This is a genomic window from Caproicibacterium argilliputei, from assembly GCF_029211325.2.
In the GTDB taxonomy this organism is placed as follows: Bacteria; Bacillota; Clostridia; order Oscillospirales; family Acutalibacteraceae; genus Caproicibacterium; species Caproicibacterium argilliputei.
The window spans coordinates 1,090,544-1,318,023 of the sequence record NZ_CP135996.1 but is presented as its reverse complement, the minus strand read 5'-3'; the positions used below and the strand labels follow the sequence as shown (position 1 = coordinate 1,318,023).

The following is a 227,480-nucleotide window of genomic DNA, read 5'->3' as shown; positions in this document are numbered from 1 at the left end:
AACAGCGCATCACTGCTTTTTTGAATGTAAATCAGTGGATCATACGCCGTATAGGAAATAGACCGTGCATCCTGGCTGTAGTTCACTTCCCACACAGGGCCTTTGAAGAGCTCTCCTTTTCGATCCCCGTCATTACAGGTCAAATGAACAATATCGCCCGGGTCAATGATAGAACCTATATAAGCATTACCGGCTTTAACACTTGCCACAGTAAATGTGAGCGTCTGCGCAAGAGAGTCCGTCTTTTCACTCAGCGTTGCCGCTGAGCACGCTTTCAGCAGCTGATATGTTTTACCGCCCTTTTGCAAAAATAGCGTGTACTGCGGACTGACAGCTATCGACATTCCCGCGTCTCCCTCCTTTATGGAATAATGAGTTTTGTCCCTGGAAAAAGATATCTTCCGCGCTCCGATGCAGATTTTCCATGTGCACGCGCGACCGCTTCAATTAAAGTTTTGTTGGCATTGTAGATTTTCGCCCACTGATTCCCATCCTGGTACATTTTCACGGCTATGTACCAAATGGTATCGCTGCCAGCTACTGTATACGTTTTTTTAGAGGACGTTACCGCGGCAGACCCTCTAAAATTGATGCTTTTCGCGGCAATAGAACAATGGAATATAGGCTGCTTGGAACCGTTAATATACACGCCCGTCATTTTTCCAACTGTCCCTTTGGCGGTACACTGAAAATACCAGTTATCGTTTTTGCGGCTCTTCAATGTAATATCCACCACGCCACCGGTCCCAGCAACGACGTTCGGCCGCCCGGCCGTACAATAAACCATTGCCGTATATTTCCCGCCCTGCGTAATCGATACGTCCATCGTTGTATCGCAAATAAATTTTGTATCGTTGGCCACAACCTGCGGTGGGATGGTAGTAGATGCCTTTGGATTGCTTACCAAGATTTGTGGAAGCCGCGCTTCTGTCAACTCAAGACTATAGGAGATATCCCCAAAGCCACCGGTCAACTGGGGCTTGAACGACTTCACATAAACATCATAGTTTATCCAAGTTTCTGTGATGTTCAGCCGCAGCTTCTGGTGTGATTCTTCCCACCCCTGTATCCGCTTGGATACGTCTTCTGGATCTTGCCACTCCCGCATAGCAGTACCAAGGCATTCCTCTCGTCCGGTGCCGTAAAGCGTTCCGTCCCAGGTAATGCTTTTTAAATCTGTGCCGTCTGGGAGAACCGTATTGCCTAAATTGATGATATTGTAAGACTGAAACGTTGCCGTAGTGGAAATGGATACTTCCTGTGGCAGAGTGGGGAATCGCAACTCATATCCATCTGGTTTCTCCGGCTCCCCTCTTAGTTCGGTCAAATAAATATCCACCTTATCATTCCCCCTGCGCCATTGGCACGTTGGCAGAGTCCATCGCACCATTTACAACCTCTGCCACCGCCTCAGCGATTTCCTGCTTGTGAGCAGCGATTACTTTCACAATATCGCCATCGCCGCCCTGTACGATGATCTGCACACCGCCTAAATTCATACCGACGCCACTGGCAGCAGCCACTACAGGCGCCGCTGCAACAGCAGTTTGCTGCGAGGCAAACACTTCCTGCGGGTTACGTCGCTGCGGCAACTGGCCGCCTACAATACCGCCCGCTGCATGATACTGCGGTTTTACACCAAGTGCTTCACCAGTTTGCTTCCACAGGCCCAAGGCCCGCTGGCGCCGAGCCGGGTCAAATGGGATAATTGCTTCCGGGTATCCCGCTTCGGCGACCCACGTCAGCGTAGGCTTTGTTTTGATGTCGCCATTGGCAGTATAACCAACGCCAGCTTGCTGAGGCCCAGACGATGGTCTTGCACCGGCACTATACGATTCGACTGCAATTTTTGCGTGCATGGTTAATGACGTTCCTGCTAATTCTGCTTTAGCCTTTGCCAACGCGGCTTGCGCGGCGCTTGTAACTCCTTGGATTGCCCCCATCGTAGGTCCTGTCAATGTTGCTCCGCCGGTCATTGTATTCATAGTAGACAGCGTGCTGCTCACTTCTTCAATTGCCAATTTCCCGGTACTGTCCGTATCAATTTTAAGACCTTTGAGCGTTGCATTATCAGAAAATTTCTGCTGCAACGCAGATAAAGCCGCCTGTGGATTTGTAGACTCTACAGCCGAAATCAACCCCTGCTGGATTTCTGGAGAAAGCCCAGCTAAGCTACTTGCTATGCCATCAGAAATGCCAACATTCAATCCTCCAAACACCGATTTTAAATTCCCTGTGTCCAGCTGAATGCCAGAAAATAAGCCCGCAATCAAGCCGGACAATTTTGTCTGTACTTCTGGCTTTGTCTTGCTAATCGCAGACGCTAGACCATCAGAAATATCGATATTGGCATTTTTGAATAGATTTTTAAGCTCTGTACCACTTTGCTTCCCGGTGATTCCACTAAGCAATGAAGAAATAGAAGCCTGTACTTCTGGCTGCAATTGCCCTGCAAAATTCGTTGCAAAGCTTGATTTTGCATTGACACCCATTTTTTTGAAAAGTTCGTTCAGCTTGTCGGAAGCGAGTGCCGTCGCTTTCTCGGCATCTACAAATGCTCCGTTTGAAAAAGTCTTTCCTGAACTAATTTCTGCACCCTTTATGATACCTTCAGGAACGACTACACCTGACTTCTTTGCATTTTCAAGCATTTTTAAGTAGGCATTAGATTTTCCCATTTGCATACCGGTGTATTCATCCGCATGAGAAGTATCTCCGGCCATAACCTCCATCTGAAAAGTTTTTTCCAGTTGGCTGGAGACCGCCTTAGGTATAGACTGCTTGTTTTTCAGCCATGCATCTGTTTCCCCTAAAAGTTCTGATGTCATAGGTTGCAGTTTCTGCGTCAATTTTTGTATAGCTGACGCTGAATCACCTTGGATGCCAGAACTTTTTATTTGCGATTCAATCGAACTAAAAAAGCTCCCCCACTTAACCCCATGACCATCCTCGTCTGTCGTGCCTTTTTTGAGAAAGTCTTTAAAAGATGAAGCAAAATTTGACTCAACACCGCTATATTCTTTACTGTAGTTGCTTTTAATCGTATCAGCAGCATTGCCTAATGCATTCGCGGTGTTTGTACCTAACTGTTTATCCGTATTAGAGTCAATTTTATCAATCTGTTTGTCATAGGCGGATTTTGAAATTTTGTGATCATTGTAAGCAACTCGCGATTGAACCTTAGCATTTTTGGCGGCCTCTTTAGCTGATTTTTTTTGACTCTCCAATTGTGTATTCTCCTCATCCAACAGCTTTGAAAAGCTGTCCTCAGACAAGCCACCCTTAAGAGCATCCGATTGCAAATCCTGCATCTCCACGTCGGCACGCGCTTTTTCAAGCTTGTTCATCTCACTCTGTATCTTCTGCTTCCCCTGTTCAAGTTTTTTTACGATTTTTTGAATCTCATCATCATTGATAATGCCGTCTTTAAAAGCATCATTCCACATTTGAGCGAGTGAAGTTCCGAGTCTTTGAATTTCACTACTCATCCCGCCATAAAGGGAATTGGCATACGTTGTTGCATTCGTGTTCTCAGCTGTTCCCGGAGTAAACACCGTGTCAATGGCAAGTTTTGCAGTATAATGCTGCTGCTCGACAACCTTTATTGCATTTGAAACATAGCTTGATACAGATTCTTTCAAACCCGTCTTTTCATCGTCGGTCAGTTTTAATCCCACAGAAACCTTCCATTCGGTTTTGTTGATTTCTTCAAGGTTGCTTTTTAAATCTGATTCAAGATCCGTGATTTTTTCTTGGTTTTTAACTACTGTATCAACCTGCATAGTCCATTTGTTAGTTGTCAACCTCTTGGCTACATCCTCCACTTCCTCCATGGACAGCTGCACATCTCCGAAATGCTTTTGCAGATTGTCATTCACACAGTAGTCATGCCATTTCTTGATTGCCACTCCGGCAACGCCTGCTCCAGCGGTAATCAACTTCAGCGGCAGAGGAATAAGCCCTAACGCGTTTTTGGCGCCAGAAATCACCTTAGTTAGCAAACTTGTCTTTGAAGCAGATTTCACGGCTTCCGTTCCAACTTCGGCAACAGCGGATGATGCTGCGTGTTTCCCAAAAAATTCTTTGATTTTTCCTACAGTGCTAAGCGTACCTCCTACACCTTTGAGAATTGGTCCCACCGTCGCGATTCCAGCTACAGTAGCTAATAATCCTTTCTGCGTGTTCGGACTCAGTTCAGCAAAAGCATTTGAAAGTTCTGTCACTTTATTGGCCGCCTCGGTAATCGTTGGCGCCAAAGTTTTTTGGATAGTTATCGCGGCAGTTTCAAGAGATCCATTCATTTGCTCAATGCTACCCTTCGTATTGTCCAGCATTGTATTTGCCATATCTTCGGACGCACCATCAGAGTGCACGAGAGACGCTGTGAGGTTGTCCAAATTGGATTTTCCGTCTTTCAAAAGCACTTGCATCCCGCTTAATGCATCTGTTCCCATAATAGTCGCGATCTTTTGGTCCCGCTGCTGATCAGAAAGACTCTTCGTTTTCTGAGAAAGCTCTCCAATGATTTGGGACAAGGGCTTCATTTTTCCATGTGCATCATACGCTGAAAAGCCGAGAGACGACATGGCTTTCGCCTGTTCTTTTGACGGGTCCATTAAGTTTGTTAATGCACCGCGCAACGTCGTGCCGGCCTGTTCTCCCTTGATTCCGGAGTCAGCCATTTCACCGATAGCAGCAGTGACGCTTTCTAATGACCACCCAGCATTCTTCGCAACAGGAGCAATGTACTTCATTGCAAGTCCGGTATCTGCCACAGCGGCGTTCGTCTTTGCAGCATTTTGTGCCAAGACGTCTGCCACATGACCGGATTGGCTGGCAGCAAGTCCAAATCCGCGTAGGGTTGATGCCGCGATATCTGCGCTGTTCGCTAAATCCTCGCCGCTGGACGCTGCGAGGTTAAGCATACCGGGCATGGCAGCCGTAATTTCATTGACGGTAAAGCCGGCCGAAGCCAAGTTTTCCATACCTTCAGCGACCTCCGTTGCACTGTAGGAAGTATCTGCTCCCAGTTTGACTGCCTGATTGGATAGCTTTTCGAATTCACTCTCCGTTGCTCCGGAGATCGCTTTAACGCGAGACATCTGCGCCTCAAAATCGTTGCCTTTCTTAATTGCCGCAATTCCGGTCGTTACAATTGGAGTTGTAAGGCCGAGCGTGAGTTTAGTCCCTAATCCGTTTATGGATTTTCCCGCACTCGTTAACGCTTTACCAGATTCCACAGAATTCACTGTTTGAACTTTTTGGGCAATGACATCGGATGAGGCAGAATTCTGCTGTCGAAGCTTTAGCTGCTCCTGCGCAACCTTCGTATACGCCGAAGCATTTTCATTAAGAGTTCGCTTGTTTTGCTCCATTTCCTGATTGAGTTGCTTCGATTTACTCAAAAGTTCCCCAAGAGCTTGATAGCTCTTTTTGGCCCCAGCGGCATATCCATTTAGAGCCGTTGTGTCGGCCGATATACGCTCTTTGGTGGCACTAATACTGCTGTTGAGGTTCGTATGCTGCTGCCGCAGCTGCTTTAATGTATTCGTAAGCCTGGCAGTTTCATCATTATTACCCTTGACACTGCTGGTGGCAGATTTGAGCCGATCCTGCACGCTCTTAATACCCTCAGAAACCCCTTTCTGCTGGCTATTGAGGTCTTTTAACCGTTGCTTCAGGGCATCTACTCCGTTCCGGTAGGTATCCGCCTTTGACTTTACCTCATTGTACTTGCCACGGGCTTCTTGAAGTCTCTGCGTCAGTTTCCGCTGTTCTTCTTCTAAGTTCTTAGCTTTCTGACGTGCCTTGTCCATGGCCTGGCCGTAAGCAGTAGCATCCTTGCTAAGTTTAGAAATCTCTTTGTCAACCGCCGCTGCACCCTTGCCTGTCTCATCATTGAATTTTGCTGTTACATCAATAACAAATTCTTCTGCCGTTCCGCTTGACATTTGATTCTCTCCCCCTCTTTATCGATCCGGCTTTTCTCTGACAATTGCCAAAACAGTTGCCACAGAAAAGCTGCCTGGAACATTCTCCAGGCGGCTTTGATTCATTTGCTTTTCAAAAGGCTTGTACTCAAACCGAATTTCGTCAGTTCTCTGCGATTCAGCGGCAGTGCGCCTTCATCAGTAGCCACCAGAATAGCAGCTTCAGCAAAAGCACGTTCTCCTGATGTCCACTTCAATATTTCCAACGGCCTGATATGACTATTCAAAAATATAGAAGCAACCTGCCGCGCGACCGAACTGACTAAAATTAGTTTTTTGCGAATTCAGTCTGTGAAACTTCCTTGGCATCTTCGTCGATATCATCTTCCGGATAACTCATATCCAAGATTGAATTGGTGATGGTCACCTTTTCTCCCAAAGTCAAAAGCAGATTGATCATCTGCGGGCCTGAACTCCCCTGAGAGAAAACGACATTCGGGAACTTTGACTGCAGCCCTTTAATATATGTCTGGTTATTCCACAGCTTTTCTTTATCTTCGTCTGTCGTGGCAAGATAAATGAGCCAATCATTTTCAATGCTGTTGTCCGTCGAGACTTCGATTTTCGGAAGCCGGCGGCCACCAGGATTGGACATATATTTCGTCGCTTTTTTGTGCGCGATATTCACTTCATCTTGGGACAACGGGCGTACATGGAAAGAAGGTAAAACCTGTGTACCGTTTCGCTTCACAGTGATTGCCTTCTGCAGGTTGGTGTCCTCTTTGTAGTCTGCTGCGCTGAGCAGCATCTTGAGCACATCTTCCTGACTGGATTCTGTTGTAACAGCCTGCGGGCTTACACCCGTGGCTGTTACACCGGCATCCAAAACATCCTGGGCGGTTTTAACTTCATCACTCATTTATATTTCCTCCTTAGCCCTGATAATGGGTATATTCTGAATTGTACTTGCCCTCATAGGCAAAAAGCTTCTGGAACTGCGGGAGCATATTGACGCGGAAACTCCAACTGCGCTGGATGATTTCTCCCGGCTTTAATGATGCCAGATCGATGTCGCCGTCCGGGACGCACTGATTAAAGGTCATGCGTTCCTCCTGGTCGTCGATTGCACGGGTAATTCCGCAATTCATGGTGTACCATGGGATAATGCCTTTTTGCAAGGCCGTAATAAGCGGCTCCAGCATAACATCATCCCGCACCACTGTTTCAGTCATGGTGAGCGTAACGGAAAAGCCGGTTGGAACTGCAACAACCAAGCCGCTGCCAACCGGCTGAAAATCGGTATTCTTTACATTGAGTTTTGCACTCCATTCCCCGCATTCTGCAAGGAACTGTGGCGTATCCTGGCCGACACCGCAGAAGAGACGCCCATCTTTTCCCGTTGCAATTTTTCGGGTATCGAGAACTACAAGGTCAGAACTACTTGCCATTTTTCATTTCCCCTCTCTTAGACGCTCTCTGGACTATATCTGAACTGATAGTCCAGATAAATCTTCTCCAGAGTATCGGGATCATCTGCCTGAATTACGAGCCACAGACTGTCCGTCGTGTGCGGGGTACTTGAATCCTCGGTCACCGTAGCCCCATCACTTAATTTACCCTCGGAAATCATCGTTGTAAGGATGCTCTGCGCAGCCTGTACAACGAGAGAAATACCGTCCGCCGTGCAGTTCACTTGTCCTACCATCGGAGCGAGCCTGCGGTCCATACGGTCCATTAACTCAACGCGGGTCATCATACGTTTGACCTTCTTCCACCCGTTATCATCGTCCTTAGATGGATTGACGAGTGTGGTCACACCATTGTCAAGCCAAATACTGCCATCCGGTGCCTGAGAAACTGCCACCATGCCATTGATATAAGCGTCTTCATACTGGGTGTTCGTAAGATGTTCCACAAGGTCGACCGCTCCAGGAATTGAAGCATGGACTACACTCATATTCGTTGGTGTAGCAGAAATAAGACCTGCAATGCGGCAGGTAGCGCGGTAATCATCAACTTTCTGGTCGCTGTCCATCCATCCGCCGCCCACATAAGCAATCAGTTTATCGTTAATTTTTTTGGAATTGCTGATACGCGTTGAAAATCCCACGGAAGTGGACTCTCCGACAACCCCCATGCACCACTTGCCCTCTGTAAAGACACGGTCTATATATGCGCACAGCAGTGCACGTACATCTTCGTTCTGCGTATCCAGTGTCAGTACATTGTACCGATATGGTTCCAGTGCGTTAAAAGCATTGGAGTAGTCCGAATTTGTGATGGTCGGATTCTCTCCGCCTGCAAGCGAAACTGACGAAGCAACTGCAATGGTATCTCCGGTGGCACCGTCTGATTTTGACAGTCGCACATAACTGCTGCCAGCATCTGCAACCGTTTTGACCAGTTCATCCAATTCATTGACATCGTTGCTTCCTGTCGACTTTGCATCAAACACATAACTTTCAAGAATTTCTGTCCCATCTGTGCCACCAGTGATGAGCAGTTCTTTCTTTGTACTGTCCGTCAAACGCTCGCGAACCGTTGCAAATAACGGTTTGGTGCCGGGGTAAAGAGATTCCACCACAACGGCATCTGCGGCTGTAGACGCCGTATCCTTCAAGACGGCTTTCCCTTTCTGCCCGCCGGACCCGAGCCGATAAGCATACACCGTCCTTGCTCCGCCTTTAAACAGTTCACGCACAGCCTGTGTAGTGCCCCCGGTACCGTAAATGGTATTGAAGCGTTCCAATTGTGATGCCGTAAAAGCGTTCACAGTCTCCAACGGGCCGCTGTCAGCCTGAATAGGAACCGCGCAGATACCGGTAATCGCGCCCGTATCGTTCGTTGTAGTAATATTCTCATACCGATTATAAATGCCAGGCCGAATTTTTTCCTCTCCCTTAATATAAGACTGGCCCATTATTTCGCCCCCTTGTCACCCGCCACTGAAGCGGAAGTCGTTGAAGATGTTGAAGTCTGTCCCGACACCGCGGATTTCGCCGGAATCACCGTTTTGACCGCCGGCTGAGCGGTTACTGGCCCGGAAAGCGGCCTGTTCCCAAAGTCTTTAATCAGTTTCGAGGCTTCTGCTTTTGTATACCGGTCTTTCCCAGCCTGCCGTAATGCGGCACGGACGATATCCGGCCCGCTCTGCTCCCCAAAAAGGGATTTTGCCGCTGAAACAAACTCGTCTATCGAATATGTAATGTCCCCCATCGTGTTAACCTCCTTGGTTAATTGAAATATTGGCAATCGGAGTTCCATCTGGAACTCTGAGAAGACCATAAATTGCGGTAAGCGTAACTTGCCCTGTCTTGAGGGCATCCCATGTGCTGTTCGCCTGAAAGCGCTGCACGATTAACGGCGAGCCATCTGGAAACGGGATTTTTGTTTCCAGATGTGCCCTTTCTGCCATCTGTTTTATGATGTCGTTACGCACCTGCGGAGTTTCGGTAAATACATGGCATTGGAGCGCCGCCTGCATCCAAGTGACGCTCCATGTGTTGTACTGTGTCCAGCCCTGAGCCAGCTGTGTACTGACTAGGTGCCAATACGCAGCCGGCTCCTTATCCGTTGGCTTCCATGCTCCTTCCGGTATTGCGCCGGATGTGATAAGCCTAACACTCGGAAATGTTGCTTTCGTCCAACCGGATATACAGCCGCACAGATCCATTCCAGCCACCTCCTGCGTAGGGAACGCCATGAGGTCAAAGGTAAGCATAATCCCATGCACCGTGTTGTCATTACTGTCCTGATAACCATTCCCTTTGGTTGTAAAGCTATCAGACCGTTGCCAGCTGGCCGCAACGATAGTGCCGTCGTCAGAATCAAAAAAGCAGCCATCGACTAAACGCCGAACAGCTGCTTCTATCGGTTCATATGGGGAGCTGTCTTCCGAACAGACAATATCAATCATGAGTGTTCCCGCTGTTTTTCTGTCTGGAGAGGACTGCGAAACAATGTCATAGCAAATGCGGCTGAACTGTTCCCCGGACCATGCCGGGCCATTTTCATCTGGAACCATCTGCTGAAAAATAGCCGGCTTTCCGTTGTACTGTGCCAGCAGCGAAGCTAATGCCTCGTCTTGCCGTAAATATGTGATAAGTCGGGATTCTATCACTGTGTGCCCACCTCTTTACTCATACGGAACACTGAATATTTTCCTAATCTCGGGGGCCGCCCTTTCCTTGACTTTGTCCTTGAACGGTCGGGCCTCCATACGGGCTGTTCCTTCGTCAAGAATACTTCCGAGCAAGTACCCACTGACCGAAAGGCCGCTCTTAGCCTGACTGTGAATCGTCAGCCCGTTGTTCTCCTCGGTCTCAACAGTTGGGTGGAAAGATGCCCGAAACGTTCCTGTTCTGACTGCGGGCGCTTCCCCCGGCGCGGAAGCCGTGTACCGCCTTACGGTATTCGGTATCCTGTAAATACGACCGCTCCGGATGCCGCTAAGGACAATCTGTGTGGAATTATACAGTTGCTGGGCGGCTTTGAACCCGCGTGGAATCATTTGTGCTTTTATGCGACGCACAATCGCAGCTGTCGCGCCACTCACTGACTCGCTGCTTTGCATTGATTCAAATCCTCCCTTTCGTCACAGTAATAAATCACAGCATGGCCTAGGAGCCCCGGATTTTCAACCCCTTGCACGCGATAGCAACGCGCCTTTTTCTCTCCGGTAAGCTGTACCTGCAAAAAATCAGACTCCTGTGCCAATACGTCCGGACGGTCTTGCACGATCTTACAGGACACCGGCGTTCCTCGCTGCCGCCACGCGGTCATTTCTTTCGGGTCCGCTGCCACCATGAAACCTAAAAGCGCCCCGACCTCTTTCGGCGTACTCTTGCACGGACGACCGCTTGCTGTCTCCCCGGGTTTGCTGCGCAGAATTTTATAGGTTCGAAAGCCCTGCCCGGGACGAAGCATCGCACGAAACATGCTTATCCCCTCTTCCTGTAATTTGACAGCATATCATTGTAGAAATAATGCGGTTCAGACAAAGCAGACGGTGCCACACACGGTGCGGACACCGACACTTCTTTTTTCATATCATCCCGCATTTTTGTCCAGCGTTCCGCACGATCATTCAGGCTGTACGAAAGATTGGATACTTGCGTATTGACCTCATAGGCCAGTTTCATGCAAATGGCATCCAAACAGGCCAGTTTTGCGCGTTTCCACCGGCTGTATTTGCTTATGAGAGCGTTGTATTCCTGGTCGCAGAGCACCGCAGTCATGCTCTGACCTTCCACAACGTTGTCGCCAAGTTCAAAACGCATTTGATTTAGCCCACCATCCTGACACTCTGCCGGATTGTAGGTATATGTCGCAGTGCTGCTACTCTGCGGCGCCGTTTCCGCTGTCTGCGGGCTGTTCTGCTCCTCCGCCATTCGTTTCACCGCCGTTCATTTTCACGCCCAGCGCGGCCTGTACAGCCTTCCTACCGTCTGCCTGCTTGAAGTATTCCAATAGCGGTTCGGACGCTATTTCCGACACCGCCTTTGCTGCATTAGCCGGGGTCTGCTGAAAAAGGAGCAGCGCTGTTTTGACCTCCTGGGGAGTAAGCTCCACAGCGGTTACGGTGCCATCACTCATTAAAACAGGCGCCGCAAAGGTCTCCTTTTCGATGTGCTTCACAAATCCGGTGACTTCCAAGCGCCTTGTTACACATTCGTCCGGGATTTCATCATTGATATGATAGTCATGCCCGGCAATGTGCAGCGGGCGTAACGCGATATACATTACACACACTCCTTCAGGAAGATGCCAAGGTCGTCGGCAGTCTTCTTGCAAGCCAGACCCATCAAACCCTCAATGAATTCCGAATGTGTGCCGTTCTCTCCAGGATACTGAAGTACCGGCATATAATTACCGTTGCCCAGCATATCCCAAGAGAACATATACCCTGCTGTCGGCTCATCGATTGCTGGGGAATCTGTCGCATAGACAAGCAGTGCGCTGTCTGGGTCACAGATAAATTCCATATTCTCGTCTTTGCCCGGTACAGCATCATTATACGTTGAGCCGAACACAGTAACTTTTTGCAATCCGAACATCTCCGCCAAAACCTGTTCCGTCACAATCGCCGGATTAGCCGTGCTGCCGCCGTACTTGATGTGGTCGAGAATAATCGGGTTCTCTTTGAGGGCATTGAAAGCGTTTTCTCCAAGAGACAGTTTATTCGGCTTGCGGCGACCTCTCTTTTTCATGCGGGTACGCAATGCGTCGAACAGTTTAATTGGATCGCAGTTGGCATCGCTGAATTTCACGAATGTATGACTCTCGTCAGAATATGCGGTACCTCCGGTCCACTCGTCTGTCCAAACACCAGGTTTAAAGAAGCCGTCTGCAAAAATGAGGTCCTGATGGATGTTCATTTTCTCCGCGATAATACGGGCTTTGGACTTCCTTGGGTCACTGGCGCCGATTACCGGCTGCCGCTGAATGGACGTCTGCGCAATCTGGTCAATTCCCATGATAATCTGGTCAATCTGGACGGAATAGGTGTCCAGATGATTGCTGACAACCACCGGCTCAACTTTACCGAGCTGTGGCTTGCGTTTTACATCGTCGCGAGCAAGGTCACCTTTATCGAAAATGTAATAGGCCGATGTCGGCAACTGAACCGGCAGAATGGGAAACATCTGCTTCGCAACGTAGTCTTGCTGTGCCTGAAAATATGCCATTGCAATATTGGTCAGAACTACATTCGGGTGGAACATACCTTTCTGAATCTGGTTCATAATTTCGCCAGAACTAAGTGCGTTCATGTTTTATTCCTCCTTATGCCTTGGGTTTAAAGTATTTTGTAATCTGGACGAACACGCGCTCACCCGCATTTGCAGATTCAAGCGCGGTCCCAACAACATAGCCGCCGGTAGCAGCGTCTAAAGGGAACACTTTCCCATCTGTTGTAGCAGTAAGTTCTGCACCGGTAATAATCGCCGCTCCGGCAATTGCATAGCCGCAGTCCTTAATAAGGATGTCCACATCCTCCCCGGCTTTTATAGCGCCATCTTTGCCATCCAATGTATTTGATGCTCCACTGCACAGCAGCGCAATACCGACAATTGGAGCCGCTGCAGCTGCGGCCACAGCTGCTTTCCCCGCTGAATCAACCACAATAGCCAACCCGCGAATATCTGTAACGTCGGCTGCTGCTTTCAGCGTGATGGTTTGGGTATCCGACACACCGGTTCCCATGTATGTAGCCATTAGTATTTACCCCCTTCATATTCCTTTTCATATTCCGCTTCAAGCTCCGGATGCTGCTCGAAAGCTTTCGCCATTGCCTGCTGCGGTGTCAGCGCAGGGTCTTTTTCCTGCAGGGATTTAGCAATGCCCTCTGCTTTCCCGACAGCAGTAGAAGCACTACCGCTTGCAGATTTTCCAACTTCACCGAAAAGCATAGAATCCGTCTTTTTAGTGACTTCCAGAGCCTTGTCCAGTGCGGAGACGTAAGCATTGTACGCCGTATCCCCAGCAGTGCGTGCCTCTCCAAGTGCCTTTGCAATCTCTGCGGAATCACCCAGCGCCTCGTATTTCTTTGCAACCTGCAAATCTGAATTTTCTGCTTGCTGCTTTAGACTCTTTTCAAGTTGGTTAGACAATCCATTCATGCGGTCAATAGCCGCCTGTACAGCCGGAGGCAACGGGTCTTCTACGCCGCCTGTAGCAGATTTTCTTGTATCTGCCTGTTGGTTCGGTGATGCGTATTGATTACGCAAAAAAGCTGTGGCAGGATTTTCGACATTCGCAGAGCTTCCAGATTTTTCAAGGCCATCTTTCTTTTCATTGCCAACAGGCGCCTCATCTTTCGGCGGTACGCCATCTTCACCCGCTGCTGGTTTTTTCGGTTTGGACTTCGCAAGCAGTGCTTTAAATGCGTTCTGCTCGTCTGCGGTCATACCGGACAGGTCAAATTCCTTTTCATCCATGTTCTCGTCTCCTTTTTCTTTGCTCACGCCACCCGGCGCGGCAGTATACAAGCCGTCAATATTGGCGGTCATTGCTTCTGTAAATTGAGAAAGACTCTGCAGCATAAGTTCATGCTTTACAGAGTCTTCCATTTCCTGGTCGTTAATAATGCTTCGAAAGCTGCTATCCAAAGCATCATTGTATTGCCAAAACGAATTCAGAATATCTTTTTTATTGCTTATGTCGCTGAACGTTTGTGCATCTTTCCGGACCTCTCCAGACGGTTCCGGTGTCGCATGAAACGCTGTTTTCAGCAGTTCCACTGCACGTTCAAACGCTGGGCGCGTATCCTGCTGCTGCGGAACGTCTTTACTTTTCGCCAAGCGAATATACGCATCCGGGTTTGCTCCCTGCTGGCAGAAGTCCACGCTGGTCAGTTTCAAATCTTTCAGCTTCGTTGGTACACTTTCGGGATCAGTCTTCGCTTTCCGAATTTTCATCGCTATCACCTCCTTCCACGGGCTGCCGGGTGGCAGTACCCTCAATGCTAAACATTTGATAAGTGCCGTCCTTAATTTTGTCCCAGGTATTGGCATCGTCTACATAAAAGCCAATCCACCAGCCCTGCGGTACAGCGTCAACCGGCAGTCCCATTGCAACCAGTTTGTCTGCTGTGAAAACGCAACTCTCAACAAGCCGTGCCACCTTGCGGCGGTCGGGGTTGTGCTCTTCTCCGCCGTCCCGAAAATTCAGTACATACTCATACGCAGCTGTCTCCAAATCATCCGGATCAATCATATCCTGCTGATAATCGAGGATTTCTTCGCCGTCCTGCCGAATGGAGATATTCGCCCAACCGAATACCAGGTGCTTGTCTTCGTCGGTTTTGAATATTCTGAACCGGCTTTTCTGCACAGCGGGTGCACCTAAAACCTGGTTAAAAGTCTTTGCTTCTGCCATAACCCATCACCTCCCTTTCAAGACATAAAAAAGGCACCCGATTAGCAGGTGCCTTTAAAAGAATTATTTTTGTTTCTTTTCTAATTCTTTTGACTGTTCCTCAATCCACTTTCTAAGGGCCTCCCTTTGCTCTTCAAAAGTACCATCTAACTTATACTTGTTATCCATTGTAATAGACCCTCCTTTGAAGCCTTTGCTATAAATTTTGCTACAGCTTTATTATACGTATTTTTTGACCGATTATCAAGTAAAGGATTAAATATCCTTATAAACATAGTTATCGTTTTCTCCTTATCGTAAGAATCTGTTTTTACTAAAGCCTCTATCTTCCCAGAATTAGTTACAATTGTTAGAACTTTCACTTCATCATTGCTTATTAAAAATGTTAAGTCCTGCGTAGAATAGCTACTGTTTCTTGGATGATTATGCATAACGAATACATCTTCCCCAAGTCCAGAAATATTCGCATATGCATCTTTTTCGCTTCCGAAAGACTTTTCAATTCGTGAAAAATCTTTAGAAAATGCAAAGGAAACTTCATGCCCAGCATTATTCTCTTTTGATTCTCTTAATAATATCTTATGCTGTTTTTGAATTTCGATGCACTCTTGTTTTGAATAGCCCGGAACCTGTACCAGAGGAATATCTTCGATAGTTTCATCTGTAATTTGCGTGATTTTTTTGCTTGACGTTTCCGACAATTGAGTTGATGATATGTATGATAGGTCAGGTTCTTCAACTTCTTCATAAAGCAGCGTACACCGACAATGTGGATGTGCAGGAGGGACGCGTCCTATTGTAGAAGACGCCAGTAAGTCGTCTTTTATTTTTACCTGCAACGTAAAATCGCTTTTCACTTCGCACCGCTTGCCATCCAGTGAGTGGCAGGTAGAGCAAGTACGCTCATCAGCCGCTGTGCACCAAATTTTCACGGTGTGGCCCATGTACCCGGCTCGCTGAGCTTGCCGAATAACCTCATACTCGGCTTGGTTGTACGCCATTGCGGTTTCTGTCCGGGCAATCATCTGTGCCCGGTACCGGTGCTGCCGTTCCGCGTACCGTATCGCCTGCTCCGCAGCCTTTCTAGGCTTTACGTTGCTGCCCAGTAGCCGATTGTAGTAGTTCTGATTGGCAACGACCTGCGGACGCGTAAGCCCAATCATAGGACGTATCACTTTAGCAAGCTCGTCTACACCGATTTCTTCGTGATAAACGGTTCGTTTGAGGGCGGCCTTGATTCCTTTTTTTGTTTCAAGTGAGCAGCTCGTAACAAAATCGGCGGCGCGGTTTTCCGTCCACTTTTTCACAGCGGGCGCGAAACTGTCAAACAGAAAACCTTCCCGGCTGTTCTCAACTTCCTTTGCCGCGCTCTCAAAGGCTGCATCCCACACAGGCTGCAGTGCGTCCACGACATACATGGCGTATTTCTGCTGCCATTGCAAAAAAAGCTGCTGAGGGATCTCTCCGCTCAACAGCGCTGTGCGTATATCCTTGTAAGATGCATTGTTTTCATCCCGACCGCCCACGACAACTCGCTTAACGGTCGGTTCCCACGTATCTAAAAAGCGACGTATCCGCTGTAGGGCTTCCTGCTGTGGGTCTGCGGCCTTGTTGACCGCGGTATGTAAAAGTATCAACTGTCCTCACCATCCAGCGGATCTGTTTCATCATTTTCCACATTACGCGCGGCATTCCCGCCAACATCGTTATCAACCGGAGGCGTTGGAGGCACGTAATTGTCCACGCGCTCCGGCAGATGGGCTGCCTGGCGGAGGTAATCGTCAAGTCCTTCATCCGGAATCAATGCCCCGCAGCCCACAACCTGATTCAGGAACCCGCCAAGTGCCGTCAAGTCAACATCTTCAATGTCGCCATGCGTCATGCGCGGATAGTCCGTAAAGCCGGCGAAGTGTTCCGCGTTGAGGTCAACGAGCCGCGGTATAGCCTGCGTATTGAATACATCACATACAATGTCAAGATATGTACCCATTGCCGTTCCAAACAGCTCAGTCTTGTTGCTTGAAAGGGCGAAACTGCCGGTACTCTGCTGCCCCAAAAGGATGAAATCCGAAAGGGTCGTCATGGCAATCCGCTTATCATAGCGGTCAATAATTTGATTGGTATCAAAGTTCCGCTTACCGCCGGCAGATAAGAGTTCCAGGCCCCAACCGTCCGGCAGAACAATACCTTCCTGCGTATCCCGGCGGATGCTGGTAACAATACGTTCTGCATTGGCAAGCATTTTTACCATTTCCGGGTCGTCTCTGTCCCAGATATCCACACCGGGCGGCGCGTGCATCACTGGGAATCCTGCAAGATCACGTTCAACGCCGATTCCCTCGATCTCCTGCATTCGCTTCTTGAAATACCAGTCACGATACGCGCCCCTAAGCACACTACGGCCCTCGGGATTTTCCTTCGCAGACCGTGTGCGGAAGTGCAGGGCCTTTTCGATTGGTACCAGCACCTCCGCGTAATCCGGCGGCGCCACTTGCACCATGCCTCTCAGTTCGTCCGTCACAGGGTCATATTCCCACCGTGACAATGTGTCCTGCGAGCGCACCGGCAATTTTCGCCATCCAATCAGCCGGTCATCGTATTTACTGGAATAACGTGGGTCTTTCGACCGGCCGCAGCGGCGCTTGTACACGATTTCGTGGTAACTCCACCCGTATGTGATGAATGACAGAATCTCCGAAAGAGTGTCCTGCCAAGTAGCTTGCATATCATTCATACAACCTTCAACAAATTCTGCTGCGTCTTTATCCACCGACTTGCTGCTGGCCGGCTCTACATTAAACTCAGTCTGACGGAGCAGCATTTCAATGGCATAGAGCATTGCGAAGATAATATCGTCATTGTTGGCCATCTCTTTGAATGTTTCTATGCCGCGTGTGCCAGACAGCTCCGATAAAAACTCCTCATAGAAGACGCCCGCATATCGTTTTTGCCCCACCCGACCTATTTCCTGTGGCACTTAATCACCTTCTCCAATAGCTTTCTTTTGCATTTCCGATACTGGATGGGGGTGGTCCACCAGTATAACCTTTCTGTAGTTCCGCAAAACCATCCGCCGAAGCGTCCACCTGGTCTTTGTACTTGCCTTCCGGAAAGCCCTCCAACTCGTTCAGGTAGGCTTCATTCCACGGCGCAACAACAATTTCAAAGTTTCCATGTTGCCACTGTGCAGCCATTGGCTCAGCCCGCGACTCTTTCGAGCCAGTCTCACGTTCTGTGACGACAGAAAAGCCAGACAGGAATTTCACAAAATTCTCTGCCTGGTCCTTTCCGGCCTGTCCGGGGTCCTGCGGCAAACGTACCCGGACATGCTTGTATTTCTTTTTATCCATGCGCGCAGTCGCCAGAATGTGATCCCGAACGCCGCCTGCATTAAGACGCACCCGCGAAACATTGGCAATCACATACCGACCATTGCTGCGACGCTTGCCAATCAGCACGCCCGCCGTGTAACAAGCTTCCCCTTCGTCGTCCACTTCGGTCGCCGCCAAGTCCCAGCAACGCACCCAGAGAGGAACATCATCCGGAGCCTCATCAAGCCACCCATCGCCCGGTATTTGAGAGCGTTGAAAATACAGCCCGGCAGCCGGCTTGATTTTCCAGTTGCCCATAAGCAAGCGTTCGCGGTCAACAATCGCCATAGCCTTCAAATTGCTTATGTAGCCGGGGTCTGCATCCATCAGCATTTTGTTGTCCTCAATGCTTGATGCAATAAACGTGACGCTCTTCGGGTCGGCCTCTTCGCAGCCTGTTTCTTCGACAAGTTGTTCCCGGCTCCCCGCCCAATGCACAATGTTATCAATCTGAACCATATATCGGATTTGACCGCTGCGTTCCGGTATTGCATACCCTGTGTCCGGATTCCACCACCACTGAATAAACTCTGCCACCCAAGACTCAGCATCCGGGTTGGTAGTGGCTCTAATATAAGGCTTTACGCCGCACAGTGTACGGTTACGTGAAAGCATATAGAAAAACTGTGACCGGCTGAAATGCGTTAATTCATCAAATCCAATCATGGCAATCTGTGAGCCCTGCCAACTAAGCTTGTCTGTATCGTACTGCATATGAGCGAACGTGACTTTTGCCCCGGATGGGAACTTCCACGTTGGCCGCGGTGACCGGGACGGTTTACCTCCTGCATAAGGATATATCTGCATGGAAGTATCCCATAACCCGCCCTCACTGGTTATCTGATTCGCGTTCCTGCGAAATATCACGACGCCGAATTTAGGATTATTCACATGTCTGAGGGCTTCCAGCAGTAGTCCATAGCTCTTTCCTCCACCTGCCGCACCACCGTAAATAACAATATCCGCAGGGGACGCCAAAAAGCGCTCCTGCGGTCCCTTTTGTGGTCCTATTATCTCCGGCATACTAATCGCCCCCCCCGCCTTACCTATCCCTGCCGTTATCTGGCAAAACAATCTGCACCACTGGAGCATCGTTGCCCTGTTTGCTCTCCGCTTCGGCTTCTCGTTTCCGCTGTGCTTCTTCTTCCTCTCTTGCACAGCGGGCCTTATCGTCCCGAATTTTGGCAAGTTGCTCAATACACTTGGCCTTTTGCTTCTGTACCCGCGTCAACTCCGCTTCAAACTTCACAATGATTTCGGACGCATTCACAGCAGAAGTTGTTAGGTGATAGGAATGCCCATTTTCCTTAACCTTCGTTTTCTTACCCTTCTCGGATATTTCTATTTCTAGATTAGGTTCAGGTTCTTTCTTCCACTCATTCCGAATTACCGAGCCCACTATCATCCCCGGCTTGTTTGCTTCCGGATTTCCAGTTGCCCGCATACGTTCAAGATCTTTCATCAAGCGATATTCCCGGATTGCCAGCATAGCGATCTGTTCCTCAAGCTGCGTTTCCTCGTTAGAAAAGTCAATGTCCTGAATCATAGCCTTTTCTTCTTCGGAAAGAACGTTCTGATACAGTTTGGAATACAACCCATGCTTTAAGTGATTTTGGCTTCCCAGTGGTGCTCCGGCCTCACCCACGCGACTACGCCGCCGGACTTTTCCGGTTGCGACTCTTGACTTCTCGGTTGCAACTTCGCCATGCTTCCCGGTTGCAACCTTTTTCTGCTTTGACTTACTGCCGCGCAGCTTCCAGTCACGGGTTGCCCATGACTTTACCGCACTGAGTGATACGCCATACTTTTCTGCTATCTCCTTGTATTTAAGGCCTGCCCTCCAGTCTCGGTAAGCCTCTTCATATTCCGGAGAGTTTTTGTTCACCGCATATCACCACCTCCATGAGTTTTAATTAAATTTCGGCTTATTTTTCTTGATAGCTGGTTGTAAGCGCTGCTCTCAATTCCGCAAGCCTTTGGGATTCCATATTTGTAATAAACGTCCTTTCTTCTAAAATTGCGATATTCATAGCCAACTCCCGCCGGTATGCCACCATATCCTCCGGCGGGTGCCCGAGTATATCAAATGGACAGCAGCCCTGCGGGAAGAAACAAAAATCCGCACCATAACGGATGCGGTCGCAATACTCGCAGTTCCCGTTGCGAATGCAGTAAGGCAACTTTTTTACCTCCCCTTAATCTGATTTGCTGGTGAAGTACTCCGGGCTTTGCACCCCTTAGCCTTGCGCTCTTGCGCTGCAATACCTCATATAAAAACCCGCCTTTGTTTTTACATCGGCGGATTCCTCTTTTTCTGCACTGTTCGCAGCTGCCAATTTCATGGAGGATTGATTGGCCGCTCTCGGCTCCTGCACCTGCAGAGCGACATGCAGAAACCCGCAGTTTCCATTTTGACGCGGACTTGCGGGTTTGTTGGGTAGGGCTATTAAGTTTTTAGGCTGCTTCCAGTGTTTAGCTGTCTGCAGCATATAAAAAGCCGCCTGTGGCGATTTACCACGCGGCTTCCTGGTTATCTCAAAAATGCGGTCAGTGAAAACTTCTGTGGCCTCATGTGATGTTTGGCTGCCAATTCCTTTGACTTTTCGTTAAAGGCGGCAGCATATGGCTTTATGCGCTCTGCAGCTTCATCCCGGCTTATTCCGCCGGATAAGTAACCAATCTTCGCACATTCGGCCTGCTCCCTAAGCAATCTGATTTCATCCGTCATACTGTATCGCCCTCTCCGTTTTTCTCAATATTACGGTACTGCGCGGTGCAGCTCAAGGTGAAACTCTCCCAAACTATTCCGGATTGCTCCCCACAATATCTGCCACCTTTTTATCGTCAATCTCCTGTAACTCCGGGAAATAATCTTTTACGCCCTTGGGGCCGCCTTTATAAAACACCATTACGTTCTGATGCGTCCTAACTACTTTCCGCATAACCATATTCCGGCGAACGCGGCAGGCTCCTGAGCCGATCTGATTCAGCAGGATAATGTCATTGTACAAGCCAAGGCCGTGCTCTGCCATTACCCGCTTTGTCAGTCCGGTCAAATCGCGGTAAAAGCCGTAATTCTCTCTCACGTCAGAAAGTACAACGACCGCAAAACGGTTCTCTTTGAGTTTTTCTGCTGCTTTCCCGATGATTTCTGAATAGGCCGTCGTAAAGCCGGCATAGTCCATGTTGCTGATGTCATTCGGGCTGTCGCTGTACACTTCGAGGTCAAAGTATGGAGGGCAGGTAAGCAGCAAATCTGCTGTACCGTCTTCTATGTACTTGTCCATATTCTTCGAATCATCCGCATACCATTGCAAACTACCATCCTCCGGCAAACTCAGCTCTTTTGCATTTTGGATGTTGGACTCAATCTGTTCCGGTCGCAGGTCTATGCCGACATACGGCATTTTTGATATGCTCGCAACAATACCCCGTACAGATCCGCCCGCAAACGGGTCAAATACCAGTCCGCCCGGCACATTGAACCATCTGTACATGATTTCGCAGAGCACCGGGTCAAACACGCTGGTTCCGTTATCGTTCTTCCCCATCTGCAATGACTTTGCAAATGTAAGGTTCTCTCCCCTGCCGCATTCGCTCTTCAGTCCAAGGCCAAGCCAATGCTTTTTCCGGTCCTGCCAGTATCCCTGCCGGGCATCCAACACGGAGAATGGCGGCACAAGGAATGTATCCGCAAGTGTCCCCGCTACATTATCGGACAGTTTGCTCATAATCCCAGCGGCCTCCTCTCCCAATTCTTCGCCCAATGCGTCAATTTCGTCCGGGTCAAACCCGGTCAACTCCATATCAAAGTCCATGTCCGCGGCCAGTTCAGTCAGCAGGGCATCCAATTTATCATTGTCCCAACTGCCAGAGATCTTGTTCAAAGCAATATTGAGCGCCTTTTCGTGTTCATCGTCAAGGTCTACCACGCTGACTTCCGCTTCGGTCCGGCCGAGGTCTTTCAGCACTTTTAGCGTCTGATGCCCGCCAACTACATTCCCGGAGCGCTCGTTCCATACAATCGCTTGCACACAGCCGAAAGTTTCAATAGAGTGCTTTAGCTTTTCGTACTCTGCGTCCCCCGGCTGCAGGTCCTTCCGTGGGTTGTACGCCGCCGGATTGAGTTTCTCCAGCGGCATTACCTGTAATTTCACTGCTTGTGTTAACTCCTTTTTTGTATTCCTCCACTGTACAGTGCTTGGCGTAGCACCGTGACAACTTTGGTAGCGGCACCGGTAAGGAGTAGAACCGGCCCGCGCTAACCCTCCTTGCATAAAAATAGGGCCACCCGAAGGCAGCCCTTGGCATTTGATAAAATTTTACGATATTATCGTACCACATTGGCCTTGCCATGTAAACGACATCTTTGCGACATGGCGGCTCGTTACTGTACATTATTTCTTGACTCAAGGCCATCCACACCGAATAGCAATGCTGTAATTTTCTCTATCGCATACTTCACGTCCCGCTGGATCGTCCTGATTTCGCAATGTTCCTCACACGCCATCTCTGCAAACGACCTTTCTGGTTCCTCTATGTATGCCCCACTGATTACCCGCCAGCGCCGCAAGTCCTCCGGTCTGGACGATTGTTCGCAGAACACCCGATACAAGCCAAGCATAGAATTCACATGATCCATAAGAATGTGGGTGCGAACAGCACTCTTTTTAATACTTGCGACTTCCACATCATCCGTTCTCCACGCCTCAGCGCACATCAGGTCAAGAATCTGCATGGCGCTTTCTTCCTCCTCACTGTCAGATTCCTCATATACCGCACCATTTACATAAGCGTTTAGCATCCGATAATTCCGCAGAAGTAATTTTGTGTTGTACAGACGCTTATCGTACCAAGCCTGGCGTTCCTTTTTCTGCTCGTTTTTGAGTTTCTCCATCGTTGCCTTGCTGGCTTCGCGGGCTGCAAACTTGACCGCGACTGTAGCAGCCAAAGTCGCTACTTCTTCTTCTGTCATTTCAAGCACCTCCAATTGAATTTCTGCACCCCATAGTTAACGAATACAGTGCGATTAAAGCCAATAACGACGCGTAAGTAACTGGAGATGCCCATACTTCCGAAATAATCATATTGGCCGCCAGCGCAAAATAACAGCCGGAGACGGCAAACCAGACAATTTTACTCTTCTGCATTGCTATTATGCCTCCAAATCAGTGCCGCAGTGCGGGCAGCATTTTGTCTTAACCGGATTTCCATCTTTCCCTTCAATCGCCTTGCCGCCGCAGGCGGTACAGTACGGCCAGTTCCCGTTGGCACTGCTCCAGCGGCCAAACTTCCTTTCCTCCTTTGGTCCGTCATAGGCTAATATTGTTTCCGCTTCAATGTATTCATCACCGTTAATTTCCACGTCACTATGAGATCTTGCAAATTCCCACACATCTTCAAGATCCACAAGCGTATTATCACTCATGGCTATCCTCCTCCCCACTGTTCGGAATAATGAATTCCCCTTCTTCGTAGTCCGTCCAGCCGTTGTGATCTATTTTCTGGTTGGCAAAATCTTCTTCATCTGCCTCATACCCAAGAGGGCAACTCCAAGGGAAACAGCACCCAATGCCTTCTTGCACTTCTCCACATTCCGGATGACGGCAGTTATAGCCGTTATTCGGGCTGGGGTCTCTGCCTGAATAGAAAGTTTTGTCGTTCGCGTCTTTGGGAGTGAGATACGCATTGAAGAAATATCCGCACCGGTTCGCAAACTCATCGATGCTGTAAATTTTAGGCATGATTTTTATCCCTCCTAGAATGGCAAACCATCATCGTCTGGAAGTGCTTGAAAATCGCTGTCCGCGCCGCTCGAATAGGCCGGTGCTGCTGGTGCAGCGGTTGAAGTGGCCGAGCCGTAGGATGGAGCCGGGCGGGTTTCCCCAGTGGCTGCGCTGCCTTTCTTCCCGCCGCAGAAGCTCACATTTTCGGCCTGCACATCATACCGAGTGCGTTTGTTGCCGTCCCTGTCGGTGTAATTGTCCACCCGCAGTGAACCTTTTACGGCAATCATAGACCCTTTCGTGAAGTACCTGCACACAAACTCGGCCGTCTGCCGCCATGCGGTAATGTCGATAAAATCCGTTTGCTTGTCCTGCCCGGACTTTGAATATGCGCGGTCAACGGCAATGCGGAAACTGGTAACGGCTACATCGTTCGGCGTATGGCGTAACTCCGGGTCGGCCACCAGGCGTCCCATGAGAACTACTACATTAAGCATCGGCAGCCTCCTGATTCTCAATCCTTTCGAATTCAATTACCCATACCCAAGGATTCGCGTTCCAACTATATTTATCTCGGTCAGAATCTTTTATTGTGCCATCCCAAAGCACTATAAAATCAGTTCGTAAATCTCGCTCGAACTGCCTGTATGGAAGCCCTTCGCTTAAAAACTCAAAATATTTCGTGTTTTGCAGCCGTTCCGGCTTAACACTGACCACGCGCAGAAAGATTCTGGTGGCTTCGTGTGGCATATGAATGGATGGATGCCACTTTACATCTGATACAGCTTGAAAAAATTCTTCATCTCTCTCTGTACCATAATCGGCTTTAAAATGATATCTTCCTTTCGGGAACTCGCACCACGTTTCCCTCACATAGAGAATGTCTCCGACTTGATATACAGGCTTCAGACTATTGCCCCATCCATCAGTCAATATCTGATCTGGATTTCTCCCAACTATTTCCCAATCGCCTATGTAAAACTCTGGCTCTGGCTTAATCACCCGCCGTGTGGTCGTTTTCCGATTTTCCAAAAGCGCCCGCACCATTGGGGTATTGAAAAGAATAGGCTTCATTTCTTAATCACCAGCGTTCCATCATGATTCAAGCGTGGTGTAATGGCAGTAGAATAACCACCACGAACTTCTGATTGGTACACAATGTATTCCACCCCCGTTGCGTTATCAACATAAAAGGTATAGTACGTACCACTAAAATGGCCTTCTCCGTCATATTGTGCCTCTGTAACTGGCGTAAGCGTATCTGTTCCAGCAAGGTTTTTACCATGTGCAGCAGAAACGGACGAGCCTTCTGCTACAATTTTGCGGAGCCTCCCCTTGCCGTTGGAATAAATGCAGCCGACTTTAATAAGTGATTTTTTCATCGTTTTGTCTCCTTTAATTAAAATGGCAAATCATCATCGTCTGGAAGTGCCTGAAAATCACTGTTGGTACCGCTCGAATAAGCCGGTGCTGCCGGTGCAGTTGCTGCAGCAGGCGAATTGTGCTTTGCGTCGTAATTTTCCTGTGATTCCTGATTGCTTTCCCTACGCCCGCCGCAAAAACTCACGTTTTCGGCCTGCACATCATATCTGGTACGCTTGTTGCCGTCCTTGTCGGTGTAATTATCCACCCGAAGCGAGCCTTTTACAGCAATCATAGAGCCTTTCGTGAAATAGCGGCACACAAACTCGGCCGTCTGCCGCCATGCGGTAATGTCGATAAAATCCGTTTGCTTGTCCTGCCCGGACTTTGAATATGCGCGGTCAACGGCAATGCGGAAACTGGTAACGGCTACATCGTTCGGCGTATGGCGTAACTCCGGGTCGGCCACCAGGCGTCCCATGAGAACTACTACATTAAGCATCGGCAGCCTCCTGATTCTCAATCCTTTCGAATTCAATTACCCATACCCAAGGATTCGCGTTCCAACTATATTTATCTCGGTCAGAATCTTTTATTGTGCCATCCCAAAGCACTATAAAATCAGTTCGTAAATCTCGCTCGAACTGCCTGTATGGAAGCCCTTCGCTTAAAAACTCAAAATATTTCGTGTTTTGCAGCCGTTCCGGCTTAACACTGACCACGCGCAGAAAGATTCTGGTGGCTTCGTGTGGCATATGAATGGATGGATGCCACTTTACATCTGATACAGCTTGAAAAAATTCTTCATCTCTCTCTGTACCATAATCGGCTTTAAAATGATATCTTCCTTTCGGGAACTCGCACCACGTTTCCCTCACATAGAGAATGTCTCCGACTTGATATACAGGCTTCAGACTATTGCCCCATCCATCAGTCAATATCTGATCTGGATTTCTCCCAACTATTTCCCAATCGCCTATGTAAAACTCTGGCTCTGGCTTAATCACCCGCCGTGTGGTCGTTTTCCGATTTTCCAAAAGCGCCCGCACCATTGGGGTATTGAAAAGAATAGGCTTCATTTCTTAATCACCAGCGTTCCATCATGATTCAAGCGTGGTGTAATGGCAGTAGAATAACCACCACGAACTTCTGATTGGTACACAATGTATTCCACCCCCGTTGCGTTATCAACATAAAAGGTATAGTACGTACCACTAAAATGGCCTTCTCCGTCATATTGTGCCTCTGTAACTGGCGTAAGCGTATCTGTTCCAGCAAGGTTTTTACCATGTGCAGCAGAAACGGACGAGCCTTCTGCTACAATTTTGCGGAGCCTCCCCTTGCCGTTGGAATAAATGCAGCCGACTTTAATAAGTGATTTTTTCATCGTTTTGTCTCCTTTAATTAAAATGGCAAATCATCATCGTCTGGAAGTGCCTGAAAATCACTGTTGGTACCGCTCGAATAAGCCGGTGCTGCCGGTGCAGTTGCTGCAGCAGGCGAATTGTGCTTTGCGTCGTAATTTTCCTGTGATTCCTGATTGCTTTCCCTACGCCCGCCGCAAAAACTCACGTTTTCGGCCTGCACATCATATCTGGTACGCTTGTTGCCGTCCTTGTCGGTGTAATTATCCACCCGAAGCGAGCCTTTTACAGCAATCATAGAGCCTTTCGTGAAATAGCGGCACACAAACTCGGCCGTCTGCCGCCATGCGGTAATGTCGATAAAATCCGTTTGCTTGTCCTGCCCGGACTTTGAATATGCGCGGTCAACGGCAATGCGGAAACTGGTAACGGCTACATCGTTCGGCGTATGGCGTAACTCCGGGTCGGCCACCAGGCGTCCCATGAGAACTACTACATTAAGCATCGGCAGCCTCCTGATTCTCAATCCTTTCGAATTCAATTACCCATACCCAAGGATTCGCGTTCCAACTATATTTATCTCGGTCAGAATCTTTTATTGTGCCATCCCAAAGCACTATAAAATCAGTTCGTAAATCTCGCTCGAACTGCCTGTATGGAAGCCCTTCGCTTAAAAACTCAAAATATTTCGTGTTTTGCAGCCGTTCCGGCTTAACACTGACCACGCGCAGAAAGATTCTGGTGGCTTCGTGTGGCATATGAATGGATGGATGCCACTTTACATCTGATACAGCTTGAAAAAATTCTTCATCTCTCTCTGTACCATAATCGGCTTTAAAATGATATCTTCCTTTCGGGAACTCGCACCACGTTTCCCTCACATAGAGAATGTCTCCGACTTGATATACAGGCTTCAGACTATTGCCCCATCCATCAGTCAATATCTGATCTGGATTTCTCCCAACTATTTCCCAATCGCCTATGTAAAACTCTGGCTCTGGCTTAATCACCCGCCGTGTGGTCGTTTTCCGATTTTCCAAAAGCGCCCGCACCATTGGGGTATTGAAAAGAATAGGCTTCATTTCTTAATCACCAGCGTTCCATCATGATTCAAGCGTGGTGTAATGGCAGTAGAATAACCACCACGAACTTCTGATTGGTACACAATGTATTCCACCCCCGTTGCGTTATCAACATAAAAGGTATAGTACGTACCACTAAAATGGCCTTCTCCGTCATATTGTGCCTCTGTAACTGGCGTAAGCGTATCTGTTCCAGCAAGGTTTTTACCATGTGCAGCAGAAACGGACGAGCCTTCTGCGCATCCTCCCATAAGCACAGTCACGCAAACTAGCACGCAAATCGTTTGAAATCTTCTCATCATGCCCTGTCCTCCGGTTTCAATCTCACCGGCAGCACAATAAACAAGAAACTGTTCCCATCCTTTGGCTTAACAGTCATGGGTGCCAGCGGCCCATTCAATCCAAGTTTAACTTCGTCGGTTTCCGCATTCTGGAACGCGTCCAAGAGATACCGGTCATTGAATCCGATTTCTACATTGTCCCCTTGGATTTTGGCCTGCAGTTGGTCAGAAGCCTGTCCTAGCGGCGTCCGACTGAACAAATCAATGACATCGTCTCCAAAAGAGCAGCGGATAGGACTTTTCAAACGGTCCATTACCATCAGCGACACACGCTGAATACTATCAACGAAGCCCAGCGTATTGACTTCCACCTCTGTTCCCTGCTGCTGAGGAATCGCTCTCCTATAATCAAGGAACTCTCCTTCGAGCAGCCGGGAAAACACGGTATACTGTCCGGCAGAGAAGATAATGTGTCTATCTCCAATCACTATCCCGCACGGCTTAGCATTATCAGGAAGGATTCTGGAAAGCTCATTCAGGGATTTTCCCGGTACCACAAAGGATGTTTTGTTTAAGTCATTGCCGACATTCTCTTCTCGAATCGCAATGCGGTATCCGTCTACACTGACAAGCCGAATCTTTCCTTCATTGATTTCGAACAGTGTACCGGTATGTATTGGCTTTGAATCGACCTGCGCCACCGCAAAAGCCGTCTGTCGAATCATCCCTTTCAGGATGCCGTTCGGGATGCGCAGCACCTCTCTCTGCTCAATTTTCGGTATGGCCGGATATTCATTGGGGTCGAACCCTGCCACGCTGAATCGGCTGCGGCCGCACTTTATCACAGCCATGTGCTTCCCTCCTGTTTCAATGTGGACCTTGTCACCAGATAATTTACGCACCATTTCTCCGAGCAGTTTTGCCGGCAGGCACGCCGGGCCAGACTCCTGCACTTCTGCCTGGATATTCGTCTTTATTCCAACTGTTTCACAGTCATACCCAATCAACTCCAGAGTGCCTTCTTGCGCTGTCATTAAGATACCGCTCAGTTCCGGGATGGTGGCCTTTGTGGATACTGCCCGCTGCACCGAGGAAATAGCACTGGCGAGGTCTGTCCGATTGCACGTAATGTTCATGCCCAATCCTCCTCGTATAATAATTTTTGTGTTAATAATTTCAGATATCGACAGGCTTTAAGATGCCCGTGATAAAATGCTGTTAGGTCGGCAGGGTCGAGTTAATCATCAATATCAAATGCATCAGAGTCGTCTACATCATCAATGTCCAAAATAATCTTCGTGCCATTATAGTAAAGATTAGCGATAAGCGCCTGCACTTCGTTTAACGTCCCAAGCTTAAACATCGACTTTGTCCACTCTCCGTCAAGCCACAGATTTCTGATTGATACCGTAGGCTCGTCTCTATATCTGCACAAAGAAAACTTAATTTCCGGATGCTCCCAATCCTCCAATCCTTCATCGTTAAAAGTTACTGTGTAATGGGTAAATGCACCGTCCTCTTTTTCATCCAATTTGCACACAAAATTCTGGCGTTCATACTTTTCTGATTCTTCTGTGTTTCCGTTCACCCATTCACGGTATTTGTCGAAAATCTCCGACAGTTTAATTCCATCATGCTTCTGAATCAGGATGTCGCCAAAACTCTTTTGAATCTTTTGAGCCACATCATCCCGCAGGGTGCCCTCCGTCAAAGCCTTTACCTGCTCTGCAATAAAGCCATTGTAAGTGGTAAAATCAATATTCTTGAGTGTTTCAGAAACATCATGAGTAATCTGCTCTTCAATCTGATTTCTAAGCTTATACCCATTCAGTGAATCATCGATGGCGCGCAAAACTGTCTTTTCAACATCTTCTTCGATGCGATTTTTTATTGCACCACTGTCCTGCATTTCTTTAATCTTGCTGTCGGCGATTGCCTGTATGTCTAAATTCATTATTAATTCTCCTTAAAAATTTTTGCTGGCAAAATGATTCCGTAGTCCTTCAGAGCTTCTTTTTTCATTTCCTGCTCAGATTCAAAAACTTTCTCATTCAACAGCAGCTTTGCGGCTGCTGTTATAACTTCCTCAGTAAAATTGCCTTCCTTTGTGTAGCCGCTGCGTGGTGACTTCACATAGCTCTCAAAAAAATCAGAAACTAAATCATCATAATTGCTCATTCTTGCTTTCCTCTAAGAAGTGAACCATCCCGGTACCGCGGTCCGTAATGCGATACTTTTCCAGTTCTTCTGCCGTCATGAACTTATGCCCATAAATGTGCTTCATAAGTTTCCACGTTGTCCACGGCACCCGGTAGAAACTGCGCAGACTCAGCGACACCAAAACAAATACTTCCGCGCCAAACTGCTGATGCTGTTCAAGTGCCCTGTCCTGCCACTCGGTTACAGCGTCTTGCATGATTTTGCCGGCCTCGGTTGCTTTGGCTTCAAAGCATACCGCCCTGCCGGTACGAAGCGTTCCCTTGTAATCCGGCTGCGCCTGCTTCTCAAAATGACCGGTGAAACCAACAAATTTGCCATGCTTGTCATACTGTCGGTCTGTTACCTTGAAGGGCTCCGGCGTTTTCTCTATGTAGGCCATCCCTCGGGTGCGGTAAAAATCGCACACCATGTTGATACGGTCTTCAAATGCTTGCCCAAGTTCGCGGCTGCGGTATCCCTGTTGCCGGTGCTGCAAAGTAGCTGATTTGCACTGACCCGGTTGGAAATTCTCCCATCCTTTATACCCCAAGGTATCCACGCTCCTCTGCAAGGTTATGAAGTTTTTTCATTGTCACCGTCCCAATCCCACTAACGGACTGAATATCTTCCAGAAAAGCTTTCACTCCAGTGTCCCCGATTACTTGATTTGATGGGCGTTGATGTTTAAGGACTTCTCTCTTGCCCTGGAATTCACCATCTTCATAGGCGGCTTTCTTTTCTGCTGCGAAACAGGCGACAAGCTGACGATCTGTCATTTTACGCAGCTTAACGGCCTGCTCGTGCATATTCAACTCTTCCGGCGAAAGCCGGCACTTCTTTCTACTCATTTCAATTCCTCCTCAAACAAATTCTTTCGGCGGTTTTGGCAAATCCACGTTTTGAGGTCTCCAGAGATGCAGACAGTTGTCACAAATACTGATGTTATCGTTAGCCGGCGGATTGTACTGCACAGCCCATTCGTCCGGCTCAAAGAACATCTCTTTTACCATTCGCATTTCATCCCATGTGGGGCAGCGTTTATTGTTTTTTGTGCTGACGCTTACATGATCCCAGCCACCCCCAACACTCGCTACAGCAAAGAATGCCTTCCCATTCAAAAAGATTTTGAAGCATCCCTCATAGTTGTTTCCCCAGTCCCCATTTATGGGTTCACGATATCGATTCAAACTTGTAAGGTTTTTCATGCCACACCTACTCCAATCTTTTCTTTTTCAGCCCTGCAAAGAATATCCCGTTCGAACTGCTTTATGAGTTTTTCCACTTCCGAAGTCATTGGCCCATTAGAAAACGACCGGCATTGCATTACCTTTCCATCGCAATATTCCACTGTGTAAAGCGATTTTTTAGGGTTCTCCTTTTTCCGCAGAAAAAGTACAACTGTTGCTTTTTCTGCCACACTTTTAACGTATCCTCCTACACAATTATGCTGATCCTGCCCCTCTTTGATGATATCGGCAGCACACCGCGGTACCAACATCACGTAATTTCCCTGCTGCCATTCGAAGCGCCTCTGATATTCCTTAAACATGGCGCGAATTTTCTTGTCCTCAGCACGTGAGTTTTTTATCTTAATGCGGTTCATAAGCGTATCATGTGATTTTTTCAGTTCCTTCGGAAAAAGGATAAAACTATTCCCCATGTCATAACCAAGTTTGCGGCAAAAGCCTATGTAATCTATCCACTCTCTGAAAGCATGCTCTGCGTTCCTACCTTTTTGTTGCTCGATATACCTCATGATTTTGTGCGGCGTTGTTTCCGGCACGGAGAATACCCGTGCATCTGGAATGACGCTTTCAACTCGGCGGACCTCCTCTGGTGTCGTCCACTTACCTGCAGCGGCAGCAGCGCGGAACATGGAAAGTTCGTTTTTTGTCGGATTCATCATTTTCAGCATTGATAACATTGTCTTTGGAATGCCGAGTGCTTCTACTATACTCTTGCTTTCCTTTGGAATATCCGTTCCATTATTGCTATACAAATATTCACTACTATTTACATCTTCAAATACCAAATTGTACATTCCCAATTTTATGAGATATTCATATGAAGGCTTGTAATTTAGGAGAAACCCAAGCGGATAAAAGCGCTTGTCTGGGTTCCGCTCCAGCAGCGTCCACAAAGCGCTGTACTGGCATTTGGTACCTTGCAATACCTCCTGCAGGTTGTTCCAATAAACCTTTCCTTCGTACCAGACGCCTGCTGCTGGGTCGTCTTTCCAACGTACAATATTCACGTTTGGTCTAAATGAATCCCACTTGTAGGCATCTTCACTCGTGATTTGGAAGCCCTTATCTGCAAAACTGCGCATATCTTCATAAATGGCCATGTCTGGCTTTCGGATGTTGTCATAGCGTTTGTATGCTGTGAAGCATCTGAAAACAAATCCATCCCCTGCACGCTGAATGAGCGTAACGTGCTCTCTATCCAGTTGATGGTGAAACTTGCCAGCAGCTTTGAAAATCACATGGCTTCCGCAGTGCGGGCAGATTCCTTTTTGATTGTGCTTCGGATTAATAACCTTTACATCGTGGTGACAATGTGTGCAGTATCCGTCCATCTGCTTTTTGCGGCTGTACTGATACACCAAATACCGGCTGTCATACAGCGCATATTCCTCCACCCAGTGACGGAAATCGTGCGGCAGTGATGGCACCAACTTCATTCTTTCATCAATCTGATGCATCAGCTCCCGGTATCTGCACATCAGTCGTTCATGTGCAATACTTTCCTGAAAGTCATGAATTACACGAATCGGATCTCCCTCTTTGTGAAAAAACTTGTGAACGAGATTAACTGATTCATCATCAGAAAAGGTTATGAAATCCCCATTCCCGTAGTCGTCATACTCCCATGTGATAGAGTACAACTTCCCCGTGAGCCACTTACATGCTGTTGCATTCTGCATATCTTGTGTGATATAATCATCGTGTGTACAACATACACGAAATGCTGCTTCTACTTTTCCAATGCGCAGTTCCGGTGCGCGGAAAAGGTTCAGGAGCAGTGTTTTTTTATGCGCACAAATCCTTACCTCTGACTTTGCAATGTATTTGGCGCCGCTCACGCGTTTGGCAAGGCTTATGTCCTGCGGTGTAGCCCGCAGAGCCGGGATTTTCCTTAGTTCCCGTTTGTCCATCGTCTGCACCTCCTTAAAACAATGACAACTGACCGGCTTCGCTTTCCTCTTTACGTTCCTCGGCGGCCTTGGAAGCTTTCTTTTCCGCTTTTTTCTCTGCCGCTGACTTTTTCTTTTCTTCGGCCGCTGCAGCTTTTTTCGCAGCTTCTTCCTTTTGACGTTTCGCTTGTGCAGCCTTTTCTTTGGCGGCCGCTTTTTCCTGCTGCTTCTTGGCCTCAGCAGCTTTCTTTGCAGCTTCTGCTTCAATGGCCGCATCGTCCTTATTGTAATAATCTTTCATCCAGTGATAAACGATATCGCTTTCAATGCAAACCCCAAGGCATTCTCCATCATCATGGTTCTCCATGTATTCACGTGCATGTAGCATCAAGTAGAAAACGCATTTGTCCAGCGTTTTCTGCTCCTGGCATACATGAGCGGACAGAACTTCGTCATGGTTGCATTCCTCCGTCATGTACTCAACGATTGCTTTTTTCAGGTAGGGAGTCTTCGTTATATCCCCTTGCTGCTCCGCCAGCTTTTTCACTGCGGAGTCAATAACTTCTGACATTTTCTGCTCCTTTCTGGAACGTAAAGAAGAAAAATTCTTCCTTTGGCTTATCCGGCTGGTTTGCCCGAATCAGCCGGTCTAACATTTTCACTGCCCGCCGCTGCTGCCACACCTGCGAAAAATAGAAAGGTGTCAGCCAAACATTATCTGCCGGCTGCATGAACAGCGGGTTACCTGTTTGCGGATGCGCCAGCGTATCGTCAATAGTCACGTATCCGGGACAACCCAGCAAGCTCATTTGGATGTAGCACATCAGCGCTGCGGTCTGGTCGATATCCTGCGCCACGAAAATCACATTCTGCTGGTAATTGATTTCCCGCCGCTGACATTCGTTTGCAAAAGCCATGAGCGTTGCTCCTGCCCCACACGCCGGGTCTGACACACTGACATAGCCGTCATGCCTAATCTGCTCTTTCAACCCATCACCAAATATCATGGCCGCCATCATTCGTGTCACACTGTACGGCGTGAAAAACTGGCCTGTCCAATGGTTCCCGAGTTCCAATGCCATAAACAGCTCGCCGAGAAAGTCTTGATCTGGATTAGCGTTCAGTGCCTCAACTACCAATGCAAGCAGCCTTGAAAAATTCTCCTGATGTGGTTTACGGTATTTCCTGATTATCTGCAGGTATTGCTTTTCGCGTCCCGGTGCCGATACCTTGTCCACTGAATTTGATATTGCAGCAGCGGCCATGTAGCAAAAATCAGACCACACTTCCCAACTTTGATGTTCGTTGGTCATTTGACTAAAAATTTTAACGAACTCTTTTTCAACATCTGTCCGGGTCCGTATTGAATGACTCACGCTATATATCACCTGCCTTCATATCCCAGTCTGCCAAGTCCCCCATGTCGTGTATACCGCGTTGAGCCATGCGGTTTAAGATTCCCTGCACATACGCCAGAGTTTTTTGCCCCATTTCAGCAGACCGTTCAAAAGCATATTCCACCAGGTCAGGATCATGCAAACGTAGAAGCTGGTCGCAGCGTTTACTCTCAAACGGAGCAGGTTCTTTTTGGAAGCACTCTGAAAAAAGGATTTCCGGGGTCAGCAGTTTTCCCGCTTCGTCGCGCACATCCGCGCCCGCGGCATCACCATCAACATCATAATTATTGGAATTGAAATTAGGATTAAGATTATTATTATTAATGTGCCATACTTGCGTAACGGTTTGTGTAACAGGTTGTGTACCAGAATGTGTAACAGGTTGTGTAACGGTTTGTGTAACATTATTAGCATCAAAAGGAATCATCTTATAAGTTCCACTCTGATTTCCTCGTCCTTTTTTATATTCAATTCGTCCCGTCTGAATTAGAGCGTTTCTCATACGGTCTAATTGCTGTCGAGAGAATTTTAATATTGATAACAGCGTTGTATTGGAAACTGTAAATTCAACCCGCCATGCCCAATTACCATTAATACAAACCGCGCACCGATTGTTTAAGTACATCAAAGCGTGCCATAAGGCTTGTGCATCAGCCGGCAATGAATTGAACTGAACCCAATCATAAAACGCCCGTATCTCGGAGATATAATTCAGAGTAATCCCCCCTTTCTATCAGTAGTAGAAGAGCAGCAGGGGGAGGTCTTGCCGAAAAGCACATACTTATCACCCTCAGTCTGTCAGTACATGGCTTCCACTGGCATCCTTTACGATATCAATGCTCTGCGGGAACCGGGATTTCATTTCGGGGTCATGGGTTATTGCCATGACCTTTAAGCTGCTGTACCGGCTCTGGATGGTCTGGAGGGCGTCGCAGTAAGCTTGTATGCCGTCAGCGTCAAGGAACGGTGGCTCGTCTATAAAAAGCATTCCGAGTTGAATTCCGGCCTGACTGCTCTTGATTTCGGCCAGTGAAAGGACTGCTGAGAGCGAAGCCTTAACCTTTTCGCCGCCGGACTTGGAGAGATACGGTAAGCTGTCCTTGCCATATTCATTGATAATAATGTCCAGCGTGGCAACTTCCTTTTTACTGTTGGATTTCAGCACTTTGTCCGTGATGAACTCCATGCCAATCCGGCCGCCTGTCATTTGTCCGAGTATCGTATTGGCCGTTGAGGTCAGCATTGGCAACATGGATTTGATGATGTTGTGCGGAATGCCGTCCTGCGAAAATGCAGATTTCAGGATACTGAATGTTTCAGATTTCTGCGACAGCATATTTACTTGCTTCTGCTGGCGCTTGATTTCTTCCTGCGTCTTTTCGTTCAGCCGCAGTTGCTCTTCATAAACTCCCAAGGACTTGTTAAGCTCATTCAGTTTGTCCTGCACTATTTTTACATCCATCATTGCTGAAACGGATTTACGAGAAAGGTCACTCTCGTTTTCTAATCCTGCAATCATCTTGTCGCTCTCATGCTTGAGTGCAAGCTGTTTTGTACTGCATTCAGAGACTTCCTTGTTCAGCTCCCCAATGCGCTTCTCTGCTGCTTTTTTGCGTTCCTCGGCGACAGGCAGCTTCTTTTCTTTTTCAATCCACTGGTGAGCGTCCATAATGCTTGCTTTCAGGGCGAACAACTGCTTATCAATTTCAGTTAAGCTGGAATCCAGATTTTCTGAATCTGACAACTGCTTCTGCAATTTTGCAATATCCGCGTTGGTTACTGTAATGTCAGTCTCAATTTTTTCAGCCGCCTGTTTTTCAGACTTGAGCATTTCATCATACAACGCTGCCTGTTTGTACATATCGGCCTTTGCCCTAAGCGAGTCTGCCCGCTGTCGAAGCTGCGTAAGCGTATCCGCATCATAGCCAACCGCATTAAGTGCAGAAGTAAGAACGTTAATCTGTTCCTGGCTCTTCCCGAGTGCATTGAGCTGTTCATTCTTCCATGTGGTGCACTGCGGCACATAAGTTTCCAGTTCCTTTTTGGCCGCTTTTGCATCTGCAAGGAACCTGCACTGGGCGTTCTCAGGGTCAACACACTGGCTGTCCTTAAGCAGTTTTGCCCGGCTCTGCAGGTGTTCAACCCGCTGCTTGCGGCGTGCCGCCTCAATGTCAAAGGCCGATTTGGCATCTATAAATGCAGATTTAGTAGTGTCAAGGCGACCATTAGCTTCCCGATATTCCTTTTCGCGGTTTTCCATCTCTGAAATCTGTGGCTGAATTGCCGCATATTCAGCAGCATCTTCTTTGCAGGCATTGGCTTCCTGCCATTCGCGACCACGCTGCAGGATGTTATTATCCGTTTTTTCCTTATCACGTAACAGTTGCTCCGCTTTTGCTTTGCTCTGTGCAAGCTGGCTTTTTATTGCCGCTGTAGCCTCGCACTTCGTCTTCAAAGTGGCCTGCTGCTGCAGCAGCACTTTTTCCTGCTCGGTGAGTTCCGACAAGCGTGCTGCCTCCGCATGGATTGTGGCGGCAGCGGAAAGGATTTTATCGGCATCCTCAACAATAGCCTTTTCTTCCAGGACGTTTTTACTCAACGTTCCCATCTTTAAAGTAACGCCTTGATACTCTGCATCAATTTTCCGCTTACGTTCAGCAGCTTCTTTGCACTGTGCAAGCTTCAAAATTTCAGCATCCTTACGCTTTGTAGCTTCGTCAAGTTCTTTTTTTGCGCTGGCGGAATCTATTTCCAACTGGTTGATTACGTCCATTATGGACTGGTGATGCTCAGCAATTCTGCCGTTTTCGGACAGGTTGGTAATCACGGCTTTTTTCTGCGCGATTTCTCTGTTTGTATCCGTGACTTTGTCCTTTGCCAATTTTGCCATGTCCTCATATACGCCAAGGCCAAGGATATTTCCGAGGATTGTCATGCGGTCTTCCTTGCTTGCCTGCAGAAACAGTCCGTACTGGTCCTGCATAATGAGTGCGCAACTGCGAAATGTCAGGCTGTCCATTCCAATCACGTTCTCAATGACGCCCTGCGTATCCTTGATCTTCTCACGGGAGCGGTCCTGCCATTCCCCATTGACTGCTTCTGAAATATTCAAAGTGGCTTTTCCTGACTTCGTGCGGGTGCGGGTTACACGAAAGACGTGCTCCCCAATCGAAAAAGTAAAGCAAATGGAGCCGCTGTGCGCTTTTTCGTCTGCCCGAATCCAGCCGGTCAGGTCTCCCTCACGCGGTTCCTCAAACAAACAGTCAAGGATGGCATCCATGAACAGGCTGCTCTTGCCAGCACCGTTGATGCCGTTGATTGTACAGAAAGAAATGTCCGTGAAGTCAAAACTTTCTTCCTCATAGTTGCGATAATTCTTGACGGATATGTCCATCGGCACAAAGGCTCCGGTATACCGTGCCGCCATGTTTCCTTCCATTGCGTCCTCAATGATAGGCCGCGCTGCTTCGATAATCGAGGCAGCCTGTTCATCCGGAATACCTTTTTCTTTCAGATAGTGCAGCAGGTTCTTTTCCGGGTCTGTCTTTTCGGAAAGCTCGTCCTTATTTGTCCCGATTTCAACCTTTTCCGGCTCAATACTGGACACCCAGAACGCGCCATCTTGATAGAGCCTTTCTTCCAACACCGCCCGATTAAGCGCCTTGTGCGCCCTCTCAGAGCATGAATACAGTACTCGTACAATTTTTCCCTTTACACTCGAAAAACGGTGAACGGCCACATCCTCAATCGCACCTGTATTGATTCCATCAATGTCAGCCTGTGTGAATCGAATTGTTTCAAACTGCCGCGCCGGTGTTGTGATGAACTCATGCGTTCCAGTATCAAGGTCATGCAGGTAGAAGCCGCGCAGCTGCCCTTCATCATTAAAATTCATGGCATTCACCGCGCCGCAGTAAAACGTGTTCCGGCAACTTTCTACCTGCTGCGGCCGGTGGATATGCCCCATTGCTACAAGGTCAAATCCCGCAGTATCCAGTGTTTCCGGCATTAGTACCGGCTCAAACTGGGAGAAAAACTGCGTCTGTCCGCTCTCTGTATTGCATCCCGGCACGGTGTAGTGTGCCATCAACACGGATTTCAGCCCGGCTTGGCACTGTGCTCTCAGACCAAGCACGATTTTGCTGATTTCCTCCGTGAATACCCGGCATTCGTTATCTTTGGAAAGACCGGGGTGTTGGGCACGGAATACGCCGCGGTCGAAACCTGGCAGGCAGGATACGTTGATACCCGCAACCTGAATTGTTTTAGGCTCCGTTACCACATATACATCAGGACTATTTTCAAAGTAGCTTTGCAAAGCATGGAACTGTTCAGCACCATCATGATTCGGTGTTCCCCGCATTACTACTACCGGAGCATCGTCGCTAAGTGAAGAAATTACATGAATAGCCGTCTGCACTTCATCAATCCCGCGGTCAGCCCATACCCGTGCTTGATGAAAAATATCTCCGGAAATAAGAATCAAATCAGGGAATTTATTCCGCGCATAATCGGCCATATAGTCAATACAAGCATAGGTATCATATTCCCGCTGATTGTTTCCCTTGTTGTCAACTGGGCCGGGAAACTTGCCAATGTGCCAATCTGCCGTATGTAAAATTTTCATTGCTTGTCCCCTCCATTCACATCGACACCATGCTTCTGGAGTTCTTTGGTCCAATACTGTTTTACGTTTTCAGGGCAGTGAGCCATTGCGTCCGCCCATGTTGGCCAACGCCCATGTTCATCATAAAATTTGTACTGATATGCCAGGCTATCACGGTTATGCGGCTGTTCAGGTCCATGCTTACCGACACACTCGGGACAAGTTCCTTCCGGCACTTTTCCCAACAAACTCATTCCGTACCGTTCTTTGAGGTATCCCATTATTGCTGCACCTCCTTTTGGCAGACCATACAAAGCGGGCGGCCAAACTTATTGACGGAATACTTATACACGGATGGTGTCACTGAATGACCGCACATTTCGCAAAGCATTGCATCATCTTCTGCTGCCTGACTCTGATTGCTTGCAGCACGAGTCTGTTTTTCTGGTTCAGGCTGTCGAGCTTGTGGCATATCCATCTTCTGCTGCGGCTCAGGGAGTGCACCGTCAACATTCTCCGAAGCAAATGCCGGGTTGTCCGCAAAGTTTTCCGGGCTGAATGTGCTTTCCAGGACCGAGGGCATACTGTCATTCAGTACTGGTGCCGCAGCCTCCGGGGCACTGCCGAAAAGTTCAGATGTCGCGCTGATACCCTGTCTTAGCACGGCGGCACGAATCTGCGGGTCGTTGTAATCTGGCGAGAATGTAACGCGCGGGATTGCAAACGGCTTTTTGAGCTCCCCTATCGTATAAGTTCCTTTCAGCCCGGTCAGTGCCCGAATTGTACGGAGGATTGCTCCAGTCAAGGCTTTCTCGCACATGGTCTTGCGCAGCAGCGTCATGTTTACCAATATGCCGCGTTCTATGTACTGCTGCTGGTCTTGCTTTGCCACGAAAAAGGCATTTACTTGGTCTCCATATTTGTCCTTGGCTGGCTTCCATTCTCCTTGAAACATATCAGCGGCAGCCTTCGCTTGCTTCTCGTCTGCAATACCTTTCAGGCACTTGTCCATGAATTCAAGCCGGTAGTTGTCCTCTGCATCATGCAGATTTATGATTTTTTCATCCGCATGGGTTTTCCATGTGCCATCAGGTTCTTTCATAGCTCCATATGCCCGCCCGCGGTACACGTTCTTGTCGCCGCTGACATATTCACCGCCGGTATGAGTTGGGTCAAACTGAATACCGGCGGCAGCCGCTATCTTCATCAGCAGCGGTTTGGCGGGAGAAAATACTGGCTCCCAGTTTTTCCCGACTTTTATGCTTCCGACCTTAAAAATATCGCCGGAATTGTCGGAAGTGTCTGCCTGAACCTGCATCACAGTTACCTTATAAAAAGGTGACATCTGAGCAGATACGCTCATAGGCATCAGCAGGTTGCATCCTGCATACTTCTTGTTAATTTCGGCGAGTGCATTATTGTTGCTGTTCATCTTGTACCTCCATTGACTAAAAAGTCTTGTTTCTTTAGTTAAGTAGTGATACAATATGGTTTGGGTGAGTGTCGGCCATTACGGTCGGCGCTTTTTTATGCCATATTGCCATATTTGCTCCTACATAACGACTCTCAAATGTTCATTCCCTGCAGCATCCTTAAATGCCGAAAGGCTGCTGCTGCCAATCTGCGCTGTACCGTGATGCTGAACGTCCCGAATCGCGTCCATAACCTGAATTGGGCTGCGGTAATCGCCGCGCACCAGCAACTCGTACATCTCACTTGCGTGCTGCATGATATGCTCACCCATCAATCTCACCAACTCCCTGAGAAGCAATCCAAGTAAGGATTGCTTCTTTTTTTATGATCCCGCCCTCCGACGGCATATTTGAAATGAACGCGTCTCGGAATTTGAAATACAGCCCATCCTTTTCGGCCGCCTCCTGCCCAACGAATGCAGACAGAATGTTCAGGGCAAGGTTTGTTTGCTTGTCCATCGGAGCGCCCCAGTCGAAGCCGCTATTTTGGCTATGTACACGCTCCGTCACGTTTACCTGCGGTTTTCCGTCTGCGTCCCGGCTGCAGATAATGTCGTGCTGAAATAGCGGTCCTACCGGGCCAACATAAACAGGTTCTGGAGTCTTGAGAGCACCATGTGAAGCAGAGCAATGAGTGCTTGCATGGCCGCTGTGCGAACCGCTCGAACCGGGAAGCGATGTACCAAACTCTTTTCGGTAACAGCAGCTGCCGTACCCTGCAGCCACGGCAGCTGGCGACTTTAATTTCCTGCCGCAACGAGCACATATTACTGATTCCACTTTTTGCACATCCTTTCTATTCTGTTATGGCTTTCTCTCGCGAACGCACAGTAGGCGTATTCTTCAACTTTGTTTTTCCATACCGCAACCTTTAAACAGTTGGCCTGAAAACAGCACCGCTTATTCACTTTATACACCCGGCAGGTGCGGCAGATATCCGGTGCGGTCATGGCTTGTCCTCCTGTTCCGGCTTGCGGGCGTAGTCCGTCGCGAATTTGAGGCACTCGGCTTCGGAGAGCGTTTCGCCTTTCCATGTCCTTACCGCATGGATATATTGCGGTACTCCATTCCGCCAATAACTCAGATAAGCCTCTGCACGTTGTTTTTTATGATTATTTTCAAACACCATGTTAAGTCCACCAAACCATAAATTTCTCGCGTCAATCTGCGGCTCCTCAAGTACGATACTTATGTATTCCTGCCCGTTACCGTCAATGCCGGAGTGCGATTCTACGTATGGGCACGCTTTCAGTTCTTCCATCACTCATTCCTCCATTCCATCAAATCAATAATTTCCTTGCGGTTCCGGGCTTTCCTGGCCTCGGCTGTCCGCAATGCCGCCCGCCGCTGACGCTGCTTGTCGCAGTGCCGGCGGTCAATCACTTCATCAACGGCTGCCGCAGCGGCCATACCGACCAACGCCGGCGTAAGTACAAGCAAAACAATTACCACGATTATTTCCTCCTTATCGAGTTGACAATTTCAGCCGCTGCCATGGCAACAATGCCAGACAGGACGCCGCCGAAGAACAATACCGCAGCGGTCATGCTGAGTCACTTCCTTCCAGCAGAGTCTGCCTCTCAATATAGGCAGTTAAATCATCTTTTCTGACCCTCCAGAGTTTCCCAACTTTAAAAGCGGGGAAGCGCCCTTGCTGTGCCAGCTTGTGAATACAATCAAGGCTGATTCCCAGCAAAGCAGCCGCATAAGAAAGGTCAAAAATCACTGGAACGCGATGCCAGTCGGTCTCCACTTTACGCATTGTCTTCCCCCACCAGTTCCAACAAATTAACCTGCGCATTCACAGATGCTTCAAACAAGATCTCCTTTACCTGAAAGCCCCAGTTATCGTACTTATCACTCAGGAGTTCTTTGGCGCTTTCCTCAAAGTTCCGCTTACCATCTTTTGTGGTCCGCGGATAGTGGTTAAGATCAATGTCTAGGTCAGACAGTATGTAAAGGTCCTCAAACATCGCGCCATTTCGCCGATCCAGTCCCTTGACAGTGCATGGGATCAGCGTGAGCATCTTAATATTATCCATTATGTATCGCTGCCTCCTAAATTTTTCTGAACCCAGAGTTTTAAACTGTTTGCACCCTCTGAGATAGCGTCTAAGTTCTGAAGGATCTGCTGCAGTTGTGGTCTCTCGGAATCATCAATTTTTCCATCCGCCGCAATCTCCAGCAAGTTCTCCCGGTCAATCCCCGCACATTTCATACAGCCCTGCAGTTCCATCACAAGCCTGTCCAACTCGTCCAGCTTAACCGGCGCCACATCGGTTCGCCCTATCGGGCAATCATGAGTGCAGTAGTGATTGCGCAGCTCCGGAGCATTGTATAAGTCAGCCATACGAACCACGGATTCAACAGGGATTGCCTTTGTAATTCCAAGTTCGTAATCGGACAGAGTGGACACGGACATGTTCAGGAGCTCCGCAGCGCCCTCCCTGCTGTTCAGCCGGTCATTATACTCTGCGGCGGCCTTCCTGCACTGACAGTATATGTTGCTGGCTGCCTTTGTAGGGTAATAGCCCATTTTGTTTCACCTCCATTGGCGATAAAATAGAAGGAGCAGATAAGTCGTGTTTCCATTCTGGACTCGCATAAGCGGTATATTTCCTATTAGGACAATTCGTTGGCAAAAAAAATCTCCTCTATCGGCATATGGAAAAATTCGCTGATACATTTTGCATCAGCCAAAGAAAACTTAACTGTACCTGCCTCTTTTTTGTAATATGCCGCTTGGGTCTTCAACCCGAGCACCTCCGCCATCTGTTCTCCAGACACGTTTCTATTAGTCCGGATTTTCCGAAGCTTTTCAAACATAATTATCACCTCCTAGTTTCCAAACCGGCAACTTTATTATAGTGTCTTATTTGGAAACTGTCAATAGCTTTTTCGAAAAAAAAAATCTGATTAAGACACTACCGTGACTTTCCTATTTGGATAATATATAATTGTATAAAGGGGGGATTGTCTTGAACCGAGTACGCGAATTACGTCAAGAAAAAGGCATTAGCCAGAAAGAGCTTGCCAATATGCTCCAAGTACAAAACTCAGCTATTTCAAAATACGAAACCGGTCGGGTTGCTTTATCCGATCAGACAATTCGAAAGCTTACAGCCATTTTTGATGTTTCTTCTGACTACCTTCTTGGCATTTCCAACAAAAGAAATGAGTCTGCCCTAAAAGGGCAGACTCTCTCACCTGCGCAACAGGAGTTACTTAATGTGGTTAAAGACTTCTCTTCTGAGGAGATAAAGAAGATTCAGGATTTTGCGAAGTTTGTAAAGACTCAGCGTAACGAATGATTTTCTGCTGTTCAGATTCGGACATATCATCTACAATCAGCATCAGTTCTTTTACCGCGTCTTGCCATTTTGAATTTTCATCTTGTAACAATCGAAACCACCTACCTAATTATTAAAATGCAACACGCGTGTATGCGCACATTATACACGAATCAGAAGATTTTGGAAATCAACTGCGTAATATTCTTCATTCTCTTCCATAAACGCAAATGAACCTGTCCAGTGCTGGTACACTGAGCAGGTTCGGCCATGGGATTTATCTATGTGTTCTCCCAAATCTATTATATTATATTGGCTGATAATGTCAAGAAGAGGGGGGAATGTATCATTATGAAAATATGTCCTTATTGTAATTTTCAAAACGAAAATGCGGCAAAAACATGTGCGCAATGTGGTCATATGTTTAAAACACAAATGGGCAAAAAAGATCTAACTCCAGTATTTAAAGACACAACATCGAATCACGCCGCGCCGGATACGAACTCAACGAAGCGGAATAGGTTAAAAAATCCAAGACCACGTAAAATCGCTTTTATTGCAGTAGTTTCTTTCGTATCTATCCTCTTCATTGCCCTATTCTGCTCTACGTCATTATCCCGACAAAATCCAGATTCCATAACCATTCTCAATGGCAATAACATCATTGATTTGAAAAATGATGCACCAATTTCGATCAATGCCCATCCGGATAAATTTTCAAGTAAATCATTTGAATGTATCAGTAGTAATCCGTCAGTTGCCACTGTTTCTTTTAATACATACTCTGGAAACTTAATTGTATCTCCTGCTGCTGAAGGTGATACAAAAGTCAAAATCACCTATACTGCATCAAACGGAGAGCAAAAAACGTCAAACGAAATATCTCTGACAATTGTCGACAAAGAGTTAGCCAAGAAAAAGGCCGCAACGGTTGACCAACAGATCAAGAATATAGGCGCAGTTTCTCTGGAGCACGAAGATTTAGTTGAAATTGCATATGACAGTTATCTACAGTTAAATAACTATGCAAAAGGATTAGTTAAAGAGAAAAACGAACTTGACTTTGCACAATTAAAACTCTCAGAACTAGCTACTGCCACTGCTGAACCCGTCATTAAGGAAATCGATTCTATAGGAAAAGTAACGAAAGATTGCCGCAATAAAGTTAAAAGCATACGATCTCAATTCAATTTACTGTCGAAAACAGCACAATCCCAAGTTAGCAATTACGATACACTAACGCAAGCCGAAACTGCATTAAAACAAATTGATGAGCAGGAAAAGAAACAGCAAGCCACAGCTTCTTTCAAAAAAGGCTGTGCAGCATTTGACTACAAATCGATTGCACGCCAACCAGACAATTTTATTGGGAAAAAAGCAAAGTTCACAGGCCAGGTTGCTCAGGTCATAGAGGATCTATCTGGCACTGCGTTGCGTGTCAATGTGACAGAGGACGAATATGGTTTGTGGTCAAACACTGTTTACGTCAGGTATTCTTATCCAGAATCCTCCTCCCCGAGAATTTTAGAAGACGATATCATAACAATGTATGGTACATTAGACGGCCTAGAAACATACACAAGTACATTAGGTGCCTCCGTCACCATTCCTGCCTTGAACGCACAATATATCGATATTCAGTAAAGTAAAAGACCGTCCTACCTTGCTGTAACAAGATAGGATGGAAACACTGGCCGGGCAGACCAGTACATAAGAATCAATAAAAATTGTACTCCAAGCCCGGCCTGTAATCAACAGTCCGGGCATTTTTATGCCTGCTTTTAAGGAGATACTTGGATGACCAAAAATAATAAGCAAACAAAGCCTGTGCGAAAACGTGTTTATCTTGGCAAAGGTCCCAATGGTAAACCAATGTACAAAAGCGTAACCGGCAAGACCGCTGAAGAAGCTGCTGAAAAAGCCTTGCAAATCAAAATCGCCCGTCGAAAAGGCATTAATGTTGCAGCTGACAGAGACACCTTTAAGCAATGGGCCAACCGCTGGTTAGCTCTCAAAAAAGGTGACGTTTCTGCCGGCCGATACGATGTTTATTCTTATGCAGTCAAAAAGATGGAACAACTTTGGTATATGGGCATAACCAAAGTTTCAACAGGCGATATTCAGGATATTATTAATGATTTGGCAGAGCGCAACCCGCGCACTGGCAAGCCAACGGCCAAAAAGACGCTTATTGACGTTAAAAGTGCAGCCAAACAAATATTTCAACTTGCCATTGAACAGCGTACCATTGAGTACAATCCTGCCATTGCCGTCAGAATCCCCCGTAAGGCTCCGCAGGGCGAGAGAAGAGCGCTTACTGAAGAAGAACAGCAGTGGATAGTAAACACGCCGCACAGGGCTCAGAGAGGTGCAATGATCATGATGTACGGTGGCTTGCGCAGAGGAGAATTAATTCCCCTCCTCTGGTCTGACATTGACCTGCAAGCCAAAACCATCAACGTAAACAAATCCGTAGAAATCATCAATGGAAAATCCGTTTTAAAAGAAGGCGAGGCGAAAACAGAAGCGAGTATCCGCATTGTCGATATTCCGCAGCAGTTAGCCGACTTTTTGGCATTTGAACGAAAAAAGGATGCCATTACTTCCAAGACGGAGAATACCATCGTTGTCAGATCAGCAAGAGACACCATGCTTTCGGAGAGTGGTTGGAACCGTATGTGGAACGCCTATTGGAATGTGCTCAATTTAAAATACGGAGATTTTGCGCAGTACAAAGAGACTCATCCAGAGATTGATTTTGAAAAACCGGTGTCCGTTCATAATCCTCATGGCGTTCCACCAATGATTCCACCAATTACGGCGCACTGGTTGCGGCACACATTTGCGACATTATTATATCTTGCCGGTGTAGATGTTCTCACTGCCCGTGACCAGCTGGGGCACGCAGATATTACAACCACATTAGAGATTTATACACACTTAGACAAGGTTTATAAGCGTCATAGTATGGATCAGCTGAGTCAATACATTTCGGAGAAAAAAGACGGGAAGTGAGATCCGCGTAGATATCATGAGTCAAGGTGCCACATAAGAGCCACATGTTTCGTATTTTTTGCTATTTTTAGCTGTGTTTTGCAGATGTTAAGGCATAAAAAAATCGCATCAGACAGCCAGCAAGCGGCTATCTAATGCGATTTTTTATTGGTCGAGGTGACTGGATTTGAACCAGCGACTTCTACGTCCCGAACGTAGCGCTCTACCAAGCTGAGCCACACCTCGTAAAAGAAAGCCCCGAACCAGGGCCTCTAACATTTGGCTGCGGAAGAAGGATTCGAACCCTCACAAACAGAGTCAGAGTCTGTCGTGCTACCTTTACACAATTCCGCAATATTCGCTGCCCGACTCGATGTATTAAGTGAAGCAACGTGTATTATTATATCAGACTTTCGGGAAATGTCAACCCTTTTTTTCGATTTTTCAAAAATTCTTTTACGCGGTTTTCCGTCATGCCTTTTCAAACGATTTCATTAAGATTGCTTCGGCACAGCGAATTCCATCCACCGCCGCGGAAACAATTCCTCCAGCGTAACCGGCCCCTTCTCCGCAGGGATACAGTCCCTCTGCTCCGGGCGCTGTCAACTCCTGCGTACGCACAATGCGCACTGGCGAGGAGGAGCGGCTTTCCACTGCTGTCAGCAGGGCGTCCGGATCGTCAAATCCACGCAGGCGGTGTGCCATCAGCCGACTGCCCTGCTCCAGTGCGTCCGTCATAAAGCGCGGCAAGCAGCGGTGCAGGTCGGTATACCGCACGCCGCGGCTGTAAGTCGACCGAACACGTCCGCAGCCGGTACTTGCACGCCCATCCAGAAAGTCGCCGAGACGCTGCACCGGCGCAAGGTACGCGCCGCCGCCTTCCCGGTAGGCACTGCTTTCCAATGCGCGCTGCAGCGCAATACCCGCCAGCGGGTCGGTACTGCCAAAGTCCGCCGGAGAAAGACCCACCAGCAGAGCCGCATTTGCATTTGCACCGTCCCGTGCAAATACGCTCATACCGTTTGTCACCAAGCGGTTTTCCTCACTGGCTGCTGCTACGACGGTTCCGCCCGGACACATACAGAAGGTATACACGCCCCTGCCGTTTTCCAAATGCGCGGCTAATTTGTAGCTGGAGGCTCCCAGTGCGGGATCCCCCGCAGCTGTTCCATACTGTGCACGGTCCATTTCTTGCTGCAGGTGCTCGATGCGCACGCCGACTGCGAACGGCTTTTGCTGCAGCGTCAGTTGATTTTCCAAAAGCATGGGAAAAGTGTCCCGCGCGCTGTGCCCAACCGCCAAAATCAAGTTCTGACAGGGCAGCTGATACTGCCCGCCATCCGATTCCCGGACGGTTACAGCGTGCAACCTGCCGTTTTTTAAGGCGAGATTTTGCAGTGTCGAGTGAAAGTGGATTTCCCCGCCTAGCGAAAGAATGGTTTCCCGCAGCGTTTTCACCACATTCGGCAGCTTGTCCGTACCAATGTGCGGCTTTGCCTCCCACAGAATACACGCTGGTGCGCCTGCCTGCACAAAGGACTCCAGCACGTGTCGAATCCGTGAATCTTTGGTACCGGTGGTCAGCTTACCGTCCGAAAATGTACCGGCGCCGCCCTCTCCGAACTGCACATTGGACGCAGGGTCAAGCACGCCGCTCTGCCAGAAATGCTGCACATCCCGCTGGCGTTCCTCCACCGGCGCGCCGCGTTCCAGCACAATCGGTCTCTGCCCCGCCTGCGCGAGGGTAAGTGCGGCAAACAAACCTGCCGGTCCAAAGCCCGCGACCACCGGTCGTACTGGCAACAGTACGCTTTGCGGCAGCTGGTACCGATAGATTGCCGCCGCGCGGATTTTACGATCCCTCTCCAGCACGTGCCTGCGCACCTGAATGCCCGGGCGCAGCGTCACCTCTACCGTACAGGTAAAATGAACATTCTCTTTTTTACGCGCATCAATCGAACGTCGGGACAGCTTGCAGGAGGCAATATCCGCTTCACGCAGATGCAGCCGCTTCGCCGCACGCGCGGTCAGCTCCGTCTCAGGGCTGTGCAGCCCGAGCGAAATCTCGGAAATCTGATAAATCATGGTTATGGATGTGCCTCCTCAAAAATCGCCTGTGCAGCACAAAGAGCCGTACTCCAAGCCCAATGCAGGTTGAAGCCGCCGCAGTCGCCGTCCACATTTAAAAGTTCGCCTGTCAGCCAAACGCCCGGTGAAAAAAGGCTCTGGCAGGTATTGTCCAACTGTTCCAATGGCACACCGCCTGCTGTCACCTGCGCATGGCGGAAATCTTCTGCCTGCTCAACCGTAAAGCAGAAATGCTTGCACTGCTCAAACGGACAGACCTGTGCCAATGCCTTATGCAGGACACCATCCAGCCTGCCGCCGGTGAGTTTCTGCAGCTGCGGCAGGGAATATTCGGGCACCAAGTCCAAAGAAATCACATCACCGGGCAATGCATCTCTGGAAAGCTCGAAAATGCAGATACCAGAAAGGCCATGTTCCGTAAACTGCACTTCCCCTTTTGTTTGCCGCAGTACCTTTCCGCCATGGCTCAGGGTAACCGCCGCTTGTGTGCGCACGCCTTTCAGGCTGCGGACCAGCCGGACTTCCCGCACACGCACCGGTGCCAGCGCAGGTTTCAGCGGTGTTGTGCTGTGATGCAGCTGTTCCAGCAGCGAGTAGCCGTTTTCCGCACCTGCCTGCGCCAAGCCGCCCGTGGACAGCAGCAGGTATTTTGCCAAAACGCATTCGCCCGTTTTTGCCTGCACCCGATAGTCGCCATGTCTTCTTTGTATCGTCTGGACAGCAAAGCCGCACTGCTCTGCCACGCCTAAGCAGCTTAATTGACCGCGCAGAACGTTCAGCACCGTAGCTGACTGCATACTGTAGGGATACACCCGCCCCTCGGACTGTTCTCTGCACAGCAGGCCAAGCTGCTGAAAATACGCCAGAATCCGTTGCGGCGGGAAAGCCGTCAAAAGTTTCTGCGCACGTACCGTATCCCCATGGTAATGGCAGACATCCACGCGTAGGTTTGTCAGATTGCAACGTCCGTTTCCAGTTGCAAGCAGCTTTTTGCCCACCCGCGGCGCCGCTTCCAGCAGGATGACCTGCTTGCCGCCCAACAGCTGTGCCGCGCGCACTGCCCCCAGCAAGCCGGAAGCGCCGCCGCCAATGACCGCAAGTGTGTAAGTTTTGGGCATACCGTTCCCTCCTTTTGCAGTCTTATTGTAAACAATCCGCGCACAAAATGCAAACTTCTTTTCCGCACGAAAAATCTGCCCTGCCAGCAGATAAGCTGCAGACAGGGCAGATTCCATTTTTTAAATTATTCGCCGAAGTAGCGTTTGAGCAAGCCCTTGAAGCCAGCACCGTGGCGCGCTTCGTCTTTTGCCATCTCATGCACAGTGTCATGGATTGCGTCGTAGTTCAGCGCTTTGGCCTTCTTTGCGAGCTCCAGCTTGCCCGCACAGGCACCTGCCTCTGCTTCCGCACGCATCTCAAGATTTTTCTTGGTGCTCTTAGTCAAAACTTCGCCGAGCATCTCCGCAAATTTGGAAGCGTGCTCCGCCTCTTCAAATGCATAGCGCTTGTAAGCTTCTGCAATTTCCGGATAGCCCTCGCGCTCTGCCTGACGGCTCATAGCAAGGTACATACCAACTTCAGAGCACTCGCCTGTAAAGTTATCCTTCAGGCCCTGGTAAACTTCCGGGTCGCAGCCCTGTGCAACGCCGACTTCATGCTCACAGGCAAAGCCTGCAGATGCTACCTGCTCCTTGAACTTAGAAGCAGGTGCATGACACTGCGGGCAGGACTCCGGCGGTGTTTCACCCTCATACACATAGCCACATACGGAACAAACCCATTTTTTCATTTGAATTACCTCCAGTGATAATTAAATTTTCATTTATCAGAAAGGGTTACTGCCCCTTTTCTGCTTGTAACTTCTCCATGCAGGCGCCGCAGTATCCGCGGAAAATCACCTGATGGCTGAGAACCTGCACGCCCAGAATACGGGAAACCTCACGGTCTGACTCCGGGTCTACAAATTCATCATCGACATCCAACACCGCACCGCAGCTTTCACAAACAAAGTGGGAATGCGGCGTGACATCGGCATCGTAGCGTTCCTGACCATCCACCACACCGACGCTGACCACGGTGCCGTCCTCTTTAAAACGGCTGAGGTTGCGGTAAACGGTACCCAAACTCAAATCCGGAAAAGAAGGTTTTAACTGCTGATAGATCCACTCTGCTGTGGGATGCGACTTTGTTTCCCGCAGGGCCTCCAGGATTGCTTCGCGTTTACGGCTGAAATTCTGCTTTTTTTCCATAATGGCAATACTCCAAGTTAAATCAAGAACGATTATTTTTTCTAAAATATTGTAGCATATATGGCGGAAGGTGTAAAGATGCGGGAAATAAATCAATAACAATTATCATTCTTGTTCCGTGACTATACTGTACCACACTCCACAGCTTTTGTAAAGCCTTTTTTTCAGATTTTTAAAATTTTTTCGGATATTTTCTGACAGGCAGCAAAAAAGCTTCCGCATACAGACACAGCCTGCGTACGGAAGCCCAAAACAACTCAGAGGAAATAGAATACGACCAGATAAATCGTGCTCAGCACAATGGAAAGCAGCATCAGCGGGAAGCCGTACTTGAAGTAGGTTTGGAACGTTAGCTTATAGCCGTGCTTCTCCGCAAGTCCTGCCACTACCACATTGGCAGAAGCGCCAATCAGGGTTCCGTTGCCGCCCAGACAGGCACCCAGCGAAATGGCCCACCAAAGCGGTGTGATGCTCATGCCGCCCGCACCAAGCGCCTTAATCAGCGGAATCAGTGTTGCAACAAACGGGATGTTGTCCAAAAAAGCGGACGCAATGGCAGAGAACCAAATCAGTACCACGCCGGTCAGCAGCAGGTTGTTGTGTGTCAGGCTGACAATGAGCTTTGCAAGATAATCAATGACGCCGACTTTCTGCAGCGCACCTACCAGAATAAACAGACCGCCGAAGAAAAAGAGCGTCGGCCACTCCACATTAGAAAACACTTCGTCAATGTCACCGCGGCTGAGCAGCATCAGCAGCGCAGCGCCGGTCAGAGCGATAACTGCAGAGGGGTAATTCAGCTGGTCATGCAGGAAAAATCCTGCGATGACCAAAACCAGAACTACCACGCATTTTTTGAGCAGCGGCACGTTTTTCAGCGCCTTCTTTTCATCAAACTGCATGATCTCTGCTTTTTTTTCTTCGCTGACTGCCAGTTGCTTGCGAAACATCAGGTGCATAACGAAAAGCACCGCCGCAAAAGCAATGACAACGATCGGCCCGAGGTTAACCAAAAAATCCGTGAAACCCAAGCCGGCCGCGTTGCCAATCATAATATTCGGCGGGTCGCCGATCAACGTTGCCGTACCGCCCATGTTAGAAGCAAAAATTTCCGGAATCAAAAACGGCAGCGGCGAAATGCCGAGCGTATCGGTAATGACGAATGTCATTGGTACAATCAGCAGCACGGTAGTCACATTATCCAGAATGCTGGAAACCAGCGCCGTAATGATACTTAAGCTTAAAATAATTTTCCAGGGGTCGCCTTTCGCCTTTTTTGCCGACAAGATCGAAAGATACTCAAACACGCCTGTGTGTTTGATAATGCCGACAATGATCATCATTCCCACCAGAACGCCGAGCGTGTTAAAGTCTATGTACCCCAGCGCATCGTCAAAGGACATGATGTTCAGAATTAAAATGAGTGAGGCACCGGCCATTGCCGCGATGGTTCGGTTCACCTTTTCACTCATGACCAATGCCATAACCACGACAAAGATCAGTAAAGAAGCAACAAGTTGCATATGCAGGATTCCTTTACAGTTTATTTTCGTACTTTAGAAACACACCGCGCAGAGCTGCAGGGAGTGCCCGACCGCTGGTTTGCAGCGGTCACCACTTGACTGAAACAACACCACCTCGTTTGCAGGGCTTTCTCCGGCAGAACAGCGCATGGAAAAGGGTGGTCACAAGCCCACCGCAGCGGTCTGCATACAACCGCCGAAGTTTCACTTCATGACCACCCAATTTGTCAGAATTATAAAATTTGCAGTTTGGTTTTGCCCGCTTGCTCACTCAGGAGTCGTGAAGCTGCCTTTTATGCCCGAAAGATGCACCGACCGACCATGCGAAAAGTCCTTCCCTGTACAAATTGTCTTTCGCCTGCTTTTGCAGCAGAAAAATTTGATGAAAATGCTACTACAACTTATAATATCAACCCAAATATCATTTGTAAAGACTTTTTCCAGTATTTGTGACTGTCGGGAATGCATTCGTCAAAACCATTTTGCTTTTTGTGAATATTTAATAAATTTATTCTTCAATGTGTAAAGCAACTGCGGAATGTTCCGGCACAGTTCAAACAGATGGTTTCAAAAAGCAAACTTCGCCGCTCTGTGGTACATTCGGCTGCAGTGCAATGGAAACCGTACTCCCCTGCTTAACGCGCAGCTGCACCGTCTGTGCCAGCGGGCTGCACAGCGTATATCGCATGGTCTGTGCAGACCATGCGATATCGACACGGATGTTTCCGCGTGCAGTCAGCCCGGAAATGCTGCCACTGTGCCACGACGGCGGCAGTGCCGGCAGCAGAACCAGCTCTCCCGCATGGCTTTGTACCAGCATTTCTGCCACAGCCGCCGTGTAGCCGAAGTTGCCGTCAATCTGGAACGGCGGGTGCGCGCACAGTAGGTTGGCATACAGGCCACCGCGATTGACCGACAGCTCCGCGTTCGGTGCCACCAGATGAAACAGATTCCGCAGAATGCTTTCCACATGGCTGCCGTCCTCCAGCCGTGCCCACATCAGCAGTTTCCACGCAAGGCTCCAGCCGGTGCCCGCGTCGCCGCGCTGCAGCAGGCTTTCTTTTGCTGCGCGGTACAGCTCCGGTGTTTGGCGGGAAATGCCGCGCCCCGGGTGCAGCTCATACAAATGGGACAAATGCCGGTGATGCGGATCCGTTTCCTGAAACTCTTCGTTCCACTCCAAAACCTGTCCTTTGCTGCCCACGGCAGTCGGAACCATCTGTGGCAGAAGCGCACGCACTTCCTGCGCAAGGTCATCTTCCTGCTGCAGTTCCTTACAGGCATCCAAATAATCCCGGAACAGGTTGCGGACAATGGCCAGCGTATTTTCCGTGTAAGCAGCCGTACCAATCTGCTGCCCGTCAAACACAAAAACATTTTCTGGAGAAACCGCCGGACTCACCGCATACCCTTGCTCCGTTTTGGTAAGCATTCCTTTACAGAAGCGCACATTTTCCTGCAGAATCGGGAAAATCTCGCGCAGGTAGTCTGTATTCCGGTCAAACAGGTATTCGTCAAACAGATTCCGGCACATCCAAGATGCGCCAAACGGCCAGAATGCCCACTGCATACAGCCCGCCGCCGGGGTTGCCTTGCGCCAAATATCCACGTTGTGGAAACAGGCGGAGCCGGCACAGCCAAAGCACCGGTGGGCGCTTTCCCTGCCGGTTTCCAGCAGTTCCGCATTCATGCGGGCAAGCGGTTCGTTCAGTTCCGGCAGGCTGCATGGGCCGGTCATCCAGTAATTCATTTCCGCATTGATATTTACCGTGTAATCACTGAACCATGGCGGCACTTTTTCCGGATTCCAGATGCCCTGCAGATTGGCTGGCTGCGTACCCGGACGTGAGGAGGAAATCAGCAGATAACGGCCATAATCAAACAGCAGTGCATACAGCGGCAAGTCTTCCTCGCCTGCTTCAAACCGTCTGAGACGCTCCTGCAGGTCCATCTGTTCACGACCGCTTTCCGGCAAGCGGAACCGCACCCGTTCAAACAGGGCGCGGTAGTCGTGCTCATGCGCCGCAAGCATTTCATCGAATGCGGTAAAACGGGCAAAATCCTGCTGCAGTTCTGTTTCCGGGTCTTTACCCTCCAAAATCGGGTGGCGGTCATACCCGTTAAAGCTGGAACGCGCGCAGAAAAACAGCGTTACCTGCCGAACGTTCCGGCAAGTCAAACCGGTTTCATCCGCAGCGGTTTCTCCCCCGCTGACGCGCACTTTGCCCCAGCCTTCGTACCGCATCCCCTGCTGTGCCTGGTCATCGGAAAAGGCGAGATGCTCCTTGGGACCGCATTTCGTAAATCCACTGCGCCCCGGGCACTGCCCATACAGACGGAAACCGTCTTCCCGGTACCGGAATTGATTTAGAAATCCATTTTCTCCACTGATTCTGACAGTAAAGGATTCTTCTGCTGTAATTTGATAAACAATGCCCTGCGCGGGTGCGCTGCAGAAAGCTATGTGCTGATACTGCTTGCCGTGATTCCGGTATTTTACCGTTGCCACAGCGTTCTCCAAATCCAGAGTACGGCAGTACGCAGTCACTTCTCGCTCTCCGGCAAAAGTGAAAACCAAATCTCCGAACGGCTCATACATCTGCACGTCTTCATCTGCAGTCATCGCTTCTTCCAGCAAGCGGGAAGTCTGCGCATACTGGCGCTTTTCGGCGCACGCCCGCGCCTTCGCAACGGTCTGCGGCGTCAGACCCTGCTTCTCTGCCGCAGGATAACCGGACCAAAGAGTATCTTCATTGATGTGCAGGCGCTCCGTCTGCGGGTCACCGTAAAGCATGGCGCCCAAGCGGCCGTTTCCGATGGGGAAACTCTCCTGCCAAAACGCGGCAGGCTGGTGGAATTCTAATTGCATTCGCTGTAATCTCCTTTTCATAACATCTCCGCATTTCTTACAGCGGTTTCTGTAAGTATAACACAGACAGCAGGACTGAAAAAGGAGAGGAAGCAAACATTTTCACCCGATTTTTTTCGATTTTTCTTTTATTTTTTGTATTTTTCCCGAAAAGCGCAACGGAATCAATCTTGTCCGCAGGGCACACTCCCGTAAAAAACAGTTCGGCTGTACAGAAACAGCCGAACTGTTTTATTATTTTACGCAAGCCCCAGAAGCCTTGCTCCATTTGCGACCAGCGCACACAGCAGCAGGCCGCATCCGGTTGGCAGCGCTGCTGCCAGCGCAGTCCATTTCCACGAACCGCTCTCTTTGTGAATGGTCAGTACCGTCGTCGCACAGGGCCAGTGCAGCAGGCAAAACAGTGCCACGCAAACGGCGGTGACGCCGGACCAGCCGTTCTGCACCAGCAGTCCCTGTAATGCTGAATAACTGGTCATATCTGTGAGCTGCCCCATGCCAAGGTACCCCATCAGAATAATCGGCACAACAATTTCGTTCGCAGGAAAACCAAGGATAAACGCAAGCAGAATCACCCCGTCCATCCCGAAAAAGTGTCCGATGGGATCTAACGCCCCTGCACAGAGAGCCAGCACGGTACTGCCGCCAATGCGCAGATTGGCCAGTAGCCAAAGCAGCAGCCCTGCAGGCGCCGCCACAGAAACCGCGCGCCCCAGGACAAAGATAGTTCGGTCCAGCAGCGAGCGTACCAGTACCCGCCCCACCTGTGGCTTCCGATATGGCGGCAGTTCCAGTGTAAAAGAGGACGGAACCCCTTTGAGCACCGTTGCCGAGAGGAGGCGTGACATCAGAAAAGTTGCCAGAACACCGAGCACCACAATCAGAAACAGCAGCAACGCCGCAGTGGAACTTTGGGCAATGCCGGTCATGCCGCTGACAAAGAAAATTGAAATGATGGCAATCAGTGTGGGAAACCTTCCGTTGCAAGGAACAAAATTATTGGTCAGAATCGCAATCAGTCGCTCCCGTGGAGAGTCAATAATGCGGCAGCCCGTCACGCCAGCCGCATTGCATCCAAATCCCATGCACATAGTCAGCGCCTGTTTGCCGCAGGCGTGCGCTTTCTGAAAATTGTGGTCCAAGTTGAAAGCGACACGCGGCAGATAACCGAAATCCTCCAGTAGAGTGAAGCACGGGAAAAAGATTGCCATGGGCGGCAGCATGACACTGACCACCCACGCCAGCGTACGGTACACTCCCAGAACCAGCGGTCCGGTCAGCCACTGCGGCGCACCGGCATTCTGCAAACCGCGCAGCATCAGATCCTGCAGGGCAAAAAGTCCGTTTGCAAGCAGGTCGGAAGGATAATTGGCGCCGGTAATCGTCAGCCAGAGCACCGCCGCCAGCAGTGCCAGCATAATGGGAATTCCGGTTGCGCGGCTGGTCAGCAAGTGATCCAATTTTCGTTCCCGCACCGCTGCGGCGCAGTTTTTGCGCACCACGCAGTTCCGGTAAATCTGCTCTGCCCGACGAACCAATACGGCTGTAATTTCGTCCCGCAGGCCATCCTCGGATAGACCATTTTTTCGCAGAGTCTGCCGGGCACTGCAGACCTTCTCTTGCAGAACCGCATCCTGCAGCAACGCCGGACAGTAAGTCTGCAAACTTTCCGTGAAACTTTTGTCCCCATCCAGCAACCGCAGTGCAAGCCAGCGGGCAGGGTAGGCGGTTTTGTGACGCTCGACTTCCGGTAGAATTTCTGCCAGTGCGGTTTCAATTTCCTGCGGATAGGAAATCCGCATTGCCGGACGCTGTGCCAGCCCAGCCAGTGCACGCTCCAAAACACTCAGCCCGCCGCTGCGAGCGCTAACACCGACAACCGGCACGCCGCCCAGCTCTTTTGAAAGCTGTTGCAGATCAATTTGAATCTGTTTTTTCTTCGCTTCGTCCATTAAATTGACACAGATGACGGTGCTGCCGGTAATTTCAAGTGTCTGCAGAACCAGATTCAAATTTCGTTCCAGACAGGTGGCATCGCACACCACGACCGCTGCTTCTGCCTTTCCGAAGCACAGGTAATCCCGTGCAATGATTTCCTCTGCTGAATGGGCAAACAGCGAATAGGTGCCCGGCAGGTCCACCAAGCTATAGGTTCTGCCCTCAAAGACAAATTGGCCGTGCGCACTTTCCACCGTTTTTCCGGGCCAGTTTCCAGTATGCTGATGCAGCCCGGTCAGTTCGTTGAAAACGGTGCTTTTTCCGACATTCGGGTTACCTGCCAGTGCCACCGTGTGAATGAGTACGGCAGGCAGTGCTTCCGCACACATGATTTAATCTCCTGACAAAAGGACATGACCCGCATCCTCTTTGCGCAGTGCAATAACCGCACCGCGAATCGCGTAAGCGGTCGGGTCGCCGGACGGAGCCTGCAGAACGCAGCATACCTTTGTTCCCTGAATCAAGCCTATATCCTGCAGGCGGCGGCGCATGGGACCGGTTGCGGTCAGCGCAGCCACACGTCCCTCATGCCCCGGCGCCAAGGTGTCCAGCGCAGATCGATCATTCATATTGGAACCCCCTTTTATGATTCTTCTAACAGTATAGCGTTTTTTGTTCTTCTGGTGCATCCTTTCAAAAAATACAGCAGAATGTCAAAACGCCAAATAGAAAAGGCCGCCGGAGCACGAACGCTTCGGCGGCCTTACCATTTAGAGAGACGCTTGTTTTCTCTGATAAAGCTGCAGGTCGCTCTGGAAAACGCGCAGCGCGCGCCCCCGATGGCTGACCGCATCTTTTTCGGAACTACTCATCTGTGCGAAAGTTTTGTCCCCGACAAGGAACACCGGGTCGTAACCAAAGCCATCCTGCCCGCAGGGGGACGCTGCAATGGCGCCCTCGCACTCCCCGCGCGAAGTCAGAATATCTCCATTAGGAAACACGCAGCAAATAACGCATACAAACTTCGCCAATCGATCTTTTGCGGGCACTTCCCGCAGCGCTGCCAAAAGCTTTGCGATGCGATCCGCGTCTGTTGCGTTCTCTCCGGCATAGCGTGCCGAGTGTACGCCGGGCTGGCCGTTCAGCGCGTGCACGCACAGACCGGAGTCATCCGCAATGGCCGGCTTTCCAGTCGCCTGACAGGCGGAAGCGGCTTTGAGATATGCATTTTCCTCAAATGTGGTACCTGTTTCCGCCACTTCCGGCAAGTCTGCGGTACCCACTTTGATGTGCAGCGGTTCCAAAATCCGTGAAAACTCCCGAACTTTGTTCGCATTATGCGTGGCAAGTACAAACTGCATTATGCCTGCTCCTCTCCGCTTTCCAGTTCTTTATATTCCGCAGGGTCACGGTCAAACAGTGCCTTTGCAAATGCCTCCGCGTCAAACGGCTGCAAATCATCCAACTGCTCGCCGACCCCGACAAACTTAACCGGAATGTCCAGCGCTTCCCGCACTGCAAGCACCACGCCGCCTTTTGCCGTACCGTCCAGTTTGGTCAGAACAATACCGGTTATGCCGGCGGAATTTTTAAACTCACGCGCTTGATTCACACCGTTTTGCCCCGTGGTGGCATCCAGCACCAACAGGACTTCTTTATCCGCACCCGGCAGCTCGCGGTCGATGACACGATTAATCTTTGCCAGTTCGTCCATAAGGTTTTTCTTGGTGTGCAGGCGGCCGGCGGTGTCGCAGATGACCACATCGTCCCCCCGCGCCTTCGCGGCGGAAATCGTGTCAAACACCACGGCAGCCGGATCACTGCCCTCGCTCTGCTTAATCAGGTCGCAGTGTGCGCGATCCGCCCACACCTGCAGCTGCTCAATGGCCGCCGCACGAAACGTATCCGCCGCACCCAAAATCACGGTTTTTCCCTGTTCGCGCAAATAAGCCGCCAGCTTGCCGATAGTTGTGGTTTTGCCGACACCGTTTACCCCAATGACCAGAATCACAGACGGCTTGGTTCCGACCCGCAGCGTTTCCCCGCCGCTGAGCATTTCCGCCACTGTTTCCCGCAGCAGATCAAAAATGGCGTTCGGATCCTTGACACCGCGCTCCTTGACCTTGCTGCGCAGCTGCTCGCAGATATGCTCGGCGGTGGAAACACCAACATCCCCCATCACCAGCAGTTCTTCCAGCTCTTCAAACAGTTCCTCATCAATTTTTGTAAAGGAATGCAGCATCCGGCTGACCGAATTGCTCATGCCCTCTCTTGTCTTTTTTAAGCCTTCCTTAATCTTTGCAAACAGTCCCATCTGCCGGACCTCCTGTACAAACAAGAATTTTTTTGAAACAGCAGTCTTTTTTTCATCATAACACAAACAGACCGCCGTATGCAAATCGGCCGGACAACCGCCCGGTCGATTTACGCAAAAGCTATGTTAATGATAGTTGGCAATTTCGTTCGGGTGCAGCACCAGAATCTTGCTGATGCCCTCATCCTGCATGGTCACGCCGTAAAGCATATCCGCCTCTTCCATGCTGCCGCGACGGTGTGTAATCACAATAAACTGGGTGTTGCGTGTCATACGCCGCAGGTAGCTTGCGAAACGGGTCACATTCACATCGTCAAGCGCCGCCTCAATTTCATCCAGCATACAGAACGGCGGCGGTGACACTTTCATAATGGCAAAGTAAAGCGCGATGGCCACCAGTGCCTTTTCTCCGCCGGAAAGGCTTTCCAAATGCGAAACGATTTTGCCGGGCGGCTGCACCGTAATTTCAATGCCGGAAGCCAGAATATCCTCCGGATTCGTCAGCGCAAGGCTGGCGGTGCCGCCGCCGAAAAGCTCGCGGAATGTTTCGGTAAAGTTGCTGCCGATTTGCGCAAAGCTTTGCGCAAACTGCTGGCACATCTGCTGGGTCAATTCACGAATGAGCTGCCGCAGTTCCTCCCGGCTTTTTTCCACATCCTGTATCTGTGCGGAAAGGAATTCGTACCGCTCACTGACTTCTTTATATTCATCAATGGCAGCAACGTTGACCGTGCCAAGCGCGCGAATCAGTCCCTTGAGTTCATTCAGACGGCGCTGCGCCCGCGGAAGATTGTCAATCTTCGCCGCAAGCGGTTCCGCCTCCCGGCGGGTCAGCTCATACTCTTCCCACAGTTTGGACGCAATACCGTCATATTGTTTCTGCAGGCTTTCGCGGCGTTCTTCCAAACGTGCGGATTCCTGCGCAAGATTTTCTTTCTCAACACCCTTGTCACGCTGCTGCTGCCGCAGAAGCGTATTCTGCTGCTCCAGCTGCATCCGACGCGCCTGAATCTGTTCAATCTTGGTACTGCTTTCGGCTGCCTGCTGACGGAGTGCCTTCGCCTGCGCGCGCACAGCGGCAGTTTCGCTTTTCAGGGACGCAATGCGGTCTTTCTCCTGTGCCAGCTGGGCGGTCAGGGTGTCTGCACGGTCTGTGCTGCTTTTCGCGCGGTCTTGCAGTTCCTGCAGGGCGGTGCGCTGACTTTCCAGATCCTTTTCCGCCGCCAACATCTGCAAGCGTTCTTCCTGAATCTGCGCGATGTAAGCATCGCTCTGCCGGTTAAATTCTCCGCGGCTGTCGCTCAGGGCTGCCGACTCCGCCCGCAAAGCCGCCACCTGCGCTTGCGTATCTGCAGACTTTCTGCGTGCTTCTTCCTGCAGCCGCTTTTGCTGCGCCAGGCGCTGTGACGCGCTTTCACGCTCCGCACACAGGGTCTGCAAGTCCTGCTCGGTGCCTGCAAGGTCTTTTAAAAGCTGCTCACGATCCGCCGCCATGTGAATCCGGTCTTCCTGCGCACCCGCCAACTCTCTGCGAGCCGCCACCAGTTCTGTTTCATCGTCTGCCAGTTGTTGCTGACAGTTTTTCAGCGCCGCCGCAGCCTCATCTGCTTCTTTTTGCTGCGCCTGCGCCTTGCTCTGAATACGCGTAATCTCACCGCGCCGACTGAGCAGACCGGAATTGCGCGCCAGCGAGCCGCCCGTCAGGGAACCGCCGGCATTGACCACCTGCCCGTCCAGGGTCACAATGCGAAACCGATAGTGAAACTTCCGCGCGATTTCGACTGCGGCATCCAAATCCTCCGCAACGGCAATCCTGCCAAGTAGACTCTCCCGAATACCACGGTAGCACGCTTCCGAAGTGCAAAGCTCACTGGCAATTCCCACATAGCCGGCACACTGCTTCAACCCCGGTTCCTGCAGCACACGTCCGCGCACAGTGCTGAGCGGCAAAAAGGTTGCACGGCCGCTGTCACGTCTTTTTAAAACCTGAATTGCCCGTTTGGCGTCTTCTTCCGTACCGACCACAAGGTGCTGCATAGAGGTGCCCAGTGCCGTTTCCAAGGCGACTGCATAGGCATCCGGCACAGTCAGCAGCCGCGAAACCGGTCCGTGTACGCCCGGCAAGGCACCCCGCTGTGCTTCCTGCATGACAACCTTCACACTTTTGTGAAAGCCCTCCATGTTGCGCTCCAGCGCCTCCAGAAGTTCTGCACGCCGGAAGCTCTCTTTGGCATCCAAAGAAAGCCGGTCTGCCTCCTGCCGACAGGATTCAGCCTTCTTGCGGTGCGTCTGCAGACGAAGTTCGAAGCCGCGCTCCGCATTCTGCAGCTTTCCAACACGTTCTTCCATCTCGCTCAGCATCTGCGTACTGGCTTTCTTAGACTTCTGCAGTTGGGCAAGCAACGTTTCTTTCTCTGCAATCGCTTCCGCTGTCTGGGAAACGCGCATCCCGATTTCCCCAATGGCAGAGGCCGCCGTCATTTCTGCGACTTTGCTTTCCGTAGCCTGCGCAGAAAGGGTGGAAAGCCGACGTGACAGCGTTTCTGCCTTGTCGGAGTTCTGGTTCATCTGCGCACGCAGATCTTCCAGCTTCTGCTCAAACGCCGCAATCTGCTGACGATGCTGTTCCGCTTTCGTTGCGCTTGCTGCAATTTGCGCTTCCTTTTGGGCTGCTTCTTCTGTCAAACGGGTATGGTCCTGCGACGACAGCGAAAGCTCCGTCTGCAGGCGCAGGACGGTTTCTTCCGCGTGGCGCACTTCACTGCAAAGCACATCCGCCTCTCCGTCTTTTTTCGCGGCGGTTTCCTCACAGGCACTGCTTTCCTGGCGCACGCGGTCAATCTGCGCGGCGCAGTCTGTCATCTGGTGAAAATTCTCTTCCGCGGACTTGTCCAGTGCGGCACACGCTTTTTCGGCTGCGTCCTGCTGGGTACGCGCCAGCGTCAGCTTATCATCGTACTGATGCAGAGTTTGTGCGGACTGCTCTAGTGTATGTAACCAAAGGGCAAGCTCCAGTCCCTTCTTCTCTTCCGAAAGTGTCAGGAACTGCTGTGCCTTTTCGCTTTGCTCTTTCAGCGGCGCAACGCGCCCCTCCAACTCAGTGAGAATGTCGCGCAGGCGCAGCAGATTTTCTTCTGCGGCATCCAAGCGGTGCTCGCTTTCCGCTTTGCGGTACCGGTAGCGGGAAATACCCGCTGCCTCCTCAAAGATTTCGCGCCGGTCTTCACTGCGCGCGCTGACAATCGCGTCAATACGACCCTGCCCGATGACAGAGTAGCCGTCGCGCCCCAACCCGGTGTCCATAAACAATTCGTTGACATCGCGCAGGCGCACCGCAGCTTTATTGATTAAGTATTCGCTTTCACCGCTGCGGTAATACCGGCGGGTAACCGCCACTTCATCCTTGTCAAACGGAAGCTGCCGGTCACGGTTATCAATGTTCAGCGTAACCTCAGCAAAGCCCTGCGCCTTTCGCTGCGGGGTGCCGTTAAAAATAACGTCCTCCATTTTGGTGCAGCGCAGTGTTTTTACGCTCTGCTCGCCCAGCACCCAGCGCACCGCGTCACTGATGTTGCTTTTGCCGCTGCCGTTTGGCCCGACCACGGCCGTAATCCCGCGGTTAAACTGCAGGACGGTTTTATCGGGGAAGGTCTTGAATCCCTGAATCTCAAGTGAGCGAATCAGCATGCATGCAAGTCTCCTTTTTTGAAGCGGGTCCGGCAGATTCCAGCAGGTGGAACTGCCCGCCCGCCGAAATTTCCACGTGCCAGCCCATCGTTTCCAGCGCGGAAAGATTTGCCTTTTTCTGCCCTTTTGCCTGAGAAAGCTGTTTTTCCGGAACCGTAAAGTGATAGGTTCCGTGTGGCTTTTCCCGCAGTGCCCGCTGCAGGCGGCAAAGCCAGCGGCGGCTTTCGCACAGTTCGCGAAACGCCGGATGCCACGGCCCCGCCAGACGCTCTTTTTCCAGCTGCGGGGAGGCGTGCAAACCAAGACGAATCACACGAATGCTACGCTCCTCAAAAAAGGAAAGCAGCTCGGCACACAGGCTGACCGCCTCTTCCAGCGTTTCCGGCTGATAGGTACCCGCCCGATACCACTGCGCAAGCTGCGTCCCCGGTAGCACAATGGTCGGGTAAATCCGCACTTCCGCCGGACGCAGCGCCGCAAAACGCGCCGCTGTCTGCAAAGCGCCCTGCGGCGTATCTCCCGGCAGTCCGGTCATCATCTGCAAGCCCAAACGCAAGCCGCGGGCAGTAATGCTTTGTGCGGCAGCGCACACCTGCGCCGCCGTATGGCCGCGGCCGTTTCTGTACAGAACCGCATCATCCATGCTCTGCGCGCCAAGCTCAACCGTGGTAACGCCGTAATGGCAAAGTTCGTCTAAAATTTCATCATCAATCGCGTCCGGCCTGGTAGAAAGGCGAATCCCCGCGAAAAGCCCATCGTGCACATAGGGATACGCTGCCTCCAAAAGGCTTCGGCGGTAAACCGAATCTACCGCCGTAAAGCTGCCGCCGAAAAAGGCAATTTCCGCATTTGCGGCATCTTCGCCAAGGGAGGTCAGCGCGGTCTGGGCGGCGTCACACACCTCCTGCGGAGTGGGTCCGCGCTGTCTGCCGGTAATCATCTGTTGGTCGCAGAAGCTGCACCTGTGCGAGCAGCCGATATGCGGTACAAAGACCGCTACATTTGCGTGTTTCAATAGCCCATCAGTTCCAGCGCTTCCCGCGCAGCCTGCTGCTCCGCGTCCTTTTTCGTGTGTCCGCCGCCCTTGCCGATAACGTTGCTATTTAGGTGAACCTCTACTGTAAAGTGCTTGTCGTGGTCAGGGCCGGATTCTCCGGTCAGTACATAGGAAAGCTTTTCACCCGGGTTGCGCTGAATAATCTCCTGCAGCTTGGTTTTATAGTCACGAAACGGTGCTTTGCTGTGCAGTGTTTTCAGCGCTGGCAGTGTAAAGCGCAGGATAAAATCCCGCGCCTGCTGAAAACCGCCGTCCAGATAAATGGCAGCGGTAATGGACTCAAAAGCATCCGCAAGGATGGAGGTGCGGATGCGACCGCCGCTGTTCTGCTCCCCATGGCTCAGGCGCAGGAAATCGCCCACGTGCATCTGGCGGGAAAAGTCACAGCACGCCTGCTCGCAGACCAGCGCCGCGCGGATTTTCGTCAAGCGACCTTCCGGCCACTCCGGAAAATGCCGGTACAGATAATCTGCAACTACAAACCCCAGCACACTGTCGCCCAAAAATTCCAGACGCTCATTGCTGCCATTGGGTGCGTGCGCCTCATTTGCATAGGAAGAATGCGTCAGTGCATTCAGCAGCAGCTGCTTGTCTTGAAACACATATCCGATTTTTTCCTCCAGAGGCGACAAATCCTTCATTATGCATCCTCCTTTGCAGCATCTGTGCGTGCTTTGTAGGAGGCAACGCTCTGCGCGATTTCGTCCGCAACGTTCCCTTCGACATAGGCCTTGGTCAGGCGCAGGGCATTGTAAAACGTCTTTGCATCCGCATTCCCGTGCGACTTAAAGACCGGTTTGGTACAACCAAGCAGCGGCGCCCCGCCATACTCTTTGTAATCCATGGTCTTTTTTAGGCCGCCGATGTCTTTCAGCATTACGGCAGCGGCAAGCTTGTTTTTCGTACTCTTGGTAAGTACCGCCTTAAATTTATGCAGAATCATCATAGCAGTGCCCTCAAAGGTTTTGAGCAGTACATTGCCGGAAAAGCCATCAGCAACCAAAACATCCACCGCGCCGTCCGGCACATCGCGCGCCTCAACGTTGCCGATAAAATTCAGCTCACTTTGCTTGAGCAGCGCATACGCGCCATGCTGCAGTTCGCCGCCTTTATGCTCCTCCGTACCAACATTCAGCAGACCGACGCGCGGGTTTTGCACCTGCATGACTTTTTTCATGTAAATGGCACCCATCAGCCCGAATTGTGAAAGCATCTCGGGTTTGCAGTCCACATTGGCGCCACCGTCAACCAGCATAAAGCAGCCGTCTGCGCTGGGCATAACCGGCGCAAACGCAATCCGCTTAATCCCCTTAATGCGCTTTACAAGAAAGGTTGCGCCCACCGTCAGCGCGCCGCTGTTGCCCGCGGACAGAAATGCGTCGCCGGCACCCTCCGCAAGCTTCTGCAGACCGACCGCCATGGAAGAGTTTTTTCCGGAGCGCATAATGTCGGTACCGGCGTCGTTCATGTCAATGACATCCGGACAGTCGACAATCTCCATTTTCTCCATGGAAACCGCGTTTTCCTTTGCGACTTTTTCAATAACGTCTTTGCGACCGGTCAGCAGAATTTCCAGACCCAGTTCCTGTACTGCCTGCGCACAGCCCTTCAGAATCTCCAAAGGCGCATTGTCTCCGCCAAACGCATCCACAATAATTTTCATATGGTTTCCTCCTGTAAGTATCTGTATCTGCAACCTGCGAAACGATTCCTATATACATGGCGAAGCCTGCCCTGCGGCAGAATCCCAGCCATTTTCCTTCATAAAGTCCGCCAGATTCTCCAAAGCGCGTTCTGCAAAGGCGGCATAGCGCTGCCGCTTATCCCGGATGTGCGGCTCTATGGGCGGCATGATCCCGAAGTTTGCGCCCAAAGGCTGGTAATCCCCGCTTCCGCCGAACTGCACCCAGCGTGCCAGTGCACCGGTCATGGTTGTTTCCGGCGGTGTCAGCAGCGATTTTTGCCGCACATAACGCAGCGCATTTCTGCCGGCAAGCAGTCCGGAAGATGCCGACTCCATGTAACCCTCCACGCCGGTCATCTGCCCGGCGAAAAAGAGCCGCCGCTCCTCCCGCAGCTGAAACGTGCTGTCCAGAACCGCAGGTGCATTTAAAAAAGTATTGCGGTGCATCACGCCAAAACGGGTAAAAGCCGCATTTTCCAAACCGGGAATGAGACCGAACACGCGCTTCTGCTCGCCAAACTTCAAGTTGGTCTGAAACCCAACCAGATTGTACAGCGTACCCGCCGCATTTTCCCGGCGCAGCTGCACCACCGCCCACGGTCGGTGTCCGGTGCGCGGATCGCGCAGGCCAACCGGCTTCAGCGGGCCGAAGCGCAGGGTGTCCGCACCGCGCTGTGCCATGATTTCCACCGGCATACAGCCCTCATACACTTTGGGGTCGCGCACATCGCAGTCATGCAGGGGCGCGCGCTCCGCGTGAACCAGTTCTTCGTAGAACCGCGCATACTCCTCTTGGTTCATGGGACAGTTCAGATAATCCGCACCGTCCCCTTTTCCGTAACGGGACGCGGCGAAGACCTTGTCCCAATCAAGACTTTCCGCCGTGACGATGGGCGCGGCGGCGTCGTAAAAGCGAAGCCCGCCGCCGCACAGCGCCGCAATCTCTGCGGCAAGCGCGTCGCTGGTAAGCGGTCCGGTTGCAAGAACCACAACTCCGCTTTGTGGGATTTTCGTGCATTCGCGGCTGACACAGTGAATGTGCGGATGGCTGTGGATTTTATCTGTAACCATAGCGGAAAAGCGCTCGCGATCCACTGCCAGCGCACCACCGGCGGCAACACGCGTCTGCAGTGCACACGGCACCAGCAGAGAACCCATCCGGCGCATTTCTTCTTTCAGCAGACCGGCGGCGCTGTCCATGCGCTCCGCCTTCAGGGAATTGGAACAAATCAGCTCCGCAAAGTCGGGACTTTTATGCGCCGGCGTATATTTTTCCGGCTTCATCTCCACCAATTCCACTTCTCCGCCGTTTTCCGCAATCTGCCACGCCGCTTCACAGCCTGCCAGTCCCGCGCCAATGACCGTTATGCCCATATGCCCTCCTGCCGGCTGCATTAGGATTCATCCTCCTCGGTTTTGTCTTCCCCAACGCGCTCATAGCCGCAGTCTGGAGTAACACAGTAAAACTTCGGATTTTTACCTTTTTTCTTCAGCAGCGTTTTTCCGCACTTCGGGCACAGTTCTTTGGTTGGTTCATCCCAAGACACAAAATCACAATTCGGATAATTCTCACATCCATAAAAAACGCGGCCCTTTTTGGTGTGCTTAATCACCACGTCGCCGCCACACTTCGGGCACTTTGCGCCGTTTTTCTCCACGTACTTCTTGATGTTTTTGCACTCCGGATAACCAGGGCAGGCAATAAACTTACCGTACCGACCCATTTTGACCACCATGCGGCGACCACATTTTTCGCAGATGATGTCGGTTTCATCTTCTTTGAGTTGGATTTTTACATCCTTCATCTGCTCTTTGGCAACTTTCAGAGTTTCTGCAAAGTCATCGTAGAAATCATGCACAGCCTGCACCCACTCGACCTTGCCGTTCTGCACTTCATCCAGTTCGTTTTCCACCTGTGCCGTAAATTTCACATTGACAACTTTCGGGAAGCGCTCTCTCATCAGTTTGGTCATCACTTCGCCAAGCTCGGTCGGTTTGAGCGCTTTTGCCTCGCGCACCACGTACTCGCGGTTTAAAATCGTGCTGATCGTGGCGGCATAGGTGCTGGGGCGACCGATGCCGTTTTCCTCCAGCGCCTTAATCAGGCTTGCCTCTGTGTAGCGGGCAGGGGGCTGGGTAAAGTGCTGGTTCCCCTTGATTTCCTTGCACTTGAGGGGCATATCCTTTTCCAGGGGTGGCAGCGTACCGCCCGCATCCGACTCATTTTCATCTTTCTTTTCTTCATACAGCACCGTAAAACCGTCAAAGGTTACGGTATAACCGCTGGCTTTAAATAAATACGCGCCCGCTGTAATTTCCGCCTGCGTGGTTGCCTGCAGGCAATTGCTCATCTGGCAGGCAATAAACCGCTCCCAAATCAGCTTATAGAGTTTATACTGGTCACCGGTCAGACTTTCTTTGACCTGCTCCGGCGTAATGCTCGGCGTTGCGGGACGAATGGCTTCATGACCGTCCTGTGCATTGGCTTTGGTTTTAAAATGGCGCGGGGTATCCGGCAAATATTTTTTGCCCCAGCGCTCTTCGATATAAGCCGCCGCTGCCGCAAGGGCATCTTCACTCAGGCGCAGAGAATCCGTACGCATATAGGTAATTAAGCCGACAGCGCCCATTCCCTCAATTTCAATGCCTTCGTAAAGTTCCTGCGCTGCTTTCATGGTGCGGCGCGCCGTAAAGCCCAGTCGGCGACTTGCTTCCTGCTGCAGCGTGGAAGTAATAAATGGCGGTGCGGGACTTTTGCGGCGGGTTCCCTTTTTCACCTTGGTTACCACATAATCTGCATTTTCCAGTTCCGCAAGGATCTTATCGGCTTCTTCCTGACTGGAAATCTTCAGCTTGCCCTCGCTGGTTCCGTAAAAGCTGGCGGTAAACTGCTTGCGGGAAGTGCCTTTGGCCGGTGCAAACTTGCCGTCAATTGACCAATATTCTTCCGGCTTAAACGCCCGGATCTCCTCTTCCCGATCCACAATAATGCGCACCGCCACACTCTGCACGCGGCCGCCGGAAAGCCCGCGGCGGATTTTCTGCGACAGAAACGGGCTGAGCTTGTAGCCGACCAGACGGTCCAGAATCCGGCGCGCCTGCTGGGCATTGACCAAGTCCATATCAATGGTGCGCGGATGCTGCATACCGTTTTCAATTCCGGTTTTCGTAATCTCATTAAAGGTCACGCGGTTTGTATCGCCGACATCCAAGCCTAAAATATAAGCCAAATGCCAAGAAATGGCCTCTCCCTCGCGGTCAGGGTCCGTTGCCAACAGAACAGAGTCGCTTTTTTCCGCTTTTTCCTTCAGCTCGTCCACCAGTTTTTCCTTGCCCTTGATAATGGCATACTGCGGCTTGAAGTTATCACTGACTTTAACGCTCAGTCGGTTTTCCGGCAGGTCACGGACATGGCCCATCGAAGCGACCACGTCATAACCACGGCCCAAATATTTCTTAATGGTTTTCGCCTTGGCAGGCGACTCCACAATGACTAGCTTTGACACAGAAACACCTCATTTTACAGGAAGGACAAAACCACGGCGCAGGCACACGCCGACGCTTGTCCTTTTCCCAATCTAACAACTTATTTTACCCAAACTGGAACGAAAAAGCAATCGTTATCTTTTCCGAACCGCTGATGTGTCCATAAAAAGGAGGGAAATTCCCCTCCTTTTTATGATACACGTTTATCGTGCAATACGCAAACAGGCGTATTGAAATTTCTTTTTCAAACGAGTGCATAGCGCTGCCCGGCGCCGGCGCGAATGAGTCCCCGCAGTTCCAGCTCCGTTGCAGCCGCCAAAAGCGCGGCGGGCTGCAGGCAGAGTGCCGCGCACAGTTCGTCAATGGACTGCGGCCGGGCAGACAGTGCCGCATACAGCTTTTCCGCTGTTTTGGACAGGCCCGCCGGAGCGGCGGGTTTTTGCGACGGCTGTGGGGGTTCCGCCTGCCGCGGCGGCAGTTCCACATTCATGCCCGGATTTTCCGGCAGAATCAATTTATATTTTGTTTCATAGCTGTGCAAAACATCCAAAGCACACGTTGCAGGCGCGCATCCGTCCTGCAAAAGGCGGTTAGTTCCTTTGGAGACTGTACTCATCACGTTTCCGGGCACCGCAAAAACATCGCGTCCCTGATCCGCCGCATAATCTGCAGTAATCAGCGCGCCGCTTTTTGCCGCGGCCTCCACAACCACAGTCGCGTCGCAAAGGCCGGAAATGATCCGGTTGCGGATTGGAAAATTGGATGCCATGGCGGGCGTGCCGGGCGGAAACTCGGAAATCAATGCGCCGTCCAGCGTAACCGCCTCCCGCAGAGAAGCATTGGAGAGCAGGTAATCCGCATCAATGCCGCAGCCCAGGACGCAGATGCTGCGGCCCGCCGCTTCTACCGCGCCGCGGTGCGCCTGCGTGTCAATTCCCAGTGCACCGCCGCTAACCACAACTGCACCCGCCTTTGCCAGTTCATATCCCATGGTATGCGCTACAGAACAACCGCTGCGGGTCGCTTTCCGGGTGCCCACGAGTGCAATCGAGAGCATCAGGTCAACCGGCGGCAGTGTTCCTCTCATGTATAGCGCACAGGGATAGTTATGAATTTCACGCAGGCACTGCGGGTAAGTTGGCATATCCGGCGTTAAAACACGCTGCCCCAATTTTTCTGCGTACTCCAGCTGTGCCTGCGCCTGTTCCGGTGAAAAGCGCTGCAGCCGAAGAAGTTCGCGCTCCGTAAAGTACCCTTCCAGCCGCCAGCCTTCCACCCCTGCCCGATAAAACGCCTCGACTGTCGGATACGCCTCCAGAATCCGCTGCTGCTTGGATGCACCGGCACCCAAACCATGCTGCAGCCAGATCCACCAGATTCGCTCATCCACGCTCATCACCACACTCACGTGTCATTTCCCACATCAAAATAGCCGCACTGGCAGACGCATTCAGTGACTCCGCCCGCCCCGACATGGGAATTGTTACGCACCCGCTGCAGGCACGGATGGTTTCTGGCAGCAGGCCGCTGCCTTCATTGCCGACTGCCATCACAGTAGGCACATCAAACCGTGTTTTTGTAACCTTTGCGGCAGACGCATCCGGCACAGCCGCCAGTGTGCGCCAGCCGGCGCGGCGCAGGTGCGGCAGTGCTTCCGGCAAAGCCGGCAGACGCACCAGAGAAAGCCGAAACGCTGCCCCCATGCCCCCGCGCAGGGCTTTGGGAGAAAACGGGTCGCAGCACTCCCCGCACAGCAGAATCTGCCCAATACCGAGCGCCTCCGCCGTGCGCAGAATCGTGCCCAGGTTGGACGGGTCCTGCAACTGCTCCAATGCCACGCACATTCCCGCGGCAGGTTTTGCGTAAAACTGCTGCGGTGTAACGCACGCCTGTGTGGGCATATCACAGACACAAAATACTTCCTGGCTGTTTTTAGTATCTGCAAGCAAATCTGCAACAGCAGGTTCCAACAGATATATTTTTTCTGCCAGTGGGCGAATTTTTTCCAGATACGGCGCGTACTTCTGTTCTGCTCGCTGCGTGTAAAATAGCGCGCGCATGGAAAGCCCACTGATTGCGGCGTCCGTGCACAAGCGCGCCCCTTCACACAAAAAGGCCCCCTGCCCGCGCCTGACAGAAGCGCGGCGCAACTCTGCCGCCGCACGAACCGTCTCGTTTTTTCGGCTGGTGATGTGTTCCATGTTTCTGTTTCCTTCTTTTCCTGCGCAGATAAAAAATTTGCGCCCGGAGCGAAACCGGGCGCAAAAACAGTTTATTAGAGTGCCGCTTTAGCCTGCTCAACAAGGCTCTTAAACGCTGCTTCATCGCTAATAGCAATTTCAGAAAGCATCTTACGGTTCAGCGTAATTCCGGCTTTCTTTAAGCCGTTCATAAAGACGGAGTAAGAAATGCCGTTTGCGCGGCACCCGGCGGAAATTCGGGTGATCCACAGGCGGCGAAAATCACGCTTGCGAGCCTTACGACCGGCAAACGCATAGTTGCCGGACTTCATGACGGCCTGTTTGGCCATTTTAAAGTGACGGCTCTTGCTGCCCCAATAGCCCTTTGCGAGCTTCAGAATTTTCTTTCTTCTTTTGCGCGTAGCGAGTGCGCCCTTGACTCTTGCCATTATATATTACCTCCAAATAACGGGAATTTTCATCATTGCGAACAGTCTGTTTTTATTTGTAAGGAATCAAGCGTTTGACATGGCCCACATTGGTTTTGTCTGTAACGCAGGTGCCGCGCATATTGCGTTTAAACTTTGCATCTTTTCCATGGCCGTTGAGCAGATGGCTCATATTCGCGTGCGCACGGATGACCTTTCCGTTCTTCGAGAATTTGAAGCGCTTCTTTGCGCCGGAATGCGTTTTGATCTTAGGCATAATAAGGGTCCTCCTTGATTGTTAAGAGTTTCCGCTTACTCAGCGGGCGTTGCGGATTTTTTTGATCCGGCAGACTTACCGGCAGGCTTTGCCACCGGTTTGGAGGCAGCCTTGCAGGCGAGGAACATCAGCATATTCCGTCCTTCCAGTTTGGCGGCCTTTTCCACACTGGCGTACTCGGCCAGTGATTCAGCAAATTTCTGCATAATCGAATATCCCTGATCCGGGTGGCCCATTTCACGTCCGCGAAAACGGATAGAAGCCTTTACTTTATTTCCTTCTTTCAGGAAACGAATCGCATGGTTGCGCTTGGTTTCAAAGTCGTGTGTGTCGATGTTCAGAGAAAGACGCACTTCTTTGATTTCCACGGTATGCTGATTTTTTCTTGCTTCCTTTTCGCGTTTTGCCTGCTCAAAGCGGAATTTTCCATAGTCAATAATTTTGCACACAGGCGGCTTTGCCTGCGGTGCAATCTTGACAAGGTCTAAATCCTTTGCGTAGGCCATTTCCCGTGCCTCAGCGGACGACATAATGCCGAGCTGGCTGCCGTCTGCTCCAACGACGCGAACTTCGCGGTCGCGGATATCTTCGTTGATCTGCAGTTCCTTGTTGCTAATGGTTAAGCACCTCCGTCAATCGTCTGTCGGTTTCCTATAATCACAAAAGCGCGGACAGAATACTCCGCCCGCGCACAACACAACAATCCCCAAAAGGTACAGGACCTGTATTGACCTGCGGCGGACGGCTCCGCTCAGGTGTGGGCACATCTGCCCCGCTTTGTTTTGACTAAGCTATTATAACACAATTCCGGTTGTTGTCAAGCCCGTTTTTAGAAAGATTTTCTTGCGGTGTCAAGTGTCCGAAAAGGCGGCTCGCACAGCCTTTCCCACGGCAAATGCGTAAAGGTAACATTCCCGCACCGGCAGACCGATGCACTGCTGCAGCGCTTCCTTGTAAACGGCAAGCTGTGCGCCGTAGTGTTCCAGCAGCTTGCCACTGTCGGCGTCCCGGTCGGTTTTGTAGTCCAGCAGCACCAGACCGCCGTTTTCTTCAAAGGCGCAGTCCACCGCGCCCTGCACCACAACCGGTTCCGCGCCCATTGCCGCCGGAAGGGACGCGTCCAGACGCGAAGCGGGCAGTTCCACTGTAAAGCGATACTCGCGGTAAACGTGCGCGCTTTGCAGCATTCGCTGCGCAAGTGGTGACGCGAAGAAGCGTCGAACCGCCTCCAGATTCACAACTGCAGCTTCCTCTTCTGTCAAAAATGCTTCCTGCCGCAGCCGGTCAAGCTCTGCCTGCGGCTCCTGCGCCGCCTTCTGATAATCCGCATACTGCAGAAAACTGTGCAGGGCGGTGCCGCGCTGCGCCGGCGTCAAGCCGCTTCGGTTCAAAAATGCCGGACAGCTCAGCGCCGCATAGGTCTTTTCAAACGGTGCCGCCGCCACATTGCTCGCCGCGGTTTTTGCACGCACGCGCTCAAGGGGTGCATACGGATAAACAAACGTTATTTCTTCGCGCAGGCGGTACAGCAGCGCCTCGTCTGGCGGTGCCGCCGGGCTGTCTGCTTCCTGCAGCCGGACGGCAGCCGGTTCTGCTTCCGGCAGACTGCCGTACCGAATGATTTGAAACGCGCAGGGTTGTGTGCACGGCAGCACACGCAGGTGCTCCGCGCAGGCAGCCTGCCGCAGACGACCCGCATCCGGATGACGCAGAGCGCACAGCAGCAGCCAGTCTGCCACGCAGGACGCGCGCCGCACCAAAAATGCCGGCAGGCGGTCTTCCTGCCCCAATTTAGCGGCAAGGGACGTCAAGCGTGCCTCAACATTGGAAATGGAACAAAGCATGAAAAGCTTTTCTTTTGCCCGCGTCAGTGCCACATACAGCACCCGCAGTTCCTCGCTCATTTCGTCACGCTCCTGCTCCAGTGCGGCGGCATTCCGCGGCAGGGTGGTGTAACGACAGCCGGTTGCTTCGTCCCGCAGCTTAACGCCGAGTCCCAGCTTCGGATGCAGGCGTACATCACCCACATCCCTGTGAAAACGGCGCCCACAGCCCGCAAGAATCACAACCGGAAACTCCAGTCCCTTGCTTCGGTGAATGCTCATAATGCGCACCACGTCCGCTGTTTCGCGGCCGGAGGCGGCGGCGCCAAGGTCACCGCCCTCCTCCTGCAGCCGGTCGACAAATCGAATGAATCCCGACAGGCCGCCGCTGCCTGCTGTTTCGTATTTTCTGGCGTACTCCAGCAGCAAATGCAGATTGGCAAGGCGTGTTTCGCCGTTGTCCATAGAAAGAACCATGTCCTGATAGCCGCTCTGCCGCAGCAGGAAATCAATAAAGCGGTTTGCCGGCATCGCTGCAGCCTGTGCTCGCCAGTCCCGCAGGTCGCGCAAAAACGCGGCACACCGTTCATTCCCGTGTGCTGATGCCTTCCGCACAGCGAAATACAGGGGACCCTTCCGGTCGGCAATGCGCAGTTGTGCCAGTTCATCCGGCGTAAAGCCGTAAATCGGGCTTGCCAAAACCGCCAGCAGCGGAATGTCCTGCAGCGGATTGTCAATGGTGCGCAGGAAAGACAGAACTGTGCGCACCTCCAAGGTTCCGAAAAATCCGCCGCCGGGGTCCGCCCACGCCGGAATGCCCAGACTTCCCAGCAGACGTGCGTAAACCGGCGCGTACTGATTGGCGCTGCGCAGCAGAATGCACACATCCCGAAAGCGGCCGCTGCGCGCCTGCCCCTGTTCGAAAACCGTTCCGTTCTGCAGAAAATCCAAAACATACTCGGCAATGCGCCGGCACTCCAGTTCTGCGGTTTCCGCGTCACCTGTGTCTGTGCGCCGCTCCAGCAAATCCAGTTCAACATCTGGAGAGACGCTATCCGGATATTGCGCGCCACAGTACAGCGCATCACGGTCGGTGTAATCCAAACCGCCCGCGCCCTCGCTCATCAGCTGTTGGAACAGAAAGTTCACCGTTTCCGTTACGCCGGCGCGGCTGCGGAAGTTGCGCCCCAGGGTGATGTACGCCGGAAAGTGCGGATGCAGCCGGTCATACGGCGCAGAAGCACTGCGTCGGGACAGAAACAAACCCGCCTCCGCCTGCCGAAAACCGTAAATGCTCTGTTTCACATCGCCGACCATAAACAAATTGGTTTCCTCTTTGGAAACCGCGCGGAACAAAAGGTCCTGCAGTTCATTGGTATCCTGGTATTCGTCCACCAAAATTTCATCGTACCGCTGTGCGGTTTCTTCGGCAGTGCGGGTACGCTTCCAGCCGTCCGGCGTTTCCTCCGCCAGCAGCCGCAGCGCCCAGTGCTCCAAGTCACCGAAATCCGCCAGCTTCCGTTCTGCCTTGGCAGCATCCAGTTCCCTGCCGAACGTTTCAACCACTGCAAACAGCTTTTCCACCATTGGCAGAAGGCGCTCGAAGTCCTGCGCACACTCCTGCGCCGTGCAGCTCAGCAGGCTCTGCACCTGCTGCACCGCTGTTTTCACTTCTTTGCGGTTGGCATCGGCGGCAAGCTTCAGCGGGTCTTCCTTATAACCGCGCACGGCAGCCATCCGCCCAAAGGAAATGCCGCGCAGCAATTCGCCTGCCGCATCCCAGTCTGCTTGCGGCAGCGCCGCCGCGGCTGTTTCCAACTGCTGCAAATCCTGCACCAGCACCGGCGCGCACTTTTCGGAAAGTATGGCATCCTCCTGCAGCATGACAATGGTCTGCCGCAGTGTCTGCACACAGTAGGCCAGCGCTTCCTGCGCATACAGACGCACTGCCTTTCCCCACAGTGTTTCGTCCGGATGCTCCGCGCGGTACATGGCCGCCTTGTCCTTGAGCCAACGCTGCGGAAACGGGTGGCTGCGCACAAAGTCATACAGCTGCTGCACCATGCGGGTCAGGGGGCGGTCGTCCCGCCCCGCGGAAAAGCAGTCCAGCAGTTCCAAAAACGTGCGGTCATCCGCACAGTAGAACCCATCCAAAACACGGGAAAGCGTCTGGGCACGCAGCACTTCCATTTCTCCGGGATCTGCCACGCGAAAGTCCGCGGGAATCCCCAGCAGGCTGAAGTTTTCCCGAACCAAATCGCTGCAGAAGCTGTCGACCGTCCCGATGTGCGCACGGGAAAGCAGAATTTTCTGCCGCTGCAGAAACGCACTTGCAGGATGATTGCGCAGTTCCTGCGAAAGCCGCTTGTCGATGCGGTCGCGCATCTCTGCCGCCGCCGCCTTGGTAAAGGTGACCACCAGCAGGCGGTCCGCATCCACCGGTGCGTGTTCATCCAAAATCAAACCGACCATCCGCTCGACCAAAACGGCTGTTTTGCCCGAACCCGCTGCCGCGGAAACCAGCAGCGGACCACCGCGGGCGGCAATGGCATCCTGCTGTTCCGATGTCCAATTGGTACTCATTCCGGTTTTCCCCCTTTGCTGATCATCTGCAGTGCTTCTTCCGGTTTGGGCGGATTCATCTCGCGTACCGGATCGTCCTGCTCACGCCCGCACACCGGCGCGTAAGGACACCATGCGCAGGCATCGTAGCCCTTGCCGACCAGCGGGGACGCCTGCACGGCGCCCTTGTGCAGCTGCTGCGCCATTTCCCGGATGCGGTTCTGCACATACGCCAGAAGTGCCTCCAGTTCCGGCCCGGAAACCGCGCTGCCCTTTCCGTCCGGCTCTCCGTTTTTCAATTTGACCGGCAAGTACCGTCCGGCAGCCTCTTCCTCCATGGCCCGCACAATGGCCGGATCATCGCGCACAAGCCCGCTCATGCACAGTTCCGCTTCCTGCTTTTGCAGCTGCTTTTCCGCTGGCATGCGGCGGTCAACCGAAGCTGCCGGCACCGCCGCAGGCATATACAGCACACCGGCCGGTTTCAGTTTCTGCTGTGGCGCACCGTTTTCGTACAGCGCCGCAAGGTACAGCAGCATTTGCATATTCATACCGTACAAAACATCTGAAACCCGAAATTTCTTTTTCCCGGTTTTGTAGTCCACCACGCGCAGCCATTTGGTTTGATCTACTTCATTATCCCATACATCCACGCGGTCCACCTTGCCGATCAGCTCCACGCTGCCGCCGTCCTCCAACGGCAGGCGCAGCCCCGGCACGCCGTCCGGCTGCTGCCCAATGGGCAATTCAAAATTCACCGGCTTAAAATTGCTCTGGCACAGTTCCTCCGCAATATGCGCCGCAACCACTGCGGCGGCAGCGGCAACCCTGCCCAACAAAAACGCAAAGCGCGGTTCCTTTTCTCCGGAAACGCCCAGATTTTCTTTCACATAGGTCTGCAGCAGGCTGTGAATCAGTTCCTGCAGCTGCGCCTGTTCCATGCTGTGCAGCTTCTTAGCACCCGTGTCGCGGAACAAATGCTCCAGCAGGTAATGCATGAGGCTGCCGTATTCCATGGGATCCAACTCCGCCGCGCGCCGCTCCCGCGCCTGCAGACCGTACCGGCAAAAATACTGGAACGGACACAGCGCGTACACCTCCGCCTGCGAAGCGGAAAGGCGCATATCCCGATGAAACAATTCCTGCGCGCAGGCAGCATCCGCAAACTGCTGCGGCGCACGCACAGCCGCGCGCTCCAATGCGGAAACCCGCGGCGCATCCGCGTCAGCAGAAAACAGCTCCCGCAGGGCTGCTTCCTCTGGCGTTCGGTGACGCCAGGTGCGCGCAAGCTGCGCAAAGGCAGCTTTGCGGCTGCAGGCAAGCCAGCCGACCGGCAGTGTGGCGGCAGTTTGCAGGGGAACCCCGCTCAAAGTCTCCCGCACCTGCGAAATCAGCGAAGAGGGCAGCTTGGCGGCGCCGTCCGTGCCGGAAGCGGGCCACGAAAGATACAGCCGCCGTGAGGGCGCGCTGACTGCCGCATACGCCAGAAAACGTTCCTGCACATCCACCCCCTCCAGGGTATCATTCAGCGGCAGACCGCCACGGATCAAAGACAGACGTTCTGCAAAGCTAAGCACGCCTGCCGTGCCCGGCGTTTTAGGAAAGTCATCCTTCGCGGCATCCAAAACGAACACAACTTTGGGGGCTTCCGTGCGAATCCGGTCTGCCGCGCCCACGGTGACTTCATCCACGCCCTGCGGAATGCTTGCCATCTGGCTGTTAGACAGTACCAAACGCATAAGCTCCTCAAAGCGGCTGCGGGTGACCGGCTGTGTTCCCAAAACCAGTGCGCACTGGTCAAGCACCTGCATCAGCAGATCCCAAAGGCGCAGGGTATCATCCGCAAGCGCCGGCTGACCTGCCCGCTCCAGAGAAGCAGCCAGTGCCTTCAAGTTTGCCGGAACGTGCGCGTCCTGCAAAAGTTGGTAAGCTGCCTTGGCAAGAGCCACGCCGTCGGCATCCGCCGTAGCAGCCGCAAAGGCTTCCAGCGGAGAAACAATGGTTTTCCGCGCCCGCTCCAAAGTGACCAACTGCTCTTTCGATTTGTCTGTAAAGGCTTTCGCAAAGCCTTCCGGATTGGCTGTAAAGGAGCTGTGCCACGCCCGACCGCTGATATGCCAGACAAAGCAGTAGTTTTCGAGTGCCGCCGTTGTGTCCGGAGAAAGATCCGTCAGTTCGGTTTTGAGATATGTAAACACCGCTTCGCTGTCAAAGCCGGTGCGCACCACGGCAAATGCCGCCAGAATCATGCGCATCAGCGGTTCATGCGTGATGTCGCGCGCCTCATCCATAAAGTACGGAATTTCATAGGCATCCAATGCCGTATCCATAATACCGTGGTAGCTGTCGATATCTCGTGCCACAATCGCGATGTCACGTGCGCGGCAAAACCCCTCCATCAGCAGATGGCGCACTGCCGCCGCCGTATATGCGGCTTCATCGTACGGATCAGACGCTTCATACAGAAAAACGTTTTCCGCAGGCTGCGGTGCCGGCTTTTCCGTGCGGTAGAGGCTGGCTTCCAGCGCTTTCAGGTCGTCGCTCTGAAAGCGTACCCCGCACGGCAGCACCTCCGGCGGCGCCACGCGCACATCTTCCTCCTTTGCCGCGCGAATCAGCCCCGCGGCGGTCTGACGCACAATGGAGAATACCCCCATGCCCTGCTCCGGATCCGCCAGAGAGTCCGCACAGAGTGACACTGTCACGTCTGCCGCCTGCCGCAGCATCGGACGGAGAACCCCGTATTGCTGTTTGGTAAAGCTCTGAAAACCATCGATGTATACCAGAGCATCCGCAAAAAAGCGGTGCTGCTGCAAGCACGCCGCCGCGCGCGTCAGGTCATCCTGCGGGTCCAGCCAGCTTTGCCGAACCAGCGCATCGTAGCACTCCAAAATCCGCGCCAGTTCGTTCAGCTTTTCACCCAGCATCGGCATTTCCGCACCCGTGGCAGCCTTTCGCAGCTCCTCGGCACCGACGCCACAGGATTTAAACTCTGCATTCGCATCCAGCAGCATGGGCACCAGTTCCGTTCCGCGTGCGCTGCGCCGGTAATACTGCAGGGTATCCTTGACCTGCTCTACCGCCTGACTCATAAGAATGGCACGGCCGCCGTCATCCAGGCGGCGTCCCGCACCGCCGCCATAACGTCTTGCCAAAGCGTCGCAGAGTCTGGAAAAGCTGTACACCTGCACATTCTGCGCGGCTTTTGGCCCCAGCAGCCGCAGCAACGCGCGCTCATTGTCAAAGGAAGCCTGCTCCGGCACCAGCAGTACAAGCCGCTCCTGCCCGGCAGCCGCGTGCTGATGCAGACGTGCGCGCAGGGTTGTTGTTTTGCCGCTTCCGGCTCTTCCCAGCAGAAGATGAAGCATCTCGGTCCCTCCTGTTCCGTTTACAGCAAACAGCGCCGGCACAGGATGTGCACCGCCGCTGTCTGTCTTAAAAATTCAAATTTTTCAGCCAGTTTTCCAAAGATTCATACAGCTCTACCGTTTTAAATTGAATCCGGTATTGACTGCCGGTCAGCTGCTCCTCCGGCTTGGTCAGCACATCGTCCAGATCTTTTTTGGGTTCTGCGGTGGGCAGGCACAGCGCCGGAAACAGCACGCACCACCAGTTGTGCCCCGCACCTTGCCCAATGACAACCCGCAGAGCGCGGTAAGTACCGGCAGGAAAGGTAAGCTTGCCATACTGCCGCGTTGGGAACCATGTATCCTCCAGAGAAACGCGCACGCGGTCGTGACAGCCATTTTGCCGCAGCTCGTCTTCCGCCTGCCGCTGCAGGTCGGACAAATGCGCCTGCGCCTGCGCTTCCGCCTGCGCCCGTGTGTCAGCATTGGTAAACCAAACGCCGCTGTCCTTTAAAATCCGGTCGCGCACCTTGAGCTTGAGCGCCTGGTCTGCGGCAGAGTCACTGTTTGCCAACACGTGCAGTCGCAGCACCCGGCTCGGAATATCCTCGCTGGCGGCAATGGTGCCCGTACAGCTCAGCGCAAGTGACAGAATCAGCCCCACAGCTGCCGCACGTTCCCAAAGTTTCCATTTCATTCTGCTTTACCTCCGTTTTTATCTGTCAGAAGTATTGGAATAAAATGGAATCTTATGCGTGTGATTTTTATTTCCCGCCGAAAACGTCATTCTGCAGTCTTGCATTTTTTTTGCGGCGGCGCGCGGTTTCTTCCTCATCAATGGCAAGGGTGCCCTCTGCATCATCAATTTTTAGGACAGTGCCCTCCTTGGCTCCCTGCGGCAGCTCGGCGCTTTCAATCCCGAAAAACTTACCGTCTGCATCCTCACAAATTGCCAAAGTCCCCTCAAAGCGGTCGATACTCACTTTTTTCATACAGATTCATCCTTCCGTTATTCGTTTATTCGTTTGAAACGGCCTTTTCGGGCGCTTCCGAGTCTGCGGGCGCCTGCGCGTTCATGCTGCGTTCCAACCACTGCTGGTAGGTCATCAGCACCTGGCGTGGCTTGCTGCCCTCATGCGGCCCGACAATGCCAAGCTGCTCCATCTGGTCGACAATGCGGCCTGCGCGCGCGTAACCCAACCGCAGGCGGCGCTGCAGCAGGGAGGTTGACGCCTGTCCCGCCTCCACCACACACTTGACCGCGTCTTCCAGCAGTGGGTCGGTATCTGCTTCCGGTGCAGGGCCGGTGTCCTTTTTGTCCGCAACCGCGTTTTTCTCGATTTCCTCTGCAATAGCGGGGTCGTAGCCCGGCTCCTGCGACTTTTTAATGAACTCCACAATGCTTTCGATTTCACCGTCACTCACAAACGCGCCCTGCACACGCACCGGCTTCTGTGCACCCACCGGCGAAAACAGCATATCGCCGTTGCCCAGCAGCTTTTCGGCGCCGCCGGTGTCAATAATGGTGCGGCTGTCCACCTGCGAAGAAACAGAAAGCGCAATTCGGCTGGGAATGTTTGCCTTAATCAAGCCGGTCACAACGTCCACACTCGGCCGCTGCGTTGCGATGACCAGATGCATACCGGCAGCACGCGCCATCTGCGCCAGACGGCAGATGCTGTCCTCCACTTCATTGGGCGCGGCCATCATCAGGTCAGCCAGTTCTTCGATAAAAATCACAATCTGCGGCATACGGTCCATTGGCTGACCGTCCTCTGTTACAAACCCGTGCTGCGACGCCATGGCATTGTAAGACTTGATGTCGCGGACGTTGTACTCCGCAAAAATTTTGTAACGCTTGAGCATCTCCGTAACCGCCCAGCCAAGCGCACCGGCCGCTTTGCGCGGGTCAGTCACAACTGGCACCAGAAGCTGCGGAATGCCATTGTAAACGGAAAGTTCCACAACCTTCGGATCAATCATTAAAAACCGCACGTCTTCCGGCGCGGATTTGTAAAGCAGACTGACAATGAAAGAATTCAGACACACGGACTTGCCGGAGCCGGTGGTACCGGCGATGAGCAAATGGGGCATTTTCGCCAGATCCGCCACTTTCGCCGCACCGGCAATGTCGCGGCCAAGGCAAACGGTCAGCTTGCTTTTCGCGGTCAGAAACGCATTGGATTCTATCAGGTCGCGCATACGGACAATGCTTTTCTGCTTGTTCGGCACCTCGATGCCGACTGCCGCCTTTCCCGGAATTGGCGCTTCAATACGCACACCGGAGGCTGCTAAGTTCATGGCAATGTCGTCTGCCAGATTGGTGATTTTGCTGATTTTTACGCCTGCCGCCGGCTGCAGTTCATAGCGCGTAACAGACGGGCCGCGGCTGATGTCAACAATCTTCGTCGAAACGCCGAAGCTGTGCAGAACCTGCACCAACTGCTGCCCATTTACCTGCAGTTCCTGCTGAACGGTCGAGGCATCCGGCATGGCGGCAGCCTCCAGCATGGAAACCGGCGGCGTATGGTAGCCGCCGTCCTGCGCCTGCTGCAGGCTGCCGGAAAGCGCGGTTTCCTGCTCGGCAGAATCCGCCTGCTGCTGTGTCTTTTCCTGCTGCTTGACACGTTCCATATAATTTGCTGCGGCCTGTTCCGGACTGCCGCCGGCCGCTTCTTCGGGGCGTTTCTTCTCCCGGCGCACCGCCTTTTCGACCACAGCAGAGGGCGGCACCGACCTGCCGCGCCCGCTTCCGCTTTTTCCGCCGAGCATCTCCTTAAAGTGAGAACCTTTCTCCGGCTCCTGCGTTTCTGCTTCCGCTGCCGGAGTCGGTGGCTGTACTACCGGATGCATCGGCATTCCCTCATCGTCCAACGGAATATCGATATCCCAGTCGTGGTGTTTCTGCTGCACCGTTTCCGCCCGGCTTTCCCGAACGGTATCCACTGCCTGTCCAACCACCTGAGCAGGCTTTTTCAGGCCATTCCACAACCGTACCAAGGTGGTTCCGGTCAGCAGCATTAGAGAAACAAACAGCAGCAGCAACAGTACAATGCAGGCGCCCGCCTGCCCCAGCCCGACTGTCAGCGGCAAGCCGATAAGACCGCCGATTAAGCCAGCGCCGCCGCCGTCTTTACAGGATTCAAACAGTATCAGCAGCTGTGCGCCGAACGTTTCATCCACGGGAATCCCCGTTGTGCCGAATGCGGTGACAGTACCGCACAGCAGCACAATGGAGGCCGCTGAAAGCCAGACCTTTGCGCTGAGGGCATCCCCCTGCCGTTCAAACGCCGTAGAAAACGCAATGTACAGCAAAAGCACCGGCCAAAGCAGCGCACAGACACCGAAAAGGCCGCGCACCAAGTGGTGCAGCATCAGCCAGATATGTACACCCGGTATGACCGCCACGCAAAACAGGAAAAGTGCCAGTGCAAACAGCAGAATGGCGGCTGTCTGGCGGTGCTGGCGGTCTGCTTCCGGTGTGCGGCGGTTAACCGGCTTCTGCTCCGGTTTTGGCGTGCGGGGCTGCCGCGGTGTGCGAGCCGCCGCGCGGCTTGTCGATTTCTGTTTTTGTTTCTGCGGCGGCTTTTTCGCTGCCTGCCTGTTTTTCTGTGAACGTGCTGTCTTCTTCTGTGCCAATTTTGATGCTCCTCATTCTCATAAACTCCCCGCAAAACGCAGGAAAAAGAATTCTTTGATCCTTTTCTTAATCTTATCAAAACTTCCGCAGACATTCTGCGGAAAAAAGGGGAGAAGACGGATGTTTTATGTACGGCGCCAGGCGCCGTATCACTTGTGTGCTTTCGCAGACTTTTTCGCTGCTTTCGTCTGTTTTTCCGTCTTTTTCTCTTTCTTTCTGCAGCGGTCAATCATGCCGTACAGGCATTTGACTGCATCGGACAAACCACCGAGGGAGTCAATCAGTCCTTCGCGCACTGCTTCTTCCCCATCCAGCACCGTTCCGACATCCATGACCAACTCCTTAGTGTTCATGGCGAGCTGCATAAAGCGCTCCTGCGAAATGTGGCTGTTTGATATCACGAATTGTGTGATGCGCTCCTGCATCCGCTGAAAATAATCCATGGTCTGGGGAACACCCAGCATCAGACCGTTCATGCGCACCGGGTGCACGGTCATGGTTGCGCTGGGCACAATAAAGCTGCGCTTGGCAGCCACCGCAAGCGGCACACCGATGCTGTGCCCGCCGCCCAGCACCAGACTGACCGTGGGCTTGGTCATGCTGGCCACCAGTTCTGCCAGAGCCAGACCGGCCTCCACATCCCCGCCGACTGTGTTAAGCAGAATCAGCAGGCCATCGGTTTTTTCGTCCTCCTCGATTTCCACAAGCTGCGGAATAACGTGCTCGTACTTCGTGGTTTTACTGGAACTGGGCAGAAGCGTGTGCCCTTCAATCTGACCGATAATCGTCAGGCAATGAATGGTGTGGTTCCCGCTGCCGGCCACAATGGTGCCGGCATCTGAAAAAGGCTCATCGGCATCTGTATCCGCTGTTTCCCGCTCATCCTGTGCCTGCATGGATGTATAATTTTTATACGTTCTCAACACTGCCACCTCCTGCAGCATTAGTCTGCCGTGAAGGTGAAAAAATATGTATAAAAGTTTTCTGACCGTCTGCAGTTGTCTTTTAGAATGTATTTTAGTATACCATAAAAAGAAAGAAAAAGCACGGCCGCGCCGCAAGAAAATTGTGCAAAGCCGCGGGCACGGCGCCAACTGCAGGGCAGTACAAGTTTCAAAAACCGTTTTTCCATGCAATTTTCACAGGCTTCTCCTGCACATTCCATTTGTGAACGGATTGACAAAATATGATTTTTTATAGATAATAGATAAAAGCGTCTTTTTCAGGCATGCCGACTTTGCCGCACTGCATCCGCTTCTGTGGCGCCGAAGGGCAGTGCCTGCGCAAATAAAAGGGGGACTTCAAAAAATGGGACTGACCATTGCACAGAAGATCATTCGGGAGCACCTAGTTTCCGGCGAGATGACCGTTGGCAGCGACATCGGGCTGAAAATTGACCAGACACTGACACAGGATGCCACCGGCACCATGGCGTATCTGGAATTTGAAGCGATGGGCGTTGACCGCGTAAAAACCGAAAAAAGTGTCGCGTACATTGACCACAACACGCTGCAGACCGGCTTTGAAAATGCGGACGACCACCGCTTTATTCAAAGTGTTGCAAAAAAGCACGGCATCTGGTTTTCCCGCCCGGGCAACGGCATCTGCCATCAGGTGCACCTGGAGCGCTTTGGTATTCCGGGCAAAACCTTAATCGGTTCCGACAGCCACACCCCGACCGGCGGCGGTATCGGTATGCTCGCCATCGGCGCGGGCGGACTGGACGTTGCCGTGGCAATGGGCGGCGGCGCGTACCACATCAATATGCCGAAAATGCTGCGTGTCAACCTGACCGGACGGCTGCCCGCATGGGTCAGCGCCAAGGATGTGATTCTAAAAGTTCTGCAGGTGCTGACAGTCAAGGGCGGCGTCGGCAAAATCGTAGAGTACGCTGGCGAAGGCGTTGCCTCGCTGACAGTTCCGGAGCGGGCAACCATCACCAACATGGGCGCGGAGCTTGGTGCAACCACCAGCATTTTCCCCAGCGATACTGTTACACGCCAGTTTTTGGCGGCGCAGGGGCGCGAAGCGGACTGGAAACCCCTTTCCTCAGATGCGGACGCTGTTTATGACGAGGAAATCACCATTGACCTTTCCGCACTGGAACCCATGGCGGCCTGCCCCCACAGCCCAGACAATGTAAAAACTGTGCGGGAGTTGACCGGTATGAAAATCGACCAGGTCTGCATCGGCTCCTGTACAAATTCCTCTTATCTGGACATGATGCGTGTTGCATCCATTCTCAAAGGCAAAACCGCCGCCGATACCGTCAGCCTGGCAATTGCCCCCGGCAGCAAGCAGGTGTACAATATGCTGGCGAAAAACGGCGCACTGGGCGACATCATCGGCGCGGGCGCGCGGGTGCTGGAGTGTGCCTGCGGCCCCTGCATCGGCATGGGGCAGTCCCCAAACAGCGCCGGCATTTCCCTACGTACTTTTAACCGCAACTTTGAGGGGCGTTCCGGCACGGCAGACGGTCAGATCTTCCTGGTCAGTCCGGAAACCGCAGCAGCCAGTGCACTGACAGGTGTGCTGACCGACCCGCGCACCCTGGGCGATGAGGCTGCGATTCCCATGCCGAACGCTTTCCTTATCAATGACAACATGGTCATTGCACCTGCCACCCCGGAAGACGCAAAAAATGTCAAGATCCTGCGCGGCCCGAACATCAAGCCGTTTCCGACCACCACGCCGCTGGCAGACTCCATTTCCGCTAAGGCGCTGCTGAAAGTTGGCGACAATATCACCACGGACCACATTATGCCGGCAGGGGCCAAGATTTTGCCGTACCGCAGCAATATCCCCTACCTCTCTAATTTCTGCTTCACCGTATGTGACAAGGAATTTCCGGCACGTGCAAAGGAATACGGTAAGGGAATCATCGTCGGCGGACAGAACTACGGGCAGGGTTCCTCCCGTGAGCACGCCGCACTGGTGCCGCTGTATCTGGGCATTCAGGCGGTGCTGGTAAAAAGCTTCGCGCGGATTCACTGTGCAAATCTGGCCAACGCGGGTATTCTACCGCTTGTATTTGAAGCAGAAAGCGACTACGACCGCATTGACGAAATGGACGACCTTTCCCTGCCGCAGGTACGCACGGAACTGGAAAACGCACAGCCGATTACGGTAAAGAATGAAACCAAAGGCTTTACTTTCCGGGCAAAGGCTCAGCTCACAAACCGGCAGCGCGAAATGGTTTTGGCGGGTGGTCTGCTAAACTACACCAAGCAGCAAAACGGATGAAAACAGAAACTTTCTCAGCGCCTGCACAGCGCGGGCTGAGTGCCAGCGCCATCAAGTGGTTCGCCATTGCGTGTATGTTGATTGACCATATTGCATGGGCATTTGTTCCGACACTTTCGGCGGCAGGCTTTGCCCTGCACGCCTTCGGCCGTATCACGGCGCCCTGTATGTGCTTCTTTCTGGCAGAAGGCTATCACTACACGCACAATGTGCGCAAGTACCTGTTACGGCTCGGCGTTTTCGCACTGCTGTCGTGGCCCTGCTATTCCTATTTTGAAAGCGGCACACTGCGGCCTGAAACCGGAATGATCTGGACGCTGTTTTTTTCTCTGCTGGCAATTCTTTCCTATGACCGGATTCAAAACACCGCGCTGCGCGTTCTGGCGATTGCCGGCTGCATAGCCGCCACGCTTTTGGGCGACTGGCCGATTTTTGGCGTGGTGTTCACGCTGGTATTCTGGATCTACCGCGGTGATTTTAAAAAGCAGGCACTGGGATTTATTCTTTCCGCCCTAGTCTGTGCGGCATTTTTCTCCCAACTGCGGTCGATGCGGCTGTTTGCCATGCAGCTGTGCGTTTTGCTGGCGCTTTTCCCACTCGCCCTGTACAACGGCAGGCGCGGCGGCGAGACACATCCGCGGCTGAACAAATGGGCTTTTTACATTTTTTATCCCGTCCATCTGTTGCTGCTTGGTCTGCTCGAATTTCCAATTTCTTAAACTTCGGCAATTTTGATTCATGGAGGTACCCTTAAATGGATAAAATACAAATGAAAACGCCGCTGGTCGAAATGGACGGCGACGAAATGACCCGCATCCTCTGGAAAATGATCAAGGAAATTCTGTTGGAGCCTTATGTTGACCTGAAAACGGAATACTACGACCTAGGGCTTAAGCACCGCGACGAAACTGCGGACAAGGTAACTGTGGAAGCTGCGCAGGCAACCAAAAAATACGGCGTTGGCGTTAAATGCGCAACCATTACGCCAAACGCCGCCCGCGTCAAAGAATACAACCTGCACCAGATGTGGAAAAGCCCGAACGGAACCATCCGCGCCATTCTGGACGGCACCGTGTTTCGTGCGCCGATTCTGGTAAAGGGAGTTACACCGTTCCTCCCAAGCTGGAAAAAGCCGATCACGATTGCCCGCCACGCTTACGGTGATCTCTATAAAAACGTGGAAATGACCGTACTCGCCGGCGCAAAAGCAGAACTGGTCGTAACGGACAAAGACGGTCGGGAAACCCGTCAGACCATTCATACCTTTGATGGCGCAGGCATCGTGCAGGGGCAGCACAACCTGGATGCTTCCATCGCCTCTTTCGCGCACGCCTGCTTCGACTATGCATTGACCACCAAGCAGGATTTGTGGTTTTCCTCCAAAGACACCATCTCCAAAAAATACGACCATCGATTTAAGGATATTTTCCAGGAAATCTTTGAAACGGAGTATCAGGAAAAGTTTAAAAACGCCGGCATTACGTACTTCTACACGCTGATTGATGATGCCGTTGCGCGTGTCATCCGCAGTGAGGGTGGCTACATCTGGGCGTGCAAGAACTACGACGGCGATGTCATGAGCGACATGGTGGCAACAGCCTTCGGCAGTTTGGCCATGATGACGAGCGTTCTGGTTTCCCCTGCCGGTGTTTACGAATATGAAGCCGCACACGGCACCGTGCAGCGTCACTACTATAAATACCTCAAGGGCGAGCCAACCAGCACCAACAGCATTGCCACGCTCTTTGCCTGGAGCGGTGCACTGAAAAAGCGCGGAGAACTGGACGCACTGCCCCGACTGCAGGCGTTTGGTGAAAAGTTGGAGAAAGCCGCGCTGCAGACCATTGCCGACGGTGTAATGACGGGCGACCTCTATCAGCTTTCCAGCCTGCCAACCAAGCGCAAAGCCGACACGGAAACCTTTCTGAAAGAAATTGCAGCGCGCCTGGAGCCGCTGCTGTGATTTGATTTTAAAATTGCGTGCATACGGACGCAGGCCTTTGGGGCAGCAGCCGCTGCTTCGCAGAAAGAAGGATTGTTCATGCCCAAACGTGAAAATATTTCGATGTCTGTTATCCGACGCCTGCCGCGGTACTACCGCTTTCTGAATCAGCTGAAGCGCGACGGTGTCACCCGCATTTCCTCTACGGAGCTTTCCGGAAAGCTGGGCTTGACCGCTTCGCAAATTCGGCAGGACTTAAACTGCTTCGGTGGTTTCGGTCAGCAGGGATACGGCTACATTGTCGAGCAGCTTGCCGCAGAAATCGGCCATATCCTCGGGGTAGAGCATAACTACCGCACCGTGCTGTTCGGCGCCGGCAATCTGGGGCGCGCCATCGCCGCGCACATGAACTTTGAGCAGCTCGGATTTGAACTAATCGGTATTTTTGATGACGCGCCGCAGAAAATCGGTACGGTGATTCGTGGAATGGAAGTTTTGAACACCGCTTGCTTTGAAAATTTCTGCAAAGAGAAAAAGCCTGAAATGGCCGTCCTCTGCATTCCGCGCACTGCTGTGGAAGCAACGGTTGACCGGCTTTATCCACTGGGGATTCACAACTACTGGAACTTCAGCCATTACGACATCAACATGAAGTATCCGAATGCGGTTGTAGAAAACGTACATCTGAATGACAGCCTGCTGACGCTGTGCTACTGCATCAGCAACGCACCGGAAGCTCAAAAACCCCAAAAAGTGCAAATATAAAAATCCAGCCGGATTCGGGAAGCTCCCGTAACGGCTGGATTTTTTCTGTGTCAAAACCGACACGTCATTTTTTTTCTGCCTGATATGCCTTTGCTGCCCCCACCAGACCTTTAAACAGCGGATGCGGGCGGTTTGGGCGGGACTTAAATTCTGGATGAAATTGGCTGCCGATAAAGAACGGATTGGCGTCTACTTCCATCATCTCTACAATGCGGTCATCCGGGCTCTTGCCGGCGAAGGTTACACCCGCTTCTTCCATACGGCTGCGGTACTCGTTGTTAACTTCAAAGCGGTGACGATGGCGCTCGTAAACCAGAGGCTCCTGGTTGTAAAGCCGCCACGCCAGCGTGCCGGAGGTAAGCTTGCACGGATATTTGCCCAGGCGCATGGTGCCGCCCAACTGCTCTACGTCCTTCTGCTCCGGCATCAGGTCAATGACATGATTTTTGCTCTGTGGATCAAACTCTGCCGAATTCGCGTCCGCAATTCCCATCACGTTGCGTGCGTACTCCACAATGCAGAGCTGCATACCCAAGCAGATGCCCAGCAGCGGCACCCGATTGACACGCGCCCAATGAATCGCGGTGATCATGCCCTCAATGCCGCGCTCGCCAAAGCCGCCCGGCACCAAAACACCGTCTGCGTCTTTCAGAATATCCGCCACATTCTCCGGCGTGATTTTTTCGGAGTCAATCCACTGCACATTGACCTTGACATTGTTGCCAATCCCGCCATGCGTGAGCGCTTCTGCAACGCTGAGATAGGCATCATGCAGTTCCACATACTTGCCAACCAGAGCAATGTTGACACTGTCGGTCATAGAAAGCGCCGTGTGCACCATGCTGATCCAGTCCGCAAGATCCGGCCCGCGCGTATCCAGCGCCAGGCGACGGCAGACAATTTCGTCTAGCTTTTCATCGCGCAGCGCAAGCGGAACTTCATATAAAAGCGGCAAGTCCAGGTTCTCAATCACGCAGTCTTCACGCACATTGCAGAACAGCGCGATTTTCTTTTTGATATCCTCGCCGATTTTCTTTTCGGAGCGCAGCACAATCACATCCGGCTGAATGCCGATAGAAAGCAGCTCCTTAACGCTGTGCTGCGTTGGTTTAGATTTATGCTCATGGGAACAGTTCAGATATGGAACCAGCGTAACATGGATGAACATACAGTTTTCGCGGCCCTCTTCGGTTGCAAACTGGCGAATGGCCTCCAAAAAAGGCTGACTTTCGATATCGCCGACAGTACCGCCAACTTCGATGATTGCCACATCAACGTTGTCCCGCGCGGCAGAAATGCGCTCCTTAATTTCGTTGGTGATGTGCGGAATAACCTGTACGGTGCCCCCGCCGTAGTCACCGTTGCGCTCTTTCTGAATCACGTTGTAGTAAATACGTCCGGAGGTAACATTGCTGTTCTGCGTCAGGCTTTCGTCAATAAACCGCTCGTAGTGCCCCAAATCCAAATCAGTTTCCGCGCCGTCATCCGTCACGAAAACTTCACCATGCTGAAACGGATTCATGGTACCTGGGTCCACATTCAGGTAAGGGTCAAATTTCTGCATGGTAACACGCAGACCGCGCGCTTTCAGTAAACGGCCAAGGGAAGCAGCTGTAATTCCCTTTCCCAATCCTGAAACGACACCGCCTGTGACAAAGATATATTTTGCTGCCATAACATCCTCCATACGCATAAGATTTCTCTCTTTTTTGCCTGCTCCCGACAAAAAACAATTGTTTTAATGATAGCACTTCATCTAGATGCTTGTCAAGGAAAAGCCGCTGCTACAGAAAGATGCCCGCGCCAAAGTTTTGCTCTGTCGCGGGCATCTTTCTGTATTTTCTACGTTATAAAACCGCATCCAACATTTTACGGTAGTCATCAACCGGCATAGCGCCAACCTTGCTGTCCACCGGACTGCCGTCACGGAAAACAAAAACTGTTGGGATGCTCATTACGGCAAATTTCGCCGCAAGATCCTGGTTTTTGTCCACATCCACTTTCATAACCGCCACACGCCCATCGTACTCCTGCGCAAGCTGTTCGATGACCGGCCCAAGCATTTTGCAGGGACCGCACCAGGTTGCCCAAAAATCGCAAAGGACAACCTTGTTCTCTTTCAGCGTTTTGTCAAACACAGCTTCATCTGCATGAATTAATTCCGCCATTTATGATCCTTCCCTTCCGCTTTCAGTATTTCCGTATTCCAAACACAGCATACCATTATCCCGCATATTTTTCAAGTGTTGCTTTGACAATTTTTACCGTAGAAAGCGGCTTGTCTGCACTGTCTACTTTCACTGCTGCAATTTTGTCCACAATGTCCAACCCTTCGTAAACCTGACCGAACACAGAGTGACCGCGCGGCGGTGTAAAGGCATTGTAGGCACCGTCCAAATTCGGGTTTCCGCCCTGTTTTTCGTAAAGGGCTTTGTAAGCATCGGTCAGTTTGTTTGGGTCCAGAATCGAGTAATACTGCGAACTGTTTGCAAACTGTGACCACTCGCTCTTATCATAAGACTCCAGCTGTTTGTACATACTTGCAACCTGATCCCAGCGGGTACTTTCAACTTTGGGCGCCTGGTTAATAAAGAACTGGCTGCCGTTTGTGTTGTACCCACTGTTTGCCATGGCAAGGGAACCACGCAGATTGACCAAATTGGCATTAAACTCATCGGAAAAATTTTCGTTCCAAATGCTGTCACCGCCGCTGCCGGTAGCGGTGGGGTCGCCGGACTGAATCATAAAATCCTTAATGACACGGTGAAAGGTCACACCGTTGTAATATCCTTTTTTAATCAACCCTTTAAAATTCTCCACGGTTTTCGGCGCAGCCTCCGGAAACAGACGTACCTTGATGGTGCCCAGACTGGTCTGCAGAACCGCAACTTCTTCTCCTACCGCAGGTTTTTCCAGCTGATAGCCCAGTTTCTTTCCGTCATCCGGCCGAACAGCGGACTCGGAGGAAGTATCGCTGCCGGACGCCGCCGACTGTGCGGAAGCCGCACTGCTTGCTGCCTGGCTGTCCGTATCTGCCGCAGACGAAGCACCGCCGGCAGACGAGCCGCAGCCCGCAACAGCCAGCGCAACTGCCAAAGCCAGCGCGGCGGCTGTCAATCTCTTTTTTAACTGCATCTTTTTTAACGCATCCTTCTTTCATGATTCTGCGGAAGCAGAACCGTTTTCTGCAAACGAAACACAGATAAAATTTATTGTACAGAATTCTTTCCGGTAATGCAAGTCCTGTCCATCGGTATTCGCAGACTTTCTGCTGCATATAAGTAAAAAGTATCGGCAAAAAGGAGGTAGTCAAATGTTTGGATATGAACCCGAGGGCTGGCGGCTGGAGCAAGCGGAAAACCGCGCGGCACTGCGAACCCCCGCAGCGCTGGCACAGGCGGCGCGAGCCGGTCAAATTTTAGAAAGCCGTGCAATTCTGTGTGACAGCGAGCACAATCTGGTGGTGAATCTCGGCTGTATGCAGGGCATCATTCCCCGGGAAGAGGGTGCCATGGGAATCCGCGAAGGCACTGTGCGCGACATCGCGCTGCTTTCCCGCGTTAACCGGCCGGTCTGCTTTTACATAACCGGATTTTCAGAAGAAAACGGGCACACCACCGCACTGCTTTCCCGCCGCGCCGCACAGGAAGCCTGTTGGCGGGACTACTTGAGCAAGCTGATTCCGGGGGATGTGCTGGACGCACGTATCACCCATCTGGAGCCTTTCGGCGCGTTTGTCGACATCGGCTGCGGCATTGTGGCTCTGATGCCGATTGATGCCATCAGTGTTTCGCGCATAGAGCACCCACGGCAGCGCTTCACCACCGGTATGGACATCCGCGCAGTTGTACGCAGCATTGAAGGGCGGCGCATCACGCTAAGTCAGCGGGAACTGCTGGGCACCTGGGAAGAAAACGCCGCGCATTTTCACAGTGGTGAAACCGTTGGCGGCATTGTGCGCAGCATTGAACCTTACGGCATTTTTGTGGAGCTTACCCCAAACCTCGCGGGACTTGCCGAATGCCGCGAAAGCGTGACGACTGGCCAGCAGGCGAGTGTTTACATCAAAAGCATTCTGCCGGCGCGCATGAAAGTCAAATTAGTCATTATCGATACCTTTGACTTAAAAAGCAAACCAGAACCACCGCACTACTACTTTACCGGCGACCACATGGATCACTTCCTGTACTCGCCGCCCGAGAGCAGCAAAATCATCGAAACCGTTTTTACAAAAGAGGAAAACTAGAGCCGCTGCGCAGCCGAAAGCGCACCGCTGACCAGCTGCGCGCGGCGTGTCTGGCGCTGCTGCGGGTCCAGCGCCTTGCCTGCGCGCAGCACCATTGTGGCAGGCTGCACGGCGAACAGCAGCGTATCCATCTGCTCCGGCCGCAGACCATGAACCAAGCCGGCACACAGCCCCATGCGCACATTGGCATAAAGGTGCAGAAATTCGCCGAACTCCAGCATACGAGCACCAACCATCACCGCAAGCCCGCGCGAAACCGCATCCTGTGCTTCGACCGTTGCCAGCAGTTCCGTCCGCGCGCGCCGCTCCCGCTCAATCAGTTGGCTGCCGATAGACTGCAGATTTTCGACCGCGTTTTTTTCGCTGATGCCCAGCGTAATGCGATTTGCCAATTCAAACACAGCACCGGCAGTCTCCACTGCACCATCGAACACGCCACGCAGGGAAAAACCAAGCTGCGCAACGTCGCTGGAAAGCCGTTCCACAGCTCCTCCCTGCTGCAGCGCGGGCAAATGCAGCAGCAAAGCGGGCACCATGCCGGTGCCCAAGTCCGTCAGACTTTGTGTCAAATAGCCGATATCCCCATGAAATGCATAGCGAAGCACACGGTCCAGCATGGTGTCGAGCGTGTCCGCCGCGGACAGCGCGCTGCCGGGCTGGCACCCCGGCAGGACAAGCTGCAGGCGCACATGGTCGGCACCATTCACCATAATGCTCACATGCTCATCTGCTGTATAAAACAGTGTGCGCCCCGCTGGTTTCGCAATAAACTCCGGTGTGCAGAGTTGCCGCTCTACAAAGGAAACCCGCGCTGTTTCGCCTAAATCCTCCAGATCCGCACACAGAAAAGCACCAGCGGCATTGGGCACCCCGCACAGCGCCTTTTCAACGCGCAGACGGCTGCGCTCTTTGTCAGAGCGCGACATTCGCGCTGGGAATGGCAAATCTGCCAGATTGCGCATCATGCAAACACAGGAACCAAGCACCACGTCGCTGTCCGGTCCGGTGCTTTCGTACCATTTATGGCTCATCCGAAGAACCTCCTCCCAAACGGCGCAGGCTCTCCTGCAAAAGCAGTGTCTGCCGTTCTTCCTTTTCCTGCTCAACAGCCTGACGCAGCACCTCCTGCATCAAAACCAGCTGGCTTTGCGGCTGGGGTTGGGGCAGGTTTTCTCCCGGTGTTTTGCCGCAGTGAATATCGCTGCCATACAGCCGCTGCACAATGGGCAGCAGCCGGTCGGCAAATGTTTCATAGCAGCGGGCGCAGCCCACCCTATTTGTCCGCGCGATTTCCTCAAAGGTCGCGCCGCACTGGGGGCAGCGCTCGCCTTCCGGCTCCGACTGCTCCTCTCCGAGGAAGTCACTGAAAACGCTGCCAAAGCCGCGGTCCAGCCCGCTGAGCAGCGTGGTGTAACCCAGCCGGTGCGCACAGGCCGCACAAAGAGCATACTCTGTGAGGCGGCCGTTTACAATTGTTTTTATCTTCATCGTTGCGGGATTTTCCCCGCAGGACTGGCATATCATACGAATCCGTCCTTTCCGGCATAAACTGAACAGCAGCGCAAAGCACGCTGCCATCCCGCAGTTTCAGAATACCACAGGTTTATGAAATAGTTGTGAAAAAGCAGCCGTTTAATCCTTTTGAAAAAAGTTTCTCACACATTTGGACTTTCTGCAATATACTGGACTGTAACAACAAACAAGGAGGCATTTCAATATGTGTAACAATGGTTGTGGCAACAGCAGCGGCTGCTGGATCATCCTGATTATCATCCTCATCCTTTGCTGCTGCGGTGGTTGGGGCAACAACAGCAGCTGCGACGGCTGCGGATGCAACAATGGCTGCGGATGCTAAAAAACAGTCTGTAAATAAGGCTTCATAGATGGAAGGGCTGCGGGAACACCCGCAGCCCTTCCATTGTCCTGCTGTTTACCGGTGCAGGGCTTCCCGCAGTGCCTGCGCCAACTGATCCGGGCAGGAAGTCGACTTACTGCCGCAGCGAATCCCGCTGCATCTGCGAATCACTTCGTCTGCCTTCATGCCCTTTACCAGGGCGCTGATGCCCTTTAGGTTGCCGTCGCAGCCGCCGATAACCTGAACATTCTGAACCACATCGCCGTCCAACTGCAGGCGAATTTCGCGGGAGCAGGTTCCCTTTGTCTTGTAACGATATTCTTCCATGGTCAATCCCTCCAAACGCAAACTATGTTTAAGCGCTTTGCGCCATACGTTTCATAAGACTCAGCTGTGCCTCGTCCGTTGTACAACTGCCAAGCGGCTTCATCTGCTGGGAATACATCCCGTGAAAGTCCGAGCCGCCGGTCATAATCAGCCCGTACTGCTTTGCAAGCGCGCAGAAACATTTTTCATCTTCCGGCACACTGCGCGGATGGGAAACCTCGATGCCATCAATCAAGCGGGACGAGCACAACTCCAGCAAAAGATCGTAGCTGTCATACTCCGCCGGATGTGCCAAAACCGCCAGACCGCCCGCCTCGTGAATCTGGCGAATAACATCCCGTGTTTCCGGATACTTCACCGGTACATAGGCGACTCCTTCGTGTGGGGAAAATAGCCGGTCATACAAATCCCCGTAAATGGAATCTGCATAACCGGCATCCATCAGTGCGTGCATGATGTGCTGCTTGTAAATATTGGTGCTCCCCTGTGCCCGGTGGGTAATCATCTCTACCGGCAGGCGGTACAGCCGCAAGACCTTCTGCAGCATGACCAATGTTGCACGCTTTCGTGTTTCCGCAATGCTGTGGCACAGCCCCAGCAGTCTGTCGGGGTGCGGACAGCAGTAGCAGAGAATATGCGCTTTGCGCCCCGTTTTACCGTCTGTAGTGGAAAATTCCGCGCCCGGAATCACCTCAACGCCCTTTCTTTTTCCGTAAATCACCGCCCGACCGGCACCGGCAAAAGTATCATGGTCCGTTACCGCAATGGTGTCCAGTCCGCGCTTTTTCGCCAGCATCACCAGTTCCTCAATACTTAATGTGCCATCTGACATTTTTGTGTGGCAATGCAAATCCGCCGCCAAAAAAAGACCTCCTCTTTTCCTTATACCAAATCATTCTATCTTATTATAGAACAAAACGGCATGGGAATCAACCTGAGTGACAGCGCAGGTATGCGAAAACGGTTCATTTTTGTCAGCGCAGCAATTTTTCCGGTGTAAAATGCGCGGAGGTGATTTTCCAGATAACACAGTCCACCGCACCAATCAGCAGACCAAGCAGCAGGTAATGCAGCACAGTTAGGCGGAATGTTCCCGTAAACTGCCCTACATACAAAAGAATCAGTGGCAGCAGGACATAGCCACAAATCTGTACCGATTCCATAAAGCTGTGGCTGCGCCCCGACACCAGCACCATAAACAGCACCCCAAACAAAATCAGTGCCGGCGAAAGCAAAAACACCATGGGCAGCCAGATGGGATCTGCCAAAAAAGCCGTTACCCCCAGCAGAATATCGCCAATGGACATGACGATGGCATACAAAACAAAGGAAAGCAGGGACACCAAAGCGGAAAGGCCCACACATCCCAGCACTTTCGAGTTAAAAATCTCTCTGGTAGTCAGCGGTGTCAGAAAAAGCGTTTCAATCGTTCCGCGCTCTTTTTCCCCGACAAAACTGCTGGCTGCTGTGACGCACGCGGTCATCAGCGGCACAATCAGGTACAGCATGGGCGCAAGGCAATCCGAATAAATGTAAAACAGGGACTGCCGGTCATTCATATAACTCTGCTTTTCCGAAAGCAGAGTGCGCATTTGCTCCATGCCGGACACACTGGAAGCCGGCAGCAGGTTGGCAAGCACCATAAACAAAATGGGAAGCAGCACCACAAACACAAGCGGTACAACGACCAGCATGGAACGCACCACAGGATTGTACCACATTTCCCGAAAATCTTTCTTAATCAAGACCATCTGGCGCCCATTCAGCAGGCGGCGCAGGAATTTCGGCAGTTTCACAATGATCTCTCCTTTCCCAACAGTGCCATGTATGCATCCGCCAGCGTAGGCCTGCACAGTCTGGCTTCATAGATATCGTGCCCCTCTGCCACGGCGCGCCGCAGCAATTCCGGCATCTCCTCCTCCTGCTCAATTTCCTTTTCCCAAAAATCGTCGGCACCCTGCGTAAAGCCGCCCAAGGCATCCTGCGGCGGCAGACGGAACCCGGCGCGGATTCGGCAGCCCGCTTTGCGGCACAGTACCTCCAGCGTACCGCCGGCAATCAGACTGCCCTTGCTCAAAATTCCGTATTCGGTGCAAAGTTGCTGGGCATACAGAAAGTGGTGCGTGCAGAGGAAAACCGTGACGCCCTCTTTTTTGACCAAACCGGAAATCACGCCGACCATGGCCTCTGCACCCTCTGTGTCCAACCCCACCGTCGGTTCGTCCAGCAGCAACACCCTGGGGTGCGTCATAAGCGCCCTTGCCAAAGAAAGGCGCTGCAGCATGCCAGTGGGAAATTCGCTGACCGGCAGATCCCGCGCCTGCCAGATGCCAAGCTCTTTCATCAGTTCCGCTGTGCGGGTCTGCGCGTCCGTATTTTTCATGCCCGCCGCTTCGCCGAAAAACGCCAGATTTTCCTGCCCGGTCATACAGGCATACATCCGGGCTGACGGCGTGACCACACCGCACACCTTGTGCAGGCGCGCTGACTTTTTCATAGGGTTAACCCCTAAAATTTCGCTGTAACCGCTTGTCGGTGTCAGCAGCCCTGCCAGTAGTTTGACCGCTGTGGTCTTTCCTGCACCGTTCCCACCAAGCAGCGCAAACGCCGCCCCCTCGGGAACGGTTATGCTCAGTGTATCCAGTGCATTTGCCCTGCCGTCAAACGACTTAGTCAGTCTTTCCGTAAATATTGCATCCATCCGCCTTCTCCTGGCCTCCAGTTCCGCATTCTGTGCGATAATCAGTGTCTTATTAAAAGCATACCTGATTTTCAGATTTTGTCAATAAAGATTCTGTAAAGAAAAAGACGGGAAGCAAGCCGATTCTGCTTCCCGTCTTCTGCTGTTACACTTCCGCGTTATAAACTGTGCCTGCTGTCAACTGCTTGCCGTCATAATCAATGCGAATGGTTGAGCGCGGCGCAAGGTCGCCCGCAATCATTTTTTTTGCAATCAGAGTTTCCACTTTCGACTGCAGAAAACGTTTCAGCGGACGCGCGCCGTACACCGGGTCGTAACCCTGCTCCACCACATAGGCACGGGCGGCATCGGTCAGCCCCACATCCAGCTCGCGGTCTGCCAGCCTGCGGCGCAAAGACGCAATCTGCAGGTCGACAATTTGGTTAATCTCAGCTTTCCCAAGCGGCTTATAGAATACAATTTCATCCAAACGGTTCAGAAACTCCGGACGGAACTGCACACGCAGCTGCGCCTGCACCTGCTTGCGGGCTTCCTCGCTGATGGTACCATCCGGCTGAATCCCCTCCAGAATCTGCTGCGAACCTAAGTTGGAGGTCAAAATCAGAATCGTGTTTTTAAAATCCACCGTGCGCCCCTGACTGTCGGTAATGCGGCCGTCATCCAGCACCTGCAGCAGAATATTAAACACATCCGGATGCGCCTTTTCGACTTCGTCAAACAGCACCACACTGTAGGGCTTGCGGCGAACCGCTTCGGTCAGCTGGCCGCCCTCTTCGTACCCGACATACCCCGGAGGCGCACCGATTAAGCGCGATACACTGTACTTCTCCATATATTCCGACATATCAATCCGCACCATGCTGCGCTCATCGTCAAACAGCGTCTGCGCAAGCGCTTTTGCCAGTTCGGTTTTACCCACGCCGGTCGGGCCGAGGAACAGGAACGAACCGATGGGACGGTTCGGGTCCTGAATGCCCGCGCGCGAACGCAGAATGGCTTCGCTGACTTTCTGCACCGCTTCGTCCTGCCCAATCACACGCTGATGCAGCGTTTCCGGCAGACGCAGCAGTTTGCCGCGTTCGCCCTCCATCAAGCGGCTGACCGGAATGCCCGTCCAGCGCCCGACAATGCGTGCCACTTCTTCCTCATCCACACGGTCGCGCAGCAGCTGATGGTCGTTTTTCTCCGCCTGCTGCTCCGCTTCCTCCAGCGCTTTCTGCATCTGCGGCAGTTTGCCGTACTTGAGTTCCGCTGCTTTGTTCAGGTCATAATCACGCTGTGCCTGCTCGATTTCCGCGTTGCAGTGTTCTATATCTGAGCGAAGCTTCTGTACGGCCTCAATATCCTGCTTTTCGTTTTCCCACTGCGCCTTCATTTCCTTGAAACGTTCGCGCAGCTCCGCCAGTTCTTTCTGCAAATCCACCAGATGCTGCTGGCTGAGGCGGTCGTCCTCTTTTTTCAGCGCAGCCTCTTCGATTTCCAACTGCATGATTTTACGCGACACATCATCCAGTTCGCTCGGCATAGAGTCAATTTCCGTACGGACAGTGGCGCAAGCCTCATCTACCAGGTCAATCGCTTTGTCCGGCAGAAAGCGGTCGGAAATGTACCGATTGGAAAGCGTTGCGGCGGCAATCAGTGCCTGGTCGGTAATCTTAACACCATGGAACACCTCATACCGTTCTTTTAAGCCGCGCAGGATAGACACCGTGTCTTCCACGCTCGGCTCATCCACCATCACCGGCTGAAAGCGGCGTTCCAAGGCGGCATCCTTTTCGATGTACTGGTGATATTCATTAAGGGTGGTTGCGCCGATGCAGTGCAGCTCGCCACGCGCCAGCATGGGCTTGAGCAGATTGCCGGCGTCCATGCTGCCCTCTGTTTTTCCCGCGCCGACAATAGTGTGCAACTCATCGATAAACAAAATGACGCGGCCTTCTGACTTTTTCACTTCGTTGAGCACTGCCTTAAAACGTTCCTCAAACTCGCCGCGGTACTTTGCGCCAGCCACCAATGCGCCCATGTCAAGCGAATACAACTTGTGGTCTTTGAGGTTGTTCGGCACATCGCCTCGCACGATTCGCTGCGCAAGCCCTTCCGCAATGGCGGTTTTGCCGACACCCGGTTCGCCAATGAGCACCGGGTTATTTTTGGTTTTCCGGGACAAAATCCGAATGGTGTCGCGGATTTCAGAGTCGCGGCCGATGACCGGGTCAAGCTTTTGTTCACGTGCCGCCTGCACCAGATCGGTCGCATACTTGGAAAGCGCGTCGTAGGTTTCTTCCGGGCTGTCGCTGGTCACACGCGTGTTGCCGCGCACACTGGAAAGCACCCCCAGAAACCGACTCTCGGTAATGCCGAAGTCACGGAACAGCTTTTTCAGTGTATCGTCTGCCTTGCGCAGCAAGCCGATAAACAGATGTTCTACGGAAACATACTCATCACTCATCCGCTTGGCGGCAGACTCCGCTTCGGTCAGTGCGGTGTCCACATCATGGGAAATGTAAATCTGTCCCGGCTCGCGGCCCGGCCCGGAAACGCCGGGAATTTTTTCAATCGCACCGTCCACCGCGTTCAGAAACGCCTGTGCGTCCACGTTTAACTTTTTCAGCAGCTGCGGAATCAGGCCGTTTTCCTGTGTCAGCAGTGCGCTGAGCAGGTGCGCCTGCTCAATCTGCATATTGTCATGCGAAAGCGCCAGACTCTGCGCGCGCTGCACGGCATCCAATGATTTTTGTGTGAAATTTTGTGCATTCATGGTATCTCACTCCTTCAAAAGAAGCAGCTTCAAAAGCGCTAAACGGCGCCGGAACAGCTTCGCTGCGGAAGCTTTCCTTTGGTGTACAGGAGTTAGTATATCCAGAGTTTGTGAACACATCATGTCCAAAAAATGTACAGATATAGAACTTTAGCACTCTTTTAAAAAGAGTGCTAAAGTTAGTGTACTGGCGTTCTTGAAACACCCTTATGCAATTTTTAAATCCAGATCTCCGGCATTGATTTGCGCACGAATCTCCTGCGAAAAGCCACCGCTTACCCTTGCAAAAACCCGCTTGGACAGCGGTTTATCCGTACCCTGCGTTGCAAAATCGGTCTTCCGTGTACCTGCATTGGCCACGCCCCGAAAATCAAATTTGCTGTCTGGCGCCATGGAGCAGGGACAGCTGCCCCAGCTTCGCTTTCAGCAGAAGAACCGTACCAAAAAGGAAACACAGAGGCAACCCGACTGCATAGTACCAGAGCGTATCAAAAAACACGGTTTTCATGTGTACGGCCTCCCTTTCCCACTGTTTACTCCAAATTCAGGTGGTTTTTCATGATGGACTGCGTAACGGCAAAGTACAGCACACTGAACAGTATCATATAAGCAGAAACGCACGCCATAACAATGTCAGCCACGAATGCGCTGCCGTCCTGTTGCACGTTCAAGGCATGGAAAAACTGCGTCATTCCGCTGCTCTCCGGCAGAGCAGAAATCTGAGAAATTACCCAGATAAGCAGAACCACATGCACTACGCCAAACGCGATGATCATTCCCACGCTGATCGCGCGGTGATGCTTAGGCAGCAGACTGCCGATGCTCAGGGACGCGCAAATCCACAGTTCCAGAAAAACAACGCCGACAACCACCGTGGCAATTCCCATCAAAGTTGTACCAATATATGCCGAATGCTCCCCCAACCAAGAAAAATCCAGCCGATACCAATTCGGCGCAAGATGCCCGACCTCGCCGCCGAGAATCAGCAGGCTCAGCAGGGAAACCAACGTGGTCACAATACCCCACACCGCACTGATGATGACTTTGCTCCAAATCAGCTTTGCCGGCGTAACAGGCAGTGTGTGCATCAAGTAGCCCTCATCCTTAAAAAGGTTGTCGTAATAAAAACGCATACAGATTAAAACGGTAAAAAGGTTAACGCCAAACAGAGCTAGACAATACAGCACGACAAAAATCCCCTGTGCCACACGCAGCGGGTCAAAATTTCCGCCATTCGCCAGCCGGTTGCACGCTGCGTCAAAAATTGCAGCCAAAACTGCCAGCGCCAAAACAATAATATACAGAACGCCAAAACCGCGGGAAGTGGCTTTCAGGTCATACTTAATCAGTTTCTTCAGCATTTGAATACCTCCCGGAAGTAAGCGTCCACGCTGGCGCCCTCATGCTCCCGAATCTCATCTACGGAAGCGTGCAGCACCAGACTGCCGTTGCTAATAAAAATGACTTCATCCAAGACAGACTCGACATCTGCAATCAAGTGCGTACTAATCAGCACGGTGGCATTTTCATTGTAGTTGTTGATAATCGTGTGCAGGATGTAATCCCGCGCGGCAGGGTCCACACCGCCGATTGGCTCATCCAGCAGGTAAAGCTGTGCGCTGCGGCTCATGACTAAAATCAGCTGCACCTTTTCTTTGGTACCCTTGCTCATGGTGCGCAGGCGATCTGCCGTATTTACATGCAGGCGCTGCAACATATCCAGCGCTTTTGCCTTATCAAAATCATCATAAAAATCACTGAACATATCCAGCAGATCCTTCACGCACATCCAGTTGCTGAGATAGGTTCGCTCCGGCAGATAAGAAACAATTTTTTTAGTTTCCGGTCCCGGAAGCATATCGTTGATAGTCAGCACACCGGAACTAGGTGTGAGCAGGCCGTTGCACAGCTTAATCAAAGTGGTTTTGCCGCTGCCGTTTGGCCCCAGCAGGCCCACAATACGCCCACGCTCGACAGTCAAGTCTACGCCGCGCAGCGCTTCTTTTCCAGCGTAATTTTTGCAAAGACCGCTGCACTGTAAAATCGGTTCCATCAAATCTCCCCCTCTTCCTGGTCGTATTCAGCCGTCTGCACCAAATGGACACTTTCTTCTTTTGAGAAGCCCAAGCGGGCCATTTGTGTCAGAAAATCGCTGATCACATTTTGCGCCAAGCTCGCCTTCAGTTCCATAATCTTCTGCTCCTCCTGTGTAACAAATCTGCCGCTGGTACGCTGCGGAAAAATCAGCCCCTCCGTTTCAAGCTGCGCCAGAGCGCGCTGCATGGTGTTGGGATTCACAGCCGCCTCTGCTGCCAGATCCCGCACACTGGGCAGCTTGCTGCCCGCCGGATAAAGCCCCGACACAATGCGCAGTTTGACCTGCTCGACCAACTGTGCGTAAATGGGACGGTCTGACGATAGACTCCATGCCATTGCGCCGCCTCCTTTATTTCGTTGTATTGTTGTACTAATATCTTAATACAATAATACATAGTTTCTTTCCCTTTGTCAAGGGCTCCGCACAAAAAGTTTTTCGATTTTTTTGAAAATCATGCGAAAACTTTACACATCCTCAAAATTGTATATTTACTATATCAAGCCAATATTTATAATAAAATATAAGACAAGCATTTGCAAAGGAGGATAATATAATGATGAACATTTACAGATTGAAAAAGCCTATTTGCCTGCTGCTGGCTTTTACGCTCAGCGCAAGCCTCACGCTTGCGGCGCCTGCCAGCGCCGCATCCCCACAGGCGACAGCCGCCGCAAGCGAAGAAATCGCATCCGGCAATACCTACCCCATTGTACTGGTGCACGGGCTGTTCGGCTGGGGAAACGACGAGATTGCGCGCTCCAACTATTGGGGCGGTCAGAACAGCCTGCGGCAGCTGTTGGAGGAAAAGGGATACACGGTTTACACGCCCTCGATCGGGCCGGTGGCGAGCAACTGGGATCGCGCCTGCGAACTGTATGCCTACCTCGTCGGCGGAACGGTCGATTACGGCGCAGCACACGCACAGAAGTACGGACACGCAAGGTATGGCAGAACCTTTGCCGGTGTTCTGCCACAACTGAATGACCTAAAAAGCACCGTAAAAGTGCACTTGGTTGGGCACAGCATGGGCGGTGAAACCATTCGGATGCTGGCACAGCTGTTGGAAAATGGCGACACGGCAGAGCGTTCTTCCGGCGCAGCATCAATCAGTCCGCTTTTCACAGGAAAATGCCGCCATTGGATTGCAAGCATTACAACCATTGCCACCCCACACGACGGCAGCCAATACGACGATACCCAGTACAAGCTGGAGCCGCTGCTGCACCGCTACGTTGCCGCACTGGCCGCACTGACCGGCACCAATCTCAATGACACAAACCTGGGCTTGGACTTTAAGCTTGACCAATGGGGGCTGGAACGTCAGCCGGGAGAATCCTACAAAAGCTACTTGAAACGCGTGACTGAAAGCGGCTTGTGGAACAAAACCAAAGATCTGAGCGTTTATGACCTGGATACCGACGGAGCCGCTGTGCTGAATGCTTATGCCAAAGCACAGAAAGATATTTATTACTTCTCCATCGCCTGCTCCGACACATATGCTTCCACATTGGCGCCGCATAATTATCTGCCCTATGCAAACATGACGCCGCTGCTGCTGAGAAGTTCCCTGTATATGGGGCAGCACGTTAACTACGCATACGGTCATATAACCATTGACAGTTCCTGGTGGGAAAACGACGGCATTGTCAGCGTCCGCTCTGCAATTCGTCCGCACAGCGGTTCTTCTGACCTTTACAACGAATCTTACGGCACCGCGCAGGATGGTACATACGTTTTTAAGACCGGCACGGCAAAGGGAACATGGAACTTTATAGAAAAAATTACACATACAGATCATCTTAATATCGTGGCACAGTCGGAAAACAAAACCTACTTGCAGGGGAAATTCTATCAGCTTGCTAAAATGCTCAAAAGTATCCCCGCCTAAAACACAATGCGGCTCCGGCACGCTTGTTCATAAGCTGCCGGAGCCGCATTTTTTTACTCTCGTTTTTCTACTTTGCTGGATGGTGTCCGTTCGGCACAGCCGATGTTCCGTTTTCATGCAGATAGGTACTCTCGAAATCTGCCAAATGCAGCTTCACCGCAAGCGGATATTTTTGATATGCCTGCGAAATTGCCGTGCAGCCACCGCGCGCGGCATCGTCAAAACCGCCCATATGCCAGCGGATAGCCATCGCCTCACTGGTTTTCAAGCGTAGGAAGCGTTCAATCAGGAAGACGGATTTTTCACCGTGCCCATAAGGAAACTGGTCGTCAATTGAGTAGTACGGGCGCTGCTCCCACTTTCCGGTTTCCTCATTTTTTACGTTGCGGACGCTCTGCTTATAAAAATTCGCTTTGCAGACATCGTGCAGAAGCCCACAGATTGCGAAGCTTTCTTCGCTGTCGGTTTCTGGCTCAAACCAACGCAGCATCGTCTGGTATACGCTGATGCTGTGCTGCACCAAGCCGCTTTCACACGCGCAGTGATACCGGGTGCTCGCCGGTGCTGTAAAGAAATCCGTGTGCTGCAGCCACTCCAAAAGCTCCCTTGCACCGGCTCTGTGAATCTTCTGATTAAAAATTTCGATAAATTCATCCTGATATGCCATTCTGCTTTTGCTCCTTCCCTACTATGCCGTTTATTATAGCATATCTTGCCCTGCGAAGGTAGCGGATTCTGCTTGCTACCATGCACGGTTGTTTGAAAAACCGCACGGAGCCTATATGTTTCGCATATAATATCCCGGAATCAGACATAAAACTTGGCTCGTAAAGCGAATTCCCATTTGCTTTCCTGCGCTTAGGAGAATCAACATGAATGTGTATCCTTATAACAATGGAACAAACGACCCACCGCTAAATGCAGTCGATATCGCACTGCTGGTTGGCACAACGACCGACGTTCCGTATGACGACCTTACTGAACTTGCCAACAGCAACAGCGTCGCCACAATCGACGATCAGCGATAGGTTTCCGTTCCGCCAAAAAACTTCTTTATCACCGGTTAGTCCGCTGTGCAGACTGCCGGAAATAAAGAGGTTTTTTTATTTGCTGACACTTGTACTTGCCTGCACAAAGCAGCCTTCCAGAATTTGTGCGTTGCTTGCTTTCCCTTCCAGTGGTAACATGATTGCAAAGAAGATTACATATTTGTAACCTGCTAAAAATTTTGAAAAGGAGACAACGACCATGCATTTTAAACTGTTCGCGATTCTCGCATCCTTGCTCGCCAGCCTAATTGCCGGCGGCACCGCCCTTTCGCAGTCTGCAGAACAACCAGCTGCGTCAGTTGCCAGTTCTGCCGCAGCCCAAACAAGCACCTCCTCCTGCACGGAGGTCCTGCCAGCTTCCAAATCCGCTTCTTCGAAAGCAGCAAGTACGTCTTCTGCGTCTGCTGCTTCCAACTCTGCCAGCTCTAAAGAATCGGTTTCTTCTAACTGCCCGCTGACCTCAAAACCCGCCAAGCCCAGCAGCACACCAAGCAGCAACTCCCGCCCGTCGTCAGCAGCAGCCAGTGCTTCCTCTTCTGCAAGCAGTGTCTCCCATACAGATTCCTCCTCTGCTTCCAGCGCAGCATCCTCCCAGACTTCCACAACAGGTTACGCTGCCTTTCAAGAGGAAGTGGTCGAGTTAGTTAACCAGCAGCGGGCATCCTACGGGCTTAGCGCCCTGTCTGTCAACACACAGCTGACAAACACCGCCACACTGAAATCGGAAGATATGGCAAAGCTGAATTACTTTGACCACACCTCCCCGACCTACGGCACACCGTTTGAAATGATGAAGCAGTTCGGAATTTCGTATCGCACAGCGGGCGAAAATATCGCAATGGGACAATCCTCTCCGGAACAGGTCATGAATGGCTGGATGAATTCTGAAGGCCACCGCAAAAATATTTTGAACGCCTCCTTTACGCAAATTGGCGTCGGCGTTGCAAAAAATGCGAATGGACAGTTCATTTGGACACAGCAGTTCATTGGATAACTCTCTTACACAGAAAAAGACAGCAGTGTGTCACTTCACATGACACTTCTGCCGTCTTTTCTTTTGCGTTTTAATATTGTTCCGATAAAGAAGCTAAAATGCTGCTCTTTAACATTTTACGCACTGTTGCGGTGCTGGAAACAACCGTTATGCACAAAATCGCAACGATGCACAGCAGTGTAAGCGGCAGTACGGCACTCAGCCAAATATTCAGCAAAGGGACATACCAGTAATGCTGTATGAGCAGTACGCAGAAAACCGTTGCTGCACAAAAACCGAATATGCACCCGACGCCAATACTCTTTATGCTGTCTTTGACCAGATTTCTTTGAAGCCGACCGGGCTCCATGCCTGCTGCACACAGCAGCGCGTAACTGTGCAGGTTGGATTTCAGTTTGATTCGGTTCAGCGCCGTAACTGCGGCCAGCGTCGCTGCAACCAGCACAAGCGTCAGCGCATACACCGGCCACTTTTCCTGCTGCGCTTTTTGCTGCCATGCAGCGATGCTCTCCTCTCTGTCAATTATCCCCATTCCTTTTGAGGAAGTTGTGACTCTGTGAATCAGATCGCTTGCCCTTGCACTGGACGCAGCGTCATTTGGATGCGCACGGTTCGCCCATACACTATAATACCCTAGCTGTGGATCTGCAGCCATCACAGCCTCAGCCGATATTGCAATGGAAGGATTCCCCTGTTGCGTTCCGTAGGGAAATGCGACTGGACTGCCAAATAATTTTTGCGGCAGCGTAAAGTTCCCCTGCACAGTAACCCGAAAATCTTTATTTCTCCCTTTTCCATGGATGCTTTGTTCGGTTATGCCCACCGGTACGATTGCCATTGAGATTGTAAAAGAATCGCCCTTTTGAAAATCTGTTCCCATGGAATAGACTTTCTTGCCCTGTACAAATTCATCCAATTCCGTTTCTGTACAGGTTCGGTGCGCGGCCTGCAGAAGTTTTCTCATAGTCTCACGGTCAACCGCAATGATTTCTGGCTTGGTAATGAGAATATCCTGATCCGTATATCCGAAATCTTGTTTTGCTTGTTTATTTTCTTTCGCACATTGCGCGTCATTCGATGAATTATAATCTTTTTCATAGGTATGCTCTTTCATAAGTTTATCCAAAAGCGGTGTGGAATGTCCCTTCTGAACCCGAATGAATGCAGGTAAAAGATAATTATTAATATACGCACACTTCACATCTAAGTCAGAACTATTTTGCAGCTGCGCAAGTTTTTTTGCAGACATCCCTGCGTCTCTTGGCAGATTGGCTCCCATTAGGCTTGGATATTGTGCGCCCTGCTCTACGGAACTCTGATAATCTATGGTTCCCAACGCATCCACTACACCATAATAATGTGTGGCAGCAGCCGCTTCCCCCGAAAATGCACCAAACTCTAAAATCAGCACACAGCCAAAACAAAGCACCGTCAGCGCCGTCATACGGCCATACCGGGACTTTCGATAAAGTTTCGACCATAACTGTGTAAACGTTTGTGCCGCCTTGGCTTTTTTCTGCTTTTTCTCTTTGCTTTTACTCCTGCCTTTTTGCATACTGCGCGCCTGCAGTAAAAAGATAAGAATACTTACCGTGAGCAGCAACCCTAATGAAATAAGCGGCATCCACCACGAAACTGAAAACAGAAGAGGCGAACCCCATGCTGAGGAAAGAGCCAGTACAACTGCTAAAATGCCGAAAGAAAGGGGGATACTGAAAATCCACGCAATGCCCGTCAACAGCATTGCCTGCATCAAAAACTGGGTACGCAGTTCCTTGCGTGTCAAGCCAATTTTCTGCAGCGTTCGTGTGAATTTTTCGCGACTCTGCAGAGTCACGTGTGCCAACACCCAAGTGCCAAACACGGTTAAGACCAAAAAGAAACCACCAATAAACATGGTAACATTTGCGGTAGAGCGGTCAAGCTGTTCTGTGTAGTATTCTACGTTGTGAAGCTCCATATTGTATATAAAAGTGCTACCATATTCCGGTCGTTCCACCTCCGTTTGATAAAGGAGATGCGTAGCGATCGTTTTCTCCGGAACTGCACCGATCAAAACAGACGGCAGCTTTGGATCTGTAGAGGATACGTTTTTGAATTGCACCAAAATATCCTGCACAATTTTTTTCCAATGGTCACAGTAATCATATAAAATGCCAGTCAGCGTATAAGTTTCTGATTGGGTCTTGCCATTTGCTTCTGTTTTTAATGTAACCTTATCACCGACCTTGACATTTAAATTCAGACGATAGTACGCATCCTGATCCAATGCAATTTCTTGTGCACTGGTTGGAAAGCTGCCCTCTTTTACACGCACCGCACGCAGCTTTCGTGCATTTTCGTCCATATAGCCTATATACACAGCATCCGTCGCGTCACTGGTTTCCACCTGTGCCTGCACGGAAACGATGCCGTCTCCCTCTGCCGCCAACTTTTTCTGATTCTGCTCCACTTTATTTGCATCGGCAAAAATTGTCTGGCCGCCAAAGGAACCATAGTGGTTATAGGCCGCCTGCTGATTTGTAGCGTGAAAGCACTGCGTTAAAAACAACATGCTCAAAACTGCGGAAGCAAATAACGTGAGAATCAGTATGGCCCCCAGTTGCTGGCGGCGATGATGCTTCATGTACTGCTTCGTCAAAAATCTGTTTCCGCTCATGACAGATCACCGCCCACCTGTCCGTCCTCAATATGTAGGATACGCGGAAAGCGCTGCGCTATTTTTGCATCATGTGTCACCACCAAAAGGGTAATGCTCCATTTCTCCGAAAGCGTAAATAAATAGTCCATGACTTCTTGACTGTTTTTACTGTCTAAATTGCCGGTCGGTTCATCACACAGCAGCACATCTGGATGATGAATCAGCGCCCGTGCGATGGCGACACGCTGCTGCTGTCCCCCAGAAAGTGCATCCGGATAGTGTGTCATGCGATTTTGCAAACCAAGTGCTTCTGTAACCTCTGTAAAGAAAGGCTCTTCCTTCTTCTGCCCATCCAACAAAAGCGGCACCAGAGTGTTTTCTTCGGCGGTCAACTCCGGAATCAAGTTGTATGCCTGAAAAACAAAACCGATGTGCCGCCTGCGAAAGCGCGCGAGGTCGTCCGCTTTCATCTGATACAGATTCTCTTCCCCATAGCGTACCATTCCGCCAGTCGGCGTGTCCAAACCACCCAGCAAGTTTAATAGCGTGCTTTTTCCGGAACCGCTTGCTCCAATGATAGCCGCTTGCTCCCCGGGTTGAAAGGTTAGCGTTGTTGGAAGCAGGGCATGAACCACCGTTTCCCCGTCCCCATAGTCCCGATATATATTTTCCGTAAACAGCTGCACAATTTCTGCCTCCAATCATTTTTTGCGAATAAAATCACGGAGAACCGCAGATTTGCAATTCTCCGTGCAAAACAATGTGAATTGTTTTCATAAACTGACGCACTTGTCTTGACAATTCATCTTATTTTAACGAACGATGCAACTAAAAATTCTGTATTGTCCCAGTTGCGGTAAGCGTTCTGCCACTTGCTTTCACAGTCAAAACCAAGTTGTAATCTCCAGCTTCGCAGCTTGCCCACCAAGGGTACCATCTGCCATTACCAAGATGTGTCTGATCATCCGGCTTCAAAGTGGCATAGGTCCATTCATCTTTATAACAACTGACCGCTGCGGAATCTCTTCCACTATTAGCACCACTAATTGTGTTATCATACTGTATCTGATAGTGTGTTGGACTGTTATTCATATACTTATGAGGACCTGATGTTGTACTAGAAGTCGACATATTGTAATTTTTATACTGTGATGCGAACACAGGAAGGCTTGCAGCGCAAGTTACGAGTCCCGCTGCCATAATGGCAACAACTGTTTTACTGATTTTTTTCATGATAAATTCCCCTTTCAAAATTTTGATTTGATTTCATGTACCGCTTCTTTAAACATTTTATGTAAAACATTCTATGCTTTTTCGGCCGTTGAAAAGTACAGAATATTTACAAACACAAGTTAGAAATAGTTTCTTGTGACTTGATTTATTTCCTATTTCTTAATAATATTATACATCTTTTTTCCACAAAAGTCAACACCAAAACGATAAGTGATGGTAAATTGGCGATAAACGATATGGGTTTTCTCTTTTATTTACATTTAGTCCAATATAATTCCAATTTACAATTGGAATTAATCATCCCACATCCTTATCCACAGACGACGCTCTGTAACCCACGATATCCTTCTATATTCGCATTGATAATTCCTATATTTTTAAAAGCTGCATCACTTTTTCTTTTACCTGATAATAAGCATCCAACGACTTCTGGTCACTTGCAGGGACATCATAACCCTGCAGAGTATCCAGCGTGCGTTTGTCATTTTTACCGAACAATTTCGTTTGTTTATCCTGCGCCATACGGAACGCGCCAAACGCACTCTGGGTGTAAGGATAATATTGATTTTTTTGAAAATCCGTCAACTTTCTTGAAGACTGAAACGGTACTTTTTTTAGAATCAGCAAATAGTCATCTCCCTTTTGCAGAGGGATATAAAAACTGTCTCCCGCATTCAAAGTCTTTACAAAAGAAAAATAATCGACTGCCTCAACAATTCTCAAATCCGTTCCCTTTAAGCTCTGCGAACCCTTGTAAACCTGCGTCACCTTGACGGTCGAAAAAAATGCGTTGGTACTGAAAGTGCGGTCGCCGTCAAACTTTGCCCTTACAATTGCATCTGCATTTTGCACCAGATTTTCAGGAATGTCAGATACTTTTTGAACTTTCAGAGAATCCAGCACCGGCTGTAAGGAAGTGGAACAGGAATAGGCAAACTGTCCACTCTGCGCTGTCGTGTCCGTGTAAGTGGTTCGTACGGCAAAAGCCAAAACGACACATACAAGCAAAAGCGCGGCAGGTATCAGATACCATTTCTTTTTCATGCCTGCAGCGCCTCCTCTTTGAGCACGCCATCGTTCATTTTATAAAACTTCGCGCACAAGCTGGTTAAATCCTCCTGATTATGACTTGCCAAAATGACAGTTGCACCGCGGTCGTTTTCTTCTCGAATGATTTTTCGTACCAGTGCCACACCATCTTCGTCCAGTGCGTTGGTCGGTTCATCCAGCAGCAATAGTTTCGGCTGTTCCATAATCGCCTGCGCGATTCCGAGCCGCTGTTTCATTCCCAATGAATATTTTCGATAGGTTCGCTTATCCGTTGGGTCAAGCCCCACGCGGGCAATCACATCCCGTATTTCCCCATCTGTCAGTTTGCCGCGAATAGAAGCAAGCGCCTTTAAATTTTCAAATCCGGTGTAATGCGGCCAAAACCCCACATTCTCAATGATTAAACCCATGTCATCAGGAAAAGGAGCTTCTTTCCCAATCTCTTTGCCGAAGACTGCGACCGACCCGCTGGTTGGCATAATCAATCCGGAAATTGCGCGCATCAGCATGGACTTACCAGAACCGTTATGCCCATACAGTCCATAGATGCCGCCTGCCTCTAACTGCAGATTGACATTCTTCAGGATTTCACGCTTTTTTATAATTTTTGTATATTCATGCATATCAACTGCTAACATTCAGTTTTCCTCCTTGACAAAATCAATTAAATCCGCTTTTTGCAGGTATAATGCTGTGCCCACATATAGTACAGCAATGTATAAGAACTCTACCGCAATGCTTTTCCAAACCGAAAACCCAGTGGCACCCGCAAAAAATACAGCCTGCGTTTCCGGCAAAACTGCCGCATCCGCGTGCCAAAGCAGCATCTGTCCCGCCGTTGGAAACAACGGAAGCAACCAACCTGTTACATTGGCGTTTTGATACAGCAGAACACCTGCTATAATTGCCAGCGCATAACAGCAAAGTGCAAGGATATAGGACTGTGTAATTCCCATTTTCATAGAAAGCAGATTTTGTGCAAAGGACAGCGTAAACAGTCCAAGCACCTGCAACACAAAAATCTCTATATAAAGCAGCGCCGACCCGCGCAGGGCGAACCCAAACCCCGCGCCAAACGCAAAGGCCGCCACAAACAGCAGGCCCCACGAAATACAAATGTGCAAAAACAGTTCGGCTGTCTTTTGCCGCAGCCATCTCTGCTTACTGCCAATGCGTGTAAACACATACACATACTGTACCTCAAAGTCTTTTTGGAAAAGCGATGCAAAGACATACAAAAACAAAATCCACGGGATGTTATAAAAGAAAACGCTCAGAATCACCGAAGTATCTGTGGTATCTACCCGCACACCGCCAAACACCTGCAAAAAATAGGTATCCATATGCGGATCCAGCGGCATGCTCCCCTGTTGATACAAAAGCAGAAAAAAAGCCAAAATTGCAAGGACACAGTACAAAAAGCAACGCAATACTTTCTTTTGCTTCATTCCAGCACATCCTTTTTTACATGACACTTGAAATATATTAAAATATCGCTAATGAGCAGCAGGACAAGCACATAAACCGGCCAAAGAACATAGGTATCCATAGATGAAAATTGTACAAGGGAAGAAAGCGTGGTTACCTTTCCCGTTAGCTTCGTCATACCAATCACATAGTCCGCCAAAAACCAAAGCAGAATACCAGGCAGCGTGAGCACTAAAAAACGATTTTTATGTATGAATAAAGAGAGAGAATATGTGAGGACTGCAAAAGCGCCGCCAACCATGGCAGGATTCAAGCAGCAAAGCAGGTCAAATAAAACCGGATGATTCATTTGCAGCGACCAAAGGAACTCCGGTACATCCAGCCAATACCCCCAATTATCCATAACCGGAGACAACGCCGCTGCATTTTGCTGTGGTGCCCCTGCACATAGAATCAGCAGAATCATTTGTTCAAACACGTATGGAATCAGAATCACGAGGAACGCACCGGTAAAGGTAACGATTGCCCCAGACACAAAGTACGCTTTTTGCGAGGTTCTTGATAAGACACTTTTCACCGTTCCGGTTTTCAAGCCATCGTAGTAGCTTGCACCATAGCCCAATACCGCCACAAACGGCAGGAGCAAAAAACCTGTCATGCCAAGAAGTGTCATATAACCAGATGTGCTTCCTCTGTCCATAAGACTTTGAACCGCGTTTTGATACCATAGATACCATGCCGGACGCAGCAATGTCTGATCCAGATTGATGAACGTAGATATGGACTGCAGCATAAAGGCAGCTGTTAACCCGCACATCAGCAGTAATGCAAAATAGAACGACTTTCCCCGCAGCATATTATAGAATTGTAGTTTTAATATCTTTTTCACATAAATTTCCTCCTTAAAAAACAAGGAAGTAAAGAGAAAACAGAGTTTCTCTTTACTTCGATGCAAAAATATGAATCTAATTATCCAAAGTTCACACGACCAGTTACATAATTGAACGACACGCTACCTGTAGCAGATTTGCCACGGAGATTTACGGTCGCACCCTGTGATTGTCTAGCAAAATAGCGCAAAGTAGTGGATGTCCCGCCATTGTCCTTAGGAAGGATTGTATTATATCCGATTGGGGAGCCATTACTTCCTGCAACCCAAAAATAAGCTTTACCAAACTGAATACTATCAATCCAAACACTGTATGTACCGGCACCATTCTTCGAAATCTGTCCGCTTGTAATATGCGTTTCAGCACTAAGGGGATTCAAATTTCTACTCCAACCTATTGTGGATGATGCAAATACCGGAGCCGCCATACTCGCCATAAGAGCTACTGCGCCAACTGTTGCTACGATACCAGATAACTTAGACTGCTTTTTGCTCATGATGAATCTCTCCTTTTTTCACATCGTTGTTTTATTTGGGACTGCGTAAATATTATGTAAAACATTCTGCGCTTTTTCGACCGTTGAAAAGTACGGAACGATTACAAGCACCAGTTAAAAATAGGAATTTACTGATTGTTTTGTTTTCCATTTCTTTATATTTTTTATACACCTTTTTCCCGCGAAAGTCAACACCAAAACGATAAGTGATGGTAAATTGGCGATAAACGATATGGGTTTTCTCTTTTATTTACATTAAATCCAATATTTTAAACAAGTTTTATCATTTTTCGAACGGGATATTCAGATATAATAACAGAGGGATTGCGTTGTTTCAGCTTTTCTGGAGAAATCACACTGGAGCAAATACCATAGGGTAGAATAAAGTCACGCGAAGCTCCCTTCTTTACAGAAAAGGTCAAGGAACCTTTCGCAAAAGGGTTCAAGCATGTATACAATTCCTGCTGTATTTGCACGGAAAAGTCTGTTGCAAGAAGGTCCCATCGCATTAAGTTAATTCCTGCTTTCCCTACCAGAGCATTTGTTTTATTTGTAACGTGTATTTTTACTTCATAAATATAATCGACCGCCGGCATTGTGTTTTCCTTTTCGGCTCTTAATGCTTTTGGCATTGCTTTCTCTTTCGTAAGTTTATATTCCTGCAAGAATTCTTCGATAGGCACTAATTTGGCATTGGTCAATATTACATAATAGCCATCCGCTTGCTCGCCATCTATATATTTGTCGAATATATTTTTCCCGATCGACAATTCTTCCCCTTTTACATAATAGGATGTCTTCGGAGCTTTTTCGGCTGTTCCATTGACATAAGCAATCCGCCCGGCACAGGCAAAGAGGGCAAGCATAACCGCCAATACAGCAAATACTCTCTTCTTCATGCCGATACTTCCTTTTCAAACGGAGCTTCAATATGGTCTTGCACATGACCGGCACATAATAAGAAAATCTCGTCAGACATGCTGCGCAATATGGACAGGTCATGGCAAGATATAATTACCAATGCATCCCGCTTTTTTTGCTCCTGTAAAATATTTTTAACAAGTTCGATACCGGTTGTATCCAAGGCATTTGTAGGTTCATCCATAATCACAATATCCGGCAATTCCATATAAGCCGCCGCAATTCCGATACGTTGCTTCATACCCAAAGAATACTTTTTATATTTTTTAGGATCGTCCGGATCCAGACCAACTTCCTGTATAACAGAACGAATATGTTCTTTTGTTACTAACTGCTTGATGGATGCCAACTGGCAAAGGTTTTGCAGCCCTGTATAGTTGTCCAAAAATGCAGGATTTTCTAAAAGCAAACCGAGGCTTTCCGGAAAGGTTATTTCTTTGCCCAAACATTTTCCGTTAATGAATACTTCTCCTTCGGTTGGATAAATCAATCCGGAAATCAAACGCATAAGCATTGTTTTACCGGAACCATTGATCCCCTGCAAGCCGTATATCTTTCCAGAATGCATAGATAAAGAAATATGGTCAATTACTGTATTCTTTTTAATGACTTTCGTCACCGACTTACATTCAATTGTTGTCATCACTGTTTGCTCCTTATTCAACTGGTAAAATATCATATTTCCGAAAACGGAAAACTCCAATGATTACTGAAATGACAATTAGCGCTGCTGCAAACCACAAACCCACTGTACCGTTTACTCCCCCCTCAACAAATGCGGCGTTGCGAACTGGCATTGCATAATTCCCGATGAACGATGGAGAAAATATATAGGCCGACAGAATTAGAATCCCGATGGTAATTGCATAACTAACAATTGGCTTCAGCCATAAAGTCAAAACCATTTGCAGCATACTTAATGCATACATAACCAACGGAGTAATTACAAATAAACAAAGGAGCAAAGGAAACAAGTAGCCGCTGCCGTCTAAAGAAGAACCAATAATGGAAGATAAAAAAGTCGCATGCAAGGACAATGATACTTTGAAACCTTGTAAGATACAAAAAAGTAATGTTTCACCCCAAACCAAGATAAAGAACACTAAGACACAAAAGAAATTCCATACACACTTTGAAAGCCACCAAAGAGTACGTCCTTTCGTACGAATCAATAACTGCTGTCCGGAAGAAGTCAAATCATTGTTTGCATATTCCAATGTCATCCAAAACAAAACAATGTATAGAAGCAGCCATATAAATGGCATTTTGAACGGTTGATCCGGCATCGGAACATATTCGCTCATACCAGCAAAAATATAAAACACAGCATCACCAAACGTAGGTGTTACCGGAGAAATTTTATGGTCAAAAGCTGCCCCTTTATTATAAGCAACAGTCTTTATCAAAAAAGCCAAACAAAATCCAAAATTCATTAAAAGGATGCCGATGCACCATTTCCATTTCTTTAACAGCCCCTGCTGAATATCATATAACACCAGTCTAGTAAATCTCATGCTTTCTCCCCCGTATGTAAGTGCTGATAATCGTAAACGCTGTCAGAATTCCACCTTCCAGTAAAATGACCCACCACGCATTTTGGTATCCTCCAGTTGGTGTTGGATGTAAGAAGACCACAGGAGACAGTGTGACTCCATCTTTATTGAAAGCAAAAAGTAATTCCATCACACCCAATGCACTGCACACAAAAAACGGAACAATTAATGCTGCAACTTTGTTCCGCGTAAAATAGGAAATACACATACCAAAAGCGGCCATCAGACCACAGAAGATAAAAGTCAACAGCAAATATAAAATTACGTATAGCAGAGGATTCGTATAGAATATCTGCGACCAAATCATTGGATATTGAATGCCGATATAAAGGGCATAATCGATTGTTGATGTATAACCGGGAATCACCATTGCAACCAACAATACATTGATTACGATTGGCAGCAATACTGCCAGCCCACCGGAAATGAAAGTAGCTAAATACTTCGCGGCATAGTACCGATTTCGACCACAGCGAATTACCATATTATGTTCATAACAGATATTTCTTTCCTTGTTATAACTCCATGCAAACGGCAGCGTACAAATGAGTGGCATAAACGTATAAAACAAAGAATTGAATAACGAAAAACCGTCCATTCCAATCCATGAGTTATAAAACGTCTCTACCTCCAGCATTGTATTGATAATATACTTGCTTTTCTGTACTGAACCCATCACCGCTGCATGCTGCTCATATGCTTGAATCTGCATGACTGCACTGGCAATGCACAGCAGACTACCAACTAAAATACAAACTAAGAAATTTGTATTTTTTATGGCCTTTTTAAGTTCCAGTTTTAAAACGTTTTTCATCTGACGGCAGAACCTCCCATTTTCAAAGCGATGGCATATCCCTCATCCATATTTTCTTGAATGATTACTGCTAACTTTCCATCTTTTAGATAAGTTTTCGGGATAATCCAGCCTACTTGAAACGACTCAGTTGCTCCCACTTTATCAAGCTGCGGTAAATACCAATACTCCTTTTCCCTGTTTTCGGCAGGTGCCTTACTGTTATAGAGTAAAGCTGGTTTAAATTTTGCTTTGTCCAGATTTTCTAATTCATTGGTTTGAAATAAATATAGTGAAGAAACCATGGGTGAAAAATCAGCTGAGGAGGCATCATCCAGTCGTACTTCTCCATTTACAAGCAGCAGGATGTTCCCACTTTTCAGACTTCCATCCTGCAAAAATGGAACCTCACTTTTGCCGTCAATCCAATTTTCATTTTCGTTTTGTGATAAGTCTTTGACATTTATTCCGGCAGATTTTAAAGTTGCGTATGTTTTCGCAGATAATATTCGGTAACTATAGTTTTTAACACCTGGCGCAACCCAGGTTCCCATATCATGCAATGTATTGTTGCCGATTTTTGAGTTTACCGGCTGCGAGGATTGCACCGCATTTCCAGATACAGTTTGCTGGCTGGCAGAAGACTCCTGTGGAAAATCCTCCATCTTTTTCGACTGGTCTGTACATCCAGTCAACAATGCAACCGTAAGTAGAATCGCCGAGATACCCGATAAATATTTACGATTCATTTAGCATATCCTCCTGAAGTTTTACTTTTCAAAAGACACAAGAACCCCGTTTGACTTCAAAAAGCTTTCTGAAGCCAAACGGGGAATATGAAATTTAAGTCTTACACAACAATGTAAGTTCTAGCCGAATCAGGACTCCAAACACCACTGGCATCTAGAAAAGCCTTCATGCCATCGGCGTTACCCCGCAGAGCTGCTTGAACGGTATCACTAGAATTAAGTTTTAGCGCTTCGTAAATATTATTCTGCACAGAATATTGATTGCCCTTTGCAAGATAAACATTGCTTTTAAGTATGCAGTTATTCCACCCTCCGCCATTTCGACGTCCCATCGTTTGTAAATGCATATAATTGCTGTCACCTTTTTGGAAATATACATAAACTGAGGTAGTATTCTGCTTTGTCCGCGCATCACTATATGAATATATATGTTGATGGAAAACATCATTCTTGAAGCTGAATGCCCATCCATAGTCAGTTGTATTTGCTGCATTTACTGGAACCATTGCAGCGGTGGAAACCGCCATCATGGCTGCCATAAATATGCCAGAACTCTTGTGTGCTTTGTCATTAGAAACCACTCTTTTTAAAATAATTAATTTACGTCGCGTATTTTTATGTAAAACATTCTGCGCTTTTTCGGCCGTTGAAAAGTGCGGAACGATTACAATCATAAGTTAGAAATAGGAATTTACTGATTGTTTTGTTTTCCATTTCTTTATATTTTTTATACATCTTTTTCCCGCGAAAGTCAACACCAAAACGATAAGTGATGGTAAATTGGCGATAAACGATATGGGTTTTCTCTTGAAATTCCATTAAGTCCAATTAGATTTCAATGAAAAGCGGGAAAAGCAGTGCATAAAAAAGCGCTCCTCTGCGCTTGCAGCGGAGTGCTTTTTTACCTCTGCCGATCCTATTTAAGAAGCGGGCGTATAGTAAATTTTGCCGTTTGACGCGGTAACCGTTTTTGTAAAAGCTGCCGAAGGCGTATAAGCAAATTCCTCATCAGCAGGAATTGCGGAGCCTGCGGTGACCGCCAGCGGAAACAGGACGTCTTCCGACAGGTCGCCGTCGGAAAGGGTGGCGGAATAATAAATTGCCGTGCCGCCCTGCGTGGTCGTATCGGCATAGTGGAAGGAAAGATCTACAACGCTATACGGCGCGTTTTCAGACAGTGCTTCCGCAGTCGCCGTGACTTCAATTGCACTCATAACCTGATTGCTCCTTTTTTAAGGAAAAGTAAGCGGCTGTCAAAACCGCTCCCTTGTTAATGTATTCACCCTCGCTGTAATTGTTGAATTTTGTCCGTTGGCAGAAAGTGTGCATAAACTAATAGCGGAGGTGAAAAGCGTGCTAACACTTGATGTCTGCTGTCAGGATTCTTATAACGCGCAAAGTCCTTTTTTACAGAACCGAATTCACCGCACGTTTGGCGTTGGACCGGCGCAACCGGCTTATCTGTTTTTTTCGCTGCCGGTCTGCCTGCCAAGCCGCATTTTGCAGGCAGCAAAGCTGCTTCTCTTCCCGTTTCCAAACCACTACTGCGGCGAGTGCCCCACACCGGCGCCGTTTCATCTGTATCCGCTGACAATGCCTTACAGCCTTTTCAGCGCGTACTACCCGCCACCCACAGTTAACTGTAGGCTCCGCGTCGATTTTGCAGTGCCAGTCACCCAATGCTGTGCCGAAATCGATCTGACCGAAATTGTGAAAAACTGGTATGCTGGCTCTCTGGAAAACAGAGGACTGCTTCTGACCGCCGAGGCAGATGCCCCCAGCCGCCTTTTCGCGTCTGCCGACTTTGAAGTTGCCGGAATGCGTCCGCAGCTGCGCATGACCTGCCGGGAGGATACACCGCTTGCACCGTTGAGCGATGTATCTTGTGATGTAGCGTTGCACATTTAAATAAAGCCACAGAAAAAGGCTCAGGCAGCCGTGTTCTGCAGCCGCCTGAGCCTTTTTTGTGTGTGTTTTCTAGTCTACCGTGCCAGAAGCAGCACTGCGCCCGCCACAATAGCTGGCAGCGCCTGCTTAAAGAAAATGGATTTATGCGACGTAAAAGCGCCGAAAATACCCGCAAGGATGACACAACCAAGGAAAAAAGCTGCCAAATACAGGTTCCACGGTGCTGAGCGAACGGCCAGCGACCAAATGAGGCCTCCCGCCAAAAACACATTGTAAATGCCCTGATTCGCCGCCATTTCCTTTGTGCTGTTGATAAAATCCACACTGAGATGCGGAAACATTTGCGTGCCTTTGCTGGTCCACGCAAAAATCTCCACATACGCAATAAACAGATGCTCCAGTGCAATCAGTCCTACAAAGATCATGCTGATAGCCGACATGATTTCTCCCCCTCACTCCTGCATACGCCCTATAAAGTGCGCAGCTTACCAATGTTCGTAGTGCACACGTTCCGGCTGATAGCGGTCGACGAACTGGTTTTTCTGCCCATCCGGATAGCCGACGGAAATCAGCGCAAATGGACGAATATTGGCAGGCAGTCCAAACAGCTTGCTGACATTTTCCGCCACGGGCGCGGCGGTTGCCACGCCGAACCACACACCGCCAAGACCCAGGTGAACCGCCTCCAGCAGCATATTTTCCGCTGCAGCGCCCATGTCCTCCTCCCAACCGGTGGGAATCTTCATTTTCTTTTCATCCGCCAGCAGGATGAAAGTAACCGCCGAACCCGCCGCCGGCTTGGCATAGGGGCTGGTTTCAGCAACCTGCGCCAGTTTCTGTTTATCCTGCACAACAATGAACTCCCACGCCTGCTGGTTTGCGGCAGAGGGTGCCTGCATGGCAGCGCGCAGCAGTTTATCAATCTTTTCCGGCTCCACTGCCTGATTCGTAAACTTCCGAATACTTCTTCTTGTAAAGATTTCCTGCATATTGACTTCCCCCATTATTTTATTTTTCTTCATTGGTCAAGTGCTCTAAAAGCTTCCTGCTGATGTTCAGAAACTGCAACGTTTCCTGTTCTGTTAAGATATTTTGGTAGCGATTGTGCAGCTTATTCCATGCAGTAACAATTTCCTGCTGTTGTGCCCTACCCTGCACAGTCGCAAGCAAGCAGACGTTTTTTCCCACCTGCTGTCGCTTGACAAAACCCTTGCGAACCAGCTTTTCAATCAGGCGCGTTACCGTTGATGATGTCAGATGCAGAAGCGCACCGGCATCCTTTTGCTGAACCCTGCCATGCAGGTTAATCAAGTACAGCAGAATGGCATGGCTAGGCGACAAGCCGGTTTTTTGAAAAGCTTCATCCGCCAAACGACCAAGTTCCCGCGCCAGCTTCGCCGTTGAAAAGAACAAACATCCGTCCAGTTGGCACTGCGCTCCCTCTCGCTGTGGCTCGTTCACATCTTCCACTCCTTTGCTTGTACATACAAGTATAAACGCTGCTTTCTCTCTTGTCAACAATTTCTTACACAAAAAGTGCGGTATGCAGGGGGCATATTGGAATGCTAAAATCAGCCTGCACCGGGTCTCCGCACCGTTTGACCGCATCGCCTCTTTCACACTTTCGCTCAAGCGAAACAATGCACGGAAATCGTCCACGCAGTTCTGGGCATCACAAAAGCCGGAGAAAGAATGGCTGCTCCGGCTTTTACTGTTCCGAACCGCTTTATAGCGACCCTTGATTCAGTTTGATATTTTAAATACGCAAAATGACTGTGGGCCAATTACAATATTATCCTTTTCAATAGAACCGGTACCTAGCTGGAATTCCGATTTTACGGTAAACGGCACCCACATACTTCTTTCTGCACCACTGGGGTTTACTGCCAGCAGAAAATTCCCTCTTCGATATGCAAAGAGCCGATCTTTCATTTCGTAAACCTCGAAGTCTCCGTCTGCTTGAAGATCGCGATTACGATGACGCAACATCAGAATTTTTCGGACAGTATTCCAAAGTGAATCCGGATTTTTCTGCTCATCCGCAACGGTAGGAGCATCTTCAGCGTCATCTACTGGTAAATATAATTGGCTGGAATTGGCCGTTGAAAAGCCGAGATTTTTATCATGGTTCCACTGCATCGGCGTTCTGGAACCCGTACGGAAATATCCACCTTCTTTGGTTGGCAAATCCAAATATTTCATGCCAATCTCATCGCCATAATAAATAAAGGGCACACCCGGCATAGTGAGAATAAACGCATACGCAAGTTTCAATTCTGATGTGGACAGATTATACCGTGCACGGATTGTATCGTGATTGCCAGTAATAAAACTAATGTACCCAGTATCCTTTGTCCTCATATATTTAGGCAGGTAGTCGGCAAGGAAACGGGAAATACCGCCTCCTTCTGCTTTGAAATAGCTTTTATCCTCTGCTTCCATATCGTAATCCCGCATAAGTGTTGTGTATCCATTGCGGGAATTCAAATAAAAATCCATATGGAAACCGGCACTCAATGCCAGGGGCGGATCATCCCACTCTGAAACCATTGCGGCATTAGGATAATCTGTATCCAGCATCTTTCGAATGTTTCTCCATATCTCACTGGTACCGGAATGCTTCTCGTCATCATTTTTTACAAGTGAGGCAGCCATATCTACGCGAAAGCCGTCGCAGCCATGAGAAAGCCAAAAACGCATAACATCTTTCATTGCTTCACGTGTGGCAACACAATCAGGATGGTCTGTTGGCAACTGCCAACTTTCTTTTGGATGAAGGAAGCCATAGTTCAGTGCCGGTTGGCATTTAAAGAAATTCAGCACATAGGCACCGCTCCGCTCACTTTCACCGGCAATATACGGAAAACCATCTGCTGCTGCAAAACAAAAATCCGTCCAGATATAGCGATTCGAGTAAACATTTTTTTCCGCTTGGCTGCTTTTTTGAAACCATTCGTGTTCTTCCGACGTATGCCCGGGTACAAGATCCAGTAAAACGTGGATTCCGCGATGATGTGCCTCGCGAAATAGCAGGAACAGGTCTTCGTTTGTCCCATAACGCGGCGCGACCAGTTTGTAATTCCTCACATCATAACCAGCGTCTTTAAATGGGGAATCAAAACACGGATTAATCCACAGAGCATTGCAACCGAGCAATTTGATGTAATCCAATTTTTGTATGATGCCCTGAAAATCTCCGATTCCGTCACCGTTTGTGTCATAGAAACTCTGCGGATAAATTTCGTAGAACACTGCATCTTTTAACCAACTTGGCATAATTATTCCTCCAAACCTGATTGGTGTTATATGACATTGATCTTCCACTTGTATTGTACCACTTCACATGAGATGATTTCGAGTAGCCTCCCTTAGAAATACATAAAATATCTTTAACAGCGTTCCCTCTCTGTTCATCCGCATCGTTTTTGCAGAGGCAATGCGGCCTTTACATCTTTATACGCTTCTTATTAAAAGAAAGCAAGACCCAAAATCCCCAAAAAACATTGGCATAGTGATGCCCACGTTCATAAGCTCATCGCCGAAAAAGGAACCGATCACGTCATTGTTTTCGTCCCGTATTTCGTACTTCATTTTGGAATTGATTCCCCGTAAACGTATGACCCTCTGGCGTGCAGCCGGTTGCGACAAGATATTGAAATAAAAAAACACAGCTCGGTCAGCATTTGATGAAACGAAGCACCAGGCTGCTTCGTTTCCGTAAAAAGGATTTAAAAGGCGGTACAGAGTTCCAATGAACTGCAACCACATTATCCATATTTTTTATATTCTATTTTTTCTGATGTAAAAGTAGATGAAACTTTCTCTACTGCGTATCCACTCCTTAATCGGAATACCAACGCTTTGGCCTTGACCAAGTACGCCGGAAGACGCTCTTGTTGCTGAACTTCCTAACCGCCGCGCATGAGACACATCAGCATTTTAACTCCCATTTTCCTTTTTTTGCTGAAATTTTGATGTACAGTAGTCAGCGTCAGCAAGCGCCTCATTGCAGCCAGTTTGTCTGCAAAAACTTCATGAAAGGTCTTGGATGTCATGGCGTTCTCGTCCTTCCAAGGTATAAAAAAGGCACCCGATTAAGGGTGCCTTTAAAATAATTATTTTTGTTTCTTTTCTAATTCTTTTGAATGTTCCTCAATCCACTTTCTAAGGGCCTCCCCTTGCTCTTCAAAAGTACCATCTAACTTTTGAGAATCCAAATCCTTTGTCTGCGAAGAAGTGTTTTTTTGCATCGGCTGCTGCTCCTTTTGACTTATTCCCACTCGACAAAGCCTAATCAATTTTGTTTAGATATTATTCTCTGTCGTATTCGTGGTGCTTTTGATTATTTGATGAATCCATATTATCCTGCCTATATGGGCTAATGTTATCAGTTTGTTATCGGTGTTGATAACACTCGCCCTGTGGCTGTGGATAATAACAATATGTTACGCTTCATTTTATAAACGATTTTGCATAGAAATTCGAGATGTATCCTTGATTTGCTCGACAAAAGTATCTTTGATTTTCTTGTTCAAATCTCTCATATTTTTGAACTGTGTCACATCAATAGCAGCTACTACTTCATCGTGTATTCTTTTAGGTAAATCTTTGGAAACGAATTCTCGGTACTTATCTATAATTTGATTTACTCTAAAATGTACAAATTTAATCTTATCTTCATCAGTAAGAAGATTGAACATCCCTTTATAATCAAATCTGGATCGTAGCTCAGGTGATATCTTCTTTTTGAAATTTTCTTTGCTGATATTGGAAGTAAACACTATAATATATCCATTTACATCATATTCCTCTGCTTGAGAATTTACTATTTTCCCATTTTCCAACACATCAAGAAAATAGTTGAAGACAGCACTATCAGCTTTCTCAAACTCATCTATTAGAATTAAGCCAACATCTGATTCATTCATTCGTTTAACAAGCTCTCCACCATCACTACCTATATATCCGAGTGGACTACCAATCAAACTGTTTAAGGCATCGTGACTACTGTAATTTCCGAAATTTACTTTTGCCAATTTAGCTCTACTACCTAAAGCTTTATGTATAGAACGAGCCACTTCAGTTTTACCAACACCCGAATCACCCATTAAGAATAACGATAAGATTTTATGTTCGCCCAATTTATTAAACACTCGAAAAGATTCAACAATCTCTTTAAATTCTTTTTTAAATCGTTCATGACCATATAATCTAGCATTGAAATTTGCAAAGAAAGCATCCAATTCAGAATCCTCTAAATCGGTTATTTTTTTGACAGTAGCAGTTTTGTTAACAGTCGATTCTTCAACCTCATCTTTGAGCTCATCACTTTCAGCTTCAACATCCGAAAAATTATTAAATACATATCGGAAACTATATTTTACATCCCTTTCGTAAGCTTTATCGCATATAAAAGAAATATTTTCACCAAAGCTGTTAAACAGTTGCTCAAAATTCAGTAATTGCGAGTCATTAGCTTTTACAAAACTGACCGTAGAAGAAATATCAATATAATATTGCTGATGCGCATCTAAACCGTCAATTTTTTGAGACGATAGCAACTGAGACATACTTAGAAATTCAAATCCAGCAGCTGTTTGTGTAGATTTGAAATTGAAAAACTGATCTTTTTTATAGAAGAATAATGTACTCATTCAGCCACCTTCTTTCACTTTACCATTTTCTGGGACTTGTTCTCAATATCAGCATCCTCTGACTTAATTAGCTGTATTATTGCAAGAAGATCAATATAATTGTAATCTTCGTCGTCATCTTCACTTTTCAATTTGATTACGGAAGGAGTAGTGTATTGACTATTATGGACTTCATTGTCTGAATCGGCATTTGAAGCATTCCCCAGCTCTTGAAAAAAATCAAATGAATTTTTCAACCCACTTATCTTTGTTTTACCCTTATAGATTCCGATTAAAGAAACATTTCCTATAAACAAATCGTCCACATTATAAAGATTTTCAAATTCATTTTCAAAGGTAAGTGGGATTTTTATCAATACTTTTTCATTACTGTCCTTGATTTCGCCTTTCAGCTTATAGGAATAATCCTTAAACATCGAATTAAATAGATTATTAACATCAAGTCCACCAGCTTCTGGTAAGCGCATACCCTTGAAAGAACCATTTGAAAATATTTTGACTGTTCTTAATTCCATTTCATTTTCCAAAGAAAGAGAAACATTATCAATTCTGACAAGTTGCCCTTCAGCAAGACCGCTAAAGTCCGTAACGGTTTTGCATTTATCCATTACTTCACTCAATATAAGTGATTTAGTCATAGTTACTTTGAAGTTTTCAAGAACCTTTTGAGAATCGGTTGATCCAGATTTAACATCTGCGCCAACCTCCGCATTAAATAATTTCAGAAACTTTGTACCCATTTTCGCCTGCAAATCTGCATTAAGAGTATCACCTTGATCCGTTTCAACGCTTTCATCTGTCTTAATGACATTACTTAACATCATTTTTATTTCATATACCTTCGAGAAGTTTAAATAATAAACATTAAACAGCAAATTTGTTATCCCCACAATCACATATTATTTTTTAGTAAATCCCTTATAACTTCCAAAACCGAGCATATACACGGCCATTGCGATTGCCAAATCTTCCGATTCGATATTCTGCTCACTCGCCATGGCTCTCAGCTCATCAATAACAGTATCATGCGGGACGATTGTGCCTTCCAGCTCTTTGACTACCTTTTCGATAACAGACGGCAGTATCATACACATTTGATAAAAGGCATCTTCTTGCCCTGTTACTAAAGCATAAAATTTGTCAAGACTTACTCTTCGAATAAGCTTATGGCCAACCTTTTTCTTATCAACAGTTGTTTCCCATTTGATATTTTGAGAACGCTGTGCAATCGCTTCTACTAAAAAGCAAGCACAATCGTCATCATTTAACAACTGATTTTGCATTTTTATAAAGGTTTTACCCGCCGAAGCAGAGTTCATTGTATTATGCTTGTTTTTCATTTCCACATAAACAGTATGTACAATTCCTGCATCGGGAATAGAAATGCCATCAGGATTTTCATAAATTACATCCCAACCGCCTTCTTCCCCATTAGGCGGAACATGACAGTTCTTAATATACTGAAAAATTCGCTGGTGAAAATATCCAATATCATTGTTATTAGACTTGTCCCTTTGGCGAAAAATTTCATTGCTCACAATTTCTTCCCAAGAAGATTGATATACAGTCTTGTCAAAAATTAGCTTAATCGGATCAATGATATTTTTATTGAAGCGCTTTAAATCAAATGATTCCAGCTTTTCTCCGTATTTTTCGATAGTAGCTTTTACATGACTAGTAAAATCTTCTTCACTTATAAAAGTTAAATTCCACATCATAAACTCTCCAATGCTTCTCTTATTTTTACTGCAATTTCATATGCCAAATTAACCGGGACAGCATTACCAACTTGTTTATATTGCTGTCCTACACTCCCGCAGAATTGCCAATCATCAGGAAAACTCTGGCATCGTGCATTTTCTCTAATTGTAAACGGACGAGCCTCCAATGGGTGGCAACGATCAGTTTGCTTTTGGCTTGGAGAGGTTAGAACAGTAAGTGAAGGTTCATCTAAGCTCAACCTCCTTAAAATTCCAGTCCTTCCGCCTTCCATATTCCAGCAACTTTTCATATATTCTTTTGCAATATCTTCGGGAATATCACGCCAGTATCCACCGGGGGGAACCAGCTCAAATATTTTTCGTTTATATTCCGAGTAGGAAGCGCCCTCACTTTTCGGACAGTCAAGCAAAACATCTCGCAGAACAGGTTTATACTTATGGGGAGCAGGAAATTCAAAAACCACTTTATCTTTCAAATCATTGCGGATACCTATCGTAATAAGTCGTTCTCGTTTTTGAGCAACCCCATAATCCCAAGCATTCAATACCTTTTTTTGAATGGTGTATCCAGTACTTTCAAAAATGTCTGTAATCGTTTTATAGGTGCGCCCTCTGTCATGGGTAAGCAACCCTCTCACATTCTCAAACAGGAACATCTTGGGCTGCAATTGCTCTAAGAATTTTGCGTAATGATAAAAGAGAGTTCCACGAGCATCCTCTAATCCCAATCGCTTTCCAGCATAAGAAAAGCTTTGGCACGGAGCGCCGCCAGACAGTAGATCAAGCTCGCCCTCAGCAAGTCCGAAATACTCTTTTAAATCAAGACAAGAGATATTTGCTATATCATCGTTAATAACACGCCAATTTGGACGATTACATTTCAATGTGTCAGAGGCGTCTTTATCAAATTCAATGAGTCCCAATGTCTCAAATCCAGCTTTTTCAATGCCAAGTGCCAATCCGCCCGCACCAGCAAACAACTCTATCGTTGTGAAGGTTTTAGGGGAAGCCTCTTCGTGATTATCTTGAACAATCTCAATAATATCTCCAATGTTGCATTGTAATGCAGCACAAATTTTTTCAATACTTTCAAATGAAATCGTCTCATTTTTACCCATACGAGCCATTACATTGAAACTAATGCCTGCTGCTTCTTTGAGCTCTGTTTTATTCATATTTTTATCTATAAGAAGTTTCCAAAGGTTGTTATAGCAAACAGCCACAATATTACCTCCATATCATCAAAATCAAAAACACAAAATTGGGTTGTCTATATAATAGCATATTTTTGCCAAATAATCAACAGTTCTCACGGTTTCGTTAGAAATTCTTTTTCAATGACGATTGTGCTAAAGCAAACGACATATGTCTAATTGCTGGAAACAAAACGCCCTATTTCGAGCCTCTTAAAACAAGTAAAAATGGCGGATAAGGTGTTATCCCTATCCGCCATAGTTTTGCACTTGTGTATCACATTGCTTTATTTTATTATGATTTCTTCATTTACAATCTCCATCGTTCTGCTACGGATATTATTCATCCTACCAACCCATTCCATCTGATTTTCCGCCTTTAGCTGCTCAGTCACACCTTCACGCTCTGCCATTTGCTCTACCAGCCGAAGAAACCTATCTTCAGCCTGCTTGTCAATATCCGCAAGATAGCTGTTCAGTTTACCGCTTGTGAGCAGATTGGTATAAAACACTTTGCGGTGCTGTTTAAGATACCGTAAATGCCGCTGCCCCCATATTCCAATGAGCTGGTTTTCTTTTTCGGCGGGTAAGGATAGGCAAGGGAGATCATAATCTCCCTGCCGTACATAATCGCCGCCCATTTCTTCAAAAATCGTCTTTGCCATTTCGTTTACCTCCTGAAAATTGATTTATCTTGAGCGTGTGTGGTCACGCTTTTGACCTTTGAGATTTCTCGCCTGTTCAAGCAGGCTGTCTATCTGTTTGTGTCCGAATACTCTGCGAAGCAACGAATAATCTTTGTTTTCAGCCCTCAGTCTTGTGTTTTCTTCGGTAAGCTTACCGTTGATTTTTGAGAGCTTTTCATTCTCCCGATACAGATTCCTGTTCGTCACATTAAGCCTGTTATAGCTGTCTATCGCCTTGAAATACCGTGCGAATAAGGTTTTGATCAGCGATTTCAATTTAGCTATAAGCGGCTCGACAAACTTTGCCTTATAGCTTCTTGCCGACATCATCGCAGCCGGCTCGGGGAGCTGATATTCAGGCTCGTTCATGATACTTTCATCAAGCTTCTTCAACGCTCTTTCGCCGTTATCAAAGTTTTCAATACGGTAAGCCATCACACGAAACTCATCTTTTTTCTCGGTAAGCTTATCCTCTAAGACTTCAAGCTCTTTTTGGCGTTCCTGTTTTTTGTAGTCCAGAACAGAGAGATGTTTTTCGTGCGTACCCTTGTGTTCCCACTCGATTCCGTGGCGTTCCATTACGGCGGCGAGCTGTTCTTTTTCGGACTGTACCCATTGATTCCACTCGGTATCCCCACGGCTTCCGCTCTTAAATCCCTGCGCCGCAAGCGCCTGTTTCAGAGACACCCTTGTATCCAGTCCACGCTTGCTGCCGGTGGTAAAGGGAATAAAATCAATGTGCAAATGCGGTGTAGCTTCGTCCATATGGAGATGAGCCGAGAACACTTTTAACCGAGGGTTTCGCTCCTGAAACCCACGATAGTATTCATCTAAAATCTGTCGGGCAAGCTCTCCGCTTTCGCTTTCGGCGCTCATATTTTCCTTATCGCCGATCTGCAAAATCAGTTCGTGAAACTGTTTTTCCTGTTTGGAACTGCGGATTTTTTCATAGTAGTTTTCTATTTTTCTATCGGCTCTCGTCTGCCTGTCGTTGTATCTTTTCAGCGCTTCATCGAATAGTGTTTTCGGTAAAATGAAAGTATCGCAAAAGGTCTCGAAAAAGTTAGCACCCCAAATGGCATAAAAAGTGAGCCATTGTCAGCACCTGAAATAACAGCTACCCTTAGAATTGTCAAGAGACTAAGGAGGTAGCAGAAAGGTGTTAAGAATGGCTCAAGTAAATAATATCAAGGATCTGTACGAAAATGAAGACCTGAGTTTGCGAGAAATTTCCCGTCAAACAGGTCACAGCTTCAAGACCGTCCAAAAGTACGCCTACCAGCTCGACTGGAGCGAGGACAATCTGCCGGATACCGAGCCAACGAGCTATCCGGTGTTGGGAGATTTCATTCCCGTAATTGATGAATGGCTGGAAGCCGACCATAAGATCCCGCGCAAGCAGAGGCACACCGTTTGGAGGATTTTCTGCCGTTTGCGGGATGAGCACGGTTTCGGTGGCAGCTATTCCAGCGTAAAAAAGTACGTCCGCAAAAAGCGGTTTGTGATGAATTCCAAGAACAGTGGTTATTTGCCTCTGGAGCATACGCTGGGCAGTGGGCAAGTAGATTTCGGAAAGCATCTCTACTACGATGGTGCAGGGCAGGAGCAGGACGGCTATGCACTAACCATTTCCTTCCCGAATTCCAACAAAGGGTACACCCAAACTTTCCCCTCTCAGAACCAGGAATGCCTGCTTACCGGTATGAAACGTATCTTTGAGCATATTGGCGGCGTTCCGCCGGTGCTGCGCTTTGACAATATGTCCACCGCCGTTGTGCAGGTACTCAAGGGTACAGACCGAATTCTCACAGACGGCTTTACCCGCTTCATGATGCATTACCGTTTCCGTGCAGAATTCTGCAATCCAGCATCCGGCAACGAAAAAGGCAACGTGGAAAACAAGGTGGGTTACAGCCGCAGAAATGCCTTTGTGCCGGTTCCGACCATTACGTCCTTTGACGATTTTAATGAGTCCCTGTGGGATTGGTGCGAGAAAGATGCACAGCGCCCGCACTACAAGAAGAAGCTTCTGATTGAAGAGCTTTGGAAAGAGGATGAGGCAAGCCTGCTGCGGCTTCCGGAATACCCGTTCTCGGTGTTTCGCTATGCTTCGCTGACGGTAAACAAAAACGGCTTTGTAACCATTGAGACAAACAAGTACGGCCTTTCTCCCATGCTTTCCGGTGAAACGGTACAGGCAAAGATTTTCTTTGACCATGTGGAGTTTTTCCATGACCACCACCCGGTTGGACACTACCGCAGGAGCTACAAAGCCAATGATGAGGTGTTTGACTGGACGCAGTATGTGTCTGTGCTCTGCAAAAAGCCTGGTGCGATTGAACACACTCGCTTCTTCCGGCAGATGCCCCAGCAGTGGCAGGCTTTCCTGGAACAGACCAGCGGCAGGGAACGCAAGAACGCTCTCCAACTGCTCAGCGAAATTGTCTCCGACGGCAATGCTACTCTGTGCAACGATGCGCTGGAGCTTGCCGGGGAAAATGGCCGCACGGATGCGGACAGCCTCCGGCAGTGCTATTACATGATTGCAAAGAAGGAATACCGTCCTGATCCACTCAAGCTGCTCGGTTCCCCGGCACTGCATTACAATCCCAATCTTTCCGCCTACGACGGGCTGATGGGAGGTGACGCAAATGTATGAGGAAATTGAGCTGATGATGCGACAGGTGAAGTTGGGCGGCATGGCCAAGGAATGGCGCTCCGTCCAGTTTGAAAGTACAGAGCAATATGTGACCGACCTGCTGAAGCTGGAGATGAAAGAGCGTGAAGCCAACAGGATTAACCGCATGGTGAAAACCGCCGGTTTCCGTGTTCTGAAAACGCTGGATGACTTTGTGTGGACTCCCGCCATTGAGCTGCCCAGCGGCTTGACTGCCGAGTACATGGAGGAACTGCAATTTCTTACGCCCAAGGAGAATCTCATTTTTATGGGCACTGTTGGTACCGGCAAAACACATCTTGCCACAGCCATTGCCTTGAAAGCTTGCCAGGAAGGGCGGCGTGTCCGCTTTTATACGGCGGCGTCCCTTGCCAATATCCTGCTGGAGAAAAACAACAAAGGTACGCTGAACAACTATCTCAGCACACTGAAAAAAGTGGAGCTCATTGTGATTGACGAAATTGGTTTCGTGCCGCTGCACAAGGATGCCGCCGAGCTACTGTTTCAGGTAATCTCCGACTGCTACGAGCGAAAGAGCCTCATTATTACATCCAATCTGGAGTTCTCGCAGTGGAACACTGTCTTTGGCGACAACCGCCTGACGGCAGCGCTGGTTGACCGGCTGATCCACCATTCCCACATTGTAATCTTCTCCGGCGAGAGCTACCGGCTGACCCAGTCCATGCAACGCCAGCGTACCCACTGAAAAAGCGCTCCAAAAAGTGAGCATTGGGCCCCGACCTGTTTGGCCCCGTGGGTCTCCAAAATGTGAGCGTTGGGTCTCGCCCTGTTTTGCCCCGAAAAAGGCCTCGATGCTACATGCACGAACAACAAATTAGGTGCTCCAAGGTGCTAACCTTTTTGGGGACCTTTTGCTAACATTTTTACTTGACGAACACAATCGAATAGTTCGTGATATACTTTTTTGATACTTTCATTGCAGTAGTCGATGTTCAAATGTGTTCGATTACCGTCCACATTTTCCGCTTTGAATTTACGGCTGTTGTGGTTGACCGAGCCTTTTCCAACCATTGCGCTGATTGTTCTTTGCATAAGTTACACCTCCAATCTCTTAAAAATCGTGCTTCCTCGGTTCTGTTACTCTTGCCAAGAGTAACGCAAAAGCACTTTTGACAGGCAACCCTATCAAAAATGCGACCTGCAAGCAGGTTTTGCGCTCTCCGAGGGGCAAAGAACACCTTTGAAAAGGTGCTCTCTGCACTCTCCACCAAACTTTATCACTTCCCGAAAAAGGAACATTGCAAGGTTGCAGATATGCCTGCCTTTGCAATGTTGCAACCTTGAAAAGCTTCACTCTGTTTTTTCGGGAAGCTGCCAGTACCACTGACTGCCCTCTTTAACCGATTGGACATTCAGCGCTTTCTTTGCCTCGTCCAACACACGCTTGGAGATACCTACCGCCTGTGCTTTTTTCAGCAATGCCTGCTGTGGATATTTGCCCTTGGAAAGATATTCGAGTATTAAATTTTCAGCCTGTTCGGATTTCTTTTCTTTCGGAATACCGCTTAACAAATCATCAACTGAGATATCGTAATGACCGAGCCAACTAAATCCGTTTTCTTTGTCCAGTTCAAAGGCAATCGCTTCACCTTCGGGTGCAAGGGAAGACTTGTCCTGCACCATCACTCTGACCTGCGGATTGTCTTTAATTCTCCCAACAATCAAAACACTTCTCGCCGAAGCCTGAAAATCAATGGAACCAAGTCCACGGTAAGAAGATTTGTTACCGCTACCTTTGTTCATATGACCGACAAGCAGAACTGCACAGTCATATTTTTCTGCGATTCTTCCAAGCTGTGCCATCACATTACGGACTTCATTGGCGTTGTTCATATTGATATTTGCGCCGACATACGCCTGAATCGGATCAAGGATTACCACCCTTGCACCGACTTCTATAATTGCTTTTTCAATTCGTTCATCCAGCATACTAAGTACAGCTTCCGATTCATCTATGACTTTGATTTGAGTACAGTCTGCTTCAGCCGCTTCTAATCTCGGCTTGATGGTATCTTCCAGTCCATCCTCGGCAGTTTGATAGATGATTTTAACAGGCTCACGCTCGGTATCGTCATAGGGCAGTGCTTCTCCTTTAGAGAGAAGCGCCGCCAGTCTTAACGCCAAAGTGGTTTTCCCCTCGCCGCCGTCACCGTGAATAATGGTCAGTTTTCCAAATGGGATATAGGGATACCAGAGCCATTCCACTTCTTCCACAGGGACTTCGTCCATACTGATAATTTTCAGTTCAGCCATTCCTGCCACCGCCTTTCACAACAAAACGGTTGATTTTCAGGTGATATGCGGCTATACTATTGATAGATACATGGAGTGACTGCCTATCGTCTGCGCCAACAGATGTGTTACGGGCGGTCATTTCTTTTTGCTTATTCATTCTGTTCCTCTCCTTTCAAGCCGCCAAGAATAATAGAAACCAGTTCAATGACATTGAGTAGTTCCTCATCTATGCCATTTCCCGCTTCAATCCTTTGTAGCTCCGCAAGGACGGCGGCAAGCTCCTGTTTCAGAGCCTTATACACCCTCGGATTGCCCTGCACAACCACATCCTGATTTAGACAGCGGCGGTAGCAGTATTCCTGCTTCGGCAATCCCGATAAAGCAACCGCCTTGTTAATGAGTTCATTTTCTTCGGGCGATACCCGAAACCCTACTGTAATATTTCTCCAACGGTTTTTGTTATCTCTGTTCTTAGCCGACATTTTCAAAATCTCCTTTCCCCAAATCGTCCAATTTATTTGCCATTTCCGTCTGCTTGGACGGAAACAGGTGTGCATATTGATAAGTGATTTCAATGCTTTCATGTCCTACACGGTCGGCAATCGCCACCGCCGAAAATCCCATATCGATCAGCAAACTGATGTGGCTGTGACGAAGGTCGTGAATGCGGATGCGCTTCACGCCTGCGGCTTTCGCCCCTCTGTCCATCTCGTGATGAAGGTAGCTTTTCGTTACCATAAAGATACGGTCTTTTTTCTTCAAGCCATAGAGCATACCGAGATACTCCTGCATTTCCTCACAGAGAAAATGCGGCATTTTAATGGTGCGGTTGCTTTTCTTTGTTTTCGGCGTGGTAATCACATCTTCCCCGTGCAGACGCTGATAGGACTTGTTGATCGTGACCGTTTCCTTGTCAAAATCGAAGTCCGCAGGAGTCAGCGCCAGCAGCTCGCCTTCACGGATACCGCACCAGTAGAGCATTTCAAAGGCGTAAAAGGAAATGGGTTTGTCCATCATCTCAAAAGAAAACTTCTTGTACTCCTCTTTCGTCCAGAACAGCATTTCCCTGTGTTCTTCACTACCCATATTCCTCACCTTTGCGGCTGGATTAGAGCGCAGTTCATAATAGCGTACAGCGTGGTTAAAGATAGCGGAAAGCTGGTTGTGCAGCGTTTTCAGATAAGTCTGCGAATAAGGCTTTTTCCTCTCGTCACGATAGGCAAGCATTTCGTTCTGCCAAGTGATGATTTCTTTTGTAGAAATCTCGCTGATTTTCAGCTTGCCGAAAAAGGGCAGTATCTTTGTGCGGATAATATGCTCCTTCGTCAGCCAAGTGTTTTCCTTCAAGCGGTTTTTCACATCTCGGATATACAGCTCCGTGAAAGCTTCAAAACTCATATCAAGGTCAGAGGAATTCTGCAACTGGAACATTCGCTCCCATTCCTGTGCTTCTTTCTTTGTGGCAAAGCCACGCTTGCATTTCTGCTTGCGCTCGCCTTTCCAGTTCACATACCTTGCCATCACATACCAAGAACCGTTGTCCTCATTTTTGAATACCGGCATTACTCTTTCTCCTTTCCGGCTCCGTAGAGCCTTTCATAAAAATACTGGCGGTTGACACGCCCTGCAATCGTAATAAAACCCTTTGCTTTCAGTTCCTCGTTCAGCTTTCTGATAAGTTTATAGGCATAGGGCTTTGATACATTGAGTTCCTGAGCCACATCATCGGCACGGATAAATCTATTTCCCATAAAAATCTCCTTTCATTTCTTTTTTCAATTTCATTTATTTCGTGTCGGAATACTTTCTGACCGCCTTCCGATTTGCCCGGGCGGGTACGCCATTACCGTAACGCACTACGGATATTAAATTAAACTTATTTGCTTAATTCTTTCTCATTATACTAAGCATATTTGCTTTTGTCAAGCAGTTTGCGAGAAAATATTAAACTTTTTTGTTTTGTTTTCTCTTGACTTTCACTAAGCATATCTGCTATACTATGTGCAGATACATAAGCGAGGAGTGTAAACACTATGGCGATTGGTGAGAGAATCCATTTTTTCAGACTTCTGCGTGGTATGACGCAAAAATATCTTGGTACGGCTGTCGGTTTTCCCGAAAGGAGCGCCGATGTGCGCTTGGCGCAATATGAAACCGGCTCCCGCAAACCAAAGTCGGATTTAACGGCTGCACTGGCGCAGGTGCTTGATGTTTCCCCACAGGCTCTTGATGTTCCTGACATTGACAGTCAGATCGGTCTTATGCACACCTTATTTACCCTTGAAGATGTTTATGGGCTGACCGTCAGCGAAGCGGACGGGGAAGTTTGTCTGAAAGTCAACAAGGATAAGGGCAAAGAGGCTTACGAGTTGCTGCAAATGCTCTATGCTTGGAAAGAGCAGGCGGACAAGCTCTCTGCCGGTAAAATCAGCAAGGACGATTATGACCGCTGGCGTTACTACTATCCGAAATACGATACCACGCAGCTCTGGGCGAAAGTGCCCTCGCAAGAGTTAAGCGATACGCTGGTGGAGGCATTTCAGGACAAGCTCAAAAAAGATGAATAACAACGACAAAAAGCCCTTAGCTATGAGTTACTACCCACAGCTAAGGGCTTTCTAATATGGATTCCTTTTGCCACACAACCGCTTTTCAATCATTCTGTAACCCATAAACCACCGGATTACAAGAATAATGGCTCTTGTATGGCTGTTATCAAATTGTTATCAAAAGACTCCTCCGAACGCCGCAAACCCGCATAAACACTTGCTTTTTACGGCGGTTCGTTCTACTCCCACTCAATAGTAGCCGGCGGCTTACTGGTAACGTCATAAACAACGCGATTGACACCCTTGACTTCGTTGATAATCCGCTCACTGGTTTTTTCAAGCACGTCATACGGAATCCGCGCCCAATCCGCAGTCATAAAGTCACTGGTCGTCACGCCACGCAATGCAATGGTATAATCATACGTTCTGCCGTCCCCCATCACGCCCACACTGCGCATATTGGTCAGCACCGCAAAATACTGGCTGATTTTTTTGCTCAGGCCGGCGTTCGCTACTTCCTCCCGGAAAATCGCGTCCGCATCCTGCAGCGTCGCAATCTTTTCCGCTGTAATTTCCCCTAAGATACGAATGCCCAGACCCGGTCCCGGGAACGGCTGACGCCACACCAGATTTTCCGGAATGCCAAGCTGTGTGCCAACTTCGCGCACTTCATCCTTGAACAGGTCGCGCAGCGGCTCAATAATTCCCTCAAAACCGACGTCTTCCGGCAGGCCACCGACGTTATGATGGCTCTTAATCGTCGCGGAATTGCCTACGCCGCTTTCGACTACATCAGGATAAATGGTTCCCTGACACAGGAACTCCATCTTGCCCAGTTTGGCAGACTCCGCCTCAAACGTGCGGATAAAGCCCTCGCCGATGATTTTACGCTTCCGTTCCGGGTCGGTAACGCCTTCTAGCTTCTGCAGAAATTGCTTGCCCGCATTGACACGGATTAAATTCATGTCAAACTGTTTACGGAAAATGGTTTCGACCTGGTTTCCTTCCTCTTTGCGAAGCATTCCATGATCCACAAAAATACAGGTCAGGTTTTTTCCGATGGCTTTGTGCATCAGCACTGCCGCAACGGAACTGTCAACACCGCCGGAAAGTGCGCACAACACTTTCTTGTTGCCGACTTTTTCCCGAATCTGCGCAACCGTCTGCTCAATAAAGGAAGACATCACCCAATCCCCTTTGCATTTGCAGACTTCAAAGAGGAAATTGTGCAGCATCTGCTGACCAAACGCGGTGTGCTGCACTTCCGGATGGAACTGCACCGCATAAAGACCTTTTTCTACATTTTCCATAGCGGTGACCGGGCAGGACTTGGAATCTGCCGTTGTCCGGAAACCCGCCGGTACCTGTGTGATACGATCGGTATGGCTCATCCAGCAGGCAGAGGTCTGCGGCACGCCCTGGAACAGCAAGCTGGAAGAGTCCGTTACCGTAAATTCTGTTTTGCCGTACTCGCTGACCTCACAGCTGCCGACTTTTCCGCCCAGCGTATACGCCATCAGCTGCGCACCGTAGCAAATGCCCAACACCGGAACGCCCATTTCAAAAAGCGCTTTATCACAGTGTGGGGAGTTTTCGTCATATACCGAATTGGGACCGCCGGTCAGGATAACGCCCTTGTATCCCTTTGCCGCAAGCTCAGAAACCGGTGTCCGGTAACTTTTAATCTCACAGAAAACGCTGCACTCCCGAACGCGCCGCGCAATCAGCTGGCAGTACTGCCCGCCAAAATCCAGTACCAGTACTGTTTCATTCTTTACCATTTGCACAACCTGCTTTCCAGATGAAATAAAAGGGCGCCAACACCCAAACTGCGTGTGCTGACGCTCCACAACGATTTACAGTTTTCAGCGGACAATAATATCGCTGCGCTTCGGCCCGTTAGACAGAATCTTAAACGGCACGCCGACTGCTTTTTCCGCAAAGTCGATATACTTCCGGCAGTTTTCCGGCAGTTCTTCATAGGTCTTGATGCCGCGAATGTCGCACTTCCAGCCCGGAAGCTTCTTCCAAACCGGTTTGCAGTGCTTCAATTGCGGAGTCGGCGGAAAATAATCAATCTGCTTGCCATCCAACTCATAAGCAACACAGACCGGAATCTCGTCCAAATAGCTGAGTGCATCCAAAACGGTAAAGGCAACCTGCGTAGCGCCCTGCGCCTGGCAGCCGTAGCGGGTGGCGACCAAGTCCAACCAGCCCATCCGGCGCGGACGCCCGGTAGTCGCACCGTACTCGCCGCCATCACCACCGCGGTTACGCAGTTCCTCCGCCTCTTTGCCGAAAATCTCGCTGACAAACTCGCCTGCGCCGACCGCGCTGGAATATGCCTTTACAACCGTAATGATTTCCTTGATTTCATACGGCGGCACACCTGCGCCAACCGCACCGTAGCCTGCCAGTGTAGAGCTGGAAGTCACCATCGGATAAATGCCCCAGTCCGGATCTTTCAAAGAGCCAAGCTGACCTTCCAACAGAATGGTTTTGCTCTCGCGCACCGCGTCATGCAGCAGCGTAAAGGTATCTGCCACATAAGGCTTCAGCATTTCCTTATATGCCATCAGTTTTTGATAAACTTCCTCTGCATTCAGCTCTGGCTGATGATAAAGTTCGCGGAAAAGCACATTTTTAATGCCGAGGACATGGTCAATTTTCTCGCGGATGCTTGCTTCATCATCGAACAGTTCCGCAACCTGGAAACCGATCTTTGCAAACTTATCTGAATAAAACGGCGCAATCCCGCTTTTGGTGGAACCGAACGATTTCCCTGCCAAGCGCGCTTCCTCAAAGGTATCCAGCTGAATGTGGTACGGCATGACCACCTGCGCACGATCAGAAACCACAATGTGTGGCTTCGGCACCCCACGGGAAACCAGCTCCTGAATTTCTGCAACCAGTTTTTCCGGGCTAAGCGCCACGCCGCTGCCAATCACATTGGTTACGTGGTCGTAAAAGACACCGGACGGCAGCTGATGCAGTGCAAATTTTCCATATTGGTTCACGATTGTATGGCCGGCGTTGCAGCCACCCTGAAAACGAACAACGAAGTCAGCTTTCTGTGCTTCGACATCGGTGATTTTTCCCTTGCCTTCGTCGCCCCAGTTTGCGCCTACAATTGCTTTAATCATAGTAAACAGTTACTCCATATTTTTGCCGCGCCGCTGCGGACAGATCTTGCTGCGCAGCGCTTAAAACAAGCGCCGCGACTGCCATGCGGCTGGATTTAGGCAGCTTTTACATACAGTTTAACACAAAAACACGCGGAAGTAAACGACAGTCTGCGGATGTCAAACATTGATGGCAACCGCGTTGTCTGCCACACCGTCATACTGCGCCAAAACCGGTGCGACGGTTTCTTCCAAAAACTCCACCGTCTGCTGCGGTGCGCGCCCCACATATTTTTCAGGCTTCACGACTTCCTGCAGTTCTTCCAGTGTGACACCGAACAGCGAATCCTGCGCAATGCGCTGCAGCAGGTCATTTTCCCCGCCGTCCTCTTTCACCACTTTGCTGGCAGCCATGGAATGCTGCCGAATCCGTTCATGCAGCTGCTGGCGGTCACCGCCGCGCTTCACCGCATCCATCATGATGTTTTCGGTCGCCATAAACGGCAGTTCGCGCCAAAGGTGCTGCGCGATGACTTTCGGGTACACCACCAGGCCATCTGCCACATTGCGGTACAAATTCAGAATTCCGTCCACCGCAAGGAAAGCTTCCGGCACAGAAATACGCTTGTTGGCGGAATCATCCAGAGTGCGCTCAAACCACTGGGTGGAAGCTGTCATGGCAGGATTCAGCGCAACAGCAACCACATAGCGGGACAGCGATGCAATGCGCTCGCTGCGCATGGGGTTGCGCTTATATGCCATAGCAGAGGAGCCAATCTGCTTTTTCTCAAACGGCTCCTCCACCTCCTTCAGATGCTGCAGCAGGCGGATGTCATTGCTGAACTTCGCGGCACTCTGCGCGATGCCCGAAAGGACGCTGAGCATCTGGCTGTCCAGTTTACGGGAGTACGTTTGGCCGGACACCGGAAACACCCCGGCATAGCCCATCTTTTCCGCAATCTTTCGATCCAGTGCCTTCACTTTTTCGTGGTCGCCGTCAAACAGCTCCAAAAAACTTGCCTGCGTGCCGGTGGTTCCTTTGCTGCCCAGCAGTTTCGCCTTACTGAGCTGATAGCGCACATCCTCCAAATCCATCAGCAAGTCCTGCATCCACAGCGTTGCACGCTTGCCGACAGTGGTCGGCTGGGCAGGCTGAAAATGCGTAAACGCCAAGGTGGGCTGGTCTTTCTGCTCTCTTGCAAACTTTGCAAGCACACGCAGAACACTTACCAGCTTTTTCTCAACAAGCTGCAGTGCCTCTGTCATAATGATAATATCGGTGTTGTCCCCCACATAGCAGGAAGTCGCACCCAGGTGGATAATCGGCTCTGCCTTCGGACACTGCACACCGAATGCATACACATGGCTCATCACGTCATGGCGGACTTCCTTTTCACGGGCTTCTGCCACTTCGTAATTGATGTCGTCCTGATGTGCCTTCATCTCGTCAATCTGCTCCTGCGTAACGGGCAGACCCAGCTCTTTTTCAGCTTCGGCCAAAGCAATCCAGAGCCGCCGCCAGGTACGAAACTTTTTGTCCGGCGAAAACAGATAAGTCATTTCCCGGTCCGCATACCGCGCGGAAAGCGGGGATTCATACGTATCTTTCAAGTGCAGAATTCCTCCTAACAAATGATTTTATGCGCTGCGGCTTCACACCCGCTGAATCGGCATGGAATAATCGAACTTCTTATCCGCAACCGAAACATCCGGCGTCGGCGCCGGATACTTGCCGGTAAAGCAGGCGTCGCAGAACCCGTCTTGCAAGCCAAGCATCGGCGCCAGATTTTCAACGTGCAGATAGTCGATGGTGTCCGCAAAACTCATTTTGCCGATTTCTTCCACCGTATGCTGACACGCAATCAGGCTGTCTTTATCCGGAATATCCGTTCCGTAATAGCACGGCCACTGAAACGGCGGCGAACTGATGCGCAGATGAACCTCTTTGGCACCGGCGTCGCGCAGCATGGTAACGATATGCGCACAGGTCGTGCCACGCACAATGGAATCGTCCAGCAAAACCACGCGCTTGCCGCGGAAAGCATTGGGAATCAGGTTGAGCTTCAGCCGCACGCTGCGTTCCCGCTCACCCTGCGTCGGCTTAATAAAGGTGCGGCCGATATAGTTGTTTTTGACAATCGCCTTTTGATACGGAATGCCGCTTGCCTCCGCGTAACCGATGGCGGCGTCGATTCCCGACTCCGGCACACCAACTACCATATCTGCCTCCACAGGGTTCTGCTGCCACAGCAGCCGGCCGGCACGCTTGCGTGCTTCATACACATTGATGCCGTCAATGATGCTGTCTGGCCGCGCAAAGTAAATGTATTCAAACACACAAAGCGACTTGCGCTGGTTGGTCGGCTGCTGCACCGTATGCAGACCGCCGCGGTCCGCCATCACAATTTCCCCCGGCTCCACATCGCGCAAAAAGGATGCACCGCAGGCGTCCAGTGCACAGGTTTCGGATGCAAACAGATAGGTGCTTTCCCCAATTCTGCCAATCACCAGTGGGCGGAAACCGTTGGGGTCACGCGCCGCAATCAGCTTCTGCGGACTCATGATGACCAGAGAATAAGAGCCCGCAATGCGCGGCAGCGCGCGCCGAACCGCCTCCTCAATAGAAGGGGCATTCACACGTTCCTGCGCAATCAGGTACGCAATGGCTTCCGAGTCAATCGTAGTTTGAAAAATGCAACCTTTTCTTACCAATTCCTCGTGCAGCTCATACGCATTGGTCAAGTTGCCGTTGTGCGCGATGGCAAGGGTTCCTTTAACATAGCGCATCACCAGCGGCTGTGCGTTTTCACGCACACTGGCTCCGGCTGTCGAGTAGCGCACATGCGCGCACGCCATCTGTCCCGGCAGACTGTCCAGTACTTTTTTATTGAAAGCTTCGCTTACCAGTCCCATTTCCTTGGAGTAAGCCATCACGCCGCGGTCGTTGACCACAATACCGCAGCTTTCCTGCCCGCGGTGCTGCTGCGAAAGCAGCCCGTTATAGGAAGCATACGCCACATTGACAGAAGCATCCGGACTGCAGATACCGAATACACCACATTCCTCATGCGGCTTTTGTTCGTACGCAAATTCACTGAGCAAAAAGTTTCGCCCTCCTCACTTACAGCCGTTTCGGTTTTCGCTTACAGGCCGATGCGCTTCATAACCTCCGCGTAAGCTTCCTCAACACCGCCAAGGTCGCGGCGGAAGCGGTCTTTGTCCAGTTTGTCATGCGTTTTTACATCCCAAAAACGGCAGGTGTCCGGGCTGATTTCATCCGCCAGCAATATCTGTCCCTGAAAGCGGCCAAACTCCAGCTTGAAGTCGATGAGGTCAATATTGACGGAAAGGAAGAATGCCTTCATCAGCTCGTTGACACGCAGTGCCATTTTTTTAATGGTGCTGACTTCTTCTTCAGTAGCCCAACCCATGGCCAGCACGTGCGAATCATTGACCATCGGGTCGTCCAGCGGGTCGGATTTGTAGCAGAACTCCAGAACCGGGCATTTCAGTACGGTGCCCTCTTCCACCCCGAGGCGCTTTGAGAAAGAGCCGGCCGCCACGTTTCGGATAATGACCTCCAGCGGAACAATCTGCACCTTTTTCACCAGCGTGTCGCGGTCGCTGAGCTCCTGTACAAAGTGTGTCGGGATGCCGTCCTTTTCCAACATTTTGAACATAAAGTTGCTCATTTTGTTGTTTACAACACCTTTACCGACAATCGTACCCTTTTTTTTGCCGTTAAATGCAGTTGCGTCATCCTTATAAGAAACAATACACAGGTCGGGGTCGTCAGTTGCAAAAACCTTTTTTGCTTTGCCTTCGTACAGCTGTTCTTTCTTTTCCATAGAAAATACCTCCGTTGCTACTTTTATAGATAGATGATAAATCGGACAGACAAAAGAAGGAATCCACCGCCCGCCGCAAGTGTGTCACAGAAGGGCAGTGGTTTTGGCTGAAGCAGAGCAGTTTTTTCAAACCGGCAGCCCGTCCTGAAAGCCGCCGGGAGCTGTCTGAAAAAACGCTCCCAGAACCTGTATCAAAAAGGACAGGGTTACACCAAATTTAAAAACGTATTGACGCGCGTAATGTCCACCACGCTAAGCTGGGTGGTCTGCACCTGCCGCGCACAGGTCAAAAATGCGTTGGCAGTATCCAAAGAGGTCAGGCAGGTGACGCCGCACTCCACCGCGGTGCGGCGGATGGCAAAACCGTCGCGGCTGTGCTGTGCCGTCGTGGTCGGCGTGTTGATAATCAGATTGATTTTTCCGGAAGTAATCAGGGAAAGCGTGTCGCGCTCGCCCTTGCCAATCTTGCAGACACGGATGGTCGGAATATCATGGTCGTTTAGAAATTCCGATGTACCTGCCGTGGCATAAATGGTCCAGCCCAAGTCGTAAAGCCCCTTTGCAATCGGCAGGACTTCCTCCTTGTCGCTGTTTTTCACCGTGATTACCACGCGGCCGTTCTCAATCATATGGACACCCGCACCGTAAAACGCCTTAATCAGCGCTTCATTATAAGTGCGCGCAATGCCCAGCACCTCGCCGGTTGACTTCATCTCTGGTCCCAGGTTAATTTCCGCACCGCTGATTTTTTCAAAGGAAAACACCGGCATTTTGATGGCCACATAGTCATGCGGTTTCTGCAAGCCATAGTGGTATCCCATCTCCGGCAGGGTTTTGCCGAAGAATGTATTCACCGCCAGCGGCACAATGGGAATTCCCGTTACCTTGCTGATGTACGGCACCGTACGGGAAGAACGCGGATTTGCCTCAATAATATACACCACATTGTCTTTGACGATAAACTGGATGTTGAGCAGACCCTTGACCTTCAGCGCCATAGCAAGCTGGCGTGTATAGGAAACAATCGTTTCCTGCGCCTCCTCGCTGATGCTGACCGGCGGATAGACAGAAATACTGTCGCCGGAGTGAATGCCCGCACGCTCCACGTGCTGCATGATGCCGGGAATCACCGAATCAATACCGTCACAAACCGCGTCCACTTCCACTTCTGTGCCCATGATATACTTGTCAACCAGAATCGGGTGTTCCTGCGCAATGCGGTTAATAATGCCGATTTGGTTCACAATGTCCTCGTCGGAATAGGCAATCTGCATTCCCTGCCCGCCCAGCACATAGGAAGGCCGCACCAAAACCGGATAGCCCAGTTCATGCGCCGCCGCAATCGCTTCGTCACAGGTGAAGACTGTGCGCCCCGCCGCCCGCGGAATCCGGCAGGTGTTAAGAATCTCGTCAAAGCGCTCGCGATCCTCCGCCAGGTCAATGCTGTCACTGGAAGTGCCCAGCACCGGCACACCCATCTTTTCAATGGCAGCCGCCAGCTTGATGGCAGTTTGACCACCGAATTGGCACACGGCGCCGTCCGGCTTTTCCAATTGCACAATGTGCAGCACATCTTCCGGTGTCAGCGGCTCAAAGTACAGTTTGTCGGCAATGTCAAAGTCGGTCGAAACGGTTTCCGGATTATTGTTAACGATAATGGTTTCATACCCCAAATCCCTGAGCGCCCACACACTGTGCACCGAGCAGAAGTCAAACTCAATGCCCTGTCCAATGCGAATTGGGCCGGAGCCAATGACCATAATCTTCTTGCGGTCTGACTTGGGGTTCACTTCATTCTGAGAGCCATAGCAGGAGTAATAATACGGCGTTTCCGCGTCAAATTCTGCCGCGCAGGTGTCAACCATTTTATATACCGGATGAATGCCCCATGTGTCCTCCATGCGGCGCAGTTCCTCCACGGACTTGCCGCACAGCTCACTGACTGTGCGGTCCAGAAAGCCGAAATCTTTTGCCCGCAGCAGCAGCTCTTCGGTCAAGGACTGCGTTTCCAGTGCGTGCTCCGTTTCGACAATGGCAGAAATCTTGCTGAGGAACCACAAGTCAATTTTCGTAATGTCATGCACTGTCTGCGGAGAAACACCGCGGCGCAGTGCCTCCGCACAGGTCCACAGGCGGCGGTCGTCCACATTGTGCAGTCGCTGTACCACTTCATCATCCGAAAGGGGCTGCAGCGCCGGGTCCCGCAGGCTGTACAGATTCTGCTCCAGGCAGCGCACAGACTTCATCAGTGCCATCTCAAAGTTCGGCGCAATGCCCATGACTTCGCCGGTTGCCTTCATCTGCGTGCCCAGCGTGTGGCCCGCGCCCACAAATTTGTCAAATGGCCACTTGGGAATTTTCACAACGCAGTAGTCCAGAGTGGGCTCAAAACAGGCAAAGGTTTTTTTGGTAATGGCGTTTTTAATTTCATCCAATGTATAACCCAGTGCAATCTTGCTTGCCACTTTGGCAATCGGGTAACCGGTCGCCTTGCTCGCCAGCGCGGAAGAACGGCTGACACGCGGATTAACCTCAATCACGCAGTACTCGAAGCTGTTGGGGTTCAGGGCAAACTGCACGTTGCAGCCGCCCTCTACCCCCAATTCAGTAATGATGTCCAGCGCCGCAGTGCGCAGCATCTGCGTTTCCTTATCCGCCAACGTCTGGCAGGGTGCCACCACAATCGAGTCACCGGTATGCACGCCGACCGGGTCAAAATTTTCCATGTTACAGACTGTAATGCAGTTGCCGTTGTGGTCGCGCATGACTTCATACTCGATTTCCTTCCAACCGGCAATGCTGCGCTCAATCAGCACCTGATGCACGCGGCTGCGCTGCAGACCGAGCGCGGCGATCTCCTCCAGCTCTTCGCGGTTGTCGGCGATGCCGCCGCCGCTGCCGCCGAGGGTGTAAGCCGGCCGGACAATCACCGGATAACCGATGCGCTCCGCAATTTTCAAGCAGGCATCCACATCCTCCGCCACTTCGCTTTCCGCGCAGGGCTGGTCAATGCGTTCCATGGCCTCCTTGAAAAGCTCACGGTCCTCTGCCATGCGGATAGTGTCGGCACTGGTGCCGATCATTTCCACATCGTGTTCTTTCAAAAAGCCGGACTCCTCCAACTCCACCGCAAGGTTCAGCGCATTCTGTCCGCCCAAAGTCGGCAGAATGCTGTCCGGCTTTTCTTTAATGATGACTTTCTTGACAGTTTCCGCGGTCAGCGGTTCGATGTACACCTTATCTGCAATCTGCTTGTCCGTCATGATGGTCGCCGGGTTCGAGTTAATAAGGATTACCTCGACTCCCTCCTCGCGCAGAGCGCGGCAGGCCTGCGTGCCGGCGTAGTCAAATTCTGCCGCCTGTCCGATGATAATTGGGCCGGAACCGATGATAATTACTTTTTTAATTTCCGGACGTTTACTCACAGCCGCTCACCTCCCATTACTTTCAAAAAGCGGTCAAACAGAAATCCCGTGTCGCGCGGACCGCCGCACGCCTCCGGGTGAAACTGTACGGAAAAACACATTCCGTTCGCGTAGCGAAGCCCCTCAATGCTGCCATCGTTCATGCTGATAAAGCTGACCTGCGCAACCGCCGGGTCAACGGTTTTTTCGTCCACCACAAAGCCGTGGTTCTGCGAGGAAATGTACACGCGGTTTGTGGAAAGGTCTTTGACCGGATGGTTAATGCCGCGGTGACCGTATTTCAGCTTGTACGTATCGAACCCCTGTGCCAGCGCCATGAGCTGGTGACCTAAACAGATGGCAAAAGTCGGTACGCCCGCCGCATATACTTTCTTTAACTCTGCAATTGCCTTTCCGCACGCCTTCGGATCGCCGGGTCCGTTGCTCAGCATAATGCCGTCCGGCTGCCACGCCATAAGTTCCTCAAAAGCCGCGTCCCACGGAAAACACTTGACCGTGCATCCGTGCGCAACGAGCGAACGGATGATGTTGCTCTTGACACCGTAATCCAGCAAGGCAACTTTTACGGGACCGTCACCGTAAACATTGCCGCCGCGCACGCTGACCTGCGGCACACAGGACTCCAGTTGGTAGGCTTCAATTTTCCGCTTCATCTGCGCCGGGTCAGCACCGTCCCCATAAGCAATCATGCCGCGCATAGTGCCGCTTTCCCGCAGCAGACGTGTCAGGGCGCGGGTATCAATGCCCTGCAGACCCGGCACATGGTGCGCCTTTAAGTAAGCGTCTAAATCCACATCGCAGCGAAAATTGCTTGCCGCATTGGAAACGGAACGGACAATATAAGCGCGCAGCCACGGTTTGGACGATTCTGCGTCCTCGTAGCAAATCCCGTAGTTTCCAATCATCGGGTAGGTCATCACCACACCCTGCCCTGCGTAAGAGGGGTCGGTCAGCAGTTCCGGATAACCGCACATCGCACTGTTGAATACGACTTCGCACAGCACATCATGCTCGTCCCCAAAACCGGTTCCGGAAAAAGTCGCTCCGTTTTCAAGCATCAGCAATGCTTTCATGAAATCACCAGCCATTTCTTTGTAGTATTCTTTTCCTGCAGCTTATGGAAACGCCGCAGACCTCCGCAGACACAATGATTCCCCCAGCCGCGGGACAATGTCATCTGGCGTTCTGAGGGAGTATTCATTTTCTGCCTATTTGAACTGTTCAACAATGCGCTGAACTGCTTTTTCTGTGTTTTCCTTTGTGTTAAAGGAAGTAAGACGGAAGAAGCCCTCCCCATGCAGACCAAAGCCGGAGCCGGGTGTACCAACCACCGCGCACTTCGTCAGCAATTCGTCAAAGAACTGCCAGCTGGTCATGCCCTGCGGAACCTTCATCCATACATAAGGGGAGTCCACACCGCCGTAAACGGTGAAGCCCGCCTTTTTTAAGCCCTCCAAAATAATGCGGGCGTTATTCTGATAATACGCGATGTTTTCGCGCACCAGCTTCTGCCCTTCCGATGAGTAAACCGCCTCCGCGGCACGCTGCACCGGGTAAGACACACCGTTCATCTTGGTGGACTGGCGGCGATCCCACAGGCGGTTCAAAGAAACGCCGTCTGCTTTCAGTTCCTTAGGAATCACGGTAAACGCGCAGCGCGTACCGGTAAAACCGGCTGTCTTGGAAAAGCTGCGAAACTCAATGGCACAAGTCTTCGCCCCTTCACACTCAAAAATGCTGTGCGGCACGCCGGGTGTTACAACAAATGCCTCGTAAGCAGCATCATAAAGAATGACAGAGCCATGTTCATTCGCATAGTTCACCCACATCTGCAGCTGCGACTTGGGCATACTCACACCGGAGGGATTGTTCGGAAAGCAGAGATAAATGAGATCCGGCACGGTTTCCGGAAGGGCGGGCAAAAAATAGTTTTCCTCCAAGCAAGGCATATACACAATCTTGCTCCAACCTTTTCCCTCGGTAAAGTCACCCGCGCGGCCCGCCATGACATTGGTGTCCACATAAACCGGATAAACCGGGTCGCACACCGCGACAGTGTTGTCCAGACCAAAAATATCGCCGATGGAGCCGGTATCGCTTTTGGCGCCGTCGCTTACAAAAATTTCATCCGCCGAAATGCCCAGATTCTGATAATCGTGTGCGGCAATGGTTTCCCGCAGAAACGCATAGCCTGCCTCCGGACCGTAACCGCGAAAGGTTTCCGCCTGTCCCATTTCATCCGCGGCCTGTTTCATGGCGTCCACCACCGGCTTTACCAGCGGGCGGGTCACATCGCCAATTCCCAGCCGCAGGATTTCCTTTTCCGGGTTTTTCTGCTGAAATGCATTGACTTTATTCGCAATCTCCACAAACAAATAACTTGCCGGAAGCTTCACAAAATTCTCATTGACTTTTACCATCCGTTCCGTTACCCCTTTCTGTAAAGTACCTCACACATCCACTGTACCGTCAAAGACGAATGCCGCCGGGCCTTCCATAAAGACCGTTCCGGAGGTTTCCTCCCAAGTGACGGTCAAATCCCCGCCGCGCAGGTGCAGCAAAACCTTCCGTCCGGTCTTTCCGTTCAGCGCGCAGGCCACCGCCGCCGCGCAAGCGCCGGTGCCGCACGCCCAGGTTTCTCCTGAGCCGCGCTCCCAGACGCGCATCCTGACTTCCCGGTCACTGAGCACCTGAATAAATTCCGTATTGACACGCTGCGGAAAAATCGGCGCGTGCTCAAACGCCGGGCCGATTTTCTCCAAATTCAGCGCATCTACATCTTCCACAAAAAGCACGCAGTGCGGGTTTCCCATGGAAACGCAGGTGATGTGCTCTTCCCTGCCACTGACTGTGTACGGCACGTTCACCGCACGTTCGCCCGGCAGCGTCACCGGAATTTCCGCAGGCGCAAGAATCGGTGCTCCCATGTCCACACGCACGGTCTGTACCGCGCCGTTTTCGACGTGCAGGTACAGCGTTTTCACGCCGCTCTGGGTATCGACACGCAGAGGATTTTTCCTGCAAATGCCGCGATCATAAACATATTTGCCGACGCATCGGATGCCGTTTCCGCACATCATGGCACGGGAACCGTCCGCGTTATAAATGTCCATCTCGCAGTCTGCTTTGCTGCTCGGTTTAATCAAAATGATGCCGTCCGAACCGATTCCGAAGCGGCGGTCGCTCAACCGTACGCTCAGCTCGGATGGGTTTTCCACTTTTTCCTGGAAGCAGTTGATGTAGATGTAATCGTTGCCGATTCCCTGCATCTTTGTGAATTTCATTTTCCGCCCTCCACCTGCAAAAAATAAAGAATGCGGCAAGGCTGCTGTAAAAAATTACACCTCCTTGCCGCAAAATTTCAATATTGCTGTCTGACGCTGTTATTATTCTATTCTATTTTCGATTGGCTGTCAATTGTTTTTGCATGGAAAGTTGCCGCTTTGCCCACCATCACCGGCATGAAAGAGAAAACAGATTTCAGTATCCCCCCATTTTTCAGGATATTTCCGGCGAAATAGCCGAATTCTTTTGGAAAAGATGCGTGGAATTCTGCAAGTCTGGTCGGCTGCGGTTGTATTTTTCTGCTGCGGCGCTCCCGCCGCGCACAGACTTCCCGGCTGCGCTCTTTCCATGCTTACTGTGAAAATCCTGCAAAAAGAGTATACAGAATTAAAGTTTTTGTTGTAAAATCCACTTTGCTATGCTAAACTGGACAAGTAAGAAAATGTGCATTGGCTATGCACAACAAATTTACAGGAGGCAATATCTATGTCGTATGTAAGCAGAACACTGGAAACCGTTTTGCAGAAAAACCCGGGCGAAGCGGAATTCCACCAGGCTGTTACCGAAGTGCTCCAGTCGCTGGAGCCGGTTCTAGCCAAACATCCGGAGTACGAAAAAGCCGGTATCTTGGAGCGCCTGACCGAACCGGATCGTGCGATTCGGTTCCGCGTCACCTGGGTGGATGACAACGGAAATGTGCAGGTAAACCGCGGCTACCGCGTGCAGTTTAACGCCGCCATCGGCCCCTATAAAGGCGGTCTGCGGCTGCACCCCAGTGTGAACTTCGGGATTCTGAAGTTTTTGGGCTTTGAGCAGATTTTCAAAAACAGCCTGACCGGCCTGCCCATCGGCGGCGGCAAGGGCGGCTCTGACTTCGACCCGAAGGGCAAATCAGACCGGGAGGTCATGGCGTTCTGCCAGTCCTTCATGACAGAACTCTACCGTTACATAGGACCGGACACTGACGTACCTGCCGGCGACATCGGCGTCGGTGCGCGGGAAATCGGCTATCTGTTCGGTCAGTACAAGCGCATCCGCAACGAGTTTTCCGGTGTGCTCACCGGTAAGGGACTGACCTATGGCGGCAGTCTGGCGCGCACGCAGGCCACCGGCTACGGTCTGCTGTACTTCACAAACGCCATGCTGCAGGCAAATGGGAAGTCCCTGGCAGGCAAGCGCGTTGTAATTTCGGGTGCAGGCAACGTGGCGATTTACGCCGCAGAAAAGGCAATTGCGCTGGGCGCAAAGCCTGTGACCATGAGCGACTCAACCGGCTGGGTGTATGATCCGGAAGGCATCGACTTGAATGCCATCAAGGAAATCAAAGAAGTGAACCGCGCCCGCCTGACCGAGTACAGAAAATACCGCCCGAATGCCGAATACCACGAGGGGCGTGGCGTCTGGACAGTGCCGTGCGACATTGCGCTGCCCTGTGCCACCCAGAACGAGCTGAACCTGGAAGACGCCAAAGCACTGGTGAAAAACGGCTGCTTCGCCGTCGCTGAGGGTGCCAATATGCCGAGTACGCTAGAGGCAATTGCCTGCCTGCAGGAAAACGGCATTCTGTTTGGGCCGGCAAAAGCGGCAAATGCCGGCGGCGTTGCCACCAGCGCGCTGGAAATGAGCCAGAACAGTATGCGCTACAGCTGGACTTTTGACGAAGTGGACAGCAAACTGAAATCGATTATGGAGAACATCTTTGCCAACACCGCGGCGGCAGCAAAGGAATACAGCAAGCCGACGGATTACGTCAGCGGCGCCAATATTGCCGGTTTCCTGAAAATTGCGGATGCGATGCTTGCGCAAGGTGCCGTCTGACCCTATAGGTGCCTTTTGGATGGACGAAAAAGAGTTGTATGAAAGAAAAGACGCTTTCGGAATTGCCGAAAGCGTCTTTTTCGTCTGTTTCTCTATTATTTATGATACTTTCCGTGATGCAAAATCTGATATGCCCGGTAAATCTGCTCACAGAGCATCACTCGCGCCAGCTGGTGCGGAAATGTCATGGGCGACATAGAAAGGCGCAGCCGCCCGGCCTGCTTAACAGAAGAAGCCAAGCCGAAGCTGCTGCCAATCACAAAGGATATGCGCCCGGCACTTTCATTTGCCGCCTGCTGCAAATGTGCCGCCAGCATAGGGGAATCCAACGCTTTGCCCTCAATGCAAAGCGGAATCACCTCGCCGCCACGGCAGGCTTCCAGAATCCGCACCGCTTCTTCTTCCAGCGCTGCGTCAATCTGTGCCTGCGACGGAGCATCCGGCAGGCGGCATTCCGGCAGTTCCCGAATCTGAAAATCCACAAACGGACGCAGCCGTTTTTCATACTCTGCACACGCCTGCCGCCAATAGGTTTCTTTCAGCTTGCCAATGCAGACAATCTGCACTTTCTGCATACTAAAACACCGTCACCTTTCCCGGATTCTCACGCGGTGCCACTTCCAGCAGAAAATCTCTGCCCTGCTCGGCACCCATTTGTGAAAGCGCGCAAAGGCTTGTGGCACGCGCAAGATCGGGCGTATTGTTTTCCTTACTCAAATGCGCCAGAAAAATCCGCGCCGTTCCGCTGCGAACCAAACCAGTGACTGCTTCCGAACAGGCCGCGTTGGAAAGATGCCCGCGATCCGAAAGGATACGGCGTTTGAGCGGATACGGATACGGGCCGTTCTGCAGCATACCAATATCATGGTTTGACTCCAAAACAATCAGCTCCGAACCGGTAATGTGCTCCTGCACTTCATCGGAATAGTACCCTAAATCCGTTGCAAAGGCGACGCGGTGGTCATCTGCTGTTTCCACACAGTAACCGTACCCTTCCGCGCAGTCATGTGACGTATGGAACGGGCGAATCCGCATCCCGGCAAAGTCTGTGCCCTGCTCATCAAGCACCTGTACAGGAAACTTTCCATTTAGAATCCCCATTTGATCCAGTGCCTGCATGGTTCCGGCAGAAGCGAACACAGGCACTTTCAGCCGCCCTGCCAGCACGCGCAACCCCTGCACATGGTCGGTATGCTCATGGGTAACGAAAATACCGCGAACTGCCTCTCGCGGAATCCCGCAGAGATCCAGCTTCTCGGAAATCTGCTTGGCACTGCGCCCCGCATCCATCAAAATGCCTTCCGTAGCAGAGCCTATGTAATAACTGTTTCCGCTGCTGCCGCTGAACAACGGACAAAATCTGGCCATGAGCCCCTCCCTTTCCGCACAAAAGAACAGGACGGCGCGATCTGCTTCGCCCGCCCCGCCAAAACACTGTCCACAAAAATCAGACAGCCTGCGCTTCTTCCTTGTCCTGCACGGTAACGCGGCGGATTTCCGCTCCAATTCCCTGCAGCTTTTCGACGATATGCTCGTAGCCGCGCTCAATATTGCGAATCCGCTCAATTTCAGAGGTTCCGTGCGCCGCCAGAGCTGCAATAATCAAAGCTGCGCCGGCACGCAAATCCGTTGCCTTTACAGGAGCCGCATTCAGGTGATCGATTCCCTCCACAACTGCCAGTTTCCCGTCAACAGAAACCTGCGCACCCATACGTTTGAGTTCATCCACATAACGGAAGCGGTTGTCCCATATACTTTCGTTAACAATGCTGGTTCCGTTTGCAAGCGAAAGCAAAACCGTAATTTGCGGCTGCATATCCGTAGGGAAACCCGGATGCGGCATCGTCTTGATGTTACACTTGTTCAGCTTGCCCACATAGCGCACCCGCACTGCCTCATCATATTCGGTTACTTCCAGCCCCATTTCCTCCAGTTTTGCCGTGATGGATTCCAAATGCTTGGGAATCACGTTGGTCACGGTCACATCCCCGTGCGTGGCCGCCCCGGCGACCATGTATGTGCCCGCCTCAATCTGGTCGGGAATAATGGAGTACGTCACACCGCGCAGATGTTCCACGCCGTAGACCTTGATAACATCCGTGCCTGCCCCGCGGATATCCGCCCCCATCGTGTTCAGGAAATTTGCCAAATCAACGATATGCGGCTCTTTCGCTGCATTTTCAATCACAGTCACACCAGAAGCCTTCACTGCGGCAAGCATGATGTTGATGGTTGCTCCAACCGAAACCACATCCAGATAAATGCTGCTGCCGCGCAACTCCTGTGCGGAAACATTGACCATGCCGCCTTCCAGCGTATATTCCGCGCCAAGTGCAGAAAAGCCTTTCAAATGCTGGTCAATCGGCCGCACGCCGAAGTCACAGCCGCCCGGCATGGAAACTACCGCATGGTGAAAGCGCCCAAGCAGCGCCCCCAGAAGATAATAGGAGCCGCGCATCTGGCGCGCCAGCTCATAGGAAGCCACGTACGTGTTAATGGGGCGCGCATCCACCTGCAGCGTCGAGCGGTTCATCCAGCGGATATCCGCCCCCATGTCGTGCAGAATGCCAACCATTGCGTTGACATCTTTAATATGCGGAACATTTTCTATTCTGCAAGGTTCATCTGAAAGAATCGCTGCGGGGATAATCGCGATGGCCGCATTTTTGGCACCGCTGATCATCACCTCTCCTTTCAGCTGTTTGCCGCCGTTAATCAAGAACTTGTCCAAGTTCTGCCAACTCCATTCCTTGATAATCTTCCTGCAAGAAACGCCTGACAAAAGTAGTATGGCTCAAATATGTAAAATATTGAGCAGAATTGTCTACCACTTTTCTCCAGATATTTTCCGTTTATGTGTTGCACCGCAAAAGGGAAATGCAAACTGCCGACATTTCACTGCTTTGTGAGAAACCGAGCAGTTTTTACGGTGCTTTTCATTCGCAATTATGTAAATACATCTTAATGATAATACAGCAAGAACAGCCGCTTGTCAACTGAAAACAGCCCACAGAGCACTGCCGCCGCAAAAACTGCCGCAGTGGCGCCGAAACGCCGCTCAAACTGGCCGTAGACGCAAAACACCGCACCGCTTTTGCAAGCTGGAAAAGCACTGCTGCCAGTTCTAAAATTTTTACCAGTTTTTTCAGCGTCAATGATACAAAAAATGCAGTGGCCGTCCGCAAGAAGCAGACGAACCGCCGCACTTCACCGTTTTCAATATGGCTGCACCCGTTGCAGATTCACTGTTTGACGGCACTGCTTTTCTGGTAGGCGTTTAAACTCGACTGGCTGCTGACTTTGGCCGCGCGCACCATTGCCTGCACCTGCGCTGTGTCCAGTGCTTCTCCAGTATAAGAAACCAACTTTGAGGAATCTGTGGAAATCAGACCGGTTGGGTTCATTTTTGCACCGTTTTTGTGTACTTCAAAGTGGCAGTGCGCACCGGTTGAACGCCCGGTACTGCCCACCAGTGCAATCAGCTGACCCTGCGCTACTTTTTCTCCTTGCGAAACCAGTAATTTGCTGGCATGACCGTAAATGCTTTCAAAACCGTTTCCATGGTCAATAACCACATAATTGCCGTAACCACCGGCATCGAAACCGGCAGTCACCACGGTACCGCCATCCGCAGCATAAATTGGCTGCCCTGTCGCATTCGCGCCGGAAAGATCCAGCCCATAGTGGAAAGAGCCCCACCGCGCGCCATAACCGGACGTAATGCTCGTCAGCGTCGGCGTCGGCCACAAAAAATAACCAGTGGCCGTACCCGCTGCGCTCGCACGCGTTTTGGTTCCCTTGACCGACACCTGCGTGACCGGCGCGCGATTCTGCTTCTCCTGCAAGGTACGCCTGGCGGTTTCCTGACCGTTTACACACGTCACTTCATATGTGGTGGTTTTCAGCCCGGTTTCCCCTTTGGTCTTGACCACCGTTTGGTCATCGTACAAATCCTCGGAAAGAACCGTCTGCTGTGCAAACGCCACCGACGTTGTTTTCGACTCCGTCCGTGTGGTTTGTACCGACAGTACCTTCTGCGGCAGTTCCAACTGAATCACATCGCCCGCGTGCAGGCTCTGCAGATTCAGCCCCTGGTTCGCCTGCGCAAGCGCAGCTTCCGAAAGGTTGTTCTTTTTCGCAATGGAAGCCACCGTATCGCCGCGCAAAACCGTATAGGTTTTGGTTTGGCGGCGGTTGCCGGAAAGCAGAACCATCATCGCATCATCGGTCACAACCGCTGTCTGCTCATACTGCCCCGGTACAATGGCAATCCGGTTCAGAAAGGCGGCATCCGTACCATGTGTCGCAGTTTTTGCGTTATTCAGTACATTGAGAAGCATTTGCCGTAGTTTATCCTCGTCATAAACCGCGCCAATAAAATTATCATCCACATAAAGACCAACTGCCTGCTGCTTCACCGCCGGAGCGTTTTCCGCAAGCAGCAGTTCGGTTGCGCTGGTGCGCACAGACACCGGCCCATCTGATAAAGCAAAGCGCAGGGCGGCCTTTCGCACAGTCTGTGCTGTGGCAGACGCAGCCATATGCGGCTGCAGTTGTGCATGATGAACCTCTGCCGACCATGCGTGCGCTGTGTACGAAGACCCCGCTACAACCAACATAGCCAGCACCGGCAGAATCGATTTTTTTGCAAAGTGCAGCAAAAGAGCACATCTTCTGTTTCTTTCCTGCCGCGTCTGCTGACTTTCTGCATTCTGATTTTCTGACTCCATATAAGATATCCCTTCTGCAAGATTTCTGTTTGGATGTATTCATCACGGATATCATTATAAGCCAATAGTTACAAAAATGCAACCTTTTTTCATCGACAGAAAGTACAAGAATCCTCTGCTTTTAAAAATCTGTACAGGCAAATTCACTGCATCTCGTTAGATTTTTTTAAGAAGCAGCCATTTTTTAAAAATAAAGATTGCAAAGTTGTTACGATTTATAAACCAAATCAGAAACACACCAATGCGAAATCACCGGCAGAAATTGCTTGGCTTCCCGCACCGCGCCTGCAAGGTCATGCTCCAAATAGTTTCCGCATTCCGCTGCTTTTGCTCCCGGAATTTCGCCCTGCCAGTCTGCAATCTGCCGAAAAGTTTCCTGAATCAACACAATCGAATTCGCCGGAGAAAGATCCCGAACCAGCAGGTAAAAGCCCGTGCGGCAGCCCATGGGGCCAAAATAAATAATCTGCTGCGCGAAGCGTCCGTTGCGAGCCGCCGTTGCAAAAAGATGCTCAATCGTGTGCATCGCCGCCTGCTCTAAAAACGGCGGCTTGTTTGGTGTGCGCATACGAATGTCATAGGTCGTGATGTCTCCGTCCACACGGGACGTATAAATTCCGGGCGTCAGCAGATTGTGGTCAACGCAAAAGCTTGCGATTTGCTTCATATTTGATGCTCTCCTTTTTCTTTACAATGAGATTGAGTGCGCGTTATCCGCGCGTCCTGTTCCTGTTTCCATGCCGTTACCCGCTGCACTGCCCGCGCAGCGGTTTCGTCATAGAGCTGCAAAAACGTGCGGCTGTCTGGATTTTCTCCAGTGCCCCATGCAGCCCCTGACAAATTTGCATAATCAAAGCTGGCATCTTCAGTAAAGCTGCGCATCCGACTGGACCATGTATGCGGCTTGTCATGTTCACGCCGCAGATAAAAAATGCGCTTCAGCCCTGTGCTGTCCGTCAGGCGGCGATACAGCCGACGACTTTCTTCCAGTGCCTGCAGACAAAGTTCCTGCGCATACGGCAATCCGACGCCCTTTTCCAGAAGATATGCAAACAGCTCCGCCAAATCGCTCTGCACCGTGCCGGATTTCGGCAACGCCTGCAGCAGGGAAAAATCCGTTGGCAGGGCACCGCATTCATAGCGAAGCAGAATACAGTCAAGCGCGGATTCCTCTTCGTTTTTCCAGATTTCCGCCGGCTGCGACCGGTCGCGTGCGGCCATCTGCGCAGCGCACCAGGAGATATACGGAGTCGCCGCCTGCTCCAAAGCCGAACTGCACAGAAGCCCTTCTGCACAGGAAAGACCGTTTTCCCGCTGGACCATTCCACAGCAGTCATGCAGCAGACTGTCCCATACAGCCGGTGGCTGACCGCTAAGCTGCTGCGCAGCCGCCGTCAGGCCGCTGTTCCGCAGGTTAGTCAACAGAGCAGTGCCCTGCGCACCCCAAAGAAAAGCAGCCTCGCTTGGAACAAGAACTCCTTTTTTGCACAGTTCCTCCTGTACGCGTTTTGCAAACAGATAGTGAACAATGGGCGCCGGCATCTGACCGCCTCCTTTTCGAATTCAAGCGTATTGTAGCACAATTCCCAAAAAAATGCTACTCCAGCTCCGGCGCAGAAAGCTGCAGGCGGCACAGCAGCGCATGATAATCCGCTGGAAGCGGCGCACGAACGTTCTGCTCGCCTGCGGCAGGCGAAACAAACCGCGCCGAAGCGCAATGCAGCGCCTGTCGGTCGATGAGCGCCCGGTTGCCGCCATAAAAATCATCCCCGGCAAGCGGGTGTCCGATGGAAGCCATATGCACGCGAATCTGGTGGGTGCGTCCGGTGTCAAGCACACACCGCACCAGCGTGTGCCCCTGCCCGGCCGCGGCCGCCTGCCAGTGCGTCACCGACGGCCGCCCCTCTGCGCACACGCACTGGCGTACCTTACTGCCTGCCTGCAGGCCAATTGGTTTTTCAATCGTGCCACTGCCGGAGAGCGTTCCTTCACAGACCGCCCAATACACTTTCTGCACTGTTGGCGGTACAGCCGACGCGCTGTAGCGGTCTTTCGCCAGCAGTACAAGGCCGGTGGTGTCACGATCCAGCCGGTAAAGCGGATGGAACACCGGCATTTCCCCACGGGCTTCCAGATAGGTCAACGCAACATCCCGCAAGGTACCGGTCATCTGTCCTGCCCGCGCATACAGAATCATGCCGGCGGGTTTGTTCACCGCCAGAACCGAAGCATCCTCATACAGCACCGCAAGCGGCGCCGCGCCGTTGGGATGCACCGGCAGCCCCTCCTGTTCCTGCGGTAAGCGCAGGACAACTACCTCGCCGGCGTGCAGCTTATCCGTGGCAATCTTTTGCTCCCCCGCAACGCAAATGCCCTGCTCCACGCGCTTGCACTGTGCCAACAGACGTGCAGACACGCCACACGGTCCGCGCAGAAAGCCACGCACGCTGACACCTTCGTACCGCTCCGGCACCGTAAAGGATAATTCCCGCATACTTCCTCCGTAAAAAATGCCACTCCGCACCGCAGAGTGGCATTGGTATTTTTTAAAATCCGTTTCAGCAGACCTTGGTGGTCCAGCCCATGTCATCCGGCAGTTTGCCCCACTGGATTCCCGTAAGCGTATCATACAGCTTCTGAGTCAGCGCGCCGGTCTTGCCGCCGTTAATCCGCGCAACCTCCCCTTCGTAGCGCAGCTCACCAACCGGCGAAATGACCGCCGCCGTACCGGTGCCAAAAACTTCTTCCAGTTTGCCTGCTTTGCCGGCCTTCATGACATCCGCAATCGGCAGACGGTCAACGGAAACGGTGTATCCCCACTTTTTCAGCAATTCGATGCAAGACATCCGGGTAATGCCGGGCAGCACCGTGCCCACGGTTGGCGCTGTGTAAACCGTACCGTCAATTTTAAAGAAGCAGTTCATGGAACCGACTTCCTCCACATACTTGCGCTCCACACCGTCCAGCCAAAGTGTCTGGCTGTAGCCGAGTTTTTCAGCAGTTTCCTGTGAAATCAAGGATGCCGCATAGTTGCCGCCGCACTTGATGTAGCCGGTTCCACCGGGTGTTGCGCGGACATACTTGTCCTCCACGTAAATTTTCACCGGATTCAGGCCAGTCTTGTAGTAAGCCGCCACCGGGCAGCAGATGATGATAAACTGATAAGTTTCAGAGGGCTTAACACCCAGGTGTGCTTCCGTTGCAATGCAGAACGGACGAATGTACAGGGACTCGCCCGGCAGAGTTGGCACCCAGTCCTTTTCCACCTTGACCAGCGCCTTGATGGCCTCGACAAAGTCCTGCTCCGGCACAACCGGCATACACATACGCTCATGGGTAGACTGAAAGCGCGCTGCGTTCTTTTCGGGACGGAACAGCTGAATGGAACCGTCCGGCGTGCGATATGCCTTCATTCCTTCAAAAGACTCCTGTGCATAATGCAGAACCATGGCAGCCGGGTCAAGCTGCAGCGGCGCATACGGAACAATGCGTGGGTCGTGCCAACCCGTACCTTCCGTATAATCCATTACAAACATATGGTCTGTAAAGATGGTGCCAAACGGCAGCGAGTCGCCCGGTGCCGGCTTTTTCTTTGGCGTTTTTGTCAGTTCATAGCGGATTTCCTGCATTGAAAATGCCCTCTTTCTCTTGATTGCTTTCTATTTTAGCACGCAAACAATATTCTGACAAGTCATTTGCTTTGTTTTCATTATGGCACAGAAAAAAACGGAAAAATGTAAAGCGTGTTACAGTTTGCTGCCTTTTTCTGTGCGTTCAGCCCAGCATCCGCAGACCTTTGGGATAGTGATTCTTGAAGCGGCCGCCGCCCGCTTTGCCAAAGCCGACCGTCACACCGCTCACCGAAACGCCACAGTATCCGCGGTACTCCTGCGGGACTTCGATTTCTTCGCCGTGCAAAAATGCCTGCACACGGGCGTCCTCCCGCTCAAGCGCCACGCACTGCAGGAGCTGCCGCGGCTCTGCTGCCAGAAAAGCCGCGTGCGCCGGTTCCAGCCGTGGCAGCGCCCCCTTGCGGTGCACCGGCTTTTCCTCGCCCAACAAAACACCGGCGCGCAAAACACCCAGCCCCTGCAGCGGCGGCAGCCCCTGCGGAAGCAAATACAGCTTGTCCCCAAACTGCGTGGGAATCCCCTCCGGCAGCGCCGCAAAAAGCTGCCCAAGCAGTTCCTTCGCCGCAAGCGATTCGGAAAAGCGGCCTGCCGCGGGCAGTCGCGGCGCATCCCCGTCGCGGCGCATCACCGCCACAAAGTGCCCCTCCCCGCCATCCATCGGGTAAATCCGGCGGGCTTTTTCCAAAGCGGGTCTGCCGCCCTGTAAACCGCAGTCCGCAAGCGTAAAATCCGCGTGCCGTTTTAAAAATTCTGTAACGACACCTTCGTTTTCCTGCGGAGAAAAGGTGCAGGTGGAGTAGGTCAGCACACCGCCGGGACGTACCGCCTGCCGGGCACTTTCCAAAATTGCCTGCTGCCGCACCGCACAGGCGTCCACGTGTTCCGGCGACCATTCCTGCACTGCCGTTTCATCCCGCCGGAACATTCCCTCTCCCGAGCAGGGCGCATCCACCAGAACGCGGTCAAAGAAGCCTGCCAGCGCTGTACAAAGCACTTCCGGCGCACAGGAACTAACCACCGCGTTGCGCACGCCAAGCCGCTCCATATTGGAAAGCAGGATTTTTGCCCGGCTGCGCACCAACTCATTGCTCCAAAGCAAGCCTTTTCCGGCAAGCAAGCCCGCAATCTGCGTGCTTTTGCCGCCCGGCGCCGCGCAGAGGTCTAAAATTCGCTCCCCCGGCTGCGGACGCAGCGCCGTCACCGCCGCCGCCGCGCTCGGCTCCTGCATATAAAACGCACCGGCATGGTGCAGCGGCTCACGGCCCGGTCGAAAGGACTCCGGCGCATAATACGAAAACGGCGAAAACGGCGCGGGTTCCAGCGGAAACGGCAGCGCCGCTGCCAAAATTTCTTTGCTGCACTTCAGCGGGTTCAGCCGCAGTCCGCGCAGCGCCGGACGGTCGTAGCAGGAAAAAAACGCCGCTGCCTGCCCGCCCAGCTGCTGCTGCATCCTTTCAAAAAACAAAATTGGCAAAGACAAAGCAAACCCTCATTTCGTATATTTTTTGCACCTTGTGTCATACTACCCACGTAAGGAGGTGAGCATTTTGGATAACCAGAAATCTTCTACTACCAGCAAATACGAAAGCTCCACGCAGAACTGCAACAACTCTGTAAACAGCCAGAGCCAGAACAAGAAAGAGCAGGAAGCGCAGAACAAAAAAGCACAGAACGCGCAGAATAAAAAAACGCAGAATGCACAGAATCGCACCACTTCTAAATACGAAGGCTAACACTGTGCTAAGCTGAAAAAAGGGATCGGGCGGCCCTGCAGTTTCCTGCAGAGCGGCCCGGTCCCTGCTTATTTTCAGAGAAACAGCCAGCTTACTTTTTTCGTTCCGCAAGCAGCTGCGGCAGGGTTTTATCTGCAGGTACAGAACTGCGGAAGCCCTCTCCGCGAATCTCCCCGGCATCGCCGACCACCATAAAGGCATTGCTGTCTTCCGCTTTTACCAGATCCATCACCTGGTAAACCTCAGAGCGGCTCACGGCGCACATCAGGACTTCGCCCTCACGCCCGCTGTACATCCCCTTGGAATGCATGGCCGTTACCCCGCGGTCGACTTCATTTAAAATTCGGCTGGCAATCCGATCCGGAACCCGCGTCACAATCCACAGCACTTTGCCAGTGCCGGAATCCGCACCATAAAGAATCGCGTCAATCACCCGCGTGGAAACAAACAGATAAATGACCGCGTACAGCGCGCTTTCCACCCGGCGGTAAACTACGGCGGAAGCCAGAACCACCAGCACATCCACCGACATCATCAGCCGGCCGGTACTCAAGTGCCGGAAGTGGCGCTTCAGCACCCGCGCAATCATATCGGTGCCGCCTGTGGTGGAGCCGCGCATGAAAACCAGCGCCAGGCTGATGCCCTCCAGCAAACCACCGAAAAGTGCCGCCAGCATCGGGTCACCGTGGTAAGCCGGCAGAAACGCACTGAGCCAGTCAATGGAAACAGACGAAATCAGCGCAGCCACAATGGTTTTCGTAACCAGTTTGTATCCAATCTCAAAAAACGCCCAGATAAAAATCGGGATATTGATGACAAAGGAAACCGCGCCGATGGGCAGCCCGCTAACGTAGTTAATGACCGTGGAAAGGCCTGTCACGCCGCCCGGCGCAATTTTGTTGGGAGCGGTGAAAACATTGATGGCCACGGCAAAAATACAGCCGCTCGCTACATAAATCAAAAGGTCAATGAAGATTCTTTTTGCTGTACTTTCCTGTTTTCCCGACAAATTTCTCACCTCTCATGCTTGTGCCTGCTCCGAATCCAGAACCTGAAACAGAGCGCGCAGGCGCTCTAGCTTTCCCTGCAGATACAAATAGCCAAACAAACACTCCAAGCCGGTCGCCGCATGATACGCCGCAACCGATGCATTTTTGGGCAAATGGTTGGTATGTGCGTTGCGGCCGCGGTGCAGCACATCGATTTCTTCCTGTGTCAACAGGGGCTGCAGAACCGCGCAGTCCGCCGCCTGTGCGGTACAGCAGACACGCTGCACCGACTGCCTGTGCAGCGCCTTAACCGGCTGGTTGGCATCACACACCAGCTTTTCCCGCACAAAAAGCTCAAAGACGCAGTCCCCGACAAAGGCAAGGGTCAGCGGGCTGAGCGTTTTGGGGTCACAGGGCTTCTCTAAAAAACGTTCCATGGCGCACCTCTATGTCAAAAAAATTCTTATGCAATATAATCAAACTGCACATCGTAAATCGAAACGGTATCGCCGTCCTGCACGCCGGCTTCCTGCAGGCGCGCGTCCACACCGGTTTCCAGCAGCACGCGCTGAAAGTACTGAAGGGATTCGTAATCGTCAAAATTCACCGACTGCATCACCTGCAGCAGCCACGGAGCTTCCACCACAAAAATGCCGTCTTCCCGCGTAATCCGCACCTCGCCGCGCGAAATTTCTTCCGGCTTCGGCAGGGGAGCAGGCTCCGGCTCATAGCTGCGAATCGGCGGCAGTTTGCTGAGTTCTTCCGTAATTTTATTCAGCAGCGGGTCCACGCCCTCGCGGATGGGCGCCATGATGGGATAGAAAAGGTATCCCTGCTCCTCCACAAACTTACGGAACGCTTCCACGTGCGCTTCGTCCGTCAAGTCGCATTTGTTGCCTGCCACCAGCATCGGCCGCTCAGCAAGCTCCGGATTAAATTTGCGCAGTTCCGCATTGATGATCTGGAAGTCCTCCTTTGGGTCGCGGCCCTCGCTGCCGGAAACATCTACAATGTGCAGCAGCAGCCGGCAGCGCTCCACATGGCGCAGGAATTGATGTCCCAGCCCCACTCCCTGCCAAGCGCCCTCTACCAAACCGGGAATGTCTGCCATGACAAAGGAACGCCCTTCGGAAAGATGCACCACGCCGAGCACCGGTGTCAGAGTTGTGAAGTGGTAATTGGCAATGTTAGGTCGCGCTTCGCTGACCACGCTGACCAGAGTGCTTTTGCCCACATTCGGAAACCCGACCAACCCAACATCCGCCAGCAGCTTCAGTTCCAGTTGCACGTCCAGTTCCATACCGGGCGTGCCGGGTTTGGCAAAGCGCGGCACCTGCCGCGTCGGCGTTGCAAAATGCACATTGCCCCAGCCGCCGCGGCCGCCCTGCAGCACCGTCTGCGGCTCATCACCGGAAATATCCGCCAGCAAGCGGCCGGTTGCTGCATCCTTTACCAGTGTGCCGCGCGGCACGCGCAGAACCAGGTCTTCGCCTTTTTTTCCGGAACATCTTTTCCCGCGGCCATCCTCTCCGTTTTTCGCGACAAATTTCCGGCGGTAGCGGTAATCGCTCAGAGTAGAAAGGTTATCGTCCGCCAAAAACACGACGCTGCCGCCGCGGCCGCCGTCGCCGCCGTCTGGGCCGCCCGCCGCGACATATTTTTCCCGCCGGAACGAAACGGCACCCGCACCGCCGCTGCCTGCTTGCACATGAATTTTCGCACTGTCTATAAACATAATTTACTCCTGTCGGCGCGGTACGCGCGCCCGCGTGTTCTGCGGGTGCACTGCTGTACCCTCTGGTTTATCAGCAAACGGCAAACTCTGCGCATTTCGCCGTTTGCTATTATTCTGCCCTGAAAACAGCAAAAATCCCAGGCTGCATCGCCTGGGATTCTGCTTTGCTGATTTACTGTTCTGCTGCGTAAACGCTGACTTTTTTACGATCTGCGCCCAGGCGCTCAAATTTGACTTTACCGTTCACCTTTGCATACAGCGTGTCATCGGAACCGATGCCCACGTTCTCGCCGGGATGAATGTGGGTACCGCGCTGTTTGACCAGGATGTTGCCGGCCAGCACGAACTGACCGTCCGCACGCTTCACGCCAAGGCGCTTCGACTCGGAATCACGGCCGTTCTTTGTGGAACCCATACCTTTTTTATGAGCAAATAACTGAATATTAACTTTCAGCATTTTTTACACCTCTTTATCACTCATGTTGATATACTTCGGATACTGTTCTTCCAAATTCTCAATGTGCAGTTTCAGCGCCTGCAGGAAAGGGCGGCACTTCGGCTCGTCCGCAGGCGGCACCCGCAAGTGCAGAACCCCGTCCTGTTCGGTAATCTCCGCTTTGCTGTGCAAAACATCTGTCAGCGCATTTGCCGTCAGATAAGCGGCGGAAGAAACGGCGGCACACACCACGTTTCTGCCTGCCTCACGGCTGCCGGCATGACCGGAAAACGCAAAGCCGACACACTGCCCTGTCGTGGAATCTGAAAGAAACCTGCATTGAATCATCAGGCGTTAACAGCCTCAATCTGTACTTTCGTGTACGGCTGGCGGTGACCCATCTTGCGGGATTCACCCTTTTTCGGCTTGTAAGTCCAGATGTTAATCTTCTTGGACTTACCGTTTTTCAGCACTTTGCCGGTTACGGAAGCACCCTCCACATAAGGTGTGCCAACCTTCAGTCCCTTGTCGCCGCCAACGGCGATGACCTTAAAGTCAACGGTACTGTTTTCGTCCGTCGCAAGCTTTTCCACAAAGATAACGTCATCTTTCTCTACTTTGTACTGCTTGCCGCCGGTTTCAATAATTGCATACATAAAAAGAAAACCTGCTTTCTGTAGACTCGCTATCGTAGGCGGAGCCCAAAAGACTCACTTCAACCCAAAATAAGCGGCTAGATTATTTTAACACCGGATGCTCAGTTTGTCAAGCACATCCCATCAGCTTTCCCGCGCAGCCATGCGGTCTGCCAGCATACACAAAAACGCCGCTTTGCCGCCAAACGGCGCCAGAGCTTTTTTTGCCTGGTCAGTCAAATCCGCCACGGCGCGCCGCGAAGCTTCCAGCCCCAGCAGCGCCACATACGTCCGCTTGTCGTTCTGCGCATCACTGCCGGTCGGTTTGCCAAGCAGCGCCGCGTCCCCCGCAACATCCAGCAGGTCGTCCTGAATCTGAAACGCCAGACCGAGCGCTTTGGCATACGCATCCGCAGCGCATTTCTGCTCGGCGGCGGCGCCTGCCAGCACACAGCCCATGGCTGCAGACGCACGAATCATTGCGCCCGTTTTTTTTGCATCAAGGTCAATCAGCTCCTCCGCGGTGATGGCGCGGTTTTCGTTGAGCAGATCCAGCACCTGCCCCGCCACCATGCCGTGGTCACCCGCCGCGCGCGCAAGAATCGCCGCCGCCTGCAGCGTTCGGCTCTCCTGCGCCCCTGCCTCCCGGCACGCCAGCACCGTTTCAAACGCTTTGGTCAGCAGTGCGTCCCCCGCCAAAAGCGCATTTGCCTCCCCAAATTGCTTATGACTGGAAGGCCTGCCGCGGCGCAGGTCGTCGTTATCCATACAGGGCAGGTCATCGTGGATCAGCGAATAGGTATGCACCATCTCAATGGCGCAGGCTGCCGGCAGCGCGGTTTCTGTGTTTCCGCCGCACAGGCTGCAGAATGCAAACACCAGAACCGGTCGCAGCCGCTTGCCACCCGCAAGCAAGCTGTAGCGCATGGCTTCATAAAGGATATGCTCCGGCAGTTCCGGCTGTTCCGGCACAAAACGCACCAGCGCGGCTTCCGTCATCTGTGCATACCGCTTCATCTGCGCTTCAAACTGTACTTTGTCCATGTTCCGCTCCTCCAACGTCTAACCGCTGTATTCATAAATCTATTTATGCCTGCAGTGCCTCGTAAAAATCCGCAATCTGCCGCCTGTCCGCCAGTGCGTGATGCACCAGAACAGGAACCGGCAGCAGCGCCCCCGCGTAATGCGTGGGTTGGAATCCGCCGGGCGCAGCACAGGCTGCACAATCCGCCGGCAAAAAGCGGGCACGGCATTCGCCGCGTTTCCGATCGCATACAGCAAATGCAGAAAAAACGACTCCCCCGTCGCTTTCGCTTTGGTCCAAAGTTCCGTGGCGTCCACGTTGACCGTCATTCCTGCGTACGGATACGCCAGAGAGCAAAAATAATCGAAGTGTGCTTTGCGGGGGGTAAGTTTCCATGTCCAGCTTCCGGCACTTTACCGTTCGTTCCATCACGGTTCCTCTGGTGCGCCATCCTTGCCAGCAGTGATGGTTTTCATTTTCAGCTCCGCTTCCTGCAGCTTTTGGTAGCAGAATGCAGTTAGCTGGGTGCCTTCCTGATACAGCTTCATGGTTTCCTCCAGCGGCGCGCTGCCGTTTTCCAATTTTGTAACTGTCTGCGCAAGCTTGTCCATTGCCTGCTCAAACGTCATTTTCTTATTCATGAAGGTCCTCCTTTTCGTCTACCGTGCAAAAAAGCGTCCCTTTGTCCATACGCACCTGCACCTGCTCGCCAACCATAACCGCGTGCGGATTGGTTAAAACGCCGCCGCCCGCGTCCGTCACCATGGAGTAACCGCGCTTAAGCACCTTGAGAGGGCTTAAATCCTCCAGTCGTCCGGCAAGCACAGAAAGCTCCTGCCTGCAGAGCTGTGCGGGGGTTTCCAGTCCCTCCTGCAGCGACTGGGCAAGCAAATCCAGCTGCATACGCTCGTCATTAAGACGCTGCTCCACCCCCAGCCGCAGCTGTACCGCCGTCTGCAGAAGCGACTCCATCAGTTCCGCCCGATCCGGCACCGCCAGTTCCGCCGCGGCGCTGGGCGTCGGCGCGCGCAAATCCGCGGCAAAATCCGTCAGTGTTACGTCCGTTTCATGCCCGACCGCGGAAATAATCGGAATCTGAGAGGCCGCTACCGCGCGCACAACCAGTTCCTCATTAAATGCCCACAAATCCTCGGCGCTGCCGCCGCCGCGGCCGATGATCAGCACATCCGCGCACTGCTTCCGGTTAAAGGTCTGCAGTGCCTGCACAAGCTGCGGCACCGCCTGCGCCCCCTGCACCGCGACCGGCAGCAGCACCAGCTCCGCCAACGGCCACCGCCGCGTAAGAACATTTTGAATATCATGAATCACCGCACCGGTTGCCGACGTGATGGCGCCCACTCGTTTGGGAAACTGCGGCAGCGCACGCTTTCGTGCCTGCTCAAACAAGCCCTCCCTGCGCAATTTTTCTTTCAGCTGCTCCAGCGCAACCGCACGCTCACCCGCACCGACCGGCTGCATTTCCTCCGCATAAAGCTGATACTGTCCTGACACTTCGTATGCGGAAACCCTGCCGCGCACCAAAACCTTCATACCGTTCTCCGGTGCAAACCGCAGTCGGCGCGCGGCAGACGCAAACATCACCGCTTTCACGGCGCACGTTTCATCTTTTAAAGAAAAGTACAAATGTCCGGAACGGTAGTGGTCTGTAAAATTGCTGATTTCGCCGGTAATATATACGCAGTTGAGCCTCGCGTCCCCCTCCAGCAGAGATTTGACATACCGGTTAAGCTGTGTGACCGTCAGCACCGCATTCTGTTTCACAGCAGTCCCTCCCTGCGCGCCGTCAGCACAGCAATGCCCGCCGCATTGTCCGCAGAAAAAGCAGGCTCTGCAAAACAGGCGCCGTATTTTTCCGTCAGTGCGGTTCGGATAAACCGGTTCGACATCACGCCGCCCGCAAAAACAAGCGGCAAACCGGGGTGTTCTCGCAGCAATGCCGCCGCCATCGCGTCTAAAGCTGCCAGCAGGCTGCAAAGGCAGTATTTCGCAATATCCTGCGGCGGCACCCCCTCTGCTTTCTGCCGTGCGCATTGATTTTCAATTCCGGAAAGAGAACAGTCCGCACCCTTCATCGACGGGCGGATGCGAAACGCAGCATCGGACTGTGCCGCCAGCTTTTCCAACTCCGGGCCGGCGGGGAACGGTAATCCCAGAAGCCTGCCGACACGGTCCACCGCCTGTCCACCTTTTAAGTCCAGCGACTGCGCCAGCAGCCGGACGTGAAACGGCTCATCCGCAGCCGGCGCTGCCAGGACCGCTTCGGTGGTTCCGCCGGAAACATGAAAGGCAAGAAACGGTTTTTCAAATAAATCCAGCCGCTGCGCGGACCAAAGTGCCGCCGCGATGTGTCCCTGCTGATGGGAAAACGTGTACAAAGGCACACCGTGCACCGCCGCCAGCAGGCGCGCCGCCCCGTGGCCAACCGTAAAACACGGCATATAGCTGCCGGGCAGCGTGCGCGGGCGGGAGGAGCATCCCACTGCCTGCAGCGTACTGCGGCTGGTCTGCGCAAACAGCGCTTCCGTCAGTTCCGGCAGCTGCTGCACATGATGGAACACCGCATCGCTCTGCCGCAGACCCAGTTCTCCCTTTCTGACCGGCAGCAGCTGTTTCTGCTGAAAAATTTCGCCGTCCCGAAACAGTGCCGTGCTGGTGGTATAGTTACTGGTATCCAGTGCAAAGATGTCAGCCATCTGTCTGCAGCTCCTTTGCGGCGGCACCCAGAATTCCATTCAGGAAGGATGCGTCATCCGCGCCGCCGTACTGCTTGGCAAGCTCGACAGCTTCATTGATGGAAACGCTGACCGGAATGTCCGCTTCCCACTTCATTTCATACAGTGCGAGCCGCAGCAGTGCCAGGCACACCTTGGAAATCCGGCGCACCGACCAGCCGCGTGCGTACCGACCGATAATCTCGTCCAGTTCGGCGCAGTGCGCCTCCGCGCCGGAGGCTGTCCGCTGTGCAAATTCATCCACTGGAGCCGGCACCTGCTTCTGTTCTTCGTCCTCTTCCTGAAAAGAGCCCGCTTCGTCTGCATAATCAATCAGTTCCGCAACGGTGCCACCATGCAGACTCTGTTCAAAAAGCAGGAAGAATGCCTGCCTGCGTGCGTCATGTCGTTTCATAGAAAACCTCCAAAATAAAAAATCCTCCGAAGCGGAGGATTTTTATTGCTCGTTCTGCTTTGTTCTTTTTTCAAACTCCACTGGCAACAGTATACCACGAAATACCGGCCGCACGCAAGGAAAATACGGAAAGCGCAAGAATTTCAGGATGCTTTCTTCTCGACCACTTTGATTTTGTCGTAAGGCACGCCTGTCTGCCCGGAAACGGCGTCTTTCACAATCAGCGCGGCGTTTTCCATATTGGTGCTGCCCTCTTTTACCACCACACTGCACTCTCCGTTCTGCAGAAAGACCACACAGTCGGAAAAGCCCTTGGCTTTGATGATGTTTTCCGCATTATTTTCCTTCATCTGCTCCTGCGCAAGTGTTGCGGTCTGCTGCACCGCCTCTTTTTTGGCAGCATCGCTGGAATTTGCGCTGGAAATGGTTTTTTCCAGCAGCTGCGCCGCACTGTCGCGGGCTTTCTGGCGGGTCAGGCGCGCTTCGGTAAAGTAATCGTCACAGGAAGACGTACCGGAAGAAGCAGCGGAAACGGCAGAGGAAGCGGTGCTTGCGGCAGAGGACAGTGAGGCTTCGCCCGCATTGACCAATTGTGTCTGTCCCGGTTCCTTCGATGCCGCGGCGTCTTCCGCCAGCAGCTGGTTTCCGTCTGCGAACCGGTAGTTCAGGTACACCGCCGCGCCGAGCGCCACGACCAGTGCTGCCAGTACCAGCTGACGTTTTTGAAATTTCATGCTGTACTCCTCCATTCACTTTCCCGGAATTTCTTTCTTGTCCGGAACGTATCTGTTTTCTATCAAGTTTATGCACCGGACGGGCAGGGCATGACAACTTTGCCCTATCCGCCCGAAGCCACCACGCAGACTCTGGTGCTGTCGACCCCCGCCGCAACGGAAACGGCGTTGAGGATGGCCTGCTGCACTGTGGGCTGCTCCGCGCCGGGGCAAGTCACCACCACCCCCTGCACCTTAGGCTGCTGCCGCGTCACCTGCAAAGCGTGTTCATTTCCATCGGCATCCTTGACAATGATATAGCCGGTTTCCGTACTGTCGGCATTCTGACCGGTGCCGGAAGAACCGTCCTGCTGCTGTGTCGAATGTTTTTCCTCCTGGGCATACACCTGCGCACTGCCTTGCTCCAGCGTGACCAGCACATGCGGAGTGCCCGCGCCGCGAATTCTGCCGATGGTTTCCGTCAGTTCCTGCTCCAGTTGCTTTGCGTAAGCTTCATCCGTTGTCTGTGCCGTGGCGGAACTTGCTGCCTGCGTGCTTCCGGTGCTTTTCGTACCACTCGGAAGCACACTGGAAAGAAAAATCAGCAGAATGCCGAGCAGCCCGAATGCCACCACCGCTTTGCGGCCGGTGTCGCTGTGCAGCAGTTTCTGCAGGACACGGTTCTGTTTTTCCTCATCCACGGATTTTCACCTCCACTGCAGTGCCGAACGTGTCTTCCAGCAGTTTTTGGGCGCGGGCCGCCTGCGTCTGATCCTGCAGGGAAACCGTCACCCTGACAATCCGTATGCCGGAAGACTGGGAAGTATCCATTTCCACATGAATTTCCCGACAGGAAATTTTTGCGTCTGCCAGTTGTGCCGCTGCCACGGTTTCCGCCTGCTTGCGTGCCGCAGCCTGCATCTGATTCTGCACAACTGCGGAAAAGCCGGAGGGAACGGAAGTGTCCGGCGCCTGCTGCAGCGCCGAAGAAAGATTCGGTGCCATTTGCAACAGCGGGCCGATCATGACGCACAGCGTCATGGCGCCCAAAATCAGCTTGAGCATTTTTCCCATGGAGCCATCCGGCGCAAGGATGCGCACCATGGCGGCCGCCACCGCCAGTGCGCACAGTCCGCCAGCCCACGCCTTGATCATGTGCTGCCGCCTCCCCCCATTGTCACCAGCACCACGCTGGAAACCAGAAGCACTGTCATGGAGCAGAGCAAAACCGCCATTAAAACTTCCAGCACCATGCTGCAGGAGCGCAGCATGGTATCGACCTCCTCCAGAGAAAACACTTCGCTGACTGCCGCGCACGCCCGCAGCGTCAGCATCCACAGCAGGCAACTGAGCAGAACCGGCAGGAACAAAAGCAGCAGCGCCAGCAGCGCAAATGCCCCTACCCCGGAGCGCAGCATTTCCACGCAGCCCGCCACGGTGTGCAAAGCATCGCTCAGCGCACTGCCCACCACCGGTACCGCACTGCTGACCACAAAGCGCGCAGCCCGCGCGGTCATGTTGTCCGCCCCTGTAGAAACCAGCTGCCGCACGCCCAGCAGCCCCGTAAAGAGGGTCATGGAAAGGCCCAGCAGCCACTTGACCGCCTTGCCGAAAAATCTGCAGATTCCCGAAAGGTTGACATCCGGAGAAAGCGAAGACACCACCGCCATCGCCATGTACAGCTTCATGCCCGGCGTAAAGACGCACGCCGAAAGCACCTGTACCACATTGCCCGCTGTGGTCAGCATAATCTGCATGGAAGCGGCGGACGCCGGGCGTCCCAGCGCCGCCAGCACTGCCGCCGCCACCGGCACTGCCGCCAGCGTAAAGCCGCAGGCAGCTTTGATAACAGAGGACGCGCGCACCAATACTTCTATAATCGGTTCCACCACGCAGATGCAGATGCACAGGGCCGCCACCACGCCCGCCACACCGCCGAGCGGGCGCTCGCCAAAGGAAAGTTTCATCGAATTGACCAGCGCACACAGCAGGATGACGCCCAGACACAAGCCGGCAGCCTTCAGCGGGCCTCTGCCCTCGGTTCCTGCAATTCCAAACACTGTCCGGAAAAACGACTGCGGTGTAAGCGTACCAAGACTCTGAAAGTTATCCGTATCCACACCAAGCCCCGCCAGCTGCCGCTGGGTTTCCGCCGGCAGTTTGTCCGGCAGGTCGGAGGCGCCGCTTGCTTCAAACTGCTCCGCATAGTAGTCCTCCGCCTGCTCGGAAGCACCAGACTGCGCTGCGGCACACGGACGACAAAACGACAGAACTGCCGCCAACAGCAGTACCAGCAGCGCAAGCGCCCGCAGCACCGCGGACAGCCTGCCGTCACGCCGCCGCACGCCGCAATACTTTCGGCTGAGCCGCCGGCAAATATGCCTGCACCGCCGCGGCTTTCGTGTCCGGCAAAAGCAGGTCTGCAACATTCGCTGTCGATGCTGCCGGAAAACCGGCCGTCTGCGTTTTTTCATACTTCCCCCTACTTTGCAATCAATGCTGACGCAATGGAAGCAACCTTTGCGAACAGCGGCAGCGCCAGCACCAGAATGCTGACGCGCCCGGCAAGCTCCACCTTGCTGGCCAGCGCGCTTTCCCCGGCATCCCGGCAGGCATCCGCCGCAAACTGCGTCAAAAATGTAATGCCCAGTGTGCGCAGAAGGATGCCGGTGTACTCCCCACTGACGCCGGCAGTTTGTAAAAGCGCCGAAATCTGCTGCAGGGCGGGCACAACCGCCTGCAGAACCTCCAAAATAATCAGGACACCGGCGGCAATGCGCAGCACCATGGCGTACTCGCCGTTGCTTTTGCGCAGCAGCGCGGCAAACACCGCGGCAATCAGCGCCGCGCCGGCAATGCCCGCTACATTCATGTTCATAACCCAAAAGTGGACTTGATGGTACGGAACAAAACGTCAATCTGCTGAATAATCATCATCAGCACCACAATCAGCCCCGCCAGCGTTGTCATCATAGCCTGCTCTTCCCGCCCGGAACGAATAAGCAGTTGATTCAACACAGCAACAATAATCCCGATTGCCGCGATTTTAAAAATCAGGTCCACGTTCATGCAGCGTCCCTCCATTTTTCAGCTGTGCCGCAGCACCGCCTTTTTCCTGTTTACAGCAGCACCAGCGCCACCATTGCACCAATGCAGATTCCCAGCATCCGGTACAGCTTTCCTTTCTCGCTGTACTGCTTTTCGGCAGTGTCCAATTCCTTCCGCGTCAGTTCCTGATAAAGGGAGCAATGCGAAAGCTGCCCCTGCAGGTCTGTGGCGCCGAAGCCCTCTCCAAATCCCTGCAGAAGCACACGCTCCTGTCCGGACAGCAGGCCGTTTTCCGCCGTGCGGCTCCACGCCGTCAAAAAATCCGCGCCGTCCTGCCGCGCTTGAAAATACGGCTGCAGCAAGACAAGCCCGCGGCCGTGGCGCTCCAGAAGTTCTTCCACCGGCACACCCGCATAAGTCATTTCCGTCTTGACCTCGCTCAAAAATTTTAAGAAAGCCCGCAGGCGGTCGCGGTGGTCGCGCAGCTTACGCGATTGCAGACAGCCCGCCGCTGTCCCCGCAAAAAGCAGGCACGCCGCTCCCAGAATCCGCAGCAAGCAGATCACCCGCCTTTGCCAGCGCCCGAATCTGTCCGGGGCTGCCGTGTGCCAGCAGCGCAATGGTTTCAAACGCACCTGTCTGCAGCAGCGCCCGTCCCTGCGGCCTTTTGACCAGTTCCTGCAGGCTGCCCGCGTGCACGCTGGCAATCACCGTCGCGCCCGCATTAACACACTGCACCAGTGCCTCCGTTTCCTGCGCCGTACCAAGCTCATCGCACAGCAAATACTCCGGCGAAAGCGTGCGCAGCGCCAGCAGCATGCCTGCCGCTTTCGGAAATCCGTCCAGCACATCGCAGCAAGGTCCCAGATTGCTGCCGTACGCCGCCTGCTGCACGCCGCAAAGCTCCCCGCGCTCATCAACTACGGTTACCTTGCAGAATTCGCCAAGCAGGCCGCTGGAAAGCTGGCGGGCAATATCCCGCAGCAGCGTTGTCTTGCCGGAAGCCGGCGGCCCTGCCAGCAGCAATCCGCCGCGCAGGCTGCCTGCCTGCCGCAGCAGCTCTCGCGCACAGCCGTCCATCTGGCGGGCAATGCGCAGGTTCAGCGAAGTGATGTCGCGCATACCGGTCACCGCGCCATTCTGCAGCAGCGCGGTACCTGCCAACCCCGCGCGATGCCCGCCGCGCAGCGTAACATAGCCCTCCCGAATCTGTGCCTGATGACTGTAAACCGAGTAACTGCACAGCATCCGAAAGCTTTCCGCCAAATCGCTTTTTTCCGCGCACACACCCGCAGCAGGGTTCTGCACGACACCATGTGCGGCGGTTACAAACCAGGTGTGCCCACCGCGCCACAACGCAACCGGTCGCTGCACACGCAGTCGGACTTCCGAGGTTTCTGCCCGCACCGCAGCAGGCAGCTGCAGCAGCAGATTTTTTACGCGCGGGCACAAAGCGCCGACAGCCTGGTCAAACCTGCGCGCACCGTCCTCCATATTTTCCATTTGGTTGTCCCACCTTTCGCTTGTCCCTATATCCTATGCAGTGCCAAAACCACATAGAACCCTGTGCACAAAAGCCAAAAGGCAGCACCGTACAGACAAAAAAATCCCGCAGGATATGCATCATCACATACCCTGCGGGATTTCAATTTTCAGTTTTCGAGTGGTTCAGGCAGCATATTCATAGTCAAACGCCGTGCGGTCAGAAATCAGAGTATGCACCAGTTCCTTAATTTTCAAATGCTCCGGATGCTGCTGATATGCCGCCTCCGCCTCTTTGCTTTCAAAATCTGCAATTAGGCACAAATCATACGCACCAGCTTTGTAGCCCGCGTTCACCTCTATGGCAGTAAGGCCGTCAACCACACCCAGCAAAGCTTTGAACCGGCTGCGAAGACTTGCAGCCACGCCAGCCGCATTCTTGCTCTGCGATTCGTTTAATTTCCACAACACAATATGTCTTACCATGATGCGTTTACCCCCTTTACCGTTTTGCGAATCTGCGCAAAGGCAAGTCCGCCGCCTGCAAATGAACCGTCGGAAAAAACACTCCGACACCTGCATTATACCATAAACGACGGAAGCACACCTATACAAATTCGGTTCCGGAACAAACTTTGGATGAACGCACAAATCAGCTCCTGCACCTGGTGATGCTTTCTGTGAATTTTTCAGGTAAGTTCTGGCGTGTTTTCACAAAATAATTAACACATTACAGAAAAATTGTGAAGCAACTAACCAAAAATCAAAGCTCTATTCCCTGTAAGACCTGCTTTAACGCAGCTGCAGAGCGCAGCAACTCATCCTGCTCGTCCCGGTTCAAACCGATGTCCAGCACCCGCTCCACACCCTTGCTGCCAAGGATGGTCGGAACGCCCATGCACAGGTCTGTCAGGCCAAAATGCCCCTGAATCAGGCTGCTGACAGAAAGGATGCTGTGCTCGTCACGCACCAGGCACTCGCAGATGCGGCGTACGGAAAGAGCAATGCCGTAATACGTTGCACCCTTTTTCTCAATAATTCGGTACGCACTGTTTTTTACTTCCTCATACAGCAGCTGCCGGTTTTTTCCGTGTTCCTCATAACCGCGCAGTTCGCAGAATTCATTCAGCGGAACGCCGCTGACGTTTGCACTGCTCCAGACAGCCAGTTCACTGTCGCCATGCTCGCCGACTATGAACGCGTGCACGCTGCGCGGATCCACGTCCAGATGGCGGCCAAGCAAATATTTCAATCGGGCGGTGTCAAGCACCGTGCCACTGCCAATCACCCGCTGCGCCGGAAAGCCGGAAAGTTTCCAGGTGACCCATGTGAGGATATCCACAGGATTGGCAACCACCAGCAGAAGGGCTTCCTGGTTATACCGCACAATCTGCGGTATAATCTGTTTAAAGATGGAAACGTTCTTATGAACCAGATCCATGCGGGTTTCGCCCGGCTTCTGCCCCGCCCCTGCAGAGATGATAATGATACCGCAGTCCTTCAAATCGGGATAATCACCGGCGGTAATCTCCATCGGCTGTGTGAAAGCAAGGCCGTGGCTCAAGTCCATGGCTTCGCCCTCTGCTTTGTCGTGGTTAGCATCAATCAGAACCATCTCGTTGAAAAGGCCGCTTTCCACCAGAGAAAACGCAGAGGTTGCCCCCACGAACCCGCAGCCAATCATCGCGCATTTTTGCATATTCACCATATTCCGTACCTCCTTTGTTTGGTTAGGTGCCGCTGTTTTCCGGAATCCGCGGAAAAACCCGCCGATCCCTTTTTCATCATACCTTTTTTTCGGGCAGGAAACAAGTGGCTGCCCACAGATTTTTGCAGGCAGCCACACGCTTATGATTGTTTTTTTCGGCTGCTGCGGCAGGCTTCACAATGGCTGCAGCCGGCGCAGTTTCCGCAGCAGTTGTGTCGGTGTTTCCACCAGTAACGACCCGCCAGAACAACCAGCACCGTTAAAATACCCAGCAGAATCCAATCCTGTACCTGCATTACGATTCCTCCTTATCCGTGAATGAACAGGGAACCGACCTGATAAACGACAAACGCAGTCAACCACGCCAGCCCGGTTTGATAGAGCACCACAGAAATTGCCGAGAGGCGCGAGTTCATCTCTCGCCGAACCGCAGTGATGGCGGCAACACACGGCGAATACAGCAGAACAAATACCAGAAAGGAAATGGCCGCCATGGGCGAAAACAGCGTTGACAGCACCTGCGGCAGCGCGGTGCCGCTTGCACCGGTCAAGACCGCAAAGGTACTCACAACCGCTTCCTTGGCAATAAAGCCGGTCAGAACAGCCGTACTTGCACGCCAGTCACCAAAGCCGAGCGGCTCAAACAGCGGCGCAATAAACTGCCCGATGTCCGTCAGCATACTGTCGCGACTGTTGGCAACGGGGTTCAGCCGAACATCAAAGGTCTGCAGGAACCAAATCACAATGGACGCCAGAAAAATCACGGTAAAGGCACGCTGCAGAAAATCCTTTGCCTTTTCCCAGACCAGCATGCCGGTGCTGCGCGGACTGGGCAGCCGGTAGTTCGGCAGTTCCATAACAAACGGAACCGGCTTGCCGTGAAAAATCGTGTGCTTCATCAGCAGCGCGCTCAATACGCCCATGAGCATTCCGCCGAAGTACAGGCAAATCATCACCAGCGCGCGGTACTTTGGGAAAAAAGCCAGCGTAATCATGGTGTAAATCGGCAGCTTGGCGCTGCAGCTCATAAAGGGCGTGAGCAAAATGGTCATTTTGCGGTCGCGCTCACTCGACAGCGTCCGCGTGGACATGATGGCAGGCACCGAGCAGCCAAAGCCAATGAGCATTGGCACAAAGCTTCTGCCGGAAAGGCCGATGCGCCGCAGCAGTTTATCCATCACAAACGCAACGCGCGCCATGTACCCGCTGTCTTCCAGAAGCGAAAGGAAAAAAAACAAAACCACAATGGTGGGCAAAAAGGAAAGCACACTGCCCACCCCGGCAAAAACGCCATCGACCAGCAGGGACTGAATCACCGGATTGATACCGTACGCCTGCAGACCGGCCGCTGCCGCGTTGGTGACCGCATCAATGCCGAGCGTCAGCAAATCATTGAGCGCCGCGCCGATAACGCCGAACGTTAACCAGAAAATCAAAAGCATGACCAGCAGAAAAATCGGAATGGCAGCATATTTGTTGGTCAAAACGGCGTCAATTTTAACACTGCGCCGATGCTCAACGCTTTCCTTTGGCTTTACCACCGTTTTTCCGCAAAGCTTTTCGATAAAGGAATACCGCATATCCGCCATGGCGGCTTCCCGGTCGGTATTTAGGTCACGCTCCATTTCCTTGACGGAATGCCCCAGCATTTCAATTTCATTTTCATTGAGTGCAAGCGCTTTCTGCATGGGGGCATCCCCTTCCACCAGCTTGGTGGCGGCAAAGTACGGCGGCACGCCCAGCCGCTGCGCATGGTCCTCAATCAAGTGCGCCACCGCATGAATGCACCGGTGCACCGGCCCACTGCAAAAGTCCTGCCGCTTCGGCTTCTGTTTATTCTGCGCCGTTTCCATTAAAATATCAATCAGTTCGTCAATGCCCTCATTTTTACTGGCGGAAATCGGAATGACCGGCACACCGAGTTCGCGGCTGAGCTCATCGATATGAATGGTTCCGCCGTTATTGCGCACCTCATCCATCATATTGAGGCACACTACCATTGGGCGATCCAGCTCAATCAGCTGCATGGTCAGGTAAAGGTTCCGCTCGATATTCGTCGCATCCACAATGTTGATGATTCCATCGGGATGACTGTTTAAAATGAAGTCACGCGTCACAATTTCTTCGCTGGTGTACGGCGAAAGCGAGTAAATACCCGGCAGATCCACCACCGTCGCGTCTTTATGTCCGCGGATGACACCGTCCTTTCGCTCCACCGTAACACCGGGAAAGTTGCCCACGTGTTGATTGCTGCCAGTCAGCTGATTAAATAGCGTGGTTTTTCCACAGTTTTGGTTGCCTGCCAATGCAAAAATCATTTTGTTTCCTCCAGCGTGATATTTCGGGCATCCTCCAGGCGCAGCGTCAGCTCATAGCCGCGCAGCTCCAGCTGAATGGGGTCACCCATCGGTGCAACTTTTCGCACCTGCACCCGTGTATGGGGTGTAAGACCCATCTCCAGCATATGGCGCCGCAGGGCGCCCTCCCCGCCGACCTGTTGAATAACTGCCTCACGACCAATCGGAAGTTGATCCAGTGTCATAAGCATCTCCTTTGTTAGCCAAAGCTATCTTTAGTTAGCATATGCTATCTTTGGCGAAATCATTATAGCCCAGAGTGAAAAAAAAGTCAAGCGCCGATGTCCTGTCGGCAGCTTTTCCCCAGCAATTCCGCGCATAAAAAAGCAGGCACTGCAAACTGTGCAGTACCTGCTTTCTATTCTAATTTCAGCCCGCGTCCGTGGTAACGAACCCGATGACTTTACCGCCGGAAGCGCGGATACGGGACAGACTGGTGCGGAACTGCTCCATGGGTGTCACGCCATAACGCGCCACCATGATAACTGCGTCGCACACAGAAGCGACACTGTCGGCAGCCGAGTTGGACTCCTCTGCCGGCGTGCTGACCAAAATGTAATCATAGGTTTCCTCTGCCTTCGCAAGCAGATCCGCGAACGACTGAGAAGCAAGCAAATCCGCCGCGCTGTCCGCCTCCGGTGCGGCGGCACAGCCCAGAAAATGCAGCCCCTCGGTATCGGTCGGCGTTGCCGCGTCCTGCAAGGATGCACTGCCGTTCAGCACTGCAAGCAAAGAAGCCTTCGGCTGCACACCGATTTTAGCTGCCCACTGTGGATTAACCATATCGGCATCCAACAGCAACACGTTCTTTTTGCTGCCCGCCAGACTGCGCGCCAGTCCGGTCAGCAGTTCTCCTTCTTTGCTGTTTCTACTGACCGGCGCAAACAGCAGACTGCGGCCTTCGCCTGCCTGCAACAGTGCTGCAGAGCGAATGCGCCGATATTCCTCCGCGTGCGGTTTTCCCTTGCCGCTTCCCGCTGTGCCAAGCAGCGGAATCTGCAGCGCCTCTGCCGCAAAGACGCTGTTGCGCAGATGCTTGTCCAGCAAGACTTTCAGCACAGCAAAGACAAAGCAGACCACCAGTGCAAAGCCGCCGCCCAGTATGCCACCTTTAACCGCAGCCATCTTTGAGGAAACCGCGACCGCTTTCTTGCCGGGATCTACCATGGTGACGGTCAGCTCCGGTGTGGGGAACATCTGCTTGAGCTGCTTCGCAAGGATTTCGCAGGCAGTGTCCGAAACTTTGGCGCAGATGCTTGCGTTGCTGGTGGATGTGGTAACTTTGATGCTCGGGGCATTCTGATTCAGCGTTGCCTTAATGTCCAGAATCTCCGCCACCGGCACATTCAGTTCATCTGCCACTTCCTGCTTAATCTGCGTGGCATTAGCAAGCGCCAGACCGCTGTTGACGCGGCTCGCCAGTATGGAAGTATACTGCAGACGGTAATCTTTGTCTGCGTTTTCCGGAATTGTGCAGGAAATTACAACCGTCGAGTCTGACGCATACGTCGGAGAAAGAACTTTCAGGGACATTCCGGCACCCACGCCTGCCAGCAAAACAACAACAATCAGCAGTTTCCACCAATTTCGTTTTACAAAGTTCCAAATATCTGAAAAGCTTATGCTCACTTCCATAATCATTTAACCTCCGATAATTTCATTCGATGGGGATTTTCCGGCCGGGAGTGTTCCGGCAGCCGGTGCCCGCGTTCGCTTCCGCACTTTCGCGCTGATCTGCACCACCAACAGCGCCGCAACGTACAGACCGGCAAAGTAAACAATGTTGGTAATGCTGAATGTATCTGTCACCCAAGTGAAAGCAAATGTGCGCGGCAGGTAAATCAACTCGCGGAAAGCCAACAGGCCAAATGCCACCACAACCCAATTGTGCGCAAGTATGGAAGACATAAAGCGGAACAACAGTCCCGCCAGCACCGCCATCAGAATCACTGCAGCAATTCCGCCGGCAACGTAAGCTTCCGCAACAAACGAAGTGCCGAAACCGCCGCCGCCCTCATAGCGCTGCGGGTCAACTTTATAAGTCAGCACGTGCGCAAAATTATGCGTTGTCTTGGCGAAGCTTTCGTTCTGCACCTCTACGATTGGCTGCAGACCAAACAGATTGCGAAACACCAGATTGTTGTGCACAAACAACTCAAACGGATACAGCAGATACATCCAGGTAATGTTCTGGTTAAAGGAAGAAAGATTGTTCACCGTCTGAATCACCACACGGAAACTCGCACCCTGCGAGTCCACAAAGCTCATCAGCACATCACCGATGGGGCGGGTTAAAATGAAGTTGCCCGCGCGCTTGTACGCCATCATCTGCAGCAGATATGCCGCCAGTATGCCGCCAATACCGCAGAGCGCCACTGTTTTTTTGGTCAGGTACCGTTTCCCTTTATCCCTGCGGAAATCTCGCATCGTAAAGTAAACCAAAAGCATCAGCGCTTCCGTTACCAGCATATTGCGCCGACCGGTCAAAAGGGACGCCAGCATATACACGCAATACACCAAAAGTGGCAGCTTCATTTCCTTGACTGTGGGCAGCGTGGCCAAGAACACCGCAAAAGACGGCACAAAAAATGTGGACAGGCGGCTGATGACTCCCGGAATCTGCACCGTGTCCGTAAAGGATGCCGTATAGCCGTTTTCCAGCACCGCCAGCACTTTGAGTGCCATGGTGTAAAGATACGGTATGGAAGAAGCATACAGCATAAAAATCGAAAGCTGACGAATGACCGGAAGCGCCTGCTTCTCTTTGGTTTTCTGTGCGTGCCCTTCCCGAATCCGCTTTTCATATTTTGCAAAAACCGGCTCTGCCGCGTAGTAAACCACCACAAAAAACAGCAATGCCAGTGCCACCACAAAAAAAGCCGTATAGAGGTTATCCCAGCTGTCTGCCTCCAGTGCCAGCAGCATTTTATGTGGAAAATACATGGCATTAAAATAAATCCGCCCAATCAGCAGCAGATTGTACGCAAAGATAAACAGCAGGAAGTGAACATCCCGATATATATGAAAAGCAGAATGCAGGAAAGCACCCGCATCTAAGGCAATGACGCCAAACAGCATCAAATAAAACGCGGTTTCAACATAAGGTTCTCCCATCCATCGAAAAACGGCGGAAGCAAGGAACAGCACGGCCGTAACACCGAAAGCAATCAAATCAAGCACCGCGCTGATCCGTTTCACACGCAGCATGGGCATTCCCCCAAAGAAAAAGATTTGCACAAAAGGGCATCTGGATTTTTAATTTTTGTACAGCTTTTTTATTATACCATCCTTTTTCGCGATTTACAAGCTTGGCATATCCGCACATACACACAATCATGCAGCGCGGCGGCGTGCGTGACAAAACGGCTGCTTTCCGCTATAATAGTTTGAAACAGGCGAAATGAGGCGTAAACGGGATGGAAAAAGCAGCGGTGCGCGCGCTGGCGCAAAAAGTCCGCGCGGATTTGGAACAAACAGCACATCTTAACCTGCAGGCTCTGCGCGGCCCGCGTCTGCCAGAAGAGGCCGGTCTACAGCAGGATCTCTTGCTGCGCAAAGCTTCTCTGGTCGGTGAAGCGGCGCTGTGTCGGGGGGCTGCTTACCGTTTCTTTATGCAGCTTGCCGGCATTCGCTTTCTGGAGGTAAACGGCTGCCTGCCCCTGCGCGTGCTGACTCCCGCGCCCTCTGAAGAACTGCCGGAGATTCTGGCACACTGGCTGCGGCGGCACGAAGACACGTTAGATCGCGACGATCTTTACACCCGTCTTGTTCTGGCGGAATGCACCCGCCTGCACGGTGCCATGCCGGACTTTTTCCCTGCGCCTGCCTGTGACGACCTGCTGCTTTCCCTGCACTGCACGCGCGGCGCGGCGTTTCTTTTCCGCAACGAACTGCCGGAAAACAACTGGCGGGACAACGTAGAAATCATTGGGTGGTTGTATCAGTATTATCATTTGGAAGAAAAGAGCCGCGCCATCGACTTGTACCGCGGTGCGGTCAAAATGCACGATGTTCCGGCTGCCACACAGTTTTTTACCACCGATTGGGTGGTGCAGTACATGGTGCAGAACACGCTGGGCCGCATCTGGCTGGAAAGCCGTCCGGACAGCCGCCTGCGCACGCAGATGCCCTACTATCTGGATACCCCGCAGAAAACCACGCGCCCGGTCATGGAACCCACCCAGTTGCGCCTGCTGGACCCCTGCATGGGCAGCGGCCACATCCTGGTGTATGCATTTGACCTGCTGCTGAACATCTACGCGGAATGCGGTTATTCCGCGGCAGAGGCCGCGCCGCTGATTCTGCAGCACAACCTCTGGGGACTGGATCTTGACGACCACAGCCGCCAACTGACTGCCTTTGCGCTGCTCATGAAGGCGCACGCCTGCAGTCCGGATATTCTCAGGAAGCACCCGGTGCTGCACCTGTGCGCCATGCGCGGCAGCAAAGGAATTGCCCGGGAAACCCTGCATTACGCCGCAAACGGCAGTGAAGCACTGGAGGATGACCTGCACCGTATGGTTTCCGCGTACCGCGGCGCCCAGCAATTCGGTTCGCTCCTGCACGCGCCGAAAGTGGACAGCGCCCTGCTGCAGGCGCGCTTTGCGGAAATTCGTCAAGAATCCTGGCCGGGCAATCTGTTTAAAATGGAAGCACGACGGAAGGTGCTGGAGCAGTTGGAACCGCTTTTTCAGCAGACCGGCATCCTTGCCGGAACCTATGACGCCGTGGTCACAAATCCGCCGTACCTGAACCACATGGCAAAGCCGCTGCGAAAATTTGTGGATGCCAACTGGCCGAAATACAACAACGACCTGTTCGCCGTTTTTATGGTACGGAACTTCGACTTCTGCAAACCGAACGGATACTGCGGCTTTATGACGCCGTTTGTCTGGATGTTCATTAAAAGTTATGTGCATCTGCGTCGCTTTTTGGCGGATAAAAAGTCCGTTTCCTCTCTGGTGCAGTTAGAATACTCCGCCTTTGAAGAAGCCACTGTGCCGGTGTGCACCTTTGTTCTGCAAAACAAAAAAGAAGAGGACCCCGGGCGATACCTGAAGCTCACCGGCTTTTCCGGCGGCATGGTAGAGATGGGTCGCCGGGTCGCGCAGGCCGCCGCCCATCCCGGCAGCACGTGGGACTATGAAGCCCGGCTTTCCGATTTCCGGCAGATTCCCGACAGCCCCTTTGCGTACTGGGCCGGCGGCAGCATTGCGCGCGTGTTCCGGCAGGGGCGTCCGCTTGGAGCGGACACTGCCATCTGCAACGGGCTGTTCACCTGCAGCAACCAACGCTTTCTGCGCCTTTGGTGGGAAGTGGAACCCGACAACATTGATTTCTCCTGCACCGGAGAGCCGGACTGCCGCAAGAGCTTGTGCCGTTGGTTTCCCTATAACAAAGGCGGCGCTTACCGCAAATGGTACGGCAACCAGGAGTGGGTGGTGGACTTTGCGGATTTCGGCGCGGAAATCCGCAACTATCGCGTGAAAAGCGGACAAAGTGCCGCCATGCCCGGGCGGCAGCATTACTTTCAGGAAAGCCTGAGTTGGGGATTCGTCAGTTCCAGCAAATTCAGCGTGCGCGCATACCCCGCCGGATTTGTGTTTGACATTGCCGGCTCCTCCCTATTTCCGAAGCCGGAAGACCGGCTGTACCGACTCGGCTTTCTGGGCAGCTCGACCGCTTTCGAACTGCTGCAGGTACTGAATCCAACGCTGAACTGCCAGGTTGGGGACATCTCCCGCCTGCCGATTCTGGAGGCTAAAGACCGCTCTGGCATCGAGAAACTGGTGGCGGAGGCTGTTGCCCTCTGCCGTGAAGACTGGGATGAAAACGAAACCAGCTGGAACTTTATCGGTCATCCGCTGCTGCAGGCAGCGGGCAGCACGCTGGAGCAAGCTTTGGAAAGCCGCCGAAAAACAGCCAATACCCGCTGCCAAAAGCTGCAGACGAACGAAGAAGCCATTAACCGGCACTTCGCCACGCTTTACGGTACCGGCGCGCCGGTCAAGACAGCGCCGGACGACCTTTCTGTTACGCCGGCTGACCCGCAGCGGGACGCTCAAACACTGCTGTCCTTTTTCGTCGGTGTATTTTTCGGACGTTTTCCGTGCACGTTCTGGCGGCCGCCGCAAGACCGTCCGGTGCTTCTGCTGGAAGAAGCACCGCGTCTTTTTACGGAATTTCTGGAGGCGCGCTTCGGGCAGGGCGCCGCTGACGCCCTCGCGCCCCTCTTAGGCAAAGGAACCACCGCCTATGTACTCAAGCGTTGGTTTACCCGCACCTTTTTCCGCAGCCACTGCCAGCTGTACCGCAAGCGCCCGATCTACTGGCAGACCTGCTGCGGCAAGCCCGCGCTGCTGTACTACCACAGTAACCTGACCGCTGCGGTTCGCTTTCTCGCCACGCTTTCACCGAAAGAAAAGAAGCTGCAGGCACTTGCTGCACATCCGCCGGTCTTTGACCGCAATGACGGTATTCCTGCGAATTTTGCAAAACTGCAGGCCATCCTGCGCAGCATTCGCTGAGTTTGACAACAACAGCATAGATACAAAAAACCGAAAGCAGCAATGCTTCCGGTTTTTTAACGTTCCGCGGGCTCTGTACTGTTTTCTGCAGCATTTGTCCTGCCCAGTCAAACATTTCCCGCGTTTCGTATCCGCGGTAATCACACTCTAAGCGGTTCAGAAGATACAAATAAGCATCCTATCGCAGAATCCACACCTGCTCCTCTCTGGTAAAAGGTAACCTGCCCATAGCCGCGCAGAAATGCGGCGTTCTGCTGACTGGTGCGAAAGCCTGTTTCCATCAAAATGTCCGCCCACATACTTTGCTCGAAGTCAATCAGCCCGGTGACACGTCTTTCCTGCACAAAAATGTTGCCTGCCCACAGGTTCCAATGTACCAGATGCGGTTGTGTCGCTTCTGCGAAATAGACACAGTGACGTTTCAGGAGCGCCGATAATTCCCGTTCGGAAACACCCAGCGGAATCGCAAAGCACTCCGCATCCGAATATGCATCCTGCAGCATCCCCTGAGAAACAGAGAACCAGTCTGTTCCCTGTTTCTCAGGCTGCCCGGGAAAGCCAAACTTTGCCCCGCGAATCTGTTGGGCACGCGCGGCGCATCATCTGCTCCAGTTGTGCGGCTGACTTTCGGTTTTTCGTTCTGCTGACCGGCATTCTTTTCCTCCTCTGCAAAACGCAAAATACAAAAAAATACGTCTGCACTTGTAAAAAGCTTTACAGACGCATTTGTAAATAAATTTTCTTTACACCTTATAAAGTGCCGAAAATACGGTCTCCCGCGTCCCCAAGGCCGGGAACAATGTACCCGTGTTCGTTCAGGTGGTCATCCACCGCGGCACAGTACAGCTTGACATCCGGATGGGCGCTGGTAAATGCCTTTACACCCTCCGGCGCCGCAATGATGCACATGAACTTAATGCATTTGGGGTGGCTGCGCTTAATGATGGTCACCGCGTCAATGCCGGAACCGCCGGTTGCCAGCATCGGATCCAGCACAATGACTTCACGCTTTTCAATGTCACTGGGCAGCTTGCTGTAATACTCCACCGGTGCAAGCGTCTTTGGGTCGCGGTAAAGACCGATATGGCCCACCTTTGCAGCCGGCACCATGGAAAGCACGCCGTCCACCATGCCAAGCCCCGCACGCAAGATCGGCACAAACGCAAGCTTACGCCCCGCGAGCACTTTGGTCGTAGCTGCTGCAACCGGTGTTTCGGTCTGCACCTCTTCAAGCGGCAAATCACGTGTTGCCTCGTAGCACTCCAGCATGGCAATCTCACTGACCAGCTGGCGGAAGTCCTTACTGCCGGTATCTTTGTTGCGCAGATAGGTCAGTTTGTGCTGAATCAGCGGGTGGTCCATAACAAATACGTTTTTCTGTTCCTGCATTTTCTTATCCTCCAAAAGAAAGGAGCTGCTCACAGCTCCCCATTCTCGATTTGCGTAATTTCGTCCAGACGGCGCTGGTGACGGCCGCCCTCAAAGGGAGTATCCAAATAGATTCCCACAAGCTCCACGGCCTGCTCTGCATTCAGCACCCGCCCGCCCAGGCAAAGGCAGTTGCAGTTGTTGTGCCGGCGGGTCATCTCGGTACTGTACGCTTCTGTACAGGCTGCCGCGCGGATTCCCTTGACTTTATTCGCGGCAATCGACATCCCGATACCCGTACCGCAGCACAAAATGGCACGGTCGCACTTGCCTTCTGCCACGCTGTGTGCAACCTTTGCCGCGATGGGCGGATAGTCCACACTTTCCTCATTGTCCGTACCAAAATCCTGATACGCAATCTGCCGACTGTCCAAATAAGACTCAATCACTTTTTTTAGCTGAAATCCACCATGGTCGCAACCAATTGCCAACATATTCATACCTCCATATTCCAACGATAAAATTTGACGATTTATACCGAAAAACGCGCTTACCGCACGGCGGTAAAGAACAAACGCGGAAAGCGAAAAATAACTTCGCCGTTTTGCTGTACCGGATACGCTTTGCGCACCTGCGCCAAAACTTCACTTTCCAGTTCTACCTGCTCGGCTTCCGGCAGTTCACACAGATACGGGCGCAGTCCTGTGCCGCGATACCATTCTAAAATGGCCTCGTGAGACTGCATACGGTGAAAATACGTCGTCTGCCACATCGTAAAATCTGCCGCGCACGATGCAAGGATATCAAAATAGGCTTCTGCAGACAGCGTGTAAAAAATGCGCGGATGCCGAAATTTTGGTTTCCATTTTGCACTTCCCACCAAATGCATGATAATCTGATGAATCGGCTCCCCTTGATTAACAGGAATCTGTACGGCAAGCACGCCGCCCGAACGCAGCAGACCCAGCAGGTTTTTCAGCAGCTTCGAATGGTCGGGCACCCACTGAATGCAGGCGTTCGAAAACACAATGTCAAATCCGCCGCCAAGTGCGGACAAATCCGCACCTACATCACAAAGCTGAAACGAGAGCTCCGGGTGCGCTTTTGCCGCGGTCGCCAGCATTTCCGGCGAACTGTCCACACCGATGATTTCCGCCTGCGGATATTTCTGCTGCAGCACTGCCGTACTGTTTCCGGGACCGCAGCCGATATCCACAATCCGCTTCGGATTTTCCACGGAAAGCCGCTTTACCAAATCGATTGACGGCTGCGTTCGTTCTGCCTGAAACTTCAGATACTGCGTTGAATTCCATTTTTCCAATTCACACACCTTCTTTCCCTTGATTCAGTGCTTCCTTTTCAAAGAGCGTTGTGCCTGCGGCGGGCGCAGATAGACCGGCAGCAGCTCTTCCGCTGAAAGCAGCTTTCCCGCTTCTGCCGCACGGGCGGCGCAAACAGCCGCACCGCAAGCACGCTGAAAGCGGATTGGTTCCGGCGCAAGTCGGACATCCACTGCGGCAAATGCCGCCGACTCCGCACAGAGCTGCGCGCCGTCCCCCACCAGAACCACCGGCGTGCTGCAGCCGGCACATTCCTGTGCCAGTTCCTCTATCGACAGCGCACGGTCCGGCGTCAGGCGGTGCACCACGCCGTTTTTGACAGCAAACATTGCATTGTAAACCTGCCCGCAGCGGGCATCCATCACACAGCAAGCCGTGCAGTCCAGAACCCGCAGGTTTTCCGCCATGGCTTCCAAGGTGGAAACACCAGCGCAGGGCTTTCCCTGTGCAAATGCCATGCCCTTGACACTTGCCACACCAATGCGCACACCGGTAAAGGAACCCGGCCCTGCCGTAACCGCAAAGACGTCAATCTGCGGCAGTTCCACTTTTGCATACTCCAAAATGCCGCAGAGCATCGGCATCAGTGTCTGGCTGTGTGTCAGCTTCACATTGGTATAGCACTCTCCCAGCACTTTCCCATCCTGCCAGACGCAGGCGGAGGCTGCCCCGGCAGAGCAGTCAATCGCTAATATCTTCATAGTAACTTCCTTGCTTACAGAGTTTGTGGAAACGCCGCATCCGGCGCTTCCACCGTAATCACACGTTCATCGTCCCCGCTGCCGCGCGCAAAAGTGATTCGCACCGCTTCGGGCGGCAGCGCAGCTTCAATATTCTCGCTCCACTCAATCACCAGAACGCCGCCGTCTTCCAGATAATCAAAATAACCGGTCGAGGAGAGGTCATCCCACCCCTCCACACGGTACATATCAAAATGATACAGCGGCAGCCGACCGCCGTCATAAACGTGCACCAGCGCAAAGGTCGGGCTGGAGATGCCCTCTCGGATGCCCAGTCCGGCAGCAAGTCCGCGCGTAAAGGCGGTTTTTCCCATGCCCATCGAGCCGAACAGGGCAAGCACTTCCCCGCCCTGCAGGTTCTGCGCAAGGCGCTCACCCAGCGCTTCTGTCTGTGCGGCACTGTTCGTCAAAATTGTCTTTTTCATTTTAAAACAGTCCCGTAATGCGGCCGTCATCCGTCACATCGATATTTTCGGCAGAGGGCACCCTGGGCAGTCCCGGCATGACCATCACATTCCCCGCATAGGCCACCACAAAGCCTGCGCCGCTGGAAAGCTTCAGGTCACGGATATGCAGCGTGAAGCCCTGCGGGCGGCCCAACAGGGAAGCGTCATCCGAAAGGCTGTACTGCGTTTTGGCGATACAGACCGGCAAGCTTCCGCCACCGAGTGCCGCGATTTCTTTCAGTGCCTTTTTCGCTTTCGGCGCATAAGCTACATCCTTGGCACCATAGATTTCCGTGGCAATCCGCTCGATTTTCTCTGCAATGGTGCTGCTGTCCGGATACAGGCAGTGGAAGCTGTTGTCCTGCTCGCAGGCCGCTGTTACTTTTTTCGCGAGCTCGATTCCGCCCTCGCCGCCTTTGGCGAAAACTTCAGAAAGCGCAAATTCCGCTCCCTGCTCGCGGCAGTAATGCTCGATGTACTGCAGTTCCTCCACAGAGTCCGTTTCAAACCGGTTGATGGCAACAACCACCGGCACCCCGTAGCTGCGCATATTTTCAATGTGCGCGCCGAGGTTCACAATGCCTTTTTTCAGCGCTTCCGGATTGGGCGCGGCTGTTTCGGCTTTTGGCACGCCGCCGTTGTACTTCAGCGCGCGCGCCGTTGCTACCAAGACAATCGCCGCAGGCGTAAGACCAGCCAAGCGGCACTTGATGTCCAAAAACTTTTCCGCACCGAGGTCGCTGCCGAAGCCTGCCTCCGTAATGCAGTAGTCGGCAAGCTTGAGCGCAATGCGGGTTGCTCGCACGCTGTTGCACCCATGCGCGATGTTTGCAAAGGGGCCGCCATGCATAATCGCTGGTGTGTTTTCCAGCGTCTGTACCAGATTGGGGTTAATCGCGTCTTTCAGCAGCGCGGCCATGGCGCCCTGTGCGTGCAGGTCTTTGGCATAAACCGGCTCCCCCTCCGTGGAGTACGCCACCAAGATTTTACCCAGACGCTCTTTTAAGTCATGAAGATTTTCAGCAAGGCAGAAAATAGCCATGACCTCGCTTGCCACAGTAATACAGAAGCCATCTTCCCGCACGAAGCCGTTCGGCTTGCCGCCCAAACCAACCACAACACTGCGCAGCGCGCGGTCGTTCATGTCCATGCAGCGGGAAATCAAGATGCGGCGCGTATCGATTTTGAGCGCATTGCCCTGATGAATGTGGTTGTCCAGCATGGCGCACAGCAGGTTGTTTGCCGCTGTGATGGCGTGCATATCGCCTGTGAAGTGCAGGTTGATGTCCTCCATGGGCACTACCTGTGCATAACCGCCGCCGGCAGCGCCGCCCTTAATGCCGAACACCGGCCCGAGGCTCGGCTCCCGCAGAGCCACAACGGCCTTTTTCCCGATTTTCGCCATGGCCTGCCCCAGACCAACGCTGGTGGTGGTTTTGCCCTCGCCCGCGGGGGTGGGGTTAATGGCTGTTACAAGCACCAGTTTTCCATCCGGCACGTCTGCAAGCCGGTCGAATAAGGATTGGTTCAGCTTTGCCTTATAGCGCCCATAGGGTTCCAGTTCCTCATCCTGAACGCCAAGTGCAGCGGCAATCTCCGTGATTGGCTTTCTGTTCGCCTGTCGGGCGATTTCGATGTCTGTCACGATACGGTCCCTCCTTGTACGATTCTTGCACATACTTGCTTTTCAGTATAGCACAATATCAGCGGTTGCGAAAGCACTGATTTCGTCTATCTTTTCATTTTTTCATTTTGGGCGGGCTGCACGCTGCAGATTTTCCTATTCTGTGTTAAAATGGAGAAACCGAAGACGGCTCTGCCGCGCTTTGTAAGAAATTTGTAAGAAATCCGGCAGCTTCTTTGTAAGATTTTCAGGCTATGATAAAAGGCACAGGAGGAAAATAATGAATGAAGACAAAATCCTGGTCGTGGATGACGACCACGAAATCACAAGGGCCATTGCGCTGCTGCTGCAGAAGGAAGGTCTGCAGACAGAGTGTGCCTACGACGGAATGGAGGCGTTGGAAAAAGTAACAAATCCGCAGATCTGTCTGCTGATTATTGACGTGATGATGCCAAAGCTAGACGGCCTTTCCGCAGTGATGCGCATTCGAGAAAAGCGGAACCTGCCCATTTTGGTGCTGTCCGCAAAAAGTGAGGATTCCGATAAAATTCTGGGACTTTCCATGGGTGCGGACGACTACATCACCAAACCGTTCAATCCACTGGAACTGACCGCGCGGGTAAAGTCGCAGCTGCGGCGCTACAAAACGCTGGGCAGCCGCCACGACGAGCAGCGCCGCGGCATTCTGCGCACGGGGCGGCTTGCTTTTGACCCGGCGGCAATGCAGCTGACTGCAGACGGCGAAGCGGTGCACCTGACCGCAACGGAAACTAAAATCGTGAGCCTTTTCATGCAAAACCTCGGGCGTGTTTTTTCCGCTGAGGAAATCTATCGGCGGGTGTGGGAGGAGGATGCCTACAGTGTGGAAAACACCGTGATGGTACATATCCGGCGCATCCGTGAAAAAATCGAACTCAATCCGAAAGAACCTGAATATTTAAAGGTGGTGTGGGGTCTTGGCTACAAAATGGAAAGAATTAAAGAAGCAAAAAGAACCGCAGGCTGCCCCTGAGCAGGTCGGCGGTTGGCGAAACAGCCATTTGCTCGGCTGGGTCAGCTTTTTTCTGGGTGTCAGCCTGCTGCTGACGGTCGGAACCTGCTTTTTGGGACCGCGGGCAGCGGCTGATGCAGGTGACACGTCTTATTACGACCTCCTGCAAACAGACGTAAAGGATACCAACCTTTTTCGGCAGTCGGTGCTCTCCACGGTCAACCAGATGTCACGCGTGCAAACAAATGGAAAGTCCTATGACGATTCCTCCTATCCGTATTCCTTTCATGGCTACAAAGATTACGCTTACGATATGCTGCCTTTTCCCTGTGCCGCCGTTGAAAACGGAAACCTGATTTATCAGCAGGGCGATATCAATTACAGCACTTTGCAATCTGACAATTTCCGAACAAGCGTTCCTCTGCTGACTGTGCAAATCAAAGACAGTGTTATCACGCAGGTCACCCTCACCCAGGCAAGCCAGCCGGATAACCTGCCGAGCCGCCAGTGGGCGGTATCTTTGCGTAATATGCTTCTGAACTACCGCCTTGCAGACTTGACTGATTACTCCGGACACACGGAAAAAACGTTTTCCATCCAGTCGCGAACGGTGTATCTGGCAATTCCGAACCACACACCGTTCACAGAGGTTTACCAACTGTATACCAGCGAAAAGCATCTGTACAACACCATCACCGATGCCTCTGTGCTGCTACTCAGCGCGGCAGTGCTGCTGCTGGTTCTCAGTGCGCTGGCCCACGCAGGCAAGTACCGGGTGGAAAACATTTTTTCTGAGGCGGTCGGAAATATTCCAGCGGAACTAAAACTGGTTGTGCTGGCTGTGCTGTGTTTTCTCCCACTTTTTCTATTCTTTTACCAGTCGTACAATGGCTGGGGGCTCACGCTGTTCCGCATGATTTTTCTTTTGCTCTGGTATGTTTGGCTTGCCTATTTTCTATTCAACGACCTGCGCTTTCATACCTTTGCCAGACGCAGCTTGCTTCGTACCCTGTGGCAGCGGGCGCATGGCTCTCTGCGGAGCGGGAGTGAAAAGACCCCGCTGGCAAAACAAATTCAACGCTGGCTGCTGCCGCTGTATATTGTGGTGGATATTTGCGCCATACTTTGCTATCTGTTCTTGATGGCTGCCGGCGGCCAGATGCCGGATTCTCTCTTTTTCTTTTCCTTCGTGCCGCTCAGCGCCACCTTGGCTCTTGTGTTTTACCTCGAGTACCGCTGCTGGAAAAAATGCGAATTTCTCGGCTTGCAGATGGCAAAGCTGACGGAGCAAATCCGGCTGCTTCGCAGCGGCTCACAGCCGCAGCCTATTCATGTGGGCGGCTGCGAACAGCTTTCGGCGGCTGCCTATGACCTGAACGACCTGCAGGGTGGCATCGAAGAGGCGGTGAACCAGCGTGTGCGCAGTGAGCGCATGAAAGTGGAGCTGGTCACGAATGTCAGTCATGACCTGAAAACGCCGCTGACCTCCATCATCAGCTACGTGGATCTGCTGCAGGAAGAGGAGCTCTCCCCCACTGCGCGCGACTACGTACAAATCCTTGCGCAGAAAAGCGACCGCCTCAAGGCCATTGTACAGGATGTGTTTGACGTTTCCAAAGCCGTCAGCGGCAACCTTACCGTCAACAGCAAAACACTGGACCTTGCAAAGCTGCTCCGCCAAACGCTGGCAGACATGGATGAGCGGATTGCGGCGGCACCGGTCACATTCCGTACACAGCTGCCGGACCGGCCGGTGTGGATTCACTCGGACGGCGACCGGCTGTACCGCGTATTTCAAAACCTCTTTCAAAATGCGGCGCAGTATTCTCTGGAAAACTCGCGCATATTTGTAACGCTCACCATTGACCCCGTCAACGCCTGCGTGCGCATTCGCAATACGTCAAAGTATGAAATCGGCGATGCTCAGGCGCTGCTGGAGCGCTTTACCCGCGGCGACAAGAACCGCACAACAGAGGGCAGCGGGCTGGGGCTTTCCATCGCGCAAAGCTTCACGCAGGCCTGCGGCGGCAGATTCTCCATTTCCGCGCAGGCAGATCTTTTTACCGCTGAGGTGGTTCTGCCACTTGGGCAGCCGCCGAAAGCCGAATCAACTTCGGCAAATACAACTGACTTTCAATAAACCGGTCCTGTTCGGAAGGGTGCGCTTCGGCGCACCCTTTTTTCGACCCGATTAGAGTAGTACACCGAAGAAATTTGTGCTATAATAATTTGGAATCTGTTCCGCGTGCAGAACGCGGCGAAAGGACGTATGCGATGCATAACTTTGGTACACGCGCGGCTGATTACATTCGGCGCACCGACAAGCTGCTTTGGATCATCATGCTGCTGATTTCGGCTTACAGCCTGCTGCTGCTGAAAACTGTTCCCAAAACCGGTGGCGGCCGCAGCTACTTTTCTGTGCAGCTGATGGCCGTTGTCGTCGGTTACATCGGCGCCATTGTGCTCACTTTGATTGATTACCGCACAATTGCAAACTACTGGATTCCCATTGCGGCATTCTGCGTTTTTCTGCTGCTGCTGACACTGTGGAAAGGCATTTCCATCACCGGTTCCGGCGGTGTTGATGCACGCGCCTGGCTTTCGCTGCCGGGAGGCATCACCTTTCAAACCAGTGAATTGGTTAAAATCGGATTCCTCATAACCTTCGGCAAGCACCTGGATCTGCTGCAGGAAGAGGAGCGCCTGCATGATTTCAAAAGCGTGCTGCTGCTTCTGGTGCACGCTGCCGTCCCGATTCTGCTGGTACAGCGCGAAGGGGACACCGGCACCGCGATTATTTTTATTTTCATGTTCCTGTTTATGACCTTTACCGCTGGCGTGCAGCTGCGCTATTTTGCCGCGCTGCTGGGTGTGGCAGCGGTGGGCGCACCGATTGCGTGGAACTTTCTGCTGGAAGACTATCAGAAAGCCCGTATGTTGATTTTTCGCCACCCGGAAACCGACCCCAACAATTACGGATTTCAGCAGCTTGCCGGTAAAATGAGCATTTCCAGCGGGCAGCTGACCGGGCGCGGCCTGTTTGTTTCACCGCGGGTCAACTCCAGCGCTGTGCCGGTACAGGCAAGTGACTTCATCTTTTCTGTGGCCGGGGAGCAGCTTGGCTTTATCGGCTGTGTTGCCATCATCGTACTTTTGGTAGTACTGATGCTGCGCTGCCTGCGCAACGCGCGCCGCTCCACCGACCTGCAGGGCAGCAGTATCTGCATTGGCTTTTTTGCAATGGTGTTTTCCCAAACACTGTTTAACCTCGGTATGTGCCTGAACCTGCTGCCGGTTATGGGGGTTACGCTGCCGTTCTTCAGCTCCGGCGGTTCCTCTGTGATGTGTCTGTACTTCGGGTTCGGTTTGGTGGAAAGCGTTGTGATACACCGCGAAGACGGTCGCAACAGCCGCCGATTGTTTGAATAGCACGCCCACAAAAACGAAGATAGGAAAAGACGCGCTTTGCAACGCACCCGAAAGGGGCGCCGCAAGCGCGTCTTCTTTTTTTGTTTTCTTTTAAAGGGTAATGGCCTTCTGCGGCACACACAGAAAAGTATCCGCACAACACCGCCCCAGCGCAGCCGAAGCCTCCACCGCGGTTTCCTGCCGGTCAAACAGACCGAAAACCGCCGAACCGGAACCGGTCATACAGGCTCCCAGCGCCCCTGCCTGCCGCAACTGTTGCTCCAGCGCCTGCACCTGTGGCAGGGGCAGCGCTGCCGCAAAGGTGTTGCCAAGCGCAGCGCCGAGCTTCCGCAAGCTTTGCTCCCGCAGCGCCGCAAGAACCGGCGGCGTATGCGGCGTATACAAGGAAGCCGCTTCATCAGCCTGCCGGTACGCCTGCGCGGTATCGACACCCACCGGCGGTTTGCAAACAACAAACCAACACGGTGGCAGCGGTGACAGCGGCGTCAGGCGTTCGCCGATGCCCTCTGCCAGTGCCGTCCCCCCCTGCACGCAAAACGGCACGTCCGCGCCGAGTTTCTCGGCGGCGCGGCAAAGCGCCTGCGCCGACAGCGGATGGGTATAAAGCCGGCATAATCCACGCAGGGCGGCCGCAGCGTCCGCACTGCCGCCCCCCAGCCCCGCCTGGCTCGGAATGTGCTTTTCGACGAAAATCCGAACATTCCGATCTTGCTCACCGGTCAGCGCAAAAAACGCTTCCGCCGCGCGGTAAACCAGATTTTCCGGTCCATCCGGCACCGGTGCCGCCCCCGGCTGCGTCCGGCAGTGTACCTGCAAGCCGCCCGATGCCCGCTCAAACGTGAGGGTGTCACAGAGCGAAACGCTCACGTTGACCATTTGCAGCAGGTGATAACCATCCGCCCGCTTCCCAGTAATGTCCAATGCCAGATTCAGCTTTGCAAACGCAGGTTCCGTCAGCACAAAACTCCCCCTTAAAGCGTGTCCGCGTGGTGCCGCTGCACAAAATGTGCGATACGGGAAAGCGCTTCTGTGATATGCTTAATACTGTAGGAATAGGAAACACGGACAAACCCTTCCCCACAGTCCCCGAAAGCCGAACCGGGCACCACCGCGACGTGCTCCTCCTGAATCAGCTTTTCACAGAAGGCATCGCTGGTCAGCCCTGTGGAACGGATACAGGGGAAAATGTAAAACGCGCCCTCCGGCTCAAAGCAGGTCAGTCCCAATTCATTAAAGCCATCCACAATCAGGCGGCGGCGCATATCGTACTGCTCCCGCATATAAGCACTGTCGCTGTCACCGTTGTTCATTGCCTCCACTGCGGCAAGTTGGCTCATGGTTGGCGCGCTCATGATGGCGTACTGGTGCAATTTGGTCATTTGCTTAATAATCGGTTCCGGCCCAAGCGCAAATCCCAGACGCCAGCCGGTCATGGCAAAGGCCTTGGAAAAGCCGTTGATGACCACCGTACGCTCGCGCATATCCGGAATCGCGGAAAATGTCACATGGCGGGTATCGCCGTAAGTCAGTTCGCTGTAAATCTCATCGGAAAGCACCATCACGTCCGTTCCACGCAGTACATCTGCCAGTGCATTCAGGTGCTCACGGCGCATGACCGCGCCGGTGGGATTGTTCGGGTACGGCAGAATCAACAGCTTCGTTTTCGGTGTAATTGCCGCTTTCAGCTCTTCCGGTGTCAACCGAAAGCTGTTTTCCGCTTTGGTTTCCAGAATAACCGGCACGCCACCCGCCATTTCTGCCAGCGGCTGGTAGCAGACAAAACTCGGCTGCGGAATCAGCACCTCGTCGCCGGGCTGAATCAGGCAGCGCATACAGCCGTCAATCGCTTCACTGCCGCCAACGGTCACCAGGCACTCGGTTTTCGGCTCATACTGCACGCGGTAGTGGTGCGCAAACCACTGGCAGATACCCTCGCGCAGTTCCATAAAACCACGGTTAGGACTGTACCAGGTTTTTCCGTCCTCCAAAGAGCGGATGCCCGCCTGCCGGATGTGCCACGGCGTCACAAAATCCGGCTCGCCGATAGAAAGGGAAATCACATCGTCCATTTCATTTGCGATGTCAAAAAACTTCCGGATGCCAGAGGGCTTGAGCGCCTGAATCTCCGGATTCAGCCGGCTGGAGTAGTCAATCACAGGAAAGGTCCCTCCTCCCGTCCTTCTCCTCCGCGGCATTCATGATAATGCCGTCCGCTTTGTAGCGGGTCAGGACGAAATGCGTAGCTGTGGAAAGAACACTGTCCAGCGTGGAAAGGCGGCGCATGACAAACATGGCGACTTCCTGCATGGTGCTGCCGTGAATGACCACCGCGAGGTCATAACCACCGGAAACCAGATACACGCTGTCGACCTCCGGCAGGCTCATAATTTTTCCCGCAATCTCATCAAAGCCGCGCTCGCGCTTGGGAGAAACGCGCAGTTCAATGATCGCAATGGCGTTGTTACCGTCGACCTTTTCCCAGTTGATAATCGCCTTATAGCCACGGATGACACCGTTTTTTTCGTATTCGGTGATGGCGTTGTTCACATTTTCCTCAGTTTCGTTGAGCATGACCGCCAGCTGCTTGGTGGTCAGGCGGGCATTTTCATTCAGCAGTGTCAGAAGTCGATCCATAGTGCTCACTCCTCATGCATATTTCCGGGCAGAAAGCTGCACGGACTTTTGAATTTTTCTCTTATCATAACATAAAACCCCGCTGAGCGGGGTGATTTTTTACAGATTTTTTTGGAAAACCTGCAGAATTGCCGCAAGGCAACACTCAGGAAATCGGGTACAGTTCCGGCCGGCGGCCCGTGTAAACCGCAAAGCGGCTGAAGCCGAGCTGCTCCAAAAGCCGCAGACCGTCTTCGATGCCGCTGCCGACATCGCCCCAGCGGTGCGCGTCGCTGCCCAGCGTAACAAGCCTGCCGCCAAGCTCCCGGTAGCGCTGCAGAATCGGGCGGTCTGGCAGCGTGGTACCAATGCGCTGCCGCAGGCCGCTGGTATTGACCTCCAAGCATTTATCCTGCCGAATCAGTTCCTGCAAAACCGCATCAATCTGCTGCCGGTAAGGTTCATAGCTGATGCGCAGGTCGTTGTGCTCGCCACCGGTGTACCGCCACGGATAGGTCAGATGTGCAAGCGAGTCAAACTTGCCCCAGCGCACCATTTCCAGCATTTCTTCAAAGTATCGGTGCAGCAGAGCACGGATGTCGCAGGTGGCATAGTCCAGGTCATAAAAATCCGGCGCGCCCGCCACGTTGTGCAAGCTGGCCAGGACGAAGTCGTAATCGCACAGGGAAAGTGCATTTTCCGCGGCCGCACGATCCTGCAGTGGCTGCCCCAGTTCTATACCGGCACGGACGTGCAGCCGCCCGCGAAACGCCGCCGCGGCCTTGCGCGCCTCGAAATAAGACTGCAGCATGGCTCTGTCATATCCTTTTTCCCAGTACTCGTTACACTCGCAGTGGTCTGTAACCGTTAAGGAAAAAAGGCCTTGCCGCACTGCACTGTCGCACAGCATCATAGCAGAGTCGCGCCCGTCAAAACTGCAGTCTGTGTGGCAGTGTGAATCCGAAAGATACCGATACCGCATCGGCTGCCCCCTCTCTGTGCTGCCTGTACCGGCAGCACGCTTTCATCATTTTTTCTATTTTCTATTGTATCATATCCGCCGCGGGAATCCTAGCACCAAGGTGTCCGTTTCGCCGCGCGGACACACGAAATATTTTGAACACATTGCCAAAGCATTGACAAGTTCCCAAAACTCATTCATAATATGTTTATATAATTTTGCGCGGTAAAGCGCGACTAAAAGAACCGGAGGAAACTGATATGCGAGCTGTCATAACCGTTCTGGGCAAAGACATGGTCGGGATTCTGGCCAAGGTTACCGCCATCTGTGCCGAAAACAGTGTCAACGTGGTGGAAGTCACACAATCTGTTCTGCAGGATCTATTCGCTATGATCATGCTGGTCGACATTTCCGCCAGCAAAGTACCGTTCAGCCAGCTTTCCGATACCTTTACAGCGCTGGGCGAAAAAGAGGGGCTTACGATTCACGTCATGCATGAAGATATTTTCAACTCCATGCACAAGATTTGACATTTTCTAAAGATTGGGATGGTGAGAACATGATTGACACCCACGATATACTGGAAACGATACAGATGATCGACAATGAAAACCTGGACATCCGCACAATCACCATGGGCATTTCTCTGCTGGACTGCATTGACAGCAACCCGGACCGCGCCTGTGACAAAATCTACGACAAAATCTGCCGCTATGCGGGAAAATTGGTGCAGACCGGCGAAGACATCAGTAAGGATTACGGAATCCCGATCATCAACAAGCGGATTTCCGTAACACCAATCGCCATGATTGCCGGCGCCTGTCCCGGACGCGATCCGGTTCGCTTTGCAAAGACGCTGGACCGCGCGGCAAAAGCGGTCGGTGTAAATCTCATCGGCGGCTACTCCGCTCTGGTGCAGAAGGGCTTCGCTCCTGGCGATTATGCTGTCATTGAAAGCATTCCGCAAGCGCTGGCGGAAACCGACTGTGTGTGTTCCAGCGTCAACGTTGGCACCACCAAAGCCGGCATCAACATGGATGCCGTAAAGAAAATGGGTCAAATTGTGGTGCGGACCGCACAGGCTACGGTAGACCAGGGCTGCATCGGACCCTCTAAACTGGTGGTTTTCTGCAACGCACCAGAGGACAACCCCTTCATGGCAGGCGCTTTTCACGGCACTGGCGAGCCAGACTGCGTGATCAACGTCGGTGTTTCCGGTCCCGGCGTGGTACGCGCGGCGCTGCACAACTGCCCAGACGGAGACCTGAGCGAAGTTGCAAACGTCATTAAAAAAACCGCATTTAAAATTACCCGTATGGGGCAGCTGGTCGCGCAAGAAGCAAGCCGTCGGCTCTGCGTGCCCTTTGGCATTGTGGATCTTTCGCTGGCGCCAACGCCCGCTGTGGGTGATTCGGTCGCGTACATCCTGGAGGAAATGGGACTGGAAAGCTGCGGTGCACACGGCACCACCGCCTGCCTTGCCCTGCTCAACGATGCGGTAAAGAAGGGCGGCATCATGGCAAGTTCCCACGTCGGCGGGCTTTCCGGTGCGTTCATCCCGGTGTCTGAGGATGCCGGAATGATTCAAGCCGCGCAGCGCGGAGCGCTCTCCCTTACAAAGCTGGAGGCAATGACCTGCGTGTGCAGCGTCGGTCTGGACATGATTGCCATTCCCGGTGACACCCCCGCCGAGATTATCTCCGGCATCATTGCCGACGAAGCCGCCATTGGCATGGTCAACTTGAAAACCACAGCGGTGCGAGTGATTCCTGCCATCGGCAAAAAAGCCGGCGATGATTTGAATTTCGGCGGCTTGTTCGGGCACAGCCCGGTCATGGAAGTCAACCCCTGGTCGCCGAAAAAATTCATTGACCGTGGCGGGCGACTGCCGGCACCAATCCAAAGCTTGAAAAACTGAATCCCAAACCGGCGGAGTTCCATTTCTTTCCGCCGGTTTTTTGCACAGTAAAGAAATTTTTCATTTACTTCCATAACCGATAATTATAGATATATAATTATTTTTTATCTCATAATTCTTTATTTGTCGAAATTGTGTAGCAGAAGTCAATAACAATTGTAAAAACGGCTGAAACTAACTCTATGTTCATAGATTAGAAACAATTTGGTAAGAAAGCGTGATATAATTCTGGCAGGAGCGTAACCTATATAAATAAGTATAGGACCACAAACTCTAAGGAGGCGCTGTTCATGAAGGATATGATCAAAGAGATCGTAGACATCGACCACGAAGCGCAGCAAATTACCGATGCCGCTCAGATGAAAAAACTGAATTCGGCAGAGGAAGTTGCAAAACGCCGCGAGGAGATACGCAACCAGTATCTTGCGCGTGCGCGCAAACGGATCGAAAAAAATGAACCGGCAGAACAAGCTTTTGCCGAAGAAGAATGGAAAAAGACAGAGAAGCACTACGCCGCAGTCCGTGAGAAACTGGAAGCGGACTATCAGAAAAACGGTGACCAGTGGGTAAACGAGCTCGTCGGCCGCGTGTTGGGAGCGTGAGGAAATGTCGAACACTGCCATTGTCAGCAAGGCCCGCGCCATGTACGGCCGGCGGCTGACCCCCAGCGACTGGGAAGCGCTGCTGAGCTGCTCATCCGTGGCAGACGCGGCGGCTTACCTGAAAAGCAACACCGCTTACAGCTCCGTGCTCAAAAACGTCAACGAAAGCGGGATTCACCACAGTGAGCTGGAAAATCTGCTGCGCCAGCGGCTCATGCAGGAAACCCTGCGTCTGAGCCGCTATGACGTCGGCATGGGCGAGCACACCGCCAACTACCTGCTCGGGCAGCTGGAAATTAATCAACTGCTGCACGCGATGATTCGCATGAATGCCGGAACAAACGAGCAGATGACCCCGCCGGACCCGTACCTGAACCACCACACGCACTTTGACCAGCGCGCGGTTGATCAGGCAGCCAACTTCGAGCAGCTGCTGGAAGCAGTGCGGGGAACGCGCTACTACAAGCTTTTGCTGCCGTTTCGCAACAAAGCAGACAGCATGGAAAACTTCACTGAGGTGGAGCACGTGCTGCTGACGGATCTGTACGAACAGCAGTACCGCGTCATTCAGGATGAAACCCACGGTCACGAGCGCGAGGCGATGCTGGAAATGTTCAACGACATGGTTGACCTGCAGAATTACGCGCACATCGTCCGGCTCAAGGCTTACTACCACGTTACGAATTCACAGATTCGCGCGTGCATCCTCCCGTTTGGCCGGATTCCAAAGGACAAGCTCAGCCAAATGATTGAAGCAGACACGCCCGCGCAGGTGAAGGCTGTCATGGCCACCACCCGTGTGGGCAAGCGTGCTTTTCAGCTGCCGTATGATCTGCCCGGCGACCTGATTACACAGGTGCGCTACTGGGAAAGCCACCGGAACCTTTTCTTCAGCTCAGAGTCCAGCATTGTGATGCTTTCTTACATCTTTTTGATGCAGACAGAACTTACAAATCTGGTTCACCTGATTGAAGCACTGCGTTACGGGATTTCTAAAATCGAGATCAAGCGGCTGCTGAATCCCTACAAATTTGGATGAAAGGAGAATCTGAATGTGGCTGTAATTAAGGTCAAAGTTGTCAGTATCATTGGTCAAATCAACGAGTTGGATCGCGTCACGGAAATTTGTGGGCGCAGCGGTGTGTTCCACCCCGACCATGCCTTGCAGTTTTACGATCATACCGAGCAGTTCGCACAACTGAACGAAGAAAATCCTTTTTCTTCCCAGCTGCAGCGGCTGTTTGACTCTCTGAGCGTAATCGGCAAAACCCCTTCCCTGCTGTCCGAAAAGGAAATCCGCGGGCTTTCGCTTACGCCGCAGACCGCCAAGGCTTATACCGCGCGTTTTTCCGCACAGATGGAAGCCTTGCAGGAAAAGCGCACACAGGCACAGAAGGAGATTGAGGCCTGCACACAGGAAGTGCAGGATATGGCGCATTTTGTGGGCATAAACCTCAATCTGGATGAAATTCGCGAATGTAAGTTCATTAAGGTACGGTTCGGCTCCCTGCCGAAAGAAAGCGCAGAAGCGCTGGACACAACGTATAAGGACAACCCCTACGTCACGTTTTTCCCCTGCACCAGCGACCAGCGCAGTCTTTGGGGCGTGTATATGTGCCCCATTGAGGAGGCTGCTGAAATTGACAAAATTTTCAACAAGCTTTACTTTCAGCGGCTGCGGCTGCGAACCATCACCAGCACGCCGGAAGCACTGGTCAAATCGCTGCAGGAAAAGATTTCCGAATTAAAAGAACAACTGCAAACCTTGCAGAAACAGGCGGATGACCTTTGGGCCGCCGAAGAAACGCGTTTCACCGAAGTTTACTCGTATCTGGCGGAGCGCAGCACGTACTTTGGGGTACGGCATTACGCTGCTTCCTACCACGACTGCTTCATCCTGACTGGCTGGGTACCTGCGGAAAATGAGCACAGCTTCATCAACGCACTGGACACCCTGCAGTCCGTGGAGTACAGTCTGGAAGATGCGGATAACGTCCTAGCTCACTCCCCGCCGGTCAAACTGCACAACAAGCGTGTCGTGCGGCCGTATGAGTTCTTTATCAATATGTACGGCCTGCCGAATTACAAGGAAGTGGACCCCACCCCGCTGGTAGCAATTCTCTTTACGCTGCTGTTCGGCATCATGTTCGGCGATGTCGGGCAAGGTCTGTGCCTGGCGTTCTTCGGTTACTTCTATATGTGGAAGCACCGCAAAATGCCGATTGGCAAGATTCTGCTGCCCTGCGGCATCATGGCAACCATTTTCGGCTTTGTCTTTGGCTCGTGGTTCGGCAACGAACACTTTCTGGATCCGCTGTACCACGCTTTCGGCCTTGCCGGAAAGCCGGTCAGCGTCATGGAAGGGCAAACGACAATTGCCATTATTTTGATTTCTGTTGCCATTGGTTTTATCTGCATCACCATTTCCATGCTGCTCAACATTTACTCCAGCTGCAAGCGGAAAGACTACGCACGCGCACTGGTCAGCCAAAACGGCGTTGCCGCACTGATTTTTTACGTTGCGCTTGTGCTCGGTTTGGTCGGACAGATGGTAACCGGTCAAAAGATTGTAACGGTTCCGTATCTGCTGATTCTGATTATATTGCCGCTTGCGGTCGTGTTTTTGGGTGAGCTTTTCACCAGCATCATCCACGGCGAAAAGTTTCAGCCGGAAAGCTGGGGGCTGTTCTTTACCCAGTCTTTCTTTGAGTGGTTTGAGTTTTTGCTTTCGCTGATGAGCAATACCATCTCTTTCCTTCGTGTCGGTGCGTTTGTGCTGGTACACGCGGGCATGATGACCATGGTAGTTACCCTGGCGCAGATGGTTGACCCGGCTTCCGGCATCGGCTGGTACATTGTTATGGCCGCCGGCAACATCTTTGTTGCGGTTCTGGAAGCGCTGCTGGTCAGCATTCATGTGCTCCGTCTGAACTTCTATGAAATGTTCAGCCGCTTCTACGACGGCGACGGGCGCGCGTTTACGCCGATTCGTATCAAAGGACTTGCCAAAGCATAAACCCGTTTTTGAGGGTTTTGCATAAACAATTTTAATTTATTTCAATTTGGAGGAATCAATTATGCTTTTCAATGCTATTCTTCTCGCAGTTCCCGTGGTATTTCTGGTCGCTTCCGTTGCGTACTCCGTGCGCTCTGTAAACCATGGTCAAAAGCCGAAAACAGCCATGCTGGCACAAATCTTCTCCTGCATGCTGGTTGGCGCACTCTGTGTGGCAGCTCCTCTCGGCGTACACGCAGCAACCGGCGCTGACACCAGCAGCCTTGGCCTGGTCGGCATGGCTCTGGCAATCGGCCTGGCAGGCATCGGCGGCGGCATCGCAGTCGGCCCGTCCGCAGCAGCAGCTATCGGCGCAACCAGCGAAGACCCGAAGAACTTCGGTAAATCCATCATCTTCGTGGCACTCGGCGAAGGCATTGCCCTGTATGGCCTGCTGGTTTCTATCCTGATCTTCACAAAGGTCTGATGAATCATGCGTTTTTATTTGATTAGTGATAACGTAGACACACAGGTCGGTATGCGGCTCGCTGGCATTGACGGTGTGGTCGTTCACACAGCGGAAGAAGTGAAAAACGCCTTAAAGGAAGCGGTGGCCATGGAAGACGTCGCAGTCATTCTGATTACAGCGACCTCGCTGGCGCTTTGCCCGGAAATGGTGTATGATCTGAAGCTGAAAATGAAGCGCCCGCTGATCGTCGAGATCCCCGACCGGCACGGCAACGGACGCACAAAAGACTCCATCACCGAATATGTCCGTGAGGCGATCGGTGTAAAAATCTAACCGGGGAGGCTGCAGATGGATATGACTGAGGATAAAGGAACCCGCAGTAACGAAAAAGTCAGCAAATTCCACGACGCCATTAACCATTATGCTACAGAGCAGCGCAATCAAATTGAGCGCGAAGTGGCAGAATACAAAGCACGCGAACTGGAAAATGCAGAAAAAGAAGTATTAAATGAAGCCTACCGCCTGATTCAGGCGGAAATGGCCAGTATGCGCAATAAAATCGCACGGGAAATGGCTTTGCGTGAGCAGGACGCCCGCCGTGCGCTGCTGACACGTCGGCAGGAAATCACCACGGAAATCTTTGCAAAGGCAACCGGAAAGCTGAATGAATTTGTCGCTTCTGATAAATACGAAGCTTTTCTGACCAAAGCGGTAAAAGAGGCTGCGCCTCTGTTTACCGCACCGGACACCGTCTTTGCCATGAAGCCCGGCGATGAAGCACACCAAGCAGCCGTTAAAGCTGCCTTTGGCGGCAACTGCACATTTGCGGAAGACAAGACCATTCACCTGGGCGGTTTGCGTATCATCAGCAAAAGCCTGGGTCTGACCGCCGACCAGACACTGGATGCTCTGCTGGAGGATCAGCGTGACTGGTTTGAAACACATTCCGGCCTGGCCGTAGTTTGATGAGGGGTGAGCAGATGAATAATGACGTAATCTTTGGCATCAACGGCCCGGTCATCACCGTAAAAAACACCCACACGTTTGCCATGGGCGAAATGGTTTATGTGGGCAAGGAACGCCTGGTCGGTGAAATCATTGGTGTTAACGACAAAATGACAACTATCCAGTGCTACGAGGAAACCACAGGCCTGCAGCCCGGCGAACCGGTTACAGGCACCGGTGCTTCCATGAATGTAACACTGGGACCCGGAATTCTGGACAACATCTTCGACGGCATCGAACGTCCGTTAAAAAAGGTTGCAGAGCAGTCCGGCGCGTTTATCGCGCGCGGTTTTGCAGCGCCTTCTCTGGATACAGACCGTCTGTGGGATGTCACCGTTACCGTTAAGGAAGGCGACAAACTGCGCGGCGGTGATATTTACGCCACGTGTCCGGAAACCCAGATTATTGAACACCGCTGCCTGGTGCCGCCGGTTCTATCCGGCACTGTCACGAAAGTGATGTCCAACGGCAGCTACAAAGTAAACGATACCATTGTGGAACTGACGGACAAAAACGGCGATGTGCACAAGCTGACGCTCTGCCAGCGCTGGCCAATTCGTACGCCCCGCCCGGTGAAGGAACACCTGCCCTGCAACATTCCGCTGATTACCGGACAGCGTGTCATTGACACCATGTTCCCCATCGCCAAAGGCGGTGCGGCTGCAATTCCGGGTGGCTTCGGTACCGGCAAAACCATGACACAGCATCAGCTTGCAAAGTGGTGCGACGCTGACATCATCATTTACGTCGGCTGCGGCGAACGCGGCAACGAAATGAGCCAGGTTCTGGAAGAATTCGGCGAACTGATTGACCCGAAGAGCGGCCGCCCGATGACAGACCGTACCGTGTTGATTGCGAACACCAGTAATATGCCTGTGGCTGCCCGTGAGGCATCCATTTACACTGGCGTTACTCTGGCAGAGTATTATCGCGACATGGGTTACCACGTGGCAATGATGGCTGACTCCACTTCCCGCTGGGCAGAAGCCCTGCGTGAAATCAGCGGCCGTCTGGAAGAAATGCCCGCTGAAGAAGGCTTCCCGGCTTACCTGCCCAGCCGTCTGGCTGAGTTCTACGAACGTGCAGGCATGGTCGAAACCTTGAACGACAAAAAAGGCTCCATCACCCTGATTGGCGCTGTTTCCCCTGCCGGCAGCGACTTTTCCGAGCCGGTTACGCAGAACACCAAGCGTTTTACTCGCTGCTTCTGGGCACTGGACAAGGCACTTGCCTATGCGCGCCATTATCCGGCCATTAACTGGATGGACAGCTACAGCGAGTATCAGCCGGATTTAGGCACATGGTACAATGAGAACCTCGGTCCGGAATTCGTAAAATACCGTCAGGGTATCAACCGGATCCTGCAGGAAGAAAACTCTTTAATGGAAATTGTCAAACTGATTGGCGCCGACGTTCTGCCGGATGACCAGAAACTGGTCATTGAAATCGCGCGCGTGGTGCGTGTTGGCTTCCTGCAGCAGAATGCTTTCCATAAGGAAGATACCTTCGTCCCGCTGAAGAAGCAGGAACTGATGATGAAAGTCATCCTGCACCTGTACGAAAAAGCGCGCCAGCTGGTCAGCGCAAGTGTGCCGATTTCCAGCATCCTTGCAACCGGCCTGTTTGACAAACTTGTGAAGATCAAGTACGACATTCCGAATAACCGCCTTGACCGCTTCGATGATTATATCAAAGAAATCGACGAGGCCATGGCCGGCATCGTGACCGCATAAGGAGGTGCGCATATGATTCTGGATTACGTAGGAGTAAAAGAAATCAACGGTTCCCTGATCGTGCTGGATAATGTGCCGAATGCCACTTCCGAAGAAATGGTCACCATTCGTTTGGACAACGGAACAACCCGCCAGGGCCGTATTGTGCAGATGGAAGGCAACCGGGTTATCATTCAGGTCTTTGAGGGTACCCGCGGCATTTCTCTGGACAACACAGAAACCCGCCTGATGGGCCGCCCGATGGAGCTTCCGCTCTCCCCTGAAATTCTCGGCCGCATTTTCAACGGTGCCGGCAGACCGATTGACGGACTGGGCGATATTTTCCCGGAAAAGCGTGCAGACATCAACGGCACACCAATCAACCCGGTTTCCCGTGTATACCCGCAAAACTTCATCAACACCGGCATTTCCACCATTGATGTGCTGATGACGCTGATTCGCGGACAAAAGCTGCCCATCTTCTCCGGCTCCGGCATGAAGCACAACGAGCTTGCTGTGCAGATTGCCCGCCAGGCAAAGATTTCCGATGAAAACGGCAGCAATGACTTCTGTATCGTCTTTGCCGCCATGGGCGTTAAGCAGGACGTTGCGGATTACTTCCGCCGCAGCTTTGACGAAAGCGGTGTTCTGGGTCGCGTTGTGATGTTCCTGAACCTTGCAAATGACCCAATCATCGAACGTACGCTGACACCGCGCTGCGCACTGACCGCTGCAGAGTACCTCGCATTTGAAGAGGGCAAGCACGTTTTGGTCATCATGACCGATATGACCAGCTACTGCGAAGCGCTGCGTGAGTTCTCCTCCAGTAAGGGTGAAATCCCAGGCCGTAAAGGCTTCCCGGGTTACCTTTACAGTGACTTGGCTTCCCTGTATGAACGTGCCGGCATTGTGCACGGCAAAAAAGGCAGTGTAACACAGCTGCCGATTCTGACCATGCCGAACGATGACGTTACTCACCCGGTACCTGACTTGACCGGCTATATTACCGAAGGTCAGATTCAGCTGGACCGCGGGCTGGATGCTTCCGGCATTTATCCGCCGGTCAGCGTGCTGCCCTCCCTGTCCCGTTTGATGAAGGACGGCATCGGCGCCGGCTTTACCCGCGAAGACCACTCTGCGGTTTCCAACCAGCTGTTTGCTTCCTACTCCAAGGTGATGGATGCACGTTCTCTGGCTTCTGTTATCGGCGAAGAGGAACTTTCTCCGGTCGACAAACAGTACATTGCGTTTGGCAAGCTGTTTGAGGCAAAATTTGTTAATCAGGGCTTTAACGACAACCGTACCATCGAGCAGAGCCTTGACCTTGGCTGGGAGCTGCTGACCGCCCTGCCGCGCAGCGAGCTGGATCGTGTAGATGAGGAAATGCTGAACAAATACTACGAACCAGCAAAAAAACGCGTGGAAGCAAGCGAGCAGAAAGAAAACGGCGAGAAAGCAACTGCCTGAGCACAGGTTGTTTCTAACTTGACAGATTAGAGGTGTTCCTATGGCAAATGCAGCAGTACCAACCAAGGGAAACCTGCTTGCGACCAAAAAGTCGCTGCAGCTCAGCCGCACCGGTTACGAGCTGTTGGACCGCAAGCGCAACATTCTCATTCGGGAAATGATGCAGCTGATTGACCGCGCCAACAGCATCCAGACAAAAATCGACGGTGCTTACACGGAGGCTTATGCGGCTCTGCAGACCGCCAACATTACGCTGGGCATCTGCAAAGAGCTGGCCGCTACCGTGCCGCTGGACACAGGTTTAAACGTCGCTTACCGCAGCGTAATGGGCGTGGAAATTCCGATGGTAGAGCTTGAAAAAGCAGAGGATACCATTCCGGTTCCCTTTGGTTTATTTCAGTCGAACACTGCACTGGATATGGCTTACCAGCAGTTTCAAAAAGTAAAAGAACTGACCGCAGAACTTGCCGAAGTAGAAAACAGTGTTTACCGCCTTGCGGATGCAATCAAGAAAACACAGAAGCGCGCAAACGCGCTGAAGAACATCATGATTCCCCGCTTCACTGCAACCGTCAAGTTCATTACGGAAGCGCTTGAAGAAAAAGACCGTGAGGAATTCTCGCGGATGAAAATCATCAAAGCGCAAAAGCAAAAAGCACAAAGGCTTGCTGAAGAGGAAACGACCGTTGCTTCCTGACTGCCTGCCGACAGTGCAAAACCGCCCGTGGTTTAGAAAACCACAGGCGGTTTTTTGTATGTTTAAGTTGTATTTTATGTTGCCGTTATTTCCTCTCCATACACTTCATAAGCCCTGTAAGAATGGCTGAAATGATAGCCCAATTTCTCCGCAAGGCCAACCGACATGAGGTTCTGCGCGTCCCAGCTTGGGTACAGCCCGCGATCCAGACACTCCAGAATCAGCCGGGCAGAGCAGGCTGCAGCAAGCCCCCGCTTGCGAAAAGACGCAGCGGTGTTGACCTGAATCTCAATCCCGCCGCGATAGTAAAGATACGAGGATGCCCCCGCCGCCAGTTGGTCTTTGTACAGCGCTGCCACGCCCAATCCGTGTGTGCGATACTCCTCCCAATTTGCAAAGGCGGAGCACCAGTCGCGCGACCATTCCTGTGAAAGTGCCTGCCGGTACAGCGTTTCGTCAATCATCTGCATCCTGTAAGCATCGTCCGGCAGCGCTGTCAGCTGCCGCAGCCGCTCACGGTCAAACACATCCGCTTCTTTTCGAATGGCATAGCGTGTCACGCGCTTACAGTGATTGGCGTAAATGCTTTCCAGAAGCGCTGCCCATGCGTCATTTTGCGGTATAAAAATAAGGAACTCTTTCCCCTGCCGGTTCCTGAGCAGTTCCGCATTCGGCTCCCCTGCAAAGAAACAGAAATCCGCACTGAGAATCTGTGCGGAGTGCGGCGCTGCGGCATTGTCCGCCCAAGCCTGCCCCATGCAGCCCTGCAGGCAAGACCAGATCATGGTTTCGTCCCAACTCGCAAAAAGCGGCTGCAGCTGCTCTAAATTTCTGCCAATCACTTGTTCAATAATGGTTTCATTCCTCCAGTTCTAAATTCCGAGGTGATTCACATAATCGTTCACCGTGGATTCCGGCAGCCCCATTTGCAGATCGGGTGAGCGGAACAAGGCAATGTTTTCCACGTGCCGGATGCCCTCACCTGCCTCCACCGTAAACAGCGGAGAAAGCGTGCGCAGTTCCGCGTAATCGTCGCAGATGTACGTTTCCAAAGAGGAACCGAAGTCCGGGTATGGCTGACCGGGTGCGTGCACAAAGCGCTTAACCAACGTGCAGCCGCGGTTAGAGTAACCCGCCCAGCCCTGCAGGTCATTAACCCCGAACTTCAAGTTGCGGTTAGAGGGTGCCTGCTGTGCCATAATATACTTATCGCCCAACGAAAGACGCTCATCACGAAAGCTGGAATATGGCCATAAACTGAAGTTCCGATTTGGCTGGTGCTTTTCCTCATTGCTCATGTTCTGCGGAATAATGACAACCCCGCCAGGTGCCATCATCGTGCTGCCGCAGAGTGAAACGCGCTTGCTTTCGTGCGAGCAGTTTTTCATCTTGTGCACAATCATGACATCGGACGCATCCGTACCCATCATGACTTCAAAGGAAAGCTGCACATCATTTCCTTTCTGCCGCGGCGGCGTAAATCGAACCCCACCATTAAGCAAGCCGTAAATCACCGGATCATTGTCTGGATAGTAGCTTTGCGGCATCCGGTCCGGCACCAGGCACACGCGGTGCCCGCCGTAAGCATGGTACGCCGTCTGCGGCCCATAATACGCCTTCAGTTCTTTATTTGCAAAAACATTGCGGCGCTCCTCGTCCCAATAAAGGAGATTGGGGCCGTCCAGAAAACCAATTCGAACGATTCGCGGACCGTAATCAATGGAAACAACCACATCAATGAAGTGGTTGCTCATGCGGATGCACCGCCCTTGTACGCCGTACTCCACTTCTTTTACTTCGATCCCCATGTATCTACACACCCTTTTTCAAAAACCAATATCCCCGTTGTCCGGTCAAGACCGGACGGTGCAGGCCGCGGACAGCAAAGTGCCCACACATCCGCAGCTCTGTTTTCTAATTCAACCACATTTTTCCCCCGACTGTCAAGTATCCGACTGTCAGAAGTACGCGTCAACAGCGGCAGCGCGCCTTTCTGCGCCGCACGCGCCAGTACCGCACGCCCCTGCGCACCAAAGCCGAGGATGCGCAGATACGGTGGCGTTCCCACGGCATCTTTTTCCCGCAGGCCAAGAAACGCGGAAAGCGCCAAGCGGCGAATCCGGGCATGACTGTAACGCTTCGTTTTTGCGGCGGCGTACAGTTCCTCCATGGAACCGGCACAGCGAGCCGCCGAACGCAGGCGGTTTTCAAGACCTTCACTGACATCTGGCAGGGCATGGTATGCCGCCTCCGGCAGGGTACGCAGGCAGTACAGCACCGCGCGCTCCACCTGCTGCAAGGACGCCGGTGCACGGCCCTGCGCCAGCTCTGTGCGCACCACCGCCGCGCTGGCAGCCGGCAGCGCAGTTTCCCACACCCCACCGCTTTCCAGCAAGGAACGTACTCGGCTTGCAGAGGGCGTCGGACTTTCCGCAGGGCTGTCGTGCGCCGCGCCCTGCCGCGAAACGGTGAAGCAGGCCATCTGCGTATGCTGTGCCTGCATCGCCTTGCAGTATTCGATTCCCAGAATGTTATTGGGCTGCCGCAGCAGCACTGCCGCTTTCTCTCCTGCCAGATTCGCCACTGCACGCTCTCTCGCCGCGGCAAATGCCATGCCCTGCGATAGATACCCGTGCAGGGCTTCCCCCGCTGCAGAGCCGCACAGAAGCCCCGCCAGCCGCTGCAGCGCTGCTGCGTTCCCACATTCGCTACCAAACGCAAGCACATCCGCACCCAGCGCATCCGCAAGCGCCACGCCGCCGCGCGCAAAACACTCCGCACCGGACACTGCCCACGGTACCGGCAGTTCCGCCACCAGGTCCACCCCGCAGGCAAGCGCCTGCCGCGTGCGTGCCCACTTAGAAAGGCACGCCGCATCGCCGCGCTGCACAAAGCAGCCGCTCATCACAGCTGCCACGTGCGTCGCTCCAGCGCGGCGCACTGCCTGCACCAACGCCGCGTGCCCCTTATGAAACGGATTATACTCCGCGATGATCACCGCCAGCCGCATTTTTATGCTCCCCGCCCTCTTTGCCCCACTCACTTGAATTTTCTCGCATTTTGTATTATTATAAATCTATATGACACTTCTTTTCAAGAGTTCATAACCAAGGAAATATATTTTATTTTTGGAGGCATTATTATTTATGAAAATTCTCGTCATCAATGCCGGCAGTTCCTCGCTGAAATATCAGCTCATCGATATGGAAACCGAAAAAATGCTCTGCAAGGGCAATTGCGAGCGCATTGGCATGGAAACCGGCCGTTTCGGTGTCAAAACCTTTGACGGCCGCCATTTTCAGGACTTAAAAACGCCGATTGCAAACCACAAGGCCGCTTTTCAGAAAGTTACGGAAATTCTGGTTCATCCGGAATACGGCGTCATCAAAAGCCTGAGCGAAATCTCTGCTATCGGCCACCGCGTGGCACAGGGCGGCGACCTTTTCAAAACTTCCGTTCTGATTACCGATGAAGTGAAAAAGGGTATCGAAAGCCTGATTCCGCTGGCGCCGCTGCACAATCGCCCCGAGTTGGACGCCATTAACGCCTGCCAGGAAGTTTTCGGCAACGAGCTGCCGATGATTGCGGTCTTTGATACAAGCTTTCATTCTACCATGCCCCCCAAGGCATATATCTATCCGATTCCGTGGGAATACTACGAGAAATATAAAATCCGCCGCTATGGCTTTCATGGCACCAGCCACCGCTATGTGGCACACCATGTATCGCACCTGATGCACCAACCGGTCGAAGACCTGAAAATCATTAGCTGCCACATTGGCAACGGCTCCTCCATTACCGCCATCGCCAACGGCAAAGTCGTGGACACCAGCATGGGTCTGACCCCCCTGGACGGCTTTATGATGGGCACCCGCTCCGGCGCGCTGGACCCGTCGGTCGTCACCTATATCATGAAGCGCGACAACCTGACCCCCGACCAGATGGACGACATTCTCAACCGTAAATCTGGTGTTCTGGGCGTTTCCGGCTACGCGGACGACCGTGAAGTAACCGACGCTGAGATCAAGGGCGAGCCGCGCGCCGTGCTTTCGCACCAGCTGATGTTCTACCAGATTGCAAAGTATATCGGTGCATACGCTGCCGCGATGAACGGCGTGGATGTGATTACCTTCACCGCCGGTCTTGGCGAAAACCAGCCGGAGCTGCGCTATGATGCCTGCCGCTACCTGCGCTTCCTCGGCGTCAAAATTGACGCGGTGGTCAATGATGAAACCATTCACGGCAAAGAGGGCAAGGTCAGCACGTTTGACTCACAGATTCCGGTGTACGTCATCAATACGAACGAGGAGTTGATGATTGCCCGCGACACCCGTGCCATTGTGGACAAGCTCAAATACGCAAAAACAGAAGACAAAACCATTGTAGACCCGGAAGATATCTGATAAAAAGCAGCCCCGTCCGCTTTTCCGGTGTAAAGCAGCTGGGACTATAAAAAGCAGGGTACCGCACTTTGAAAGGCGGCACCCTGCTTTTTTGCATTCTGAATCATTGCCGGCTCAGTACCCCAGCGATTCACCAACCAGAATGACATGAATCCGCTCGGTACGCTGATACGCCGTGACAACGTAATTAACGCACATCCGGTTCGGCGAAGAACACCCAGCGGTCATCGCACCGCCGCAGGCAATACAGCGGCCGGTCTTTGCGCAGGGCGTATTGGCACCCAGCCGCACACCGTTTGCCGGTGCGGCGATTTCTTTGACGCGCTCGACCGCTGCCTGCAAATCTGGTACAATTTTGTTGTATCCCGCAACCACAATGACCTTTTTCGGGCCGTGCGCAAGGGCAGAAACACGGTTGGAATTGCCGTCCACATTGTACAATTCACCGCTTTCCGTAATGGCGTTGCTGCTCATCAGAAACACATCGGCATTGTGCGCCGCGCGCAGCTCCTGCTCTCCCTTGGTGCGGTCAATGTACTGGTACCGGCTGCTTTTAAGAAGTGCCATCACGCCGCTTTCTGTAAGCGTGACAGAGCCTCCATTCCCGATGGTACAGCCCTCCGGCAACAGCTGCTCAACCAGCCGGACAGCATCGGCGCAGGTCGGCGCGCAGCTGGCGCGAATGTGATTTTTCTCCAGTGCGGCGGCGGTGCGGTTCATTTTGTCCAAAATAATTTTCTGCTTGTTTGCGTCCATGTTGCTTCATCCTTTCTTGAAAACGCAGCAGGTGTTTCCTGCTGCCAAAATCAAGCGCCGAAAAGCGCGTTCAAAAGTGCCTTACCCGAAGCGGAACGAAAAATCTTTTCCCGCACGCTGCGGATTGCTTCTGCCGAAAGGGAATCCTCGTCGACATTGACCAGAAAATCGGCTTCTATTAAAAGCTGGCAGTCCATCCCGTCGATTCCTGTGTATGTGTGATGCCGGCCAATCAGCTGACACACGCGCTCCGCAGCGGCAGGAGCGACGCCGCGCTTCTGCAGCATGGCACGGGCAATCGCCGGGCCTTCCTTTTCCTGATACGTTCCCGCAGATGAGCCGTATTTCCGCTCCGCCTGGTGGATGCCGATGTCGTGCAGGGCAGCGGCAAGTTCCAGCGTCAGTTCCTCCTGCTCAGACAGGTGTTCCGCCTGCCCGAGAATGCAGGCATAGCCGTACACTTTCAGCGCATGACTGACCCGGCGCACATCCGGTGCGTTGTACTGCACCATATCCTGCAGCAGCTGTGCGGAAAGCTTCATTTTTCCACCTCCTGCTTTGCAAACCAGTCTTCAATTTCCCGCTGTGCGGCCTGCACGCTCCCCTGCACAAACGCAGGCTTGCCGCCGCCGCGGCCATGCAGCGCAGCGTTCAGTGCTTTGCCAAGCGGGCGCACATCTGTGCCCGGCGCACCGACAATCGCGTACTGATACCTGCCGTCCTGCCCACTGAAAACAGCGGCGACACGCGGGCACTTCTCTGCCAGCAGCGTGCCGTAGCGCCGCAGGGCATCCGGTGTCAGTCCTTCTTCAAATGTCCAAAGCAACCCATTTGCCGCGGGCTGCAAATGTGCCGCTTTCTGCTTCAGCAGCTCATTCTGCACGGCGGTCAGCTTCTGCTGCAGGTTTTCTTTCTCCTGCTGCAGGTGCTTGACCGCGTCTGCCACCCCCTCTGGCTTGGCAGACAGCAAACCGGAAATTTCCGTCACCGCCTGCAGACGCGCACCGTAATCCTGCAGTGCCCGGCTGCCGCACAAAATGGAAATCCGCACGCCGCCTTTATAGTGTGTAAAACCGAGAACCTTCACCAGCCCGATTTCGCCGGTACGTGCAACGTGCGTGCCGCAGCAGGCGCACACATCATAACCGGGCACCGTCACAATGCGTACCCGCCCGGTCAGTTCCTTTTTGCTGCGGTAATCCAGCTTTTGCAGCTGCTCGGCAGTCGGGTAGGTCACAACAACCGGCAGATTCCGGTACACTGCTTCATTTGCCAGGCGCTCACCCAGCGCAATCTGATGTGCGTCCAGCGGCTTGTCCAAGTCCAGCGTCACACAGGCGCTGCCCATGTGAAAGCCGACGTTGCTGACCCCGAAAAAGCGGTGCAGCACACCGGAAAGGATGTGCTCCCCGGTATGCTCCTGCATCCGAGAGCGGCGCAGAGGCCAGTCAATGCCGCCGGTCACCCGACTGCCCACCGCCAGCGGTGCGTCCGTTGTGTGAACCACCACGCCGTCCTTTTCGTGCGTATCCAGTACATTGACGCGATTGAGCACCCCGCGGTCACCCGGCTGGCCACCGCCCTCCGGATAAAACGCCGTGCGGTCCAGAACCACTTTCCATGTTTCCTTTTCCTGCCTGCAGGAAAGCACCTGCGCCCGAAAGGTGTGCAGATATGCATTTTCCTCATATAATTTTTGAGTTTCCACAAAAAACACCTCAGCCCAAATTGGAGTCTGCCTTTATTATACAGCAATCGGCACGCGAAAACAATTTGAGAAACAGAGGACTTGAGCGGAGGCTATGTTTCATCCACACGAAAAAACATCCTTTTCCCTTTTCCTTTCCATCTTCTTGAACAAGATGTAAAGAATGTTTAAAATATATTGCGAGTGCGTTGCAAAGTCCAACAGGGTGCTGTACAATCATAAACAGAAACAATTCCCATTCACCTACGACTCTCATGACGGAAAGGATGCTTTCTTATATGGATTGGCTGCAAAAATTCATGTACGGACGACATGGCCCCGACCAGCTTTCACTGGGACTCATTGTTCTGTCCTTAATCTTATCGGTCATCAATTCCTTCCTGCGCGGCCCGGCATCTGTGATTGTAATGCTGCTGTGCACGGCCGGCATGGTGCTTTCCCTTTGGCGGATGTTTTCGCGCAACCATGAAAAGCGCTGGGCGGAAAACCAGAAATTTGTCGCTGCCACACAGCCGGTTCTGCGCTTTTTCCGGCAGCTGCACAGCCGCTGGAAAGACCGGAAAACCTACCGCTACTACCACTGCCCCAAATGCCGGGCAACCCTGCGGGTGCCGCGCGGACGCGGGAAAATCAGCATTAAGTGTCCGGTGTGTAAAAACGAATTTATCAAAAAAGCATAAACAAGCTGCTGCACGGAAACTTTCCGTTACAGCAGCTTGTTTTTTGCTTTATGCTTTTCCCGTATGCTCCGCACTGGCAAGCGGCAGTCGAACCGTAAAAACCGAGCCTGCGCCCACCTTGCTTTCCACACTGATGTCACCCCCATAAAGCACAGCGATATGCTTTACGATTGACAGCCCCAGCCCGGTACCGCCAATTTCCCGCGAACGGCTGGCATCTACGCGATAAAACCGTTCAAACAGGCGTGGAATATGCTCCGGCGCAATGCCAATGCCGGTATCCCGCACTTTAATGACCGCAATTTCATGCTGCGGCGCCCCCGTAATCTCCACCTTACCACCGGGATGGTTGTACTTGACAGCATTTTCAATCAAATTGGTAAACAGCTGCTCCAGCCGCATGGGCGCGCAGCAGACGAGCAGGGTCGGGTCCACATGAAATTCCACGGAAATCTGATGCTTAGCGGCAGTCATGCTCAGACGCTCCACACTGTCCCGCACCGTTTCCTCCACGCTGATGGGCTGCGCCGCGGTGTCCTGCCGCATATTTTCCAGTCTGGAAAGCACCAGCATATCGTCAATCAAGTGCTGCAAGCGTTCAGCTTCCATATCCAGCACCTCATAAAAATACGCACGGGTCTTTGCATCGCGCCCGCTGCTTTTCAGCAGTTCAATGCTTGCGCGAATGGAGGTCAGCGGCGTTTTCAGCTCATGCGTGACGTTGCCGACAAACTCGCTGCGCATCTGCTCCAGACGCTTCATCCGGCTGATGTCGCTGATGACCGCCAGCACACTGGCGCCGCCTTCCACTGGGGCGGCATACACGGTAAACTGCTGTTCTGCCGTTACACCCGCAATCTGCTCCTTGCACGTTTCGCCGCTTTTGCCCACCCGCTGCAGGATATCCGCCACGTGACTAAGAACCAGGCTGCTGTCCAGTGCATCGCTGACCTGAAGATTCGGGCAGGAAAGCAAAATGCGCACGCGCTCATTGAAAAACAGCACGTGCCCGGTGCTGTCCACCGCAAGCACACCGTCGTCCATGCCCTCCAGAAGACCGGTCAGGCGGCTCTGGTTGCGGTCCAGTTCCGTGATGGCATTTTCCGTACTGCGAATCATACGGTTAAAGGAGCGGGCAAGGCTGCCGACTTCGTCCTTTGCAGGGCTGACTGACACCCGCCGCGTAAAATTGCCCCGGCTGATTTCCTTGGCAGCATCGGTCAGTTCCCGCAGGGGCCGCAGCGTCCGCGAAACCAGCGGCAGCGTGGCGAAGCAGGCAATCAGAATCCCAATGAAAATGCAGACTGCCGCACTGCCCGCCAGCCGACGCATGACTGTATCCATTTCCGTGGTGCGCATGGCTGCGCGCAAAAAGTAATGATTTTCCACCTGCTGTGCCGCGTATAGATATCGCTGATGTGTGGTGCTGCTGACGCGGATGTCATAACCGCGCCCGCTTTTCAGCGCCTGCTGAATTTCCGGACGGTGCAAATGGTTTTCATTGATTTCCTGCATGGCGCTGTCACCCAGCACTTTTCCCTGCGCGGAAATAATACTGATGCGAATCTGCTGGCCGGATTTTTTCAGCGAATCCCCCAGCAGCTGCGCTTCTCCCTGCGGATTTTTCGCAAATTGGGACGTATCCAGTGCGGAAAGGGAAAGAACCGCATCCAAGCGGCGGGTAAACTCCGTTTCGTACTGGCTATGTACCTGCACCGCACACAGCACAAATGCAACCGTAAAGCTGATGACCACAATGACAGAATTGAGCAGCGCCATTTTCTTTTTCAAGTGCCTGTTTCCTCCTGTGCACAGAATTTGTAACCCACTCCGCGCACGGTCAAAATTCGGGCGGGGTCGTCCGGATCGTCCTCAATCTTTTGGCGCAGGTAGCGCACGTGTACATCCACCGTGCGGGTGTCGCCGAAATACTCGATGCCCCAGACCTTATCCAGCAGGGCGTCCCGTGTCAGCACTTTTCCGGCGTGCCGCATGAGCGTGCAGAGCAAGTCAAACTCCTTCGCGGTCAGCTCCACCGCTTCACCGTTTTTGTGCACAGTGTGACGGGTAATATCCACACGAATGCCGCAGCCGGAAAGCTGCTGCTCCGCGGGTGCCTCCTGCCGCGCGGCGCGGCGCAGCACCGCCCGCACGCGCGCGCAAAGCTCCTTCATGCCGAAAGGCTTGGTAATGTAATCATCCGCGCCCATTTCCAATCCCAACACCTTGTCAATTTCCTCACCCTTCGCGGTCAGCATCAGAACCGGAATGGCGCGTGTCTGCTCATTTTCGCGCAAAGCACGGCAAATTTGAAGGCCATCGGTGCCCGGCATCATCCAGTCCAGCAGCACCGCGTCCGGCCGACGCAGGCGAATGCCCTGCAAGAGCGACTCGCCGTCCGGAAACTCCCCGGTTTCGAAGCCGGCATCCTTGAGCCCAAACGCAACCAGTCTGCGGATATTCAGCTCATCATCTGCGATATAAACCAGTGCCATGCAGTTTCCCCCTTCTCGATCTTCCCGCCGATAAATGCAATCGTTATGCCTGCGGGATTTCCTCCAGACTGTCGTTTAAGTCCGGATGCTCGCCGGTGACCATGTAAATGACCCACTCGGCAATATTCGTGGCGTGGTCACCCATGCGTTCTACATACTTGATAATAAACAGCAGGTCAACATCCTGCATTACTTCTTTGGGATTCTGTGTAATTGCGGCAGAAACTTCCAGCACGACTTTTCCGAAAGCCGCGTCGATTTCGTCATCCGCCACACAGATTGCCTTGGCCTGCTCTACGTCACGGCTCAAAAAAACATTCATAGCGCCGCTAAACATATCGTAAACCTTTTGGAGGGCGTTCACAATGTGGCTGACCGGCAGCCGCTGGCTGTCAGCCATGCCGCCGGTGGTGATAATCTCACAAATATCGGCACACTGGTCCGCCTCGCGCTCCATATCCGTCAGAATTTTAAGGCTTGCCGCAATAATGCGCAGGTCGCTGGCAATGGGTTGCTGGCTCGCAATCAGGTTCATGCAAAGTTTTTCGTTTTCATGCTCCATGCGGTCAATCTCGCTGTCGCCCTCGGCTACCCGCCGGGCAAGTTCCGCGTCCCCTGTGCGCAGCGCCTGCATGGTGTCTGCAATTCGGGAGCTGATGGCGTCCCCCATTACCGTAACGCGCTTGGTTAAAAGCTCCAGTTCCTGGTCAAAGTGTTTTCTGGGCATCCTTGTGCCTCCTCATTATAACATAAATTCTGCGTTTCGGATATGCGGCGCGCGCGCCGCGCTTAACCAAAGCGGCCGGTAATGTAGCGTTCTGTGCGTTCGTCTGCCGGGTTGTTAAACATATCCGTGGTGTTGGTATACTCCACCAACTGCCCAAGCAGGAAAAAGGCCGTATTGTCCGCAATCCGCGCGGCCTGCTGCATATTGTGCGTAACGATGATCACGGTGTATTTTTCGCGCAGGTCACCCATCAGGTCTTCAATTTTCAAAGTGGAAATCGGGTCGAGCGCGCTGGTCGGCTCATCCATGAGCAGCACATCCGGCTGCACAGCCAACGCACGCGCAATGCACAGACGCTGCTGCTGCCCGCCGGACATTCCCAGCGCGCTCTGCTTGAGGCGATCTTTCACCTCGTCCCACAGCGCCGCGGCGCGCAGGCTGGACTCCACGATTTCGTCCAGCTTGGCTTTGCTTTTGATGCCGTGGATTTTGGGGCCGTAAGTCACATTGTCATAAATGCTCATGGGAAACGGATTCGGCTTCTGAAAGACCATGCCCGCACGCTTGCGCAGCAGCGTCACATCGGTGCGTGGGTCGTAAATATCCTTGCCGTCAATGGTGACAGTTCCCTCGATGCGGCAGCCTGACACCAGGTCATTCATGCGGTTCAGGGTTTTCAAGCAGGTGCTTTTGCCGCAGCCAGAGGGGCCAATAAAAGCGGTGACTTTTTTTTCCGCAATCTGCATATTCAAATTTTTCAGAGCGTGCAGCGAGCGCTTGCCGTTTTCGTAGTACAGATTCAGATTTTCAATGCCGACTTTCACCTGCTCAATGCCGCAAAGCCTGCCGTAAACCGTCTCTCGTACCTCCCCGTCGTCCGCCTCTGCGGCGGTCTGCGCCGGTTTTTCCGCGGCGGCAGCCGCTGTGTATGAAACGATAGTTTCCATGGTGTTTTTACTCCTTCCAACGGATGTTACTTTCCGGTACCGGTTGCTTTTTTATCGAGTCTGCGGCTGAGCACTCTGGCGGAAATGCTGAACAGCAAAATCAGCAGAATCAGCACCGCCGAGCTCAGATTGGCAATCTGCGTGGCGTTCGGCGCAATGGACTCTGTGCGGGATGCCCAGATCTGCAGGGCAAGCGTTTCGCCGGGGCGCATCGGATTGAGCGGACAGGTCGGGCTGGCAAGGTTCCAGTTGGACCAGTTGATGTCTGTACTCATGCCGGCTGTGTAAAGCAGCGCAGCGGCTTCGCCAAAACCGCGCCCCGCCGCCAAAATCACGCCGGTCATAATGCGTGGAACGCAGGCTGGCAGCAGCATATGCACAATGCTCTGCCAGTGGGTGGCACCCACCGCAAGTGACCCTGCTTTATACTCTTCCGGCAGAGCACGAAAGGCATCTACCGTGGTGGTGGTCAGCAGCGGCAGACAGAGAATTGACACCGCAAACGCGCCGCCCAGCAAATTCCACTGCTGATGCGTCATCACAATAAAGACTAAGTACCCGAACAAGCCAATGACAATGGATGGCAAGCTGGAGAGCGTTTCCACACAAATGCGGATAAACCGCGTCAGCTTGCCGTCTTTTGCGTATTCGGCAAGGTAAATGCCGGCCAGAACGCCCACCGGCACACTGATGAGCAGTGCAAGAAAGACCAGATAAATGGTATTAAAGAACTGATTGCCGATTCCCTCATCGCTGAAAGACAGCAGCGACGGGGAAAAATCCCGAAAGCCATTATATAAAACATACAGTACAAACGCCAGCAGCAGAAGCAGGAAAAAACCCGCCACCAGATAAAACAGCACGGTCATTGTCCGGTCGGTTCTCCGCGCACGCCTGGAGTAAGATTTAGTTTTCATGTGCTTTCTCCTTTCTGCTGGACACAACGTGCACTAAGAAAATAAAGAACAGCGAAATGGCAAATAGCAGCAGTGCCATGGTCCAAAGCGCCGTGTTGTATTCGCCGCCCTCCGCCGCGCCGCCCATATCGGCGGCGATGGTTGCAGTCAGGTTCGCCGTGGGGCTGAAAATGGAAGTTGGAAACGCCTTCATCTGCCCAATCACCATGGCCACCGCCAGAGCCTCGCCAAAAGCACGCGCAAGCCCCAGAATGACGCCGGTCAGAATGCCCGGCATGGCGTTCGGCACCACAATGCGGCGAACAACCTGCCAGCGGGTGGAACCCATGCCGTAAGCCGCCTCCCGGTAGCTTTGCGGAACCGACCGGATGGCATCCGCTGCCACGGTCGTGATGGAGGGAAAGATCATCACGGCAAGCACAATGCCTGCCGCAAGCACACCGTAGCCCATCGGCTGATGAAACGCCTTGCGGATGGCGGGCACCAGCACACTCAGCCCCACCCAGCCGTAAACAACGGAAGGGATGCCGACAAAAATCTCAATGGCAGGCTGAAAAAAGAGTGTCCCGAACTTCGGGGAAATCTCCGTAATGAAAATGGCAGAAGCAAGACTGAATGGCACCGCAATCGCCAGCGCAAGCAGGCAGGTGGTCAGGGAACCGACAATAAACACCGCCGCGCCAACGGTACCACCCCCCGTGAAGTCATCCGCCGGATTCCAGTCCGCCGAAAACAGAAACTCCCCAAGGGTGTGGTGATACTGAAAAAATGTGCCCAGCCCCCGGTAGGCCAAAAACACACCGATGATAAAGGTGACCGCAATCATCAGCATCCCGAAAATGGTCACAACCGTGCGCCCAAGATATTCCTTTTTGAACATTCCTTTTGCCGCTTCTTTATGCATGAAACAAGCAGGCTCCTTTCCTACAGCAAAACAAGACTGTGAGAAAATCTGCACAGTCTGCTGCTTTTGTTGGCTCTGTTATCTGAAGACGATTCTTACGATTTCTGCGCTTCGGCATCACGGCTGGATGTAACGGAAGTATCCATTTTTGCGGTGATTCCGTAGCCCATGCCCTCCATCTTTTTCCCGTAATCATCGGAAGCGATAAAGTCCAGATAGGATTTCACAGCGCCGGAAGGCTCCCCTTTTGTGTACATATGCTCGTAGCCCCAGACCGGATATTTGCCGCTGTATGTGTTTTCCAGCGTTGGCTGCACACCATCAATGCCGACTGCCGTTACTTTCTCTTTGTTTTCGCCGACCAGATAGCTCAGCGCCACATAGCCGATGGCGCCTTGGTTTTCTTCGACAGACTTAATCAGCGTGCCGGAATTGTCGGTTTCCAAAGACTTGTTGCTGGCTTCTTCCTTGCCGTCCAGTGCATACTGCGTAAACAGGGCGCGCGTACCGGACGTTTTTGGGCGGGTTACCAGCACAATAGCTTCATCCGGGCCACCGACTTCCTTCCAGTTCTTTGTTTCGCCGGTAAAGATTTTCTGCAGCTGCTCTTTGGTCAGGCTTTTTACTTTTTCACCGACATCATTTGAAACGATTGGCGCCATGGTGATGACGCAGACCTTGTGGTCCACCAGCTCCTTGGCTTTGTCGGCGGTCAGCTTGGTTTCCGCCGCAACATCCGAGTTGCCGATATCGACAGAACCGTCAGAAACCTGCTTGAGACCGTTGCCCGAACCGCCCGCGTTCAGCGTCACGGAAACATCGGGGTACTTTTCCTTAAATGCCTTTGCCGCATCCTGCGCCAGCGGAAGCAGCGCGGAAGAACCGGAACCAGTCACTTTGCCGCTGACCGCCGAACCGCCCGCAGAAGCCGGCGCTTGGGAAGCCCCCTCTGTGCCGCACCCCGAAGCCAGAAGCGCACTGCCGAAAATCGCGGCCACAAGGATGGTACTCATGAGTTTTTTCATACATTGTCTCTCCTTTTTCTTGATACCGATGCTTTCGCCCTTGTACACTTCCAGTCTAAAGATGCAACGTTAAATCTATGTTAAAAGCGGATTATAAGCCGTTAAAATTCCCGTGCTCCCGAAAAAAAGCATAAAAAAGACTATGCCGTGTATTCACAGCATAGTCTTTGCAGCAGAAAAATCAATTATGCGGGCGCTCGTACTCCTGCTCGCAGTAGATGCAGCGGTAGCGGCGTGTTTTGGCGTCGCACAGCTTAAAGACCTGATCCACGCCCTCCTCAATGGTGGTAATGCAACGCGGATTCTTGCACTTAAGAACATTTTTGATATACGCCGGCAGTGCCAGATCGGTTTTTCGCACAATGCAGCCGTTCTCGATAAAATCGACCGTAATGTTCGGGTCCAGAAAGCCCAGCACGTCCAGATCCATGTCGACTTTTCCCTCGATTTTAATGATATCTTTCCGCCCAAACTTAGTGCTGCGCGCATTTTTGATAACTGCCACGCAGCAGTCCAGCTTTTCTAAATTCAGCAGGTCGTAAATCCGCATACTGGTGCCCGCCTCGATATGGTCAATGACGATTCCGGTCTGCAGAGAATCAATATTCAGCATGGCAGCTTCACCCCCAACAATGTTAAAATCA

General features: G+C 51.8%; 238 protein-coding genes, 2 tRNA genes and 1 pseudogene (2 of these 241 running past the window's edge). 35 read left to right on the top strand and 206 right to left on the bottom strand.

What is annotated here, in order from left to right:
* The 57 genes from PXC00_RS06355 to PXC00_RS06075 form a co-directional block, all read right to left on the bottom strand.
* Window positions 1–344, bottom strand: the 5' portion of a protein-coding gene (locus PXC00_RS06355) for an XkdQ/YqbQ family protein (RefSeq protein ID WP_275846581.1). 655 nt of this gene lie to the left of the window's left edge; 344 of the gene's 999 nt are visible here — the first part of the coding sequence; the start codon lies at window positions 342–344; its stop codon lies off the left edge, out of view.
* A gap of 17 nt (window positions 345–361) precedes the next feature.
* Complete coding sequence (locus tag PXC00_RS06350) at window positions 362–1,339, bottom strand: LysM peptidoglycan-binding domain-containing protein (RefSeq protein ID WP_275846579.1); 978 nt, start codon at window positions 1,337–1,339, stop codon at window positions 362–364.
* Window positions 1,340–1,343: 4 nt separating this feature from the next.
* A complete protein-coding gene (locus PXC00_RS06345) occupies window positions 1,344–5,951 on the bottom strand; it encodes a phage tail tape measure protein (RefSeq protein WP_275846577.1) in 4,608 nt (1,535 codons plus the stop codon).
* A 307-nt stretch (window positions 5,952–6,258) separates the two neighbouring features.
* Window positions 6,259–6,849, bottom strand: a complete 591-nt coding sequence (locus tag PXC00_RS06340) for a hypothetical protein (RefSeq protein WP_275846575.1) — start codon at window positions 6,847–6,849, stop codon at window positions 6,259–6,261.
* A gap of 13 nt (window positions 6,850–6,862) precedes the next feature.
* The gene (locus PXC00_RS06335; protein ID WP_275846573.1) at window positions 6,863–7,378 is read right to left on the bottom strand and encodes a hypothetical protein; all 516 of its coding nucleotides are present in this window, start codon (window positions 7,376–7,378) and stop codon (window positions 6,863–6,865) included.
* A gap of 17 nt (window positions 7,379–7,395) precedes the next feature.
* A complete protein-coding gene (locus PXC00_RS06330) occupies window positions 7,396–8,850 on the bottom strand; it encodes a phage tail sheath subtilisin-like domain-containing protein (RefSeq protein WP_275846571.1) in 1,455 nt (484 codons plus the stop codon).
* Window positions 8,850–9,146, bottom strand: a complete 297-nt coding sequence (locus PXC00_RS06325; protein ID WP_275846569.1) for a hypothetical protein — start codon at window positions 9,144–9,146, stop codon at window positions 8,850–8,852. The genes PXC00_RS06330 and PXC00_RS06325 overlap by 1 nt, the downstream gene beginning before the upstream one ends.
* A 4-nt stretch (window positions 9,147–9,150) precedes the next feature.
* A complete protein-coding gene (locus tag PXC00_RS06320; protein ID WP_275846567.1) occupies window positions 9,151–10,050 on the bottom strand; it encodes a hypothetical protein in 900 nt (299 codons plus the stop codon).
* 431 nt (window positions 10,051–10,481) lie between these two features.
* The gene (locus PXC00_RS06315) at window positions 10,482–10,868 is read right to left on the bottom strand and encodes a hypothetical protein (RefSeq protein ID WP_275846563.1); all 387 of its coding nucleotides are present in this window, start codon (window positions 10,866–10,868) and stop codon (window positions 10,482–10,484) included.
* Between the two features lie 2 nt (window positions 10,869–10,870).
* Window positions 10,871–11,320: a hypothetical protein gene (locus PXC00_RS06310; RefSeq protein ID WP_275846561.1), complete on the bottom strand. Its 450-nt coding sequence runs from the start codon at window positions 11,318–11,320 to the stop codon at window positions 10,871–10,873.
* Entirely contained in the window at window positions 11,268–11,672 is a 405-nt protein-coding gene (locus tag PXC00_RS06305; protein WP_275846559.1) for a hypothetical protein, read from the bottom strand. Before PXC00_RS06305 ends, PXC00_RS06310 begins: the two co-directional genes overlap by 53 nt.
* Complete coding sequence (locus PXC00_RS06300; protein WP_275846557.1) at window positions 11,672–12,700, bottom strand: major capsid protein; 1,029 nt, start codon at window positions 12,698–12,700, stop codon at window positions 11,672–11,674. The genes PXC00_RS06305 and PXC00_RS06300 overlap by 1 nt, the downstream gene beginning before the upstream one ends.
* Before the next feature lie 13 nt (window positions 12,701–12,713).
* Window positions 12,714–13,145 (bottom strand): hypothetical protein, encoded by a 432-nt coding sequence (locus tag PXC00_RS06295; RefSeq protein ID WP_275846555.1) that lies wholly within the window; start codon window positions 13,143–13,145, stop codon window positions 12,714–12,716.
* A complete protein-coding gene (locus PXC00_RS06290) occupies window positions 13,145–14,347 on the bottom strand; it encodes a hypothetical protein (protein ID WP_275846552.1) in 1,203 nt (400 codons plus the stop codon). The genes PXC00_RS06295 and PXC00_RS06290 overlap by 1 nt, the downstream gene beginning before the upstream one ends.
* Window positions 14,322–14,807 carry an XkdF-like putative serine protease domain-containing protein gene (locus tag PXC00_RS06285; protein WP_275846550.1) on the bottom strand — a complete coding sequence of 162 codons (486 nt, stop codon included), beginning with the start codon at window positions 14,805–14,807 and terminating at the stop codon, window positions 14,322–14,324. The genes PXC00_RS06290 and PXC00_RS06285 overlap by 26 nt, the downstream gene beginning before the upstream one ends.
* 146 nt (window positions 14,808–14,953) lie before the next feature.
* On the bottom strand, window positions 14,954–16,444 hold the full coding sequence (locus PXC00_RS06280; RefSeq protein WP_275846548.1) for a phage minor head protein: 1,491 nt from the start codon (window positions 16,442–16,444) through the stop codon (window positions 14,954–14,956).
* Window positions 16,441–17,784: a phage portal protein family protein gene (locus PXC00_RS06275; RefSeq protein WP_275846546.1), complete on the bottom strand. Its 1,344-nt coding sequence runs from the start codon at window positions 17,782–17,784 to the stop codon at window positions 16,441–16,443. Before PXC00_RS06275 ends, PXC00_RS06280 begins: the two co-directional genes overlap by 4 nt.
* 4 nt (window positions 17,785–17,788) lie before the next feature.
* The gene (gene terL, locus PXC00_RS06270; protein ID WP_275846544.1) at window positions 17,789–19,201 is read right to left on the bottom strand and encodes a phage terminase large subunit; all 1,413 of its coding nucleotides are present in this window, start codon (window positions 19,199–19,201) and stop codon (window positions 17,789–17,791) included.
* Window positions 19,202–19,220: 19 nt separating this feature from the next.
* A complete protein-coding gene (locus PXC00_RS06265) occupies window positions 19,221–20,063 on the bottom strand; it encodes a hypothetical protein (protein ID WP_275846542.1) in 843 nt (280 codons plus the stop codon).
* A 40-nt stretch (window positions 20,064–20,103) separates the two neighbouring features.
* Entirely contained in the window at window positions 20,104–20,358 is a 255-nt protein-coding gene (locus PXC00_RS06260; RefSeq protein ID WP_275846540.1) for a hypothetical protein, read from the bottom strand.
* Window positions 20,359–20,415: 57 nt separating this feature from the next.
* On the bottom strand, window positions 20,416–20,667 hold the full coding sequence (locus PXC00_RS06255; protein ID WP_275846538.1) for a hypothetical protein: 252 nt from the start codon (window positions 20,665–20,667) through the stop codon (window positions 20,416–20,418).
* A 41-nt stretch (window positions 20,668–20,708) separates the two neighbouring features.
* Complete coding sequence (locus PXC00_RS06250) at window positions 20,709–20,906, bottom strand: hypothetical protein (protein WP_275846536.1); 198 nt, start codon at window positions 20,904–20,906, stop codon at window positions 20,709–20,711.
* A gap of 73 nt (window positions 20,907–20,979) precedes the next feature.
* Window positions 20,980–22,320: a ParB N-terminal domain-containing protein gene (locus PXC00_RS06245; RefSeq protein ID WP_407654330.1), complete on the bottom strand. Its 1,341-nt coding sequence runs from the start codon at window positions 22,318–22,320 to the stop codon at window positions 20,980–20,982.
* 245 nt (window positions 22,321–22,565) lie between these two features.
* Window positions 22,566–23,153, bottom strand: a complete 588-nt coding sequence (locus PXC00_RS06240) for a hypothetical protein (RefSeq protein WP_275846532.1) — start codon at window positions 23,151–23,153, stop codon at window positions 22,566–22,568.
* Between the two features lies 1 nt (window position 23,154).
* Entirely contained in the window at window positions 23,155–23,328 is a 174-nt protein-coding gene (locus PXC00_RS06235; RefSeq protein WP_275846530.1) for a hypothetical protein, read from the bottom strand.
* Window positions 23,329–23,333: 5 nt separating this feature from the next.
* Window positions 23,334–23,606: a hypothetical protein gene (locus PXC00_RS06230; protein WP_275846528.1), complete on the bottom strand. Its 273-nt coding sequence runs from the start codon at window positions 23,604–23,606 to the stop codon at window positions 23,334–23,336.
* On the bottom strand, window positions 23,599–23,922 hold the full coding sequence (locus PXC00_RS06225) for a hypothetical protein (protein ID WP_275846526.1): 324 nt from the start codon (window positions 23,920–23,922) through the stop codon (window positions 23,599–23,601). Before PXC00_RS06225 ends, PXC00_RS06230 begins: the two co-directional genes overlap by 8 nt.
* 14 nt (window positions 23,923–23,936) lie before the next feature.
* On the bottom strand, window positions 23,937–24,401 hold the full coding sequence (locus tag PXC00_RS06220) for a single-stranded DNA-binding protein (RefSeq protein WP_316935162.1): 465 nt from the start codon (window positions 24,399–24,401) through the stop codon (window positions 23,937–23,939).
* Entirely contained in the window at window positions 24,394–24,978 is a 585-nt protein-coding gene (locus PXC00_RS06215) for a hypothetical protein (protein ID WP_275847135.1), read from the bottom strand. Before PXC00_RS06215 ends, PXC00_RS06220 begins: the two co-directional genes overlap by 8 nt.
* On the bottom strand, window positions 24,975–25,286 hold the full coding sequence (locus tag PXC00_RS06210) for a DUF6440 family protein (protein ID WP_316935160.1): 312 nt from the start codon (window positions 25,284–25,286) through the stop codon (window positions 24,975–24,977). The genes PXC00_RS06215 and PXC00_RS06210 overlap by 4 nt, the downstream gene beginning before the upstream one ends.
* Window positions 25,287–25,303: 17 nt before the next feature.
* The gene (locus PXC00_RS06205) at window positions 25,304–25,768 is read right to left on the bottom strand and encodes a single-stranded DNA-binding protein (protein WP_316935159.1); all 465 of its coding nucleotides are present in this window, start codon (window positions 25,766–25,768) and stop codon (window positions 25,304–25,306) included.
* Window positions 25,761–26,345, bottom strand: coding sequence for a hypothetical protein (locus tag PXC00_RS06200; RefSeq protein ID WP_275847135.1), 585 nt, complete (start codon window positions 26,343–26,345; stop codon window positions 25,761–25,763). The genes PXC00_RS06205 and PXC00_RS06200 overlap by 8 nt, the downstream gene beginning before the upstream one ends.
* Window positions 26,342–26,653, bottom strand: a complete 312-nt coding sequence (locus PXC00_RS06195) for a DUF6440 family protein (protein ID WP_316935160.1) — start codon at window positions 26,651–26,653, stop codon at window positions 26,342–26,344. Before PXC00_RS06195 ends, PXC00_RS06200 begins: the two co-directional genes overlap by 4 nt.
* A gap of 17 nt (window positions 26,654–26,670) precedes the next feature.
* Window positions 26,671–27,135 (bottom strand): single-stranded DNA-binding protein, encoded by a 465-nt coding sequence (locus PXC00_RS06190; protein WP_316935159.1) that lies wholly within the window; start codon window positions 27,133–27,135, stop codon window positions 26,671–26,673.
* A complete protein-coding gene (locus PXC00_RS06185) occupies window positions 27,128–27,712 on the bottom strand; it encodes a hypothetical protein (RefSeq protein WP_275847135.1) in 585 nt (194 codons plus the stop codon). Before PXC00_RS06185 ends, PXC00_RS06190 begins: the two co-directional genes overlap by 8 nt.
* The gene (locus tag PXC00_RS06180) at window positions 27,709–28,014 is read right to left on the bottom strand and encodes a DUF6440 family protein (RefSeq protein ID WP_316935158.1); all 306 of its coding nucleotides are present in this window, start codon (window positions 28,012–28,014) and stop codon (window positions 27,709–27,711) included. The genes PXC00_RS06185 and PXC00_RS06180 overlap by 4 nt, the downstream gene beginning before the upstream one ends.
* A complete protein-coding gene (gene dnaN, locus PXC00_RS06175; RefSeq protein WP_275845848.1) occupies window positions 28,011–29,129 on the bottom strand; it encodes a DNA polymerase III subunit beta in 1,119 nt (372 codons plus the stop codon). Before dnaN ends, PXC00_RS06180 begins: the two co-directional genes overlap by 4 nt.
* Window positions 29,130–29,230: 101 nt before the next feature.
* Window positions 29,231–29,947 (bottom strand): hypothetical protein, encoded by a 717-nt coding sequence (locus PXC00_RS06170; RefSeq protein WP_275845847.1) that lies wholly within the window; start codon window positions 29,945–29,947, stop codon window positions 29,231–29,233.
* A 2-nt stretch (window positions 29,948–29,949) separates the two neighbouring features.
* Window positions 29,950–30,171 (bottom strand): hypothetical protein, encoded by a 222-nt coding sequence (locus PXC00_RS06165; RefSeq protein WP_275845846.1) that lies wholly within the window; start codon window positions 30,169–30,171, stop codon window positions 29,950–29,952.
* A complete protein-coding gene (locus tag PXC00_RS06160) occupies window positions 30,158–30,742 on the bottom strand; it encodes a Holliday junction resolvase RecU (protein ID WP_275845845.1) in 585 nt (194 codons plus the stop codon). The genes PXC00_RS06165 and PXC00_RS06160 overlap by 14 nt, the downstream gene beginning before the upstream one ends.
* Window positions 30,732–31,040, bottom strand: coding sequence for a hypothetical protein (locus tag PXC00_RS06155; RefSeq protein ID WP_275845844.1), 309 nt, complete (start codon window positions 31,038–31,040; stop codon window positions 30,732–30,734). Before PXC00_RS06155 ends, PXC00_RS06160 begins: the two co-directional genes overlap by 11 nt.
* A 12-nt stretch (window positions 31,041–31,052) precedes the next feature.
* Window positions 31,053–31,397 carry a DUF7694 domain-containing protein gene (locus PXC00_RS06150; RefSeq protein WP_275845843.1) on the bottom strand — a complete coding sequence of 115 codons (345 nt, stop codon included), beginning with the start codon at window positions 31,395–31,397 and terminating at the stop codon, window positions 31,053–31,055.
* Window positions 31,394–33,349: a PcfJ domain-containing protein gene (locus PXC00_RS06145; protein WP_275845842.1), complete on the bottom strand. Its 1,956-nt coding sequence runs from the start codon at window positions 33,347–33,349 to the stop codon at window positions 31,394–31,396. Before PXC00_RS06145 ends, PXC00_RS06150 begins: the two co-directional genes overlap by 4 nt.
* Window positions 33,350–33,362: 13 nt before the next feature.
* The gene (locus PXC00_RS06140; protein ID WP_275845841.1) at window positions 33,363–33,899 is read right to left on the bottom strand and encodes a Cas9 inhibitor AcrIIA9 family protein; all 537 of its coding nucleotides are present in this window, start codon (window positions 33,897–33,899) and stop codon (window positions 33,363–33,365) included.
* Window positions 33,883–34,704: an N-6 DNA methylase gene (locus PXC00_RS06135; RefSeq protein ID WP_275845840.1), complete on the bottom strand. Its 822-nt coding sequence runs from the start codon at window positions 34,702–34,704 to the stop codon at window positions 33,883–33,885. The genes PXC00_RS06140 and PXC00_RS06135 overlap by 17 nt, the downstream gene beginning before the upstream one ends.
* Window position 34,705: 1 nt before the next feature.
* Window positions 34,706–35,152 carry a DnaD domain-containing protein gene (locus PXC00_RS06130; RefSeq protein WP_275845839.1) on the bottom strand — a complete coding sequence of 149 codons (447 nt, stop codon included), beginning with the start codon at window positions 35,150–35,152 and terminating at the stop codon, window positions 34,706–34,708.
* Window positions 35,153–35,515: 363 nt separating this feature from the next.
* Window positions 35,516–39,352 (bottom strand): metallophosphoesterase, encoded by a 3,837-nt coding sequence (locus PXC00_RS06125; RefSeq protein ID WP_275845838.1) that lies wholly within the window; start codon window positions 39,350–39,352, stop codon window positions 35,516–35,518.
* Window positions 39,349–39,612, bottom strand: coding sequence for a hypothetical protein (locus PXC00_RS06120; protein WP_275845837.1), 264 nt, complete (start codon window positions 39,610–39,612; stop codon window positions 39,349–39,351). The genes PXC00_RS06125 and PXC00_RS06120 overlap by 4 nt, the downstream gene beginning before the upstream one ends.
* Window positions 39,612–40,817, bottom strand: coding sequence for a hypothetical protein (locus PXC00_RS06115; RefSeq protein WP_316935156.1), 1,206 nt, complete (start codon window positions 40,815–40,817; stop codon window positions 39,612–39,614). The genes PXC00_RS06120 and PXC00_RS06115 overlap by 1 nt, the downstream gene beginning before the upstream one ends.
* A gap of 66 nt (window positions 40,818–40,883) precedes the next feature.
* Window positions 40,884–41,075: a hypothetical protein gene (locus tag PXC00_RS06110; RefSeq protein ID WP_316935155.1), complete on the bottom strand. Its 192-nt coding sequence runs from the start codon at window positions 41,073–41,075 to the stop codon at window positions 40,884–40,886.
* Complete coding sequence (locus PXC00_RS14085) at window positions 41,068–41,583, bottom strand: DUF6166 domain-containing protein (protein ID WP_407654329.1); 516 nt, start codon at window positions 41,581–41,583, stop codon at window positions 41,068–41,070. The genes PXC00_RS06110 and PXC00_RS14085 overlap by 8 nt, the downstream gene beginning before the upstream one ends.
* 166 nt (window positions 41,584–41,749) lie before the next feature.
* Complete coding sequence (locus tag PXC00_RS06100; protein ID WP_275845833.1) at window positions 41,750–42,064, bottom strand: hypothetical protein; 315 nt, start codon at window positions 42,062–42,064, stop codon at window positions 41,750–41,752.
* Window positions 42,064–42,255 carry a hypothetical protein gene (locus PXC00_RS06095; RefSeq protein WP_275845832.1) on the bottom strand — a complete coding sequence of 64 codons (192 nt, stop codon included), beginning with the start codon at window positions 42,253–42,255 and terminating at the stop codon, window positions 42,064–42,066. The genes PXC00_RS06100 and PXC00_RS06095 overlap by 1 nt, the downstream gene beginning before the upstream one ends.
* A 91-nt stretch (window positions 42,256–42,346) precedes the next feature.
* Entirely contained in the window at window positions 42,347–42,565 is a 219-nt protein-coding gene (locus tag PXC00_RS06090; RefSeq protein WP_275845831.1) for a helix-turn-helix domain-containing protein, read from the bottom strand.
* Window positions 42,558–42,845, bottom strand: a complete 288-nt coding sequence (locus tag PXC00_RS06085) for a hypothetical protein (RefSeq protein ID WP_275845830.1) — start codon at window positions 42,843–42,845, stop codon at window positions 42,558–42,560. Before PXC00_RS06085 ends, PXC00_RS06090 begins: the two co-directional genes overlap by 8 nt.
* A complete protein-coding gene (locus PXC00_RS06080) occupies window positions 42,845–43,339 on the bottom strand; it encodes a helix-turn-helix domain-containing protein (protein WP_275845829.1) in 495 nt (164 codons plus the stop codon). The genes PXC00_RS06085 and PXC00_RS06080 overlap by 1 nt, the downstream gene beginning before the upstream one ends.
* Before the next feature lie 86 nt (window positions 43,340–43,425).
* Window positions 43,426–43,629, bottom strand: a complete 204-nt coding sequence (locus PXC00_RS06075; protein WP_275845828.1) for a helix-turn-helix transcriptional regulator — start codon at window positions 43,627–43,629, stop codon at window positions 43,426–43,428.
* Between the two features lie 152 nt (window positions 43,630–43,781).
* Here PXC00_RS06075 and PXC00_RS06070 point away from each other — a divergent pair, with 152 nt between their 5' ends.
* The 3 genes from PXC00_RS06070 (at window position 43,782) to PXC00_RS06060 (ending at window position 47,108) form a co-directional block, all read left to right on the top strand.
* Entirely contained in the window at window positions 43,782–44,114 is a 333-nt protein-coding gene (locus PXC00_RS06070; protein WP_275845827.1) for a helix-turn-helix domain-containing protein, read from the top strand.
* 249 nt (window positions 44,115–44,363) lie between these two features.
* Complete coding sequence (locus PXC00_RS06065; RefSeq protein ID WP_275845826.1) at window positions 44,364–45,737, top strand: hypothetical protein; 1,374 nt, start codon at window positions 44,364–44,366, stop codon at window positions 45,735–45,737.
* Window positions 45,738–45,890: 153 nt separating this feature from the next.
* Entirely contained in the window at window positions 45,891–47,108 is a 1,218-nt protein-coding gene (locus tag PXC00_RS06060) for a tyrosine-type recombinase/integrase (RefSeq protein ID WP_275845825.1), read from the top strand.
* Between the two features lie 148 nt (window positions 47,109–47,256).
* Here the strand turns inward: PXC00_RS06060 and PXC00_RS06055 are convergent.
* The 29 genes from PXC00_RS06055 to PXC00_RS05915 all read right to left on the bottom strand — a co-directional run bounded on the left by PXC00_RS06055 (window position 47,257) and on the right by PXC00_RS05915 (window position 85,135).
* Window positions 47,257–47,333: transfer RNA gene (locus tag PXC00_RS06055), tRNA-Pro, on the bottom strand.
* A gap of 34 nt (window positions 47,334–47,367) precedes the next feature.
* Window positions 47,368–47,441 (bottom strand) — tRNA-Gln (locus PXC00_RS06050).
* 117 nt (window positions 47,442–47,558) lie between these two features.
* On the bottom strand, window positions 47,559–49,169 hold the full coding sequence (locus tag PXC00_RS06045; RefSeq protein WP_456064459.1) for an NAD(P)/FAD-dependent oxidoreductase: 1,611 nt from the start codon (window positions 49,167–49,169) through the stop codon (window positions 47,559–47,561).
* 5 nt (window positions 49,170–49,174) lie between these two features.
* Window positions 49,175–50,293, bottom strand: coding sequence for an aminoacetone oxidase family FAD-binding enzyme (locus PXC00_RS06040; protein WP_275845823.1), 1,119 nt, complete (start codon window positions 50,291–50,293; stop codon window positions 49,175–49,177).
* A 125-nt stretch (window positions 50,294–50,418) separates the two neighbouring features.
* Entirely contained in the window at window positions 50,419–50,964 is a 546-nt protein-coding gene (locus PXC00_RS06035; RefSeq protein ID WP_275845822.1) for an NADH peroxidase, read from the bottom strand.
* Between the two features lie 46 nt (window positions 50,965–51,010).
* On the bottom strand, window positions 51,011–51,424 hold the full coding sequence (locus PXC00_RS06030) for a Fur family transcriptional regulator (protein WP_275845821.1): 414 nt from the start codon (window positions 51,422–51,424) through the stop codon (window positions 51,011–51,013).
* 257 nt (window positions 51,425–51,681) lie between these two features.
* A complete protein-coding gene (locus PXC00_RS06025; RefSeq protein ID WP_275845820.1) occupies window positions 51,682–52,947 on the bottom strand; it encodes an ArsB/NhaD family transporter in 1,266 nt (421 codons plus the stop codon).
* A gap of 553 nt (window positions 52,948–53,500) precedes the next feature.
* A complete protein-coding gene (locus PXC00_RS06020; protein WP_275845819.1) occupies window positions 53,501–55,816 on the bottom strand; it encodes a glycoside hydrolase family 95 protein in 2,316 nt (771 codons plus the stop codon).
* Between the two features lie 239 nt (window positions 55,817–56,055).
* The gene (gene feoB, locus PXC00_RS06015; protein ID WP_275845818.1) at window positions 56,056–58,143 is read right to left on the bottom strand and encodes a ferrous iron transport protein B; all 2,088 of its coding nucleotides are present in this window, start codon (window positions 58,141–58,143) and stop codon (window positions 56,056–56,058) included.
* A gap of 3 nt (window positions 58,144–58,146) precedes the next feature.
* Window positions 58,147–58,383 (bottom strand): FeoA family protein, encoded by a 237-nt coding sequence (locus PXC00_RS06010; RefSeq protein WP_275845817.1) that lies wholly within the window; start codon window positions 58,381–58,383, stop codon window positions 58,147–58,149.
* Between the two features lie 141 nt (window positions 58,384–58,524).
* Window positions 58,525–59,115 carry an XTP/dITP diphosphatase gene (locus PXC00_RS06005; RefSeq protein ID WP_275845816.1) on the bottom strand — a complete coding sequence of 197 codons (591 nt, stop codon included), beginning with the start codon at window positions 59,113–59,115 and terminating at the stop codon, window positions 58,525–58,527.
* Window positions 59,115–60,068 (bottom strand): signal recognition particle-docking protein FtsY, encoded by a 954-nt coding sequence (ftsY, locus tag PXC00_RS06000; protein ID WP_275845815.1) that lies wholly within the window; start codon window positions 60,066–60,068, stop codon window positions 59,115–59,117. Before ftsY ends, PXC00_RS06005 begins: the two co-directional genes overlap by 1 nt.
* A 126-nt stretch (window positions 60,069–60,194) precedes the next feature.
* A complete protein-coding gene (gene smc, locus PXC00_RS05995) occupies window positions 60,195–63,755 on the bottom strand; it encodes a chromosome segregation protein SMC (RefSeq protein ID WP_275845814.1) in 3,561 nt (1,186 codons plus the stop codon).
* Window positions 63,736–64,770, bottom strand: coding sequence for an elongator complex protein 3 (locus tag PXC00_RS05990; RefSeq protein ID WP_275845813.1), 1,035 nt, complete (start codon window positions 64,768–64,770; stop codon window positions 63,736–63,738). Before PXC00_RS05990 ends, smc begins: the two co-directional genes overlap by 20 nt.
* On the bottom strand, window positions 64,767–65,453 hold the full coding sequence (gene rnc, locus PXC00_RS05985; protein WP_275845812.1) for a ribonuclease III: 687 nt from the start codon (window positions 65,451–65,453) through the stop codon (window positions 64,767–64,769). The genes PXC00_RS05990 and rnc overlap by 4 nt, the downstream gene beginning before the upstream one ends.
* Entirely contained in the window at window positions 65,453–66,475 is a 1,023-nt protein-coding gene (plsX, locus tag PXC00_RS05980) for a phosphate acyltransferase PlsX (protein WP_275845811.1), read from the bottom strand. The genes rnc and plsX overlap by 1 nt, the downstream gene beginning before the upstream one ends.
* Before the next feature lie 48 nt (window positions 66,476–66,523).
* Window positions 66,524–67,870 (bottom strand): methylenetetrahydrofolate--tRNA-(uracil(54)-C(5))-methyltransferase (FADH(2)-oxidizing) TrmFO, encoded by a 1,347-nt coding sequence (gene trmFO / locus PXC00_RS05975; protein WP_275845852.1) that lies wholly within the window; start codon window positions 67,868–67,870, stop codon window positions 66,524–66,526.
* A gap of 20 nt (window positions 67,871–67,890) precedes the next feature.
* The gene (gene topA, locus PXC00_RS05970; protein WP_275845810.1) at window positions 67,891–70,002 is read right to left on the bottom strand and encodes a type I DNA topoisomerase; all 2,112 of its coding nucleotides are present in this window, start codon (window positions 70,000–70,002) and stop codon (window positions 67,891–67,893) included.
* Window positions 70,003–70,226: 224 nt separating this feature from the next.
* A complete protein-coding gene (gene dprA, locus PXC00_RS05965; protein ID WP_275845809.1) occupies window positions 70,227–71,390 on the bottom strand; it encodes a DNA-processing protein DprA in 1,164 nt (387 codons plus the stop codon).
* The gene (locus tag PXC00_RS05960; protein ID WP_275845808.1) at window positions 71,365–72,183 is read right to left on the bottom strand and encodes a TrmH family RNA methyltransferase; all 819 of its coding nucleotides are present in this window, start codon (window positions 72,181–72,183) and stop codon (window positions 71,365–71,367) included. The genes dprA and PXC00_RS05960 overlap by 26 nt, the downstream gene beginning before the upstream one ends.
* Before the next feature lie 74 nt (window positions 72,184–72,257).
* Window positions 72,258–72,611 carry a 50S ribosomal protein L20 gene (gene rplT, locus PXC00_RS05955; protein WP_275845807.1) on the bottom strand — a complete coding sequence of 118 codons (354 nt, stop codon included), beginning with the start codon at window positions 72,609–72,611 and terminating at the stop codon, window positions 72,258–72,260.
* A 52-nt stretch (window positions 72,612–72,663) separates the two neighbouring features.
* A complete protein-coding gene (gene rpmI / locus PXC00_RS05950) occupies window positions 72,664–72,867 on the bottom strand; it encodes a 50S ribosomal protein L35 (protein WP_275845806.1) in 204 nt (67 codons plus the stop codon).
* Window positions 72,868–72,902: 35 nt separating this feature from the next.
* Window positions 72,903–73,484 carry a translation initiation factor IF-3 gene (infC, locus tag PXC00_RS05945; RefSeq protein ID WP_275845851.1) on the bottom strand — a complete coding sequence of 194 codons (582 nt, stop codon included), beginning with the start codon at window positions 73,482–73,484 and terminating at the stop codon, window positions 72,903–72,905.
* 234 nt (window positions 73,485–73,718) lie between these two features.
* Window positions 73,719–77,273 carry a helicase-exonuclease AddAB subunit AddA gene (gene addA / locus PXC00_RS05940; protein WP_275845805.1) on the bottom strand — a complete coding sequence of 1,185 codons (3,555 nt, stop codon included), beginning with the start codon at window positions 77,271–77,273 and terminating at the stop codon, window positions 73,719–73,721.
* Window positions 77,270–80,620: a PD-(D/E)XK nuclease family protein gene (locus PXC00_RS05935; protein WP_275845804.1), complete on the bottom strand. Its 3,351-nt coding sequence runs from the start codon at window positions 80,618–80,620 to the stop codon at window positions 77,270–77,272. Before PXC00_RS05935 ends, addA begins: the two co-directional genes overlap by 4 nt.
* 67 nt (window positions 80,621–80,687) lie before the next feature.
* The gene (gene spoIIR, locus PXC00_RS05930) at window positions 80,688–81,296 is read right to left on the bottom strand and encodes a stage II sporulation protein R (RefSeq protein WP_275845803.1); all 609 of its coding nucleotides are present in this window, start codon (window positions 81,294–81,296) and stop codon (window positions 80,688–80,690) included.
* Window positions 81,297–81,363: 67 nt separating this feature from the next.
* Window positions 81,364–81,591 carry a DUF3006 domain-containing protein gene (locus PXC00_RS05925; RefSeq protein ID WP_275845802.1) on the bottom strand — a complete coding sequence of 76 codons (228 nt, stop codon included), beginning with the start codon at window positions 81,589–81,591 and terminating at the stop codon, window positions 81,364–81,366.
* Between the two features lie 25 nt (window positions 81,592–81,616).
* Window positions 81,617–84,238, bottom strand: coding sequence for a DNA translocase FtsK (locus PXC00_RS05920; RefSeq protein ID WP_275845801.1), 2,622 nt, complete (start codon window positions 84,236–84,238; stop codon window positions 81,617–81,619).
* 150 nt (window positions 84,239–84,388) lie between these two features.
* Window positions 84,389–85,135 carry a ClpP family protease gene (locus tag PXC00_RS05915; protein ID WP_275845850.1) on the bottom strand — a complete coding sequence of 249 codons (747 nt, stop codon included), beginning with the start codon at window positions 85,133–85,135 and terminating at the stop codon, window positions 84,389–84,391.
* Window positions 85,136–85,547: 412 nt separating this feature from the next.
* Between PXC00_RS05915 and PXC00_RS05910 the strand changes: the two genes are divergently transcribed.
* The 4 genes from PXC00_RS05910 to PXC00_RS05895 all read left to right on the top strand — a co-directional run bounded on the left by PXC00_RS05910 (window position 85,548) and on the right by PXC00_RS05895 (window position 90,189).
* Window positions 85,548–87,482: an aconitate hydratase gene (locus PXC00_RS05910; protein WP_275845800.1), complete on the top strand. Its 1,935-nt coding sequence runs from the start codon at window positions 85,548–85,550 to the stop codon at window positions 87,480–87,482.
* Window positions 87,479–88,201, top strand: coding sequence for a TraX family protein (locus tag PXC00_RS05905; RefSeq protein ID WP_275845799.1), 723 nt, complete (start codon window positions 87,479–87,481; stop codon window positions 88,199–88,201). The genes PXC00_RS05910 and PXC00_RS05905 overlap by 4 nt, the downstream gene beginning before the upstream one ends.
* A gap of 35 nt (window positions 88,202–88,236) precedes the next feature.
* Entirely contained in the window at window positions 88,237–89,445 is a 1,209-nt protein-coding gene (locus PXC00_RS05900; protein WP_275845798.1) for an NADP-dependent isocitrate dehydrogenase, read from the top strand.
* A gap of 78 nt (window positions 89,446–89,523) precedes the next feature.
* The gene (locus PXC00_RS05895) at window positions 89,524–90,189 is read left to right on the top strand and encodes a redox-sensing transcriptional repressor Rex (RefSeq protein ID WP_275845797.1); all 666 of its coding nucleotides are present in this window, start codon (window positions 89,524–89,526) and stop codon (window positions 90,187–90,189) included.
* Window positions 90,190–90,253: 64 nt separating this feature from the next.
* On the opposite strand, the gene PXC00_RS05890 is transcribed toward PXC00_RS05895, so the two are convergent.
* The 3 genes from PXC00_RS05890 to PXC00_RS05880 all read right to left on the bottom strand — a co-directional run bounded on the left by PXC00_RS05890 (window position 90,254) and on the right by PXC00_RS05880 (window position 93,324).
* The gene (locus PXC00_RS05890) at window positions 90,254–91,864 is read right to left on the bottom strand and encodes a CTP synthase (protein WP_275845796.1); all 1,611 of its coding nucleotides are present in this window, start codon (window positions 91,862–91,864) and stop codon (window positions 90,254–90,256) included.
* A 172-nt stretch (window positions 91,865–92,036) separates the two neighbouring features.
* Window positions 92,037–92,357, bottom strand: coding sequence for a thioredoxin (trxA, locus tag PXC00_RS05885; RefSeq protein ID WP_275845795.1), 321 nt, complete (start codon window positions 92,355–92,357; stop codon window positions 92,037–92,039).
* A gap of 55 nt (window positions 92,358–92,412) precedes the next feature.
* Window positions 92,413–93,324, bottom strand: coding sequence for a peptidylprolyl isomerase (locus PXC00_RS05880; RefSeq protein ID WP_275845794.1), 912 nt, complete (start codon window positions 93,322–93,324; stop codon window positions 92,413–92,415).
* Window positions 93,325–93,502: 178 nt separating this feature from the next.
* Here PXC00_RS05880 and PXC00_RS05875 point away from each other — a divergent pair, with 178 nt between their 5' ends.
* The gene (locus tag PXC00_RS05875; protein WP_275845793.1) at window positions 93,503–94,435 is read left to right on the top strand and encodes a S1 RNA-binding domain-containing protein; all 933 of its coding nucleotides are present in this window, start codon (window positions 93,503–93,505) and stop codon (window positions 94,433–94,435) included.
* Here PXC00_RS05875 and PXC00_RS05870 read toward each other — a convergent pair.
* Both PXC00_RS05870 and PXC00_RS05865 read right to left on the bottom strand, forming a co-directional pair.
* Window positions 94,432–95,466 carry an ATP--guanido phosphotransferase gene (locus PXC00_RS05870; protein ID WP_275845792.1) on the bottom strand — a complete coding sequence of 345 codons (1,035 nt, stop codon included), beginning with the start codon at window positions 95,464–95,466 and terminating at the stop codon, window positions 94,432–94,434. The two genes, PXC00_RS05875 and PXC00_RS05870, sit on opposite strands and share 4 nt — an antisense overlap.
* Window positions 95,456–95,923, bottom strand: a complete 468-nt coding sequence (locus tag PXC00_RS05865) for a hypothetical protein (RefSeq protein ID WP_275845791.1) — start codon at window positions 95,921–95,923, stop codon at window positions 95,456–95,458. The genes PXC00_RS05870 and PXC00_RS05865 overlap by 11 nt, the downstream gene beginning before the upstream one ends.
* Window positions 95,924–96,152: 229 nt before the next feature.
* On the opposite strand from PXC00_RS05865, the gene PXC00_RS05860 reads away from it, so the two are divergent.
* A complete protein-coding gene (locus PXC00_RS05860; RefSeq protein ID WP_275845790.1) occupies window positions 96,153–96,290 on the top strand; it encodes a hypothetical protein in 138 nt (45 codons plus the stop codon).
* Between the two features lie 75 nt (window positions 96,291–96,365).
* On the opposite strand, the gene PXC00_RS05855 is transcribed toward PXC00_RS05860, so the two are convergent.
* From PXC00_RS05855 to PXC00_RS05815, 9 genes are all read right to left on the bottom strand, one after another.
* Window positions 96,366–96,617, bottom strand: a complete 252-nt coding sequence (locus PXC00_RS05855) for a TIGR03905 family TSCPD domain-containing protein (protein WP_275845789.1) — start codon at window positions 96,615–96,617, stop codon at window positions 96,366–96,368.
* Window positions 96,618–96,645: 28 nt separating this feature from the next.
* Window positions 96,646–97,479, bottom strand: a complete 834-nt coding sequence (locus PXC00_RS05850; RefSeq protein WP_275845788.1) for a PHP domain-containing protein — start codon at window positions 97,477–97,479, stop codon at window positions 96,646–96,648.
* A 112-nt stretch (window positions 97,480–97,591) separates the two neighbouring features.
* Window positions 97,592–98,413 (bottom strand): ABC transporter permease subunit, encoded by an 822-nt coding sequence (locus tag PXC00_RS05845; protein WP_275845787.1) that lies wholly within the window; start codon window positions 98,411–98,413, stop codon window positions 97,592–97,594.
* Window positions 98,410–99,318 (bottom strand): ABC transporter ATP-binding protein, encoded by a 909-nt coding sequence (locus tag PXC00_RS05840; RefSeq protein ID WP_275845786.1) that lies wholly within the window; start codon window positions 99,316–99,318, stop codon window positions 98,410–98,412. Before PXC00_RS05840 ends, PXC00_RS05845 begins: the two co-directional genes overlap by 4 nt.
* A gap of 145 nt (window positions 99,319–99,463) precedes the next feature.
* On the bottom strand, window positions 99,464–102,076 hold the full coding sequence (clpB, locus tag PXC00_RS05835; RefSeq protein ID WP_275845785.1) for an ATP-dependent chaperone ClpB: 2,613 nt from the start codon (window positions 102,074–102,076) through the stop codon (window positions 99,464–99,466).
* A 370-nt stretch (window positions 102,077–102,446) separates the two neighbouring features.
* Window positions 102,447–102,584 (bottom strand): hypothetical protein, encoded by a 138-nt coding sequence (locus tag PXC00_RS05830; RefSeq protein WP_275845783.1) that lies wholly within the window; start codon window positions 102,582–102,584, stop codon window positions 102,447–102,449.
* Between the two features lie 25 nt (window positions 102,585–102,609).
* The gene (locus PXC00_RS05825) at window positions 102,610–103,437 is read right to left on the bottom strand and encodes a hypothetical protein (RefSeq protein WP_275845782.1); all 828 of its coding nucleotides are present in this window, start codon (window positions 103,435–103,437) and stop codon (window positions 102,610–102,612) included.
* The gene (locus PXC00_RS05820; protein WP_275845781.1) at window positions 103,431–104,129 is read right to left on the bottom strand and encodes an ABC transporter ATP-binding protein; all 699 of its coding nucleotides are present in this window, start codon (window positions 104,127–104,129) and stop codon (window positions 103,431–103,433) included. Before PXC00_RS05820 ends, PXC00_RS05825 begins: the two co-directional genes overlap by 7 nt.
* A complete protein-coding gene (locus PXC00_RS05815) occupies window positions 104,129–104,509 on the bottom strand; it encodes a GntR family transcriptional regulator (RefSeq protein WP_275845780.1) in 381 nt (126 codons plus the stop codon). Before PXC00_RS05815 ends, PXC00_RS05820 begins: the two co-directional genes overlap by 1 nt.
* Before the next feature lie 218 nt (window positions 104,510–104,727).
* Between PXC00_RS05815 and PXC00_RS05810 the strand changes: the two genes are divergently transcribed.
* Window positions 104,728–106,062, top strand: coding sequence for an esterase/lipase family protein (locus tag PXC00_RS05810; protein ID WP_275845779.1), 1,335 nt, complete (start codon window positions 104,728–104,730; stop codon window positions 106,060–106,062).
* A 67-nt stretch (window positions 106,063–106,129) separates the two neighbouring features.
* Here the strand turns inward: PXC00_RS05810 and PXC00_RS05805 are convergent, their stop codons facing one another.
* Window positions 106,130–106,729 carry an HD domain-containing protein gene (locus PXC00_RS05805; protein WP_275845778.1) on the bottom strand — a complete coding sequence of 200 codons (600 nt, stop codon included), beginning with the start codon at window positions 106,727–106,729 and terminating at the stop codon, window positions 106,130–106,132.
* A gap of 211 nt (window positions 106,730–106,940) precedes the next feature.
* On the opposite strand from PXC00_RS05805, the gene PXC00_RS05800 reads away from it, so the two are divergent.
* On the top strand, window positions 106,941–107,090 hold the full coding sequence (locus tag PXC00_RS05800; protein ID WP_275845777.1) for a hypothetical protein: 150 nt from the start codon (window positions 106,941–106,943) through the stop codon (window positions 107,088–107,090).
* 75 nt (window positions 107,091–107,165) lie between these two features.
* On the opposite strand, the gene PXC00_RS05795 is transcribed toward PXC00_RS05800, so the two are convergent.
* The gene (locus tag PXC00_RS05795; protein WP_275845853.1) at window positions 107,166–107,714 is read right to left on the bottom strand and encodes a hypothetical protein; all 549 of its coding nucleotides are present in this window, start codon (window positions 107,712–107,714) and stop codon (window positions 107,166–107,168) included.
* A 25-nt stretch (window positions 107,715–107,739) separates the two neighbouring features.
* Here PXC00_RS05795 and PXC00_RS05790 point away from each other — a divergent pair.
* Window positions 107,740–108,105 (top strand): annotated as a pseudogene (locus PXC00_RS05790) (CAP domain-containing protein); the annotation flags it as partial.
* Window positions 108,106–108,175: 70 nt separating this feature from the next.
* On the opposite strand, the gene PXC00_RS05785 reads toward PXC00_RS05790, so the two are convergent.
* The 15 genes from PXC00_RS05785 to PXC00_RS05715 all read right to left on the bottom strand — a co-directional run bounded on the left by PXC00_RS05785 (window position 108,176) and on the right by PXC00_RS05715 (window position 121,073).
* Window positions 108,176–110,224: an ABC transporter permease gene (locus tag PXC00_RS05785; protein WP_275845776.1), complete on the bottom strand. Its 2,049-nt coding sequence runs from the start codon at window positions 110,222–110,224 to the stop codon at window positions 108,176–108,178.
* 536 nt (window positions 110,225–110,760) lie between these two features.
* Window positions 110,761–111,432: an ABC transporter ATP-binding protein gene (locus PXC00_RS05780; protein WP_316935151.1), complete on the bottom strand. Its 672-nt coding sequence runs from the start codon at window positions 111,430–111,432 to the stop codon at window positions 110,761–110,763.
* 142 nt (window positions 111,433–111,574) lie between these two features.
* Window positions 111,575–111,979, bottom strand: coding sequence for a hypothetical protein (locus PXC00_RS05775; RefSeq protein ID WP_275845775.1), 405 nt, complete (start codon window positions 111,977–111,979; stop codon window positions 111,575–111,577).
* Between the two features lie 369 nt (window positions 111,980–112,348).
* Window positions 112,349–113,023: a hypothetical protein gene (locus PXC00_RS05770; RefSeq protein ID WP_275845774.1), complete on the bottom strand. Its 675-nt coding sequence runs from the start codon at window positions 113,021–113,023 to the stop codon at window positions 112,349–112,351.
* Window positions 113,020–113,667, bottom strand: coding sequence for an ABC transporter ATP-binding protein (locus tag PXC00_RS05765; protein ID WP_275845773.1), 648 nt, complete (start codon window positions 113,665–113,667; stop codon window positions 113,020–113,022). Before PXC00_RS05765 ends, PXC00_RS05770 begins: the two co-directional genes overlap by 4 nt.
* Window positions 113,668–114,390: a hypothetical protein gene (locus tag PXC00_RS05760; RefSeq protein ID WP_316935149.1), complete on the bottom strand. Its 723-nt coding sequence runs from the start codon at window positions 114,388–114,390 to the stop codon at window positions 113,668–113,670. It abuts the gene before it with no gap.
* Window positions 114,391–114,473: 83 nt separating this feature from the next.
* Window positions 114,474–115,346 carry a hypothetical protein gene (locus PXC00_RS05755; RefSeq protein WP_275845771.1) on the bottom strand — a complete coding sequence of 291 codons (873 nt, stop codon included), beginning with the start codon at window positions 115,344–115,346 and terminating at the stop codon, window positions 114,474–114,476.
* Between the two features lie 80 nt (window positions 115,347–115,426).
* On the bottom strand, window positions 115,427–115,843 hold the full coding sequence (locus PXC00_RS05750; protein WP_275845770.1) for a hypothetical protein: 417 nt from the start codon (window positions 115,841–115,843) through the stop codon (window positions 115,427–115,429).
* A 269-nt stretch (window positions 115,844–116,112) separates the two neighbouring features.
* On the bottom strand, window positions 116,113–116,742 hold the full coding sequence (locus PXC00_RS05745; RefSeq protein ID WP_275847073.1) for a DUF5028 domain-containing protein: 630 nt from the start codon (window positions 116,740–116,742) through the stop codon (window positions 116,113–116,115).
* Entirely contained in the window at window positions 116,739–117,407 is a 669-nt protein-coding gene (locus PXC00_RS05740) for an ATP-binding cassette domain-containing protein (protein ID WP_275847071.1), read from the bottom strand. The genes PXC00_RS05745 and PXC00_RS05740 overlap by 4 nt, the downstream gene beginning before the upstream one ends.
* Before the next feature lie 13 nt (window positions 117,408–117,420).
* Window positions 117,421–118,278 (bottom strand): hypothetical protein, encoded by an 858-nt coding sequence (locus PXC00_RS05735; RefSeq protein WP_275847069.1) that lies wholly within the window; start codon window positions 118,276–118,278, stop codon window positions 117,421–117,423.
* Window positions 118,265–119,131 (bottom strand): hypothetical protein, encoded by an 867-nt coding sequence (locus tag PXC00_RS05730; protein ID WP_275847067.1) that lies wholly within the window; start codon window positions 119,129–119,131, stop codon window positions 118,265–118,267. The genes PXC00_RS05735 and PXC00_RS05730 overlap by 14 nt, the downstream gene beginning before the upstream one ends.
* Complete coding sequence (locus PXC00_RS05725; protein WP_275847065.1) at window positions 119,128–119,859, bottom strand: DUF5027 family lipoprotein; 732 nt, start codon at window positions 119,857–119,859, stop codon at window positions 119,128–119,130. Before PXC00_RS05725 ends, PXC00_RS05730 begins: the two co-directional genes overlap by 4 nt.
* A 101-nt stretch (window positions 119,860–119,960) precedes the next feature.
* Window positions 119,961–120,398 carry a hypothetical protein gene (locus PXC00_RS05720; RefSeq protein WP_316935146.1) on the bottom strand — a complete coding sequence of 146 codons (438 nt, stop codon included), beginning with the start codon at window positions 120,396–120,398 and terminating at the stop codon, window positions 119,961–119,963.
* Window positions 120,399–120,779: 381 nt separating this feature from the next.
* Window positions 120,780–121,073, bottom strand: coding sequence for a hypothetical protein (locus PXC00_RS05715; RefSeq protein ID WP_275846976.1), 294 nt, complete (start codon window positions 121,071–121,073; stop codon window positions 120,780–120,782).
* Window positions 121,074–121,212: 139 nt separating this feature from the next.
* Here PXC00_RS05715 and PXC00_RS05710 point away from each other — a divergent pair, with 139 nt between their 5' ends.
* The gene (locus PXC00_RS05710; protein ID WP_275846974.1) at window positions 121,213–121,767 is read left to right on the top strand and encodes a DNRLRE domain-containing protein; all 555 of its coding nucleotides are present in this window, start codon (window positions 121,213–121,215) and stop codon (window positions 121,765–121,767) included.
* A gap of 74 nt (window positions 121,768–121,841) precedes the next feature.
* On the opposite strand, the gene PXC00_RS05705 is transcribed toward PXC00_RS05710, so the two are convergent.
* The 12 genes from PXC00_RS05705 to PXC00_RS05655 form a co-directional block, all read right to left on the bottom strand.
* Window positions 121,842–122,207, bottom strand: a complete 366-nt coding sequence (locus tag PXC00_RS05705) for a DUF1304 domain-containing protein (protein ID WP_275846972.1) — start codon at window positions 122,205–122,207, stop codon at window positions 121,842–121,844.
* Window positions 122,208–122,252: 45 nt separating this feature from the next.
* On the bottom strand, window positions 122,253–122,789 hold the full coding sequence (locus PXC00_RS05700) for a nitroreductase family protein (RefSeq protein ID WP_407654317.1): 537 nt from the start codon (window positions 122,787–122,789) through the stop codon (window positions 122,253–122,255).
* Window positions 122,776–123,228 carry a MarR family winged helix-turn-helix transcriptional regulator gene (locus PXC00_RS05695; protein ID WP_275846970.1) on the bottom strand — a complete coding sequence of 151 codons (453 nt, stop codon included), beginning with the start codon at window positions 123,226–123,228 and terminating at the stop codon, window positions 122,776–122,778. The genes PXC00_RS05700 and PXC00_RS05695 overlap by 14 nt, the downstream gene beginning before the upstream one ends.
* A gap of 282 nt (window positions 123,229–123,510) precedes the next feature.
* Window positions 123,511–125,043, bottom strand: coding sequence for an alpha-amylase family glycosyl hydrolase (locus PXC00_RS05690; RefSeq protein WP_275846968.1), 1,533 nt, complete (start codon window positions 125,041–125,043; stop codon window positions 123,511–123,513).
* Window positions 125,044–125,220: 177 nt separating this feature from the next.
* The gene (locus PXC00_RS14125; RefSeq protein ID WP_407654316.1) at window positions 125,221–125,535 is read right to left on the bottom strand and encodes a GH36 C-terminal domain-containing protein; all 315 of its coding nucleotides are present in this window, start codon (window positions 125,533–125,535) and stop codon (window positions 125,221–125,223) included.
* Window positions 125,536–125,882: 347 nt separating this feature from the next.
* Window positions 125,883–126,017, bottom strand: a complete 135-nt coding sequence (locus PXC00_RS05685) for a hypothetical protein (protein WP_275846966.1) — start codon at window positions 126,015–126,017, stop codon at window positions 125,883–125,885.
* Window positions 126,018–126,224: 207 nt separating this feature from the next.
* Window positions 126,225–127,421 (bottom strand): AAA family ATPase, encoded by a 1,197-nt coding sequence (locus PXC00_RS05680; protein ID WP_275846964.1) that lies wholly within the window; start codon window positions 127,419–127,421, stop codon window positions 126,225–126,227.
* A gap of 14 nt (window positions 127,422–127,435) precedes the next feature.
* Window positions 127,436–128,296, bottom strand: coding sequence for a hypothetical protein (locus PXC00_RS05675; RefSeq protein WP_275846962.1), 861 nt, complete (start codon window positions 128,294–128,296; stop codon window positions 127,436–127,438).
* Between the two features lie 24 nt (window positions 128,297–128,320).
* Window positions 128,321–129,136: an Eco47II family restriction endonuclease gene (locus PXC00_RS05670; protein WP_407654328.1), complete on the bottom strand. Its 816-nt coding sequence runs from the start codon at window positions 129,134–129,136 to the stop codon at window positions 128,321–128,323.
* A complete protein-coding gene (gene dcm, locus PXC00_RS05665; RefSeq protein WP_275846958.1) occupies window positions 129,136–130,365 on the bottom strand; it encodes a DNA (cytosine-5-)-methyltransferase in 1,230 nt (409 codons plus the stop codon). The genes PXC00_RS05670 and dcm overlap by 1 nt, the downstream gene beginning before the upstream one ends.
* A 257-nt stretch (window positions 130,366–130,622) precedes the next feature.
* A complete protein-coding gene (locus PXC00_RS05660; RefSeq protein WP_275846956.1) occupies window positions 130,623–131,000 on the bottom strand; it encodes a TnpV protein in 378 nt (125 codons plus the stop codon).
* 24 nt (window positions 131,001–131,024) lie between these two features.
* On the bottom strand, window positions 131,025–131,984 hold the full coding sequence (locus PXC00_RS05655; RefSeq protein ID WP_456064458.1) for a plasmid recombination protein: 960 nt from the start codon (window positions 131,982–131,984) through the stop codon (window positions 131,025–131,027).
* 205 nt (window positions 131,985–132,189) lie between these two features.
* Between PXC00_RS05655 and istA the strand changes: the two genes are divergently transcribed.
* Both istA and istB read left to right on the top strand, forming a co-directional pair.
* Entirely contained in the window at window positions 132,190–133,680 is a 1,491-nt protein-coding gene (gene istA, locus PXC00_RS05650) for an IS21 family transposase (protein ID WP_268058201.1), read from the top strand.
* Window positions 133,673–134,404 (top strand): IS21-like element helper ATPase IstB, encoded by a 732-nt coding sequence (istB, locus tag PXC00_RS05645; RefSeq protein WP_268058202.1) that lies wholly within the window; start codon window positions 133,673–133,675, stop codon window positions 134,402–134,404. Before istA ends, istB begins: the two co-directional genes overlap by 8 nt.
* Before the next feature lie 146 nt (window positions 134,405–134,550).
* On the opposite strand, the gene PXC00_RS05640 is transcribed toward istB, so the two are convergent.
* The 6 genes from PXC00_RS05640 to PXC00_RS05615 form a co-directional block, all read right to left on the bottom strand.
* A complete protein-coding gene (locus tag PXC00_RS05640) occupies window positions 134,551–134,751 on the bottom strand; it encodes a hypothetical protein (RefSeq protein ID WP_456064457.1) in 201 nt (66 codons plus the stop codon).
* A 258-nt stretch (window positions 134,752–135,009) separates the two neighbouring features.
* A complete protein-coding gene (locus PXC00_RS05635; protein ID WP_275845671.1) occupies window positions 135,010–135,972 on the bottom strand; it encodes an AAA family ATPase in 963 nt (320 codons plus the stop codon).
* On the bottom strand, window positions 135,965–136,111 hold the full coding sequence (locus PXC00_RS05630; RefSeq protein WP_156329760.1) for a hypothetical protein: 147 nt from the start codon (window positions 136,109–136,111) through the stop codon (window positions 135,965–135,967). Before PXC00_RS05630 ends, PXC00_RS05635 begins: the two co-directional genes overlap by 8 nt.
* On the bottom strand, window positions 136,104–136,436 hold the full coding sequence (locus PXC00_RS05625; RefSeq protein ID WP_275845670.1) for a plasmid mobilization protein: 333 nt from the start codon (window positions 136,434–136,436) through the stop codon (window positions 136,104–136,106). The genes PXC00_RS05630 and PXC00_RS05625 overlap by 8 nt, the downstream gene beginning before the upstream one ends.
* Window positions 136,426–137,517 (bottom strand): site-specific integrase, encoded by a 1,092-nt coding sequence (locus PXC00_RS05620; protein ID WP_275845669.1) that lies wholly within the window; start codon window positions 137,515–137,517, stop codon window positions 136,426–136,428. The genes PXC00_RS05625 and PXC00_RS05620 overlap by 11 nt, the downstream gene beginning before the upstream one ends.
* Window positions 137,517–137,705: a LysR family transcriptional regulator gene (locus PXC00_RS05615; protein WP_242408882.1), complete on the bottom strand. Its 189-nt coding sequence runs from the start codon at window positions 137,703–137,705 to the stop codon at window positions 137,517–137,519. Before PXC00_RS05615 ends, PXC00_RS05620 begins: the two co-directional genes overlap by 1 nt.
* 282 nt (window positions 137,706–137,987) lie before the next feature.
* Here PXC00_RS05615 and PXC00_RS05610 point away from each other — a divergent pair, with 282 nt between their 5' ends.
* Window positions 137,988–138,521: a helix-turn-helix domain-containing protein gene (locus tag PXC00_RS05610; protein WP_275845666.1), complete on the top strand. Its 534-nt coding sequence runs from the start codon at window positions 137,988–137,990 to the stop codon at window positions 138,519–138,521.
* A 221-nt stretch (window positions 138,522–138,742) separates the two neighbouring features.
* On the opposite strand, the gene guaA is transcribed toward PXC00_RS05610, so the two are convergent.
* The 9 genes from guaA to dapF all read right to left on the bottom strand — a co-directional run bounded on the left by guaA (window position 138,743) and on the right by dapF (window position 152,182).
* Entirely contained in the window at window positions 138,743–140,284 is a 1,542-nt protein-coding gene (gene guaA / locus PXC00_RS05605; RefSeq protein WP_275845664.1) for a glutamine-hydrolyzing GMP synthase, read from the bottom strand.
* An 84-nt stretch (window positions 140,285–140,368) separates the two neighbouring features.
* Entirely contained in the window at window positions 140,369–141,646 is a 1,278-nt protein-coding gene (locus PXC00_RS05600) for an adenylosuccinate synthase (RefSeq protein ID WP_275845662.1), read from the bottom strand.
* Between the two features lie 159 nt (window positions 141,647–141,805).
* The gene (gene purB / locus PXC00_RS05595) at window positions 141,806–143,236 is read right to left on the bottom strand and encodes an adenylosuccinate lyase (protein WP_275845660.1); all 1,431 of its coding nucleotides are present in this window, start codon (window positions 143,234–143,236) and stop codon (window positions 141,806–141,808) included.
* A 42-nt stretch (window positions 143,237–143,278) separates the two neighbouring features.
* Window positions 143,279–144,727 carry an amidophosphoribosyltransferase gene (purF, locus tag PXC00_RS05590; protein WP_275845658.1) on the bottom strand — a complete coding sequence of 483 codons (1,449 nt, stop codon included), beginning with the start codon at window positions 144,725–144,727 and terminating at the stop codon, window positions 143,279–143,281.
* Between the two features lie 41 nt (window positions 144,728–144,768).
* Complete coding sequence (purC, locus tag PXC00_RS05585; RefSeq protein WP_275845656.1) at window positions 144,769–145,473, bottom strand: phosphoribosylaminoimidazolesuccinocarboxamide synthase; 705 nt, start codon at window positions 145,471–145,473, stop codon at window positions 144,769–144,771.
* Window positions 145,474–145,679: 206 nt separating this feature from the next.
* Complete coding sequence (gene carB, locus PXC00_RS05580) at window positions 145,680–148,898, bottom strand: carbamoyl-phosphate synthase large subunit (protein ID WP_275845654.1); 3,219 nt, start codon at window positions 148,896–148,898, stop codon at window positions 145,680–145,682.
* On the bottom strand, window positions 148,895–149,971 hold the full coding sequence (locus PXC00_RS05575; RefSeq protein WP_275845678.1) for a carbamoyl phosphate synthase small subunit: 1,077 nt from the start codon (window positions 149,969–149,971) through the stop codon (window positions 148,895–148,897). The genes carB and PXC00_RS05575 overlap by 4 nt, the downstream gene beginning before the upstream one ends.
* A gap of 135 nt (window positions 149,972–150,106) precedes the next feature.
* The gene (locus PXC00_RS05570) at window positions 150,107–151,318 is read right to left on the bottom strand and encodes an LL-diaminopimelate aminotransferase (protein WP_275845652.1); all 1,212 of its coding nucleotides are present in this window, start codon (window positions 151,316–151,318) and stop codon (window positions 150,107–150,109) included.
* Window positions 151,319–151,348: 30 nt separating this feature from the next.
* Window positions 151,349–152,182, bottom strand: a complete 834-nt coding sequence (dapF, locus tag PXC00_RS05565) for a diaminopimelate epimerase (RefSeq protein WP_275845650.1) — start codon at window positions 152,180–152,182, stop codon at window positions 151,349–151,351.
* 487 nt (window positions 152,183–152,669) lie between these two features.
* Between dapF and gdhA the strand changes: the two genes are divergently transcribed.
* Window positions 152,670–154,001: an NADP-specific glutamate dehydrogenase gene (gene gdhA / locus PXC00_RS05560; protein ID WP_275845648.1), complete on the top strand. Its 1,332-nt coding sequence runs from the start codon at window positions 152,670–152,672 to the stop codon at window positions 153,999–154,001.
* Between the two features lie 95 nt (window positions 154,002–154,096).
* Here the strand turns inward: gdhA and PXC00_RS05555 are convergent, their stop codons facing one another.
* The 9 genes from PXC00_RS05555 to PXC00_RS05515 form a co-directional block, all read right to left on the bottom strand.
* Window positions 154,097–154,576 (bottom strand): 23S rRNA (pseudouridine(1915)-N(3))-methyltransferase RlmH, encoded by a 480-nt coding sequence (locus PXC00_RS05555; RefSeq protein ID WP_275845646.1) that lies wholly within the window; start codon window positions 154,574–154,576, stop codon window positions 154,097–154,099.
* A gap of 1 nt (window position 154,577) precedes the next feature.
* Window positions 154,578–155,369 (bottom strand): MBL fold metallo-hydrolase, encoded by a 792-nt coding sequence (locus tag PXC00_RS05550; RefSeq protein WP_275845644.1) that lies wholly within the window; start codon window positions 155,367–155,369, stop codon window positions 154,578–154,580.
* A 79-nt stretch (window positions 155,370–155,448) separates the two neighbouring features.
* Entirely contained in the window at window positions 155,449–156,732 is a 1,284-nt protein-coding gene (locus PXC00_RS05545) for a UDP-N-acetylglucosamine 1-carboxyvinyltransferase (RefSeq protein WP_275845643.1), read from the bottom strand.
* 511 nt (window positions 156,733–157,243) lie between these two features.
* A complete protein-coding gene (locus PXC00_RS05540; protein WP_316935139.1) occupies window positions 157,244–158,731 on the bottom strand; it encodes a M23 family metallopeptidase in 1,488 nt (495 codons plus the stop codon).
* A 208-nt stretch (window positions 158,732–158,939) separates the two neighbouring features.
* Window positions 158,940–159,398, bottom strand: a complete 459-nt coding sequence (locus tag PXC00_RS05535) for an S-ribosylhomocysteine lyase (RefSeq protein WP_275845639.1) — start codon at window positions 159,396–159,398, stop codon at window positions 158,940–158,942.
* Entirely contained in the window at window positions 159,395–160,273 is an 879-nt protein-coding gene (locus tag PXC00_RS05530) for a hypothetical protein (RefSeq protein ID WP_275845637.1), read from the bottom strand. The genes PXC00_RS05535 and PXC00_RS05530 overlap by 4 nt, the downstream gene beginning before the upstream one ends.
* Window positions 160,274–160,328: 55 nt before the next feature.
* The gene (locus PXC00_RS05525; protein WP_275845635.1) at window positions 160,329–161,225 is read right to left on the bottom strand and encodes an RluA family pseudouridine synthase; all 897 of its coding nucleotides are present in this window, start codon (window positions 161,223–161,225) and stop codon (window positions 160,329–160,331) included.
* 64 nt (window positions 161,226–161,289) lie between these two features.
* The gene (locus tag PXC00_RS05520; RefSeq protein WP_275845633.1) at window positions 161,290–162,360 is read right to left on the bottom strand and encodes a branched-chain amino acid aminotransferase; all 1,071 of its coding nucleotides are present in this window, start codon (window positions 162,358–162,360) and stop codon (window positions 161,290–161,292) included.
* Window positions 162,361–162,505: 145 nt separating this feature from the next.
* Window positions 162,506–163,843, bottom strand: coding sequence for an RsmB/NOP family class I SAM-dependent RNA methyltransferase (locus tag PXC00_RS05515; protein WP_316935137.1), 1,338 nt, complete (start codon window positions 163,841–163,843; stop codon window positions 162,506–162,508).
* Window positions 163,844–163,910: 67 nt separating this feature from the next.
* Here PXC00_RS05515 and PXC00_RS05510 point away from each other — a divergent pair, with 67 nt between their 5' ends.
* Window positions 163,911–164,096: a hypothetical protein gene (locus PXC00_RS05510; protein ID WP_275845629.1), complete on the top strand. Its 186-nt coding sequence runs from the start codon at window positions 163,911–163,913 to the stop codon at window positions 164,094–164,096.
* A 91-nt stretch (window positions 164,097–164,187) separates the two neighbouring features.
* Here the strand turns inward: PXC00_RS05510 and PXC00_RS05505 are convergent, their stop codons facing one another.
* The 27 genes from PXC00_RS05505 to PXC00_RS05375 all read right to left on the bottom strand — a co-directional run bounded on the left by PXC00_RS05505 (window position 164,188) and on the right by PXC00_RS05375 (window position 184,577).
* A complete protein-coding gene (locus tag PXC00_RS05505; protein ID WP_316935135.1) occupies window positions 164,188–165,105 on the bottom strand; it encodes a YitT family protein in 918 nt (305 codons plus the stop codon).
* 12 nt (window positions 165,106–165,117) lie between these two features.
* Window positions 165,118–165,522 (bottom strand): Mini-ribonuclease 3, encoded by a 405-nt coding sequence (locus tag PXC00_RS05500; RefSeq protein ID WP_275845626.1) that lies wholly within the window; start codon window positions 165,520–165,522, stop codon window positions 165,118–165,120.
* Between the two features lie 26 nt (window positions 165,523–165,548).
* On the bottom strand, window positions 165,549–166,820 hold the full coding sequence (gene obgE, locus PXC00_RS05495; RefSeq protein ID WP_275845624.1) for a GTPase ObgE: 1,272 nt from the start codon (window positions 166,818–166,820) through the stop codon (window positions 165,549–165,551).
* A gap of 172 nt (window positions 166,821–166,992) precedes the next feature.
* Window positions 166,993–167,277 (bottom strand): 50S ribosomal protein L27, encoded by a 285-nt coding sequence (rpmA, locus tag PXC00_RS05490; protein ID WP_275845622.1) that lies wholly within the window; start codon window positions 167,275–167,277, stop codon window positions 166,993–166,995.
* 3 nt (window positions 167,278–167,280) lie between these two features.
* Window positions 167,281–167,604, bottom strand: a complete 324-nt coding sequence (locus tag PXC00_RS05485; protein WP_275845620.1) for a ribosomal-processing cysteine protease Prp — start codon at window positions 167,602–167,604, stop codon at window positions 167,281–167,283.
* Window positions 167,604–167,912 (bottom strand): 50S ribosomal protein L21, encoded by a 309-nt coding sequence (rplU, locus tag PXC00_RS05480; protein WP_275845619.1) that lies wholly within the window; start codon window positions 167,910–167,912, stop codon window positions 167,604–167,606. The genes PXC00_RS05485 and rplU overlap by 1 nt, the downstream gene beginning before the upstream one ends.
* A 123-nt stretch (window positions 167,913–168,035) precedes the next feature.
* On the bottom strand, window positions 168,036–168,935 hold the full coding sequence (locus PXC00_RS05475) for a polyprenyl synthetase family protein (RefSeq protein WP_275845617.1): 900 nt from the start codon (window positions 168,933–168,935) through the stop codon (window positions 168,036–168,038).
* A 43-nt stretch (window positions 168,936–168,978) separates the two neighbouring features.
* Window positions 168,979–169,344 carry a hypothetical protein gene (locus PXC00_RS05470; RefSeq protein WP_316935133.1) on the bottom strand — a complete coding sequence of 122 codons (366 nt, stop codon included), beginning with the start codon at window positions 169,342–169,344 and terminating at the stop codon, window positions 168,979–168,981.
* Window positions 169,344–169,556 carry an exodeoxyribonuclease VII small subunit gene (xseB, locus tag PXC00_RS05465; RefSeq protein ID WP_275845616.1) on the bottom strand — a complete coding sequence of 71 codons (213 nt, stop codon included), beginning with the start codon at window positions 169,554–169,556 and terminating at the stop codon, window positions 169,344–169,346. The genes PXC00_RS05470 and xseB overlap by 1 nt, the downstream gene beginning before the upstream one ends.
* Window positions 169,549–170,697, bottom strand: coding sequence for an exodeoxyribonuclease VII large subunit (gene xseA / locus PXC00_RS05460; protein ID WP_275845615.1), 1,149 nt, complete (start codon window positions 170,695–170,697; stop codon window positions 169,549–169,551). The genes xseB and xseA overlap by 8 nt, the downstream gene beginning before the upstream one ends.
* A complete protein-coding gene (locus tag PXC00_RS05455) occupies window positions 170,694–171,629 on the bottom strand; it encodes a tRNA (adenosine(37)-N6)-threonylcarbamoyltransferase complex transferase subunit TsaD (RefSeq protein WP_275845613.1) in 936 nt (311 codons plus the stop codon). Before PXC00_RS05455 ends, xseA begins: the two co-directional genes overlap by 4 nt.
* Window positions 171,622–172,062 carry a transcription antitermination factor NusB gene (gene nusB, locus PXC00_RS05450; RefSeq protein WP_275845612.1) on the bottom strand — a complete coding sequence of 147 codons (441 nt, stop codon included), beginning with the start codon at window positions 172,060–172,062 and terminating at the stop codon, window positions 171,622–171,624. Before nusB ends, PXC00_RS05455 begins: the two co-directional genes overlap by 8 nt.
* 143 nt (window positions 172,063–172,205) lie before the next feature.
* Window positions 172,206–172,796, bottom strand: a complete 591-nt coding sequence (locus tag PXC00_RS05445) for a SpoIIIAH-like family protein (protein ID WP_275845610.1) — start codon at window positions 172,794–172,796, stop codon at window positions 172,206–172,208.
* A gap of 104 nt (window positions 172,797–172,900) precedes the next feature.
* The gene (locus PXC00_RS05440; RefSeq protein ID WP_275845608.1) at window positions 172,901–173,476 is read right to left on the bottom strand and encodes a stage III sporulation protein AG; all 576 of its coding nucleotides are present in this window, start codon (window positions 173,474–173,476) and stop codon (window positions 172,901–172,903) included.
* Window positions 173,469–173,930: a stage III sporulation protein AF gene (locus PXC00_RS05435; RefSeq protein ID WP_275845606.1), complete on the bottom strand. Its 462-nt coding sequence runs from the start codon at window positions 173,928–173,930 to the stop codon at window positions 173,469–173,471. The genes PXC00_RS05440 and PXC00_RS05435 overlap by 8 nt, the downstream gene beginning before the upstream one ends.
* On the bottom strand, window positions 173,927–175,249 hold the full coding sequence (locus PXC00_RS05430; RefSeq protein WP_275845604.1) for a stage III sporulation protein AE: 1,323 nt from the start codon (window positions 175,247–175,249) through the stop codon (window positions 173,927–173,929). The genes PXC00_RS05435 and PXC00_RS05430 overlap by 4 nt, the downstream gene beginning before the upstream one ends.
* An 8-nt stretch (window positions 175,250–175,257) precedes the next feature.
* Window positions 175,258–175,647 carry a SpoIIIAC/SpoIIIAD family protein gene (locus PXC00_RS05425; RefSeq protein ID WP_316935132.1) on the bottom strand — a complete coding sequence of 130 codons (390 nt, stop codon included), beginning with the start codon at window positions 175,645–175,647 and terminating at the stop codon, window positions 175,258–175,260.
* A gap of 2 nt (window positions 175,648–175,649) precedes the next feature.
* Entirely contained in the window at window positions 175,650–175,844 is a 195-nt protein-coding gene (gene spoIIIAC / locus PXC00_RS05420; protein ID WP_086035491.1) for a stage III sporulation protein AC, read from the bottom strand.
* Window positions 175,845–175,894: 50 nt separating this feature from the next.
* A complete protein-coding gene (locus PXC00_RS05415; RefSeq protein ID WP_316935130.1) occupies window positions 175,895–176,380 on the bottom strand; it encodes a stage III sporulation protein AB in 486 nt (161 codons plus the stop codon).
* Window positions 176,310–177,326, bottom strand: coding sequence for an ATPase, T2SS/T4P/T4SS family (locus tag PXC00_RS05410; protein ID WP_316935129.1), 1,017 nt, complete (start codon window positions 177,324–177,326; stop codon window positions 176,310–176,312). Before PXC00_RS05410 ends, PXC00_RS05415 begins: the two co-directional genes overlap by 71 nt.
* 165 nt (window positions 177,327–177,491) lie before the next feature.
* A complete protein-coding gene (locus PXC00_RS05405) occupies window positions 177,492–177,791 on the bottom strand; it encodes a Dabb family protein (RefSeq protein ID WP_275845599.1) in 300 nt (99 codons plus the stop codon).
* Between the two features lie 277 nt (window positions 177,792–178,068).
* Window positions 178,069–179,013 (bottom strand): L-lactate dehydrogenase, encoded by a 945-nt coding sequence (locus PXC00_RS05400; RefSeq protein WP_275845598.1) that lies wholly within the window; start codon window positions 179,011–179,013, stop codon window positions 178,069–178,071.
* Window positions 179,014–179,153: 140 nt separating this feature from the next.
* Complete coding sequence (locus tag PXC00_RS05395) at window positions 179,154–179,309, bottom strand: FeoB-associated Cys-rich membrane protein (protein ID WP_275845596.1); 156 nt, start codon at window positions 179,307–179,309, stop codon at window positions 179,154–179,156.
* Between the two features lie 12 nt (window positions 179,310–179,321).
* Window positions 179,322–181,331, bottom strand: a complete 2,010-nt coding sequence (gene feoB / locus PXC00_RS05390) for a ferrous iron transport protein B (RefSeq protein WP_316935127.1) — start codon at window positions 181,329–181,331, stop codon at window positions 179,322–179,324.
* Window positions 181,328–181,555, bottom strand: a complete 228-nt coding sequence (locus PXC00_RS05385) for a FeoA family protein (RefSeq protein WP_275845593.1) — start codon at window positions 181,553–181,555, stop codon at window positions 181,328–181,330. Before PXC00_RS05385 ends, feoB (PXC00_RS05390) begins: the two co-directional genes overlap by 4 nt.
* Before the next feature lie 184 nt (window positions 181,556–181,739).
* Window positions 181,740–183,005 (bottom strand): polysaccharide biosynthesis tyrosine autokinase, encoded by a 1,266-nt coding sequence (locus PXC00_RS05380; protein ID WP_275845591.1) that lies wholly within the window; start codon window positions 183,003–183,005, stop codon window positions 181,740–181,742.
* A gap of 6 nt (window positions 183,006–183,011) precedes the next feature.
* Window positions 183,012–184,577: an O-antigen polysaccharide polymerase Wzy family protein gene (locus tag PXC00_RS05375; RefSeq protein ID WP_275845589.1), complete on the bottom strand. Its 1,566-nt coding sequence runs from the start codon at window positions 184,575–184,577 to the stop codon at window positions 183,012–183,014.
* Window positions 184,578–184,786: 209 nt separating this feature from the next.
* Here PXC00_RS05375 and pglX point away from each other — a divergent pair, with 209 nt between their 5' ends.
* Window positions 184,787–187,897, top strand: coding sequence for a BREX-1 system adenine-specific DNA-methyltransferase PglX (gene pglX, locus PXC00_RS05370; RefSeq protein ID WP_275845588.1), 3,111 nt, complete (start codon window positions 184,787–184,789; stop codon window positions 187,895–187,897).
* A gap of 140 nt (window positions 187,898–188,037) precedes the next feature.
* Here the strand turns inward: pglX and PXC00_RS05365 are convergent, their stop codons facing one another.
* The 7 genes from PXC00_RS05365 to PXC00_RS05335 all read right to left on the bottom strand — a co-directional run bounded on the left by PXC00_RS05365 (window position 188,038) and on the right by PXC00_RS05335 (window position 193,439).
* A complete protein-coding gene (locus tag PXC00_RS05365; protein WP_275845677.1) occupies window positions 188,038–188,475 on the bottom strand; it encodes a phosphotransferase in 438 nt (145 codons plus the stop codon).
* A 172-nt stretch (window positions 188,476–188,647) separates the two neighbouring features.
* Window positions 188,648–189,286 carry a uracil phosphoribosyltransferase gene (gene upp / locus PXC00_RS05360; RefSeq protein ID WP_275845587.1) on the bottom strand — a complete coding sequence of 213 codons (639 nt, stop codon included), beginning with the start codon at window positions 189,284–189,286 and terminating at the stop codon, window positions 188,648–188,650.
* Between the two features lie 29 nt (window positions 189,287–189,315).
* Window positions 189,316–189,759, bottom strand: coding sequence for a ribose 5-phosphate isomerase B (gene rpiB, locus PXC00_RS05355; protein WP_275845586.1), 444 nt, complete (start codon window positions 189,757–189,759; stop codon window positions 189,316–189,318).
* A 56-nt stretch (window positions 189,760–189,815) separates the two neighbouring features.
* Window positions 189,816–190,595, bottom strand: a complete 780-nt coding sequence (locus PXC00_RS05350) for a methyltransferase domain-containing protein (protein ID WP_275845584.1) — start codon at window positions 190,593–190,595, stop codon at window positions 189,816–189,818.
* 15 nt (window positions 190,596–190,610) lie between these two features.
* A complete protein-coding gene (tsaB, locus tag PXC00_RS05345) occupies window positions 190,611–191,306 on the bottom strand; it encodes a tRNA (adenosine(37)-N6)-threonylcarbamoyltransferase complex dimerization subunit type 1 TsaB (RefSeq protein WP_275845582.1) in 696 nt (231 codons plus the stop codon).
* 14 nt (window positions 191,307–191,320) lie between these two features.
* Window positions 191,321–191,770, bottom strand: a complete 450-nt coding sequence (tsaE, locus tag PXC00_RS05340) for a tRNA (adenosine(37)-N6)-threonylcarbamoyltransferase complex ATPase subunit type 1 TsaE (RefSeq protein WP_275845579.1) — start codon at window positions 191,768–191,770, stop codon at window positions 191,321–191,323.
* 1 nt (window position 191,771) lies between these two features.
* Window positions 191,772–193,439: a formate--tetrahydrofolate ligase gene (locus tag PXC00_RS05335; protein WP_275845676.1), complete on the bottom strand. Its 1,668-nt coding sequence runs from the start codon at window positions 193,437–193,439 to the stop codon at window positions 191,772–191,774.
* A gap of 256 nt (window positions 193,440–193,695) precedes the next feature.
* Between PXC00_RS05335 and PXC00_RS05330 the strand changes: the two genes are divergently transcribed.
* From PXC00_RS05330 to PXC00_RS05320, 3 genes are all read left to right on the top strand, one after another.
* The gene (locus tag PXC00_RS05330) at window positions 193,696–194,427 is read left to right on the top strand and encodes a response regulator transcription factor (protein ID WP_275845578.1); all 732 of its coding nucleotides are present in this window, start codon (window positions 193,696–193,698) and stop codon (window positions 194,425–194,427) included.
* A complete protein-coding gene (locus PXC00_RS05325) occupies window positions 194,372–196,546 on the top strand; it encodes a sensor histidine kinase (RefSeq protein WP_275845577.1) in 2,175 nt (724 codons plus the stop codon). The genes PXC00_RS05330 and PXC00_RS05325 overlap by 56 nt, the downstream gene beginning before the upstream one ends.
* Window positions 196,547–196,680: 134 nt before the next feature.
* Entirely contained in the window at window positions 196,681–197,835 is a 1,155-nt protein-coding gene (locus PXC00_RS05320; protein ID WP_275845575.1) for an FtsW/RodA/SpoVE family cell cycle protein, read from the top strand.
* Window positions 197,836–197,925: 90 nt separating this feature from the next.
* Here the strand turns inward: PXC00_RS05320 and ispE are convergent, their stop codons facing one another.
* The 4 genes from ispE to PXC00_RS05300 all read right to left on the bottom strand — a co-directional run bounded on the left by ispE (window position 197,926) and on the right by PXC00_RS05300 (window position 201,430).
* Window positions 197,926–198,795, bottom strand: coding sequence for a 4-(cytidine 5'-diphospho)-2-C-methyl-D-erythritol kinase (gene ispE / locus PXC00_RS05315; RefSeq protein WP_275845573.1), 870 nt, complete (start codon window positions 198,793–198,795; stop codon window positions 197,926–197,928).
* Between the two features lie 11 nt (window positions 198,796–198,806).
* The gene (locus tag PXC00_RS05310) at window positions 198,807–199,988 is read right to left on the bottom strand and encodes a pyridoxal phosphate-dependent aminotransferase (RefSeq protein ID WP_275845675.1); all 1,182 of its coding nucleotides are present in this window, start codon (window positions 199,986–199,988) and stop codon (window positions 198,807–198,809) included.
* Window positions 199,984–200,469 (bottom strand): Lrp/AsnC family transcriptional regulator, encoded by a 486-nt coding sequence (locus PXC00_RS05305; protein WP_275845572.1) that lies wholly within the window; start codon window positions 200,467–200,469, stop codon window positions 199,984–199,986. The genes PXC00_RS05310 and PXC00_RS05305 overlap by 5 nt, the downstream gene beginning before the upstream one ends.
* 145 nt (window positions 200,470–200,614) lie before the next feature.
* Window positions 200,615–201,430, bottom strand: coding sequence for a histidinol-phosphatase HisJ family protein (locus PXC00_RS05300; protein ID WP_275845570.1), 816 nt, complete (start codon window positions 201,428–201,430; stop codon window positions 200,615–200,617).
* A 239-nt stretch (window positions 201,431–201,669) separates the two neighbouring features.
* Here PXC00_RS05300 and PXC00_RS05295 point away from each other — a divergent pair, with 239 nt between their 5' ends.
* From PXC00_RS05295 to PXC00_RS05245, 11 genes are all read left to right on the top strand, one after another.
* Window positions 201,670–201,939 (top strand): ACT domain-containing protein, encoded by a 270-nt coding sequence (locus tag PXC00_RS05295; protein WP_275845568.1) that lies wholly within the window; start codon window positions 201,670–201,672, stop codon window positions 201,937–201,939.
* Window positions 201,940–201,968: 29 nt separating this feature from the next.
* Window positions 201,969–203,327: a PFL family protein gene (locus tag PXC00_RS05290; RefSeq protein ID WP_275845566.1), complete on the top strand. Its 1,359-nt coding sequence runs from the start codon at window positions 201,969–201,971 to the stop codon at window positions 203,325–203,327.
* A gap of 290 nt (window positions 203,328–203,617) precedes the next feature.
* Window positions 203,618–203,929: a hypothetical protein gene (locus tag PXC00_RS05285; protein ID WP_275845565.1), complete on the top strand. Its 312-nt coding sequence runs from the start codon at window positions 203,618–203,620 to the stop codon at window positions 203,927–203,929.
* A gap of 4 nt (window positions 203,930–203,933) precedes the next feature.
* Window positions 203,934–204,968, top strand: a complete 1,035-nt coding sequence (locus PXC00_RS05280; RefSeq protein WP_275845564.1) for a V0D/AC39 family V-type ATPase subunit — start codon at window positions 203,934–203,936, stop codon at window positions 204,966–204,968.
* 15 nt (window positions 204,969–204,983) lie between these two features.
* Window positions 204,984–206,945 (top strand): V-type ATP synthase subunit I, encoded by a 1,962-nt coding sequence (locus tag PXC00_RS05275; RefSeq protein ID WP_275845562.1) that lies wholly within the window; start codon window positions 204,984–204,986, stop codon window positions 206,943–206,945.
* A 61-nt stretch (window positions 206,946–207,006) separates the two neighbouring features.
* Window positions 207,007–207,411 carry an ATP synthase subunit C gene (locus tag PXC00_RS05270; protein ID WP_275845561.1) on the top strand — a complete coding sequence of 135 codons (405 nt, stop codon included), beginning with the start codon at window positions 207,007–207,009 and terminating at the stop codon, window positions 207,409–207,411.
* A gap of 6 nt (window positions 207,412–207,417) precedes the next feature.
* The gene (locus tag PXC00_RS05265) at window positions 207,418–207,726 is read left to right on the top strand and encodes a V-type ATP synthase subunit F (protein WP_275845559.1); all 309 of its coding nucleotides are present in this window, start codon (window positions 207,418–207,420) and stop codon (window positions 207,724–207,726) included.
* 15 nt (window positions 207,727–207,741) lie between these two features.
* Window positions 207,742–208,359 carry a V-type ATP synthase subunit E gene (locus tag PXC00_RS05260; RefSeq protein ID WP_275845558.1) on the top strand — a complete coding sequence of 206 codons (618 nt, stop codon included), beginning with the start codon at window positions 207,742–207,744 and terminating at the stop codon, window positions 208,357–208,359.
* Window positions 208,360–208,373: 14 nt separating this feature from the next.
* Window positions 208,374–210,131 carry a V-type ATP synthase subunit A gene (locus PXC00_RS05255; protein ID WP_275845557.1) on the top strand — a complete coding sequence of 586 codons (1,758 nt, stop codon included), beginning with the start codon at window positions 208,374–208,376 and terminating at the stop codon, window positions 210,129–210,131.
* Between the two features lie 12 nt (window positions 210,132–210,143).
* Window positions 210,144–211,577 (top strand): V-type ATP synthase subunit B, encoded by a 1,434-nt coding sequence (locus PXC00_RS05250; protein WP_275845556.1) that lies wholly within the window; start codon window positions 210,144–210,146, stop codon window positions 211,575–211,577.
* A 40-nt stretch (window positions 211,578–211,617) separates the two neighbouring features.
* Window positions 211,618–212,274 carry a V-type ATP synthase subunit D gene (locus PXC00_RS05245; RefSeq protein ID WP_275845555.1) on the top strand — a complete coding sequence of 219 codons (657 nt, stop codon included), beginning with the start codon at window positions 211,618–211,620 and terminating at the stop codon, window positions 212,272–212,274.
* A gap of 74 nt (window positions 212,275–212,348) precedes the next feature.
* Here the strand turns inward: PXC00_RS05245 and PXC00_RS05240 are convergent, their stop codons facing one another.
* From PXC00_RS05240 to PXC00_RS05230, 3 genes are read right to left on the bottom strand one after another with little or no spacing between them, the layout of a single operon-like run.
* The gene (locus PXC00_RS05240; RefSeq protein WP_275845554.1) at window positions 212,349–213,116 is read right to left on the bottom strand and encodes a GNAT family N-acetyltransferase; all 768 of its coding nucleotides are present in this window, start codon (window positions 213,114–213,116) and stop codon (window positions 212,349–212,351) included.
* 30 nt (window positions 213,117–213,146) lie between these two features.
* A complete protein-coding gene (locus PXC00_RS05235) occupies window positions 213,147–214,082 on the bottom strand; it encodes a hypothetical protein (RefSeq protein ID WP_275845553.1) in 936 nt (311 codons plus the stop codon).
* Window positions 214,067–215,284 (bottom strand): tRNA(Met) cytidine acetate ligase, encoded by a 1,218-nt coding sequence (locus tag PXC00_RS05230; protein ID WP_275845552.1) that lies wholly within the window; start codon window positions 215,282–215,284, stop codon window positions 214,067–214,069. Before PXC00_RS05230 ends, PXC00_RS05235 begins: the two co-directional genes overlap by 16 nt.
* 136 nt (window positions 215,285–215,420) lie before the next feature.
* Here PXC00_RS05230 and PXC00_RS05225 point away from each other — a divergent pair, with 136 nt between their 5' ends.
* Window positions 215,421–216,677: an acetate/propionate family kinase gene (locus PXC00_RS05225; protein WP_275845550.1), complete on the top strand. Its 1,257-nt coding sequence runs from the start codon at window positions 215,421–215,423 to the stop codon at window positions 216,675–216,677.
* Between the two features lie 114 nt (window positions 216,678–216,791).
* On the opposite strand, the gene PXC00_RS05220 is transcribed toward PXC00_RS05225, so the two are convergent.
* Genes PXC00_RS05220 through PXC00_RS05210 form a run of 3 tightly spaced genes read right to left on the bottom strand, consistent with a single transcriptional unit; the run spans window position 216,792 to window position 219,141 of the window.
* The gene (locus PXC00_RS05220; RefSeq protein WP_275845548.1) at window positions 216,792–217,433 is read right to left on the bottom strand and encodes a lactate utilization protein; all 642 of its coding nucleotides are present in this window, start codon (window positions 217,431–217,433) and stop codon (window positions 216,792–216,794) included.
* A gap of 50 nt (window positions 217,434–217,483) precedes the next feature.
* A complete protein-coding gene (locus PXC00_RS05215; RefSeq protein ID WP_275845546.1) occupies window positions 217,484–217,975 on the bottom strand; it encodes an HD domain-containing protein in 492 nt (163 codons plus the stop codon).
* Window positions 217,972–219,141 (bottom strand): alanyl-tRNA editing protein, encoded by a 1,170-nt coding sequence (locus PXC00_RS05210; protein WP_275845544.1) that lies wholly within the window; start codon window positions 219,139–219,141, stop codon window positions 217,972–217,974. Before PXC00_RS05210 ends, PXC00_RS05215 begins: the two co-directional genes overlap by 4 nt.
* A gap of 278 nt (window positions 219,142–219,419) precedes the next feature.
* On the opposite strand from PXC00_RS05210, the gene PXC00_RS05205 reads away from it, so the two are divergent.
* Complete coding sequence (locus tag PXC00_RS05205; protein ID WP_316935121.1) at window positions 219,420–219,821, top strand: hypothetical protein; 402 nt, start codon at window positions 219,420–219,422, stop codon at window positions 219,819–219,821.
* 48 nt (window positions 219,822–219,869) lie between these two features.
* Here the strand turns inward: PXC00_RS05205 and PXC00_RS05200 are convergent, their stop codons facing one another.
* From PXC00_RS05200 to pyrB, 9 genes are all read right to left on the bottom strand, one after another.
* On the bottom strand, window positions 219,870–221,612 hold the full coding sequence (locus tag PXC00_RS05200) for a HAMP domain-containing sensor histidine kinase (protein WP_275845541.1): 1,743 nt from the start codon (window positions 221,610–221,612) through the stop codon (window positions 219,870–219,872).
* The gene (locus tag PXC00_RS05195) at window positions 221,609–222,316 is read right to left on the bottom strand and encodes a response regulator transcription factor (protein ID WP_275845540.1); all 708 of its coding nucleotides are present in this window, start codon (window positions 222,314–222,316) and stop codon (window positions 221,609–221,611) included. Before PXC00_RS05195 ends, PXC00_RS05200 begins: the two co-directional genes overlap by 4 nt.
* Before the next feature lie 43 nt (window positions 222,317–222,359).
* The gene (gene phoU / locus PXC00_RS05190) at window positions 222,360–223,043 is read right to left on the bottom strand and encodes a phosphate signaling complex protein PhoU (RefSeq protein WP_275845538.1); all 684 of its coding nucleotides are present in this window, start codon (window positions 223,041–223,043) and stop codon (window positions 222,360–222,362) included.
* 62 nt (window positions 223,044–223,105) lie between these two features.
* Window positions 223,106–223,990: a phosphate ABC transporter ATP-binding protein PstB gene (pstB, locus tag PXC00_RS05185; RefSeq protein WP_407654311.1), complete on the bottom strand. Its 885-nt coding sequence runs from the start codon at window positions 223,988–223,990 to the stop codon at window positions 223,106–223,108.
* Between the two features lie 26 nt (window positions 223,991–224,016).
* Window positions 224,017–224,907 carry a phosphate ABC transporter permease PstA gene (gene pstA, locus PXC00_RS05180; RefSeq protein ID WP_275845537.1) on the bottom strand — a complete coding sequence of 297 codons (891 nt, stop codon included), beginning with the start codon at window positions 224,905–224,907 and terminating at the stop codon, window positions 224,017–224,019.
* Window positions 224,897–225,811, bottom strand: coding sequence for a phosphate ABC transporter permease subunit PstC (pstC, locus tag PXC00_RS05175; protein ID WP_275845535.1), 915 nt, complete (start codon window positions 225,809–225,811; stop codon window positions 224,897–224,899). The genes pstA and pstC overlap by 11 nt, the downstream gene beginning before the upstream one ends.
* 95 nt (window positions 225,812–225,906) lie before the next feature.
* Entirely contained in the window at window positions 225,907–226,836 is a 930-nt protein-coding gene (locus PXC00_RS05170) for a phosphate ABC transporter substrate-binding protein (protein ID WP_275845533.1), read from the bottom strand.
* A 181-nt stretch (window positions 226,837–227,017) separates the two neighbouring features.
* Complete coding sequence (locus tag PXC00_RS05165) at window positions 227,018–227,449, bottom strand: aspartate carbamoyltransferase regulatory subunit (RefSeq protein WP_275845532.1); 432 nt, start codon at window positions 227,447–227,449, stop codon at window positions 227,018–227,020.
* Window positions 227,443–227,480, bottom strand: the 3' end of a protein-coding gene (pyrB, locus tag PXC00_RS05160) for an aspartate carbamoyltransferase (protein WP_275845673.1). Its footprint extends 886 nt past the window's final position; only the last 38 of its 924 coding nucleotides appear in the window; the start codon falls outside the window, past its right edge; it ends in the stop codon at window positions 227,443–227,445. The genes PXC00_RS05165 and pyrB overlap by 7 nt, the downstream gene beginning before the upstream one ends.

What these genes read in the sequence shown, in the direction of transcription:
- PXC00_RS05220 (WP_275845548.1), bottom strand. Translation starts at nt 217,433, where the DNA reads ATGGACGCAAACAAGCAGAAAATTATTTTGGACAAAATGAACCGCACC.
- PXC00_RS05320 (WP_275845575.1), top strand. Translation starts at nt 196,681, where the DNA reads ATGCATAACTTTGGTACACGCGCGGCTGATTACATTCGGCGCACCGAC.
- PXC00_RS05280 (WP_275845564.1), top strand. Translation starts at nt 203,934, where the DNA reads ATGTCGAACACTGCCATTGTCAGCAAGGCCCGCGCCATGTACGGCCGG.
- PXC00_RS05640 (WP_456064457.1), bottom strand. Translation starts at nt 134,751, where the DNA reads ATGCAAAGAACAATCAGCGCAATGGTTGGAAAAGGCTCGGTCAACCAC.
- PXC00_RS06075 (WP_275845828.1), bottom strand. Translation starts at nt 43,629, where the DNA reads ATGTTTGAAAAGCTTCGGAAAATCCGGACTAATAGAAACGTGTCTGGA.
- PXC00_RS05925 (WP_275845802.1), bottom strand. Translation starts at nt 81,591, where the DNA reads ATGAAAAAAGTGAGTATCGACCGCTTTGAGGGGACTTTGGCAATTTGT.
- PXC00_RS06065 (WP_275845826.1), top strand. Translation starts at nt 44,364, where the DNA reads ATGGGATTTATCTATGTGTTCTCCCAAATCTATTATATTATATTGGCT.
- PXC00_RS06210 (WP_316935160.1), bottom strand. Translation starts at nt 25,286, where the DNA reads ATGAAAAAATCACTTATTAAAGTCGGCTGCATTTATTCCAACGGCAAG.
- PXC00_RS05215 (WP_275845546.1), bottom strand. Translation starts at nt 217,975, where the DNA reads ATGAAGCTTTCCGCACAGCTGCTGCAGGATATGGTGCAGTACAACGCA.
- PXC00_RS05690 (WP_275846968.1), bottom strand. Translation starts at nt 125,043, where the DNA reads ATGCCAAGTTGGTTAAAAGATGCAGTGTTCTACGAAATTTATCCGCAG.
- PXC00_RS06110 (WP_316935155.1), bottom strand. Translation starts at nt 41,075, where the DNA reads ATGGGTGAGCATATCATGCAGCACGCAAGTGAGATGTACGAGTTGCTG.
- PXC00_RS05620 (WP_275845669.1), bottom strand. Translation starts at nt 137,517, where the DNA reads ATGCCGGTATTCAAAAATGAGGACAACGGTTCTTGGTATGTGATGGCA.
- tsaB (WP_275845582.1), bottom strand. Translation starts at nt 191,306, where the DNA reads ATGAAGATATTAGCGATTGACTGCTCTGCCGGGGCAGCCTCCGCCTGC.
- clpB (WP_275845785.1), bottom strand. Translation starts at nt 102,076, where the DNA reads ATGAATGCACAAAATTTCACACAAAAATCATTGGATGCCGTGCAGCGC.
- trmFO (WP_275845852.1), bottom strand. Translation starts at nt 67,870, where the DNA reads ATGGGCATAACGGTCATTGGCGCGGGACTGGCAGGCTGTGAAGCGGCG.
- pglX (WP_275845588.1), top strand. Translation starts at nt 184,787, where the DNA reads ATGGAAAAAGCAGCGGTGCGCGCGCTGGCGCAAAAAGTCCGCGCGGAT.
- PXC00_RS06130 (WP_275845839.1), bottom strand. Translation starts at nt 35,152, where the DNA reads ATGATTCCTTTTGATGCTAATAATGTTACACAAACCGTTACACAACCT.
- xseB (WP_275845616.1), bottom strand. Translation starts at nt 169,556, where the DNA reads ATGAATAAGAAAATGACGTTTGAGCAGGCAATGGACAAGCTTGCGCAG.
- PXC00_RS05300 (WP_275845570.1), bottom strand. Translation starts at nt 201,430, where the DNA reads ATGCGGTATCGGTATCTTTCGGATTCACACTGCCACACAGACTGCAGT.
- PXC00_RS05250 (WP_275845556.1), top strand. Translation starts at nt 210,144, where the DNA reads ATGATTCTGGATTACGTAGGAGTAAAAGAAATCAACGGTTCCCTGATC.
- PXC00_RS05430 (WP_275845604.1), bottom strand. Translation starts at nt 175,249, where the DNA reads ATGAAAAAACGCAGACGGCCGGTTTTCCGGCAGCATCGACAGCGAATG.
- PXC00_RS05735 (WP_275847069.1), bottom strand. Translation starts at nt 118,278, where the DNA reads ATGAGATTTACTAGACTGGTGTTATATGATATTCAGCAGGGGCTGTTA.
- PXC00_RS05615 (WP_242408882.1), bottom strand. Translation starts at nt 137,705, where the DNA reads ATGGGAAATAGATTTATCCGTGCCGATGATGTGGCTCAGGAACTCAAT.
- PXC00_RS06240 (WP_275846532.1), bottom strand. Translation starts at nt 23,153, where the DNA reads ATGACAGAAGAAGAAGTAGCGACTTTGGCTGCTACAGTCGCGGTCAAG.
- PXC00_RS05520 (WP_275845633.1), bottom strand. Translation starts at nt 162,360, where the DNA reads ATGCAGGAAATCCGCTATGAACTGACAAAAACGCCAAAGAAAAAGCCG.
- rnc (WP_275845812.1), bottom strand. Translation starts at nt 65,453, where the DNA reads ATGAAGGATTTGTCGCCTCTGGAGGAAAAAATCGGATATGTGTTTCAA.
- istB (WP_268058202.1), top strand. Translation starts at nt 133,673, where the DNA reads ATGTATGAGGAAATTGAGCTGATGATGCGACAGGTGAAGTTGGGCGGC.
- PXC00_RS05775 (WP_275845775.1), bottom strand. Translation starts at nt 111,979, where the DNA reads ATGAAAAAAATCAGTAAAACAGTTGTTGCCATTATGGCAGCGGGACTC.
- PXC00_RS05815 (WP_275845780.1), bottom strand. Translation starts at nt 104,509, where the DNA reads ATGGCATGGAGTCTATCGTCAGACCGTCCCATTTACGCACAGTTGGTC.
- PXC00_RS05165 (WP_275845532.1), bottom strand. Translation starts at nt 227,449, where the DNA reads ATGCTGAATATTGATTCTCTGCAGACCGGAATCGTCATTGACCATATC.
- PXC00_RS05285 (WP_275845565.1), top strand. Translation starts at nt 203,618, where the DNA reads ATGAAGGATATGATCAAAGAGATCGTAGACATCGACCACGAAGCGCAG.
- PXC00_RS05715 (WP_275846976.1), bottom strand. Translation starts at nt 121,073, where the DNA reads ATGAGTGCAATTGAAGTCACGGCGACTGCGGAAGCACTGTCTGAAAAC.
- rpmA (WP_275845622.1), bottom strand. Translation starts at nt 167,277, where the DNA reads ATGCTGAAAGTTAATATTCAGTTATTTGCTCATAAAAAAGGTATGGGT.
- PXC00_RS06170 (WP_275845847.1), bottom strand. Translation starts at nt 29,947, where the DNA reads ATGAATTTAGACATACAGGCAATCGCCGACAGCAAGATTAAAGAAATG.
- phoU (WP_275845538.1), bottom strand. Translation starts at nt 223,043, where the DNA reads ATGCCCAGAAAACACTTTGACCAGGAACTGGAGCTTTTAACCAAGCGC.
- PXC00_RS05410 (WP_316935129.1), bottom strand. Translation starts at nt 177,326, where the DNA reads ATGGAAAATATGGAGGACGGTGCGCGCAGGTTTGACCAGGCTGTCGGC.
- PXC00_RS05295 (WP_275845568.1), top strand. Translation starts at nt 201,670, where the DNA reads ATGCGAGCTGTCATAACCGTTCTGGGCAAAGACATGGTCGGGATTCTG.
- PXC00_RS05855 (WP_275845789.1), bottom strand. Translation starts at nt 96,617, where the DNA reads ATGGAAGAATATCGTTACAAGACAAAGGGAACCTGCTCCCGCGAAATT.
- PXC00_RS06155 (WP_275845844.1), bottom strand. Translation starts at nt 31,040, where the DNA reads ATGAGTAGAAAGAAGTGCCGGCTTTCGCCGGAAGAGTTGAATATGCAC.
- PXC00_RS06120 (WP_275845837.1), bottom strand. Translation starts at nt 39,612, where the DNA reads ATGGGATACCTCAAAGAACGGTACGGAATGAGTTTGTTGGGAAAAGTG.
- PXC00_RS05680 (WP_275846964.1), bottom strand. Translation starts at nt 127,421, where the DNA reads ATGAGTACATTATTCTTCTATAAAAAAGATCAGTTTTTCAATTTCAAA.
- PXC00_RS05745 (WP_275847073.1), bottom strand. Translation starts at nt 116,742, where the DNA reads ATGAAGAAGAGAGTATTTGCTGTATTGGCGGTTATGCTTGCCCTCTTT.
- guaA (WP_275845664.1), bottom strand. Translation starts at nt 140,284, where the DNA reads ATGGTAAAGAATGAAACAGTACTGGTACTGGATTTTGGCGGGCAGTAC.
- PXC00_RS06220 (WP_316935162.1), bottom strand. Translation starts at nt 24,401, where the DNA reads ATGCTTAATGTAGTAGTTCTCATGGGACGCCTGGTGGCCGACCCGGAG.
- feoB (WP_316935127.1), bottom strand. Translation starts at nt 181,331, where the DNA reads ATGATTTTTGCATTGGCAGGCAACCAAAACTGTGGAAAAACCACGCTA.
- PXC00_RS06010 (WP_275845817.1), bottom strand. Translation starts at nt 58,383, where the DNA reads ATGAATGATCGATCTGCGCTGGACACCTTGGCGCCGGGGCATGAGGGA.
- PXC00_RS06215 (WP_275847135.1), bottom strand. Translation starts at nt 24,978, where the DNA reads ATGAAGCCTATTCTTTTCAATACCCCAATGGTGCGGGCGCTTTTGGAA.
- PXC00_RS06060 (WP_275845825.1), top strand. Translation starts at nt 45,891, where the DNA reads ATGACCAAAAATAATAAGCAAACAAAGCCTGTGCGAAAACGTGTTTAT.
- PXC00_RS05385 (WP_275845593.1), bottom strand. Translation starts at nt 181,555, where the DNA reads ATGACACTGGATCAACTTCCGATTGGTCGTGAGGCAGTTATTCAACAG.
- PXC00_RS06290 (WP_275846552.1), bottom strand. Translation starts at nt 14,347, where the DNA reads ATGAAAATTCGGAAAGCGAAGACTGATCCCGAAAGTGTACCAACGAAG.
- PXC00_RS05910 (WP_275845800.1), top strand. Translation starts at nt 85,548, where the DNA reads ATGGGACTGACCATTGCACAGAAGATCATTCGGGAGCACCTAGTTTCC.
- tsaE (WP_275845579.1), bottom strand. Translation starts at nt 191,770, where the DNA reads ATGAAAAAGACAATTTTGACGAACAGTGCCGCACAGACAGAAGCGCTG.
- PXC00_RS05380 (WP_275845591.1), bottom strand. Translation starts at nt 183,005, where the DNA reads ATGGAAGTGAGCATAAGCTTTTCAGATATTTGGAACTTTGTAAAACGA.
- PXC00_RS06300 (WP_275846557.1), bottom strand. Translation starts at nt 12,700, where the DNA reads ATGAACGCACTTAGTTCTGGCGAAATTATGAACCAGATTCAGAAAGGT.
- PXC00_RS05485 (WP_275845620.1), bottom strand. Translation starts at nt 167,604, where the DNA reads ATGATTCAATGCAGGTTTCTTTCAGATTCCACGACAGGGCAGTGTGTC.
- PXC00_RS05600 (WP_275845662.1), bottom strand. Translation starts at nt 141,646, where the DNA reads ATGATTAAAGCAATTGTAGGCGCAAACTGGGGCGACGAAGGCAAGGGA.
- PXC00_RS06310 (WP_275846561.1), bottom strand. Translation starts at nt 11,320, where the DNA reads ATGGCGGAGGAGCAGAACAGCCCGCAGACAGCGGAAACGGCGCCGCAG.
- istA (WP_268058201.1), top strand. Translation starts at nt 132,190, where the DNA reads ATGGCTCAAGTAAATAATATCAAGGATCTGTACGAAAATGAAGACCTG.
- PXC00_RS05205 (WP_316935121.1), top strand. Translation starts at nt 219,420, where the DNA reads ATGGATTGGCTGCAAAAATTCATGTACGGACGACATGGCCCCGACCAG.
- PXC00_RS05960 (WP_275845808.1), bottom strand. Translation starts at nt 72,183, where the DNA reads ATGGAACACATCACCAGCCGAAAAAACGAGACGGTTCGTGCGGCGGCA.
- PXC00_RS05235 (WP_275845553.1), bottom strand. Translation starts at nt 214,082, where the DNA reads ATGGGGATCGAAGTAAAAGAAGTGGAGTACGGCGTACAAGGGCGGTGC.
- pstA (WP_275845537.1), bottom strand. Translation starts at nt 224,907, where the DNA reads ATGAAAACTAAATCTTACTCCAGGCGTGCGCGGAGAACCGACCGGACA.
- PXC00_RS05720 (WP_316935146.1), bottom strand. Translation starts at nt 120,398, where the DNA reads ATGGCAGCCATGATGGCGGTTTCCACCGCTGCAATGGTTCCAGTAAAT.
- PXC00_RS06285 (WP_275846550.1), bottom strand. Translation starts at nt 14,807, where the DNA reads ATGGCAGAAGCAAAGACTTTTAACCAGGTTTTAGGTGCACCCGCTGTG.
- purC (WP_275845656.1), bottom strand. Translation starts at nt 145,473, where the DNA reads ATGGAAAAGAAAGAACAGCTGTACGAAGGCAAAGCAAAAAAGGTTTTT.
- PXC00_RS05685 (WP_275846966.1), bottom strand. Translation starts at nt 126,017, where the DNA reads ATGCAAAAAAACACTTCTTCGCAGACAAAGGATTTGGATTCTCAAAAG.
- PXC00_RS05530 (WP_275845637.1), bottom strand. Translation starts at nt 160,273, where the DNA reads ATGCCGGCGCCCATTGTTCACTATCTGTTTGCAAAACGCGTACAGGAG.
- PXC00_RS05740 (WP_275847071.1), bottom strand. Translation starts at nt 117,407, where the DNA reads ATGACAACAATTGAATGTAAGTCGGTGACGAAAGTCATTAAAAAGAAT.
- PXC00_RS06020 (WP_275845819.1), bottom strand. Translation starts at nt 55,816, where the DNA reads ATGCAATTAGAATTCCACCAGCCTGCCGCGTTTTGGCAGGAGAGTTTC.
- PXC00_RS06340 (WP_275846575.1), bottom strand. Translation starts at nt 6,849, where the DNA reads ATGAGTGATGAAGTTAAAACCGCCCAGGATGTTTTGGATGCCGGTGTA.
- PXC00_RS05395 (WP_275845596.1), bottom strand. Translation starts at nt 179,309, where the DNA reads ATGCAGGTACAGGATTGGATTCTGCTGGGTATTTTAACGGTGCTGGTT.
- PXC00_RS05575 (WP_275845678.1), bottom strand. Translation starts at nt 149,971, where the DNA reads ATGAAAGCATTGCTGATGCTTGAAAACGGAGCGACTTTTTCCGGAACC.
- PXC00_RS06100 (WP_275845833.1), bottom strand. Translation starts at nt 42,064, where the DNA reads ATGGAAGAACTGAAAGCGTGCCCATACGTAGAATCGCACTCCGGCATT.
- PXC00_RS05245 (WP_275845555.1), top strand. Translation starts at nt 211,618, where the DNA reads ATGGCAAATGCAGCAGTACCAACCAAGGGAAACCTGCTTGCGACCAAA.
- PXC00_RS05255 (WP_275845557.1), top strand. Translation starts at nt 208,374, where the DNA reads ATGAATAATGACGTAATCTTTGGCATCAACGGCCCGGTCATCACCGTA.
- PXC00_RS05865 (WP_275845791.1), bottom strand. Translation starts at nt 95,923, where the DNA reads ATGAAGATAAAAACAATTGTAAACGGCCGCCTCACAGAGTATGCTCTT.
- ftsY (WP_275845815.1), bottom strand. Translation starts at nt 60,068, where the DNA reads ATGGGACTGTTTGCAAAGATTAAGGAAGGCTTAAAAAAGACAAGAGAG.
- PXC00_RS05375 (WP_275845589.1), bottom strand. Translation starts at nt 184,577, where the DNA reads ATGCTGCGTGTGAAACGGATCAGCGCGGTGCTTGATTTGATTGCTTTC.
- PXC00_RS05225 (WP_275845550.1), top strand. Translation starts at nt 215,421, where the DNA reads ATGAAAATTCTCGTCATCAATGCCGGCAGTTCCTCGCTGAAATATCAG.
- PXC00_RS05875 (WP_275845793.1), top strand. Translation starts at nt 93,503, where the DNA reads ATGTTTGGATATGAACCCGAGGGCTGGCGGCTGGAGCAAGCGGAAAAC.
- PXC00_RS06325 (WP_275846569.1), bottom strand. Translation starts at nt 9,146, where the DNA reads ATGGGGGACATTACATATTCGATAGACGAGTTTGTTTCAGCGGCAAAA.
- PXC00_RS05895 (WP_275845797.1), top strand. Translation starts at nt 89,524, where the DNA reads ATGCCCAAACGTGAAAATATTTCGATGTCTGTTATCCGACGCCTGCCG.
- PXC00_RS05550 (WP_275845644.1), bottom strand. Translation starts at nt 155,369, where the DNA reads ATGGCCAGATTTTGTCCGTTGTTCAGCGGCAGCAGCGGAAACAGTTAT.
- PXC00_RS05610 (WP_275845666.1), top strand. Translation starts at nt 137,988, where the DNA reads ATGGCGATTGGTGAGAGAATCCATTTTTTCAGACTTCTGCGTGGTATG.
- PXC00_RS05700 (WP_407654317.1), bottom strand. Translation starts at nt 122,789, where the DNA reads ATGAAGAAAAATAAAATAATGGGGGAAGTCAATATGCAGGAAATCTTT.
- feoB (WP_275845818.1), bottom strand. Translation starts at nt 58,143, where the DNA reads ATGTGTGCGGAAGCACTGCCTGCCGTACTCATTCACACGGTGGCACTG.
- pstB (WP_407654311.1), bottom strand. Translation starts at nt 223,990, where the DNA reads ATGGAAACTATCGTTTCATACACAGCGGCTGCCGCCGCGGAAAAACCG.
- PXC00_RS06200 (WP_275847135.1), bottom strand. Translation starts at nt 26,345, where the DNA reads ATGAAGCCTATTCTTTTCAATACCCCAATGGTGCGGGCGCTTTTGGAA.
- rplT (WP_275845807.1), bottom strand. Translation starts at nt 72,611, where the DNA reads ATGGCAAGAGTCAAGGGCGCACTCGCTACGCGCAAAAGAAGAAAGAAA.
- PXC00_RS06025 (WP_275845820.1), bottom strand. Translation starts at nt 52,947, where the DNA reads ATGCAACTTGTTGCTTCTTTACTGATCTTTGTCGTGGTTATGGCATTG.
- PXC00_RS06245 (WP_407654330.1), bottom strand. Translation starts at nt 22,320, where the DNA reads ATGCCGCTGGAGAAACTCAATCCGGCGGCGTACAACCCACGGAAGGAC.
- PXC00_RS06040 (WP_275845823.1), bottom strand. Translation starts at nt 50,293, where the DNA reads ATGCCCAAAACTTACACACTTGCGGTCATTGGCGGCGGCGCTTCCGGC.
- PXC00_RS05860 (WP_275845790.1), top strand. Translation starts at nt 96,153, where the DNA reads ATGTGTAACAATGGTTGTGGCAACAGCAGCGGCTGCTGGATCATCCTG.
- PXC00_RS05470 (WP_316935133.1), bottom strand. Translation starts at nt 169,344, where the DNA reads ATGGAACGAACGGTAAAGTGCCGGAAGCTGGACATGGAAACTTACCCC.
- PXC00_RS06035 (WP_275845822.1), bottom strand. Translation starts at nt 50,964, where the DNA reads ATGAAAAAATGGGTTTGTTCCGTATGTGGCTATGTGTATGAGGGTGAA.
- PXC00_RS05840 (WP_275845786.1), bottom strand. Translation starts at nt 99,318, where the DNA reads ATGGATGCAATATTTACGGAAAGACTGACTAAGTCGTTTGACGGCAGG.
- PXC00_RS05625 (WP_275845670.1), bottom strand. Translation starts at nt 136,436, where the DNA reads ATGTCGGCTAAGAACAGAGATAACAAAAACCGTTGGAGAAATATTACA.
- PXC00_RS05635 (WP_275845671.1), bottom strand. Translation starts at nt 135,972, where the DNA reads ATGGCTGAACTGAAAATTATCAGTATGGACGAAGTCCCTGTGGAAGAA.
- PXC00_RS05195 (WP_275845540.1), bottom strand. Translation starts at nt 222,316, where the DNA reads ATGGCACTGGTTTATATCGCAGATGATGAGCTGAATATCCGCAGACTG.
- PXC00_RS05445 (WP_275845610.1), bottom strand. Translation starts at nt 172,796, where the DNA reads ATGAAATTTCAAAAACGTCAGCTGGTACTGGCAGCACTGGTCGTGGCG.
- PXC00_RS05760 (WP_316935149.1), bottom strand. Translation starts at nt 114,390, where the DNA reads ATGCCGCTGGATCCGCATATGGATACCTATTTTTTGCAGGTGTTTGGC.
- PXC00_RS06185 (WP_275847135.1), bottom strand. Translation starts at nt 27,712, where the DNA reads ATGAAGCCTATTCTTTTCAATACCCCAATGGTGCGGGCGCTTTTGGAA.
- PXC00_RS06180 (WP_316935158.1), bottom strand. Translation starts at nt 28,014, where the DNA reads ATGATGAGAAGATTTCAAACGATTTGCGTGCTAGTTTGCGTGACTGTG.
- PXC00_RS05830 (WP_275845783.1), bottom strand. Translation starts at nt 102,584, where the DNA reads ATGAAAACCGTGTTTTTTGATACGCTCTGGTACTATGCAGTCGGGTTG.
- PXC00_RS05260 (WP_275845558.1), top strand. Translation starts at nt 207,742, where the DNA reads ATGGATATGACTGAGGATAAAGGAACCCGCAGTAACGAAAAAGTCAGC.
- PXC00_RS05435 (WP_275845606.1), bottom strand. Translation starts at nt 173,930, where the DNA reads ATGATCAAGGCGTGGGCTGGCGGACTGTGCGCACTGGCGGTGGCGGCC.
- obgE (WP_275845624.1), bottom strand. Translation starts at nt 166,820, where the DNA reads ATGTTTATAGACAGTGCGAAAATTCATGTGCAAGCAGGCAGCGGCGGT.
- addA (WP_275845805.1), bottom strand. Translation starts at nt 77,273, where the DNA reads ATGAGTACCAATTGGACATCGGAACAGCAGGATGCCATTGCCGCCCGC.
- PXC00_RS05660 (WP_275846956.1), bottom strand. Translation starts at nt 131,000, where the DNA reads ATGGCAAAGACGATTTTTGAAGAAATGGGCGGCGATTATGTACGGCAG.
- PXC00_RS05455 (WP_275845613.1), bottom strand. Translation starts at nt 171,629, where the DNA reads ATGGCTGACATCTTTGCACTGGATACCAGTAACTATACCACCAGCACG.
- PXC00_RS06295 (WP_275846555.1), bottom strand. Translation starts at nt 13,145, where the DNA reads ATGGCTACATACATGGGAACCGGTGTGTCGGATACCCAAACCATCACG.
- PXC00_RS06205 (WP_316935159.1), bottom strand. Translation starts at nt 25,768, where the DNA reads ATGCTTAATGTAGTAGTTCTCATGGGACGCCTGGTGGCCGACCCGGAG.
- PXC00_RS06230 (WP_275846528.1), bottom strand. Translation starts at nt 23,606, where the DNA reads ATGAGTGATAATACGCTTGTGGATCTTGAAGATGTGTGGGAATTTGCA.
- PXC00_RS05425 (WP_316935132.1), bottom strand. Translation starts at nt 175,647, where the DNA reads ATGAATGTAGCGGGCATTGCCGGCGCGGCGCTGATTGCCGCGGTGTTT.
- PXC00_RS06335 (WP_275846573.1), bottom strand. Translation starts at nt 7,378, where the DNA reads ATGGCAAGTAGTTCTGACCTTGTAGTTCTCGATACCCGAAAAATTGCA.
- smc (WP_275845814.1), bottom strand. Translation starts at nt 63,755, where the DNA reads ATGCTGATTCGCTCACTTGAGATTCAGGGATTCAAGACCTTCCCCGAT.
- PXC00_RS06005 (WP_275845816.1), bottom strand. Translation starts at nt 59,115, where the DNA reads ATGCAGTTTGTACTTGCCACGCATAATGCGAACAAAGTTCGGGAGTTT.
- PXC00_RS05890 (WP_275845796.1), bottom strand. Translation starts at nt 91,864, where the DNA reads ATGGCAGCAAAATATATCTTTGTCACAGGCGGTGTCGTTTCAGGATTG.
- PXC00_RS05475 (WP_275845617.1), bottom strand. Translation starts at nt 168,935, where the DNA reads ATGGACAAAGTACAGTTTGAAGCGCAGATGAAGCGGTATGCACAGATG.
- terL (WP_275846544.1), bottom strand. Translation starts at nt 19,201, where the DNA reads ATGCCGGAGATAATAGGACCACAAAAGGGACCGCAGGAGCGCTTTTTG.
- PXC00_RS06165 (WP_275845846.1), bottom strand. Translation starts at nt 30,171, where the DNA reads ATGAGCAATTATGATGATTTAGTTTCTGATTTTTTTGAGAGCTATGTG.
- pstC (WP_275845535.1), bottom strand. Translation starts at nt 225,811, where the DNA reads ATGCATAAAGAAGCGGCAAAAGGAATGTTCAAAAAGGAATATCTTGGG.
- dnaN (WP_275845848.1), bottom strand. Translation starts at nt 29,129, where the DNA reads ATGAACATTACGTGCAATCGGACAGACCTCGCCAGTGCTATTTCCTCG.
- PXC00_RS06150 (WP_275845843.1), bottom strand. Translation starts at nt 31,397, where the DNA reads ATGAAAAACCTTACAAGTTTGAATCGATATCGTGAACCCATAAATGGG.
- PXC00_RS05555 (WP_275845646.1), bottom strand. Translation starts at nt 154,576, where the DNA reads ATGCAGAAAGTGCAGATTGTCTGCATTGGCAAGCTGAAAGAAACCTAT.
- PXC00_RS05870 (WP_275845792.1), bottom strand. Translation starts at nt 95,466, where the DNA reads ATGAGCCATAAATGGTACGAAAGCACCGGACCGGACAGCGACGTGGTG.
- PXC00_RS06145 (WP_275845842.1), bottom strand. Translation starts at nt 33,349, where the DNA reads ATGGACAAACGGGAACTAAGGAAAATCCCGGCTCTGCGGGCTACACCG.
- plsX (WP_275845811.1), bottom strand. Translation starts at nt 66,475, where the DNA reads ATGAAAATTATTGTGGATGCGTTTGGCGGAGACAATGCGCCTTTGGAG.
- PXC00_RS06085 (WP_275845830.1), bottom strand. Translation starts at nt 42,845, where the DNA reads ATGGATAATATTAAGATGCTCACGCTGATCCCATGCACTGTCAAGGGA.
- upp (WP_275845587.1), bottom strand. Translation starts at nt 189,286, where the DNA reads ATGCAGGAACAGAAAAACGTATTTGTTATGGACCACCCGCTGATTCAG.
- PXC00_RS05820 (WP_275845781.1), bottom strand. Translation starts at nt 104,129, where the DNA reads ATGGAACCGATTTTACAGTGCAGCGGTCTTTGCAAAAATTACGCTGGA.
- PXC00_RS06090 (WP_275845831.1), bottom strand. Translation starts at nt 42,565, where the DNA reads ATGCGTAAAGTGGAGACCGACTGGCATCGCGTTCCAGTGATTTTTGAC.
- PXC00_RS06140 (WP_275845841.1), bottom strand. Translation starts at nt 33,899, where the DNA reads ATGTCAGAAGTTATTGACTCCGCAGTGAAAAAGCTGGCGGAGCAGCAA.
- PXC00_RS05265 (WP_275845559.1), top strand. Translation starts at nt 207,418, where the DNA reads ATGCGTTTTTATTTGATTAGTGATAACGTAGACACACAGGTCGGTATG.
- PXC00_RS06345 (WP_275846577.1), bottom strand. Translation starts at nt 5,951, where the DNA reads ATGTCAAGCGGAACGGCAGAAGAATTTGTTATTGATGTAACAGCAAAA.
- nusB (WP_275845612.1), bottom strand. Translation starts at nt 172,062, where the DNA reads ATGAAACGACATGACGCACGCAGGCAGGCATTCTTCCTGCTTTTTGAA.
- spoIIIAC (WP_086035491.1), bottom strand. Translation starts at nt 175,844, where the DNA reads ATGAACGTGGACCTGATTTTTAAAATCGCGGCAATCGGGATTATTGTT.
- PXC00_RS05330 (WP_275845578.1), top strand. Translation starts at nt 193,696, where the DNA reads ATGAATGAAGACAAAATCCTGGTCGTGGATGACGACCACGAAATCACA.
- PXC00_RS06080 (WP_275845829.1), bottom strand. Translation starts at nt 43,339, where the DNA reads ATGGGCTATTACCCTACAAAGGCAGCCAGCAACATATACTGTCAGTGC.
- PXC00_RS05765 (WP_275845773.1), bottom strand. Translation starts at nt 113,667, where the DNA reads ATGTTAGCAGTTGATATGCATGAATATACAAAAATTATAAAAAAGCGT.
- PXC00_RS06305 (WP_275846559.1), bottom strand. Translation starts at nt 11,672, where the DNA reads ATGTATATCGCGTTACGCCCGCTGCACATTGCCGGGCATGACTATCAT.
- PXC00_RS05525 (WP_275845635.1), bottom strand. Translation starts at nt 161,225, where the DNA reads ATGCGGGAATTATCCTTTACGGTGCCGGAGCGGTACGAAGGTGTCAGC.
- spoIIR (WP_275845803.1), bottom strand. Translation starts at nt 81,296, where the DNA reads ATGAAATGGAAACTTTGGGAACGTGCGGCAGCTGTGGGGCTGATTCTG.
- PXC00_RS05770 (WP_275845774.1), bottom strand. Translation starts at nt 113,023, where the DNA reads ATGAAAAAGAAATGGTATCTGATACCTGCCGCGCTTTTGCTTGTATGT.
- PXC00_RS14125 (WP_407654316.1), bottom strand. Translation starts at nt 125,535, where the DNA reads ATGTGGTTGCAGTTCATTGGAACTCTGTACCGCCTTTTAAATCCTTTT.
- PXC00_RS06235 (WP_275846530.1), bottom strand. Translation starts at nt 23,328, where the DNA reads ATGCAGAAGAGTAAAATTGTCTGGTTTGCCGTCTCCGGCTGTTATTTT.
- PXC00_RS05570 (WP_275845652.1), bottom strand. Translation starts at nt 151,318, where the DNA reads ATGGTAAAAGTCAATGAGAATTTTGTGAAGCTTCCGGCAAGTTATTTG.
- PXC00_RS05670 (WP_407654328.1), bottom strand. Translation starts at nt 129,136, where the DNA reads ATGTGGAATTTAACTTTTATAAGTGAAGAAGATTTTACTAGTCATGTA.
- PXC00_RS06250 (WP_275846536.1), bottom strand. Translation starts at nt 20,906, where the DNA reads ATGACGGATGAAATCAGATTGCTTAGGGAGCAGGCCGAATGTGCGAAG.
- gdhA (WP_275845648.1), top strand. Translation starts at nt 152,670, where the DNA reads ATGTCGTATGTAAGCAGAACACTGGAAACCGTTTTGCAGAAAAACCCG.
- PXC00_RS05905 (WP_275845799.1), top strand. Translation starts at nt 87,479, where the DNA reads ATGAAAACAGAAACTTTCTCAGCGCCTGCACAGCGCGGGCTGAGTGCC.
- PXC00_RS05170 (WP_275845533.1), bottom strand. Translation starts at nt 226,836, where the DNA reads ATGAAAAAACTCATGAGTACCATCCTTGTGGCCGCGATTTTCGGCAGT.
- PXC00_RS05915 (WP_275845850.1), bottom strand. Translation starts at nt 85,135, where the DNA reads ATGCAGGCACAGGATGAGCGGGAAACAGCGGATACAGATGCCGATGAG.
- PXC00_RS05705 (WP_275846972.1), bottom strand. Translation starts at nt 122,207, where the DNA reads ATGTCGGCTATCAGCATGATCTTTGTAGGACTGATTGCACTGGAGCAT.
- PXC00_RS06315 (WP_275846563.1), bottom strand. Translation starts at nt 10,868, where the DNA reads ATGTTTCGTGCGATGCTTCGTCCCGGGCAGGGCTTTCGAACCTATAAA.
- PXC00_RS05535 (WP_275845639.1), bottom strand. Translation starts at nt 159,398, where the DNA reads ATGAAGCAAATCGCAAGCTTTTGCGTTGACCACAATCTGCTGACGCCC.
- PXC00_RS06330 (WP_275846571.1), bottom strand. Translation starts at nt 8,850, where the DNA reads ATGGGCCAGTCTTATATTAAGGGAGAGGAAAAAATTCGGCCTGGCATT.
- PXC00_RS05900 (WP_275845798.1), top strand. Translation starts at nt 88,237, where the DNA reads ATGGATAAAATACAAATGAAAACGCCGCTGGTCGAAATGGACGGCGAC.
- PXC00_RS05500 (WP_275845626.1), bottom strand. Translation starts at nt 165,522, where the DNA reads ATGGAACGTTTTTTAGAGAAGCCCTGTGACCCCAAAACGCTCAGCCCG.
- PXC00_RS05305 (WP_275845572.1), bottom strand. Translation starts at nt 200,469, where the DNA reads ATGGATCGACTTCTGACACTGCTGAATGAAAATGCCCGCCTGACCACC.
- rpmI (WP_275845806.1), bottom strand. Translation starts at nt 72,867, where the DNA reads ATGCCTAAGATCAAAACGCATTCCGGCGCAAAGAAGCGCTTCAAATTC.
- PXC00_RS05810 (WP_275845779.1), top strand. Translation starts at nt 104,728, where the DNA reads ATGATGAACATTTACAGATTGAAAAAGCCTATTTGCCTGCTGCTGGCT.
- PXC00_RS05540 (WP_316935139.1), bottom strand. Translation starts at nt 158,731, where the DNA reads ATGGAGTCAGAAAATCAGAATGCAGAAAGTCAGCAGACGCGGCAGGAA.
- PXC00_RS05805 (WP_275845778.1), bottom strand. Translation starts at nt 106,729, where the DNA reads ATGGCATATCAGGATGAATTTATCGAAATTTTTAATCAGAAGATTCAC.
- PXC00_RS05725 (WP_275847065.1), bottom strand. Translation starts at nt 119,859, where the DNA reads ATGAATCGTAAATATTTATCGGGTATCTCGGCGATTCTACTTACGGTT.
- PXC00_RS05230 (WP_275845552.1), bottom strand. Translation starts at nt 215,284, where the DNA reads ATGCGGCTGGCGGTGATCATCGCGGAGTATAATCCGTTTCATAAGGGG.
- PXC00_RS05290 (WP_275845566.1), top strand. Translation starts at nt 201,969, where the DNA reads ATGATTGACACCCACGATATACTGGAAACGATACAGATGATCGACAAT.
- PXC00_RS05750 (WP_275845770.1), bottom strand. Translation starts at nt 115,843, where the DNA reads ATGAGCAAAAAGCAGTCTAAGTTATCTGGTATCGTAGCAACAGTTGGC.
- PXC00_RS05270 (WP_275845561.1), top strand. Translation starts at nt 207,007, where the DNA reads ATGCTTTTCAATGCTATTCTTCTCGCAGTTCCCGTGGTATTTCTGGTC.
- rplU (WP_275845619.1), bottom strand. Translation starts at nt 167,912, where the DNA reads ATGTATGCAATTATTGAAACCGGCGGCAAGCAGTACAAAGTAGAGAAA.
- PXC00_RS06125 (WP_275845838.1), bottom strand. Translation starts at nt 39,352, where the DNA reads ATGAAAATTTTACATACGGCAGATTGGCACATTGGCAAGTTTCCCGGC.
- dapF (WP_275845650.1), bottom strand. Translation starts at nt 152,182, where the DNA reads ATGAAATTCACAAAGATGCAGGGAATCGGCAACGATTACATCTACATC.
- PXC00_RS06195 (WP_316935160.1), bottom strand. Translation starts at nt 26,653, where the DNA reads ATGAAAAAATCACTTATTAAAGTCGGCTGCATTTATTCCAACGGCAAG.
- trxA (WP_275845795.1), bottom strand. Translation starts at nt 92,357, where the DNA reads ATGGCGGAATTAATTCATGCAGATGAAGCTGTGTTTGACAAAACGCTG.
- PXC00_RS06255 (WP_275846538.1), bottom strand. Translation starts at nt 20,667, where the DNA reads ATGCTGCAGACAGCTAAACACTGGAAGCAGCCTAAAAACTTAATAGCC.
- PXC00_RS05730 (WP_275847067.1), bottom strand. Translation starts at nt 119,131, where the DNA reads ATGAAAAACGTTTTAAAACTGGAACTTAAAAAGGCCATAAAAAATACA.
- PXC00_RS06030 (WP_275845821.1), bottom strand. Translation starts at nt 51,424, where the DNA reads ATGGAAAAAAAGCAGAATTTCAGCCGTAAACGCGAAGCAATCCTGGAG.
- PXC00_RS05630 (WP_156329760.1), bottom strand. Translation starts at nt 136,111, where the DNA reads ATGAATAAGCAAAAAGAAATGACCGCCCGTAACACATCTGTTGGCGCA.
- PXC00_RS05880 (WP_275845794.1), bottom strand. Translation starts at nt 93,324, where the DNA reads ATGCAGTTAAAAAAGAGATTGACAGCCGCCGCGCTGGCTTTGGCAGTT.
- PXC00_RS05405 (WP_275845599.1), bottom strand. Translation starts at nt 177,791, where the DNA reads ATGGTAAGACATATTGTGTTGTGGAAATTAAACGAATCGCAGAGCAAG.
- PXC00_RS06225 (WP_275846526.1), bottom strand. Translation starts at nt 23,922, where the DNA reads ATGCCTAAAATTTACAGCATCGATGAGTTTGCGAACCGGTGCGGATAT.
- rpiB (WP_275845586.1), bottom strand. Translation starts at nt 189,759, where the DNA reads ATGTTGGCAATTGGTTGCGACCATGGTGGATTTCAGCTAAAAAAAGTG.
- PXC00_RS05935 (WP_275845804.1), bottom strand. Translation starts at nt 80,620, where the DNA reads ATGCTTCATCTTCTGCTGGGAAGAGCCGGAAGCGGCAAAACAACAACC.
- PXC00_RS06190 (WP_316935159.1), bottom strand. Translation starts at nt 27,135, where the DNA reads ATGCTTAATGTAGTAGTTCTCATGGGACGCCTGGTGGCCGACCCGGAG.
- PXC00_RS05400 (WP_275845598.1), bottom strand. Translation starts at nt 179,013, where the DNA reads ATGGTGAATATGCAAAAATGCGCGATGATTGGCTGCGGGTTCGTGGGG.
- PXC00_RS05825 (WP_275845782.1), bottom strand. Translation starts at nt 103,437, where the DNA reads ATGCTGAAGAAACTGATTAAGTATGACCTGAAAGCCACTTCCCGCGGT.